The organism is Pandoraea oxalativorans (assembly GCF_000972785.3).
Lineage (GTDB): Bacteria > Pseudomonadota > Gammaproteobacteria > Burkholderiales > Burkholderiaceae > Pandoraea > Pandoraea oxalativorans.
This window is the reverse complement of the sequence record NZ_CP011253.3, coordinates 1-230686: the sequence shown is the minus strand read 5'-3', so window position 1 is coordinate 230686 and position 230686 is coordinate 1. Positions and strand designations below refer to the sequence as shown.

The 230686-nt window shown below is 63.7% G+C and carries 192 protein-coding genes, 2 tRNA genes and 6 pseudogenes (1 of these 200 cut by a window edge); 72 read left to right on the top strand and 128 right to left on the bottom strand.

The window, feature by feature from the left end; genetic code table 11:
* From MB84_RS00990 to MB84_RS00970, 5 genes are all read right to left on the bottom strand, one after another.
* Positions 1–1170 carry the 5' portion of a TonB-dependent receptor gene (locus MB84_RS00990; protein WP_084009979.1) on the bottom strand. Its footprint begins 1011 nt before the window's first position, so only the first 1170 of its 2181 coding nucleotides appear in the window; it begins with the start codon at positions 1168–1170; its stop codon lies beyond the left edge, outside the window.
* Between the two features lie 241 nt (positions 1171–1411).
* Entirely contained in the window at positions 1412–1924 is a 513-nt protein-coding gene (locus MB84_RS00985) for a hypothetical protein (RefSeq protein WP_157122606.1), read from the bottom strand.
* Positions 1925–2105: 181 nt separating this feature from the next.
* Positions 2106–2525 (bottom strand): RNA polymerase-binding protein DksA, encoded by a 420-nt coding sequence (gene dksA / locus MB84_RS00980; RefSeq protein WP_039401961.1) that lies wholly within the window; start codon positions 2523–2525, stop codon positions 2106–2108.
* 393 nt (positions 2526–2918) lie between these two features.
* Complete coding sequence (locus MB84_RS00975; RefSeq protein ID WP_046290400.1) at positions 2919–3998, bottom strand: CobW family GTP-binding protein; 1080 nt, start codon at positions 3996–3998, stop codon at positions 2919–2921.
* A 61-nt stretch (positions 3999–4059) separates the two neighbouring features.
* Entirely contained in the window at positions 4060–4554 is a 495-nt protein-coding gene (locus MB84_RS00970; protein ID WP_046290399.1) for a Fur family transcriptional regulator, read from the bottom strand.
* A gap of 164 nt (positions 4555–4718) precedes the next feature.
* Here MB84_RS00970 and MB84_RS00965 point away from each other — a divergent pair, with 164 nt between their 5' ends.
* Entirely contained in the window at positions 4719–5627 is a 909-nt protein-coding gene (locus MB84_RS00965; RefSeq protein ID WP_245725457.1) for a DMT family transporter, read from the top strand.
* Between the two features lie 36 nt (positions 5628–5663).
* On the opposite strand, the gene MB84_RS00960 is transcribed toward MB84_RS00965, so the two are convergent.
* The 5 genes from MB84_RS00960 to MB84_RS00940 all read right to left on the bottom strand — a co-directional run bounded on the left by MB84_RS00960 (position 5664) and on the right by MB84_RS00940 (position 10750).
* The gene (locus tag MB84_RS00960) at positions 5664–6878 is read right to left on the bottom strand and encodes a class I SAM-dependent rRNA methyltransferase (RefSeq protein ID WP_046290397.1); all 1215 of its coding nucleotides are present in this window, start codon (positions 6876–6878) and stop codon (positions 5664–5666) included.
* 222 nt (positions 6879–7100) lie between these two features.
* Positions 7101–8081, bottom strand: a complete 981-nt coding sequence (xerC, locus tag MB84_RS00955; RefSeq protein WP_425415924.1) for a tyrosine recombinase XerC — start codon at positions 8079–8081, stop codon at positions 7101–7103.
* Positions 8082–8142: 61 nt separating this feature from the next.
* On the bottom strand, positions 8143–8811 hold the full coding sequence (locus MB84_RS00950; protein WP_039394754.1) for a DUF484 family protein: 669 nt from the start codon (positions 8809–8811) through the stop codon (positions 8143–8145).
* Positions 8812–8958: 147 nt separating this feature from the next.
* On the bottom strand, positions 8959–9810 hold the full coding sequence (gene dapF / locus MB84_RS00945) for a diaminopimelate epimerase (RefSeq protein WP_046293275.1): 852 nt from the start codon (positions 9808–9810) through the stop codon (positions 8959–8961).
* 43 nt (positions 9811–9853) lie between these two features.
* Positions 9854–10750, bottom strand: coding sequence for a lipid A biosynthesis lauroyl acyltransferase (locus tag MB84_RS00940; protein ID WP_046290396.1), 897 nt, complete (start codon positions 10748–10750; stop codon positions 9854–9856).
* A 187-nt stretch (positions 10751–10937) separates the two neighbouring features.
* Between MB84_RS00940 and metK the strand changes: the two genes are divergently transcribed.
* Positions 10938–12116: a methionine adenosyltransferase gene (gene metK, locus MB84_RS00935; RefSeq protein ID WP_039394745.1), complete on the top strand. Its 1179-nt coding sequence runs from the start codon at positions 10938–10940 to the stop codon at positions 12114–12116.
* Positions 12117–12259: 143 nt separating this feature from the next.
* Here metK and MB84_RS00930 read toward each other — a convergent pair whose 3' ends face one another.
* Together MB84_RS00930 and MB84_RS00925 are read right to left on the bottom strand one after the other, a co-directional pair.
* Complete coding sequence (locus tag MB84_RS00930) at positions 12260–13624, bottom strand: coniferyl aldehyde dehydrogenase (RefSeq protein ID WP_046293274.1); 1365 nt, start codon at positions 13622–13624, stop codon at positions 12260–12262.
* 247 nt (positions 13625–13871) lie between these two features.
* Entirely contained in the window at positions 13872–15536 is a 1665-nt protein-coding gene (locus MB84_RS00925; RefSeq protein WP_046290395.1) for an isovaleryl-CoA dehydrogenase, read from the bottom strand.
* A 322-nt stretch (positions 15537–15858) separates the two neighbouring features.
* On the opposite strand from MB84_RS00925, the gene MB84_RS00920 reads away from it, so the two are divergent.
* A complete protein-coding gene (locus MB84_RS00920; RefSeq protein ID WP_046290394.1) occupies positions 15859–17592 on the top strand; it encodes a GMC family oxidoreductase in 1734 nt (577 codons plus the stop codon).
* Here MB84_RS00920 and MB84_RS00915 read toward each other — a convergent pair.
* The 12 genes from MB84_RS00915 to gatB form a co-directional block, all read right to left on the bottom strand.
* Complete coding sequence (locus MB84_RS00915; RefSeq protein ID WP_052652835.1) at positions 17563–18453, bottom strand: prepilin peptidase; 891 nt, start codon at positions 18451–18453, stop codon at positions 17563–17565. The genes MB84_RS00920 and MB84_RS00915 overlap by 30 nt on opposite strands.
* A 2-nt stretch (positions 18454–18455) precedes the next feature.
* On the bottom strand, positions 18456–19547 hold the full coding sequence (locus MB84_RS00910; RefSeq protein ID WP_046290393.1) for a type II secretion system F family protein: 1092 nt from the start codon (positions 19545–19547) through the stop codon (positions 18456–18458).
* Between the two features lie 61 nt (positions 19548–19608).
* Positions 19609–21342 carry a GspE/PulE family protein gene (locus MB84_RS00905; RefSeq protein WP_046290392.1) on the bottom strand — a complete coding sequence of 578 codons (1734 nt, stop codon included), beginning with the start codon at positions 21340–21342 and terminating at the stop codon, positions 19609–19611.
* Positions 21326–21799 carry a hypothetical protein gene (locus tag MB84_RS00900; RefSeq protein WP_046290391.1) on the bottom strand — a complete coding sequence of 158 codons (474 nt, stop codon included), beginning with the start codon at positions 21797–21799 and terminating at the stop codon, positions 21326–21328. The genes MB84_RS00905 and MB84_RS00900 overlap by 17 nt, the downstream gene beginning before the upstream one ends.
* Positions 21789–23159, bottom strand: coding sequence for a type IV pilus inner membrane component PilO (locus MB84_RS00895; RefSeq protein WP_046290390.1), 1371 nt, complete (start codon positions 23157–23159; stop codon positions 21789–21791). Before MB84_RS00895 ends, MB84_RS00900 begins: the two co-directional genes overlap by 11 nt.
* A gap of 1 nt (position 23160) precedes the next feature.
* The gene (locus MB84_RS00890) at positions 23161–24819 is read right to left on the bottom strand and encodes a secretin N-terminal domain-containing protein (RefSeq protein WP_046290389.1); all 1659 of its coding nucleotides are present in this window, start codon (positions 24817–24819) and stop codon (positions 23161–23163) included.
* A gap of 156 nt (positions 24820–24975) precedes the next feature.
* Positions 24976–25521 (bottom strand): toxin co-regulated pilus biosynthesis Q family protein, encoded by a 546-nt coding sequence (locus tag MB84_RS00885; RefSeq protein WP_084009545.1) that lies wholly within the window; start codon positions 25519–25521, stop codon positions 24976–24978.
* A 45-nt stretch (positions 25522–25566) separates the two neighbouring features.
* Positions 25567–26178, bottom strand: coding sequence for a pilus assembly FimT family protein (locus MB84_RS00880; protein ID WP_046290388.1), 612 nt, complete (start codon positions 26176–26178; stop codon positions 25567–25569).
* A gap of 489 nt (positions 26179–26667) precedes the next feature.
* A complete protein-coding gene (locus tag MB84_RS00875; protein WP_084009544.1) occupies positions 26668–29817 on the bottom strand; it encodes an efflux RND transporter permease subunit in 3150 nt (1049 codons plus the stop codon).
* Complete coding sequence (locus MB84_RS00870) at positions 29814–31070, bottom strand: efflux RND transporter periplasmic adaptor subunit (protein WP_084009543.1); 1257 nt, start codon at positions 31068–31070, stop codon at positions 29814–29816. Before MB84_RS00870 ends, MB84_RS00875 begins: the two co-directional genes overlap by 4 nt.
* A gap of 158 nt (positions 31071–31228) precedes the next feature.
* Positions 31229–32035: a polyphosphate kinase 2 family protein gene (locus MB84_RS00865; RefSeq protein WP_046290387.1), complete on the bottom strand. Its 807-nt coding sequence runs from the start codon at positions 32033–32035 to the stop codon at positions 31229–31231.
* Positions 32036–32223: 188 nt separating this feature from the next.
* Entirely contained in the window at positions 32224–33696 is a 1473-nt protein-coding gene (gatB, locus tag MB84_RS00860; RefSeq protein WP_046290386.1) for an Asp-tRNA(Asn)/Glu-tRNA(Gln) amidotransferase subunit GatB, read from the bottom strand.
* 11 nt (positions 33697–33707) lie between these two features.
* Here gatB and MB84_RS29730 point away from each other — a divergent pair, with 11 nt between their 5' ends.
* Positions 33708–33851, top strand: coding sequence for a hypothetical protein (locus tag MB84_RS29730; protein WP_157122605.1), 144 nt, complete (start codon positions 33708–33710; stop codon positions 33849–33851).
* A gap of 7 nt (positions 33852–33858) precedes the next feature.
* Here MB84_RS29730 and MB84_RS00855 read toward each other — a convergent pair whose 3' ends face one another.
* The 3 genes from MB84_RS00855 to gatC all read right to left on the bottom strand — a co-directional run bounded on the left by MB84_RS00855 (position 33859) and on the right by gatC (position 36267).
* Positions 33859–34287, bottom strand: coding sequence for a hypothetical protein (locus MB84_RS00855; RefSeq protein ID WP_046293269.1), 429 nt, complete (start codon positions 34285–34287; stop codon positions 33859–33861).
* Between the two features lie 86 nt (positions 34288–34373).
* Entirely contained in the window at positions 34374–35864 is a 1491-nt protein-coding gene (gene gatA / locus MB84_RS00850) for an Asp-tRNA(Asn)/Glu-tRNA(Gln) amidotransferase subunit GatA (RefSeq protein ID WP_157122604.1), read from the bottom strand.
* Between the two features lie 103 nt (positions 35865–35967).
* Entirely contained in the window at positions 35968–36267 is a 300-nt protein-coding gene (gene gatC / locus MB84_RS00845) for an Asp-tRNA(Asn)/Glu-tRNA(Gln) amidotransferase subunit GatC (protein WP_039394713.1), read from the bottom strand.
* Positions 36268–36816: 549 nt separating this feature from the next.
* Here gatC and MB84_RS00840 point away from each other — a divergent pair.
* From MB84_RS00840 to MB84_RS29725, 11 genes are all read left to right on the top strand, one after another.
* Positions 36817–37860 carry a rod shape-determining protein gene (locus MB84_RS00840; RefSeq protein WP_010805637.1) on the top strand — a complete coding sequence of 348 codons (1044 nt, stop codon included), beginning with the start codon at positions 36817–36819 and terminating at the stop codon, positions 37858–37860.
* Positions 37861–38056: 196 nt separating this feature from the next.
* Positions 38057–39025: a rod shape-determining protein MreC gene (mreC, locus tag MB84_RS00835; RefSeq protein WP_046290385.1), complete on the top strand. Its 969-nt coding sequence runs from the start codon at positions 38057–38059 to the stop codon at positions 39023–39025.
* Positions 39026–39034: 9 nt separating this feature from the next.
* Positions 39035–39547 (top strand): rod shape-determining protein MreD, encoded by a 513-nt coding sequence (gene mreD, locus MB84_RS00830; protein ID WP_046290384.1) that lies wholly within the window; start codon positions 39035–39037, stop codon positions 39545–39547.
* Positions 39548–39595: 48 nt separating this feature from the next.
* A complete protein-coding gene (mrdA, locus tag MB84_RS00825) occupies positions 39596–41848 on the top strand; it encodes a penicillin-binding protein 2 (protein ID WP_157122603.1) in 2253 nt (750 codons plus the stop codon).
* Complete coding sequence (gene rodA, locus MB84_RS00820; RefSeq protein WP_046293266.1) at positions 41848–42996, top strand: rod shape-determining protein RodA; 1149 nt, start codon at positions 41848–41850, stop codon at positions 42994–42996. The genes mrdA and rodA overlap by 1 nt, the downstream gene beginning before the upstream one ends.
* 247 nt (positions 42997–43243) lie before the next feature.
* Positions 43244–43984 carry a hypothetical protein gene (locus tag MB84_RS00815; RefSeq protein ID WP_046290383.1) on the top strand — a complete coding sequence of 247 codons (741 nt, stop codon included), beginning with the start codon at positions 43244–43246 and terminating at the stop codon, positions 43982–43984.
* Between the two features lie 27 nt (positions 43985–44011).
* A complete protein-coding gene (locus tag MB84_RS00810; RefSeq protein WP_046290382.1) occupies positions 44012–44878 on the top strand; it encodes a hypothetical protein in 867 nt (288 codons plus the stop codon).
* Between the two features lie 116 nt (positions 44879–44994).
* Positions 44995–46377: a protein-tyrosine phosphatase family protein gene (locus tag MB84_RS00805; RefSeq protein WP_157122602.1), complete on the top strand. Its 1383-nt coding sequence runs from the start codon at positions 44995–44997 to the stop codon at positions 46375–46377.
* 289 nt (positions 46378–46666) lie between these two features.
* Positions 46667–47473, top strand: coding sequence for a hypothetical protein (locus MB84_RS00800; protein ID WP_169834972.1), 807 nt, complete (start codon positions 46667–46669; stop codon positions 47471–47473).
* Complete coding sequence (locus MB84_RS00795) at positions 47436–47819, top strand: CesT family type III secretion system chaperone (protein WP_169834971.1); 384 nt, start codon at positions 47436–47438, stop codon at positions 47817–47819. Before MB84_RS00800 ends, MB84_RS00795 begins: the two co-directional genes overlap by 38 nt.
* Positions 47820–47843: 24 nt before the next feature.
* On the top strand, positions 47844–48488 hold the full coding sequence (locus MB84_RS29725; RefSeq protein ID WP_157122600.1) for a hypothetical protein: 645 nt from the start codon (positions 47844–47846) through the stop codon (positions 48486–48488).
* Between the two features lie 81 nt (positions 48489–48569).
* Here MB84_RS29725 and MB84_RS00790 read toward each other — a convergent pair whose 3' ends face one another.
* From MB84_RS00790 to MB84_RS00780, 3 genes are all read right to left on the bottom strand, one after another.
* Positions 48570–50960, bottom strand: coding sequence for a hypothetical protein (locus MB84_RS00790; protein ID WP_046290378.1), 2391 nt, complete (start codon positions 50958–50960; stop codon positions 48570–48572).
* 67 nt (positions 50961–51027) lie between these two features.
* On the bottom strand, positions 51028–51357 hold the full coding sequence (locus MB84_RS00785; RefSeq protein WP_046290377.1) for a hypothetical protein: 330 nt from the start codon (positions 51355–51357) through the stop codon (positions 51028–51030).
* Positions 51354–51812 carry a hypothetical protein gene (locus MB84_RS00780; RefSeq protein WP_052652829.1) on the bottom strand — a complete coding sequence of 153 codons (459 nt, stop codon included), beginning with the start codon at positions 51810–51812 and terminating at the stop codon, positions 51354–51356. The genes MB84_RS00785 and MB84_RS00780 overlap by 4 nt, the downstream gene beginning before the upstream one ends.
* 342 nt (positions 51813–52154) lie before the next feature.
* Here MB84_RS00780 and MB84_RS00775 point away from each other — a divergent pair, with 342 nt between their 5' ends.
* A complete protein-coding gene (locus MB84_RS00775) occupies positions 52155–53813 on the top strand; it encodes a winged helix-turn-helix domain-containing protein (protein WP_052652826.1) in 1659 nt (552 codons plus the stop codon).
* A 116-nt stretch (positions 53814–53929) separates the two neighbouring features.
* Here the strand turns inward: MB84_RS00775 and MB84_RS30460 are convergent, their stop codons facing one another.
* The 38 genes and pseudogenes from MB84_RS30460 to def all read right to left on the bottom strand — a co-directional run bounded on the left by MB84_RS30460 (position 53930) and on the right by def (position 90763).
* Positions 53930–54994 (bottom strand): IpaD/SipD/SspD family type III secretion system needle tip protein, encoded by a 1065-nt coding sequence (locus MB84_RS30460; protein WP_084009541.1) that lies wholly within the window; start codon positions 54992–54994, stop codon positions 53930–53932.
* A 25-nt stretch (positions 54995–55019) separates the two neighbouring features.
* On the bottom strand, positions 55020–56114 hold the full coding sequence (locus MB84_RS00765; RefSeq protein ID WP_046290375.1) for an IpaC/SipC family type III secretion system effector: 1095 nt from the start codon (positions 56112–56114) through the stop codon (positions 55020–55022).
* Between the two features lie 16 nt (positions 56115–56130).
* Positions 56131–57882: a type III secretion system translocon subunit SseC family protein gene (gene sctE, locus MB84_RS00760; RefSeq protein WP_046290374.1), complete on the bottom strand. Its 1752-nt coding sequence runs from the start codon at positions 57880–57882 to the stop codon at positions 56131–56133.
* Positions 57879–59144: a type III secretion system translocator chaperone SicA gene (sicA, locus tag MB84_RS31410; RefSeq protein ID WP_281192314.1), complete on the bottom strand. Its 1266-nt coding sequence runs from the start codon at positions 59142–59144 to the stop codon at positions 57879–57881. The genes sctE and sicA overlap by 4 nt, the downstream gene beginning before the upstream one ends.
* A gap of 119 nt (positions 59145–59263) precedes the next feature.
* Entirely contained in the window at positions 59264–60412 is a 1149-nt protein-coding gene (locus tag MB84_RS00750) for an EscU/YscU/HrcU family type III secretion system export apparatus switch protein (RefSeq protein ID WP_065225737.1), read from the bottom strand.
* A gap of 13 nt (positions 60413–60425) precedes the next feature.
* Entirely contained in the window at positions 60426–61202 is a 777-nt protein-coding gene (sctT, locus tag MB84_RS00745; protein WP_046290373.1) for a type III secretion system export apparatus subunit SctT, read from the bottom strand.
* Position 61203: 1 nt separating this feature from the next.
* Positions 61204–61467 (bottom strand): EscS/YscS/HrcS family type III secretion system export apparatus protein, encoded by a 264-nt coding sequence (locus tag MB84_RS00740; RefSeq protein WP_046290372.1) that lies wholly within the window; start codon positions 61465–61467, stop codon positions 61204–61206.
* A gap of 10 nt (positions 61468–61477) precedes the next feature.
* Positions 61478–62122: an EscR/YscR/HrcR family type III secretion system export apparatus protein gene (locus tag MB84_RS00735; RefSeq protein WP_046290371.1), complete on the bottom strand. Its 645-nt coding sequence runs from the start codon at positions 62120–62122 to the stop codon at positions 61478–61480.
* Positions 62112–63083 carry a YscQ/HrcQ family type III secretion apparatus protein gene (locus MB84_RS00730; protein WP_046290370.1) on the bottom strand — a complete coding sequence of 324 codons (972 nt, stop codon included), beginning with the start codon at positions 63081–63083 and terminating at the stop codon, positions 62112–62114. The genes MB84_RS00735 and MB84_RS00730 overlap by 11 nt, the downstream gene beginning before the upstream one ends.
* Positions 63077–64141, bottom strand: coding sequence for a SpaN/EivJ family type III secretion system needle length determinant (locus tag MB84_RS00725; RefSeq protein ID WP_046290369.1), 1065 nt, complete (start codon positions 64139–64141; stop codon positions 63077–63079). The genes MB84_RS00730 and MB84_RS00725 overlap by 7 nt, the downstream gene beginning before the upstream one ends.
* Entirely contained in the window at positions 64129–64584 is a 456-nt protein-coding gene (locus MB84_RS00720) for a hypothetical protein (RefSeq protein ID WP_046290368.1), read from the bottom strand. Before MB84_RS00720 ends, MB84_RS00725 begins: the two co-directional genes overlap by 13 nt.
* On the bottom strand, positions 64568–65890 hold the full coding sequence (locus MB84_RS00715; RefSeq protein ID WP_046293262.1) for a FliI/YscN family ATPase: 1323 nt from the start codon (positions 65888–65890) through the stop codon (positions 64568–64570). Before MB84_RS00715 ends, MB84_RS00720 begins: the two co-directional genes overlap by 17 nt.
* A gap of 50 nt (positions 65891–65940) precedes the next feature.
* A complete protein-coding gene (locus MB84_RS00710; RefSeq protein WP_046290367.1) occupies positions 65941–68046 on the bottom strand; it encodes an EscV/YscV/HrcV family type III secretion system export apparatus protein in 2106 nt (701 codons plus the stop codon).
* The gene (locus MB84_RS00705) at positions 68046–69191 is read right to left on the bottom strand and encodes an HrpJ domain-containing protein (protein WP_046290366.1); all 1146 of its coding nucleotides are present in this window, start codon (positions 69189–69191) and stop codon (positions 68046–68048) included. Before MB84_RS00705 ends, MB84_RS00710 begins: the two co-directional genes overlap by 1 nt.
* Positions 69178–71250, bottom strand: coding sequence for a type III secretion system outer membrane ring subunit SctC (gene sctC / locus MB84_RS00700; RefSeq protein ID WP_052652822.1), 2073 nt, complete (start codon positions 71248–71250; stop codon positions 69178–69180). The genes MB84_RS00705 and sctC overlap by 14 nt, the downstream gene beginning before the upstream one ends.
* Positions 71247–72038 (bottom strand): helix-turn-helix domain-containing protein, encoded by a 792-nt coding sequence (locus tag MB84_RS30680; RefSeq protein ID WP_211279330.1) that lies wholly within the window; start codon positions 72036–72038, stop codon positions 71247–71249. The genes sctC and MB84_RS30680 overlap by 4 nt, the downstream gene beginning before the upstream one ends.
* 73 nt (positions 72039–72111) lie before the next feature.
* Positions 72112–72396: a hypothetical protein gene (locus MB84_RS00690; protein ID WP_046290365.1), complete on the bottom strand. Its 285-nt coding sequence runs from the start codon at positions 72394–72396 to the stop codon at positions 72112–72114.
* Positions 72383–73123: a hypothetical protein gene (locus MB84_RS00685; RefSeq protein ID WP_046290364.1), complete on the bottom strand. Its 741-nt coding sequence runs from the start codon at positions 73121–73123 to the stop codon at positions 72383–72385. Before MB84_RS00685 ends, MB84_RS00690 begins: the two co-directional genes overlap by 14 nt.
* A 10-nt stretch (positions 73124–73133) precedes the next feature.
* The gene (locus MB84_RS00680; protein ID WP_065225736.1) at positions 73134–73748 is read right to left on the bottom strand and encodes a type III secretion apparatus protein OrgA/MxiK; all 615 of its coding nucleotides are present in this window, start codon (positions 73746–73748) and stop codon (positions 73134–73136) included.
* Positions 73745–74497 carry an EscJ/YscJ/HrcJ family type III secretion inner membrane ring protein gene (locus MB84_RS00675; protein WP_046290362.1) on the bottom strand — a complete coding sequence of 251 codons (753 nt, stop codon included), beginning with the start codon at positions 74495–74497 and terminating at the stop codon, positions 73745–73747. Before MB84_RS00675 ends, MB84_RS00680 begins: the two co-directional genes overlap by 4 nt.
* Positions 74497–74799, bottom strand: a complete 303-nt coding sequence (sctI, locus tag MB84_RS00670) for a type III secretion system inner rod subunit SctI (RefSeq protein ID WP_046290361.1) — start codon at positions 74797–74799, stop codon at positions 74497–74499. Before sctI ends, MB84_RS00675 begins: the two co-directional genes overlap by 1 nt.
* A 53-nt stretch (positions 74800–74852) precedes the next feature.
* Complete coding sequence (gene sctF / locus MB84_RS00665; protein WP_046290360.1) at positions 74853–75107, bottom strand: type III secretion system needle filament subunit SctF; 255 nt, start codon at positions 75105–75107, stop codon at positions 74853–74855.
* Between the two features lie 30 nt (positions 75108–75137).
* Complete coding sequence (locus MB84_RS00660) at positions 75138–76349, bottom strand: PrgH/EprH family type III secretion apparatus protein (protein WP_046290359.1); 1212 nt, start codon at positions 76347–76349, stop codon at positions 75138–75140.
* Positions 76350–76522: 173 nt separating this feature from the next.
* A complete protein-coding gene (locus tag MB84_RS00655; RefSeq protein ID WP_046290358.1) occupies positions 76523–77260 on the bottom strand; it encodes a tetratricopeptide repeat protein in 738 nt (245 codons plus the stop codon).
* Between the two features lie 116 nt (positions 77261–77376).
* Positions 77377–77799 (bottom strand): DsrE family protein, encoded by a 423-nt coding sequence (locus MB84_RS00650; protein WP_084009977.1) that lies wholly within the window; start codon positions 77797–77799, stop codon positions 77377–77379.
* An 89-nt stretch (positions 77800–77888) separates the two neighbouring features.
* Positions 77889–78299: a hypothetical protein gene (locus tag MB84_RS00645; protein WP_157122598.1), complete on the bottom strand. Its 411-nt coding sequence runs from the start codon at positions 78297–78299 to the stop codon at positions 77889–77891.
* A gap of 164 nt (positions 78300–78463) precedes the next feature.
* The gene (queD, locus tag MB84_RS00640; protein ID WP_411829204.1) at positions 78464–78904 is read right to left on the bottom strand and encodes a 6-carboxytetrahydropterin synthase QueD; all 441 of its coding nucleotides are present in this window, start codon (positions 78902–78904) and stop codon (positions 78464–78466) included.
* 12 nt (positions 78905–78916) lie between these two features.
* Positions 78917–79552, bottom strand: a complete 636-nt coding sequence (gene queE, locus MB84_RS00635; RefSeq protein WP_046290355.1) for a 7-carboxy-7-deazaguanine synthase — start codon at positions 79550–79552, stop codon at positions 78917–78919.
* 26 nt (positions 79553–79578) lie between these two features.
* A complete protein-coding gene (gene queC / locus MB84_RS00630; RefSeq protein WP_046290354.1) occupies positions 79579–80319 on the bottom strand; it encodes a 7-cyano-7-deazaguanine synthase QueC in 741 nt (246 codons plus the stop codon).
* Positions 80320–80611: 292 nt separating this feature from the next.
* A tRNA-Phe gene (locus MB84_RS00625) sits at positions 80612–80687 on the bottom strand.
* A 112-nt stretch (positions 80688–80799) separates the two neighbouring features.
* Positions 80800–81540 (bottom strand): response regulator, encoded by a 741-nt coding sequence (locus MB84_RS00620; protein WP_046290353.1) that lies wholly within the window; start codon positions 81538–81540, stop codon positions 80800–80802.
* Positions 81541–83832, bottom strand: coding sequence for a sensor histidine kinase (locus MB84_RS00615; protein WP_281192322.1), 2292 nt, complete (start codon positions 83830–83832; stop codon positions 81541–81543).
* Positions 83833–84151: 319 nt separating this feature from the next.
* Positions 84152–84748, bottom strand: a pseudogene (locus tag MB84_RS00610) (DUF4390 domain-containing protein); the annotation flags it as partial.
* On the bottom strand, positions 84745–86079 hold the full coding sequence (rsmB, locus tag MB84_RS00605; protein ID WP_046290351.1) for a 16S rRNA (cytosine(967)-C(5))-methyltransferase RsmB: 1335 nt from the start codon (positions 86077–86079) through the stop codon (positions 84745–84747). The gene rsmB and the pseudogene MB84_RS00610, both read right to left, overlap by 4 nt.
* A gap of 56 nt (positions 86080–86135) precedes the next feature.
* Positions 86136–86996, bottom strand: a complete 861-nt coding sequence (htpX, locus tag MB84_RS00600) for a zinc metalloprotease HtpX (protein WP_046290350.1) — start codon at positions 86994–86996, stop codon at positions 86136–86138.
* Between the two features lie 236 nt (positions 86997–87232).
* Positions 87233–88210 (bottom strand): methionyl-tRNA formyltransferase, encoded by a 978-nt coding sequence (gene fmt / locus MB84_RS00595; RefSeq protein ID WP_046290349.1) that lies wholly within the window; start codon positions 88208–88210, stop codon positions 87233–87235.
* A gap of 95 nt (positions 88211–88305) precedes the next feature.
* Complete coding sequence (locus MB84_RS00590; protein ID WP_052652816.1) at positions 88306–90096, bottom strand: ArnT family glycosyltransferase; 1791 nt, start codon at positions 90094–90096, stop codon at positions 88306–88308.
* 163 nt (positions 90097–90259) lie between these two features.
* Entirely contained in the window at positions 90260–90763 is a 504-nt protein-coding gene (def, locus tag MB84_RS00585) for a peptide deformylase (protein ID WP_046290348.1), read from the bottom strand.
* 129 nt (positions 90764–90892) lie between these two features.
* Here def and dprA point away from each other — a divergent pair, with 129 nt between their 5' ends.
* The 3 genes from dprA (at position 90893) to MB84_RS00570 (ending at position 95723) form a co-directional block, all read left to right on the top strand.
* On the top strand, positions 90893–92347 hold the full coding sequence (dprA, locus tag MB84_RS00580; protein ID WP_211279329.1) for a DNA-processing protein DprA: 1455 nt from the start codon (positions 90893–90895) through the stop codon (positions 92345–92347).
* A 116-nt stretch (positions 92348–92463) separates the two neighbouring features.
* Positions 92464–92853: a thioredoxin family protein gene (locus MB84_RS00575; protein WP_046290346.1), complete on the top strand. Its 390-nt coding sequence runs from the start codon at positions 92464–92466 to the stop codon at positions 92851–92853.
* Between the two features lie 161 nt (positions 92854–93014).
* Positions 93015–95723 carry a DNA topoisomerase III gene (locus MB84_RS00570; protein WP_046290345.1) on the top strand — a complete coding sequence of 903 codons (2709 nt, stop codon included), beginning with the start codon at positions 93015–93017 and terminating at the stop codon, positions 95721–95723.
* 125 nt (positions 95724–95848) lie between these two features.
* On the opposite strand, the gene MB84_RS00565 is transcribed toward MB84_RS00570, so the two are convergent.
* Complete coding sequence (locus MB84_RS00565; RefSeq protein WP_046290344.1) at positions 95849–96811, bottom strand: LysR family transcriptional regulator; 963 nt, start codon at positions 96809–96811, stop codon at positions 95849–95851.
* 582 nt (positions 96812–97393) lie between these two features.
* Here MB84_RS00565 and hemN point away from each other — a divergent pair.
* A complete protein-coding gene (gene hemN / locus MB84_RS00560; protein ID WP_084009539.1) occupies positions 97394–98803 on the top strand; it encodes an oxygen-independent coproporphyrinogen III oxidase in 1410 nt (469 codons plus the stop codon).
* Between the two features lie 137 nt (positions 98804–98940).
* On the opposite strand, the gene MB84_RS00555 is transcribed toward hemN, so the two are convergent.
* Positions 98941–99138 carry a YbdD/YjiX family protein gene (locus tag MB84_RS00555; RefSeq protein WP_039394580.1) on the bottom strand — a complete coding sequence of 66 codons (198 nt, stop codon included), beginning with the start codon at positions 99136–99138 and terminating at the stop codon, positions 98941–98943.
* Between the two features lie 38 nt (positions 99139–99176).
* A complete protein-coding gene (locus MB84_RS00550; protein ID WP_046290343.1) occupies positions 99177–101243 on the bottom strand; it encodes a carbon starvation CstA family protein in 2067 nt (688 codons plus the stop codon).
* A gap of 410 nt (positions 101244–101653) precedes the next feature.
* Here MB84_RS00550 and MB84_RS00545 point away from each other — a divergent pair, with 410 nt between their 5' ends.
* Entirely contained in the window at positions 101654–103042 is a 1389-nt protein-coding gene (locus tag MB84_RS00545; protein WP_046290342.1) for a cache domain-containing protein, read from the top strand.
* Entirely contained in the window at positions 103039–103671 is a 633-nt protein-coding gene (locus tag MB84_RS00540; RefSeq protein ID WP_039394571.1) for a response regulator, read from the top strand. The genes MB84_RS00545 and MB84_RS00540 overlap by 4 nt, the downstream gene beginning before the upstream one ends.
* Positions 103672–103703: 32 nt before the next feature.
* Here MB84_RS00540 and MB84_RS00535 read toward each other — a convergent pair whose 3' ends face one another.
* The 3 genes from MB84_RS00535 to MB84_RS00525 all read right to left on the bottom strand — a co-directional run bounded on the left by MB84_RS00535 (position 103704) and on the right by MB84_RS00525 (position 106495).
* Positions 103704–104123: a type II toxin-antitoxin system VapC family toxin gene (locus MB84_RS00535; RefSeq protein ID WP_046293255.1), complete on the bottom strand. Its 420-nt coding sequence runs from the start codon at positions 104121–104123 to the stop codon at positions 103704–103706.
* A gap of 28 nt (positions 104124–104151) precedes the next feature.
* On the bottom strand, positions 104152–104352 hold the full coding sequence (locus MB84_RS00530) for a hypothetical protein (protein WP_157122597.1): 201 nt from the start codon (positions 104350–104352) through the stop codon (positions 104152–104154).
* Positions 104353–104608: 256 nt separating this feature from the next.
* The gene (locus MB84_RS00525) at positions 104609–106495 is read right to left on the bottom strand and encodes a phosphoenolpyruvate carboxykinase (GTP) (protein ID WP_046290340.1); all 1887 of its coding nucleotides are present in this window, start codon (positions 106493–106495) and stop codon (positions 104609–104611) included.
* A gap of 453 nt (positions 106496–106948) precedes the next feature.
* On the opposite strand from MB84_RS00525, the gene MB84_RS00520 reads away from it, so the two are divergent.
* On the top strand, positions 106949–107959 hold the full coding sequence (locus tag MB84_RS00520) for a D-2-hydroxyacid dehydrogenase family protein (protein WP_046290339.1): 1011 nt from the start codon (positions 106949–106951) through the stop codon (positions 107957–107959).
* Between the two features lie 66 nt (positions 107960–108025).
* Here the strand turns inward: MB84_RS00520 and MB84_RS00515 are convergent, their stop codons facing one another.
* The 3 genes from MB84_RS00515 to MB84_RS00505 all read right to left on the bottom strand — a co-directional run bounded on the left by MB84_RS00515 (position 108026) and on the right by MB84_RS00505 (position 110075).
* Entirely contained in the window at positions 108026–108877 is an 852-nt protein-coding gene (locus MB84_RS00515; RefSeq protein WP_046290338.1) for a patatin-like phospholipase family protein, read from the bottom strand.
* 56 nt (positions 108878–108933) lie between these two features.
* Positions 108934–109335, bottom strand: a complete 402-nt coding sequence (locus MB84_RS00510; protein ID WP_046290337.1) for a PaaI family thioesterase — start codon at positions 109333–109335, stop codon at positions 108934–108936.
* Between the two features lie 152 nt (positions 109336–109487).
* A complete protein-coding gene (locus tag MB84_RS00505) occupies positions 109488–110075 on the bottom strand; it encodes a hypothetical protein (RefSeq protein WP_046290336.1) in 588 nt (195 codons plus the stop codon).
* Positions 110076–110454: 379 nt separating this feature from the next.
* On the opposite strand from MB84_RS00505, the gene MB84_RS00500 reads away from it, so the two are divergent.
* On the top strand, positions 110455–110862 hold the full coding sequence (locus MB84_RS00500; RefSeq protein WP_046290335.1) for a DoxX family protein: 408 nt from the start codon (positions 110455–110457) through the stop codon (positions 110860–110862).
* Positions 110863–111133: 271 nt separating this feature from the next.
* Positions 111134–111703, top strand: coding sequence for a Spy/CpxP family protein refolding chaperone (locus MB84_RS00495; protein WP_046290334.1), 570 nt, complete (start codon positions 111134–111136; stop codon positions 111701–111703).
* Between the two features lie 96 nt (positions 111704–111799).
* Here MB84_RS00495 and MB84_RS00490 read toward each other — a convergent pair whose 3' ends face one another.
* Positions 111800–112486: a Fe2+-dependent dioxygenase gene (locus MB84_RS00490; protein ID WP_046290333.1), complete on the bottom strand. Its 687-nt coding sequence runs from the start codon at positions 112484–112486 to the stop codon at positions 111800–111802.
* 160 nt (positions 112487–112646) lie between these two features.
* Positions 112647–114901: pseudogene (locus MB84_RS00485) on the bottom strand (TonB-dependent receptor).
* 734 nt (positions 114902–115635) lie between these two features.
* Between MB84_RS00485 and MB84_RS00480 the strand changes: the two are divergent.
* The 4 genes from MB84_RS00480 (at position 115636) to MB84_RS00465 (ending at position 122577) form a co-directional block, all read left to right on the top strand.
* On the top strand, positions 115636–116601 hold the full coding sequence (locus tag MB84_RS00480) for an aliphatic sulfonate ABC transporter substrate-binding protein (RefSeq protein WP_052652814.1): 966 nt from the start codon (positions 115636–115638) through the stop codon (positions 116599–116601).
* Between the two features lie 259 nt (positions 116602–116860).
* On the top strand, positions 116861–120631 hold the full coding sequence (locus tag MB84_RS00475) for an AfsR/SARP family transcriptional regulator (protein ID WP_046290332.1): 3771 nt from the start codon (positions 116861–116863) through the stop codon (positions 120629–120631).
* A 199-nt stretch (positions 120632–120830) separates the two neighbouring features.
* Positions 120831–121430, top strand: coding sequence for a molybdopterin-dependent oxidoreductase (locus MB84_RS00470; protein WP_052652812.1), 600 nt, complete (start codon positions 120831–120833; stop codon positions 121428–121430).
* Between the two features lie 64 nt (positions 121431–121494).
* The gene (locus tag MB84_RS00465; RefSeq protein ID WP_052652810.1) at positions 121495–122577 is read left to right on the top strand and encodes an agmatine deiminase family protein; all 1083 of its coding nucleotides are present in this window, start codon (positions 121495–121497) and stop codon (positions 122575–122577) included.
* Positions 122578–122831: 254 nt separating this feature from the next.
* Here the strand turns inward: MB84_RS00465 and MB84_RS00460 are convergent.
* Positions 122832–123668 (bottom strand): annotated as a pseudogene (locus MB84_RS00460) (FadR/GntR family transcriptional regulator); the annotation flags it as partial.
* A 224-nt stretch (positions 123669–123892) separates the two neighbouring features.
* Between MB84_RS00460 and MB84_RS00455 the strand changes: the two are divergent.
* The 7 genes from MB84_RS00455 (at position 123893) to MB84_RS00425 (ending at position 131396) form a co-directional block, all read left to right on the top strand.
* Positions 123893–125098 carry an ABC transporter substrate-binding protein gene (locus MB84_RS00455; RefSeq protein WP_046293250.1) on the top strand — a complete coding sequence of 402 codons (1206 nt, stop codon included), beginning with the start codon at positions 123893–123895 and terminating at the stop codon, positions 125096–125098.
* A gap of 164 nt (positions 125099–125262) precedes the next feature.
* Entirely contained in the window at positions 125263–126120 is an 858-nt protein-coding gene (locus MB84_RS00450) for a branched-chain amino acid ABC transporter permease (RefSeq protein ID WP_046290331.1), read from the top strand.
* Entirely contained in the window at positions 126120–127118 is a 999-nt protein-coding gene (locus MB84_RS00445) for a branched-chain amino acid ABC transporter permease (protein WP_084009976.1), read from the top strand. The genes MB84_RS00450 and MB84_RS00445 overlap by 1 nt, the downstream gene beginning before the upstream one ends.
* Positions 127115–127882, top strand: coding sequence for an ABC transporter ATP-binding protein (locus MB84_RS00440; protein WP_046290329.1), 768 nt, complete (start codon positions 127115–127117; stop codon positions 127880–127882). The genes MB84_RS00445 and MB84_RS00440 overlap by 4 nt, the downstream gene beginning before the upstream one ends.
* Positions 127879–128580: an ABC transporter ATP-binding protein gene (locus MB84_RS00435; protein ID WP_046290328.1), complete on the top strand. Its 702-nt coding sequence runs from the start codon at positions 127879–127881 to the stop codon at positions 128578–128580. Before MB84_RS00440 ends, MB84_RS00435 begins: the two co-directional genes overlap by 4 nt.
* A 57-nt stretch (positions 128581–128637) precedes the next feature.
* Positions 128638–129900, top strand: a complete 1263-nt coding sequence (locus MB84_RS00430; RefSeq protein ID WP_046290327.1) for a Zn-dependent hydrolase — start codon at positions 128638–128640, stop codon at positions 129898–129900.
* Positions 129897–131396 carry a M81 family metallopeptidase gene (locus tag MB84_RS00425; RefSeq protein ID WP_046290326.1) on the top strand — a complete coding sequence of 500 codons (1500 nt, stop codon included), beginning with the start codon at positions 129897–129899 and terminating at the stop codon, positions 131394–131396. The genes MB84_RS00430 and MB84_RS00425 overlap by 4 nt, the downstream gene beginning before the upstream one ends.
* Before the next feature lie 107 nt (positions 131397–131503).
* Here MB84_RS00425 and MB84_RS00420 read toward each other — a convergent pair whose 3' ends face one another.
* Together MB84_RS00420 and MB84_RS00415 are read right to left on the bottom strand one after the other, a co-directional pair.
* Positions 131504–132829, bottom strand: a complete 1326-nt coding sequence (locus tag MB84_RS00420; protein ID WP_046290325.1) for an MFS transporter — start codon at positions 132827–132829, stop codon at positions 131504–131506.
* The gene (locus tag MB84_RS00415) at positions 132826–134016 is read right to left on the bottom strand and encodes a M20 aminoacylase family protein (RefSeq protein ID WP_046290324.1); all 1191 of its coding nucleotides are present in this window, start codon (positions 134014–134016) and stop codon (positions 132826–132828) included. The genes MB84_RS00420 and MB84_RS00415 overlap by 4 nt, the downstream gene beginning before the upstream one ends.
* A 267-nt stretch (positions 134017–134283) precedes the next feature.
* On the opposite strand from MB84_RS00415, the gene MB84_RS00410 reads away from it, so the two are divergent.
* From MB84_RS00410 to MB84_RS00395, 3 genes are all read left to right on the top strand, one after another.
* Entirely contained in the window at positions 134284–135204 is a 921-nt protein-coding gene (locus MB84_RS00410) for a LysR family transcriptional regulator (protein ID WP_046290323.1), read from the top strand.
* 108 nt (positions 135205–135312) lie between these two features.
* A complete protein-coding gene (locus MB84_RS00405) occupies positions 135313–136782 on the top strand; it encodes a TAXI family TRAP transporter solute-binding subunit (RefSeq protein WP_046290322.1) in 1470 nt (489 codons plus the stop codon).
* Positions 136783–137030: 248 nt separating this feature from the next.
* Positions 137031–137576, top strand: a complete 546-nt coding sequence (locus MB84_RS00395; RefSeq protein ID WP_046290320.1) for a GNAT family N-acetyltransferase — start codon at positions 137031–137033, stop codon at positions 137574–137576.
* 31 nt (positions 137577–137607) lie between these two features.
* On the opposite strand, the gene MB84_RS00390 is transcribed toward MB84_RS00395, so the two are convergent.
* The 10 genes from MB84_RS00390 to MB84_RS00345 form a co-directional block, all read right to left on the bottom strand.
* A complete protein-coding gene (locus tag MB84_RS00390) occupies positions 137608–138357 on the bottom strand; it encodes a glutathione S-transferase (RefSeq protein WP_046290319.1) in 750 nt (249 codons plus the stop codon).
* Between the two features lie 15 nt (positions 138358–138372).
* Positions 138373–139416 (bottom strand): diguanylate cyclase, encoded by a 1044-nt coding sequence (locus MB84_RS00385; protein WP_084009536.1) that lies wholly within the window; start codon positions 139414–139416, stop codon positions 138373–138375.
* Positions 139417–139447: 31 nt separating this feature from the next.
* Positions 139448–140455: a chemotaxis response regulator protein-glutamate methylesterase gene (cheB, locus tag MB84_RS00380; RefSeq protein ID WP_046290318.1), complete on the bottom strand. Its 1008-nt coding sequence runs from the start codon at positions 140453–140455 to the stop codon at positions 139448–139450.
* Positions 140452–142938 carry a hybrid sensor histidine kinase/response regulator gene (locus MB84_RS00375; protein ID WP_046290317.1) on the bottom strand — a complete coding sequence of 829 codons (2487 nt, stop codon included), beginning with the start codon at positions 142936–142938 and terminating at the stop codon, positions 140452–140454. Before MB84_RS00375 ends, cheB begins: the two co-directional genes overlap by 4 nt.
* Complete coding sequence (locus MB84_RS00370) at positions 142935–143612, bottom strand: chemotaxis protein CheW (protein WP_052652809.1); 678 nt, start codon at positions 143610–143612, stop codon at positions 142935–142937. The genes MB84_RS00375 and MB84_RS00370 overlap by 4 nt, the downstream gene beginning before the upstream one ends.
* Entirely contained in the window at positions 143609–145108 is a 1500-nt protein-coding gene (locus MB84_RS00365) for a CheR family methyltransferase (RefSeq protein ID WP_046290316.1), read from the bottom strand. The genes MB84_RS00370 and MB84_RS00365 overlap by 4 nt, the downstream gene beginning before the upstream one ends.
* The gene (locus MB84_RS00360; protein ID WP_046290315.1) at positions 145105–145629 is read right to left on the bottom strand and encodes a chemotaxis protein CheW; all 525 of its coding nucleotides are present in this window, start codon (positions 145627–145629) and stop codon (positions 145105–145107) included. Before MB84_RS00360 ends, MB84_RS00365 begins: the two co-directional genes overlap by 4 nt.
* Before the next feature lie 25 nt (positions 145630–145654).
* Positions 145655–147304: a methyl-accepting chemotaxis protein gene (locus MB84_RS00355; RefSeq protein WP_046290314.1), complete on the bottom strand. Its 1650-nt coding sequence runs from the start codon at positions 147302–147304 to the stop codon at positions 145655–145657.
* A gap of 225 nt (positions 147305–147529) precedes the next feature.
* Positions 147530–148372, bottom strand: coding sequence for a beta-keto acid cleavage family enzyme (locus tag MB84_RS00350; RefSeq protein ID WP_046290313.1), 843 nt, complete (start codon positions 148370–148372; stop codon positions 147530–147532).
* Entirely contained in the window at positions 148369–149712 is a 1344-nt protein-coding gene (locus MB84_RS00345; protein ID WP_046290312.1) for an aspartate aminotransferase family protein, read from the bottom strand. The genes MB84_RS00350 and MB84_RS00345 overlap by 4 nt, the downstream gene beginning before the upstream one ends.
* Before the next feature lie 277 nt (positions 149713–149989).
* Between MB84_RS00345 and MB84_RS00340 the strand changes: the two genes are divergently transcribed.
* On the top strand, positions 149990–150928 hold the full coding sequence (locus MB84_RS00340) for a MurR/RpiR family transcriptional regulator (RefSeq protein WP_046290311.1): 939 nt from the start codon (positions 149990–149992) through the stop codon (positions 150926–150928).
* Here the strand turns inward: MB84_RS00340 and MB84_RS00335 are convergent.
* Positions 150912–152099 (bottom strand): MFS transporter, encoded by a 1188-nt coding sequence (locus tag MB84_RS00335; protein WP_046290310.1) that lies wholly within the window; start codon positions 152097–152099, stop codon positions 150912–150914. The two genes, MB84_RS00340 and MB84_RS00335, sit on opposite strands and share 17 nt — an antisense overlap.
* Positions 152100–152211: 112 nt before the next feature.
* On the opposite strand from MB84_RS00335, the gene MB84_RS00330 reads away from it, so the two are divergent.
* Together MB84_RS00330 and MB84_RS00325 are read left to right on the top strand one after the other, a co-directional pair.
* Complete coding sequence (locus MB84_RS00330) at positions 152212–153585, top strand: aminotransferase-like domain-containing protein (RefSeq protein ID WP_046290309.1); 1374 nt, start codon at positions 152212–152214, stop codon at positions 153583–153585.
* 161 nt (positions 153586–153746) lie between these two features.
* The gene (locus MB84_RS00325; RefSeq protein ID WP_046290308.1) at positions 153747–154160 is read left to right on the top strand and encodes a hypothetical protein; all 414 of its coding nucleotides are present in this window, start codon (positions 153747–153749) and stop codon (positions 154158–154160) included.
* Between the two features lie 139 nt (positions 154161–154299).
* Here the strand turns inward: MB84_RS00325 and MB84_RS00320 are convergent, their stop codons facing one another.
* Positions 154300–155535 carry an MFS transporter gene (locus MB84_RS00320; protein WP_046290307.1) on the bottom strand — a complete coding sequence of 412 codons (1236 nt, stop codon included), beginning with the start codon at positions 155533–155535 and terminating at the stop codon, positions 154300–154302.
* Positions 155536–155978: 443 nt separating this feature from the next.
* Here MB84_RS00320 and MB84_RS00315 point away from each other — a divergent pair, with 443 nt between their 5' ends.
* Positions 155979–157592, top strand: coding sequence for an EAL domain-containing protein (locus MB84_RS00315; protein ID WP_052652808.1), 1614 nt, complete (start codon positions 155979–155981; stop codon positions 157590–157592).
* A 97-nt stretch (positions 157593–157689) separates the two neighbouring features.
* Here the strand turns inward: MB84_RS00315 and MB84_RS00310 are convergent, their stop codons facing one another.
* A complete protein-coding gene (locus MB84_RS00310; protein WP_157122595.1) occupies positions 157690–157962 on the bottom strand; it encodes a hypothetical protein in 273 nt (90 codons plus the stop codon).
* Positions 157963–158234: 272 nt separating this feature from the next.
* Here MB84_RS00310 and MB84_RS00305 point away from each other — a divergent pair, with 272 nt between their 5' ends.
* Complete coding sequence (locus MB84_RS00305; protein ID WP_046290305.1) at positions 158235–159086, top strand: TOBE domain-containing protein; 852 nt, start codon at positions 158235–158237, stop codon at positions 159084–159086.
* Positions 159087–159138: 52 nt separating this feature from the next.
* On the opposite strand, the gene MB84_RS00300 is transcribed toward MB84_RS00305, so the two are convergent.
* Positions 159139–160332: an MFS transporter gene (locus tag MB84_RS00300; RefSeq protein ID WP_046290304.1), complete on the bottom strand. Its 1194-nt coding sequence runs from the start codon at positions 160330–160332 to the stop codon at positions 159139–159141.
* A gap of 213 nt (positions 160333–160545) precedes the next feature.
* On the opposite strand from MB84_RS00300, the gene MB84_RS00295 reads away from it, so the two are divergent.
* Entirely contained in the window at positions 160546–161457 is a 912-nt protein-coding gene (locus tag MB84_RS00295) for a LysR family transcriptional regulator (protein WP_046290303.1), read from the top strand.
* Between the two features lie 21 nt (positions 161458–161478).
* On the opposite strand, the pseudogene MB84_RS00290 reads toward MB84_RS00295, so the two are convergent.
* Positions 161479–162825: pseudogene (locus MB84_RS00290) on the bottom strand (MFS transporter).
* Between the two features lie 267 nt (positions 162826–163092).
* Here MB84_RS00290 and MB84_RS00285 point away from each other — a divergent pair.
* A pseudogene (locus MB84_RS00285) lies at positions 163093–163992 on the top strand (LysR family transcriptional regulator).
* Positions 163993–164040: 48 nt separating this feature from the next.
* A complete protein-coding gene (locus MB84_RS00280; protein ID WP_039394469.1) occupies positions 164041–164424 on the top strand; it encodes a hypothetical protein in 384 nt (127 codons plus the stop codon).
* Between the two features lie 58 nt (positions 164425–164482).
* Here MB84_RS00280 and MB84_RS00275 read toward each other — a convergent pair whose 3' ends face one another.
* Positions 164483–164848: a DUF2288 domain-containing protein gene (locus MB84_RS00275; RefSeq protein WP_046290302.1), complete on the bottom strand. Its 366-nt coding sequence runs from the start codon at positions 164846–164848 to the stop codon at positions 164483–164485.
* Between the two features lie 145 nt (positions 164849–164993).
* On the opposite strand from MB84_RS00275, the gene MB84_RS00270 reads away from it, so the two are divergent.
* Positions 164994–165416, top strand: a complete 423-nt coding sequence (locus MB84_RS00270) for a hypothetical protein (protein WP_039394462.1) — start codon at positions 164994–164996, stop codon at positions 165414–165416.
* A 107-nt stretch (positions 165417–165523) separates the two neighbouring features.
* Here the strand turns inward: MB84_RS00270 and MB84_RS00265 are convergent, their stop codons facing one another.
* Positions 165524–166468: a DMT family transporter gene (locus tag MB84_RS00265; RefSeq protein ID WP_245725454.1), complete on the bottom strand. Its 945-nt coding sequence runs from the start codon at positions 166466–166468 to the stop codon at positions 165524–165526.
* 197 nt (positions 166469–166665) lie between these two features.
* On the bottom strand, positions 166666–167379 hold the full coding sequence (pepE, locus tag MB84_RS00260) for a dipeptidase PepE (protein WP_046290300.1): 714 nt from the start codon (positions 167377–167379) through the stop codon (positions 166666–166668).
* Between the two features lie 439 nt (positions 167380–167818).
* Between pepE and MB84_RS00255 the strand changes: the two genes are divergently transcribed.
* Entirely contained in the window at positions 167819–169999 is a 2181-nt protein-coding gene (locus MB84_RS00255) for a malate synthase G (RefSeq protein WP_046290299.1), read from the top strand.
* A gap of 98 nt (positions 170000–170097) precedes the next feature.
* Here MB84_RS00255 and MB84_RS00250 read toward each other — a convergent pair whose 3' ends face one another.
* A complete protein-coding gene (locus tag MB84_RS00250) occupies positions 170098–170739 on the bottom strand; it encodes a hypothetical protein (protein WP_157122594.1) in 642 nt (213 codons plus the stop codon).
* Between the two features lie 207 nt (positions 170740–170946).
* On the opposite strand from MB84_RS00250, the gene MB84_RS00245 reads away from it, so the two are divergent.
* Positions 170947–172218, top strand: a complete 1272-nt coding sequence (locus tag MB84_RS00245; protein WP_046290297.1) for a DUF445 domain-containing protein — start codon at positions 170947–170949, stop codon at positions 172216–172218.
* 8 nt (positions 172219–172226) lie between these two features.
* Here the strand turns inward: MB84_RS00245 and MB84_RS00240 are convergent, their stop codons facing one another.
* On the bottom strand, positions 172227–172967 hold the full coding sequence (locus MB84_RS00240; RefSeq protein ID WP_157122593.1) for a hypothetical protein: 741 nt from the start codon (positions 172965–172967) through the stop codon (positions 172227–172229).
* A gap of 110 nt (positions 172968–173077) precedes the next feature.
* Here MB84_RS00240 and MB84_RS00235 point away from each other — a divergent pair, with 110 nt between their 5' ends.
* Positions 173078–173404 (top strand): hypothetical protein, encoded by a 327-nt coding sequence (locus tag MB84_RS00235; protein WP_157122592.1) that lies wholly within the window; start codon positions 173078–173080, stop codon positions 173402–173404.
* Here MB84_RS00235 and MB84_RS00230 read toward each other — a convergent pair.
* From MB84_RS00230 to MB84_RS00220, 3 genes are read right to left on the bottom strand one after another with little or no spacing between them, the layout of a single operon-like run.
* Complete coding sequence (locus MB84_RS00230; RefSeq protein ID WP_046290295.1) at positions 173394–173978, bottom strand: hypothetical protein; 585 nt, start codon at positions 173976–173978, stop codon at positions 173394–173396. The two genes, MB84_RS00235 and MB84_RS00230, sit on opposite strands and share 11 nt — an antisense overlap.
* The gene (locus MB84_RS00225; RefSeq protein ID WP_046289972.1) at positions 173975–175195 is read right to left on the bottom strand and encodes an ISL3 family transposase; all 1221 of its coding nucleotides are present in this window, start codon (positions 175193–175195) and stop codon (positions 173975–173977) included. The genes MB84_RS00230 and MB84_RS00225 overlap by 4 nt, the downstream gene beginning before the upstream one ends.
* Positions 175196–175227: 32 nt before the next feature.
* Positions 175228–175578: a hypothetical protein gene (locus MB84_RS00220; protein ID WP_052652804.1), complete on the bottom strand. Its 351-nt coding sequence runs from the start codon at positions 175576–175578 to the stop codon at positions 175228–175230.
* A 417-nt stretch (positions 175579–175995) separates the two neighbouring features.
* Here MB84_RS00220 and MB84_RS00215 point away from each other — a divergent pair, with 417 nt between their 5' ends.
* Together MB84_RS00215 and MB84_RS00210 are read left to right on the top strand one after the other, a co-directional pair.
* A complete protein-coding gene (locus MB84_RS00215; RefSeq protein ID WP_046290293.1) occupies positions 175996–177117 on the top strand; it encodes a porin in 1122 nt (373 codons plus the stop codon).
* 19 nt (positions 177118–177136) lie between these two features.
* Entirely contained in the window at positions 177137–178261 is a 1125-nt protein-coding gene (locus MB84_RS00210; RefSeq protein ID WP_046290292.1) for a nucleoside hydrolase, read from the top strand.
* Between the two features lie 118 nt (positions 178262–178379).
* On the opposite strand, the gene MB84_RS00205 is transcribed toward MB84_RS00210, so the two are convergent.
* Positions 178380–179414 (bottom strand): LysR family transcriptional regulator, encoded by a 1035-nt coding sequence (locus MB84_RS00205; protein WP_245725453.1) that lies wholly within the window; start codon positions 179412–179414, stop codon positions 178380–178382.
* Between the two features lie 201 nt (positions 179415–179615).
* Between MB84_RS00205 and MB84_RS00200 the strand changes: the two genes are divergently transcribed.
* From MB84_RS00200 to MB84_RS00180, 5 genes are all read left to right on the top strand, one after another.
* On the top strand, positions 179616–181007 hold the full coding sequence (locus MB84_RS00200; RefSeq protein WP_046290291.1) for an NCS2 family permease: 1392 nt from the start codon (positions 179616–179618) through the stop codon (positions 181005–181007).
* Between the two features lie 70 nt (positions 181008–181077).
* Positions 181078–182187: an adenosine deaminase family protein gene (locus MB84_RS00195; RefSeq protein WP_046290290.1), complete on the top strand. Its 1110-nt coding sequence runs from the start codon at positions 181078–181080 to the stop codon at positions 182185–182187.
* Between the two features lie 149 nt (positions 182188–182336).
* The gene (locus tag MB84_RS00190; protein ID WP_046289972.1) at positions 182337–183557 is read left to right on the top strand and encodes an ISL3 family transposase; all 1221 of its coding nucleotides are present in this window, start codon (positions 182337–182339) and stop codon (positions 183555–183557) included.
* Positions 183558–183756: 199 nt separating this feature from the next.
* The gene (locus MB84_RS00185) at positions 183757–184242 is read left to right on the top strand and encodes a hypothetical protein (RefSeq protein ID WP_046290289.1); all 486 of its coding nucleotides are present in this window, start codon (positions 183757–183759) and stop codon (positions 184240–184242) included.
* A 6-nt stretch (positions 184243–184248) separates the two neighbouring features.
* A complete protein-coding gene (locus MB84_RS00180; protein WP_052652802.1) occupies positions 184249–185673 on the top strand; it encodes a hypothetical protein in 1425 nt (474 codons plus the stop codon).
* Between the two features lie 46 nt (positions 185674–185719).
* Here the strand turns inward: MB84_RS00180 and MB84_RS28680 are convergent, their stop codons facing one another.
* Positions 185720–186868: a hypothetical protein gene (locus MB84_RS28680; RefSeq protein WP_157122591.1), complete on the bottom strand. Its 1149-nt coding sequence runs from the start codon at positions 186866–186868 to the stop codon at positions 185720–185722.
* A gap of 490 nt (positions 186869–187358) precedes the next feature.
* Entirely contained in the window at positions 187359–187685 is a 327-nt protein-coding gene (locus tag MB84_RS00170; RefSeq protein ID WP_046290288.1) for a DUF4148 domain-containing protein, read from the bottom strand.
* 433 nt (positions 187686–188118) lie between these two features.
* Between MB84_RS00170 and MB84_RS31405 the strand changes: the two genes are divergently transcribed.
* Positions 188119–188244 carry a hypothetical protein gene (locus MB84_RS31405; protein WP_281192313.1) on the top strand — a complete coding sequence of 42 codons (126 nt, stop codon included), beginning with the start codon at positions 188119–188121 and terminating at the stop codon, positions 188242–188244.
* 191 nt (positions 188245–188435) lie between these two features.
* Positions 188436–188681 (top strand): hypothetical protein, encoded by a 246-nt coding sequence (locus tag MB84_RS00160; RefSeq protein ID WP_046290286.1) that lies wholly within the window; start codon positions 188436–188438, stop codon positions 188679–188681.
* A 127-nt stretch (positions 188682–188808) separates the two neighbouring features.
* Here MB84_RS00160 and MB84_RS00155 read toward each other — a convergent pair whose 3' ends face one another.
* The 4 genes and pseudogenes from MB84_RS00155 to psrA all read right to left on the bottom strand — a co-directional run bounded on the left by MB84_RS00155 (position 188809) and on the right by psrA (position 192910).
* Positions 188809–189087, bottom strand: a complete 279-nt coding sequence (locus MB84_RS00155; RefSeq protein ID WP_046290285.1) for an MFS transporter — start codon at positions 189085–189087, stop codon at positions 188809–188811.
* A 54-nt stretch (positions 189088–189141) separates the two neighbouring features.
* Positions 189142–190407, bottom strand: coding sequence for an IS256 family transposase (locus MB84_RS00150; protein WP_046290284.1), 1266 nt, complete (start codon positions 190405–190407; stop codon positions 189142–189144).
* A 114-nt stretch (positions 190408–190521) separates the two neighbouring features.
* A pseudogene (locus MB84_RS00145) lies at positions 190522–191556 on the bottom strand (MFS transporter); the annotation flags it as partial.
* A 256-nt stretch (positions 191557–191812) separates the two neighbouring features.
* On the bottom strand, positions 191813–192910 hold the full coding sequence (gene psrA / locus MB84_RS00140; protein WP_046290283.1) for an iron-containing alcohol dehydrogenase PsrA: 1098 nt from the start codon (positions 192908–192910) through the stop codon (positions 191813–191815).
* Between the two features lie 149 nt (positions 192911–193059).
* Between psrA and MB84_RS00135 the strand changes: the two genes are divergently transcribed.
* On the top strand, positions 193060–193923 hold the full coding sequence (locus MB84_RS00135) for a LysR substrate-binding domain-containing protein (protein WP_046290282.1): 864 nt from the start codon (positions 193060–193062) through the stop codon (positions 193921–193923).
* Here MB84_RS00135 and MB84_RS00130 read toward each other — a convergent pair whose 3' ends face one another.
* From MB84_RS00130 to uvrA, 4 genes are all read right to left on the bottom strand, one after another.
* The gene (locus MB84_RS00130; protein ID WP_046290281.1) at positions 193924–194775 is read right to left on the bottom strand and encodes an undecaprenyl-diphosphate phosphatase; all 852 of its coding nucleotides are present in this window, start codon (positions 194773–194775) and stop codon (positions 193924–193926) included.
* 254 nt (positions 194776–195029) lie between these two features.
* Positions 195030–196343 carry an O-acetylhomoserine aminocarboxypropyltransferase/cysteine synthase family protein gene (locus tag MB84_RS00125; protein ID WP_046290280.1) on the bottom strand — a complete coding sequence of 438 codons (1314 nt, stop codon included), beginning with the start codon at positions 196341–196343 and terminating at the stop codon, positions 195030–195032.
* Positions 196344–196948: 605 nt separating this feature from the next.
* Entirely contained in the window at positions 196949–197152 is a 204-nt protein-coding gene (locus MB84_RS00120) for a DUF4148 domain-containing protein (RefSeq protein WP_046290279.1), read from the bottom strand.
* Between the two features lie 359 nt (positions 197153–197511).
* Entirely contained in the window at positions 197512–203457 is a 5946-nt protein-coding gene (gene uvrA, locus MB84_RS00115; protein WP_046290278.1) for an excinuclease ABC subunit UvrA, read from the bottom strand.
* A 300-nt stretch (positions 203458–203757) separates the two neighbouring features.
* On the opposite strand from uvrA, the gene MB84_RS00110 reads away from it, so the two are divergent.
* Both MB84_RS00110 and MB84_RS00105 read left to right on the top strand, forming a co-directional pair.
* Positions 203758–204291 (top strand): sigma-70 family RNA polymerase sigma factor, encoded by a 534-nt coding sequence (locus MB84_RS00110; RefSeq protein WP_245725452.1) that lies wholly within the window; start codon positions 203758–203760, stop codon positions 204289–204291.
* Entirely contained in the window at positions 204288–205355 is a 1068-nt protein-coding gene (locus MB84_RS00105) for a FecR domain-containing protein (RefSeq protein ID WP_052652792.1), read from the top strand. Before MB84_RS00110 ends, MB84_RS00105 begins: the two co-directional genes overlap by 4 nt.
* A gap of 34 nt (positions 205356–205389) precedes the next feature.
* Here MB84_RS00105 and MB84_RS00100 read toward each other — a convergent pair whose 3' ends face one another.
* From MB84_RS00100 to MB84_RS00090, 3 genes are all read right to left on the bottom strand, one after another.
* Entirely contained in the window at positions 205390–206550 is a 1161-nt protein-coding gene (locus MB84_RS00100; protein WP_052653238.1) for an ISL3 family transposase, read from the bottom strand.
* A complete protein-coding gene (locus MB84_RS30835; protein WP_245725451.1) occupies positions 206444–207793 on the bottom strand; it encodes a hypothetical protein in 1350 nt (449 codons plus the stop codon). The genes MB84_RS00100 and MB84_RS30835 overlap by 107 nt, the downstream gene beginning before the upstream one ends.
* Positions 207794–208031: 238 nt before the next feature.
* Complete coding sequence (locus tag MB84_RS00090; protein WP_046290276.1) at positions 208032–208904, bottom strand: nickel/cobalt efflux protein RcnA; 873 nt, start codon at positions 208902–208904, stop codon at positions 208032–208034.
* 109 nt (positions 208905–209013) lie between these two features.
* On the opposite strand from MB84_RS00090, the gene MB84_RS00085 reads away from it, so the two are divergent.
* The 5 genes from MB84_RS00085 (at position 209014) to MB84_RS00065 (ending at position 213376) form a co-directional block, all read left to right on the top strand.
* Positions 209014–209283, top strand: coding sequence for a metal/formaldehyde-sensitive transcriptional repressor (locus MB84_RS00085; RefSeq protein ID WP_046290275.1), 270 nt, complete (start codon positions 209014–209016; stop codon positions 209281–209283).
* Positions 209280–209927, top strand: a complete 648-nt coding sequence (locus MB84_RS00080; protein WP_245725450.1) for an ABC transporter ATP-binding protein — start codon at positions 209280–209282, stop codon at positions 209925–209927. The genes MB84_RS00085 and MB84_RS00080 overlap by 4 nt, the downstream gene beginning before the upstream one ends.
* 642 nt (positions 209928–210569) lie before the next feature.
* Positions 210570–211040 (top strand): low affinity iron permease family protein, encoded by a 471-nt coding sequence (locus MB84_RS00075; RefSeq protein ID WP_046290274.1) that lies wholly within the window; start codon positions 210570–210572, stop codon positions 211038–211040.
* Between the two features lie 229 nt (positions 211041–211269).
* Positions 211270–213156 (top strand): methyl-accepting chemotaxis protein, encoded by a 1887-nt coding sequence (locus MB84_RS00070; RefSeq protein WP_046290273.1) that lies wholly within the window; start codon positions 211270–211272, stop codon positions 213154–213156.
* A gap of 135 nt (positions 213157–213291) precedes the next feature.
* Positions 213292–213376 (top strand) — tRNA-Leu (locus MB84_RS00065).
* 103 nt (positions 213377–213479) lie between these two features.
* On the opposite strand, the gene MB84_RS00060 is transcribed toward MB84_RS00065, so the two are convergent.
* The 3 genes from MB84_RS00060 to MB84_RS00050 all read right to left on the bottom strand — a co-directional run bounded on the left by MB84_RS00060 (position 213480) and on the right by MB84_RS00050 (position 216497).
* Complete coding sequence (locus tag MB84_RS00060) at positions 213480–214016, bottom strand: hypothetical protein (protein WP_046290272.1); 537 nt, start codon at positions 214014–214016, stop codon at positions 213480–213482.
* 131 nt (positions 214017–214147) lie between these two features.
* A complete protein-coding gene (locus MB84_RS00055) occupies positions 214148–215476 on the bottom strand; it encodes an MFS transporter (RefSeq protein ID WP_084009975.1) in 1329 nt (442 codons plus the stop codon).
* 139 nt (positions 215477–215615) lie between these two features.
* Entirely contained in the window at positions 215616–216497 is an 882-nt protein-coding gene (locus tag MB84_RS00050) for an isocitrate lyase/PEP mutase family protein (protein WP_046293239.1), read from the bottom strand.
* A 319-nt stretch (positions 216498–216816) separates the two neighbouring features.
* On the opposite strand from MB84_RS00050, the gene prpR reads away from it, so the two are divergent.
* Together prpR and MB84_RS00040 are read left to right on the top strand one after the other, a co-directional pair.
* A complete protein-coding gene (gene prpR, locus MB84_RS00045; RefSeq protein ID WP_084009974.1) occupies positions 216817–218823 on the top strand; it encodes a propionate catabolism operon regulatory protein PrpR in 2007 nt (668 codons plus the stop codon).
* Between the two features lie 76 nt (positions 218824–218899).
* A complete protein-coding gene (locus MB84_RS00040; RefSeq protein ID WP_046290271.1) occupies positions 218900–219115 on the top strand; it encodes a GyrI-like domain-containing protein in 216 nt (71 codons plus the stop codon).
* A 17-nt stretch (positions 219116–219132) separates the two neighbouring features.
* Here the strand turns inward: MB84_RS00040 and MB84_RS00035 are convergent, their stop codons facing one another.
* Both MB84_RS00035 and gdhA read right to left on the bottom strand, forming a co-directional pair.
* A complete protein-coding gene (locus tag MB84_RS00035) occupies positions 219133–219936 on the bottom strand; it encodes a class I SAM-dependent methyltransferase (RefSeq protein WP_046290270.1) in 804 nt (267 codons plus the stop codon).
* A 76-nt stretch (positions 219937–220012) separates the two neighbouring features.
* Positions 220013–221356, bottom strand: coding sequence for an NADP-specific glutamate dehydrogenase (gdhA, locus tag MB84_RS00030; RefSeq protein WP_046290269.1), 1344 nt, complete (start codon positions 221354–221356; stop codon positions 220013–220015).
* Positions 221357–221686: 330 nt separating this feature from the next.
* Between gdhA and fmdA the strand changes: the two genes are divergently transcribed.
* Both fmdA and MB84_RS28675 read left to right on the top strand, forming a co-directional pair.
* Entirely contained in the window at positions 221687–222925 is a 1239-nt protein-coding gene (fmdA, locus tag MB84_RS00025) for a formamidase (protein ID WP_046290268.1), read from the top strand.
* A 25-nt stretch (positions 222926–222950) separates the two neighbouring features.
* On the top strand, positions 222951–223289 hold the full coding sequence (locus MB84_RS28675; RefSeq protein ID WP_046290267.1) for an FmdB family zinc ribbon protein: 339 nt from the start codon (positions 222951–222953) through the stop codon (positions 223287–223289).
* A 507-nt stretch (positions 223290–223796) separates the two neighbouring features.
* Here the strand turns inward: MB84_RS28675 and MB84_RS00020 are convergent.
* The 4 genes from MB84_RS00020 to dnaA form a co-directional block, all read right to left on the bottom strand.
* Positions 223797–225017 (bottom strand): ISL3 family transposase, encoded by a 1221-nt coding sequence (locus MB84_RS00020; protein ID WP_046289972.1) that lies wholly within the window; start codon positions 225015–225017, stop codon positions 223797–223799.
* A gap of 119 nt (positions 225018–225136) precedes the next feature.
* Positions 225137–227614 (bottom strand): DNA topoisomerase (ATP-hydrolyzing) subunit B, encoded by a 2478-nt coding sequence (gene gyrB / locus MB84_RS00015; protein WP_046290266.1) that lies wholly within the window; start codon positions 227612–227614, stop codon positions 225137–225139.
* A gap of 180 nt (positions 227615–227794) precedes the next feature.
* Positions 227795–228901 (bottom strand): DNA polymerase III subunit beta, encoded by a 1107-nt coding sequence (gene dnaN / locus MB84_RS00010; RefSeq protein ID WP_046290265.1) that lies wholly within the window; start codon positions 228899–228901, stop codon positions 227795–227797.
* A gap of 240 nt (positions 228902–229141) precedes the next feature.
* On the bottom strand, positions 229142–230686 hold the full coding sequence (dnaA, locus tag MB84_RS00005; RefSeq protein WP_046290264.1) for a chromosomal replication initiator protein DnaA: 1545 nt from the start codon (positions 230684–230686) through the stop codon (positions 229142–229144).

Genomic DNA, 230686 nt, shown 5'->3' with positions numbered 1-230686 from the left:
TGCGTGGCGCGCTTCGATGCGTCCCTCGTAGCCGTGGTTCTTGAACGTCGTACCCGTCACGCCGCTCTCGATTTCCTTGTGTTCGTAGTCGGTGTAGCCGAAGTCGAACTTGAACGCCGTGAACGGGCCGCTCAGGTTGCGCACTTCGCTCGCCAGCGCGAGTCGTTGCTGACGCAGACGAATGCGCGTGTTTTCCTCGGCGACCGTCCCGTAATCGGAGTCGTAACCGGAGTACGACAGTCCGGCGTAGCCGTCGGCCCACGTCCACGATGCGCCCGCGGCCGCGCCGCTGGTCTGCCCGTCGCTATTGGGCAGGGTGCCCGACGGTTGCTTCGTATCTTCGTCGTCGCGTGCGCGTTGCTGCGCCGAACGGGCGAACCCGGGAATGCGCAGGTCGGCGCTCTTGCGCGCAAAGCCGTCGACGTGGAACGCGAACTGGCCGTTGCCGAATTCGAGCTGCGCTGCGCCTGCGCGCTCGCGGTTCGCACCGCCGTAGTTGACGTCCGTCGCGCCGGAAATACCGTTGAGCGCTTCGCGGGGGATGCGGTTGTCGATGGTGTTGACCACGCCACCGACGGCGTTACCGCCATAGAGCAACGCCGCCGGCCCGCGCACGATTTCCACGCGCTCGATGGAGAGCGGGTCCTGCGCCACGGCGTGGTCGTAGGAGAGCGACGAGGCGTCGAGCGAGGCCGTGCCGTTTTGCAACACGCGAATGCGGTCGCCGTCGAGTCCGCGAATGATCGGGCGGCTGACGTTCGGACCATACGACGTGGCCGACACGCCGGGCAGGCCGTCCAGCGTCTCGCCCAGTGTGGCGGCGCGGCGCAGCGCCAGCGCGCGGCCGTCGAGTTCCGTGAGCGGGGCGGCGAGATCGGCGGCGGCGCGGCCAAGCGGATTGCCCGTGACGAACGTGACGGGCAGCGCAGCTTCCGGCGCGCCCGAGGGCGTAACCGGTGCTGCGGCGACGGGCGGGGTTTGCGTCGACACTTCCGCTGCCTGAGCGGACAGGCTGGTGATGGCGAACGCGCTGAAGGTGAGCGCCGCCGCCAGCGGTAGCGGTGCGAGGCGGGGCGACGTGCGGCGGTGTGCTGCGCACGCAACGTCTGAAGTCAGGGCGAGCGAGGTCGTCGCGCGTTGACGCGCGACGCGAAGGGTAGAGATGGCCATATCGGTCTTGTGCTTGTATTCGGTCTGATGGGGCCGGAGCCCCGTGTATCGGCGCAGCATCGGGACGAATGCACGCGAGGCCACCGACAGGCGGCGCGTCGCAAGCAGCGGCGCACGTCGGCGTGACGGTGTGCGTACCGATGGAAATTCGTCGGATGCGCGCGAGGCCGATGCGAACGCGTCGATCCCCCACGGGTGAAGGGAAGACAGACGAGCGATTCACAAGGCTATGCGCGGGGATTCAGACCGTGACCGGCGGGGCGCGGGAGTCGAACGGCAGGACGACGGCGCTCGCATGGCTTCGCCCGTTGACCTGCAACGGGGCGTGCGTCGCGCTGGCGTCGCCTGCCCACTGGAGGACCGCCACGGCCATCGCAGCCGCGAGCGTCGCCCCTTCGAAGAGATGGCAATGATGGTGGTGGGTGCCGAAACCGGCGTGCGTCGTGCGCGACGATTGCGCGGACCAGTCGGCCGCGATGGCGTCGTCGTCGGTGTCGCCATCGTCCGCGCTATTCGCAACGTCCGCCTGGCCGACGTTCGTTGCTGCTGGCGCGCCGCTGCGCCCCAACGTGGGTTGCCCGACGCCGGACAACTCGCGTGCGTGCGCAATCTCATGTTGCAGGCCCCACATCTGCACGCAGAGCAGTGTGGTGATGAGCCAGACGATCCATCCGCTGCGGCCACGACCCACGCGCATGCGCTTTCGCGCACGCCACGGGCGAGAGTCGGAGTCGATGGAAGGCATGAGTGACATGAATTGCAGCTGAGTTGCAATTCTGCCATAAAGTGACGTCACCCGCGAGCGATATGCGGGATAACGGCGCAGCGTTGACGGCCGCGCAAGAAAAAAGGCATGTCGCGAAGACATGCCTTTGATCGACTGAGGCCACCGGGCACCGCCACCGCGCGGTTGCCGGGGGCCGGCTGGCCGACGATCAGTCGCCGAACAGCTTCTGACGCAGTTCGCGACGCTCTTGCGCTTCGAGCGACAACGTGGCCGTCGGTCGGGCGAGCAGACGCGGCACGCCGATCGGCTCACCGGTTTCTTCGCACCAGCCATAATCGCCCGAGTCGATGCGGGCGAGCGACTGCTGGACCTTCTTCAGCAGCTTGCGTTCGCGATCGCGCGTACGCAGCTCGAGCGCATGTTCCTCTTCGATGGTCGCGCGGTCGGCCGGATCCGGAACCACCACGGTTTCCCGCAGGTTTTCGGTCGTCTGACCGGCGTTACGCAGAATTTCGGCTTGCAGCTCTTCCAGACGATTCTTGAAGAATTCGAGTTGAGCCGCATTCATGTAGTCCTTGTCGGACATCTTCAGAATTTCGGCCTCGGTCAAAAGTCGTTGCTTGCTCATGGGTTTCTGTGGCGTCTCTTTCGGATGATCCGGCGATGCCCCTGTAGCGGGTGGCACGTCTTGCTTACCGGCAATGCCGCGGGCGGCTTCTTGGGTTACTTTCCTGCCGGGCGATTTGGGCGGCGCCTTCTTCTTGGCGGCGGCCTCGTCGCCCGTCTTCGATTTGCCTGCTGGAGCACGCTTGGCGCCCGCGTCCAGTGCCGGTTCTGACCGGCGCGTGGGGCGTGCGGTGGCAGTCTTGCGAGAGGCGGTGGCCATGACGGTGCTCCCCTGCCTACCCCCCGGAATGCCGCGACGATTCGCTGGCGGCGGTCCCAGTGGGCAGGTATTGTAACCGAATCGTTCGACAGTCCCGATTAAGGGCTTTCCCGTCACCGGATTCGGCGATTCCGCTCAGACCAGACAGCGTTCCAGCCCTTGCAGGATGATGTCTTTCGGCAGTTCCGCGCCAATGAACACCATCTTGGTGTTCGGCGTCTCGCCGGGTTGCCACTTCGTGCCCACGTCGCTACCCATCATCTGGTGAACGCCCTGGAACACGACCCGACGGTCGATACCGCGCATGTTTAATACGCCTTTATAACGCAATAAGCGTTCGCCGTACACCTGTAGGATGCTCCCGAGGAAATCCTCCAGCTTGGCCGGATCGAATTGTTTTTCGCTGCGGAAGACGAACGACTTGATAGCATCGTCGTGATGCGCGTGATGGTGGTGGTGAGCGTGCCCGTGGTCGTGACCTTCGTGGTCGCACTTCCCGTGGTCGTGGTCGCAGTGCGAATGATCGTGGTCATGGCCGTGGTCGTGATCGTGTGCATGCTCGTCGGCGGCCAGGAAGTCCGGATCGATGTCGAGCTTGTCGTTCAGGTTGAAACCGTGGATGTCGAAGATCTGCTCCAGATCGGCCTGACCGAAGTCCACCACCTGCTGCGGCGCACGCGGGTTCATGTGTGCGAGACGGTGCTTGAGATCGTCGAGGGCGTCCGGCGTCACCAGATCGGCCTTGGTGATGAACAGACGATCGGCGAAGCCCACCTGCCGCTGCACCACTTCGTGCTGATCGAGCTGCTGCTGGCCGTGTTTGGCGTCGACCAGCGTGATGATGGCGTCCAGACGGTAGGTGTCGGCCACTTCGTCGTCGATGAAGAAGGTCTGCGCCACCGGGCCGGGGTTCGCCAGGCCGGTCGTCTCGATGACGACGCGATCGAACTGGATCGAACCGGCGTCGCGCTGGCTGTTCAGATCGGACAGCGCCTGCACCAGATCGCCACGGATCGTGCAGCAGATGCAGCCGTTGCTCATCTGCACGATCTGCTCGGCGTTGTCTTGCACGAGGATGTCGTTGTCGATGTTCTCTTCACCGAATTCGTTTTCGATGACGGCGATCTTCATGCCGTGCGCCTCGGTCAGGATGCGCTTGAGCAGCGTGGTTTTACCGCTGCCGAGAAAGCCGGTCAGGATGGTGACGGGAGTCATGAATGCAATGTCCTGTGATGATGCGGCGCATCGGGATGCACCGGCGGCGGCGTGTGCCGCGTCAGTTGGTGGCGCCCGCGCATTGGGCGCAGGTGCCATGAATCAGCAGCTCGACCTGTTCGCCCACGAAGCCCTTGGGCAAGCGCTTGAGTTCGCGCTCACTCAATTGGGGATGCTGAGGCCAATCGTCAAGGCAAAACGTTCGGTGGCAGCGTACGCAGCGGAAATGTCCGTGCTGCGTATGCGGACGCGGCGCGCTCGCACGCTCGGGATCGACGTGCTCGGCCATGACGAAGCGGAAGATGCGGTCGTCGCCCGCCTGCTTGATCGCCCAGCCCTGCGCGACCAGCCAGTCGAGCACACGGTAGGCCGTCACGCGGTCGAGCGGATCGGCGTCGGTGGCCAGATCGGCCAGCACTTCCTGATGCGTAAGCGGGCGGCCTGCCTTGAGCAGCAAGGCCAGCACACGAACACGCCCCGAAGTCACGCGGCCCGATTGCTCCTGCAAGCTCGCACGGGCCGCTTCCAGATACGGTTGTAATTGAGTAAGGCTCATGAATCGATTTAAGCACAGCGCCGTCAGCGCTGCAACCGAGTTGCAAATTGGTTCGAATAGCCCCGCTGTTGCCGCTGCGGTTGTCTCATTTGGGCCAGGAAAGGCGGGATATTAGCCGAGGAACAGGGTGAGATTGGGGCGAAGTGACGGGAAGTGAACGGGCAATGCGTCATACAATTGACACAAAAACCCCCTTCGTCATGTCGCTCACCGCCCTCGCCCTCGTCGTCACCGCCGCATTTCTGCATGCCACCTGGAATTTCGTCGCCAAGCGCATCGATACGCGCGAAGGCGGTGGCCCGCAACTGGTCTTCCTCTACGCCTTGCTGACCGTGGTGATCTACACGCCGCTGGCGCTGTATTTCCTTGCAGGACAAGCCAGTTGGCCGTCAGCGCTCGGCTGGGGTGTCATCGCCGTCAGCGCCCTGTTGCATTTCGGGTACACGCTTGTCTTGCAGCGCGGCTACCGTGTGGGCGATCTCTCGGTCGTCTACCCGCTCGCACGCGGCACCGGTCCGTTACTGTCGTCCCTCGGCGCCATCGTGCTGCTCGGCGAACGCCCGGGCTGGCTCGCGCTCGTGGGCATTGCGCTGGTCGTGTGCGGCGTGCTCGTGATTGCCGGTGGCGAACGCCTGTTCCGGCGCGGCAGCATGCACGCGGGCGCGGGCTGGGGGGTGCTCACGGGCGGATTCATTGCGGCGTATACGCTGGCGGATGCCTACGCCATCCGCACCCTGATGCTCGCGCCGCTCGTCTATTACTACCTGGAAAACGTGCTGCGGGTCGTGTTGTCCGCGCCCACGGCATTCTCGCGTCCGGCCCGCATCGCCGTGCTGTGGCAGGCCAACTGGCGCAAGATCCTGATCATTTCAACGATTTCGCCGATCTCCTACTTCCTGATCCTGACCGCGCTCAAATACGCGCCCGTCTCGCACGTCGCCCCGGCACGGGAGATGTCGATGATGGTCGCTGCGCTGCTCGGCGTGCGGGTGCTGGGAGAGGGAGAGATGCACCGCCGCGTGGGCGGTGCCGTACTGATCGCCCTGGGTGTGGTCGGTCTGACGCTGGGCTGATGCCCTGTGAGCGGCCCACACCAAGAAAGCAAACACTTACATACGCTGCAACCAAAGTCCCTTGAGGTATTCGCCTTCGGGGAATTGCGTGAGCATCGGGTGATCCATGCCCGCCGACAGGCGGCGCAGGATACGTGCGTCGACACCGGCATCGACGGCCGCACCGGCCACGATCTTCTGGAACAGATCGGCATCGATGGCGCCTGAGCACGAGTAGGTGAGCAACTGGCCGCCCGGACGCAGCAGCCGGAAGCCCGCCATGTTGATGTCCTTGTACGCCCGCGCAGCGCGGTCCACGTGATGGGCCGACGGCGCGAACTTCGGCGGGTCGAGCACGATCATGTCGAACGTACGGCCTTCCTCGCGCAGGGCGCGCAACGTCTTGAAGACGTCCGCATCGCGCCACTCGGCACGGGCGGCGTCGAAACCGTTCAGTTCGACGTTGCGCGCGCCGATCGCCAGCGCCTCGCCTGACGAATCGATCGACAGCACGCTCTGCGCCCCCCCTGCCAGCGCCGCCAGCGAGAAGCCGCCGGTGTAGCAGAAGCAGTTCAGCACGTCGCGGCCCCGGGCCTGTTGCTGAACGAGCCGACGGTTGTCGCGCTGGTCGACGTAGAAGCCGGTCTTGTGTCCGTTGCGCACGTCGACGTAATACTTCACGCCGTTTTCATGCGTCGTCAGCAACGCCGGCGCTTCGGGCGGCTCGGCCCCGGCCAGCACGCCGGTGATGCTCGGCAGCCCTTCACGCTCGCGTACCGCCGCATCGGAACGCTCATAGACGTTCGGGCAGCCGGTCGCCCCTACGAGCGCCTTGGTAATGGCGTCCTTCCAGGCTTCGACACCCGCCGCCATGAACTGGCAGACGAGCTGATCGGTCTCCGGCTGACCCGGCGCGGACCGATAACGGTCGACGATCAGCCCCGGCAGGCCGTCGGCCTCACCGAAGAGCAGACGCGTCGCGCCCGTGTCGTGCACCATCTCTTCGCGGTACGCCAGCGCCGCCGAGACGCGACGCTTGAAGAACGCGTGATCGACCGGCTCGTTTTCGTTGAACGTCCACACGCGGGCGCGGATGGCCGACACCGGGCTGAACGCGGCGCGCGCGAGGAAACGGCCATCGGCGGCCCGCACCACAACCGTGGCACCGGAGGCCGGGTTGCCGTCCACGCGCGCCACGGCGGTGGCGTAAATCCAGGGATGACGGCGCAGCAAGGACTTCTCTTTGCCGGGCTTGAGGGTCAAGGTATTCATGCGGAACGGACTAACGGTTGCATTCGGGGTGACGGGCAAGTCTCGCGGCACGGCGGGCGGGCCGGATCCGGATCGGGCTCGGTCGCACGCGCGAGGCATCCGGCTGGCGGACGGCACAACGCACACTGTGCGGGACTTGCTGAGGAAGGACGCGATTCTACACCGACTCGGCGCGCACGCCGTAAAGCGCCTCGTCAGCCCGGCGCGACATCGGGGCCAGCCTCAGGGCTTCTTGCGTGAGCGCGGATGCGCCTGGTCGTACACCTTGGCAAGATGTTGGAAGTCGAGCTTCGTGTAGATCTGCGTCGTCGAAATATTGCTATGGCCGAGCATTTCCTGCACGGCCCGAAGATCGCCGGACGATTGCAGCACATGCGTTGCGAACGAGTGACGCAGCATGTGCGGATGCACATGCGTGGGCAGTCCGGCCGCCAGCGCGTGACGCTCCAGCCCCTGCTGCACCGCGCGCGCACCGATACGCTTGCCGCGCGCCGACAGAAACAGGGCGTGCGGCTCGGCCGTCGCCAGCGGCGCGCGCATCTCCAGCCATTGCGCCAACGCCTGCGCCGCCTTCTCGCCCACCGGCACGCGACGCCGCTTGTTGCCCTTGCCCGTCACGACGACCTCGCACTCGGCCAGATCCAGCCAGCTCGCCGAGCGGTAGCCGTCGGCCTCGACGTAACGATGGTCAAGCCCCGTCAGTTCCGACAGACGCAGGCCCGACGAGTAAAGCAGTTCGAACATCGCGCGGTTGCGCACGGCCTCGGCGGACGTGCCGGTCGCGAATTCGACGAGCGCCGACGCCTGATCGGGCGACAGCGCCTTGGGCAACGGTTTGGGTTGTTTGGGTGCGCGCACGCCTTCGACGGGATTCGCGGCGAGCGCGGTACGCTGAGCAAGCCACGCGAAGTAGCCGCGCCAGGCGGAGAGCTTGCGGGCAATCGAGCGGCCGACCAGCCCCTCGCTATGCAGCTTCATCACGAAGCGGCGGATGTCGCCGTGTTGCAGCGATTCGAGCGCACGGCCGCTCGCGAGACGCTGCAACTGACGCAGGTCGCGCGTGTAGTTTTCCAGCGTGAGCGCCGCGAGCTTGCGCTCGCTGGCCAACGATGTCAGATAGGTGCGGATGCCTGGCTCAAGTGGCGGCTCAAGCGGCGGCTCAGGGGGCGACTCGGACGATGCATCGGTCGACGACAGAGGCAGCGTGTCGTGCGTCCCCCCGCTCGCCCCCTTCCCCTTGCCAGCCGGAGATCCGGAGCGCATCTCAGTCGTCGGCGCGCAGCTTGCCGAGGGCAGCCCCGGCCAGTTCGCCGATCTGCGTGAGGAAATCCGTCGCCATGCCTTCATGGAAGCGGCGCGCGTCTTCCGAGCCCATGACGAGCAGGCCGAAGACCGGGCCGTCGGTCACTTGCGGGTCGCGCAGCGCGAGCAGGGCGACCGAGGCGGGATCGCTCGGCGCGCCCAGCCATGTCACCGCTTCGAAGCCGGTGTTCGCGCCGCAGTATGGCGTAACCAGGCTCGTCGCGAAGATCTTCACTTCCTCGCTGACGCTGCGGGCGAACTCGGCCGGTTGATACGGCGCGGCCACGTTCCACAGACGCACGGCCGCGAACGGCACATTGAAGACGTCGCGCAAACCACGGGCAATCGCCTCGGGCAGCGCATGCGGGTCACGCTCGCCCAGCAGACCGAGGGTCCAGCGGTGCAGCTTGCCCGAGATATCGTCGTTTTCGTGGCCGTAGCGCATCAGTTCGGCGAGGCGTCGCTCGATCTGCTTGGTCTTCTCGCGCTGCATCTCGATCTGACGCTCCTGCAACGACACCGCCCGCTGGCCGTGCGGGCTGGTGAGCCGCACGCCGGCCAGCAATTCGGCATGGCGCTCGAAGAAGTCGGGATGCGCAATCAGGTATTCCGCAATATCTCGGTCGTTCATGAATGTCCGTCTGCTGTTCGTCAACTGCCGCGCGCCGCGCCTCATATTCGTTATGCCGAACACAAGGGCGACGTGCAGCCGCCTGGGTCGCTAAATCAGAATCCGTCTGAAACCAATGCCGTGCTGCCTGTCCTGACGCCGAAGCCGTCAGACTTCGATCGTACCTTCGAAGACCGTGGCAGCCGGTCCCGTCATGATGACCGGACCGCTTGCGCCGTCCCAGTCGATGGTGAGCGTGCCGCCGTGCGTCTCGATGGCCACAGGTGCCTTGAGCAGACCGCGACGGATGCCCGCCACCGCCGCCGCGCACGCGCCCGTGCCGCAGGCGAGCGTTTCACCTGCGCCGCGCTCGTACACGCGCAGCCGCGCTTCGTGCTGACTCACCACTTGCAGGAACCCGGCGTTCACCCGGCGCGGGAAGCGGCGGTGACGCTCGACCAGCGGGCCGTCCGTCTCGACCGGCGCGGTGTCGACGTTATCGACCACCTGCACGGCGTGCGGATTGCCCATCGAGACCACGGAAATCCAGGTCGTCTTGCCTGCGACGTCGAGCGGCCAGAGCGTGTCGTCGCCCTCGCGGCGACCTTCCAGACCGGCGGCATCGAACGGCACGTCGGACGGCGTGAGAATCGGTGCGCCCATATCCACGCTGACCTGACCGTCTTCGCGCATCGTGAGCGTAATCACACCCTGCTGCACCTCGACGCGCACCGTGTGCTTGTCGGTCAAGCCGGTGTCGCGCACGAACTTGACGAAGCAGCGCGCGCCATTGCCGCAATGCTCGACCTCACCGCCGTCGGCGTTGAAGATGCGATAGCGGAAGTCCACGCCCGGCATGGCGGAGCGTTCGACGAGCAGCAACTGGTCCGCGCCGACGCCAAAGTGGCGGTCGGCGAGCGCACGCCATTGTTCGGGCGTGAAATCGATGGTCTGCGAGATGCCGTCGATCACGACGAAGTCGTTCCCGGCACCTTGCATCTTGGTGAATTTGAGCTTCATGCCGCTATTGTAGTGGAGAAGGTCGACGCGCATCCGGTGCCGGTCAGTAGACGCCCGGCTGCCCCTCGGGGCGCGTCTTGAAACGCTTGTGGACCCAGTAATACTGTTCCGGCATCTTGAGAATCTGCTCTTCGAGGAAGGCGTTCATGCGGCGCGCGTCGGCGTCCGGGTCGCCGCTGGGGTAGTTTTCCCAGATCGGGAACACTTTCAGGCGGTAGCCCTTGAAGTTAGGCAGCACTTCGCCGATGAACGGCAGAATCTGCGCCCGGCCGACTTCCGCCAGTCGCGACACCGACGTCAGAGTGCAAGTCTCGACCCCGAAAAAGGGCACGAACGTGGAGTTTCGCGCGCCGTAGTCCATATCCGCCGCCAGCATGACCGGCTTCTTCTTGCGGAACATGCGCAGCACGTCGCGTGCGCTGTCGCCGCGCGGGATCATCTCGGCGTCGAAACGGCCGCGCTGCTCGCGAGCCATGGCGTCGAACGCCGGGTTCGACATCGGCGTGTAGAGCGAGGCGCAGGGCCGGTGCAGCGAGTAGTTGATGAATACGGACGCCGCCTCGATGCCCACGAAGTGGAAGCCGAGCAGGATCGTGGGGGGCATGTCCGGAGCGCGCAGGTCGACGGCCGAATCGAGTTCGATGAGGCGTTCGAGCTTCTTGCCGCTACCGAACCACTGGACGCTGCGCTCCGCGTAGCTGCGGATCGCGTGGACAAACGACGCCTTGGCCACGCGCTCGCGGGTGGCGTCGTCCCAGTGCGGGAAACACAGGCGCAAATTGGTGTGTACCACCCGCTTCCGGGAGCTGGGAATCAGGTACAGCACATGCCCGATGCCCGCGCCGAAACGCGCGACCCAGCTATAGGGCAGCAGGTTGAGTCCGCGCAGCAGACCCACGCTGAGGTAGTACCCGAGGGATTTCTTGGGAGTGGTAGCCATGTCGCAAGCAGGATTTCTTCAGGGGCGTATAATAAGCGACATCGCCGAGTTAACTGACAACTTGCGGGGCGATTCGAATGAGCCACCATACATAGGCAGCCCATTCGACCAACTTTCCGCTAAAGCGTCGCCGCTTCTCCTCCGATGACGGCAACGTGAGTCGCCAAATACGTTAGAGGAGCCATAAGTGGCGAACGACTATCTCTTTACCTCCGAATCCGTCTCCGAAGGTCACCCGGACAAGGTCGCCGACCAGATCTCGGATGCCGTTCTCGATGCCATCCTGACGCAAGACAAGTACGCGCGCGTTGCTGCGGAAACGCTTTGCAACACGGGTCTCGTCGTGCTCGCCGGTGAAATCACCACGACCGCTACGGTCGACTATCAGCAAGTCGCACGCGAAACGATCCGTCGCATCGGTTACGACAACACCGACTACGGCATCGACTACAAGGGCTGCGCCGTGCTGGTCGCCTACGACCGCCAGTCGCCGGACATCGCGCAGGGCGTGGACCGCGCACACGACGACAACCTCGATCAGGGTGCGGGCGACCAGGGCCTGATGTTCGGCTACGCCTGCGACGAAACGCCGGAACTCATGCCGCTGCCGATCTACCTGTCGCACCGTCTGGTCGAGCGCCAGTCGCAAGTGCGCCGTGACGGTCGTCTGCCCTGGCTGCGTCCGGACGCCAAGTCCCAGGTCACCATCAAGTACGAAAACGGCCGTCCGCACAGCATCGACACCGTGGTGCTCTCGACGCAGCACGCGCCGGACATCGCGCTGGACGCGCTGCGCGAAGCCGTCATCGAAGAAGTCATCAAGCCGGTGCTGCCGGCCGACCTGATCAAGGGCGACATCAAGTTCCTGGTGAACCCGACCGGCCGTTTCGTGATCGGTGGCCCGCAAGGCGACGCCGGCCTCACGGGCCGCAAGATCATCGTCGACACGTACGGCGGTGCTGCACCGCACGGCGGCGGCGCGTTCTCGGGCAAGGATCCGTCGAAGGTCGACCGTTCGGCAGCCTACGCTGGCCGTTACGTCGCGAAGAACATCGTGGCCGCCGGTCTGGCGTCGAAGTGCGTGATTCAGGTCTCGTACGCCATCGGTGTGGCGCGTCCGACGTCGGTCATGGTCAACACCTTCGGCACGGGCAAGATCAGCGATCAGCGCATCGCCGAGCTGGTCGAGAAGCACTTCGACCTGCGCCCGAAGGGCATCATCCAGATGCTCGACCTGCTGCGTCCGATCTACGAGAAGACCGCCGCTTACGGCCACTTCGGCCGTGAAGAACCGGAATTCTCGTGGGAAGCCACGGATCGCGCCGACGCCCTGCTTGCCGACGCCGGTCTGCGCGCTGTCGCCTGATTCGGCGCAATCGCTGCACGGCAGGCGCCGGTGTCGACCGGCGTCAGTCAGACAAAACCCCCGCCCGGGTCAAACCGGTGGGGGTTTTGTTTTGGGTGGTTCGATCGTACTGCGGCGCTGGACTGTGACGAAGTCCCCGTCCCTCAGCGCAGCAGCAGCTTCATCATCGCAGCGAACCGCTTGCCGTACGGGGGATTGAGCAGACCGCCGCCATTCCAGCGTGCCTGACGAAAGATCGGCTTCTCCTTCGAGAAAGTGCGGAAGCCCGCCTCGCCGTGATAGCCGCCCATACCGGACGGCCCTACGCCGGCGAACGGCAACGAATGCTCTGCCACGTGCAGCAGCGTGTCGTTGATCGTCACACCGCCGGAGATGGTGCCATCCACCACCTGATCGATGCGCGCATGGTCGGTGTCGAACATGTACAGCGCGAGCGGACGCGCACGCGCGTTCACGTACGCAATCGCGGCGTCCAGATCGTCGTAGGGCACCACCGGCAGCAGCGGCCCGAAGATCTCCTCACGCATCACGCGCATGCCGTCGTGTACGCCCGTCAGCACGACGGGTGGCAGGCGTCTGCGCGCCGCCTGCGCCGGTGCGTCGAACAAGGCGTGGGACGTAGCGCCCTGCGCGGCCGCCCCGCTTGCAAGACCGGACAACCGCTCGAAGTGACGCGCCGACACGATGCTCGTGTATTGCGGATTGTTCACGGCATCCGGGTAAAGTCGCGACGCCACCTGACGCGCCGTCGCCACGAACGTATCGAGCTTTTCGCGCGGCACCAGCACATAGTCGGGGGCAACGCACGTCTGCCCCGCGTTGAGCAGCTTGCCGAGCATGATGCGCTCCACCGCGTGCTCCCAACGTGCGCCCGGCCCGATGATTGCGGGCGACTTGCCGCCGAGTTCCAGCGTCACCGGCGTGAGATGCTCGCTTGCCGCGCGCATCACATGGTGGCCAATCGACGTCGCCCCGGTGAACAGCAGATGGTCGAACGGCAGCGACGAGAACGCGCGTGCGACCTGCGCGTCGCCGGTCACGACCGTCACCCATTCCGGCGGGAATGTCTCGGCAATGGCCGACGCGAACACTTCCGCAAAACGCGGCGTGACTTCCGAGACCTTGATCATCACGCGGTTGCCTGCGGCCAGTGCGTCTGTAAGCGGACCGATGGCGAGAAACAGCGGGTAGTTCCACGGCACGATGACACCCACGACACCCAGCGGCTGGGGGACGATGGCGCGTCGCGCAGGCAGGAGCCAGAGGTTTGCCCAACCCGACGAGCCACGCATCCAGCGACGCGTGTGCGACAGCGCATGCTTCAGGTTGCCCAGCGAGGGAAACAATTCGAGCATGTCGGTCTCTTCTTTCGACCGCCAGCCAAAGTCTTCGTCGATGGCCGTAGCGAAGGGCTCGCGATATTTGTGCAACATGCCGAGCAACGCCGTCAGATGACGTTTGCGGGTCGACCATTCGACGTGCGGGGAGGCATCGTGCGCGTGACGCATCGCGTCAAAGCGTGGCAACAGCAACGCGCGCGTCAGATCGTCGTCTTGCGACACCTGCAACGTCGCAGCGTCGTGAAGCCCGTCCCCGCCTGCGCCCATCTCATCTTTGTGTCCCATGCCGTTCCTCCCTGCGACCGCCGGTGCGTGAGCGCTCCGACCACTGTCGTGTCGATATGTTGTCGTTATATGAAGTCGATGCTTCGATGCGTGACGCTTTCGCGCGACGCCTCATGTCTGACTTCGCGCCTCACGCAAGAAACGCTCTGTCGAGCCAGGCGCGTTGCACACCGACAGGCACCGTGTCCGGCATCACGCCATAGACACGTCCGCCAGTGTTCGCGAACCGGCTCTCGACGAACCCGTGCGCCAGCTCGGACGGCGCATGCTCCAGCAGCAACGCGGCCTGCGACAGCAACACGATCTGTTGCGCGATGGCGCGCGCGCGCACTGCGTGCGACGCAGGATCGGCGGCGAGCCAGCCGTGCAACTGCGCAAGCGCGGCACGCAGCGTCGTGTGCGATCCGACACGTTCGCCGAGCCACTGAAACCAGCTTTGCGCGACGTCCGGTTCGCGGCTCATGGCGCGCAGCGCGTCCAGACACATCACGTTGCCCGAGCCTTCCCAGATCGAATTGACGGGCGCTTCGCGATACAGACGCGCCAGCGGCCCCGTCTCGACATACCCGTTACCGCCCCACACTTCCATGCATTCGCCCGCGAGTTCGAGCGCGCGCTTGCACACCCAGAACTTCGCGGCAGGCAGCACGATGCGTCGCCATGCGCGCTCGACGGGCGAGTCGTCGTCCGACAGACTCGCGTCGAACGCACGCGCGAGCCGCATCGCCAGCCACGTCGCCGCTTCCGACTCCAGCGCGAGATCGGCAAGCACCACCGTCATCAGATCCTGATCGACGAGTTTCGCGCCGAACGCCGTGCGGTGCCGTGCATGATGAATCGCCTGCACGACGCCGGTGCGCATCATCGCCGCGCTGCCGATCACACAGTCCAGTCGCGTGTAGGTCGCCATCTCGATAATCGTGGGCACACCGCGCCCCGGCGCACCGACACGCGTGCCGTACGCGCCCCGAAATTCCACTTCGCTGCTCGCGTTCGAGCGGTTGCCGAGCTTGTCCTTGAGCTGCTGAATCTGCACCGCATTCTTGTGGCCGTCCGGCCGGTAGCGCGGCACAAAGAAGCACGACAACGCGTCGCTATCGCTATCGCGCGCGAGGACCAGATGCGCGTCGCACTGCGGTGCGGAGAAGAACCACTTGTGACCGACGAGCGAGAACTCGCCCTTGCCCACTTCAGTCGCGACGGTGGTGTTCGTGCGCACGTCGGAGCCGCCCTGTTTCTCCGTCATTCCCATGCCGATGAGCAGGGTGTGCTTCTGCGCGAGCGGCACGTCGCGCGGATCGTGCTGGGGCGCGAGCAGCTTGTCCTTGATCGTGGCGAAGAGCGCCGGTTCTTTCGCCAGCACCGGGATGCTCGCGAACGTCATCGTCGTGGGACACAGCGAACCGGCTTCGTTCTGCGCGTGCAGAAAGTACGACGCCGTGCGCGCCGCCATCACCCCGCCGCGCGGATGCGCCCACGGCAACGATTGCAGTTGTGCACCGCGCAAAAGCCCCATGAGCGAATGCCACGCGGGATGAAACGCGACACGGTCGATACGATTGCCTTGCGAATCGAAGGATTGCAGTTCCGGCGCGTGACGATTGGCGTCCTGCGCCCATTGCTGCACTTCCGCCTCGCCCACCCGTGCGCCCTGGCGATGCAATTCCTTCGCGTGCCAGTGCGCGTCGAACGCCGCCACCGCGGCTTGCAGCGCGGCATCGGTCGCGTAGAGGTTGTAGTCCGTGAGCGGCGGCACCTGATTGGTGACGTCGTGCGTCTGCCAGGCTTCAGTCATCCGTGTCTCCCTTGCGCATCATCCCGAATGCCCTGCATGGGACGGTCACTTCAAGTCGATCATTTCATCATAGCGGTTAAGCCCTCGTGCTCGCGCAAATTAGAGGAATGCTTCACTTCCCCCCCCGGGCACACGCATTGTCTGCCTACAATGAGTGCCGCTGTAAGGTGACGTCGACGAGACGCCTCAGAGATCGGCGCAAGCAGCGAACCACACATGCGACACAGGCATCGCAAAGCATCATAAGAACGAGCAGCACAAGCAGCAGCGAACGCATTCAACGACAAAGTTGAAGCAGTGCCATCCAAGGGAGGATGACAGCATGGACTATGACTACGTCATTGTCGGCGGCGGGTCGGCCGGTTGCGCACTCGCGGCGCGTCTGGCGGACGGCTTGCCGGACCGCACCATCGCACTCGTCGAAGCCGGGCCGCCGGATAACAGCTTTCTCGTGCGTCTGCCGCTCGGCCTGGCAGCACTCGTGCCGTTCGCGTCGCGCCGCAACTACGGCTATCGCACCACACCGCAGGCGGGACTGGCGGGACGTCAGGGTTATCAGCCACGCGGGCGCGGTCTCGGCGGCTCCAGCTCGATCAACGCAATGATCTACACGCGCGGGCATCCGGACGATTACAACGACTGGGCGCAAGCGGGCTGCACCGGCTGGGCGTGGGACGACGTGCTGCCCTACTTCCGTCGCAGCGAGAACAACGAGCGTGGCGCGAACGCATGGCATGGTGCAGGCGGCCCTCTCAACGTCGCCGATCTGCGCACCGTCAATCCGTTCTCGCAACACTATGTCGACGCCGCGCGCGAAGCCGGATTCCCCGTCAGCGACGACTTCAATGGCGAGCATTACGAAGGCGCGGGCATCTATCAGGTCACGCAGAAGGACGGTGAGCGATGGAACGCCGCGCGCGCTTATTTGCACGGCAAGACGCGTAACAACCTGCATGTGATCACCGACGCGCTGGTGCAGCGCATCGTGTTCGACGGCAAGCGCGCGACGGGCATCAAGCTGCAACGGCAAGGCACCGTGCAAACGATTCATGCGCGCGCCGAAGTCGTGCTGAGCGCAGGCGCGTTCAACTCCCCCCAGTTGCTGATGTGCTCGGGTATCGGTCCGGCCGATCAGCTTCGCGCGCATGGCCTGGACGTGCGGGTGGAGGCACCCGGTGTGGGCGAAAACTTGCAGGATCACATCGACTTCATCGTCAACAAGTACATCGCGCATCGCGATCTCGTCGGCTACACACCCGCAGGGCTTTGGCATCTGCTCACGCAAGGGATGGAATACCTGCGCGACCGGCGCGGGCTGTTCGCGAGCAACGTGGCGGAAGCCGGTGGCTTTCTGAAAAGCGACCCGTCGCTGGCGCGGCCCGACTTGCAGATGCACTTTCTCGTGGGGATTTGCGACAACCACAACCGGCGTCTGCATCTGCGGCGCGGTCTGTCGTTGCATGCGTGCGTGCTTCGGCCGAAGAGCCGCGGACGCGTCACGCTGGCGTCTGCCGATATGCGCGACGCGCCGCACATCGACCCGGCGTTTCTGACGGCGCAGGAAGATGTCGACACGCTGCTGCGCGGGGCGCGTGTGATTCGGCGCATTCTCGCGGCACCGTCGCTCGCGAAGTTCGGCGGCGAGGAATTGCACAGCCGGGGCGTGGTGTCGGACGAAGCGCTGACGGCGTTGATCCGTGCGCGTGCCGACACCATCTATCACCCCGTCGGCACTTGCCGGATGGGCGGCGACGCGGCGTCGGTCGTCGACACGGAACTGAAGGTGCGTGGCGTAGAAGGCTTGCGTGTGGTCGACGCGTCGATCATGCCGACGCTCATCGGTGGCAACACCAACGCCCCGTCGATGATGATCGGGGAGAAGGCCGCGGACATGATGTTAGTGAGTGCACGGGCGTGGCATCAGGGTGCAGGGGAGACCGTCAACGCGCGTGGCGATGCCCGTGCCGTTGCCGATGTCTCGCTCGACGGCGCATCCGACGTCGAAACGATGAGCGCTTCCACCCCATTAGCCGCTCGTGCGCAGCCACAGGTCTAGGAACGGCTCGCCCCACAGCGCGCTTGCCAACGCGCCGAGCACGAGCCAGGGGCCGAACGGCATCGGCTCGCGCAGCACGCGCCCGCGCACCAGCCCATAGGCGGCGAACGCCAGCGTCGCAGCCATCGCGCCGAAGGCGAGCGTCAGCGGCACGCCGATCCATCCGAGCCACGCACCACAGGCGGCGACGAGCTTGGCGTCGCCGCCGCCGAGGCCCTCGTGGTGCGTCAGCGCGCGGTACACCGATCCGATGGTCCACATCACGACGTACCCGAGCGTGGCCCCCAACACCGCTTCGTCGACGGGCACCGTCACGCCCATCACGCTGCACAACAGCCCCGCCCATAACAACGGCAACGTGAGCAAGTCCGGCAGCAATCGCGTCTCGATGTCGATGAGGGCGAGCGCCAGCGACGTCGCACCGAAACCGCTCCACACGAGCATCGCAGCGTATTGCTTCGACGGCACGAACGTCCACGCCATCGCGGCGAACAGCACGCCGACAGCGATTTCGACGAGGGGATAGCGCAGCGCAATCCGTGTACCGCAATCGGCGCATCGCCCGCGCAGCCACAGGTAGCTTACGACCGGGAAGTTGTGACGTGCCGCAATGCGCGACTCGCAATGCGGGCAGCGCGACGGCGGCCATGCGAGATTGAAGACCGGCGTCACCGGCGGAATCTGTCCGGACCACGCCGCGACTTCGCCCGCCCACTGCGTCTCCAGCATGCGCGGCAGCCGGTAGACGACAACGTTCAGAAAGCTGCCCGCAAACAGCCCGAGTACGGCCATCGCCGCAGCGACCGCTTCACGCGGCAGCGCCTGAAATTCGCGCCACAGAAATTCGAAAAGAGTGACCATCGTCAGAACATCGATTTGGCGTACTCGCCTGCCGCATGGCCGATCTGCAACATGCCGCCCACGGTGAAGATGATCGTCAGGCCGACGAGTGCGAGAAGCACGGAGCGTAACGTGGCCGAGCGGACCTTGATGCGTTCCGCGACCTCTTCGATGGTCATCAACCCGATTTTGCGAATACCTGCGTCGAAGTTGGTCCGCCCCGAGTACTCGACAAGCCGATCGAACACCTCCTCGTTGAAAATGCCCGTATCCATCGCCTTGATCATGCTGCGCTCGCTCTTGAGCGAGGCCCGCATGCGCAGCAGATGCCACCGCAGCCAGGGCGACGCCCGCGTCAGCAGCAGCGAAACGGCGTCGAACACGGACGTCTTCGCACCGGTGAGCGCGGCGAGCGCCACGAGAAACTCACCTGCGCGCACGTCGCGATACACGGCGTAGGGGCCGAAGTTATCGAAGCGACGACGCAGCGGTCCCGTCCATCGGCTGAACGAGAACGACATCAGCATGACGAGCGCGAACGGCAGGCCATAGAGGAGGGGCCACCAGTTCGCGACAAAGCTGGACATCGCATAGAGGCCCGCGCCGACCAGCGGGAATTTCTCCGGCGGCATGATCTCCGTCATGATCGGCATCATGCCGTAGGCCACGCCCCACTGAATCGCCGCGAGCAGTACCGACATGAAGATCGGCAACGCCACCGCGCCCGCGATGGCCGCGCGCGTTTGCTGCTGGAGCGTGACGACGCGCGCGAGAAAGCGCAGCGTGCCCGGCAGATCGCCCTTCTCGCCTGCCGCGATCACGACGAGGTCTTCCTCGGGAATCGTGCCCGCCCACGACTTTTGCAGGTTCTGCGAGCTGGCCCGGTCGCGCCACACGGCGTACAACGGCGCCATCGGATTGCGACGCTCCTTCGCCCGCGCGTAGCGGCGCGAGAACAGTTCGAACGGGTTCGCGCCGTCTTCGATGGCGTCGGCAAAGTCGCTGTAGAACTTGGCGCGGGACTTGCGGAACTGGCGCTTGGCCTTCGTCAGGCCGGGATAGGGGTCGCGCGCGGGCGAGAGCTTGGCGAGCAGACGGTTAGCGGCTTCGATCATGGCATTCGGTGCTGAATATCCGTGGGGGAATTACGCCGACATCGACGCATGCAGCGCGTCGTCACACACTGGCGAGACGCCGTGTCGAAGCGGCGCTCAACGACGTCGACTGACGGAAATGGAATTTCTTGAGTTTGCAGAACGCGGCTTCGATATCGTGCGGGTCGACCAGTCCCTGCGACATCTTGTAGATGGCATGTTCCATCGCGGACTTGCCGGTCATGTGCGGACTGGTCAGGTCGCCATCGTGGCGCGCACGCCAGTGACGCTCGGCGTCCCAGTAATGCCCCTCGCGCAGCAGGTCCAGCAACTCGTCGGTCAGCTCGCACACTTCGGCCACGACGGTCTGCCCGCTCGTGCCGCGACCGGAACATCGCTCGCAACCCGGCCCTTCGACGCAAACCTTCGACGCGTCGATGCCGAGCGCGCCGATCACCGACAACGTGGCCGCGTCGATGACGTCCGGCGCGTCCGGCGCGGCACGCTTGCAGTGCGCACACAGGACCGGGATGAGCTTCTGATAGACGATGGCCGTGAGGAAATTGGGCGAGGCGACGGCCGAGAGCGGCATGCCGATTTCGTCGCTGACCAACCGGGACACGATGCCGAACGCGCTCGACGCGTGCACCGTCGACAACACCTGGTGGCCCGTCTCCGTCATCGACTTGGCGAACGAGCCGGTCTCCGCATCACGGATCTCGCCCGGCATCAGTTTGTCGGGGTCGCCGCGCAGCAAGACCTTGGCTGCCGCGCCGAAGGGCGATTCTCCCGGGCCGTCTTCCGCGCGTCGCTGAATCGGGATCTGCGTCATATGCGGCTGGATGTACTCGACGGGATCTTCGATGGAGAAGAATTTCTTGCCCGAATCGCGCTCGTAGGTCATCAGCGTGCGCAGCGTCGTGGATTTGCCGGAGCCGGTTTCGCCCGCGATGATCGTAAGACCCGGGCTGCGGTGCACGGCGTCTTCCAGAATCTCGATCTGATCGTCGGCATAGCCGAGCTGGGTGAGCGTGAGGACATCGCCGTCCGTCGCTTCGTTGATCAGCAGACGCAACACCACGTCCACCCCGCGATTCTCCTTCACACTCTGGAAACGCAACTGGTATTTGCGCTGACGGATCGTCAACGGAATCGAGCAGCTTTGGTGTTGTGCGTCGTCGAAGTGATTATGGCTGCGGCTGCTCGGATCGGCGCGCGAGTTATACGCGGCCGAGACGGCATCGAGCATGGCGTGATAGTCGCGGGCGAGACGATCGCTCTCCGCCGACATGCGCAGCTTGCCGTGAATGCGCATGCGCACCTGAACGTGACGTCCCTCACGAAACTCGAAATGGATATCCGACGCCCCGGCTTCCACCGCACGCTCGATGATCAGATCGAAATTACGATACGCACCGGTCCGCTGCTCCCCCATCTGGCTACCGTCGTCTCCTTGCTGCTGAAGGCGCGACTGCATCAGCAGGATTTCTTCTGTCGTGCCGACGTAGATGCCTTCGAGATCCAGCCGGTGCTTGGCGCGCACGGCACGGTCGAAGCGTTCGAGCAAATCGGAGCCCTGCATGCGCACGAACGTGTTGTTCTCCAGCAGTACGAGGTACAGGCGGGGTTTCATCGCAACGAGCACCAGCGCGCCGTGTTCGGCGCCCGCGAGCGTGATGCCGAGGTCCTGTCGCCAGCCGAACGCCTGAATGTCGGACTCGCGCAGATCGGCGATAGGGCGGACGACGGCGCGCGTGTGCCCGCGTCGTCCGAGGTGCGCCAGCGTGGCGCGCAGCCGTTCAGTAATCGTCGCCATGCGCTTGCCCCGGGACGCGCTGACTCGCTTGCGCGGAAGACGACGGCACGGCGCCAAAGGTGTTGGGTAGGAGCAGCCGTTGTTGCCGTGCGCCGCGTCGAATGTCGACGAAATCGTCACCGATCTGCACGACCTGCCAGTGCCCGACCTTGTCGCCTTTCGTCACGTTGCGTCCGAACTTGCCCTCCACACGCAGATACGCGACGGAGGCGTTCTCCACACCGTAGATAAACAGCAGTTCGGGCGGCGCATCGGTCAGCGCGGGTTTGGCGGACGCTGGCGTCTGCCCGTCCCCCGCCGCCTGTGCTTTGGCTTGCGCCTGTTTGGCGTCCTGCGCCTGTTGCGATGCCTTCAGATGCGCCCGCGCGAAGGCGTCGATCGTCTCTTCGGCATGGACACTCGCCGACAGCAGCGTCGCCGTCGCCCACACGGCGCCACGGAGCAACTTAGTGAACATAGTAGGTTCCTTGTGCGGAGAAGACGGGCTTGCCGTCGTCGATCACAATCTTCAGTTCGCCGAGGGACATGTTGCCCGCGCGCATCATCAGGCCCGCGACGGAGTCGAAGAACGCCAGATGGCCCGCCATCTTCCATTCGCCTTTCGAGATAGGCGGCGGTATGTCGTTGCGCGAGGCTACGCCCGGTGGCACCGGCACAAGCGGCTCTGGCATCGTCAGCGCGATATCCATGCCGTAGTCGCCAAGCGCCTGCAGCCGCGCCCCTGCCGTGCGAAGAAACTGATTGCGCGGGATGGGGGCGACGCGGGCATCGCCATCGTCTTCGAGCGCTTCGACGGCGGGTGTGCCTGCCGGTGTGCGCGCTTCGCTTTTGGCCGCACCGAGCGATGCGGCGACCGTGCTCGCCGAGGTCGCATCGTCCTCAGGCAGCACGAAGCGCTCCTTCGCATGGTCGAGATCGACGATCTGCGCCTGTGGACGTTGTGACAGCAACAGGTCGAAGGTGCCGCCTTCGAGACGCCGCCACGCGATCTCGCAAGTCCTTGCCTTGCAGTCGATGGATGCCGGTCGCCATCCACCGGCATTCGCGGGCAGTTGCTGTACCGCGCGCTGCAAATGCCTTGCATAGGATGCGCCGGTCGAGAACGACTCGTTGGCGAGTGCCCGCGTCAGCGCCCGCTTGTAAGCCTCGACAGGATCGACGCGGTTGGCCGCGGCGAGCTTTTCGCGCTGGATGCTCTCGTACCATTGCCACCCGCCGTACGCTGCGCCAGCGATGACCGCGAGCAGCGTCACCACCGCAGCAGCGATTTTCAATTGTCGAGCCGGGAGCGCCTGACGCACCGGTTTGATGCGCGTCTCCGGCGTTGCCTCGCGAACGGCAGCGGCGGCGATGTCGTCGAGCGTGAGGATGACGTCGGCGTGCGGCAGATCGGTGCGCATCACCCCGGCGACTTTCACCGGACCTTCGACCTCGGCCGTCCACTGATCGAGACGATGCTTCAACTGCGCCGCCGGGACCTCCAGATCCAGTTCGGGACGATGGTCGCGCAACGTCACGAACATCGCGTTGGCGGGGTCGTCGGGGTCCGGGTGCATGAACGCGACGTTCGGTCCGTCGACCAGCGTGCGCAGCACCGCCGCGAGCGCGTACCGGGGCGTCGCGGCACCCGTATCCGTCGCGTCGGGCAGCGAGACCAGCCCGACGGTGCGCGTGCCTGCCCCGTCATCGGTGACGGTAAAGTGCGAGGCGTCGCGGCTGCGCGCGAGACTGCGGATCTCGGCCATCTCCTTTTCGAGACCGATCAGCGTCTCCCATTGCGCGCCGATCACGAGGTGGTTGGACAGTGCGCGTCCCATCTCACACGCCCTCGGTCAGTTCCGGCGAGATCATAATGACGACCTCGTTCACGTGTTGGTTCGCTTCCTTCGTGCCCCCTTCGTAGTTGAAGATGCCGTCGCGCTCGGTGTTGTCGTCCTTGCGACGGAAACCACTGAGCACCAGCGTATCGCCCGACTTGAGCGACGCGCGCTGCATGGTCTGCACGGACGCCGTGATCGGCAGTTGCATGAACGTGCCCGCGCCGAGGCCGTCGTCGTCACGGCGACGGTCGTCATCCTTGCCGCCGATATCGATACTCGCCCCTTTGCCATCGATGCCCGCACGCACGCCCGGGCCTTTGCCGCTACCGGATGCTCCCGCATCGCTGCCGCTCGGCGCTTCCTTCCCCGTGCGCAGATTGATCTTGTCGAGCTTCTTCAGGTCCGACATATCGATCTGCACCTGGAGCATCACGCTCCGGTTATCCATCAACGTCGGCAACAGGTTCATGACGAAGCCTGTGGTAAGGACCGATTGCTCGGCCGTCACGACGGCCTGTCCGCCGTAATTGCCCGGCGTCATCTTCGTCTGCGCGACGAACCCCCGGTTCTGAGTGACGGCCACCGGCGCTGGCTGGTTGTTCAGCGTGACGACCGTCGTGTCGATCACCGTACTCACGCGGCCCTGCTTGCTCAGCGCCTTGATGAACGCGCTGGACCCGGCCAGACGACCGTTCGGAATCGTGCGAATGCCCAGCCCGCCCTTGCGCGTCATAAGCGCCCCGCCAAGCGCCGGGCCGCTCAGACCCGCCACGAAGCCGCTGGCAGATCGATAGACGAGATCCCAGTCGATGCCCGCCGCCGAGTTTTCGTCGAGCGTGACGGAATAGACCTGCACGCGCAGCTTCACCTGGCGGCCAAGCACCGCATTCTCCGATTCGACGTATCGCGCCACGCGCTCGACGATATCGGCCGTATCCGTGACGACGAGCGAACTCGTGACGACCGACGGCGTGACGCGTCCGCTCGGCGAGAGCATGTCGGTGACGGTTTTGACGAGATCCGTCCAGTAATCCAGTTCCGATTCGACCGTGACGTTCGCGTCGGCATTGAAACTCAGATCGACACCGCCCGCCGACGTCCCGCCACCGCCGCCGGACGCGCCGCGATCCGCCTTCATCTTGGACGCCTTGCCGACCGACGCCGTGTACGTTGAGCTGCCTGGCATCATCTTGATCTGGAAGGTCCGTGTTACGTAGCGCGCGAATTGCACGACGCCATCGCGATAAGACCAGTGTGTGCCGGATCGATGCGCGATGGTGTCGAGCAGCCCGGACAGCGAGCCGTGGTATTGCAGCGGCACCGCAGGCTCACCACTCTCGGTACAGTTGATCCGAAAGCGCTGCGTCGCGCCTGCGGCCCCGCCGCGACCGCCCGGCCCAGCGCCGACCGACGCACCGCCATCGCAGGCGACATCGGACGCCATGCGAATCGTCAGACCATGACCGCGCGCCACTTGCGCGAGCAGCACCGACATGGGCAGGGGCGCGCCGGTAGCGAAGCGCACCTGACGCGTGAAGAATTCGGGGAGTGCGATCGTCGCGTTGACCGCGACTGATTTTCTTGACAGCCAGGCGCCATCGACATGTTCGATGGCGCCTATGGCCGTTGCTGCATGTGTGTCGTTGGCGGTGCGCATCGTCTCGCGTACCTATGTAACGTTCTCGTCGGTTTTCGACAGCAGGCCCGGCGTGCCGCACGCTGTCAGTAACGTGATGGCGCACAACACGCCGAGATGCTTTCTCATGGATGACCGCTTCCGATGTGGTTCGCCGTGCATGGGACACGGCGGAAGTTATTGTGTGGCGTGCACGACGCGCAACACGCGGTTGGCCTCGTAAACCTTGACGCGTATCGGCGCATCGGTGTTCTGCAACGAGCGCACGATCTGCTCGACGATGCCGAGGAAATCCCCGCGAAACGTGGCGGGATACTCGATGGGGAAATCCCGCTCGATCTCCCACGCGAGTTGCCAGCCGTTGCGCTCGGCATACCGTCGGACGGCCTGAGAGACACGGCCGTCCGACGGTTGCAGGGCAAGCTCCATCGCAACCGGAGCGGGTGGCGAAATCGCCACCGGATCGGCAACGCCCACCGTCTGCACGTCGCGCCGCGAGTCGTCGATGGCGTGGATACCTTCTTGCGCGGGCTGCTGCGCACCGGTGGACTCGGGCACGGGCATCGCATCGGCGCCGCCACCAAGCGATTGCATCAGCGGCTTGTGACTAGCGAACGTCCACGTCACGTCCGTGTCTGGCACCGCTTCGGCCGCCAGAGCCGATGGCGCCGCGCCCCCCAGCATGGAAGCAAGCACCGCAACACGCATTCCTGGAAGAGTCATGTTCTGTCCGCCTTTGGTCGTTGGTCAGATTCCCGAAAAGACTTCTCAGCCGGCGATGGTGAATTCGAGATCGGCTTGCGTCATCGTTGCGCTGTTGTTGTCCTGCGTGCACGACTTGCTGATCTGATCGATCTTGTTTTCGGTCTTGGATTTGATGACGTTGCCGTTGATGCTCAGCGTGGCGAACAGGCCGTTCATTTTCGCCGCGAAGTCTTCGCACTGGGAGCTGGGATACCCGACCGATTTCACCGTCACACCGCTTGACGGATAGCCATCGGGCTGGACCGCGTCGATCGTGATTTCGCCGCCGAAACGATTCAGGATCGTGGTGGTGCCGGCTGGCCGGTTGAACGGCTCGGCAATCGCCGTCGGACGAATATCGGCTTGCTTGGTCTGCCCGGCAATCAGCATCCCGGAGGACACCGCGTTCTGCACCGCGAGGACCGACATCTGCCAGTCCTTCATCTCCTGCGACAGCTTCACACTGTTCATCAGGCGTGGCACACCGACCATCGCGCCGGCCATGATCAGGCCCATCACGGCGACGGCCACCGAGAGTTCCACCAGCGTGACCCCGCGCTGAGCGCGCTTGTTCAGGCGCGTGGCCAGCTTGTGTTTGATTTGCGCGATGACGTTCGCGTCTGTGAATACGTTCATTTTTCGAGTCCGAGAGTTGAGGGATGGAGGAGATTTAAGGAAACGACGTCACGATCCGAGAGACTCGCTCGCAACGACTGGGGCGATTTATGCCCGAATGTGCGTCGTCGCGTTGTCGCGTGCGTCGCTCGGCTTTCGCAAATTGACATTCGTCGCAAGCATGAAATCGCCTATTCGTGCGCCATTTCCGATACCTCCGGACGCGCCTCGACAGTCGCGAAAATCATCGCGAAATCGGCGTGGAAACAAGGCAGGCTGTGGATACCGGACAGCAGGACGCCGTCGGCTACGTCAAATGAAAAATAGGAATGTGACTAAACGCAAACCAAGGGCCTACAAAAGTGTGCGCAAACGTCAGAAATCAGCGGATTCACAAGCCAATTTGCATGGCTTGCGTGGCAAACGGGAGGGCGCTTGGCGCCGTAAGGGAGGGTCGATGGCGCGCAGCAGACAGGAAATGCCGCTGCGCGCCGTCGGTTTCGTCAACGCTTAGTGGGCGCGACTGGTCTTCTGCACATTGACGTCAGCGGCGGCGTCGCTGCCGCCGTGCTTACCGCTGCCGTCGTTCGCCGCCTTGTCGCCGGGCAGCACGAGCGGCCCGTTACCGGCGAAGCGGTCGAGATACAGATAGATGACCGGCGTGATGTAGAGCGTGATGACCTGCGAGAACAGCAACCCGCCGACGACGGCCAGACCGAGCGGCTGGCGCAGCTCCGCCCCTGCCCCCAGCCCCAGCGCAATCGGCAATGCGCCCATGAGCGCCGCCAGCGTCGTCATCATGATCGGACGGAAACGCAGCGCGCAGGCCTGACGAATCGCCTCGAGCGGCGTCATACCGCCATTGCGCTGCGCGTCCAGCGCGAAGTCGATCATCATGATCGCGTTCTTCTTCACGATACCGATCAGCATCAGAATGCCGATCACCGCGATGAGCGACAGATCCATGCCGAACAGACGCAGCGTGATCAGTGCGCCAACCGCCGCCGACGGCAGACCGGCCAGAATCGTGATCGGATGGATGTAGCTCTCGTAGAGCACGCCAAGCAGCACGTAGATCACCAGCAACGCGCCGACCAGCAACACCACCTGACTCGACTGCGACTTCTGGAACGCAGCCGCATCGCCGCCCCAGCTGGTGATGATGCTCGGCGGGAAGCCCAACTGCTGCTGGAAGCCCACGATTTTCTTCGACGCATCGCCCAGCGCCGCGCCCGGCGCAAGGTTGAACGACAGCGTGACGGCCTGCAACTGGCCCTGATGGTTGACCGATACCGGCCCCATCTTGCGCTCGACCGTCGCCACGGCCGAGAGGGGCACCAGCGCCCCGCCCTTGCCGCGCACGTAGATCTTGTCGAACGCGCCTTCGTCGCGGCGGTCGTTGTCGTCCGCTTGCAGAATCACCTGATAGCTGTCGCTCGGCGTGTAGATCGTCGACACCTGACGCTCGCCGAACGCGCTGTAAAGCGCGCTACGGATATCGCCGATGGCGACACCGAGCGTGTTCGCCTTGTCGCGGTCGATGGTGAGTCGCGCCTGCAAGCCTTTCATCTGCGCGTCCGTCGTCACGTCGCGGAAGATTGCATCGGCCCGCATGAGGTTCATCAGCCGGTCGGACCACAACTGCATCTCGCCCGGCTTCACGCTCTGCATCACATACTGATAGCGGCTCTTGCTCTGCTTGCCACCCAGTTGCAGGTTCTGCACCGGATTGAAGTAGACGTTCAGCCCCGGCACCTGTTTGACGTCGCGCCGCAACGCTTCGAGCACTTCGCTCATGTGCGCTCGCTCGCCATGCGGCTTCAGGTTGATGAACATGCGGCCCTGATTGCTGTCGTTGGCCGACACGATCACGGTCTCCACCGCCGGATTCGCACGGATGATGTCACCCGCCTGACGCAGCAACGCCGACATCGCCGTGAACGAAATGTCCTGCGCGCCTTCGGCCGTCACCTGCACCTGCCCGATGTCTTCGCTCGGGAAGAAGCCCTTCGGGATTGTGGCGAACAACACGCCCGTCGCAATGAACGTGGCCCCCGCGGCACCGATCACCCACTTGCGGTGCGCAAGGCACCAATCGACGCTGCGCACGTAGGCATCCTGCACCCACACGAAGCCGTCCTCGAACCACTGCGTGGCGCGCAGGCCGACGCCTTCGTCCTGCTCGTGCTTGAGATAGCGGCTGCACAGCATCGGAATCAGCGTGAGCGACACCGCCGCCGACACCAGAATCGCCAGCGACACCACCACCGCGAACTCATGGAACATCAGCCCGATCACGCCCGGCATGAAGAAGATGGGGATGAACACCGCCACCAGCGAAATCGAGATCGAAAGAATCGTGAAGCCCATCTCGCGCGAGCCGACCAGCGCGGCGCGCAACGGCGGCACGCCGTTCTCGATGTGACGCACGATGTTCTCCAGCATCACGATGGCGTCGTCGACCACCAGCCCTACAGCGAGCGTAATGCCCAGCAGCGAGATGTTGTCGATCGAGTAGCCCATGCCCTTCATGAGCGCAACGGTACCGATCAGCGACACCGGCAGCGACATCACCGGAATGAGCGTGGCGGCCAGACGGCGCAGGAACAGGAAGATCACCAGCGTCACGAGAATCACCGTGAGCGCGAGCGTGAACTGCACGTCGTCGATGGACTCGCGAATCGACACCGAACGGTCGTTGAGCAGCTTGACCTGAATCGACTGCGGCATCTGCTCCGCGAGTCGCGGCAGCGCCGCTTTCACCTGATCGACCGTCGCGACCGTGTTCGCATTGGGCTGACGCAGCACCGCAAGCACGATGGAACGCTCGCCGTTGACCCAGCTTCCGGTCTTCACCGACTCGACGCTATCCTGCACGTCCGCCACGTCGCGCAGATACACGGGACTGCCGTTGACACTGGCGATGATGAGGCTCGCGAACTGGTCGGCCTTCGTCATCTGACGGTTGGCCTCGATGGTCAGCGTCTGACGGCTGCCGTCGAGCGTGCCCACGGGGCTATTCGCGTTGGCCGAGGCCAGTGCGCGCGCCACATCGTCGAGCGTGAGCTTGCGTGCGGCGAGCGCGTCGGGACGGGCCTTCACGCGCACGGCGAAACGCTTCTGGCCGAAGATCAGCACCTGCGCCACGCCGGGCAGCGTGGAGAGCGTGGGGGAGACGAGGTTTTCCGCGTAGTCGTCCAGTTCGGCAAGCGACATCGACGGCGAGTTCATCGCGAGGAACAGAATCGGCGCGTCGGCCGGATTGACCTTGCGATACGACGGCGGCGTCGTCATCTCCACCGGCAGCTTGCGCTGCGCACGGAACAGCGCCGCCTGCACGTCGACGGCCGCCGCGTCGATATCGCGGTCGCTGTCGAATTCGATGATGATCGACGTGGTGCCCTGTGTATTGGTCGAACTGATGACCGCCACACCGGCAATCGTCGAGAACTGCTTTTCCATCGGCGCGGCGACCGACGCGGCCATCGTCTCCGGACTCGCACCCGGCAGCGTGGCCGTGACCTGAATCACCGGCGAGTTGTAGCTGGGCAGGGCGGAAATCGGAATCTGTCCGTACGCGATCAGACCCGCGACGACCGCCGCCACGCACAGCAGGATCGTCATGACCGGCCGGCGGATACAGAGTTCTGAGAGGTTCATGGCGCTTTCCCTGAGCCACCACCCGCACCGACACCGCCTTCGCGCGACGCCACGACCGTCACCTTATTCCCCGGACGCAGGTTTTCCGCGCCCTCCTGCACAACCTTCGCCCCGGCGGGCACGCCATCGACGACCGCGAGCTTCGCTTCCACGTAGCCGACCTTGACCGGCTTGGCGCTGACCTTGCCGTCGCCGTCGATCACGTAGACGAACTTGCCGTCCGGCCCGGTCTGCACCGCTTGCGGCGGCACGACGCTTGCCTGCTTGAGCACGCGGCCAATGACGGCGACGTTCAGATACATGCCAGGCCACAGCTTCGCGTCACGGTTGTCGTAGGCGGCCTTCAGGCGAATCGTGCCCGTCTGCGAATCCACCGCGTTGTCGATGAAACTGAGCTGACCGGTGACGGTCACGCCCGTGGTCCCGAGCGTGGCCGTCACGGCGACCGGGCCACCCGCACGCGCCGCCTGCAATTCGGCCAGCGCCCCTTCGGGCAGCGTAAAGCTGATGTCGATCGGATCGAGCTGGGTGATGCTCACGAGCGCTGCGCCCCCCGGCGTCACCAGACTGCCGGGATGCACGTTGATCGCGCCGGTGCGGCCATCGATGCCCGCACGGATCTGGTTGTAGTCGACCGCCACCTGACTCGCGGCAATCGCTGCACGGTCGGCGGCCACCTGCGCGGTGAGGCTGTCCACGCCACTTTGCGCCGTGTCGAGCGCGCTTTGCGAGACGAAGTGCTCGGCGATCAGTTGTTTGGTGCGCGCGAGCGTGCGTCGTGCGTTGGCGAGATCGGCTTCGTCCTTCGCCAGTTGCGCCTGCACCTTCTTGAGGTTCGCTTCGTCCATGCGGGCGTCGAGCGAGAACAGCAACTGCCCGGCTTTGACGAAGTCGCCTTCCTTGATGTGCACCTGACGGATGGTGCTGGAGATTTGCGGGCGAACGTCGATGGTCTGTCGCGCCGTGACCGTGCCGTTGGCGATGAGCCGGACGGGGACGTCACGCGTTTCGACGCTCGCGGCTGTGACGGACGGTGCAGCCGCCGCGCGCACGGTCTTCTCGGCACCACGCGAGCGCAGCCACGTGGCCCCGCCAGCGATGACCGCCAATGCGACCAGACCTACGGTCCAGCGGCTCGAACCCTTTGTTCCCTTCGGTCGCTTCGGTCCCTGCGCGCCGCTCCCCGGCTGGCCGCCATGCCCGTGGGCGGCCGCGTCCCCCGGCAACGGCCGGCGGGCGTTCTCGTCACTCATCTTCTTCCCCGTTTCCCCATGCGACGCCAACACCGGTCGGGCCCCCGCCCTCCCGGTCGCGTCTGTTTCTACTGATAAAACAGCCGTGGCTTGCCGCGGCCGTTCACTGCTTGCCCGTCGTTATGTTCGCTGCGGTGCTGCACTGCCGCATTTCCTCACTACTCCACCTGCATGCCCGTCAACTCGGGTCTGGCAGGCGGATACGTCAGCTTCAGCTCGCTCAGCGCGTGCACCAGCAACTCTGCCACCATCAGATTACGGTGACGTTTTGAGTCGGAAGGGACGATATACCACGGTGCGTGTTCCGTCGAGGTCGCCGATAAAGCCGCCTCGTAGGCCTTTGTGTATTGCGGCCAGAAGGCGCGTTCCTTGAGGTCGCCCAACTCGAATTTCCAGTGCTTGTTCGGATCGTCGATGCGCTCCTGAAGCCGCTTGCGCTGCTCCTCCGACGAGATATGCAGGAAGCACTTGACGATGTGGGTGTCGTTGTCGACGAGCAGTTGCTCGAAGTTGTTGATGTGCGTGTAGCGGCGCTTGCATTCGTCCGCATCGATCCAGTCGTGCACGCGCGTGATGAGCACGTCTTCGTAATGACTGCGATTGAAGATCGCCAGCTCGCCTGCCGCCGGTACCACCATGTGCACGCGCCAGAGGAAGTCGCGCGCCAGTTCGATGGGTGTGGGCGATTTGAAGTTGGCCACGCGGATACCTAATGGGTCGACGTTCTGGAACACGGCGCGAATGGTGCCGTCCTTGCCGCTGGTGTCCATGCCCTGAAGCACCAGCAGGACACGATGTTTGCTGTTGGCGTGCAGGATCGTCTGCAATTCGTCGAGCTTGAGCGCCAGTTCGGCCAGACGCGTCTTGTCGTCGTCCTTGTTGTCGCCGGAGAACGGCTTGTCGGCAGGGTCGAAGCTTGAGAGGTCCAGCTTCTTGCCGAACGGTACGCGGTATTTCTCGAACATCGCCCACTCCTGCGTGAAAAGTTAGTGGGCAGTATGGCGCAAATTGCGGGGGGCGCAAAAAAAGGCGCGGTGCCGATCCGGCTACCGCGCCCTCCCTTGCGTACCGTGTCGGGCCTTGCCACTGGCGGCGTAGGCTACCGGCAAAGCCTCATCGGTTCGTCGACGTGCTTTCCTGCTGAGCCGACGACTTAAGCGCCGAGCTTCTTCTTGAGCAGCTCGTTGACCTGCGCCGGGTTCGCCTTGCCCTTGGTGGCCTTCATCGCCTGACCGACCAGCGCGTTGAACGCCTTCTCCTTGCCCGCGCGGAATTCCTCGACGGACTTGGCATTGGCCGCCAGCACTTCGTCGATGATCTTCTCGATCGCGCCCGTGTCGGTGATCTGCTTGAGGCCCTTCGCTTCGATGATGCGCTCGGCGGCCCCTTCGTCGGTCGCGCGCTCTTGCCACATCAGTTGGAAGACTTCCTTGGCGATCTTGTTGGAGATCGTGTTGTCGGCGATACGGGCGAGCAAACCGGCGAGTTGTGCGCTGGACACCGGGCTGGCGTCGATACCGATGTCTTCGCGGTTCAGCAGCGACGACAGTTCGCCCATGATCCAGTTGGCGGCAGGCTTGGCGCTCGCCTTGCCCGCCTTGGCGACCACCGCTTCGAAGTACGCGGCCTGCGCCTTCGATTGCGTGAGCACAGCAGCGTCGTAGTCCGACAGACCGTACGCCTGGACGAAGCGCGCCTGCATTCCGGCGGGCAGTTCCGGCAACGAAGCACGCACACGTTCGACCCATTCGCTGTCGATCACGAGCGGCATCAGGTCCGGGTCGGGGAAGTAGCGGTAATCGTGCGCGTCTTCCTTGCTGCGCATCGAACGCGTTTCCTTCTTGTCCGGATCGTACAGACGCGTTTCCTGCACCACCGTGCCGCCGTCTTCGATCAGTTCGATCTGACGACGCACTTCGTACTGAATCGCCTCTTCGAGGAAGCGGAACGAGTTCAGGTTCTTGATTTCGGCGCGCGTGCCGAATTCTTTCTGACCGACCGGGCGCACGGACACGTTGGCGTCGCAACGGAACGAACCTTCCTGCATGTTGCCGTCGCAGATGCCGAGCCACACCACCAGACCGTGCAGCGCCTTGGCGTACGCCACGGCTTCGGCCGCGCTGCGCATTTCCGGCTCCGTCACGATTTCGAGCAGCGGCGTGCCTGCACGATTCAGGTCGATACCGGTCATGCCTGCGAAGTCTTCGTGCAGCGACTTGCCCGCGTCTTCCTCAAGGTGAGCGCGTGTGAGCGTGACGACCTTCTCATACGCTTCGCGGCCGGTGCGCGGGTCGGCTTCGACCTGAATCTTCATCGATCCGCCCTGCACCACCGGGATTTCGTACTGGCTGATCTGATAGCCCTTGGGCAGATCGGGGTAGAAGTAATTCTTGCGCGCGAAGATGCTGCGCGGCGCAATCGTCGCCCCGATGGCCAGACCGAACTCGATCGCACGCTCGACCGCGCCGCGATTGAGCACCGGCAGCACGCCCGGCAGCGCCAGATCCACAGGGCATGCCTGCGTATTAGGGGCCGCGCCGAACTGCGTCGATGCGCCCGAGAAAATCTTGGAAGCGGTGGAGAGCTGCGTGTGCGTCTCCAGACCAATAACGACTTCCCATTGCATAAGGTTCACCCTTGTCTCAACTTGTCGGCACGGCGCATGTCGCCCTGCCTTTGCTGCCGCCCGTCTCTCAGATCTCGCTGAGGGGACGGAGCGGCCTGTTCCTGTTCGTCGATATCGCCGACGTCGCCCGCGTCGCCGATTCCTGCCAGCGCTGACCCGAACTTATCTGCGCGTGTCGCGTGCGCACATGCCCGACTGCGGATCGAAGCTCACCGGCCATGCGTTGTCGTAGACATCGCCCGTGCAATACGCCTCGCAGTTCGCGTGACCGATCGTCACGTTGCCCGGATCCTGCCAGATGAGCAGCTTGCAACTGCCGCTGTTCGCGCGCAGCTCGATGCTCGGTTTCCACCGCGTCTGGTGAAAGTTCGCCAGATCGAAGTGACAACTGCCACGGCTACCCACCCACAGACGCCAGTCCAGCGCCTGCACCGCGTTGCCCTGCACCTTGAGCGTCGCCTGTTCGCGAAACCCGTCTTCGTCGGTCTGCGAGCAGTAACCCGAAAGGTTGACTTCGCGATAGGCGATGGGCGTCGGGCGCGAGAACGGCAGTGAGCACGACGCGAGCGTGAGCACCATACCGGCGAGCATCACGGCCCGGCAGAGCAGCGACGCCGTGCGTGCGCTGGCCGACGCGGGAACCGTCATGTCGCGTTGCATGCACTGGCGGCTCATGATCAGACGCCCGCCGGTGCGCGCTTGTGCCAGTCGGTCGCACGCTGGAACGCGTCGGCCACTTGCAGCAGGCGGGCCTCGTCGAAGTAGTTGCCGATCATTTGCAGACCGACCGGGCGCGCGTTGCGTCCCGGGCCGACCGGCAGGCTCATGCCCGGCAGACCGGCCAGACTCACCGACAGCGTGTAGATGTCGGCCAGATACATCTGCACCGGGTCGGCGCTCTTCTCACCGAGGTTCCACGCCACGGACGGCGCGACCGGGCCCATGATCACGTCGCACTGCGCGAACGCGTTCTGGAAGTCCTGCGCGATCAGACGGCGGATCTTCTGCGCTTGCAGATAGTAGGCGTCGTAGTAGCCGTGCGAGAGGACGTACGTGCCCACCAGAATACGGCGCTTGACCTCGGTGCCGAAGCCTTCGGCACGCGACTTCTTGTACATGTCGAGCAGATCGCGGTACTCGGCCGCGCGGTGGCCGAAGCGCACGCCGTCGAAACGCGACAGGTTCGACGACGCTTCTGCCGGGGCAAGCACGTAGTACACGGGGATCGAGAGTTCCGTTTTCGGCAGCGACACCGGCACGCGCACGGCGCCCAGCTTTTCGAACTCGGCGAGCGCATTGTCAATGGACTCGCGCACGTCGGCATCCAGACCGTCACCGAAGTACTCGGCAGGCAGACCGATGCGCAGGCCAGCCAGTGGCTTGTCCGCCGTTGCGCCGTCCAGCGGCTTGCCCAGACCGCGCGCGAAGTCTTCGTCTGCACGTTCGAGACTGGTCGAATCGCGGGCGTCGAAGCCCGCCATGCCGTTGAGTAGCCACGCGCAATCCGCCGCGCTGTGACCGAACGGGCCGCCCTGATCGAGCGACGAAGCGAACGCGATCATGCCGTAGCGCGACACGCGGCCGTACGTCGGCTTGATGCCGGTCACGCCGCAGAACGCGGCCGGCTGACGAATCGAGCCACCGGTGTCGGTGCCGGTGGCGGCCGGTGCGAGGCGCGCAGCGACCGCCGCTGCCGAGCCACCCGACGAACCGCCCGGCACGGCGAGCTTGTCCCACGGGTTCTTGACCGGACCGTAGTAGGAGTTTTCGTTCGACGAGCCCATGGCGAACTCGTCCATATTGGTCTTGCCGAGCGTGACCATGCCTGCGCTCGAGAGGCGCTCGACGACGGCCGCGTCGTACGGGCTGTCGTAGCCCTTGAGCATGCGCGAACCGGCGGTGCTGTGCCAGCCGCGCGTGACGAACACGTCCTTGTGCGCGACGGGAATGCCCAGCAGCGGCTGATTCGCGCCGTCACCGGCCGCGATGCGGGCATCGGCCGCGCGTGCCTGCGTGAGGCTGGCTTCGGCGTTCACGTGTACGAAGGCGTTCAGATCGGCGGCACCGGCGATGCGGTCCAGATAGTGCTGCGTCAGCTCGACGCTCGAGACGCGCTTGGCGTCGAGCGCGGCGCGCAAATCCTGCAAATGAATCAGATCTTGTTCCATGATGGCGGCTTGACTGGGTAGCGCATGAAGGCGGAAGGCATGAGGCCCCTGGTGTATGAGACGCGTATGTCTTATCGGACACCGTTCGCGTCTCGCGCAGGACTCACTCGATGACCTTCGGCACCAGATAGAGGCCGTCCTGCACAGCAGGGGCCGGACGCTGATTCGCCTCACGATCGACCAGCTCCGTCACCGCATCGGTGCGCAGACGCTGAGCGACTTCCTGAATTTGTTCGATGGGATGCGCGAGCGGTGCGACGCCCGTCGTATCGACCGACTGCATCTGTTCGACGAGCGCGAAGAAGCCGTTGAGCTCCTTTTCCATGTGAGCCGCCTCGTCATCGGCCAGCTCGAGACGCGCGAGATGAGCGATGCGTTTGACGTCTGAGAGATTCAAAGCCATGAAGAAATCCCAAAAAAATGCGCATTGGAGAGCAGCCGAATGCACGCCTGCCGCCAAAATTAGGGACAGAATGCGAAGAATCTGCGGACGAGGTCGCGCCCGTCTGCCGTTTTACTCCGTGCACTGCACTGCGCAGGACGTCGGACACGCCGCGCCGCGAGGCTCCCGGCGAGTTTGCTCCGGGGGTCGAATGTGGCGTCAACGTGCTCGTTTTTCCTGCAAAACCTGCGAAATTATAAGGTATCATTGCGCATTAAATTTGCGTCGGAGCGTGTTTTTGCACCCTCCGCCGCTGTCGCGCAGGTGGGCCACGGCCAGTCCGGGGGGCGCGACAGACGATCGCGCAGTCCAGTGGAAGACCCTGACGCGACGGATTTTTTAACGGCAGCCCCGCCTCCTGCCCGGTACCGCATTCCTCGGTTTGTCCGCACGTTTCGCGAGCCGCCGCGTGGCGCCTGGCGATTTTTTTGCGAACAGGCCGGAACCCAGACGACAGGCAGCCGTCCCAGTCAACGCATTGGGCGGCCTCACGCAAACACAGGATTTTGCATGTTCGGTTTTCTTCGCAGCTATTTCTCCAACGACCTGGCCATTGACCTGGGCACGGCCAATACCCTGATCTATATGCGCGGCAAGGGCGTCGTTCTCGACGAACCTTCGGTGGTCGCCATTCGTCAGGAAGGCGGCCCGAGCGGCAAGAAGACGATTCAGGCCGTCGGTAAAGAAGCCAAACAGATGCTCGGCAAGGTGCCGGGCAACATCGAGGCGATCCGCCCGATGAAGGACGGCGTGATCGCCGACTTCACCGTGACCGAGCAGATGATCAAGCAGTTCATCAAGATGGCTCACGAGTCGCGTCTGTTCTCGCCGTCGCCGCGCATCATCATCTGCGTGCCGTGCGGTTCGACCCAGGTCGAGCGCCGCGCCATCAAGGAAGCCGCGCACGGCGCCGGCGCCTCGCAGGTGTACCTGATCGAAGAGCCGATGGCCGCTGCCATCGGCGCCGGCCTGCCGGTCTCGGAAGCCACGGGCTCGATGGTTGTCGACATCGGCGGCGGCACGACCGAAGTGGGCGTGATCTCGCTGGGCGGTATCGTCTATAAGGGCTCGGTGCGCGTCGGTGGCGACAAGTTCGACGAAGCCATCGTCAACTACATCCGCCGCAACTACGGCATGCTGATCGGCGAACAGACCGCCGAAGCGATCAAGAAGGAAATCGGCTCGGCCTTCCCGGGTTCGGAAGTCAAGGAAATGGAAGTCAAGGGCCGCAACCTCTCGGAAGGGATTCCGCGCGCCTTCACCATCTCCAGCAACGAAATCCTCGAAGCCCTGACCGACCCGCTCAACCAGATCGTGTCGTCGGTGAAGATCGCACTGGAACAGACGCCGCCGGAACTGGGCGCCGACATCGCCGAGCGCGGCATGATGCTCACGGGCGGCGGCGCACTGCTGCGCGATCTGGACCGCCTGCTCGCCGAAGAAACCGGCCTGCCCGTGCTCGTCGCCGAAGACCCGCTCACCTGCGTGGTGCGTGGCTCGGGCATGGCGCTTGAGCGCATGGACAAGCTCGGCAGCATCTTCTCCTACGAGTAAGCCAACGTGCGTGGTTCGTCGTCCGGCGCGGTGGGGCATTGCCTTGCACACCTCGCCCGGCACGACAGACCGCGCAGCAAGATCTCGCGCACGGAGTCAGGCGTCACGCCGCTTGTCACGCCACTTCGTCGCGCCCGACTGACACCACTCGCGCACCGCAGCGTCTCGCTGCGCGTGCTTCCCTGAAGGGCCCACCATGCAGTACAGTCCGCCGCCACTGTTCAAACAGGGACCGTCGGCGTTGGCCCGGCTGATCTGTTTCGTCGCGCTCGCCATCGGCCTGCTCGTGGTCGACTCGCACTACAACACGCTGGAGCGGGTGCGAAGCGTCGTCGGCACCGCCCTCTACCCTGTGCAACGCGTGATGCTGTTGCCGCGCGACGCCATTCTCGGCATAGCGGGTTTCTTCTCGACCGAATCGCAGCTCACCACCGAAAACGGCACGCTGCGCGCGCGCAATCTCGAACTCTCCGTGCAGGCCCAGCGCAATAACCAGCTGGTGGCCGAGAACGAACATCTGCGTCAGATGCTGGCCCTGCGCGAGCGTCTGCCCGTGCCGAGCATTCCGGCAGAAATCGAATACGACACGCGCGATCCGTTCACGCAACGCGTGGTCATCGATCGCGGCACGAAGCACGGCGTCAAGCTGGGCGCGCCGGTCGTCACCGAGCAAGGCCTGCTCGGTCAGGTCTCGCGCGTGTTTCTGATGCAGAGCGAAGTGACGCTGCTCACCGACAAGGAACAGGCCGTGCCGGTGCAGGTCACGCGCAGCGGTGTGCACAGTGTGATTTACGGCGGCCTGCGCGGCGACGTGCTCGATCTGCGCTTCATTCCGCTGTCGGCCGACGTGAAGGTCGGCGACGAAATCGCCACCAGCGGCCTGGACGGCGTGTACCCCGCCGGTCTGCCGGTCGCACGCATCACGAAGGTCGACCGGGTCTCCGACACGGCGTTCGCGCGCATTCTGTGTCAGCCCGTGGCCAATCTGCGCAGCCAGCGTCAGGTGCTGGTCCTGCAATACACCACGCCGCTGGCGCTGCATCCGGACGCCGCGGCCGATCTCGCACGCGCCTCCGATCCGTCGGCCAGTGGCGCGAAACCCGCGCCGAAGGGCGGCACGCGCGCCGATCCGAAGCTCGCGCCGGGCGCCCGCAAGGGTCATTGAGGAATTCACATGCCACGACCGCAATACATCCTGCTGCCGGTCAATCCGTACTTCATCACGCTCAGTCTCGTGGTGGCGTTTCTGGTCAACCTGATGCCGTGGGGGCACGCCCCCGCCATGCCCGACTTCGTCGCGCTGGTGCTGATGTTCTGGAACATCCACCAGCCGCGCAAAGTCGGCATGGGCGTGGCGTTTCTCGTCGGGTTGCTCATGGACGTGCACAACGCCGGGCTGCTGGGTGAGCATGCGCTCGCCTACACGCTGCTGTCGTACGGTGCGATCATGATTCACCGCCGCGTTCTGTTCTTCACGCTGCTCGGTCAGGCGCTCACGGTGCTGCCGTTGCTGCTGCTCGCGCACGTGGTGCCGTTCATCATCCGTCTGGCGACCGGCGCAGCATTTCCGGGCTGGTGGCCGCTCGCGGCCAGCTTCGTGGAAGCTGTGCTCTGGCCGGTGATCAGTATCTTGCTGCTCGCGCCGCAGAAACGCGCCGTCGACCGCGACGATACGCGTCCGATCTGACGGGCCTCGCCGCCCTCAGATCGCACCTACGAGCCCCGCCCAGCCAGCATGACCGAGTTCAAGAATCCCCAGCAACAACTGCAGACGTTTCACCTGCGGGTAACGGCGGCCGCGTTTTTCGTGCTGATCTGCTTCAGCCTGCTCGCGGTGCGTTTCGTCTATCTGCAAGTTTTCCGTCACAACCAGTACGCCCTGCAAGCCGACGAAAACCGCGTCTCGCTCGCGCCCATCGTGCCCAACCGTGGCGTGATCATGGATCGCAATGGCGTGGTTCTGGCGCGCAACTACTCTGCCTACACGCTGGAAATCACGCCGTCGAAGATCGGCCGTCCGCTCGAAGACCTCGTTACCGACCTGTCGGACGTGATCGAGATTACGCCGCGTGACCGCGCTCGCTTCAAGAAGCTGATGGACGACAGCAAGAGCTTCGAGAGTCTGCCGATTCGCACGCGGCTGACCGACGAGGAAGTCGCCCGCTTCACCGCCCAGCGTTTCCGCTTTCCCGGCGTGGACGTGCACGCGCGTCTGTTCCGTCAATACCCGCTCGGCGAGACGGCGGCGCACGTGATCGGCTACATCGGCCGGATTTCGCAGCGCGACCGTCAGCGTATCGACGCGATGAGCGAAGAGAACGACAGCGATAGCGCCAAGTACGACATCCGCCGCGACGTCAACAACTACAAGGGCACCGACTACATCGGCAAGATCGGCGTCGAGCAAAGCTACGAGACGCAGCTCCACGGCATCACCGGTTTCGAGGAAATCGAAGTGACCGCCGGGGGCCGTCCGGTGCGCACGATCTCGCGCACCCCGGCCACGCCAGGCGACAACCTCGTGCTGTCCATCGACATCAAGCTTCAGCAGGTCGCCGAACAGGCCTTCGCCGGACGTCGCGGCGCGGTGGTCGCCATCGAACCGCAGACCGGCGACGTGCTCGCGTTCGTGTCCGCGCCGAGCTTCGACCCGAATCTGTTCGTCGAAGGCATCGATCAGCAGAACTGGGACGCCCTGAACACCTCGGCCGACCGGCCGCTGCTCAACCGGCCGTTGCGCGGCACCTATCCGATCGGCTCGACGTACAAGCCGTTCATGGCGCTCGCTGCGCTCGAACTGGGCAAGCGCACAACGAACTGGGGGTTCCAGGACACTGGCTCGTTCACGCTGGGCAACCACACGTTCCGCAACGACGTGCGCAACGGTCAGGGCTGGATCGACATGTACCGATCGATCGTGGTCTCGAACGACACGTATTACTACATGCTCGCGCACGATCTGGGCGTGAACGCCATTCACGACTTCATGGCGCCGCTCGGCTTCGGCCAATTGACGGGCATCGACATCGAAGGCGAAGCGCGCGGCATCCTGCCGTCGACCGAATGGAAGCGCAAGGCATACAAGAAACCGGCGCAGCAGAAGTGGTACGACGGTGAGACGATCAGTCTGGGCATCGGACAGGGCTACAACTCGTTCACGATCCTGCAACTCGCGCACGCCACGGCCACGCTGGCGAACAACGGCGTGGTGATGAAGCCTCACCTCGTGAAGGCCGTCGAAGATCCGGTCTCGCATGCGCGCCAGCTGACCGTGCCGCATGAAAGCGCACGTCTGCCGTACAAGCAGGCGGACGTCGACTTCGTCAAACGGGCGATGGTCGGCGTGATCAAGGAAGGCACGGGACGTCAGGCGTTCGCCGGTGCACCGTACGATGCGGGCGGCAAGACGGGCACGGCGCAGGTGTACTCGCTCGGCAAGAACGAGAAGTACAACCACAACGCGATCCCCGAGTTCAAGCGCGACCACGCGCTGTTCATCGCCTTCGCCCCGGCAGAAGATCCGAAGATCGCCATTGCGCTGATCGTCGAGAACGCCGGTTGGGGTGGCGCGCAGGCCGGTCCGGTGGCACGACGCCTGCTCGACTACTACCTCATCGACGAACCGAAGGAGCGCGCAGCCGAAGCCGCTGCGCTGCAAGCCGCCGCGTCCGGCGCGGGTGCCGTGTCGGCGGTCTCCGCCACGCCGGATGCACCGCCGGCCAGCGCCGCCGAGCTCGACCGCGCGGGCGCCGCCACGACGACCGTGTCGCGTGTTGCGCCGGGCGCTTCGGGTGCCGCCGCCGCCAACGCCGCCAACGTCCTCTCGCGCGCCGCAGGCGGCAAGGCGTCGGCCCCGGCAGCAGCACCTGCGACACCTCAGACGCCGCCCCCCCCTCAGCAAAAGCCCGCCGTAAGCCCGACCGTCGCCGACGAAGCGCGCCACCGCGCCGCGATCCGCGCACAGCGTGGGCAAGGAGGAACGCCATGATGGCGCTCGACAAACATACGTGGAAAGAACAGGTCAAGCGCCTGTTCGCCGCCTTCGACAAGCCGCTTGCGCTGATCGTCTTCCTGCTGCTCTGCGTCGGACTGGTCACGCTCTACAGCGCCAGCATCGACGTACCCGGCCGCGTCGAAGACCAGATCCGCAACATCGTGCTGACCTTCATCCTGATGTGGGTGCTGGCAATGCTCCCCACCCAGACCCTCATGAAGTTCGCCGTGCCGCTCTACACCGCAGGGGTGGCGCTGCTCATTGCGGTGGCGATGTTCGGTCTGACGAAGAAGGGCGCGAAGCGCTGGCTGAACGTCGGCATGGTGATTCAGCCGTCCGAAATCATGAAGATCGCCATGCCGCTCATGCTGGCCTGGTACTTCCAGAAGCGCGAAGGCAATATCCGCTGGTTCGACTATCTGGCAGCTATCGCACTGCTTGGCGTGCCTGTCGGGTTGATCGCGAAGCAGCCCGACCTCGGCACGGGGCTGCTCGTGGCGGCGGCGGGTCTGTACGTCATCTATCTGGCGGGATTGTCGTGGAAGCTGATTCTGCCGGTGCTCATTGCCGGTGTCGTCGGCATCGGCACGATCCTCGCGCTGGAAGACAAAATCTGTCAGCCGGATGTCGAATGGCACATCCTCCATGATTACCAGAAGCACCGCGTGTGCACGCTGCTGGACCCGACGTCCGACCCGCTCGGCAAGGGCTTCCATACGATTCAGTCGGTCATCGCCATCGGCTCCGGCGGCACGACCGGCAAGGGCTGGCTCAAGGGCACGCAGGCGCACCTCGAATTCATTCCCGAGAAGCACACCGACTTCATCTTCGCGGTGTTCGCGGAAGAATTCGGCCTGATCGGCGAGGGTGTGCTGATCGTGCTGTATCTGCTGCTGGTCGCGCGCGGCCTGATGATCGCGGCGAGCGGCGCGACGCTGTTCGGACGATTGCTCGCCGGTGCGGTCACGATGATCTTTTTTACCTATGCCTTCGTGAATATGGGCATGGTGAGCGGCATTCTGCCGGTGGTCGGGGTGCCATTGCCGTTCATGAGCTACGGGGGCACGGCGCTGGTGACGCTTGGCCTCGGGGTCGGCATTCTGATGAGCGTGGCGCGCGAGAAGCGGCTCATGCAGAGCTAGCGCCCTCGCACCTCCCTCGACGCATCGATGCGTCACCCGCACAACGGCAGAGCCTACGCTCTGCCGTTTTTGTTTCCAGCCGAAGCTTTCGTCGATTTCAGTGAGCGAAACGTGGGATTCGTCTTAGTCCAAATCCGATACAAACGAGGCTTAAACGAAACACACGTGCATTCGCCGAGTTCGCGGTCTTCATTGAGATGACGTCGGCCGACAGGCGTCATGCACACAACCGAAGGAGCACTTCGCGATGAGCATGAACCTCTCGCTACAAACCGTTGCACAAAATTCGCGCGCCACACTCGACATGCTGAACGCTCAGGCAAGCGAAGGGGTTGCGAAAGGACGAATCGGCATTCGCAAGGACGGCCAGATCACTGTCTTCAAAGGCATGGAGTTTGTCCTGCATCTCAGGCAATGTCACCGCGCCAAAGCGCTTCTGAAAGCGCACGAACTGATCGCCGAAAGAAAGTCGTCCGTCGCTTCGCTGGTGTCCTCGCTCAAGCTCAACAGCGTCCGACTGGATAAACGGCCGGTGAGCGAACTGATCTTCAGGCTGAACCGGTCGAATGAAACGGACCGCAATATCGGAGCCAAAGCTGCGATGCCGGTCTTGCTGACGACACGTGCGGAATCGGTTTCATCGATTGCGCCCGCGACATGGACTGGCCCGGCTAAGCACGGCGAGTTTTATCTCACCATCATGGCGGAGGCAATGAAGATCTGGGATAAGTACCGCGAATCTGCGGGCAACGACACCCCCACCGTCGCGGTCGGTTCGCTGAGCGACGCCCTCCCGGAGGCGCCGACCGAATGCGAGGCAAAGCCAACAATCCCGCCCAAGTGCAGCCAGTCGGTGCTGCAAAGGAACATCAGTTGTGCACGGATGGTCTACGGCGACCCGACCCCCGTCTACACCGCTAACGACCTGAAAGCCGAGCGCCCGATGTCGCCAGCGCGGGTCGAGTCGATGCAGCGCTACCCCGGCTAAAACCCCATCGAGAGGAAAAATCAGGCTATGACGAGTATCTCGCTGCAATCGGTCGCGCACCATTCGCGCCCCACGCTCGACAGGTTGGGGGAGCCGGGCAACGGCGCGACCATCGAGAATGGGCGCATCGGCATCAACGACAAAGGCCAGCTCGTTGTCTTCAAGGGCAAGGCATTCCTGCTGCACCTCCAGCAATGTTACCGGGCGGAGAAGCTCATCAAGGCGAACGACTTGTCGACGCACACAAGCACGTCGTTGCGGGCTGCGCTCAGGTTCAAAGACCTCCGACTGGGCACGCAGTCTACCGATACGCTGATCAGGCGGATGAACCTGGCCAATGCGCTGCGAAAGATCGTCGGCGCGTCCGAGAAGACCGTCCGCTTCGAATCTTTACTCGCAGGCATGCCCGGCAAAATCCTGTCGAGAGGCGGTCCCCGTTCGCCGCACTCGCAGGCGAACGTGCGGATCACAACGCAGCCGCCGATGGCGTTGCAGGAATTGAAAGGGTTGGCATCGACTGCGGATAACGGCGACGCGATCCCGGCGGCCACGGAGCATCGGGCCGAACCTGAGCAGCCAACGGAAGCGACGCTCAACCGCATCCCCGTTCCGAAGCCTCGCCCTACTGTGCCCGTGAACGCACCGACGCGGCCACCGCGCAAGATCGACTCGCCCTTTATGCATCATCCGCTGCCGTCCAGCCCCTCACCGTCGACGGCGTCGTCGCACTCGTTCGAGTTCTTGCCCGGCACGCCACCGCAAGCGGCGTCCGACAACGCGCCAACAAGCGCCCGCAGCATCGACACCTCCCCGGCCTTCCTCGACGCGTTGCATCAGGCAGGCGTAGCCAAGGATGCATTGATCCGAACGATGCTCGTGAACAGCGGTTCGTAGTCTTCGCGGCCCCTCCGCACGCGCCCGAGCCTCTCGATGCACACGCCGTTGCCGACCCCGCCCTCAGCCGCCATACCCCGGCGTATACGGCATATGCGGCGTATGCGGCGTATACGATGAGCCAAACCTGCAAGCGGCTTAGCGCTGCGGGCACGACCATTGTCTTTCGAACGCTCTGGAATCGGGAGGCATTTCAACGCATGGCATCGATCCATACCCAGATCAACGCCGCCACCATGACCAGTGACGAAGCCGAGCAGCTTCATCGTCTGATCTGTCGAAACGCTGTCGATCCTGCCCGTACGACCGTCGGTGTGAATCGCGACGGTCATCTGGTTCTGCTCGTGGGATGGAGCGCTTACCGACATCCGCATCTGTGGCGTCGCGCGCGCGACATGGCGCTTGCCGCGCTGGCCGATGCCGAGGCGTGCGCCCAGTGGCGCACGCATGCGTCATCGGTCGCACGCACCGGCGGGCCGGACACCGTGCGTCCCGGCGTGCGCGCCATGCGACTCGATCAGCCGTTCGTCATCGTCTGGCTCCTGCGCAACGCCACAGCCGCCGTGAGGACCCGTCTGCTGCAAGGCATCAAACGGCAGCTCGACTGGCGCGGCAATCCGGATACCTGTGCCGTCGATCTGCTCGGGAACGACCGTCCGCAGGACGCGCTGTCCGAGCTCAAACACCGCATGGGATCGGCCCAGCATGTCGTGGGCCACTACAAGCTCGTCACGCAGAGTAACGCGTCCTATCGCGATCACTATCACCGCGAGGTGTCGACCCGTCACCACCGCACGCTTTGGGTTGCGCGTCACACGGCGTTGAGGAGTTTCGACGGTGCGTTGCTGCCGGCCAATGTCATTCGCGTGAATCATCAGCCCCTAGCGGTCGTCTGCCAGACGCCGCAGCCGGGTGCGCTCGAAGCCTTCTTGTGGCTGCTAATGAAGCTGCGTCCGTCGGTCGTCGTACACGTCACCCCGCAGTGCGAGCCGCACGGGGCCGAGCGTCACGAGGGCGCCATTCGCGTGAGCCGACGCCACATCACCACCAGCACGGCCGCGACCTTCGTCACCGACTTCAGCGTGTACGCCACGACGCTTCGCACCAGCGCGAGCGAGGTCACGTTCTCGGTACTTCACGCGCCCTACCGACATGCAACGGATGTGTCGTCCGACCGGCTGTACGTGACGCAAACGTTGCAGTTCGTCGAAAACGCCATGCGACATGCGTCGCCGCCGGACGACACGAGCGGCACGTCCACGGGCAGCATCCCCACCGGATACCCCGTGATCGTTTTCGACGAGCCCGAGGGCATCGCCGGGGGTCTGGTTGCGGCGCTCGCCATGCCGCGCGACGTTCACGAGCCTCTCAGCGTGGAGGAAATCGTCACCGACATCCGGCTCACGACGTCCCCACACCTGATCGGCACCGACCATCAGCTCGACGTCGTCGGCGCATTTGCCGATGACCTCCGAAGACCGTTGCTCAAACATCGCTGAATTGTCGATTCGTTGATTCGTCGATCCATCGATCCGCTACGTCGGCGTCGTCAAATCGCGCAACGCCTTCGCAACCCCTGATGAACGGTACGAAGCGCCGTTCCTTCCTGCCCCCTTCACGCGACGCGATCGCAACAGGAGACCCGCCATGTCGCCCCAGGCCCCCGTGCCCCCCTCCCCCGGAAGCAGCGCGACCGTGGCATCCCGGCGTTCGGTTCCCGTGCCGCCGACGCAGGCGCTAACGCTCACGCGCCAGCCGACGGCCGAGAAATCGCCCCGCGATTCGCAGATGCTTACACACGCAAAGCGCGCGCTGGCCGTACGTCGCGAGCCGCCTCATGCGCCCGACATCGAGCGCTATCTGCGGCGCTGGTTGACCGCGCCGCCCGCCCTGCTGATCACGCTCGCCTCAGACGACGAACTGCTCGCCCGCAACGCCGCCTATCCACTGCTCGCGCCAACGAGCCGTCGTTTCGGCGACATCGGCTACAGCAGTTATCTGTTGACGCAAAGCGACTGCGGGCAGCGGGGCACACATTTGCGCACGTGCGTCGTCTCTATCACGCACGGGTGCGACGTTGTCACGTTTCCCGCGCTGCAGGCGTGGAGCGACGACGGCGACGCCATCGTTCGCGCCGAAGCCCTGTCCCATCTGTATCAGGCCGCCGAACGGCTCAAAGCGACGACACCCGCACAACACTTGCGACGTCAGGATTTTTATCGGACGCAGACGCGTATCGCGCCGACAAATCTGCCCATCGTGCAATCGACGCACCGCACGGCGCGTCTGGGCATGTGGCTCGCCGCGAGCGTGCTGCTGGACCCGGGCAATCCCACGCTGGACACCGTGTTGCGCGACATCCGCATCGGGTCGACGAAGTTCGATCCGACGTTCCGCCAGCATCAGGAGCTGACCCGCCTCGCGCGTACTCGCCATCGGCGCGGCACGACGAGACCTGCACACGACACGTCGGCACCCGATCCCAGCGATGTCGGCGACGCCAACCCAGCGCCCGACAGCGATTCCCTTTCATCCCCTCTCTCAAGGACGGTCCCCGATGCAAGACCTGCATTCCTTTCACAACGTTGTCGGTGAGTTGCTGCAACACATCGGCTTTTTCGCCTTCGAACCGGCCCCCGATCAGGAAGTCGTGAGTCTCGATGTCGAAGACCGCATGTCGCTGCACTTCGGCGCAATCGATCAGGTGTCCTGGTTCATGCTTGCCGAAATCAACGAAACGCCGACGACCGACGCCCTGGCAGCCGCCCTGCAGGCCAATCATCTGCGCGCGGACTTCCGCCAGCCGGTGTTTTCGCTCAATGACAACGGCACGCTCAATTGCTGGATGAAGATGCCGCTCGACGGGCAGGACCGTGCCACGCTGGCCGACGCATTCGGCGAACTGCTGGATGTCGCCCAAGCGCTGCCTGCGGCCCACTGACCCCATCATTCACAGGAGCTAATCATGCCCGTTCTACTGTCGAGAGACACCGACGATTTACGCGTGCAACTAAGCTCCATGCCATCGGATACGAAGATCGGCATAAACAAGTGCGGCGTTGTCGTTCAATACGGCGGGTTCGACTATCACCTTCATCCGCAGCAAAGCGTGCGGGCGTGCAATTTCATTCTGAATCGGGAGATCTCACCCAAACGCATGCCGTCGGCATGGACTCGGTTCGCCGCGCAGATACGCGCTGTCTTCTCGGGCGTGAAAGCGTCCCGGCTGCTCAGGGTCCTGAACAGCCGGGCGGTGCAGTCTGTCGGGCGTCTTTCCGTTCGAAGCGGTGTTGGTGGATCTACGCAGAGAACACCGAATTCGTCACTTCCCATTCACCCCTTCAAGGTCGAAGGCCCGGCGAACGATGACCGCCTGATCAATGACGCACAAACCAAACTTGCTGCGTTTCGCGCGCGGAATGCACTGAAACACCCCGCTGTGACGAACGCGGATACGCTTGCCATGGGTTCCGTGGGACGCAACACGCACGACGCAGCGACGGCATCGTCGCTTTCGCAACGACTGCCAGCACAGCCGTCCATCGGCGTTCCCCCCCCCAATCTGGTACCGCCCAAACCACCGGCCCCCGGGGCCTGTAGTGGCGCATAACACGAACCGTTGACGTCGCTACAGGGCGTGACGCGAGCCACGCCCTGTAGCCTCCTTCCTGGCTCGCTTCACCTATCGCTTCTACGCAGCGAGCACCGAAGTGCCGCTATTGCTGCCATTGCTTCCAGTGCCACGATTGCCGCTCATAGCCCTGTTGGCCTCGCCTTCGAGGTCCGGCAACCGCTTGCCGTCCACCGAAAGGTGCCACTTGCGCGATACATTCTGGCCGTAGCCGCCTTCCACGTAAGCGAGCATGAACGCGGCCATCGCGGCATTCGTTTTTTCCCGGTGGTTCGGGGTCGGCGCCTGCGCGAGATCTGCGGCGGCCTCGCGCAGTGCGTCCAGCAAGTGTTGTGTGGCGGGCACCTCCTGCACGATGCGCTGAAGATCGGCTTCTAACGTCGTTCCCCGCACGGGCGTCGCCATCTGGAAATACATCTCGTCTAGCTCGTCCTTGTGACGCGTCGAGAAGTCCTGCCACCACGCGCCGCCGCCATCCGACGCATTCGTCAGACGCTGACGCATCATCGGCGCAAGCATGTCGAGACAATGGCTGCCGATGGTCAGCACGTCCGCCGAGTGGTCGGCCCACGACACGCCCGCCGTCACGGACACCGGTGTCGGTGTCTTCCCGCCTGCGCCACACGTCGATCTGACGCCGCGAATGGAATACATCAGCGCGACGCCGTCTTCCTTGAGCTTGAAACGCATCGTCGTCGTCACGCCCGCGTCCGCATCGATGCCCACGTTGCTCAATGCGTTGCGGATTTCGCCCACGCCCCATACGCTGCCCGCGCGTACGCCTACCGCGTCGAGCGCCTGCGCAACGGAATTAGCGACGTCGACAGTACCAGCGAGATCGATCATGAGAAAGCTGCCGCAGTAATAGGGGTCTTCGTCCTCCGTCACTTTCTCGTACGTGACGTTTCCATGAACGCCGTCCGGCAGTAGCGTGCCCAGCCCGACGCCCGCATTCAGCTCGGCTTGCCACTTGCTTTGACGACTGCTCAGTTCGTAGACGGCCAGCGAGTGAGGACGCAAGATGCGCTCGCGCTCCTTGAACAGCTCCATAAAGATAGCTTCGACCTCGGGATCCAGTTCGCCGCTGAGTTTGAGTAACGCGAACTGTTCGAGCAGATATTGCGCGCGTGCCTTCATGTCCTCGATGCCGCGCCCTTGCCGCCCCGTCATGAGCTCCGACGTGATCTCGCGGCTGGACTGTTTCAGGTGTCCTCTCATCACCTCCAGCAACTTCTCTGGCGTGCAAACAAGGGGCGATCCGGACAACAGGCGGCGCGCTACCTCCGGCTTCGAGTCGGCCAGCGAGAGGATGTCCTGGCGTGCCTGCTTGATCGTCACGAACTTCCGACCGGCCACCGAGAGATTCGCCGAGACACCGATGTTGGCAGACACACCGGCGTGCACCTCGCCCATGTACGTATCCTGACGCTCGACGGGCTGCGTGGTGAGACCGTACCGCGCAATGTCGAGGCTTTTGCCGCACAGGGCGATCAGATCGTCTTCCAGACAATCGCTACTGAAATCCGCGCGTGCGCGGTCGTGCTCGTAGGACGAAGAGATCGTAAACAGGTCACGAATCTTGGCGATCAGCGCGATTGGGCTGTGCTTGATCCACGTCGTGAATTTGTGGCTCGCGTTTGTGACGTAGTCGACCAGCGATCCGTAAATTTCCGAGCGCGACGCCGCGACCGACAGTCCCAGCTCCGCTTCGACAAACGACAGTACGTCGGCGTCGGCCGAGAGCGTGACCCTGTCCGTGCGTGAATCGACCACCCACTCTGTAGGCGTGACGGACAAGGTCGAATCGCTTGCGTACGTGATGCCTGCGCCCACGCCGGGCACCACGTTGGCACCGACGCCACCGCGCATCCGGAAAGACTGCGACGCGCCCGGCTTCATCGTACCCAGCCGTTCTTTCAGCCCGTCATCCAAACGCCGTTTGACGCACTCATGGACGCTGACTTCGAAATGCCATTTCAGGGAACGGCTGGCGCGCAACGCTGCGGGAACAAGCTTCTGCCCCCAGGTCTTCTTGTTGATGTGGCGCTCCAGGGCGCTTTGCATCGACCGAAAGAGTTCGGAGCACGTCTGCATTTCCTGCGCCGACATCTGCGCGCCCGACGATCCGCGCAAGAAGTCCCGCACCTGTCCCTTGAGCCTGTCGTGGCCGCGCCCCTTGTCGGGCAGACCCAGCGTGGTGCGGCAATTCTGATAGACGCTCCAGAGCGCAGAGATCGCCACGCGAGTGTCGGCGCGCGATAACGGCGGTGTCCCGGCATCGCGGTGCAGCCGCGTGGCAGGCACGTCGTCGCTATCGTTGCTCGCCTGGAAGAGGCGATCGTCGTTCTCGATACAAGTGTCGAATTCGTTTTGCGAAATGTCGACCTGATCCGACGCTGGCGTTGCGACCGAAACGTGTACGTCCGGCGTCGACTGAACTATATATGCCATAGAATTTTGCCCCCTCTCAAATACCGGCGCCTTCCGGCGCTGCTGCAAGCAGGCGCTTGCGCCGGCATCACCGCATAACCACCTCTGACAAGATCATGTCGATGCAAGCCACGATATCTGCACGGGTGCCGCGCACTGCGCTGCCATACATCAGCAGCATGCGACGCGACTCGAACAGCGAAGGGCCATACAGCCAGGATTCGCACTGCGCCGTACGGCCGCCGAATCGCACTTCCGGGAACCCCCTTCCTGCGAACGACACCATGAACGTCAGGTGACCATGCGCATATTCGAGCAGCCAGAGCGGATCGACATCCGCCGCCGAGCGCGCGTGCAGGAACGTGCCGAACGTCTGCGGCAACGCGCTGAGCAGCCGCATGGAAATGGCATGTTTCATGACGGCATCACCACGCGCTTGACGCGGTCCGAGACGTACAGAAAATCGTGGATCGCGTCCATGCACGTCTCGAAGGTCTCCCACGGCGCGACATACCGATGCAGCACCAGCAGCGGTCCACGCGTGCCAAAGAGGAAGCCTCGTCGGCAAAGCATGAGATTCATCGTCAAAGCGCGGACTGCGCCGTCGTCGTCGACGGCGCGCATACATCGCTCGATGAGCGTGCCGCCCGGCTGACGAATCGAACACGTGTCCAGATCGCGTGCCTCGAAAAAGATCGTTTCGTGGCGCATCGTCGCATCGACCTGCCAACGCTCGTGCATCGCGGCGCAGATTCGTGCTAAGGCCACTTCGCCGTGCACCACGGGCAGCGACCGGTCCGCCTGACGGGTGACCGCCAACTGGCGCAGCGCTGATGCCGAAATCGACGTGCCGGACTCACGGTCTGCTTCCATGAATTCTTGTAGGTTGGGGACGTTCGGGAACATGTCTTGCTTCTGGGCATGATCCCGGTCTTCTCCCGGGAGTGCATTTCATCTTTCGCCCATGCCGACGAGATCAGAAAACGCCTTCGACCCAAATTCGTCGGGAATTGGCCCAAATTGCTGCGCCGAGCCCCCCAGAATCGAGAGTTCTTCGCATAGTCTCCACGCTTTGAGGAACATGATTTCGCCGGTGCCCCCCCGCGGCGATGATTCTGAGCGCAGAGGTCTCGCACACTTCCGGTTTGCGGCCGATCGGACCCGTAGTCGTCTTCGCTTGCGTCCAGTGGGGCTCGCCGGCAGGAGAATCGGCACGTGAACCAGATCAGTCCGCCGCAGAATGGAAAAGTCTATTTGTTCGGTGATTTCACGTTGGACGCGAATGGCGTGCTCAGGCAAGGGGACCGCCAAATCGGCCTGCCTCCCAAGGAGGTAGCGGTACTGCGCACATTGCTCGACGCCGCCGGCGAAAACGTCAGCAAGGACCGGCTGCTATCGCTGGTCTGGCCGCATCAGGACGTGAGCGAAGAATCGCTCACGCGCTGCATCTACGCCATTCGACGCGTGCTTCGCGAAAAGAAGTCCGATCGCATCGTGGAGACGGTGTACGGCACCGGGTACCGTATTCGCCGTTCTGTGGCCATTGTGTCGGCTGCCACACGCGCGGCCGCGTTATGCACGCTCGCGATCATGCCGTTCCGTCTCCCGAATGCGGCGCAGACGCTGATGCTGCACGATCGGCTCGTTACGCGCTTCTTTGAGTTCACGGCCTACGGTCTGAGTGTCCTGCCCGCCTCCATTACGCGCTCAGTACTCGAATGCCATGACATTGCGCGCTTCGTCGAGCGCTTCTCGCCCGATTACTACGTTATCGGGCACGCTATCGAAAGCGACAGGCTGCGTATTGAGCTGGTGAGCTCCGAAGGTCATCAATTGCTGTGCAGCGAAGACTTCGAACTAACCGATACGGACAACACGCTGCCCCTCGAGACCCGCATCACCGATATCGTGACAAAGCACGTCCCGGGGCTTTGCGCGTCGCGCCATCTCTCGCAATCGTTCGATTCGCTCGACTGCGCCACGACGTTCCTGCACGCGCGCTTCCATCTTCAACGACATACACCTTCGAGCCTGCGGCAGTCGTTGCAGCTGTTTCATCAGTGCGTGGGCGAAGGTGCGTCGCGAACGGCGCCGTACTGTGGGCAGGCCGAGTGCTACCTCGCGCTCGCCCATCTCGGGCTGTTCGATCAGAAAGCGGCGATGCACGGCGCACGCGCGGCCGTCGAGGCCGCCCTCGCGCTCGCGCCTCGCGATCCGCACGCCGTCAGTCTGCTGGCGATGTTGCACAGCATGAAGTTCGAATCGAGCGTGGCGGACATTCTTTTCGACCGGGCCCTGTGGTCTGCGCCATCGAACCCATACGTGCGCTATCACCACGCGTGGCATTGCATCCTGAAAGGAGAAGCGAAGGCCGCAGAGATGGCGCTCGATATCGCACTGGAGCAGGACCCGAGCATGCTCGCCGCGGCGATTCTCAAGATCTGGTCGATGTTCTTCGACCGCCGCACGGACGAGGCCATCGTCGTGGCCCGCGACAGTCTGCAGCGCCTTGGCCAGCATCATCCGGTGCTCACCAGCGCCATGGCCATCATGCTCTGTCACCAATCCCGCCACGCCGAGGCCGAAGCGCTGGTGCGGTCCGTGCGCGAGACCGGTGACGACGCGGGCCTGTTGCGCGTGAACCGTCATTACGTGGAACTCGCACGCGGCGGGGAATCGGCGAAGCGGGCCGCCCGCCAATTGCTCTCGGAAATCGATCCACGCCAGGTTCGCGCGGGACTGCTGCCGTTGATCCTTCACACGGAGGGCATCGGCGCCGCGCGCGAGGCCTGGCGACGCATGCGCACCGATTGGTATCCATGGCAACGCCTGTATCGTCACGACCCACGTCTGGAGACGTTGTTCTCCCTCTGACGGCAGCCGTTGCAGGCGTCCACAAAAAACCCCGCCGGGATGGGCGGGGTTGGAGGTGAAACGGTGACGCTGGTGACGTCGGCGACGCGGGCGACGACGTCTACCCGCCGTCGTCATTACCGGTAGAAGCCTTTCGCCGATTCGCTCATGGAGGCAATCGCGCCGCTCAGAACCTTCACCAGATTCTCGTTATTCGCGTTCGCCGTGGTGTAGCGCTGCGACAACGATTGCAACGTCGTCTTCACCTGATTCTCCTGCCCGGTAAAACCGTTGCGCCAGATTTCCAGTTGCTGCGTGGTCATCGTCGCGTGGCCGTTGTCGTCTGCCTTGGGCAGGGTATCGATCATCGTCTGAATCGGACCGGTATCGATCACCACCACGTACTTGCCGCTGCCCGGTGGCTGCTCGACCACACTGCTGTCCGGCAGGCCGAGATCCTTCGCCCACTTCGCGGCATCCTCCTTAGTGCCGCCTTCGATCTCGCCATGCTTGCCGTCGGCGTCATTTTTCCGAGGTGGCCACAGCACCGCATTCTTGCTCGGCAATTTGAATTTCTCGAGAAGCTTGTCGAGCGCCTCTTTCAGTTGCCCGACGTCGAGCTCCACCTCCTTGCCATCGTTCCTGGTCGTGATCCACGACGACAATTTGGACACAATGTCGGTCAGTGCCTGGCTGAAGTCGAGATACTGCTTCGCGGCTCCCTGGAAGGTATCGAGGAAGCCGTGCTTCAACTCGCCGATCAACTTCGAAATCGCATCCCAGAACTCGGCGTCGCTCCATTTCGCCGGATCGTCGTCGTTGCCCACGCCGATGTCGTTGTCCCCCAACGAATTCGCCGAGGGAGGCGGTGCGTTCCCGCGAAGCCGGTCGCGCAGGTCTTGCGGCATGGATACATCGCTGTGCGCCAGGCCCTGTGCCCGTGCGACAAGATCGTGTCCTGCCATGCGAGCGTCGTCCCAGGCGTCGTCGCCCATGTCTTGCCCTGCGATCCGGAATGCGTTCCAGAAGCGGTCGGCGCCTGTGACCACGCCGTCGATCAACACGTGGTCGGGCGACGGTGCATCCAACGACATTGGGCCGGGAACGCCGCCCGATGGGTTCTCCGGCTTTCCCGGTGGCACGAAGTCCTTCGGTCGTAGCGGCGCGGCAAACGGAAAGCGATCGGTGACGATACTGGTCATTCGTTCGTCCTTTGACGAGTGAGCGTTATGCGCGCAGGTTGTTGGCAATGGTCGAAACCGCACCGATGGACGCCTGTGAAACGCTGTCGAATGCGCGGAGCATTTCCGTCAGCGTCGAGTTGTCGCGGTTCGATTGCTCTTGCATGGTGTTCACACCGTCTTTGGACAGTTGCGCGCCACTGTCATTGACCTTCTGATCCTGCGCGGCAATCAATTCGCTGTAGCGGCTGGCGCCGTTCGTCACGCCCGCAAGCGGGCTTCCCAACATCATCAGCGCCTGCCCTGAGGTCTGCGCCCGCCGCCCGTCGCCGGTCATCGTTTCCTGATCGAGCGGATTGGGTCCGGACGCAGCGTCGGTGTCGGGGTTCGTCGCGGGCGGCGCGACATCCGGGGCATCACCCCGATCCACGGCATCCGGGCGCGGGGGCGCAGGGGCATCGTCCAACACGCTGGCGTCCATGCTGTTACGACGACTGACCGGAGACTGCCCCGCAGCGGCCGTTGACGCATTCGGGCCGGGCGGCACGTCGGGCGAGGTCGAGGGCGGCGGGGGCGGCGGAGTCACATCCTGGGTCGACGGCGGTGTCTTCAGCGCCGTGCGCCCTTCGGAGAGACCTTTCAGGCTCAGGAACGCGCCCATGGCGGTGAACGCCAGTTGCACAGCGCCGGACGAAATACCGCCCCACAACGCTGCATCGCCCTGACGCCGGGTAGCGTCGGACGCAGCCATCACCGAGTCGACATTCACCTCCGCCATCCTGTTGCGCAGCTTGACCGAGTTTTCATAAGCGCGCACGTAGAACGCATAGACGAGCGACAAAATCAGTGCAGCGCCGGAGACAAGCCCATTGCTGCCGATGTCCTTGTCGCCGTCGTTCCTCATGGGGTCGACACCGATACGCTTTTTGTCGTCCTGCTGACGCAACCAGTCGATGGCGTCGAGACGATTGGCATGCGGTGGCGGACTCGCGAGCGATGGCCGCTGCGCGTCATCGTCATCCAGATGCGGTGCGAACAAGAGCGAAGGGCTCAACACCGACGACGGCGACCGAGGCTTGTCCAGTGCGTCCAGCATCGGCACAAGCGGATGATACGTTACATCCTGAATAGGGAGGCTCATGAACTTCTCCTTTCACTCAAGCACGCACGTTGTTGAGCACAAACTTTCGTGCTTCCTGTTGGGCTTTGGCCGCGTCGGACATCTGGGAGACGATCGCGGACACCACATTCTGGGCGGCGCCGAAGCGGTCCGCCGACTGCTTCACCGAGTCGGTAATCTTGTCCAGCGAGTCCTGTGCGATCATCATGTCGGCCATGACGTTGGTGGCTTGCTGCTGGTACGTTCCGGTGGCCGCGTTGCCAGCGGCTTGCGTGCTGCCCAGGGCAAGTTCTCCGAACGTCACCACGCCCCTGAGTGTGTTGGCGAACATTTGCTCGTTGCCTTCCTTGACACCCAGTCGCGACGCCGCCGAAGACATGCCCTGAGCGACCATCTTTGCCCCGGCCTTGCTTGCCTGGCGAAGCATGTCGGGCACGAGCTTCTTCACCAGGTCGCTCACGAGGCCACCGAGCATCTTGCCGAAATTGGTCGCCGCTGCCGCACCGCCCACCACGACCGAGACGGCGATGAATGCGATCGCGACCGCCGCGGCGGCCACCACCCCGACGACGTTGCCGATCATTTCGGCGGTGTCCTTGCCCACGCCCAGTTCCTGGAGCATCGATCCGACGAACTTGCCGATCTCCGAGGCCAGCGGCTGAATGACGTGGCTCATCAACGGTTTGATTGCCTCACCGACAAGCGAGAAGCCAGTCGCCGCGCCCATGACCGAATCGGCCAGCAACGCGACGCCGACCACCGTCATCGTGGTGCTCAGGCCGCCGGTGAATACCGCACCGACAACGCCGACGACCGCCAGCACGGCCCCCAGAATCTTGCCGAAAATGCCGAATATGTTGCTCAGCTTCTGCGCCTGCTTGACTTTGGCTTCGTACGCTTCGTTTTGTTTGACGAGATCGGCCTGTCGCGCCTTGCGAATTGCCTCGAAGAACTTCATGTCCTCCTGAATGGCTTCGTTCGCGCTGTCGCCGAGCAACTTCGCGAGTTTTGCCATCAGAAAGATCAGCGCGTCCATGTTCTCGCCGTTTTTTTCGGTGGACGCCTTGTCGAGCATCCCCGGCCACTGATTGCCGAGGAACTTCCCGAGAATGTCGTCCGCCTTCTTCGTCGCCTCCTTCGCGACGTCGAACGCTTGCGTTACTTCGCGCTTCGCTTCGTCGTACTTGCCTTTCGCAGCGTCGTAGCCCGACTTCGCCGCCTCGTACGCCTGCGTGGCCGCGTCGTACTCGGGCGTACCCGGCGATGCGCCGTCGAGCGCGGCCTTGGCGCTGGCGAGCGTGTCCTGCGCATTTGCCAGCGCCTGCTCGGCATCGGTGAGCTGCTGGGTGGCCTGGTTGAGCGCGTCCAGCGCGTGCGTCGCAGCGGCGACCGCCTGATCGAACTCGACCTGACTCTGCTCGGCCATTGCCCGACGCGACGCCGCTTCCAGCTGCGACTGCTTGAGGCGATTCTGAAGATCCGACAGTGACGAATCGCTGAACAACTCGGTCAGGCGCCCCAAAAGATACGTCAGACTCGTGCGTGCATCGCCCGACGGCGGCTTGAGCGCGGGAGCATCGGCTTGCGTTTTCGGCATCTCGCCCGTCGACGTCGGCGTCGATGTCATGGTCTCGATGATCTGCCGGATGACGGTTTGCATGCCGGCCCGGATGTCCGGCACCGGGGTTCCCGCACCGTCGACGCCTTGACCTCCAGCGGGTCCGTCGACATCGCTCGAACCGTCCGCAGGCGGCGCGAATCCGGGCGCAGCGGCGGCGATCGTGCTCATGCCGCCTCCTTGGCGCCGGGCGCCTTGTCTTTAATGTCTTCGGCGCCGATAGCGTCGAGATAGGCTTTGGCCTTCGTGCGCAGATCGGCGTCGCTGCTGCTCTCGCACACCAGACCGAAACATTCGCGTGCAAGCGGCATATTCCGCATCATCATCTGACACTGGCCTGCGTAAAACACCGGACGGTAATCGTTCTTGCCGACGGCGAACGCCATCGCGTACAGATCGACCGCCTTCTGGTATTCCTCCTTGAGCTGACACACTGCCGCCAGTCCGACGATGTACTCGGGGTTGTAGAAGTCGTAGATGCAGAGGAAGCGGAAGAAGGCTTCGGCCTGCGCCAACTGCCCATTGCTGTAAAAATCGTAGGCGTGCGCGTACAGGCCGTCCATCGTCTCGCTTGGAATGCCGTGGATGTCCTTGAGGCTTGCGCCGGCGACGACAGCATCCCAGATCGCGCTCGTGACGCGCCCTTCGTCCATCTCTGCTTGCATTGCCGCTTGTGTCATCGAATTACCTCCTTCCGATTCCCGAAAACGGGCCGGTCTTCTGTCTGCCAGCCGGGCGGCTGGAATAAATGCGAGTCGGGGACCGGCAGTGCGCCGACCTCCCGACGCGGCGCGTGCCTGAAGCGAGCGGAAATCGCTGCGGCTGCGCTTCGCAACAGGTTCGCTGTCCTGCCGCATCTCGCTCATCTGCGAAAAATCCGGCAATCGCGCGAGGTACCTGACCCACGATTCGATACCGCTCTCGCGCACCCATCGATAACATCGGTCCGCCTGTGCCGCCGCTGCCCTTGCCTGCGCAAGCGCGGTCTGACGCTTGTGGCTCGCACGGGCGTACTGCGGATCGTGCGGCGACAGAACATCGAGCACGACCTGGGCTTCGGCCACCGCCACATCTGCGCTCATCGCCTGCGCCTGACTTCGCTCGAAGGCCGTCTGAGCGCGGCCGTATGCGGCAACGATGCGGCGAGCTGCGTCGCTCAGTCTCACGCGAGCCAGCCGGTGGCTCACGTCCGCTTTCGCTCGGCCGGGCAACACGCCGGGCAACAGCACGTGTTCGGACGGAAGGTCGATCGTCGGTGTACAAAGCGCTTCACGCACGCCGGTGCACAAGGACTGTCGCAATCCGGCGAGCGCATCGCACGCCAGTGCGCGCAGGCACTCCCGGTTCGGCGATGTCCCCTCCGGTTCGGCAAAACTCGCAAACGTGCCCGCGTTGCGCAGCATCGAGAGATGACACATGTCCTCGCGTACCATCCTTCCTCCCGGGGTCTCAAATATTCGGGGGCCGCAATGTGTCGCTCGTCGTCTCATAACTGCATCCCGATAGCTACCATTTAAGCAACGCGTGCCTTGGGAGACTTCCAAAAAGCGTTCTATTGCATAGGGGGACTGGCGTTTGGTTTTTCGACGGTCCCCTGCAAGCCCCGCTGAGTTGACCCGCTGTCATCGCTTTCGCCGAGGTTGTCGCTCTCTTCTCCGACGTCTTCGTCCTGGGTACCTGCGCGCTCGACGTCCTCCAGCCAGATAAGCAGCCGCATGATCGCGTCGAGATCTTCGAGCGCCACGAACGTATGACGACGGTGCGTCCGATACAGACGCCGTGCGAGCGCGATATCGCCGATCACGGGAATGCCCTGCGACTCGGCGTATTTGCGCACCGCGAGCGCACGTGCATTCGTCTCCATGACGGAAATGAACGGCAGTGCGATGACATCGGGACGGAAGTAGATGCCCACGGCGATGTGTGTGGGATTCGCAATGATCAGACGCGAGTCGCGCACGTCGGACTTCACGGCCTCGGACAGCAACTCGCTGTGCAGTGTGCGGCGCCGTCGCTTGATTTCGGGATTGCCGTCGGTATCCTTTTGCTCGCGCTTGACTTCATGGCGTTCCATGCGCTGCTCGCGCATGAACAACCAGAACTCGACCATCGCGTCGAGCACGGCAATGGGCACGACACACGCGAGCGAGATCCAGATCAGCTTGCGCATCAGTTCGGCCCACGCCGCGCCCACCCCCGCCGGGCTCATGTAAATCTGCGCGAACAGCAACCCCTTGGCGCTAGACCACAGCACCACGACGATGGCGCCGAAGCTCAGCAAATAGAGCACCGACTTGAGCGAATCCTTGAGCGTGCGCAAGCTGAAGATCCGCTTCGTGCCCGCCATCGGATTGAGTGCACCGAGATTGAGCTTGAGGGCTTCGCTCGCCCACGCGAAGCCGGTCTGGAGCAAGGCCGGCAACACCGCTGCCACAATGCACACAAGCAGCACCGGCATGAACATCTGCAAACCATGCTTGAACAGTCTGATGGCGAAGGCCTGTGGATCGGCGAATTCGCCATTTGCCAGCACCTGCCGGTATTCCTGCATCAACCACACCAGCGGATCGCTCGAGAGCACGAAGATCAGGCCGACGAACACCAGCGTGACCATCGTCAGTTCTTTGCTTTTGAACGCCTGCCCCTTCTTCGCGGCGTCCTTCAGCCGCTTGGGTGTCGGCTTCTCGGTTTTCTCGCCCATACCGCGCTTACGTCTACGGCCCTGCGACCGGCGCGATCCAGCGCACAACGTCGTCGGGACGCATGAACATCGACACGAGCGCGTCCGGTAGCGTCGCGGAGAAATAGATCAGCAAGATGGAAAACGCGATGAGACTCTTGATCGTCAGCGACAGCGCAAAGGCATTGACCTGCGGTGCGAAGCGCGACAACAGCCCCAGCACCAGTTCGGACAGAAACAGGGCGGCGACCACCGGCGCCGACAGCGCAATCGCATGGCTGACAAGCACATCGAGAAATTCGTGAATGCGAGCGACCGAGATCGTGCACTGCCCGAACGGCTCGCACACGCGGTAACTGCGTGCCAGCACTTCGAGCAGTAACGTCATGCCGCCGAGTTGCAGATAGATCGCCGCCCCGAACCACTGGAAGAATCCGGCGAGTTCCGACGTATCGATGCCGTTCGCCGGATCGATCACGCTGCTGAGCGTGGCGCCGCGCTGGTTGTCGATGTACGCCCCCAGCGCGTGGAACACCCAGAACGGCAGCGCCACAGCCACCGCGATCACCAGCCCCAGCGCCGCCTCGCGCAGCAGTAGCGCCCATACGAAACCATCCAGCGGGAGAGGTGCCCCATAGGCATAAGGCCAGACGCCCACGGCCATCCACATGGAAACGGTCGTGCGCACGACGCCCGACAAGACATTCCCGTTGAGGATCGGCAGCAGGAACACCGACGGCGCGACACGCGCGTACGCCATCGCGACCGCCAGAATGCCATCGTGATGCGCGAAGACGAGCGATACATCCATGTCAGGCGTTGCCCGTCATGGCCAGTTTCAGCATGGCCGCGCCGTAGCCGACCAGCGTCTCGCCGAACCAGTCGGCGAGCAGAAACAGACTCAGCGAGACAGCGAGCAGTTTCAGGCCGAACGGCAGCGTCTGCTCCTGCACCTGTGTGACCGTCTGAAGCAAGCCGACGGTCACGCCGACGAGCGTAGCCACCGCAACAGGTCCCGCCGACAGAATGAGCACCAGGTACAGCGCGCGGTTGCCCGCATAAATCAAGTTATCCATGGCGCGCTCCCTATTGCAGATACTGGCTGACCAGACCTTGCGACAACAGTGACCATCCGTCCATCGCGACAAACAGAATGAGTTTGATCGGCACGGAGATCGTCACCGGGCTCATCATCATCATGCCCAGCGAGAGCAGCACGCTGGAGACCATCAGATCGACGACCACGAACGGCAGATACAGATAAAAACCGATCGTCAACGCGCTCTTGATTTCGGTGAGCGCATACGCCGGGAGCAGCGCGAAGATGGACGGCGCAGCGGCGTCGAGCGGGACGCCGGCGCCGTCGCGGGTCACTTCCTGATGCGCGAAGAACTGCGTCAACTGCGGGTCGGCGTACTTGAGCAGGTAATCGCGATAGGGCGAGAGGCCGTCGTCGAGAAAGCGACGCACCGAATTCGGATCGGCAAAGTTGACGGGGTTCGCCTGATATGCGTCGAGCACCGCCGTCGTCACCGGCAGCATGACGAAAACCGAGATCAGCAACGCCGCGCCGTTAAGCGTCATATTGCTCGGCACCTGTTGGAGCCCGAGCGCGTTGCGCACCATCACGAACACGATGGAAAACTTGACGAAGCAGGTACCCGACGCCACCAGAAACGGCAGCAGCGTGAAGAAACTCAGTACCGCAATCGCCGGTACATCACTCCACATGATCCGGTCCCTTAGCTTCCCGTTGCGCGTCGTCCGTCTCCATCAGCCACTCGAAGATCTCGACGCCCAGCCGTCCATCGAGTTGCACGAGTTCGCCACGCGCGAGCAACGTGCCGTTGGCGCGCACCTCGACGTGCCGCTCCGCGCCCGGTTGTAACGCAAGCAGACGCGTGCGACCGAGTTGTTCCAGTTCGGCAAGCGTCATGCGCTCGCGTTGCAGCACGAATACCAGTTCGACAGGCAGTTGGGTCAGCGACGTCGCCCTACCGGAAGTTGCTGCCATGTCGCCCAAGTCGTCGTCCTCTCGTACACGCTCGGGCATCATGTCCTCGATCTCGTCATGCAAATAGGTTTCCAGCATCGCGCTCCCCTCCTCCTGTTGATAACCGCCGATCACACGTCCCGCACAACTCAGCCGACGCGTCACGTCGCGAACGATCAGGACATCGCCGCGACGAATGCTGCGCAGCGTCGCCAGCCGGGCCGTGCTGCGTCCAATCTCCACGTCGAGCGAGAAGCGCACGCCGCGCACATCGAGCGGCATCGTGCCGCGTACGTCGGGCACCCGCGCGAGCCATACGGGGCACTCCGCCGCCCGCACCTTGAGCAACATCGCTTCGGGTAGCGCCGCACCGTCGATGGGTGCACCGACGTCGAGCACGTCATAACGCAACTCCGGCATCGGCAAATGCAACGGGTTCGCCGTCACCGTGAACAACCGCGCCGCCAGTTGCTCGGAATCGGCGCAGCACGCAAGCGAGGCCAACTCATGCGCGGCGCCTTCGAGCCACATGCCGGGCTCCACCCACCCTTGCCACGTATGCGCTGTGTCCTGCACGCGAATCCACGACCCCATGCGCGGCAGATATTCGAGCGATGCCGACCAGCCCCGCGCTTGCCAGGCATCGGCCGCCAGCGTGAGCCGCGACTGTCCTTCGTCGATGCGCCTCAGTTTCAGCATCCGGCGTCCTCATCGCTTGTGTTCTCCAATTTCTCGACGGCTTCGATGGCGCGCACACCGAAGCGGCGCGACGCACCCTCGTCCGACGAAGACGCCGCGCCCGGCAGTGCCGCCGTCAAGCGCCGCTGCACCACGGCGTCCGATGCGCCGAGCATGAAGCCTCGTCGTCCGTCCACTTGAATGACCCGCACATTGACGAAGTGCCCTTTGCCCCAGCTGCCGAATGCGTAGCGCATGCCGTCGCCAGCGGGGAACGGCCGGTGTGTGGCATCGCCAGGTAATGGGTGCACCGGTGCACGCGGCGCCATGGGTCGGTGCGGCATCGGCGCGGCGAATCGACGTGCACCCGGAGGTGGTGCGAACGTCTGCCCGTGCACGACTTGTGGCGTCGAAGCGCCTGGCGCGCTGGCGCCCCCCTCCCCTCGATGCGACCGCTCGCGCGAATCGTGACGTGATCCTGCTTCCGGCGTGGCCTCCAACGCTGCGCCCGCCACCGTCATGGCGCGACCGTCCACGCTCGCGGTGCTCGATTCACCGACCTCGCCGATATCGGCAACACCCCCGCTCGTCGACGTCCTTGCGTCGCGACGGTGCACCGAGGCACGGTCGGTGTCGACTTCGGGGGTACCGGCGACGAGCGACGCATCGGTGCGCTGGCCGGTGACGGATCGCGTCGGTCCGTCCAAGAGTCGGCTCGCCCTGAGCAACTCGACAAGCGCCTTACGCGCGTCGCCGTGACGTGTCGACGGGTCGGTCGCCTCCTTGCCGTCGACAGACGTTGCGTGCGCTCGCCGAACAGACGACGCGCCGTCGCCCGGTGACGCCGAGCCTGCGGACACGTCATGGAGCCGTAGCGGCGGCGAGCGATCCATCGGCATCGGTAAGCACCAAAGCGGCGCGGCGCTCGGCATGTCGTCCGCATTTCGATGCTCGGACGCGCGCCTGCGCAGCGCTTCGTCCACACGCTGCGCCATCGTTTTGTCGCTCGCCTGCTGTCGCCCGGTCTCGTCCGGACTTGCCGATACCTCGGCCGTTCCTGCCACGCTCACCTGCGCCATGACTGATGTTCCTCAAGTTCGCTATATTCCACATGCGCCTGACGTTTGCGAGCGTCGTCACGCAAGGTCTTCGCCAGACGTGTGTACTTCGTCTCCTTGCGCCGCCATCGCCGCCGCTCGTTCTCGGTCAGTTCGCGGTCGGTCTCCAACTGCTCGCGCGATTCGGCCAGCGTCGCGAGCTTCACATCGAGATCGCGCACCTGCTGACGCAATAGCCCCGTCACACGCATGCCGCCGCGCAGTCCATTGATATCCGATTCCAGTTGCGACGGCTTCGACGAAGCGATCAACGCGAGAATCGCGTCGCGCTGTGCCTCGATCTCGTCGAACTGTCTGACGAGATCTGCGTCCCTGAACGAGATGTGGCGCAACTCGCGCTCCTGAATCTCCTTGATCTGCAACGCAGCACGACAGAGTCGTCGTGCGTCACCCCACGATTTCATGCAACCTCCTCAGCGTCTCGTCGGCGGACGACCATTCGTGCGCCCCTTGCTTCAGGAAGGCTTCGATGTACGGCTTCGCTTCCATCGCACGGTCGTCCTGAGCATTCACGCCGGGCCGGTATTCGCCGAGGTCCACCAACGTCTGCAACGATTCGAGGCGTGCCAGCCATGCCCGCAGCTCGCCCGCCACGCGCATCTGGCCGGGCGGCGCAACGCGCGTGGCGACACGACTCACGCTGCGTAGCACGTCGATGGCCGGATAGTGGTTCCGATGCGCCAGTTGGGCGCTCAGATGGATATGTCCGTCGAGGATCGAGCGAATCTCTTCGGCCATGGGGTCCGGCATCTCGTCGTCTTCCAGCAACACGGTGTAGAAGGCGCTGATGCTGCCGCGTGTGGATGCCCCGGCGCGCTCCAGCAGTTGCGGCAGGCTCGTGTAGACCGATGCCGGTACGCCTGCGCGCATGGGCAGCTCGCCAGTCGCGAGCGCCAGGTCGCGGCACGCGCGCACGTAGCGGGTCAGCGAGTCGACGAACAGCGCCACCCGCTGCCCCTGATCGCGGAAGTGCTCGGCGGCCGTGGTCGCCAGCAGGGCAGCATTGCGGCGCGTAACGGCAGGCGCATCCGAGGTCGCGAAGATCACGACGCAGCGCTGCGCGCCCGGCGACGCTCTCAGCGCTTCGACGATCTCCACCACCTCGCGCCCCCGCTCGCCGATCAGCGCGATCACCGTCGTGTCGACCTCGACACCGGCCAGCAGCGCGTTCATGAACGACGTCTTGCCGCATCCCGCAGGCGCGAAGATACCGACACGTTGCCCTACGCCACAGGGCATCAACGCGTCGATGGCGCGCAGCCCCGTATGCAGGGCGCTATCGACGCCCACGCGTTCGGGATAAGGCAACGCCGGGGCCAGCAGCGCACGCTCCGTCGCGCCCGCGCGCACCGGCGCCAACGGCTGCCCGTCGATGCGATCCACGATACCGCCGCCAGCGTCGAGCACGGCCCCGCGCCATGTCTCGTGCGGGCTGCACGACGCCTGACGCCCCGTGGGCAGCAACGCCGAATCGCAGGACAACCCTTGTGTGGCGGCGAACAGGCTGAGAATGGCGCGTTCGTCGTGCACCGCGATCACCTGCGCTTGCCCCACGACGTGCGCATCCCGCCACGTGCGGCGGATATCGCAAATCTCACCGATGGTCACCCCCGGGATGTGCGCCTCGGCCGTGTGTCCGGCGATGCGCGAAATCAGCGAGAGATGCCGCACGAACGACGGGCTGGCCCCGGTCGGCGTTTGGGTAGGCATTTGGGACGGCCCGTGGATCGGTGTTTGCGTCATGGGGGTCATCGGCATGCTCAGATCGTGCTGATGACGTTGACGGACACGCCGTCGACCAGCTCGCCGAACGACAACACTTCCAGATCGCGAAAGCGCGTTTCCGCCAGCTTCTTCACAAAGCGCCGCACGTCGACCGACGCGAGCAGCACCAGGTCTTTGTGGGGCCGCCCGGACGCGTCGAGCGCGAGTGCGACACGGTCGAGCAGCGCCTCGGCGTCCTTCGGGTCCATATTGACGAACGCGCCACCGGCCGTCTGCCGGATCGAGCGGCGCACACTCTCCTCGATCTCGGCGGAGAGCATGACGACGCGCAGCTCACCGCTGCGCAGGAACTTGTTGCAGATATAGCGGCCCAGCGCGCCGCGCACGTGCTCGACGAGATTCAGCACATCCTTCTCACGCGGAGCCCACATGGCAAGCACTTCCATCACGAGCTTCATGTTGCGCACGGAGATCCGCTCCATGACCAGACGTTGCAGAATCTCCGAGACACGCTGCAATGCCACGTGCCGCAGTACTTCCTTGACCAGATCCGGGTAATGCTGCTCGACCAGATCGAGCATCTTCTTCGTCTCCTGAATGCCGAAGAATTCGTTCACGTGTCGCGTGAGCAGGACGGCCATGCCCTGATACAGTTCATCGGCGGGCGGGTGCGTGAGATGTCGCATGGCGGCGAGCGCCTCGCCCTGCGCAGGCGTCACCCACGCGCAGCGGCCGCGCTCGGGACCGGAGAACACCGGTTCGTATTGCAGCGCCGCGATTTCGCCGGTATAGGCGTCCACGCGCACGCGGTCGTAGAAGATGACGAACTCGTCGGCGCGCACTTCGTTGATGTAGACAGCGGCGCGCGATTCGCCGAGCGACGACGAGCCCTGCAAGAGGATCTCCGGCAGATGCACGCCGAAGTCGGTGAAGAACTGGCTGCGGACCCGCTCCGTAAAACCCGCCGCTTCGAACGACGGCAGTACCGCCGACGGAATCACGATGGCCAGCGGCGCCGTCGACGGCGCGACACTGTCGAGGTTGTCGATCGACATGAGCGAGCTATCCGCTTTCGCATTGGCACGCGCCTTGCCGGGCTTGCCCGCTTTGCCTGCGGGGCCATCGCCCGGCTTGCCGCTCTTGCCGGCCTTTGCCGCGTCGCCCGAATGCACGGCCGCAACGGCGTCCGGCTTTGCGAAGTAACAGGCCAGCGCCAGCAGACAAGCCAGCAGGGAAAATGTCGGAAACGGAAAGCCCGGCAGCGTGCCGATGATCAGCGTGAGGAGCGCCGTCGCACCGAGCACGAAGCGGTTGCCCATCAACTGGCTGACGATGGTGCGTCCCATGTTGTCGGCTTCGCCGTTCACACGCGTCACGACGAAACCCGCCGACACCGAGATGAGCAGCGCCGGAATCTGCGCGACGAGACCGTCGCCGATGGTCAGCGTGGTGTAGGTCTCCAGTGCGCCACCCAACTCCATGCCGCGCTGCGTCATGCCCACGATAATGCCGCCGATCAGATTGACGAAGATGATGACGATGCCGGCGATCGCGTCGCCCTTGACGAACTTCATCGCCCCGTCGAACGATCCGTACAACTGACTCTCGCGCTCCAGCACACTGCGACGCTCGCGGGCACCGTCGTTATCGAGGGTGCCCGCCTTCACGTCGGCGTTGATACTCATCTGCTTTCCCGGCATGCCGTCGAGCGAAAAACGTGCGGCGACTTCGGCCACGCGCTCGGAGCCCTTCGCGATCACGATGAACTGCACGATAGTCACGATGGCAAACACCACGAACCCCACCGCCAGACTGTCGCCGATAACGAACTGCCCGAATGAATCGATGATTTTTCCCGCGTCGGCATCGATGAGAATCAAACGCGTGGTGCTGATCGACAACGCTAGCCGAAACAACGTCGTGATGAGCAGCATCGAAGGGAACGACGAGAAGTTCAGAATCCGCTCGATGTGAAACGCGCCGAGGAAAAGCAACACGGAAATCGCGATGTTCACGCCGATGAGAAAGTCGACAAGATAGGTCGGCAATGGAATCACCAGCATGGCGATCACGCACGACATCAGAATCAGAATGACGACCTCGGGACGACCCCGCAGTTCGCTCAGCAACGCTGCGGGCATTACGCGCTCCGGCGATGTCGCGACACAGGGTCGAACGCGCGGTCGCTGCGCTCGCGGCGGTAAGCCGCATCGGCGAGTTCGCGCAGTCCGTCGAGCAGCACGTCGCGCGCTTGCTGGGTCTGTAACGGTTCGCCTGGCAAGTCGCAGCAAGCCCGGTACAGCAGTCCGATCAGTCGGCCATGCGCGCCGTTGTCCTGCAACAATGCGGCGGGGCCCGCGACGGCGCTCATGCATTCGTCGAGCGCACGAGGGTCGGTCAGGATCGCGAGCACGAAATGCAGCCAGTCTTCTTCGTTGGCGTTGAAGGGTTGGGCAAACGGACTGGTGCTGACCCGTTGCACGAACGTGCGCTCGCACGAACGCAGGCGCTTCAGGACGTTAAGGCGCTGCGTCGGTGCAAGGGCTTCCGCTTCCGTGCTGCTCGGGTCGAGCGAGCGCATGTCGTCGACAAATGTCTCTTCGATGAAATTGAGCACCTGCTCGCGTCGCGTATAGCCGAATCGGGAAATCCACGACTGGTAGATATCGATGTCGGGCGTCTCGGCGTCGTTGATCAGAAACTCACGATAGGCCGCGCGCAACATACGCGGCCCGAACTCGAGCGGCATCTGTTTTGCACTCAGGCGTGCCTTGATCGCGCAATGAATGCCCGCCTTTCGCTCGCGGACTTCCTTGCGAGGCGCATCCTGCGCAAGCTGAATCGCTTCGGTCAGTGCCTGCTGTTGTGCGCTGCCGAGCGATTCGCGCTGCGTGTCGAGCGCCTGAAGCGCAAGCCATCGGTCGGTGACGTCGTCGAAAGCGTCCTTCAGCAGTCGGTTCAACCCTTCGGCCGAGACCCACGACGCACCGAGAATCGCCAGGATCTTGTTCGGCGCGTCCTCTTCGAGGATGTAGTCGTAGCTCTGCGCCATGCCGCGATTCTCTTCCTTGCGCATCGTGCGCAGGCGGAACTGCGCCATGACGGACGACATCTCGTCTGCCGACTCCACTGTCTTTCGGATATCGGCGACCGGGCCGCCTGAGAGAATCCGCGGAGGGCCGTCGTCATCGTCGTGCGAGCGCGCCGCCCGTTGCCGCCCCTGCGACGTGGCGGAGGTCTGCGAGATTGACGACGACAACGGTCGAATGGCATCAAGACTGGCCACGGTCGGCTCCCATGTCAAGGATGACGGACTCGTCGCGCATGTGCTGCTCGGCGCTTGCATCCGTCGGGGGTTGGGAAGGAGATGCGCCCGACGCTTCGCGTCCTTCGTCGGCTTGGGCTGCCCGGGCCGGATCGAGCCCGGTCGTTGCGCGAACGTCCTTCGACACCCCGTCGACGGGATAAGGCAACGTCACCACGGTGTCGCCCGCGATATCGCTGGCGTCGCGCTGGAGCGGACCGTCGATCTCGCGCGGTTGAATCAGGAAAACGCGCACGTCGTTGTTCTGTGCGGTACTCGTATAGCGAAAAGCGCGGCCGATCCACGGAATGTCGCCGAGCAGCGGAATCTTCCGCTCGACGGTGTCTCCGCTGTCCCGCGTATAGCCGCCGATGAGCAGGCTTTTACCCTGTGGCACACGCGCAATGGTGCTGATGCGCGTGCGCGATACCGTCGGCAGCACGGTGTACTTGCTCTCGGCATCGCCCTGCTTGCTGGGCGCACTCGTGCCGTCTTCGATGTTGAGCGTCATTTCGATTTCGTCGCCCCCGGCAAAGCGCGGCCAGACGCTGATCATCGTCCCGTAGGTCACGCTGCGAAGGTCCGTGGTGCGCTCCCCTTCGAGCGGCACGTAGAACGTCTGGCTACCGTCGAACATCGCGGGGATGTTTTCCTGCGTCAGGATCACGGGACGCGACACCACGCTCGCCAGTCCACGCGAGGCAATCGCCTGAATCTTCGCCAGAAAGCGCACGCCGTCGAGCGTACTGACCGGTGCCGTCGCGTTGAGCAGCAAGCCCACACGAGACCCGATGGAGACCCCGCCCGACCAGTCCACACCCAGCGAATCGAGCGCCTCCTTGCGCACATCGATGATCCAGAGCGACAACTCGATATGGCGACGCGGCGCGTCGAGGCGCGAGACAAGTCGCTCGATGCGCTCGACCTGTTCGGCCGTGCCGCGCACCAGCAGGCCGTTACCCGCCGGATACGCCTGCACGATGAGCTGGCCGCGCCCGCCCTCGCCAATGCTGCCGGGGCGCGTCGGCGGCAGGAGCGGCGGCGCGACGTTGAGCGTTGCGGGCGGGGAAGGGGTGTCGGCTTTGGGCCCCGGCGGCAATAGCGGTGCGGGAACGCCCCGTGTGTCCTGCGGCGAGAGGGGTAGCTGCGTCGACGGTCGTTGCAGGCTGCCCAGACCACCCGCGCCGCCCCGAGCGGTCTCCACCAGTTCCTTGATTACGGACTCCATCCCGGGGATCACGATCTTCTCGTCGCGCATCTGATAGGTGCGATCGGACACGAAGCCGTTTTCCATGCGCACCACGCCGATCCGGTCGGGTCCGGCCGCCGGGATGTCGTTGACCGTCGTGCGATCGATCGAGCGCGATGCTGCGAGCACGAGATCGACGAAGACCGGTGGGCCGGAAACGTAGAACACCTTGCGACTCGCCTCGCCGCGTACCGGATAGCGTCGGTCGTAAAGCCCGGCACTGCGCAGATACGACACGAGATCGGAAAGATTCGTGTGCGTCATAGAGACGGTTGCATTGCGGATCTCGGACGCGTCGTAGATGAAGATCGACTGCCCGTCGTGATACCAGATAAGACCCAGTCGGTTTGCCATCGATTCCAGCAGCACACGGGCGTTGTTCATGTCGAAGTCGCCGGAAATCTGCTTCTTCGCCGCCAGATTGCTGACGATGACCGGACGGCCGAGATACGGCGACAGCGCGGCGAAGAACACACGCAGATTGTCGTTGCGTGCCACGTAACCACCCGATGCGCCGTCCCCCTGCCCCGCCTGCGTCGGCACGGCAGCGGCGGCTTGCACCGTCTGCATCGCATCGACCGTCTGGTCCCGCTTGGGCGCACGCTCGCGTCCGGGCTCCTGCGCCTGCGGTAGCGCCTGCGCTTGCGGCTCGATCACGGCCGAGGGCGCCGACGCCGGCGAAGCGCCATCGAGCGCGCCCGCCGAGGACAACGCCATCGCCCACGAGGCGACGGCAACGTTCGAAGCGCCTGCGGCGAGCATCGCGCAGACGACGTAGTGCATCTTCTTCATCGGGCCAACGTTCGCAACGCGCCGGCGGCACTGGTCGGCGACATCCCGATCAGTTCCTTGATCTCCGTGGAGAAATGCGACGACGACGCATACCCGTTGCGCAGCGCGATTTCCGTGAAGCTGTCGTTCCCCTGCGCGACTTCAAGCATCGAGCGCGCCATGCGCCAGTCGCGCAACGCGATCTTGGCGGATTCCCCCAACGCGCCCCGGCACAGTCGCCGGAAGTGCGAGTACGACACGCCGTATTTCGTGCACATGTGACGCAACGTGCCACCGGCGGGTGCGCGCGTCAGCAAAAAGCGGATCAGGTCGTACGATTCGCAACGGCGCAGCACGTCGAGCATCGTGCGAAAACCCTCGCCCGGTGCAGCCATCTGACCCAGGAACCACAGCTCGCACTGCCGACGGTCGGCCCACGGCGCTTCGACCGGCACCCGATGTAGCGCGGGCACGGCGCAGCGACGGTAGTGGTCGTCCGAGTCGTTGCCCATCGCGTGCGCTTCGTCCATGAACGCCAGCAGCTTGACCAGCACGTTGCAGTGCAACCTCTGGTAGTGCAGCGGGCCGCCTCTGACCAGCAGCGTGCCTTTGCCGTGCATCAGCAAGCCGCAATACCCGGGACTCAGCTCCAGTCGCGTCGGCCCCACGTTGCCGCTCGGCTGCAGCTCCAGCAGCAGGCTTCGGGTGGACGGCGGCGAACACACGAACCACACGCCCCCGCATGCCAGCGCGTGCGATTGGTTTTCGCACAGCGCCTGCGCTTCTTCCATGATCTTCATGTTTCTCATCGACCACCTCGCTTCCCGTCGAAGCCCGACGGTTCTTCCGTTTCACTATTGCGTGGCAAGCGCCGCCGGCGCATCACACGTCGCCAATTTCCTCGGCCTGCTCCTGACTTGCGTCGAACGACGCCAGCCATAGCTGACGCACGAACAACTTCCGCCAGCTGTTGGGCAAGCCTTTATCCTTGTTGTCCTCATGCGTGCCGACATCGGGCGACGGCGCATCGATGTCCGACACAAGCGGCTGCCCCGGCGACGCCCCTCGCATGCCGCGTATGCGCTCAGCAAGCGACATCGGTATCGGCTCGTTGCCGACGTCTGCGGACATCGGTGAGATCGTCGAGACGCCTTCAACGGTGTTCATCGTCGTCTCCTGTCGCATCGAAGCGCCCTGTAGCCGGGGCGATTGCGGGGCGCTGGACCGCATCGAAGTCGAGGCCCGTGTTCACTGTCCGCTCCGTCTGAGCCAGGTCCGTCGACAGCGCTGCGACGCGCTCACCGAGCGACCTGAGCGCGGGCGCCAGCATCGCGTGCAGGTCCGCCGTCGATGCGTTCGGGTCGATGTCCAGCGCCGCCTCAGCCCGCGCGACGTAGTCATGCGGGTCGTACTCGATCACGGTGCTTCCCCGGTGCACGCAGATGCGCTCGTCGGTCGCCCTGAATTCGAGCTTGACCGGTGCATGGCACGCCGCTTCCATCCGCGTGCGAATGTCGTCGCGACGCGGCTTGAGAAGCACGGGCAACACAATCGTCACGGGTACGTCGGACGGCACGCCTGCGAAGGCGCGCAGCGCGTCGTCGAGCGCGGCAAGCAGTGCTTCGGGATGGCGCGACGCGCACGCCAGCAAGCCGCGCACCTGTTCGATCATTTCGCCGCGCCAGCGCAGGCACATCTGCTCGGTGCGCATGAGATGCGCCACCACGTCTTCGAGCGCCATGGCCATGCCGTCGCGATACCCGGCGTGCATCGCACGCGAGCGTTGCACCTCCGTCGTGCGTTGCGTCTGGGCGACACGCCGCTTCGCCCAACGACGAATGTCGTCGTCGACGCGCTCGGTCCGGATTCCGCGCGCCAACTCGTCGCGGCTCACGACGACACCGTCAATGACGCGTGTCCGGGGGGGAATGGGGATGCTTCTTGGCATATTGCAGAGCCGTCACGAAAAGTCGCACGTCGCGCGCGTCGGGCATGTCGGCGGCGCAAGAATCGAGGGGGGGAAACAGCAATGGCAAACGCTGACGAAGCGGTTCGCGAAGCGATGCGCTCAACGCCATGAGCCGCACAAAGCCTTCGCCCAGCAATTCGCTGTGCGACGGCGGTGCCGCCACGGCGGACGGCACCGCATCGAGCACCGGCAACCGGGCGTACGCATAGGCCCATCGGGGTAATCCGAGCAGCGCAGCACGACGACACAGACTCGCCTTGTGCACCTGACATCCCATCAGATAGGCCACTTGCGGCAACAATCGCCAGTTGAGTACCCAGGGTCGCTCGACGATGCCGATCTGATCGAACGGCCAGTGCCTGTCGAGACGAAATCCGGCGATGAGCATTTCGTTGATTACGGCCCGCTGACGCGGCGACGCGAACCGCACCGGATAGCTAAAGCGCACCGGATGGACGTACGACACCGGGTCGAACATCATCGTCCTCCAGCTCACGGCAATCGGCCTCGTCGACTCGTGCAGGTCGGGTGTCGGGTACAAGGCCATCATCGGCCCTCCGACACTTGCAGCGTGACGTCACTGCGTCCCGGCCACCTTACGCGCGCCTTCAGCGCCGCAGCGAGCACCGCGCAAGCCAGCATGCCGACCACCAGAAGCGGCCAGAGCGGGCGGCCTTCGTTCGTTCGCTTCTCGACGGGCAACGACGGACCCGCACTGAGCGAGACCGGCTGCCGCGAGAGCACGACGGAGATGTTCTCGTAGCGCACATCGTCGAAACTGTTCTTGAGAAATCGTCGGATATCGTTGATCAGCGCCGTCGCATCGACCTCGTTCCGATACACGACGACAGCAGAGATATGTGGACTGGACACCGGTGTATTGCCTGCCTGCGCATCGACGTCATAACTCACATGTACGCGTGCCGCGAGCACGCCGCTCATCAGTCGGACGGACTGCTCCAGCCGCTGCTCGATCGCGGAGTACAGACGCGCCCGCTCGGCGCGCGGCGACGCCACGAGCGAATCGGGCGGGAACATCTGTGCGATTTCCATACGGGGACGCGACGGCAAGTCGTACGTCTTGAGCCAGTCCACCGCTTGCGGAAAATCGGCGGCGTCGACCGAAATCGAATAGCCCGCCTTTCCCGCGTCGGTCTTCTGCGTCGCGATGTCGTGACGCAGCAGCACGGCGGCCACTTCATTGGCCTGCTGCTGGTCGAGCGCGCTAAGCAGCGTCTCGGCTTTACGGCATCCCGTGAGCGCCAGCACAGCGACGAGGAGAAAGACGTAGCGCCGCATTACCGAAGCAATGCCTCGACGGCTGCGACCGATTTGCGCGCGAGCGAACTCGCCATGCCGACATCGATGCCGTACACGGCCAGCCGATTCTGCAAGTCCATCGCGCTCTCCGGTTTACTCGGGTCGAAACGCGACGCCGCCGCCGCGATGCCTGCACGGTCTGCTTCGAAATCGGCAGACAGATTGGCCACCGCGTTCATGAAACGCGACTCCAGTGTCTGGCCTGCGGCGGGATCGGTCGCGGACACCGAGACGTCGGGGTCCGACGACCGGACCGATAACAGCGAAGGATCGAATAGCATGACAACCTCGTTCGATATGTCGGTGAACGCACGCGCGTTCGATGGCGCGTGCCTCAGTACTTGGAGATGATCCCTTGCGTCGTGTCCTTCAGTGTCTTGACGGTACCGGACTGCGCTGCACGCATCGTCGTGTAGGCGGCCATGGCCGCCTGGAATTTGGCCATACCCTCCGATTCGGTCGGCTCGTTTTTGATCAGCGCGATCGCCTCGTCCATGCGCTTCTTCAATTCCGATGTCGATCCGTTGAATTCCTTCGACAACTGCTCGAGGTAAGTCAGCTCCTCGCCGTTCACTTCCGGAGTGCTCATAATCACGGTTTTCAAAGCTCCTGTGCGGCATCACTGCCGGTTGATAAATCGCCACTGATGCGGCCCGTCTTTCACATAAGCGGCCGGACCGTACGCGTACGATTGCTTTGCCGTCCAGTCGTCGCGCAAATCGACGTTGAAGTGCACCAGACGCTTGCCCCACCGCTTCTCGAAGGTCTGCATGAAGCCATAAAGACGGCGCAGCTGGACATCGTCGAGTTCCGTGCTGATGTGGAACGTCACGCCTTCCGGGGTATCGGTGCGCAGGAACGGGACCATCTGACGCTTGAGCGCGTCCTCGGCCTCGCCGTTTGCTTCGGTTTCGTCATGCAGCGTGACGTTCACGCGATGGGCATAGGGAATGCGCTCCAGCAGCGCCTGGCGGAACTGCGCCATCTCGACGTCGGACAGCCCCTTCTGCTTGCGATTGATCCATAGCTCCGGCACGGCCGGGTCATCGAGCGAGAGCTTGAAATACAGCACCTCGGTGCGCGATGTATCGATCCACTGCGTGATGCGCGCGTTCTCTTCGTCGAGTGCGACGAGCAGCAGCTTTTCCCGCTTCATGACCTCTGCGCCGAGCGCGCGCGCCAATGCGTTCCGCGCATCGCCGTCTTCCGTAAGCACGTAGAGATGACCGTCGTTGCCGGGCAGCACGGTGGCGCGACCGCCGAGCGATTCGAGATATTCCGACACGCTCTGCGCCTGACGTTGCGGCTCCGAGCGCCAGTAGAAGAACGCGCTTGCGACGAGCAGCACGACGACAGCGCATGACCAGAACGCCTGCTGCCAGCGGCGGCGCACGCGCGCCGGGCTCACCTCGTCGTCGGGCCGCGCCTGAGCGCACAAGCTGCGCTGTACCTCGTCGGACCACGCTGCGTCGACACGCTTCACACCCACGCGAACATCGCCGATGCGGGCGATCTGCGAGGCGTCGATGGCGACTTCCGCACCGGCACCTTCGTTGAGCACGCGCACGAACAGTCCCTCGCGTCCGGCGTCGTCGACCAGCACTTCGAAGTTGTCGCCGCCTTCGCCGTCCATCGGCACATAGATGGCGTTGGGCGGCATTTCCGTCTGCCAGCCGCGATCGAAAGCGGGATCGCTGGGGCCAATGACGAAGAGCGTCACCCCGGGCGGCAGCGCGAACTCGCAGCCGCGCATCGGGCCAGTCAGCAGACGTAGCACCGCCCCGTGGGGGATGTCGTCGATCTCGTCGGGTCGGAGGTCTGATTCCATCATCTCTTAGCGAGCGGGCGATACCGGACCGTCAGTCGACGTCGGCGGTGTTCGTCGTTCGCGCTCCTCAACAATGAATTCGTTGAGGCTGAGAATACCGATCCGGCATCAGCGATTCATGATGGGATTCTTCGCATCCGGGAGATGCGTGATCAGAACTTCGGAAATCCGCTGCGTTATCGCGCGGCTGGCGAGGGCTGAGCGCCCGATGGGCGTTGCGCGCGTTCGCGATTCATGGCGTCGAGCTTGCCTTGTGCGGCGACGTCGCCCTGTGCAGCGGCCTTCTCGTACCAAAGGCGTGCGCGCTCCGGATCGGGCGTCACGACGCCGTAGCCGCGCTCGTAATAGCTCGCCACGATGTACTGCGACGGCAGGTCGCCGCCGCGCGCGGCTTTTTCGTACCAGGTAAAGGCGGTCTTGTAGTCTTTGGGCACGCCCCGCCCGATGAAGTACTCGTTGGCAATAGCCGCCTGCGCCTGCACATGGCCCTGCTTCGCGGCTTTCTCGTACCAGAGGTTGGCTTGAGGAATCGATTTGTTCACGACGTAGCCGTCGTCGAACATCTTGCCGTAGACGTATTGCGCCTGCGTCATGCCCGCGTTGGCCGCCCGTTCCAGCCATTGCACAGCCCCATTGGGATCGGCCGTCACCCCCTCGCCGTTGAGCAGCATCATCGCGTAATCGAACTGCGCAAGGCGGTTGCCCTGTTCGGCGGCGCGACGAAATGCGTCGAGCGCTTGCGTCTGCTGGCCCGCTTCGTACTGATGCACGGCCTGATCGGTGAGGGCTTGCGCAGGCGCCTGTGCGGCAGCGACCGCGTAGGGGACCGGGGCGCACGCAACGCCTGCAAGCACGACGACAGCACCGGTAAACACGCGGCGCAGGGCGAACGACGTCGGGACGGCACGGGTCATGGCACACCTCCGGGAACGGACGTACGCCTATTGTGCGCCAAACAAAAAGCCCCGGCTCGAACCGGGGCTTCGGGGTGAGATCGCGCTCGCGCTATCGCACTCAGGCGCTCAGGCACTTACGGCTTGATGTAGGCATATCCCTTTTGCTGCAAGCGCGTCAGTTCGACCACGCCGGACGGCGTGAAATCTGCATCCAGCACGAACTGGTCCTTCTTCAGATTGCGCTGCTTGAGCGTGATTTCGCACACCTCGAACTTGACGCCGCGCGCGTGCAGCGCCGAGATCAGCGGCCCGACGGTCGCCGCGTCCTTGTAACTCTCCATCAGGAAATCGACGCCCTGCGAATGCGCGACGACCACGATCTTGCTGTCCGGCACCGTGTCCAGCTGGTTGCGAATGTTGCGCAAGCCCGCGAGTGCCTGATGCTCGGCGTCGTTGATGTGATACACGACCTTGTCTTCCGCAATTGCCGACGTGGCGGACACAGCAAAAACAGTGAACAGGAATGCGGTCAGCAGGCCGCGCAGCAGTGTCTTGATCATGAGAGTCCCCCCTTCGCGATATCGGGTGTTGGCGATTGCCGTTATAGAGGCGAGTTACGTGTAACCAGCCGCATCATAGCGCGATGTCACACGTCGGAGCGCGGATGACCTGCGTCGAGATAGCGGGCGATGGTGGCCCGCTCGTCGTCCAGCGGCGGCGCAGACGGTCTGACACAGTGGCTTCGCCAGGCATCCTCTGCCGAATATGCAGGCGGCGGGCCGGGCGGCAACACCTCGGGCCGTTGGCCGGGCAGCGCATACGGTGGCGGCGGATCGCCGTACGGACGCACGCCGGTGACGTCAGTGCGAAACGCGTCATGTCCGGGGCGAGTCGCATTCGATGTCGACGCAAACGTTGTCGTCACCCTCGACCGGTTCGCCGCCCGATTGAGCGACCCGATGCCGACGTCCGAATTGAGGCGGCGAACCGAATAGAGCTGCACGCCCGTTTCCGGCTCCCGTGCGACGGAATTTGCAGCCGCTGGAATTCTTGCCATAACTCCTCCGAAAAATAAAAAACCCGCCAGACGTTTGATCTGGCGGGTTTCCACTTTCGGTCATGCCTTCACCGACAGCCGTCGCGATTGCGGGTGAAGTATCGGTTCTGTGACATCTCGGGCGTCATCCCAGAGGATCACGGTCGATTCGCGCAAGCCGTGGCTCAGGCGGTCACTTCCGACCAGCAGTTCGGCGTTTCGTACAGACGCAGGCGCACCAGACGCAGGTCGCGACCGTAATGCGCATCGAACACGTGGCTCAGCTTGTCGAACGCGGCTGCGGCAAGGTTCTCGACGGTCGGCACGCGGTCGAACACCACGGTCTTGTGGTCGGGCATCGTCTCGAGGAACGTGCGCACGGCCGTGTCGCCCTCATAGACGAGAAACGCGTGGTCCCAGACAGACACCAGATGCTCGTTGGCGAGCGCCTTCACGTCGGCAAAGTCCATCACCATGCCGTTGTCGGACGCACCGCTCTCGCGGCTCACTTCGCCCGCGAGCGTGATTTCGAGCACGTAGCGATGCCCGTGCAGGTTGCGGCACTGGCTTCGGTGATCGGGAATGCGGTGGCCCGCATCGAATTCGAGTTTCCGGGTAATCGTAATCACAGCAACGGCTCAGGGAATATTCAGGTATTTGTGCGTCTGCATCGACAACGACCAGCGCGGGTGCGACTTGCAATAGTCGATCGCCAGCTTGGTATTCGTGTCCCGCAACGGGCCATCCATCGGTTGCAGATAGAAGTGCGTGAAGTCGAGAGCTTCGTAATCGGCCAGACGCTGACGATCCTGCGGCACCACAACCTTCAGCTCGTCGCCACGCGTGACGATCAGTTCGGCATCGGCCTTCGGGCTCACGCACACCCAGTCGATGCCTTCGGGAATGGCTTGCGTGCCATTGGTTTCCACGGCAATGCGAAAACCCTCGGCATGCAGCGCAGCGATCAGCGGGGCATCGAGCTGAAGCAGTGGCTCGCCGCCGGTGCACACGATGAAGCGGTGCGCGCGATCGTCCTGCGGCCACAGAGCGACGACCTGTGCGACGAGGTCGGCCGGCGTGCGGTACTTGCCACCGTTTTCGCCATCGGTGCCGACGAAGTCCGTATCGCAGAACTGGCAGACGGCGTCGGCACGGTCCTCTTCGCGCCCGGTCCAGAGGTTGCAGCCTGCAAACCGGCAGAACACGGCCGGGCGTCCGGCGTTCGCGCCCTCGCCCTGCAATGTGTAGAAGATTTCCTTTACCGCGTACGTCATGATGCTCTCGATTCGACTATGAAGAATCAGACCGCCTGGCGACCCTGATTCGGGTTATCGCGTGCCCGCCACTGCTCGTAGCCGCGCTGACGCAACTGACACGCCGGGCATTCGCCACATCCGTAGCCCCAGGGGTGCAGCACGCTGCGCTCGCCCAGATAGCACGTGTGTGTGTCTTCGCGCACGGTCTCGACGAGCACGTCGCCGCCCAGATCCTGCGCCATCTGCCATGTGTCGGCCTTATCGATCCACATCAACGGTGTCTCGACGATGAAGCGCTGGTCCATGCCCAGATTGAGCGCGACCTGAAGCGCCTTCATGGTGTCGTCGCGGCAATCCGGGTAGCCCGAGAAATCCGTCTCGCACATACCGCCGACGAGCACGCGCAAACCGCGGCGATACGCAATGGTCGCACCAATCGTCAGAAACAGCAGATTTCGTCCCGGCACGAAGGTGTTCGGCAGATTGTTCGCCGCCATCGCAATCGTGGTTTCGCGCGTAAGCGAGGTCTCGCTGATCTGACCGAGAATCGACAGGTCGATCATGTGATCGTCGCCCAGTCGCGGCGCCCACTGCGGAAAACGTTCGCGGAGCTTGGCCAGTACGTCGGTGCGGCATTCCAGCTCGACGCTATGGCGCTGGCCGTAATCGAAACCCAGCGTCTCGACGCGCGCGTAGCGCGAGAGCGCCCACGCGAGGCAGGTGGTCGAATCCTGTCCACCGGAGAACAGAACCAGAGCGGAATCGGTGCTTGTCGTCATGATCATGCGCTAGCAGTATCGCCCTTGCCGTCGGAGCATCGAGGCATCGCGACAGCGGGGGCCGGGGCACGCGCTTGCGGCTACCATCGAAGATCGGACCTTTCGGACAGTCGGGACGTACGGACATCGTAGTCTCGAACGTCCCCGGATCTTCCGGGCAACCCGCGTGCGGGAGTTGTCACGCGATTTTGAACCGCGTTGCCCCGCGCAGCTATCGCCGGGCCGTTATACCCATCATCGGGCAGCGTTTTCGGTCAAACGCAAAAAGGGCTTGCGATATGCGCAAGCCCTTCGAATTTGGTGGCCTGGGTCGGAATCGAACCAACGACACGCGGATTTTCAATCCGCTGCTCTACCAACTGAGCTACCGGGCCAAGAGAAAAGCGATTATAGAGAACGAATACGCTTTGTGCAAGCCCTTCCTCTAAAAAAATCTGCAGCGAAGCGGCATGACGGCACCTTTGCACGCGCCACACCGCCGTTCCGTCAGGTCTTGCTCTTGGAAAGTTCGACGCCCAATTGCTTGAGCTTGCGATACAGGTGCGTGCGTTCCAGCCCGGTCTTCTCGGCCACGCGCGTCATGCTGCCGTGTTCCTTGGCCAGATGATAAGCAAAGTAAGCGCGCTCGAAGGCGTCGCGGGCCTCGCGCAGCGGAACGTCGAAAGAGATCTCCGCCGACGTACCTGCACCGGGCACGCCGCTCACGCCGTCGGCATCGCTCACGCCGAGCGGCACGTGATGCGACGCCGTGCCGTTCAGGCCCGTGCCGGCGTGACGCGGCTCGCTCTCGCCGAAGACGCCGGCTTCGAGTGCGTCGTCGTCGCCTTCGAAGGCGCTTGCCGCCCCACCGGACGCTTCGCGCTTGCCACGCGCCAGTCCCTGCTCCACCGCCTGCAACAACTTTTGCAGGGCGATGGGCTTCTCGAGGAAGTTCAGCGCGCCGATCTTCGTCGCCTCGACGGCGGTGTCGATCGTGGCATGTCCGGACATCATGATCACGGGCATGGTCAGCAACTGCTGTGCCGCCCATTCCTTGAGCAAGGTCACGCCGTCGGTATCGGGCATCCAGATATCGAGCAGCACGAGATCGGGCGTGTGTGCGGCACGGAAAGCGCGCGCTTCCTGCGCGTTCTCCGCCACCTCCACGACATGCCCCTCGTCGCTCAGAATCTCCGAGAGCAGCTCCCGGATCCCCATTTCGTCATCCACCACCAAAATGGTTGCCATTTACGCTACCTTCGTGTGTTCTGCCGGCTTGCTGCGCGGCAGTTCCTGGTCGTCAGCCAATTGAGTAAACAAGATCGAAATCTGTGCACCTGCACTGCCTTCGCCCTCGGGTAAAGACCGGTTACGGATGTCGATGCGCGCCTGATGCTCGTCGACGATCTTCTTGACCATCGCCAACCCGAGCCCGGTGCCCTTCGACTTGGTCGTCACGTAGGGTTCGAATGCACGGGTCAGAATGCGCGCCGGGAAGCCCGGTCCATTGTCCGTGATCGTCAGACGCACTGCTGTGCGCTTCGGTTCGCCGGGATGCACATCCGTTCCTGCGTATTCTACTGTCTTCGTTTCCACCGTGATAAGAGGGTTTTCGGTTCCGCCGACCGCATCTTGAGCATTCTGCAGCAGATTATGGATAACCTGCCGCAATTGCGTCGAGTCTCCGCGAATTTCCGGCAGCTCGGCATCGAGGTACGGACGGATCGTGCCGCGCCCTTCATCCACACCGTACAACGTCAGGACCTCGCCAATCAGCTCGTTGAGTTGCAACGGATGCATGATCGCGGGCGGCAGTCGCGCATAGTCGCGGAAATCGTCCACCATGCGCTTCATGGCCGCTACCTGATTGACGATGGTCGTCGCGCCCTTACGCAACACTTCGGCGTCGGCCGGCGGCAGCTTGTCGGACAGCTTCATCTGCAAGCGCTCCGCCGAGAGTTGAATCGGCGTGAGCGGATTCTTGATCTCGTGCGCCAGACGCCGCGCCACTTCGGCCCATGCCACCGAGCGCTGCGCGGAGATCACGTCGCTGATGTCGTCGAACACCACCACGTAGCCGCCGCCTGCGCTGGTCGGCACCCCGGCCACCGCCACCATCGGCTCCGGCAAATGCGAGCCGCGCACCAGCAGCGTCACGCCGTCGGTTTCCCCTGGCAGCGTCAGACCGATCTGCTGCTGCCAGTGCCCGCCCGGACCGAGGTCGGCATTGGCGTCGCGATCCGCGAACGCACGACGCAGCGTTTCACCGAACTCTACCAGCGCCGGAATATGCGCGGGCGAGCGATTCAATTCACCCTGAAAACTCTGCTTGAAGATGCGCTCGGCACCCGCGTTGGCCGTCGTCAGTCGGAAATCCCGATCGAAGACGAACACACCGGCCGTCAGGCTCGACAGAATGGACTCCAGGTGTGCTTTCGAACTTTCCAGCGCGAGCCGGTTGCGCTCCACGGTGGCGCGCGCGTCGGACAACTGACGCGTCATCGCATTGAAGGCCTGCGTGAGGAAACCCAGTTCGTCATTGGTGCGCATTTCCCCCTTGGGCGACAAATCGCCCGCTGCGACTTCCTGCGTGCCGCGTGCGAGCAGGAACAGCGGACGCGCCAGCTGGCTGCCGAGCGCCAGCGCGAGCATCATCGCCACGAACGTCGCGAGGAACAGCGATAGCGTCAGCGTACCGATGTACATCTTGCGAAGGCCCGTGCGTCCCAGCGCCTTCTCCTGATATTCGCGATAAGCGTTCTGCACGGCCTCGGCGCTCTTGGCCAGATTGGCCGGGACCAGTTGGGTGACCTGCAGAAACCGTTCGTCGTCCTGCAGCGCCGACGTGTAACTCGACGGAATGCGGGTCACGACCCGCCAGCGCAACTGATCGTGTCCTTCGTGCCGATCGTAGCCTTCGCTGCCGCCTTCGATAGCTGTGTAGCCACGCGGCTGCGTGCGCGCCTGTCGCAACATCAGCGCCGTGGGCAGATCGGGCACCAGCGCGTTGAAGTTGCCTGAGGCCGAGGCCAGCACGCGACCGTTGCCGTCGACGATGGTCGCGTCCTGCAAGCCGAACTGATCTCGCATGCGCAGCAGCGTGAGCGTGCCGCCCTTCTCGCCGCTCGACGCCAGATTGTCGGCCACCAGTTGTGCCTTCGCACTCAGATCGGACAACCCGTTGTTGAGAATCGCGCGCCCGAGTTCGAGACCGGAATCGAGCGCCGTTTCGACCCGCACGTCGAACCACGATTCGATGCTGCGCGAGACGAATTGCAGCGACACGAGATAGATGATGCCGCCCGGCAGCACGCCCACCAGCGCGAAGAAGATCGCGAGCTTGGCGAGCAGTCGCGTGCCGAAACGTCGCTGACGCAGCCGCACGAGAATGATCCAGACGAGCGCGCCGACGATGAAGACGAAGATGAACGCGACCGCGATATTCGCGGTGTAGAGCAGCGAATAGTAGCGATCGAAGAATTCGGTATTGGCCGACGCGAGCGCAAGCAGGCCGAACAGACCGATGGCGACCAGCGCCATCGTGACGATCAGCGTGCGAATGACGATGTGCTTGAGCAGGCCGCCGCCGTTATTTGACACGGGCAGCTCCGGGCGGGAGGGCCGCGTTGAAGGCCAGTGGCAATTTGCCCGTCGAACGCGAGGCGGCATTCGCGGCGTTCGCAGGACTCGTCGCGTCGGGCGATGCCGTCATCCCCGTCAGGCCGAAGCTCGCAGGCGCAGCGGACGGTACCAGCGTGATCGGCGCCGCTGCGGCGGACGCCGATGTCGACGCGGAAACCGATGCCGCCACGGGCAGCGCCGCCGTGGCCGGTGCGGACAAGCTTGCCGAGGTCGACGGTTGCGCGGGTGTGAACAAGAAGCGCGTCCAGTCCGAACTGAGGTTCCAGTCGCGATTGTTCACCGCATCGATCTGGAACGGCTTGGGCATGAGCGCGTTGTCGAGCCGCATGCGCACCGACACCTGATACTGCGTGCCCGGCTTGGCCACGCCCTTCTCGATCACGCGCCAGCCGCTGACATTGCGTACGAGTGCGAGCGCTTCGCGCAGCGAACCGAAGCCGAGTTGCAGGCCGCCGCTGTTGCTGTTGCCGTTATTGCTGGAGACACGGTACTGACGCGTGAGCGGCTGGAACCACAACCGCACGCTCTGAGACGTGTTCACGACCTTTTCGTCGAACCAGTACCAGCGCGAGCGGGTCAGCTCGAAGTCCGTCGTGAAATAGAGGGAGATGCCGCGATTGACGGCATCTTCGAGACTGCTATTGAGTTCGAAGGCGAAGCGTGCGTCGAGCGACCAGCCGCCGTCCGACGGTTCGAGCCGGGCCTCGCGCACCTGGATTTCGTTTTCGGCGCGCGCGGGTGCCGCGTAGCCGAGCGCAAAAACGCACAGCAGCAGTGGCAGCAGGCAGGCCAGTAGCCGTTGGTAGAAAGTCACCGTTTCTGGAAGCGAGCGTAGTAGAAGCCATCGTGGGCGCCGCCAGGGGTCATCAGCAATTGCCCGGGAGCGTCCAATCGTACCGCATCTGTGCAAACACGTTCAAACCATTGCGCTTGCTGCTCGTTTTCCGCCGGGAAGACGGAGCACGTCGCATAGATCAGTTCGCCGCCCACGGCCAGCGTCTCCCACAGCGCAAGCAGGATCCGGCGCTGCTCTTCGACCAGCGCGGCAATGTCGGCCTCGCGACGCAACCAGCGAATGTCCGGATGGCGGCGCACGATGCCCGCCGCCGAGCACGGCACGTCGGCCAGAATACGGTCGAACGGCACGCCGTCCCATCCCCCGCCGGACCATTTCGACGGATTGCCCGCATCGCCGATGCGCACATCCGCCTCCAGCCCAAGACGTTCGAGGTTCTCGTAGATGCGCGGCACGCGCGTGCGGTCCGATTCGAGCGCCGTGACCTGCACGTCCGCCATTTCCAGGAGGTGGCCGGTCTTGCCGCCAGGGGCTGCGCAGGCGTCCAGCACACGCATGCCCGGCGTCGGATGCTCGCCGAGTACCAGCGGTGCGGCCAGTTGCGCACCGGCATCCTGCACCGAGACCCATCCGTCGGCGAAACCGGGCAGACGATCCACCGGCACCGCCTGCGCCAGACGCAGCGCCCCCGGGCCAATGACTTCGGCCTCCATGCCAGCCTGCGTCAGCGCCTCTTGCATGGCGTCCACGCCGATACGACGCGTGTTCACGCGCAGCGTCATCGGCCCCCGGCCATTGCCAGCGGCCAGCAGCGTCTCCCATTGGTCGGGATAGGCACGACGCACGGTGTCGATCCACCACGCCGGGTAATTCCAGCGCGCTTCGGGTTGCGTCTCGATCTGCGCCATCAACGCAGCGCGCTCACGCAAGAAACGTCGCAGCACTGCGTTGGCCAGCCCCTTCGCCGCCGCCGTACGACGCTGCGCCGCAATGGCTTCGACCGCCTGGTCGACGACCGTGAATTCGGTGTACGCAGCGCCTTCGGCATCGTCTTGCAGCAACGCGAGGGCACACAGCAGGATGTCGCGCACGCGTGCCTGCAAGGCCGGCTTGACGAGCACGGCGAGCAGCGCGCGGCTGCTGCCCAGACGTCGCACGGCACGGTAGGCGAGATCCTGCGTGGCGGCACGCACGGTCGGTGCGCACTGGGCGGTGGCTTGCGTCAGCGCCTGCGGCAATGCGGTCCCCTTCTGGACGGATTCGACGACCTGTGCGGCGCGTTGCAGCACATAGGCCAGGGATTCGGTGGGCAGACTCGGTTGCGGCATGGGCGTTCTACAAACAAACATGCCCGCACGACGGCGGGCATGGGAGGGTAACTGGACGGCTGTCGGCCGACAGGATATCAGACGGGGTATTGGCCGGTGCGGGCCATCTCCATCAGACGCGCCACGCGCTCTTCGGTCGCCGGGTGGGTCGAGAACAGGTTCGCGAGCCGCCCGCCGGAGAGCGGGTTCATGATCATCATCTGCGCCGTGGCCGGGTGCTGCTCGGCCGTATCGAACGGAATCCCCTGCGCGTAACGATGAATCTTGTCGAGCGCCATCGCGAGCGACTGCGGGTCGCCCGAGATCTCGGCGCCGCCACGGTCGGCTTCGAATTCACGCGCGCGCGAGATTGCCATCTGGATCAGCGAGGCGGCCAGCGGCGCGAGAATCGCCACGGCAATGCTGGCGATCGGATTGGCCGGACGGCCGTTTTCGTCGCGTCCGCCGAAGAACATGGCGAAGTTGGCGAGCGCGGAAATCGCACCGGCCATCGTGGCGGAAATCGTCGAGATGAGAATGTCGCGATGCTTCACGTGGGCCAGCTCGTGCGCCATCACGCCACGCAGCTCACGCTCGGAGAGCACGCGCAGAATACCGGTGGTCGCGGCCACCGCAGCGTTCTCCGGATTGCGGCCGGTCGCGAACGCATTCGGGGCGTCCTCGTTGATCAGATAGACCTTCGGCATCGGCAGGCCCGCACGCTGCGACAACTCCCGCACCATGTTGTAAAACTGCGGCGCGCTGGTCTCGTCGACTTGCTGCGCGTTGTACATGCGCAGCACCATCTTGTCCGAGAACCAGTACGAGAAGAAATTCATTGCGAGCGCAAACGCCAGCGCGAGCATCATGCCCTGCTTGCCGCCGATCATGCCGCCCACCACCATGAACAACGCGGTGATGGCCGCCATCAGCAGGGTGGTCTTCATCCAATTGAACATAGTGTTCTCCTCTGCAAATCCTTGATGACCTCATGGATCACGCACTTTGCGTGTCCTCGGGCGTTAGATGGCGTCGGTGACCGAAAATTCAACGTCCCTGGCGGCGGTGTCGTCTAATTTTAAGACGTTCACCGGGTTTGCACGCGACTTCGAAGACGTTTTACGTCATTTTCGCGCTGTTTTGATGTCCGGAACGTCGCAGCCCAAAATCCGTCGGAAGGCTCGGGACGCGCAGCTCAGTTCGCCGCGCCAGCCGCAAAGACGTCGCCCGTCGCCAGCGCAAAGCCCGCCAGGAACTCCCGCACCGGCAGGCGCTTGCCGCCCGGCTTCTGGCACTCGGTCACGCGCAGCGCGCCTTCGCCGCAGGCGATGACGATGGCGTCAGCGCTCACTTCGAGCACCGTGCCGGGGGCATTGCCCGGCTTGCCCGCCACGGCGCTCGCGCGCCAGAGCTTAACGGGCGTGTCGTGCAGGGTGCCCAGCGCACCGGGGAATGGGTCGAACGCCCGTACCTGCCGTGCCAGCGTCTCGGCCGACTTGTGCCAGTCGAGCACCGCTTCCTGCTTGGCGATCTTTTCGGCATACGTGACGCCCGCCTCGGGCTGCGCTTCGGACGGCAGATGGCCGTCTCGCGCGAGCCGCTGCAACGCCTCGACGATCATCTTCCCCCCCAGCGCCGCCATACGGTCGTGAAGCGTCGCCGTCGTATCTTCGGGATCGATGGGTTCGGCTTGGCGCGAAATCATCGCGCCGGTGTCGAGTCCGGCGTCCATCTGCATGATGGTGATGCCGGTCTCGGCGTCGCCCGACTCGATGGCACGGTGAATCGGCGCAGCGCCGCGCCAGCGAGGCAGCAGCGAGCCGTGGATGTTCAGACAGCCGTAGCGCGGCAGATCGAGCACTTCCTGCGGCAGGATCAGGCCGTAGGCCGCCACCACCATGACGTCGGGCGCGAGTCCACGCAATTGCTCAATGGCCGCTGCGGCTTCTTCCGGATACTTGCCGTGACGGCGCAACGACGGCGGCTGCGCCACCGGCATGCCGTGTTCCTGCGCGTAGCGTTTGACGGGGCTCGCCTGCAGCTTCATACCGCGTCCAGCGGGACGGTCAGGTTGAGTGAGCACCAACTCCACAGGGAAGCCAGCAGCATCGATGGCGGCGAGCGCGGTTTGTGCGAATTCCGGTGTACCGGCGAAAACGATGCGAAGCGTCATGATGGACTTCCTCCTGCGGGGTGCTGACGGGGTGCTGGCGTAATGCCTCGGTGATGCTGATGCAATGCCGGAGGGTGTCCGGCGGATGCGACGACTTACTGAACGGTGACGGGCGCCGCCGAAGCGGCGGAAGCCGTGGCGGGTGCGGCCGGCACGAATGCCCGGAAACGCTCGTTCGTGTCGCCTGCGCGGCCACCCTGCCAGATCTCGCGCCATGCTTCCGGCACGGCGATGCGGGACGCCGCCTTGTCGAGCACCAGCAGCGTGTCGCAGCGTGAAGCGTCATCGAGACTGGGGAGCTGCACCGAACGCACGTCGATGAAGTAGTCGAGCATGGCCCGCTCCGATTCGCCCACGTTGAACGATCCGATGCAAGCGCTCGCTCCGGATGTGCCGACCTGCGTCGAATTCGTTGCCTTCATGGCTTTCGTTGCCCGCGGCACTTGCGACAGCGCCTCGTCCAATGCGGCGAACGGCGTGCGATAGCTGCGCGCTTCGTTGACCCACGGCAGCAGCAGCGTCGAGAGCGTTCCCCAGACGAACATCAGCCCCGCGAAACCGAATACGAGTGCGCCCAGCGCACGGCGATGCACGATGGCCGTCACCCACAATGCCGCGATCACGAGGCCTGCGAGGAACAAGCCCGGCGAGAACGGCAACACGTAATCGAGCGGCAACCATTTGCCGATCGGCCCCGCAGCGACGTGTCCGTTCCCGGTCAATTGCAGCCCCCAGCGCACCCAGAGGAACACGCCGAGCACGCTCATGAGCACCAGCGCCACACCCGACCACGTCTTCTCCAGCCACGTCGGCAGACGCACGCCTGCGCCCAGCACGGCGATGGCCGGGAAGAGCGACAACATATAGATATCGCGGATGGCCGACGACACCACCAGCGTCAACACAAACAGCACGGCGTAGAGCCACAGCATGGCGAGTTCCGGGCGTTCGCCGACAAAGCGTCGCAGACGTCCGCGCGCGCCTTGGCGCAACTGCGAAATCAACGCCCCTACGGCGAGCCAGCCCGCCGGAAAGGTCAACCCAAGCAGGCTGGTCACGTCGTTCCAGTACGACTTGCGTTCGCCCCCGAGATGCACAAAGCCGAAGAACCGGCCGAAGTTGTTATCCCAGAACCACTCGATGAATAGCGGCTCGGACGCGTGCCAGAACAGCACCGGCCAGACAATCAGCCACGGCAGCGATGCGAGCAACGCCCAGCCGAGTGCCGCCGCGTAACGACGCGTGCGATACGCGGGCAGCAGGAAGGCGGCCAGCGCGGTGAGGCCCAGCACACCGGGCACGAGCAAGCCTTTGCTGAGGAACGCAATGCCAGCGCCCGTACCGAAGAGCAGCCCCCACAAACGCGCGGCATTCTCCACCCGGGCCAGACGTGCGAGCGCCGCCAGCGCAAGTGCGGCACCGGCCAGTTGTGGCACGTCAGCCGTGAGTTTGTGAATGTTTTCGATGGCCCCGAAGCTGCCGAGCATGAGCATCGGCGCGAGCCAGTTGAAGGTGTCGGTGCCGTAAAGGCGCTGCGCCAGACGTCCTACGCAGATCACGGCAATGACGAGCCACGCGAGCACCGCGAACTGCGCACCCTGAAACACCGGCAGCACAGTGGAAGTCGCACGCGCGAACAAGGCCCCCGTCCAGTACATGACGGGCGGCTTCTCGACGAACGGATCGGCTGCCACGCGCGGCACGATCAGATCGTGCCCCCGGAAGAAGTTGAGCACCATACCGACCGAATACGGTTCGTCGGCTTTCCAGGGGTCGCGGTCGAACAGGCCCGCGAGCAGGAACGCGAACAGCAGTGCGGCGCTCAGCCAGAAAACAAAACGGGTACGGGAAGACGGCGTAGGCGGCGTAGGCGTGGCGATGGACATCTCGTCAGACAGTCGGGGTGATTGGCCCGACGGCAGACGTTCGAGACGCCCCGTCGCAGCAGCACAAGGCGGGCGCATGGCCCGCGAGCGCTGCAAGTATAGAGGACTTTACCGGGCGCGCCCAAACCTGATGGCACGCGGCCGATGAGGTGCGCCGCGGCGATCAGGCGCGTTCGGCCTGTTTCTTCATCTTCGCCTTGATACGGTTGCGCTTGAGCGGCGAAAGGTACTCGACGAACACGCGTCCCTTGAGGTGATCCATCTCGTGCTGAATGCACACGGCGAGCAGATCGTCTGCGTCGATGACGAACTTCTCGCCCTTCTCGTTAAGCGCTTCGACGCGCACACGATCCGCGCGCTCGACTTCGTCGTAAATGCCCGGCACGGAGAGGCAACCCTCTTCGTAGACCTTTTGCTCGTCGCTACGCCACACGATCTTCGGATTGATGAACACGCGCAGTTCGTCGCGCGTTTCCGAGAGGTCCATCACGATAACTTGCTCGTGGACGTCGACCTGCGTGGCCGCGAGGCCGATGCCGGGGGCGTCGTACATGGTCTCGGCCATGTCCTTGACGAGTTGACGAATCCGGTCGTCCACCTCGATGACCGGCTTGGCCACCTTGTGCAGACGCGGATCGGGATATTGAAGAATTGTCAGTAATGCCATGATGAAAACGGGAATTCGCCGCATTGCCCTGCAGACCGGCGCACACGCAAAATCGTGTGATCACGCAGGCGTACGGCGATGTCTGTCGCGCGCCCCGTTTGCTCTGGCCCCCCGGTCAATGCTTACCGGATGATGAAAAATTTTAGCATAGCGCTATCTTCGACGCTGGCGGCCGACGCGCCCCCTGCCACCCGTGACGCCCGTCCCGCCTGCCTCACGAGCCATTCCCGTACGTCGGAGAACGAGCATTGCGCTCACTTCGGGGTGACGCGCCCCGTTGAACGGATCGGTGCGGACCGGGAGGAAATCAACGACTGGTTGCGCCTGTGCCACACACCGGGCGTGCCGCCAGCGGCCGTCCGACGTCTGCTGGCCGCCTTCGGTCCGCCCAGCGCGATCTTCACAGCCTCGCGCGGTGCGTTGTCCGACGTGGTGCCGGTCGATGTCGTCGGACGGTTGCTGGCGCGCACGTCTGCCGAATTGTCGACGCAAATCGCCACTACGCTCGAATGGGCGGGTCGACCGGGATGCGCCGTCGTCACTTTGTCCGAAACCGCCTATCCGCGCGCGTTGCTCACGCTCGGAGATCCACCACCGATCCTGTACTGCCGGGGAGACGCGACACTGGCCAACCGGTCGGGGGACGGCGGCGAGCGGGCCGTGGCCATTGTCGGCAGCCGTCGCGCCTCGGCACAGGGACGCGACGACGCAAGGCGCTTCGCCCGGGTGCTGGGGGACGCCGGCGTCGCCATCGTGTCGGGGCTTGCCGCCGGGATCGACGCGGCCGCCCATGAAGGCGCACTGAAGACGTGCGGGGGCACGTGGGCGATCGTCGGCACCGGCGCGGACATCGTCTACCCAACGCACCATCGCGCACTGGCCGAACAGATCGCCGAACGGGGCCTGATGCTGTCCGCGTTTCCGATCGGCACACCGCCCCGGCCCGAGCATTTCCCCCGCCGTAACCGGCTGATCGCGGCACTCGCCCGGTGTACGGTCGTTGTCGAAGCGACCACGCACTCCGGCTCCCTCATCACAGCGCGCCTTGCCGGTGAACTGGGACGTGACGTCCTCGCCGTCCCCGGATCGATCCACTCGCCGCACAGTCAGGGCTGCCACGTACTCATACGGGACGGGGCCACCCTCGTCGCTTCGCCGGACGATGTGCTGGAAGCCCTCGGCATGACGCCGTCCGCCCCGGCACACCCCGTGCGTGGCGAGCGCAAGCGTCGGCCCCGCCCCTCACCCGCCCGGGCGGGTAGCGAAACGCCGGATCACGGCAAACGGAGCGCTCAAGGCGGCAATGACGCGGCGCCCCCGCTGCCGGGTGCCCACGTTAGCCGGAAGCCGCCCGAGGTAAAGGTAGAGGCGGACGTGAGCACAGTCGGACCGACAAACGGCCCGGGGGGCACGGCAGCGGTTCTCGATGCGCTGGGGTATGATCCCGTCAACGCGGACACCCTCTGCGAGCGCACCGGCCTTGCGATTGCCGACGTGCTGGCGCAACTGGGCGCACTGGAACTCGGCGGCCATGTCGCCCGTCTGCCGGGCGGCCGGTTCGGTCGACTGACTTTGGCTGACTGACTCTGGCTGACTGACTCTGGCTGACCGATTCCGGCCCACCGAAGTCCAGCCACGAGGGTCGAACATCGCGCATCCGTCCGTCCCCCCCAAACACAGCAACCGATATCACCGACACCATGCCCGTTTTCGATCCCGTCGCCGACCGTACTGCACTGGCTGCCGCGCTGGCCGGGGGCAACACGCGTCTCGTGGCCTGTCTGTGCGCGGCGTGGTGCGGCACCTGCCGCGAATACGCGCAAACCTTCGAGCAACTGGCCGCGAAGCACCCGGAGCTATGTTTCGTCTGGGTGGATATCGAAACGCACGCCGACTGGCTCGACGACCACGACATCGAGAATTTCCCGACGTTGCTGGTTCAGGACGCACCGCAATCGCCCGGTCAGGCCCGCTTCTTCGGCCCGGTGCTGCCGGCCATCGGGATTCTCGAGCGCATGCTCGACGCCGACGTACTGGGCAACGCCACGGTCGCGGCCCCCGCGCTGCGCGAGCATCTGCGGGCCGCGTGAGCCCGCGTCGGGCCCACCCTTGCCGACGGCTTGCGACGCGCTTATGATGTGCCGCTTTCAGGCACGCCTTGTGCCCGATCCGACGGCAACGCCGGATTGGCTATATGTTATAAAGCCAACGAATGTCGCTTGGCGACACCCCCTCAACATTACCTAACGTCATGTCAAAAGCTCTGATCATTGCCGAGAAACCGTCCGTCGCGAATGACATCGCGCGGGCGCTGGGCGGCTTTACCAAGCATGACGAGTACTTCGAGAGCGACGATTACGTCGTCTCGTCGGCGGTTGGCCACCTCGTCGAAATCGGCGCGCCGGAAGACTATGAAGTCAAACGCGGCAAGTGGAGCTTCGCCAACCTTCCCGTGATTCCCCCGCACTTCGACCTCAAGCCGATCGCCAAGAGCGAGTCGCGTCTGAAGGTGCTCACCCGTCTCATCAAGCGCAAGGACATCGATGTCCTGATCAACGCCTGTGACGCGGGACGTGAAGGGGAACTGATTTTCCGTCTGATCGCGCAGCACGCGAAGGCCAAGCAACCGGTCCAGCGCCTGTGGCTTCAGTCGATGACGCCACAATCGATTCGCGACGGCTTCAAGCGTCTGCGCACCGACGAAGACATGCTCCCGCTGGCCGACGCTGCGCGCAGCCGTGCCGAAGCCGACTGGTTGGTCGGCATCAATGGCACGCGCGCCATGACGGCGTTCAACAGCAAGGGCGGCGGCTTCTTCCTGACGACGGTCGGTCGCGTGCAGACGCCGACGCTGTCGATCGTGGTCGAGCGCGAAGAGAAGATTCGCAAGTTCGTGTCGCGCGACTATTGGGAAGTCAAAGCCGAGTTCGTCGCTGCAGCGGGCTTCTACGAAGGCCGCTGGTTCGACCCGAATTTCAAGCGCAACGAATTCGATCCCGAGCAGCGCGATTCGCGTCTGTGGAGCGTAGCGGCCGCCGAGTCGGTCGTCGCCGCAGTGCGCGGCAAGCACGGCACCGTTACGGAAGAATCGAAGCCGTCGAGCCAGCTCTCGCCGCTGCTGTTCGATCTGACCAGCTTGCAGCGCGAAGCGAACAGCCGCTTCGGTTTCTCCGCAAAGAACACGCTCGGTCTGGCGCAGGCGCTGTACGAAAAGCACAAGGTGCTGACGTACCCGCGTACCGACGCCCGTGCGCTGCCGGAAGACTACCTGGAGACCGTCAAGGAAACGATGACGGTGCTCAAGGAGAGCAACAACTATCATCAGTTCGCCAATCAGGTCCTGAACAAGGGCTGGGTCAAGCCGAACAAGCGGATCTTCGACAACAGCAAGATCAGCGATCACTTCGCCATCATCCCGACGCTGCAGGCGCCGAAGAACCTCTCCGAGCCGGAGCAAAAGCTGTACGACCTCGTGGTCAAGCGCTTCCTGGCGGTGTTCTTCCCGGCCGCCGAGTATCAGGTGACGACCCGCATCACGGAAGTGGTCGGTCATCACTTCAAGACTGAGGGCAAGGTGCTTGTGCAGGCCGGTTGGCTTGCGATCTACGGCAAGGAAGGCGCCGACGACGGCAAGGACGCGAAGGACACCAAGGAAGACCAGCCGAATCTCGTGCCGGTCGCCAAGGACGAAAAGGTCGGCGTCGACAAGGTCGCGGCCGTCGGTCTGCAGACCAAGCCGCCCGCACGCTACAGCGAAGCGACGCTGCTTTCCGCCATGGAAGGCGCGGGCAAGCTCGTGGAAGACGGCGAGTTGCGCGAAGCGATGGCGGGTAAGGGTCTGGGCACACCCGCCACGCGGGCAGCCATCATCGAAGGCTTGCTGACGGAAAAGTACCTCGTGCGCGAAGGCCGCGAGCTGCATCCGACGGCCAAGGCGTTCCAGTTGATGACGCTCCTGCGCGGCCTGGGCGTGGACGAACTCACGCTGCCGGAACTCACGGGCGAATGGGAAGCCAAGCTCTCGCAGATCGAGCGCGGCGGCCTCAAGCGTGACGAGTTCATGCACGAAATCGCGCAAATGACGCAGACCATCGTCAAGCGCGCGAAGGAATACGACTCCGACACCATCCCCGGCGATTACGCGACGCTCACGACGCCGTGTCCGCACTGCGGCGGTGTGGTCAAGGAAAACTACCGCCGTTTCGCCTGCACAAACTGCAACTTCTCGATCTCGAAGATCCCGGGCGGACGTCAGTTCGAAATCCCGGAAGTCGAAGAGCTGCTGCAGAACAAGACGATCGGTCCGCTGTCGGGCTTCCGCAGCAAGATGGGACGTCCGTTCTCGGCCATCATCAAGCTCTCCCCGGATGACGAAATGGGCTATAAGCTCGAATTCGACTTCGGCCAGGACAACGGCGACGAAGATGGCGAAGCCCCGGACTTCACGGGTCAGGAACCGGTCGGCCATTGTCCGAAGTGCAACGCTCGCGTGTTCGAGCACGGTATGCGTTATGTGTGCGAAAACGCCGTAGCGAATCCGAAGACTTGCGACTTCACGTCGGGCAAGGTGATTCTCCAGCAGGAAATCACGCGCGAGCAGATCCACAAGCTGCTCACCGAGGGCAAGACGGACTTGCTGACGAACTTCAAGTCGTCGCGCACCGGTCGCACGTTCAAGGCGTATCTGGCCAAACAGAAGGACGGCAAGATCGGCTTCGAGTTCGAGGCGAAAGCCCCGAAGAAGACCGCGGCGAAGACCGGCGACGGCGACGCGAAGGGTGACGAAGGCGACGAGAAGGCCACGCCGGCACGCAAGACGGCGTCGAAGACCGCAGCGTCCAGGGCACCGGCCAAGAAGGCGGCCGCCAAGAAGACGACGGCCAAGGCCAAACCGGCGACCAAGAAGGCAGCGTCGAAGTCCGACGATGCCGCCTTCGACGAAGACGACGCACCGTTCTAAGTGCGTCACGCCTGCGATGAAGCCCGACGGCTTCATCGGACCGAGGCAAAGAAAAACGGCCACCTCCTCGCGGAAGTGGCCGTTTTGCCATCTGACGCCAGCGGCTGACGTCGCGTCAGGCTGCGTTACGTCTGAATTTCGGTGGCAGCGTTCGTCGACATCTTCGGCGGCACCCAGCGCTCGGCGGCCGAAATACCTTCGTTCTGGCGGAAGTACTCGACCGTCAGATCGATGAAGCCACGCGTTTTTGCCGACAGATACTTGCGGCTCGGATAGACGAGCGAGACGTCGATGGGTGTCTGCGAATAGTTGCGCATCAGCGCCACGAGATCGCCGTCGCGCACGTCGTTCCCCACGAGGTACGACGGCAGGAACGCGATACCATGCCCGAGCAACACCGACTGACGCAGCAGCGCCGTGTTGTTGCAGATGAGCTTGTTCTGCACACGCACGCGCACTTCACCGTCCGGGCCGGCAAACACGCGGTCGTCGCTCCAGAACTCGCTGGGCAGGCCCAGCACACCGTGCTCGCCCAGTTCTTGCGGCGTGACCGGCTCACCGTGTTCGGCGATGTACGCGGGCGAGGCGCATAGCATGACACGCGTCTCCGCGAGCACACGCGAAATCAGGCTTTCGCTGTTGATCATGCGCGTGAGCAGAATGCCGCAGTCGTAACCCTCTTCGACCAGATCGACGGCCCTGTCGGTTAGCGTGAGATCGACCACGACCTTCGGGTGCAGTTCCTGATACTTCTTGACCAGCGGCGCGAGATTGCGCAGCCCGAACGACACGGGCGCGACGACCTTCAAGGTGCCTTTGGGGTCACGTGACGCACTGGAGATGAGGGCATCGGCCTCGTCGACTTCGTCGATGATCTGCCGGCAGCGCTCGAGATACACCTGACCGGCGCCGGTCAGCGACAGGCTGCGTGTGGTGCGGTTGAGCAAGCGAACGCCGAGATGCGATTCGAGTTCTGCGACGTGCCGCGTGACCACAGCGGCGGACAAATCCATCTGGGCGGCCGTACGGGCGAAACTCCCGTTATCGGCCACTTTGACGAAAACGCGCATCGATTGCAGACGGTCCATGTTGTTTCCAATCGTGATGTGCCGCGTCGTTCCGGCAGAAGCGCATATTGGCGTATGCGCGTATGGGCAGACCGGCAAGCTGCCAGCACTGCGGATACCTGGGGAAACTCGCTAAAACCCGCGGGCACCGGTCGGACCGCCGCCCCGGCGGTTCCGGAGCGAGCCTCGCGCGTGCCGCCAGGGCTGTCGACACGGCGGGGACTTCAATAAGGCGCTAGCTTACCGTAGACGACAAAAAATTGCCTGCCGCGGCAATGATTTCGGTGCACGTCAGGCGTGCCGCGCGCGCACCGCGACGCAAGAATCCACTTCCAATACGGCCATTTGCGCAACGACGTCCCACATTGCAGGCGTCTCACGCAGCTTGCATGCCGCCGACACAGCTATTTGACGCAGGTCACGGCGCGGCGCGCGCCGCAGGACTAGAGTCGAATGTCTCCTATTGTTTCGGGCCTCGTCATGAACCCCCTTCCCATTTTGTCGACGCCTTGCGCCAGTTCCCCTGACCATCCGCATGCCAGCAAACCGTGCCCGGGCTGCACGTCCCGCAGTTTGGGAGAGGACCCCGGGCATTCGCGCTGCATGTCCCGCACAGCGCTGCCGTTGCACGCATCGGCCAGTCCTGTTCAGTTCGACGCGCGTCTGTTCGGTCGTTACGACGTGAACGGACCGCGTTACACCTCGTACCCGAGCGCGCTGCAATTCCATGACGATTTCGGTGTGGGCGACTACGCCCGCGCCGCCGCGCAATCCAAGCGCACCGGCAAACCGGTGTCCCTATACCTGCACGTGCCGTTTTGCGACACGGTGTGCTTCTACTGTGCGTGCACCAAGATCGTCACGAACAACCGCGCGCATGCCGACGCCTACGTGACGCGCCTTCACGCGGAAATCGCGCGTCAGGCGTCGCTGCTCGGCGCGGGCCGCACGCTCGCGCAGATGCACTGGGGCGGCGGTACCCCGACGTTTCTCTCGCTGGAACAGATTGCCTCGCTCGTCGACGCCATCAGCCGTCACTTCGTGATGACGCCCGACGACAGCGCCGAATACGCCATCGAGATCGATCCGCGCAGCGCGGGACCGGCGTCCATTCGCGCGCTGCGTGCCCTCGGCTTCAACCGGCTCTCCATCGGCGTGCAGGACTTCGATCCACGCGTGCAGGAAGCGATTCACCGCGTACAGCCTCGCGCCCTCGTCGAAGCGACGCTGGACGCTGCGCGCAGCTGTGGCTTCAAGTCGGTCAATTTCGATCTGATCTACGGTCTGCCGCATCAGACGATCGCCTCCTTCTCGAACACGCTCGACGCCGTCATCGAGATGGCCCCGGAGCGTTTGTCGGTCTTCAGCTACGCGCATCTGCCCGAGCAGTTCAAGATGCAGCGCTGTTTGCCCGACACGCTGCCGGACGGTCCCGAAAAACTCGCGCTCTTGCAAACGATCATCGCGCGGCTGACGGCGGCCGGTTACGTCTACATCGGCATGGATCACTTCGCACGCCCCGACGACGAACTCGCCCTCGCGCAAGCGGCTGGCACGTTGCATCGCAACTTCCAGGGTTACAGCACGCGCGCCGATTGCGATCTCATCGGAGTGGGCATGTCGGCCATCGGCCGTGTGGGCGACAGCTATGCGCAGAACGCCAAGACGCTCAAAGCGTACTACGACGCCATCGACGCGGGCGGTCTTGCGATTGCGCGTGGCGTGCAACTTGATCGGGACGACCATATCCGGCGCGATATCATCTCGCGACTCATGTGTCACATGAGGCTGGACTTCAGCACAATCGAAGATGTCCACGACATCGACTTCGTCGCTTACTTCGCGACCGAACTCGGCGAGCTGGCCGATCTCGCAGCAGACGGGCTCGTGGCCATCGATGCGCACGGATTGCGCGTGCTGCCTGCCGGACGCCTGCTCGTGCGTGTGGTGGCGCAAGTTTTCGACGGCTACCGCCGTAGTGCCGCCAACGCGCGATGCGCCAAGATCATGTGACGGCGACATAACGCAGGCGCCGCATCACGCAAGCCGTCGCATCAACGCACAACGCCCGGTGGGATCTCCACCGGGCGTTTTTCACTCTGGACGGCATCGAGGGGCGATCGATGTCGCGCTCCAATGCGCTGCCGCGTTCAGCAGCAGCGGCCACCGCTCTTGCCGCCGTAGCGCGCTTCCTGTCGCTCGCGGAAGAACGCCTCGTAGCTCATGACCGGCCGATCCGGATGCGTGGCCTGCATGTGCGCCACATACGTGTCGTAATCGGGCAGGCCGACCATCAATCGCATGGCCTGTCCCAGATATCGTCCGACCTTGCCGACTTCATCGAGCATGGGGCGTCCTCCGCTGTGCGTCCGTGTACCTGCCGTTCTCAGACCCGCTGCCCGGCGGGCATCGGCTCGAACGGCGTTTCCTTGGCCGTCGGCTTGTTTTCCCGACGGGCGACGAGGATGGTGCGCACACCGAAAGCCGCGACGGCGACCACGACGAACATGAACACACCGGCAAGCGTCGCGTCGACATAGTCGTTGAACACGATCTGCTGCATCTGTGCGACCGACTTGGCCGGGGCGAGCAGCTTGCCCTCGGCAAGTGCTGCCTGGTACTTCGCAGCGTGGGCGAGGAAGCCGACCTTCGGGTCCGCATCGAACATCTTCTGCCATCCGGCGGTGAGCGTGCAGGCGAGCAGCCACAGCGTGGGCAGCACCGTCACCCAGGCGAAGCGCTCGCGCTTGAGCTTGAACAGCACGCAGGTCGCGAGGATCAGCGCGATGGCGGCGAGCATCTGGTTGGAGATGCCGAACAGCGGCCACAATGTGTTGATGCCGCCCAGCGGATCGACCACGCCCTGATACAGGAAGTAGCCCCATGCGGCCACGCACAAGCCCGTGGCGATCAGGTTCGCGGGCAACGATTCCGTGCGCTTGAGCGACGGCACGAAGGTGCCGAGCAGGTCTTGCAGCATGAAGCGTCCGGCGCGCGTACCTGCGTCGACAGCCGTCAGAATGAACAGCGCTTCGAACAGAATCGCGAAGTGGTACCAGAACGCCATCATCGCTTCGCCCCCCACCACCTGATGCAGGATGTGGGCCATGCCGACGGCGAGCGTCGGTGCGCCACCGGCGCGCGAGATGATGGTGTTCTCGCCCACCGCTTTCGCGGTCGAGGTCAGCACCTCCGGCGTGATCGTGAAGCCCCAACCCGAGACGACTTGCGCCACGGCTTCCGGTGTCGTACCGATCACCGCGGCCGGGCTGTTCATCGCGAAGTACACGCCCGGGTCGATCACCGACGCGGCCACCAGCGCCATGATGGCCACGAACGACTCCATCAGCATGCCGCCGTAACCGATGAAGCGCGCGTTGACTTCGTTATCGAGCAGCTTGGGCGTGGTACCCGACGAGATCAGCGCATGGAAGCCGGACACGGCGCCGCACGCGATCGTGATGAAGAGGAACGGAAACAGCTTGCCTGACCAGACCGGACCGCTGCCGTCGACGAACTGCGTGAGCGCAGGCATCTTCAGCTCGGGGGCGACGACCAGAATACCGATGGCGAGTGCCAGAATCGTACCGATCTTGAGGAAAGTCGACAGATAGTCGCGCGGTGCGAGCAGCAGCCACACCGGCAACACCGATGCCACGAAGCCGTAGCCGATCAGCATCCACGTCAGTTGCTTGCCGTCGAACGTGAACAGCGGCGCCAGCGTGGCGCTGTCGTGCACGCTCTGGCCAAAATAGATCGCGGCCATGAGCATCACGAAGCCGATGATCGAGACTTCGCCGATGCGGCCCGGGCGAATGAAGCGCGTATAGACGCCCATGAACAGCGCAATCGGAATCGTCAGACCGACCGTGAAGGTGCCCCACGGCGAGCCGGTGAGCGCCTTGACGACGATCAGCGCGAGCACGGCCAGAATGATGATCATGATGAGGAACGCGCCGAACAGTGCGATCACACCGGGAATCATGCCGAGTTCGGACTTTACGAGATCGCCCAGCGAGCGGCCGTCGCGACGCGTCGAGATGAACAGCACCATGAAGTCCTGCACCGCGCCAGCGAACACCACGCCCGCGAGAATCCAAAGCATGCCGGGCAGATAGCCCATCTGCGCGGCGAGCACGGGCCCGACGAGCGGACCGGCGCCGGCGATGGCGGCGAAGTGATGGCCGAACAGCACGTAGCGATTGGTCGGCACGTAGTCGAGGCCGTCGTTGTGACGCCATGCCGGCGTCATGCGTGTGCCGTCGAGTTGCGCCACCCGCGTGGCGATGAACTTGCTGTAGAAACGGTAAGCGATCAGATAAACGCAGATGGCTGCGATCACGATCCAGAGTGCGCTGACGGTTTCGCCGCGCGATAGCGCCACCGTGCCGAGCGCGCACGCGCCGACGACGGCCACCGCTGCCCAGGGCAGTTGTTGCCAGATACGATTCATTGTCTCTCCTCGGAACTGCCTGCTTAAGGCAGCAACCCGGGACGGTGCCGTTGCGACACTGTCCCGCCTCTTGGTGTGACACCGTGTCGGTGTCCCGAATCGCAGCGCGGAGCGCTTTCGCTTGCGGATCGCTGACGCGCCCCTCTGTGGGGGTGGCGACAGCGAAGAGATGGCGAAGCGTTTGCCCCTCCCGGTCCGGGCATGCACGCGTGCGGGCGTGCCGGACAACTTGCCAACACCGGGAACAGACTTGCGAGTTACACTCGGCAGCCCCGGCCACGATTCGGCGTGTAGTATTGGCATTTGCCCGACGCGCCACAAGCGCGGAACTACGCAGGTTCGCTACGTGCTAGTACGTAGCGCACACCTTTCAAACCAGCGGTCGCGGCATTGCAGGCTTATCGAATGCCATGAATCTCCGACAGAAATTTTTCGTCCTGTCGCTGCTGCCGGTTGCGTTGGCGATGGTCGCCATCGCGCTTGCCGTGCGACACCAGGGTATTGAGCTATCGCGCGCACAGCACGAGGCCGTACAAACCACATCGCTGGCCAACAAGCGGGCCGAGCTGCTGCATTACGTGGGCCTTGCGCGCAACGCTATCGAGCCGCTTTACGACGGCCCGGATACGCCCGCGGCGCGTGAAGCCGCCCTGGCGACGCTCGCCCGAATGGAGTTCGGCCAGGACGGCTACTTCTTCGTCTACGACCTCCAGGGCCGCAGCCTGATGCACCCGCGGCAGCCGGAACTCGTCGGCCACAATCTCTGGTCGCTCAAGGACGAATCCGGTGCCCCCACGATCCAGCGTCTCATCGCGGCCGCGCGCGCCGGCGGCGGTTACGTTCAATACGCGTGGGAGAAGCCATCGCGCCAGCAACAGATGACACCGAAGCTCGGTTACGTCATCGCCCTGCCGCGCTGGAACTGGATGATCGGCACGGGTATTTACCTCGACGATGTCGAAGCCACCTTGCGCGAATCCGACGATCGCGCACAGGCGAACATCGACCGCACGCTGATCTGGATCACGCTGATCGCATCGTCGTGTCTTGCCATCGTTGGTCTGTGCGGCCTGGTGGTGAACATCACCGAACTCAAGACCGCCGACGCCAAGCTGCGGCAACTCGCGCGTCAGGTCGTAGAGTCGCAGGAGCTGGAGCGTTCGCGCATTTCGCGCGAGTTGCACGACGGCATCAGCCAGTTGCTCGTCTCGGTCAAGCTACTGCTCGAATCGGCGTCGATGCGTCTGCCGGGATCGCCTGCGGCCGCCAGCGCCACACTCGGCGTGGCCATCGACCGGCTGAACGGCACGCTTGGCGAAGTTCGGCGCATTTCGCAAGCGTTGCGTCCCGCAATGCTCGACGATCTGGGACTCGCAGCCGCGATCGAGCAACTCGCCCGGGAGTTCGGCTCACACGCGGGGCTTCCCGTGGAGATGGACGTCGAGGGTGACGCGCCGACGCTCGACGACAACATCAAGACGATGCTCTACCGAATCGCGCAGGAAGCGCTGACGAACATCGAGCGTCACGCGAATGCGTCGCGCGTGTCGATTTTGCTCATTTTCAAATCCGACGGCATTCACCTGTCGATTGCCGACGATGGGCGCGGTTTCGACGTCACCGACGTGCATCACGACCCTCGCCACGGCATCGGCCTGCGCAATATGCGCGAACGGCTCGACGCCGTGGGCGGTGCCCTTGGCATTCAATCCTGGCCCGGCCTCACGACCATCAGCGCGTGGGTCCCGCTCACGCCGGCCGCCGTGAAAGCGACACTTCGCGCAACCACTCGTAAATGATGCAAGCTCACCCCATCCGACTCCTGTTGATCGACGACCACCCGCTGGTGCGCGACGGCCTGCGCGCACGATTCGATGCGGCACCCAACTTGCAGGTCGTTGGCGAAGCGGGCAACGCGCAGGAAGCCCTGACCCGCGCGAAGACGGCATCGCCCGATCTCGCCCTGATGGACATCAGCATGCGTGGCACGAACGGCATCGAGCTGACGGCACAGTTTCGTGAGCAGTTTCCGCATATCGCCGTACTGATTCTCTCGATGCACGACAACGCGGAGTATGTGCGTCAGGCGGTACGTGCCGGTGCGCGCGGCTACGTGCTCAAGGATGCGCCCGCACACGAGATCGTGACGGCCATCGAACGTGTGGCACGCGGCGACGCTTACTACAGCGCCGCGATTGCGGCGCGTGTCGTGCAGGCCTCCACATCGCACGCCCCCATCGATTCGCTCACGCCTCGTGAACGCGAAATACTCACGCGCATTGCGCATGGCCTCGCGAACAAGCAGATCGCAACGGAAATGGACCTTTCCGTGCGCACCGTGGAAACCCATCGCCTCAACATCAAACGCAAACTCGGCATCGAAGGGCAAGCGGAGTTGATCAAGTTTGCGGTGGAGAATCGGTTGTAATATCGTTCGGAAAGCGCCCCCACTTCGCTCGTCTATTGCATAAACGGGTTATATACCTCAACGCCTGTTTTTGAAAAATCCTTGACGTTGCGCGTAACGACGACAAGTCTGTGGACCAGCGCAGTCGCTGCGATGAGCTTATCGATCGGATCTTGTTGATGCGGCACGCGCATGCGCGCCCACGCGTTACTGATCTTCACGTCAACCGGCAGAATGTGGCCGACGAAGTCGTCGTGCATGCCCCCAATCCAGTTTTCGATCAACGCCGCCTGACGAAGATCGTTGCGATGGCGGAGCAGCAAGGCACCGCGACGCAATTCCCCCAAGGTGATAACGGAGAGGTAGGGGCGCCTGGATGCGCTTCTGGTGTGACGATAAAACTGTCGGACGCCAGAATCACCGCCACCACCCTTCCTTAGTTCACTAACTACGTTGGTATCGAGCAAGAACATTGGATTCTCCTGACGCCCCATTGGCGATTCAGTTGATTCGCTCGAAGTCGCTGTCGAGCCCCACGTTAGGGAAACGCGTTAGGGCATCGTAAAAATCGACGAACTCCGGCTCTCGCGCGAAGTAGTTCAACACGCGCAGCACCTCCTGCTCCGGCGTTATGTTCGCCTGCGTCGCGCGCAGTTGAAGCGACCTCATCAGTTGCTCATCAATTCCCTCTATCAACATCATGTGCATAAGTCTCTCCTTCAGTACATAACCCAAAACCGCCACCCAATTCAAACATTCGGATGACGAGATAAATGCTAGCACCGGAGGACTTTCGAAAACCGGCCAGTGCATTGACTGGCGCACCTTTCGGAAGGATCACAAGGCAATGAAAAATCCCGCCGAAGTTTCCCTCGGCGGGATCATGCTGCGGACTCGGGATTACGGCGTCGCTATCGTAGCGCTGACCACATTCGCGATGTAACCATCATCGTCAACGTCACGACTTCAGACGACGCTCGATGTCGGCCTTCGTATCGAGCAGCGCCTGCGGCAGATGATGCTTGAGCGTGTCGAACAGTTCGGCGTGAAGCTTGAGTTCTTCATGCCACGCGGCAGGGTCCATCGAAGTGACGTCGTCGAACTGCGAAGGCGTGAACGACAGACCGTCCCAGTTCAGATCTTCATAGCGCGGCGTAATGCCGAAGGCGTTCTCCGTGCCCTGCGCAGTGCCGTCGATACGACCGAGCATCCATGCCAGCACACGCATGTTCTCGCCGAACCCCGGCCACACGAACTTGCCGTCCGCCCCCTTGCGGAACCAGTTCACGCAGTAGATCTTCGGCAGCGTGGCACCCGTCTTTTCGAGATGCGCGCCCGTGTCGAGCCAATGCTGGAAGTAGTCAGCCATGTTGTAGCCGCAGAACGGCAGCATCGCGAACGGATCGCGACGCACCACGCCTTGCTGACCGGCGGCGGCTGCGGTCGTCTCCGAGCCCATCGTCGCGGCCATGTACACGCCCTCGGTCCAGTCGCGCGCTTCCGTGACCAGCGGCACGGTCGTCGAGCGACGACCGCCGAAGATGAACGCGTCGATCGCCACGCCGGCCGGGTTCTCCCAGTCGGCATCGATCGACGGGCACTGCGACGCCGGCGCCGTGAAGCGGGAGTTCGGATGCGCCGCCTTGCGGCCGGTTTCCTTCGCAATCTCTGGCGTCCAGTCCTTGCCCTGCCAGTCGATCAGGTGCGCGGGCGGCGTGTCGGTCAGACCTTCCCACCACACGTCGCCGTCGTCGGTGAGCGCGACGTTGGTGAAGATCACGTTCTCGCCCAGCGTCGCCAGCGCGTTCGGGTTCGTCTTCTGGCTCGTGCCCGGCGCTACGCCGAAGAAGCCCGCTTCCGGGTTGATGGCGTACAGACGGCCGTCCTTACCCGGTTTGATCCAGGCGATGTCGTCACCGATGGTCTCGACCTTCCAGCCATCGAAGCCCTTCGGCGGAATCAGCATGGCGAAGTTGGTCTTGCCGCAAGCCGATGGGAACGCCGCCGCGACGTGGTACTTCTTGCCCTGCGGCGACGTCACGCCCAGGATCAGCATGTGTTCGGCCAGCCAGCCCTCGTCGCGGCCCATCGTCGAAGCAATGCGCAGCGCGAAGCACTTCTTGCCCAGCAGCGCATTGCCGCCGTAGCCCGAACCGTAGCTCCAGATCTCGCGCGTTTCCGGGAAGTGGACGATGTACTTCGTGCTGTTGCACGGCCACGCCACGTCTTTCGCGCCAGCGGCAAGCGGTGCGCCCACGGTATGCACGCAGGGTACGAACTCGCCGTCGTCGCCGAGCACGTCGTACACGGCACGTCCCATGCGCGTCATGATGCGCATGTTCACGGCGACGTACGGCGTGTCGGACAACTCCACGCCGATGTGCGCGATCGGCGAGCCGAGCGGGCCCATCGAGAACGGCACGACGTACATCGTGCGGCCTTGCATGCAGCCCTGAAACAGCCCGTCGAGCGTCGTGCGCATTTCGGCCGGATCGATCCAGTGATTGGTCGGGCCAGCATCTTCGCGTTTCTCGCTACAGATGAACGTGCGACCTTCCACGCGCGCGACGTCCGACGGATCGGACAACGCGAGGAACGAATTGGGGCGCTTGGCGGGATTGAGCCGCTGCATTTTCCCGGCGGCGACCATCTGTTCGCACAAACGGTCGTACTCCTCTTGCGAGCCGTCGCACCAGACGACACGCTCGGGTTGCGTGATCGCCGCGATATGCGAGACCCAGTCGATCAGTTTGCGGTGACGCACCCAGCCGGGCAGATCACGCGTGGCAACATTGGACGAGGAAGAGGCGTTGAGCGCATTAGCGCTCACACTGGCTTGCGTCATGGGGGTTGTCTCCATGCAGAGTCGGGGAAATCGAAGCAGACGTTGAAGTACCGGCGGGTGCGAGCACCGGTCGTCCTTATATAAGAGCACCATGCAGGCGCCCTGCGTGACCGGGCGGTCCATCCGGTTGGGGATACCGGAAGGACGTCACAGTTGGCGTCTCACTCACCCGTTCCGACTCGCGTTTGCGGTGTGGGTTCGAATTTTTGCCATCGTGTTTAGGCGGTTTCGCCATGGTTGCCAGGACACCTGCCATACTATGCAAAACGAGGCGTCAGCATACCACCGCAAAAATTGCGTCGGTGCTGCGTCGCAACAAGGTAGCGGGAGGGTTGCCCCGTCTCGCGCCAACCACGTCAAGAACAAGTATGCCTGCCCGTGTGGGCGGGCTCCGACAATTGTTCCGTCTGCGCAGAACGTCATCGTTCTGCGTCGATTCGATTACGCTTTGCCATGAAAATTGCCATTCTCGACGACTACCAGGACGCCGTCCGCAAGCTCGATTCCTTCTCCCTTCTGGCCGGCCATGACGTCAAGGTCTTCAACAACACGGTAAAAGGCGTCGGGCAGCTTGCGGCCCGGGTCGGAGAAGCCGAGGTGCTCGTTCTGATTCGCGAGCGTACCGCCATCACGGCGCAACTCATCGACAAGCTGCCTCGCCTGCGTGTCATCAGTCAGACCGGTCGCGCCGGCAATCACATCGACGTCGACGCCTGCACCGCACGCGGCGTGGCCGTGCTCGAGGGCGTCGGTTCCCCTATCGCACCCGCCGAACTCACCTGGGCGCTGATCATGGCTGCCCAACGCCGCATTCCCCAGTACGTGTCCAGCCTCAAGCATGGCGCTTGGCAGCAGTCGGGCCTGAAGTCCTCGAGCATGCCGCCGAATTTCGGAATGGGTCAGGTGCTGCGCGGCCAGACGCTCGGCCTGTGGGGCTACGGCAAGATCGGTCGCCTCGTCGCCGGTTACGGCAAGGCGTTCGGGATGGAAGTGATGGTGTGGGGACGCGAAGGGTCGCGTGAAGCGGCGGCCGCCGACGGTCTGCGTGTGGCGAACAGCAAGGAAGAGCTCTTCACGCAAAGCGATGTGCTCTCGCTTCACCTGCGTCTGAACGACGAGACGCGTCATGTCGTGAAACTGGAAGACCTCTTGCAGATGAAGCCGACGGCGTTGTTCGTGAACACGAGCCGCGCCGAACTGGTGGAAGAGAACGCCCTCATCACCGCGCTGAACCGCGCACGCCCCGGCATGGCCGCCATCGACGTCTTCGAGAGCGAGCCAATTCTGCAAGGCAATCCGCTGCTGCGTCTGGAGAACTGCGTGTGCACGCCGCACATCGGCTACGTCGAGCGCGAGAGCTACGAGTTGTACTTCCGCGTCGCGTTCGAGAATATCGTCAACTTCCTGAACGGCGATCGTTCGCACGTCGCGAATCCGGCAGCTCTGCTCGGCTTCGGACGTTAACCCGCTGCGCCCCGCGACATCGTTGCAGCGCCGACGCAACATCGGCGCGCCACCCGGCTGACCGGCTCACCGTTGCATCGACGCGAGATGCCGCAGGAAGGTCTCACCGTCCTTGCGGCCGAGCGCGAATGCCGGCGCCATGTTCTCGGGGCGCGTGTAATCCCAGCTTGAAATCGGCACCGGCTCGGACGGCTGCACGTACAGCCGGTCCTGCCCGCCGTGATGCTGCGTAAAGATTTGCGGACGCGGATAGCGCCGCGTCACCATCACCAGCACTTGCCCGGGCGTGACATCGAGTGCATCGACGGGGACGTTATCGACCATGCCCCCATCGAGTACCGCCCGCCCGCCACGTCGCAGAATCGGCGTAAACGGCGGCGTGCACGACGATTGCAGCATCAGATCCGCCAGTTCCTCCGTGGTGCGGCAGTCCTGCGCCCGCACGAATTCCGGACGGAAACCGAGGCTGCGGGCGAGCGTCGGATGCAGCGTGCGCCGCCAGTGCTTGTCGATGTTGTACGCCACGAGTCCGGCTGCCGTCGCACTGCGCGGTCCCAGCCAGCGAGGGATGTGCGACACGCCCACGCGAATCTCCGGTCCGGCGGCAAGCTTGTCGAGTTGACCGTCGTAAATGTCGAGCAATGCCTGACGATAGATGCGGTAATGCGGGAACACCCGCTCGCGTCGCAGCAGGTTGCCCCAATAGGCGTTCTTGCGATTGCCCGCGAGCGCCTGCCGGTAGTAATCCATCACCCAGTCCGACGCTCGCATATGCAGCATGCACGCCGTGGCCGCACCGGCCGAAATGCCGGTGATGACACGCGGGCGCAGCGGCACGTCGCGCGAGACGCGCTCCCAGAATCCGGCCTGCCACCAGCAGCGGTTGCCGCCACCGGCAAAGACGATCTGATCGAACATCGGGGTCTCCTCTGAGGCAGCCTCACAACGTCATTGCCGATGCCGCCGTCAATGCGTCACAGCATCGCGTAGGTCGTCGTTGCGTGCACGGCCATCTTGCCGGACGCGTCGAAAATCTCGATCTCGCCGAACACCAGATTCTTGCCACGACGCAGAATCCGCGCGATCACACGCAGATCGCCGTCCGTGACGGGGCGCATGAACTGCGTGTTGAGCGTCACCGTCGTCATCGGCTGGAAGCCACCGAGCGCGGCGGACAACGCCACGACCATCGCGGTATCGGCCACCGCCATGAACACCTGTCCGCAGATCACGCCGCCACCGTGCTTGAACGCGGCATCGAACGGCAACCGTAGCTCGCTTTCGTCGGGGCCGACGGCTTCGATTTGCAGATTCAGTTGCCGCACCCACGGCGAGACGAGTTCTTCGAGCATCTTTTGCGCTTGCACCAGCTCCATCCTGTCCATCCTCCATCGTCATGCTTGTTTTCGTGACGCCGATGATAGCCCCAAAACAAACGCGCCACCCGGTAAGGGGTGGCGCGTAGAGCAGACACTCGGGATCGCTCGGAAGCCTTCGGGACGACTGAGCGACGTCCGATGCAAAGCGCTTAGCCGTTCGTCTTGTCCTGATGAATACGCTGGCTCTGATGGTTCTCGCGGCGTTGAACGCCGGACTGCTCACCCGCGCTTACGTGACCGTTCCCGGCCACGTGCGCCTCGGCGGCATCGACATGCGCCTGGCCCTTCTCGAGGCTGCCGACCTGCTTGTTATTCAACGTCCCGGCCGCTTGTCCCTGGGCGATGCGCTTCTCCTGATTGACGTTACGCTGCACGTCCGACTGCAAGCGCTCGGACGACTTCGACGTCGGATTCGCCACCCGGTCGTTGTGCTTGAGCTGATCGATCTTCGCGCTTTCCTTGTTCTGCGCGCTGGCGATGCGTGCCTTCTGCGCGGCAGTGTCGCCCGTGCGATCGGAATGCGCCTGCATCTTGTCGATCTTCGCTTCGCCCTTCTCCAGACCCGACGCTTCCCTGGTCGTCAACTGACCGCTCTTCAGGCCGTTCTCGATGCGTTGCTGCTGATTGATGTCGCGCGCCGTTTCGGTCGCGGTGCCCTGGGCGAACGCCTGTGAGGCGAACAAGCCACCGAAAGCCACGGTCACAGCGCTCAGAATCAGAGTTTTACGGACGTTCATGATGGAATCCTTATGCCTTGAGGCGTTTTGCTTCGTCGCAGACTCGACGGGGGGAGCGCGCCTGCCGGCGGAATTGCCGGCGATTTGCTGCGTCCTTGACCGTAATAACGAAGCGCGAAGGCCACCCGCCGACAGCCGTCGTGTAACGCGGCAGACCGAAAAGTAACGGCGTGTAATCGCGCTGACGGGGCCGTCTTTCACTATGTCCATGAAATCGTTGGGACACCCGCAGACAGCGCCGTAACGTTTTGATACAGTGGTGCCCATTTGGTCGGCACGCCCTACCTGTCCCGACGTTGCAGACATCGAAGGGGGCGTGCCACTCCGTTGTCTGTCAGCCCCCTTACGCGAACAAGCGAGTCAAGAAGGAGCCTTCACCATGCAGAGCACCAGAGACGATCTCGGCAAACTGATCTTGCGCCTCACCCTCGGCATCCTGCTGCTGTTTCACGGCGTCAGCAAAGTCATCAACGGCGTCGGTTTTATCGAGGGCATGATCACATCGCACGGTCTGCCAGCGTTTCTCGCCTATGGCGCATATCTGGGTGAAGTCCTTGCCCCGGTCCTGCTGATTCTCGGCGTGCTCACCCGCCTGGGCGGTCTGCTCGTGGTGGGCAACATGCTCGTCGCCTTCTCGCTGGTGCATCTGAGCCAACTGGGCGATCTGGCGAAGACTGGCGGCTGGGCGCTGGAATTGCAGGGCTTCTATCTGTTCACGGGCCTGTGCGTGATCCTCTTCGGCGCTGGCCGTTACAGCGTGTCGGGCGGTCGCGGCGCCTGGGACTGATTGCGCAAGGCGCTCAACGGCGCCAAACGGAACGAAAGGTACGAAAGCTCGCCCAACGGGGAAGCGGACGACGCGCGACAGGTCACGCATTTCGTCAGCACGGCCCGCCCTTGCCCACCCGGCAACGGCGGGCCGAGTCGTTTCGGAATGTTGCAAACGCGGGCGCTGGTAACGCTGAGTAATACAGCGGTTGCACTTTGCAACTTGTTAGGTTCACTGATGACTTACTCTGAAGCTGCCAATTCCGGCAGTATCAAAAGGAGTCAACACCATGCGCAAACTGAAGATCGCCGCCGCGTCGGCCATCGTTGCCGCCACCGCGATGTTCGGCCTCGCCCATGCCGCGGACACCCCTGCGCCGGCCACCGGACCGCACGCCGCCATGCATCACATGCGCGGCGACCACGGCCCCTGGGGGCTGGGTAACATCGGCAAGCTGCACGACCAACTGAAGCTCAACGCGCAACAGGAACAGGCCTGGCAGCAAGCGGTGGCCACGTCGAAGCAGAATCGCGACGCCATGCGTAAGAACGGCGAGCAATTCCGTCAGATGATCGGTCAGGCGAAGGACCAGCAGGTGCTCGATCTGGCCGGCATGCGTGCCGCCCGCGAAAAGGTGTTCGATCAGAACCGCCAGCTTCGCAGCCAGACCGAAGATGCGTGGCTTAACGTGTACAACGGCTTGAACAACGACCAGAAGGTGCTTGTAAGCAATGCCGTCAAGGCACGCTGGGCGAAGATGAAGGCCTGGCATGACAAGGCGAGGGAGCATCGAGGCCAGCAGCACAAGGGAGCCCCGGCTCCGGCGCCGACCCCGGCGCCTGCCGGTCAGGCACAATAAGCGCGAGGCCAGCGCCGCCGGGCGCGAACGCCCGGCATGTTGTGAAGCGCCCGATCCCGCAAGAAGGGATCGGGCGTTTTTTATGTCGGTTTGCGCTCAGGCCTCGCTCCAGATCCGCAGCAGGTTGTGATAACAGCCCACGAGCGTACGACGCGCCGTCTCGTCCGCATCCGTCGTGTTCAGACGCTGAATGGCGTTATCCATGTCGAAGAGCAGCGTGCGCTGCGTGTCGTCGCGCACGAGACTCTGCACCCAGAAGAAGCACCCCACGCGCACACCGCGCGTAATCGGATTGACCCGGTGCAGGCTGGTCGCCGGATACAGCACCAGGTCCCCCGCAGCGAGCTTCACCTGATGCGTGCCGTACTGATCTTCGATGACGAGTTCGCCGCCGTCGTATTCGTCCGGCGACGCGAGAAACAGCGTCGCGGAGATGTCGGTCCGGATACGCATGCCGCTGCCCGGTTGCAGACGGATCGCGCCGTCCACGTGGTTGCCGAAGTGCATGCCTTCGCCGTAGCGGTTGAACATCGGCGCGTAGACCTTGTTCGGCAGCGCGGCGCTGATGAACAGAGGGTTGCGCTCCAGCGCCGCCAGGATCATGTCGCCGAGTTCGTGCGCGATGGGCGAGCGCTCGTCGATCTGCTGGTTCTGTTTGACGGGTGCGCCCTGATAACCGGCCGTGGCGAGACCATCGACCCAGGCGTCGCCTGCGTTGTCGAGCCGGGTACGAACCCAACGCACCTGATCGTCGGAGAGGACATTCGGTATTCGGAGCTGCATGGGCGGCGTCCTTCGAAGAAAGCACAAGGCGCGAAACCGGCCAGTGATGCCGGTTCGCGCCTTGTATTGTGCGTCATTTTGTGGGGCGCAGGACGACGTGAGAACGGGGTGAGAACGGCGCTCAAGCCCCCTCAGCCCTCCCAGGCAACGAGCGGAAGCCTTAGAAGCGGTAGGTCCCGGTGAGCAGCACCGTGCGTCCGATCCCCGGCGTCGCGCGTCCACCGTCCGACTGAATCAACCCGTCCCAATACGTCTTGTTGAACACGTTGAGCAGGTTGAAGCGAATGTCGTACTTCGGCTGATGGTAAGCCACGGTGGCGTCCCAACGCGTGTAGCCGCCCACCCGAATCAGGTTGGTGTTCGCCGCGTAGCGCATCGACATGTAGTTCATGCCGCCGCCCACCTCCCAGTGACCGAGCGTGTACGTCGACCACAGCGTGAGCGAATGACGCGGCGTATTCGCCAGCACGTTGCCTTGCGTGCCGTCGTTGGCCTGCACGACCTGCGAGTTCAGGAACATATAGCCGCCCATCACTTGCCAGTTCGACGTGATGTGGCCCGTCGCGCTCACTTCCGCGCCGCGAATGCGCACCTTGCCTGCGTTGCTGTATTCGCCGGTCGTGCCGGTTTGCGTGCGTGCGTTGTTCTTCGTGACCTGGAACAGCGCCGTGTTAATCGCGAGGTTGTCGTCGAACAGATTCCACTTGCTGCCGACTTCGAACGACTCGTTCGTCTCCGGCTGTAATGCCTGCGTGTTGTTGGTGACCGTCAGGGTCTCAAGCGACGGATTGAACGACGTGCCGTACGAGAAGTAATACGACTGCGCTTCGCTCGGCTGGTAAATCACCCCCGTGCGCACGCTCGTGTAATTGACCGTCTGCGTCGCATAACCCGGTGCGCTGACCGTGTTCGAGAGCTGCGCCTTGTAGCGATCCCAGCGAAGACCGCCGATGATCTTCCACTGCTTGTTCAGTTCGATGGTGTCGTTCGCGTAGAACGCCACCGTCTCCGCCGAGCCTTGCGCGAGATTGCCGGTCGACGTCGTGACGTTCGGCAGGCTGGCGAGGTACGCCGTGCTGCTGGCCGGAATCCACCCCAGGAAGCCCGACGACTGCCCCGCCCCCGTGCGCAGATACGTCTGATTCTCGTACGTGTCACGGCCCAGTTCCGCACCGGCGATCAGCGTGTGTTTGATCGGTCCCGTGTCGAACTTCTTCACTACGTCGGTCTGGTTGAACAGCGCCGTGTCCGTGATCTGACGGTCGTGGCTTTGCAGCTGGACGGAGAGCTGATCGAGCGAGTACGACGGCAGCCCCGGCGTCGGTCCGGTCGGCAGCGCGGTACCCCCCCCCCCTTGCCGTTGGGGATGCCCACCGCGTGTGCCGATGTCTCGATCGCATCGATCGAATAGCGGCTGTAGTTTGTCTGGTTCGTGATCTTCAGGCTGTCGTCGACCTTGTGCTCGACCTTGGCCGTGACACTCACCACGTCCTGCACCGTGCGGTCGGTGGTCAGCCCGTAGAACTGGTTCTTCGAGATCGGCAGCGGATTGCCGTTAAAGCCGACGGTGCCGTAATCCGCCATGTCGCGGTTGTGCTGGACCAGCGCGGAAAGTGTGATTTCCGTGGGCGTGCCGATACCGAGCTTGAGCGTCGGCGCGACGCCCCAGTCCTGGTTGTACAGCACGTCGCGCGTGGTATGGATGTCCTGACCGAAGCCGTTGATACGGAAGGCGGCTGTGTCCGAGAGCGGATGATTGAAGTCGAACGAGCCGCGATACCGGTCGTTCGTCCCGATCGTGCCCGACACTTCGTTCAACGGCTTGAGGTCCGCCTGCTTGCTCACCTGATTGATGACGCCCCCGGTCGATCCGCGTCCGAAGAGCATCGACGACGGGCCTTCGAGCACTTCGATGGCGTCCAGATCGAACGTGTCGCGATAGTACTGACCCCGGTCGCGGAAGCCGTCGAGGTAGATGTCCGTACGCGCGTTGAAGCCGCGCAGATTGATGTTGTTGCCGATCTGACCGCCCTCCGCGCCGCCCAGCGTGATCGCAGGGGAGTTGCGCAACGCGTCGGCGAACGACGTCGCGCCCTGCGCCTGCATGACCGCCTTGTCGATGACCGTGACCGTTTGCGGAATATCGCGGATCGCCGTCGGCACCTTGCCACCGACCGTCGACATGTCGCGCATGTACTCGTCGCGAATCGAGGTGCCGGAGACCTCTGTGCGCGGCAGTGCCGCCGCGGGTGCGGAGGCAGCAGGTGCAGCGAGTGTGGCCGCCGGGGGGACAGTATGGGTGACAGGTGCGTCCGGTGCGGTGCTTTGCGCCATCGCATTCGGGGCGTAGGTGACGGCGAGCGGCGTGGCGAAGATCGCCATCATCGCCAGCGCCAGCGGCTTGCGTTGCATCATGGTGATTGGAAGTACGACGGAACGAGTGAGTACGAATGCGTACAAATGCGTGCTTGACGGCACGACGTCACAGGAGTGATCTGGGGCGCGAATATAAATAAGAATGATTTTCATTACAAGACGCACCCACAGCGGCAACTCACTGAAATCACGCGTTTTTCCGTAATAATTCGTAATATTTGCGCACTAGTTCGGTGCGAGCATCCGGTAAGGCGATGAAAGCATTCGGATTGCTTCGTCGACCTGCAATCGCTTTTGTCCACTTCGAACGTACGGAACACAGAGTTTTCACTAAGGGCGAAGACGCAACGCATGCGAGGCTTCCACGCAATTCGCGGGCGTGGCGGGCATCGGGGCAGTTTCACCTGACGATCTCGTCGCGTTCAGGGCTGATCTGATGGGGGGTTTTCGTGCGACGTCCGGCGGGAAACGCGCGGCCTATATGGATATGACGGCGGCCACGCTAAGCAAAGCCGAATCGCTTGTTGGCGTACGCGCGATGCGTCGCGATACAAGTGAGGACGGCGCAGCGCGCCGCATCTTGCGCTATCGCCCTGCCCGTCGTTCATGTTCACGTTCACGGCGCTCCCGCTCACCGCCCTCACCTTGCACCGCTCATGACTCGCCAGCCTGACTCCGCTCACCTTGCCGCCGCCATCGACAACACCGACACCGTCCCTGTCTCCTCGCGCCCTCCCGCGCGTCGACGATTCCTTCAGCGCGCGGGCACCGCGATGCTCGCGGGCGGTGCGCTCAACGCGCTCGGCATTGCGGGGGCGGCCGGGGTGCTGACGCGCAGCGGCGAGGCGCGCGCGGCCAACGCTCCGCTTGCCCTGCGCATCGGTTATCAGAAATCGTCGACGCTCATCGTGCTCGCCAAGGCGCGCGGCACGCTGGCGCAAGCGCTGGCCCCGCACAATGTCACGCTGACGTGGCACGAATTCACGAGCGGATTGCCACTGCTCGAAGCGCTCAACGTGGGCAGCATCGACTTCTCGGCAGACGTCGCGGACACGGTGCCGGTGTTTGCCCAGGCGGCCGGCGCGCGCATTGCCTATGTCGCGCGCGAGACCCCGTCGCCGGACGCCGAGGCGATTCTCGTCGCCCAGAACTCACCCATCAAAACGCTCTCGGATCTGAAGGGAAAGCGCATCGCCGTGACGAAGGGCGCGGGCGTGCACTATCTGCTCATCGCCGCATTGCAAAGCGTTGGTCTGCGAATCAACGACGTGCAGCCCGCCTACCTCACCCCGGCGGATGGCCGTGCGGCGTTCGCCAGCGGCAATGTCGACGCCTGGGTGACGTGGGATCCGTTCCTCGCGAGCGTCGAGCGTCAGGACAAGGTGCGCACCCTGACCACGGCACGCGGACTGGCGGGCTATCAGCGCTACTACCTCGCCACGCCCGCCTTCGCGCGCGATCACGACGCCGTGCTGCGCGACGTCTATCGCACGTTGCGCGAGACCGGTCAGTGGGTACGCACCAACCCGCGCGAGGCGGCGGCCCAGTTGTCCCCTGTGTGGGGGCTCGACGTCGCCACCGTGGAGGCCGCCAACAAGCGCCGCAGCTACGACGTGCAGCCGGTCGTGCGCGAGGCAGTCGCCGAGCAGCAGCGCATTGCCGACGTCTTCACGCAGGCAGGGCTGCTGCCCAAGCGCATCGACGCCGCCGACGCAACCATCTGGCAAGCCCCCGCTTGAAGGTTGCGGCCACTGGCACATCCTCATGGCGCGCGCATGACACTGCGGGGATTCATGAGCGATTCTTTAAGGTATTTCCGACGGATTTAAGACACCTGTTTATACTTCGGTATGTAATACCTAAAGCATTCGGCCGGAGCCCCCCCGGAACGGCCTTGGCATCTCGTTGGCATGCCGACGGGATGACATCATGAAATTCGCAATACCGGCGCATGCCCTCGCGGCCCCGCCGGTTTTGCTTATTTGCCGTCCAAGGACAATGCAAGCCAACAGATCGCTCTACCTGCTCGGACCGATGCGGGTCGAACAAGGCAAACAGGCCTGCGCCGTGAAGTACACGAAAGCGCGCGGCCTGCTCGCCTATCTCGCCCTGCAACCGGGCTATCACACCCGCGGCGCGCTGGCCGATCGGCCGGACGAAGACGGCCAGGGCGGACGCGACAAGCTCAAGCGCATGCTGTTCCATCTGCGCGACACCCTCGGCGACGAACTCTTCGAATCCGATCGTCAGGTCGTGCGTCTGCGTCCGGAAACCGGGCTGTGGATCGACGCGCATGTCTTCGCGAGCATGATCGAGCAGGCGAACCGCACGCTCGACACCGTCACCGGGCTCGATCTTGCGGCGCACCTTCAGCATCTGGCGGACGCCGTCGCGCTCTATCAGGGGCCGTTCCTTCACGGCCTCTCGGTGCGCGACACGCCCGATCTCGAACAGTGGATCGAACTGCAACGCGACGAATATCAGCGTCGCCGTGTTTTCGGCGAACGTCTGCTTGCGGACGGTTACGCCCGTCTGGGCGATCTCGATCAGGCGCTGGCACACGCGCGTCAGCTCGTGGCGCTGGCCCCCTTCGACGAAACCGGCTGGCATTGTCGGATCGCGCTGCTGCTGCGCGCCGGCCGTCGCGACGAAGCCGAGACGGAATACCGCCGTCTGTGCGACATCCTCCACGAAGAACTCGGCGAGTTGCCCGGCGACGCGCTGACGCAACTGCTCGAGACGCCGCCCGCCCGCATGGAGCAGCGCGCGACTGGCCCCGAGCGTCGTCAGATCACCGTCGTCGCGATCGAACTCGCGCCCAACGGCGTGGACGATCCCGACCAGCTCGTCGCGATGATGCGCCCGCCCCTCGTGCAGTGCGAAACGATCCTGCGCCAGTCGTGGGGCTACACGTTGCGCACCCCGACCGGCGGCCTGCTCGGCTACTTCGGTTATCCCACGGCACTGGAAGGTGCGGGACGTCATGCCGTCGAAGCCGCCATGCGCTGCGTGCAGGCGAGCACCGTACGCGTGGGCATCGGCGCGGGCGTTCATACCGGTCTCGTGATCAGTTCGGCGGCCGACGACAGCCCCGACACGGGCGGTCGCGTGTCGCGCTCGGCCACGCAACTCGCCGACATGGCGCTGCCCGGCGAAGTCGTGATCTGCGACGCCACGCAGCGTCTCATCGGCGTCGCCATCGCCACGACGGAGCACGGCAGCGTGCGCGAGCGTCACGGCAATCGCGAGATCCCGGTCTTTCGCGTCAACCCGGACCCCACGCCCGAGCGTCGTTCGCGCCGCCGCGCTGCCACGCTTTTCGGGCGCGACGCCGCACTGGCCGAGCTCGCCGCCGCTCACGCGGCCATGCGCGACGCCAGCACCGGCCACGGCGTGCTGGCGCTGGTCATCGGCGAAGCGGGCATCGGCAAGACGGCACTCGTGCGTCACTTCGTCGAGACGGGCGGTCTGCGCTCGATCGATCTCGCCTGCGCGCAGGACGGCGCAGGCACACCGTTCCATCCGATCGCGCGCTGGCTGCGCGCCCAGTCGACGATCGAGGCCTCGCAGTTGCCGCAACCCGCACTGCTCGCCCTGAGGCGCCTGCGCGCGCTGTTCGACATGCATGCCGACGGCAACGTACCGCATGCGTGGAAGCAGGCCGTGCTCAACGAAGCGCCCACGCTGCTCGCCGCGCTGTTGCCGGACGGCGGCGTGATCACGCTCGACGACGCACACTGGGCCGACCCGCCGACGCAGGAGTTGCTCGCCGTGATGGCGGAGAATGCGCCGGGCGGACGTTTGCTGATCGTTGGTGCGCGCCCCGAGTTCGAGTTGCCCTGGCGGCATACCGTCGGACTTCGCCGCATCGATCTCGCCCCGCTCGACGCCGGGGCCGCGGCTTCCATCGTGCGGGCCGCCACGCCGCGCGTCGCCCTACCTGCCGCGATGCGCGAGCGCATCGTGCACCTGGCCGAAGGCGTGCCGCTGTTCCTTCAGGAACTGGCACGCGCGACGGCCGCACAGCAAGGCGGACGCAACGCGGCGAACGCCATGCCGATGCCCGCGAGCCTTCAGGAACTGATGATGGCGCGCATCGACGCGGCGGGCAGCGCCAAGCCCGTGGCGCACTTCGCGTCGTGCCTCGGACATGAGTTCCACGCGGAATTGCTGGCCGCCGCGAGCGGCCGTTCGATGGCGCTCGTCGAGCGCGCGCTGGACACGCTCGTCGCCTGCGCGCTCGTGCAGCGACAGGATCTCGGACGCTACGTTTTCCGTCACGCACTGCTGCATAAAGCCGCGTACGACGCACAGCCGCAAGAGCGCCGACAAGACCCGCACCGCCGCATTGCGCTGGCGATGCGCGATCACGCTGCCGTTCAAACCGAGCCCGAAGTGCTGGCGTGGCACTTCCGTCAGGCCGACGAACCCGACGCCGCCATAGAGCACTACCGCCTCGCCGGCGAGTACGCGACCGGCCGTCAGGCATTTCGTGAGGCGTGCGCCCACTATCAGAGCGCGCTCGACGTACTGCGTCAGACCGGCACCAGCGCACAGACCGCGCCGCGTGAACTGCAACTGCGCATGGCGATGGGCGTGCCGCTCGTCTCTCTGCACGGTTACGGCTCCGAGCCTGCGCGTCACAACTTCGAGACGGCACTGGCGCTGGCACAGCCAATGGGCGACGACATCGCCCTCTTCCCCGTGTACTGGGGACTGTGGCTCGGCTCCAGCTCGTGGAGCGACTTCGAGCGCAGCACCGACCTGGCGCGCAAGCTCATCCTGATTGCCGAGCAAGCCGGTGCCTCACCGCTGCTCGCGCACGCGTACTACGCGCTGGGCAACAGCCTGTGCTGCCAGGGCGACTTCGGCGGCGCCATCACGGCGCTGGAAACAGGCCTGGCGCACTACCGTCCCGAACAGGCCGACACCGGCCTCGGAGAAGACGCGCGCATCACGGGCCTCTCGTTCCTCTCCTGGGCTTACTGGTTCATGGGGCGTCACGACGCTTCGCTCGCCGCGAGCGAGGAAGCGCTGGCGATGGGACGTCAGCAGGGCCGCCGTTACTCGTTCGCCTTTGCGCTGGTGTTCGCGGCGATGCTGCGCCGCCTGCGCCGCGAAGTCGCGCCCGCCGAGGCACTGGCGAGCGAGGCGACCGAAGTGGCGTCCGAGACCGGCGTAGCCCTCTGGGCACTCGCCGGGCAGACGATTCGCGGCTGGGCGCTTGCCTCGCGCGGCGATGTGAATGGGCTGGAGCGCATTACCGACAGCGTCGGCCGACTCAGCGAGATCATGGGCGGCGTCGAAGGGATGTTCTTCGGTCTGCTCGTCGAAGCCTGCGCGGGCACCGGCGATATCGCACTCGGTTTGCATGCGGCGGAGCGCGGTGCACGCTTGTCGGCGCGTCGCAGCGACGGGCACTGGCAAGCGGAGTTCCTGCGTCAGAAGGGGGACTTCCTGCGTGCGGGACATCACGCCGACGACGCGATCCGTCCGTGGCTCGAACACGCGTTGCAAATCGCGCGGGCACAAGCATCGCCCATGCTGACCCTGCGCGCCGCACATAGTCTGTTGCGTCTGGGCGGCGGCAACGCACCGGACACGCTGAGCGACGCGGAATGCATGGCCGTGCTGCGCGACGCGCTCGATGCCCTGCAAGGCGGCGAGACGCTGGCGGACGTACAGGAAGCGCGCGCCACGCTGGCGGAGGTCGCCGCACGTCATACCGGCAAAACCGGAACGGCGAGTCCTGCCCGCTACGGCAGTTGATGCGGGCGGGCGTCGCCGTGTGTGACGTCCATCGGCAGCAGTGAGCACATACGGGGCCTGCTCGGCCCCGCCTTTCTTCGCGCTTTCTTCATGCTCGTGCGCCGCGAATAGCCGCTATCAGCGACTTCGTATGTCTGCGCCGGGGTCGGCCGCTATATTGAGGCGACCGGCTCCCCCAGGCCGACACACCGAATCCAACATGTCCATCGACCCCTTGCGCGCGAACGTAGGCGCTGCGCCGGACGCACACCTCGCCAGTACCGGCGCACCGCTCACGCGCGTCGGTCCTGCACCGACCAGCCTCTCCCCGATCTCTGCATCACCGCCCGCGACGGCATTGCACACGTCGCGCGAAGTCGTCGTCTCGGGCAGCGTCAAACGCCGTCACTCCTTCGATCTATGCGCGCTCATGCGTCTGCCCACGCAGTTGACCGGGCCGCTCGACGTCGTCTGTCTGTCCGGTCGCAAGGTGCGCAGCGCGAGCGAGTACAAGGGCGTGCGGCTCACGGCGCTGCTGGACGTCGCGCAGTGGCATTTGCCACAGGCGCGCGACTTTACCCGGGCCTATGTCCTCGCACAGGGCGCGGACGGCTACACCGTCATGTTCTCGTGGCATGAGCTGTACAACACGTCGATCGGTGTCGGCGCGCTGGTCGTCTACGAGCGCGACGGTCGCTCGCTCGGCGACGACGAGGGAGGCATCGGCCTAATTTCGACCGGCGATCTGCGTGTCGCACTGCGCCGGGTGCGTGCACTCAAGCGCCTCACCGTCCATCTGGCAGAACCTTCGGCCCTCTGAGGGCAATCGCAGCGCGCGTGCGCCGCCTACACTGGCGGCACTTCTCCTCACGGCGACGCGAATCATGACGGCATCTTTCGGAAAGCCTCTCGCAGCAAGCACGAACGCCATCGGCCACTGGCGCATGCCGCCGGAATGGCATCCGCACGCCGCTTGCTGGATGGCGTGGCCGGGTAGCTCGGTCGTCGCAACTACGCAGCGCCAGCCGCTCCTGAACGAACTGTCCCGCATCGCCCACGCTATCGCCCTGTTCGAGCCGCTACGTGTCGCCGTCGATCCGGCGCATCTGGACGAAGCGCGCCGCGCCCTGCCCGATAACGTCACGCTTTACCCCATCCCGGTCGACGATCACTGGATGCGCGACACCGGCCCCACCTTCCTGCTCGACGATGCCCTCACCCCGCACGCGCTGTGCTGGAACTTCAACGGCTGGGGGAAGCCGTGGATGCAATGCATCGAGGCCGACGCGAAGGTCGCGCAGCGTGTGGCGCATGCGCTTGCCGAGAGAACATCGATGACCCCATCGCTCGCGCCCATCGTGGCCGAAGGCGGATCGCTGCTGGTCGACGGTGACGGTACGCTGATCGTGACGGAGACGTCGATCCTCAACGAGAACCGCAACCCGGGTCTGACGCGCGGCGAAGCCGACGCGGTGTTTCGTCATTGGCTCGGGGTGACGAAAGTCGTCTGGCTGCCGGGTTCGGCGCTCGATACGATCACCGATGGGCATGTCGACGGTATCGCGAGCTTCGTGCGTCCCGGCGTGCTGCTGGCGACGGGTGCCGAGGGCAGCGACGAATGGGCGCGGGAAATGCGTGAAAATCTGAAAGCACTGCTGCTCGCGCGCGACGCACGAGGCAGACACTTCGATATCGGCCTGCTGCGCGCGCCGGACTTCGATGCGCTGCCCGTCGATCTCGCCACCGATGCCGACTTCGCGCCGGAGTATGTGAATTTTTACCTGCCGAACGGCGGTGTGGCGATGGCGTCCTTCGGCGACGCGAAGGCCGATGCGCATGCCCGCGATATCGTGCAGCAAGCATTTCCCGAGCGACGCGTCGTGCAGTTGCCGTTACGCGCGGTCGCACGGCGTGGCGGCGGCATTCATTGCTGCACGCAGCAACAACCGGCGGCGGTGCTGACGTGAGTCTTCGCGCCGCGCCGCCGACCGTTTCAGTTTGACGAGGTGCGTCGCGCAGTGCGCGCTTTAGGCGACGTCGCAGCCTTCGCGGCGGATTTCGCCGTTACCTTCTTCGTCACCGCTGGCCTTGCCACTACCTTCTTCGCCGCCACCTTCTGCGCCTCACCCACGCCTGTCGCCTTGCGCGTCGCGCGCTTCGGTGACGGTGCGGCGTCCGTCGCGGCGATCTTCCCCGTCTTCGCCGCGGGCTTGCGGCGCGACACTGGCGCCGCATTCGCACCAAGTTGCGAACGCACCCGCTGCTGCATGTCCGCGATATCCGAATCGAGAATCAGACGGCCGCGCAGCTTCCCGTTCATCCGCTTGATATACGTGCGCGCCTCCTGCATGTGGAAGTGCATCAGTTCACGTACACGCTCGACGTCGCCAGCGCGCGCCGCGTCCGTGATCTCGCGATGGATGTTGACGTTGGCGGTGCCGAACTTCTCGTGTTCGCGACGCGGCGTTTCGTTGCCGAATACGATCAGCTGCCGAATCATCTCGTTGACGAGTTCGCACGTAAAGCGCAGAAAACTATTGGGATTGGCGGCCGCGAGAATGTCGTGAAAATCGACATCGGCCTGACGCTGACGCAGCAACTCGTGACGGTCGTGCGACGCCGGACTGCAACACGACATGTTGTTCTCGAGCGCCGCGAAATCGGCTTCCGTCAGATGCGGTACCGCACCGGCGGCGAGTTCGGGTTCGAGCAACTGACGCACCGTGTAGATGTCGTCAATGCTCACTTCCTTAAAGAAGAGATAGTTCTGCATGAGCTGGAAGGTGCGCTCCAGCGGCACTTCCACGACCATGCCACCGCCCGACGGCCCGGTGCTCACTTTGATGAGCCCCTGCACTTCGAGCGACTTGAGGGCTTCGCGAATCGTGCTCTTCGACACGCCGAACATTTGCTGCAATTCGACTTCGCGCGGCAGACGATCGCCGGGCAACAGATTGCCTTCCGTGATCAGACGCTTGATGGCTTCGGCGACCAGATCGCCCCGCTTTTGCTGTTTGATTTCCAACGGCTCTCGCACCGTTTGTGCATCCAATGCCATGCAGCGCCTCAGGAGTCTGTTCGCACTCGAAACATGCGTCGCCGCAGCGGTGAGCGCATGTCGTGTCTTGCTTTCCGGGTTGACCCGCATCGGAATTTTTTCCGATTGACACGGAAAATCATTATACCTACGATCAAATCCATCCTATTTATCATAATAAATATGACGGATAGGGAAAAAGGCGTTTGACCCCATGAACGATTGCTCCCCGAATGGAGACCCAATTGAATCGTCGTGAACTGTTGAAGCTCGCCGCCGCGGCGTCTCTGCCCGGCTCTCTATTCACCGCTCGCGACGTGTTCGCGCAAAGCACCGGGGCCATTCAGCTGGCCTGTCCGGTGCCCATGTCGGGGCCGTTCGCTGCCAACGGCAAGTTCGCCGATCTGGGCATGAAACTCATCGTCGAGCAGTACGGCAAAGTGCTCGGCCGTCCGCTCGCTTACACCACGCTCGATACCGAAGGTAAACCCGCAACGGCGATTCGCCGCGTGCAGGAAATCGCGCAGCAGAAGGGCGCCCGCTTCTTCGCGGGCGGTATTCTCTCTTCGGAAGCCCTCGCCATGGGCAAGGAAGCCGAGAAGGCCGGTGGCATCTTCATCACCACGGCCGGGGCCGACGAAATCACCGGCAAGGACTGCAACAACGCCACGTTCCGCTGGTCCGTGCCGACCTTCGGCGCGATTGAGCAGACGGTGCGTCCGCTCATCGAATCGATGCCGAAGGCCAAGCGCTGGTACACGATCACGCCGCAGTACGTGTTCGGCGAAGGCTTGCTCACCGCCGCGAAGAACATCTTCAAGGAGAAGGGCATCGAGCACGTGGGCAACAGCTATCACTCGCTCACCGAAAAGGAATTTTCGGGCTATCTGACGAACGCGGCTGCCGCGAAGCCCGACGTGCTGCTGATCCTGAACTTCGGTTCGCAGTCGTCCGACACGCTGCGTCAGGCCGTGAGTTTCGGCATGAAGAAGAACTGCACGATCCTGATGGCGTGGGCCTCGGGGCTGGAGCAGTTCGAGACGCTCGGCGCGGATCTGTGCGACGGTGTGTACTTCGGCGCGCAGTACTGGCACGCCGTGGCCTCGCCGCTGAACCTCGATCTGGTCAAGCGCACGCAGGACCGCTTCAAGCAGAACCCGAACTACAGCCTTGCGGGCTCGTACATCTGCACCAAGCTCATGCTCGACGGCATGGTCAAGGCGGGGAGCGCCGATCCGAAGGCGGTCATCGCGGCGATGGAAGGTCTGAAGTACGACGGCCTCACCGGACCGGAAGAGATTCGCAAGGGCGACCATCAGGTGCTCAAGAACTACTACCTGCTCAAGGGCAAGGCGAAGGCGAAGATGAAAAACGCCGACGACTACGCCGACATCGTGAGTGCAGGGAAGTCGTTCCTGCCGCTCGACAAGACCGAGTGCAAGATGGCCTGACGCCGTCGCACGTTTGCCGCACGCTGTCTGAAGTCTGTCGCTCGCGGGGACGCATGTCGTCCCCGCATGTGTCGTCTGTGGTGCACTCGCTCGAAAATCGACTTAAATGAGCGGTTGTATGCACAAGGTGTTCCACGTCTGCTCCAAAGCTCTTCGGGACGCGCATGAACGTCTACTTGCTCCAAGTCATCAACGGCGTCGGGATCGGGATGTTGTACTTCCTGCTCGCCGTCGGCCTATCGATCATCTTCGGCCTGCTGCGCTTCGTGAACTTTGCGCACGGTGCCTTTTATCTCCTCGGCGCGTACTTCTGCTATCAGGCATTGCAATGGGGCATGTCGTTCTGGCTCGCTCTCATCGTATGTCCCATCGTCGTAGGGGCGCTTGCGTGGATTGCCGAGAAGGTGCTGCTCTCGCATATCTACGAGAAAGCGCACGAATTCCACATCCTCGTGACGGTCGGCCTCGCGCTCGTCGTGCAGGAAGCCGTCATCATCGTTTGGGGGCCGCTGGGCGACAACGTCGCCGTGCCCGAAGTGCTCGACGGCGTGGTGATGTGGGGCAGCTTCATCTATCCGAAGTACCGCCTCTTTCTCATCGGCTTCACCGCCGTGTTCGCCGCCGTACTCTGGTGGCTGCTCGAAGGCACGCGCCTGGGCAGCGCAGTGCGCGCGGGCAGCGAGTCGTCGGAGATGGTGTCGTTGCTCGGCATCAATGTGTTCCGGGTGTTCAGCCTGGCCTTTGCCCTCGGCGCAGGCACAGCGGCGCTCGCGGGTGTGCTGGCTGCACCGGTGCGTGGCGTGGAGCCGTTCATGGGCATCGAAGCGCTGGGCATTGCGTTCGTGGTGGTCGTCATCGGCGGTATGGGCAGCTTCGCCGGGGCGCTGGTGGGCGGTCTCGTGATCGGCATTGTGCAGAGTCTGATGAGCACGATCTGGCCGGAAGGCGCGCGTCTCATGATCTACGTGGCGATGGCAGCGGTGCTGCTCATGCGCCCGCACGGCCTGCTCGGGAGGGGATGATGCTCGTACGTTACCGTTTTTGGTGGCTCGCCGCCGCCGTCACGCTGATCCTGCCGGTCGCGCTCTCGTCGGGCACCCTGGCCACCGAAGTGCTGATCTACGCGCTCGCGGTCCTCGGCTGCAACCTGCTGCTGGGCTACACCGGACTGCTGTCCTTCGGTCAGGGCATCTTCTTCGGGCTCGGCAGCTACACGCTGGGCATCATGCTCACGCGCTGGTCGTTGCCGATGCCGGTGGCCATCGTCGCCGCCATCGTGCTGGGTGCGGCGATCGCGGCGCTCGTCGGCAGCTTCGCCATCCGGCAGAAGGGCACCTACTTCGTGATGCTCACGCTTGCGTGCGCGCAGATGTTCTACTTCTTCGCCTATACCGCCACGGACTGGACGGGCGGCGACAACGGGCTGCTCGACATTCCGCGCAAGTCGCTCGCCCTCGGCGGCAAGACGCTGATTCCGCTGGAGACGCCGTGGCAGTACTACACCTTCGTCGCGGTCATCTTCCTGATTGTCTTCGCCTGGTTGCTGCGCGTGGCGGACTCGGTGTTCGGCCGAACGTTGCTGGCCATTCGCGATAACGAAACGCGCGCAGCGGCCATCGGGTACCACGTGAAGACGTTCAAGCTCGTGGCGTTCGCCATCTCCGGGGCCGTCACGGCGCTGGCCGGTGCGCTGCACGCGCTGATGACCGGCATCGCGCCGCTGTCCAACATCGAATACCACACGAGCGAGATGATTCTCGTGATGACGGTGATCGGCGGCACGGGCAATCTGTTCGCCTCGGTGCTGGGTGCGGCGTTCTACGTGCTGGCCGCCGACTGGTTGTCGACGCTCTGGCCGCGCTGGCTGCTGCTGCTCGGCCTGCTGCTCATCGCCGTGAGTCTGTTCATGCATCGCGGCCTGTGGGGCGTGGGCGAATCGCTGTGGTACCGCGTCACCGGCCGCCGGAATACGACGAACGGCAAACTGGATACACAAAGCACGCAGGGAGACCCGACATGAGCGACGCTCTCATCGAAGCCTCGGGCATCGTCAAACGTTACGGCAAGTTCACCGCGTTGCACGGCGTCGATCTGCGCGTCGCACCGCGCACGGTGCACTCCGTGATCGGTCCGAACGGCGCAGGCAAGACTACGCTGTTCCACATGCTCACGGGCACCGTGCCGGTCTCGGGCGGGCGAATCATGTTCGACGGTCACGACGTCACGACCGAAGCCGATTACCGTCGTGTGCAACGCGGTATCGCCCGCTCGTTTCAGGTGACGGCGCTGTTCCAGAACCTGTCGGTGCGCGAGAACCTGCGTCTGGCCGCACTGGGCGTGACGCCGCGTCAGGCGCTGTCGTCCTGGCGCAAGGCGGACGGGGCGCGCGCCTGCGCGGGCGTCGTGGACGACGTGCTCACGCGACTCGCGCTCACACGTCACGCCGACACCGCAGCGGGACTGCTCTCGCACGGGCAGCAACGACGCCTCGAAGTCGGTATGGCGCTCGCCGCGCGGCCCAAGGCCATCTTTCTGGACGAGCCGACATCCGGCATGGGCATCGACGACCTCGACGACATGAAGCAGCTCATTCGCGGTTTGCGCGACGACCATACCGTCGTACTCATCGAGCACAACATGAACATCGTGATGGATATCTCCGACACGATCACCGTCATGCAGCAAGGGCGCGTGCTCGTCGAAGGCAAGCCGGATGCGATTCGTGCCGACGACCGCGTGCGCGCCGCCTATCTCGGCAACATGATCACGGGAGGCCGCGCATGATTCTCGACGTCGCTGGCGTTCACAGCTATTACGGCAAAAGCCACATCCTGCAAGGCGTGTCGTTCCAGATCGGCGACGGGGAACTCGTCACGCTGCTGGGTCGTAACGGCGCAGGCAAGTCGACGACGCTCAAGACCGTCTCCGGTGTGGTCACGCCCAAGGCGGGCAGCATCACCTTCATGGGCAAGCCGGTCGCCGGGCAGCCCGCGCATCGCATCGCCGCGCGTGGCGTGTGCTTCGTGCCGGAGCATCGCGGCATCTTCAAGCTGCTCACCGTCGAAGAGAATCTGAAGCTTGGCGCGCGACGCGATTCGCCGTGGCAACTCGCCGACATCTACCGCATCTTTCCGCGCTTGCAGGAGCGTCGCAAGAATGGCGGCGCGCAACTCTCGGGCGGCGAACAGCAGATGCTCGCCATCGGGCGCGCACTGATGAATCACCCGCGTCTGCTCATGCTCGACGAACCCGTCGAAGGACTGGCGCCGGTGATCGTCGAAGAAATCGTGGCGCAGTTGAAGCTCATCAAGCAGGCGGGCGTGGCCATCCTGCTCGTCGAACAGAATCTGGAAGTTTGCACGCAGCTCGCCGACCGGCATTACATCGTCGAGCAGGGCGTGATCGTGTACGGCGCGGACAACGCGGCGTTTCTCGCCGACGAAGTCGTCAAAGACCGCTATCTCGGCGTCGGCGTGGCGTAGCCCGCCCGACGGGCGCCCTCGCTGGCGTCGATAGGCAACTCTCAAGGACAGAAAGACATGGAACGTCTCGATCAACCGGCTGCCGCAGTGCGCATTGACGGTGCGCGTCTGTGGGACAGTCTCATGAAACTCGCGCAGATCGGCGCGACAGTGAAGGGCGGCGTCTGTCGTCTGGCGCTCACGGACCTCGACCGTCAGGGTCGCGATCTGTTCGTAGCGTGGGCGAAGGAGATCGGCTGCACGGTGCGCATCGACGCCATCGGCAACATCTTCGCGCGCCGCGCCGGACGCAACGAAGCCTTGCCGCCCGTCATGACCGGTAGCCATATCGACACGCAGCCGACCGGCGGCAAGTTCGACGGCAATTACGGTGTGCTGGCCGGTCTCGAAGTGCTGCGCACGCTCAACGACAACCAGATCGTGACGCAAGCGCCGCTCGAAGTCGCCGTCTGGACGAATGAGGAAGGTTCCCGCTTCGTCCCGGTGATGATGGGATCGGGGGTCTATGCGGGGGCGTTCACGCTCGAACACGCGCTGACGCAAAAGGATCGCGACGGTGTGAGTGTCGCCGAGGCGCTCGGCAGCATCGGATATGCGGGCAAGGCGTCCGCCGTCGGGAAGACGGGCGACGTCGGCGCGTATTTCGAAGCTCACATCGAACAGGGCCCGGTCCTCGAAGCGCACGCGAAGACCATCGGCGTGGTGCAGGGCGCGCTTGGCCAGCGCTGGTACGACGTCACCCTCACAGGCATGGAAGCCCACGCGGGCCCGACGCCGATGGAACTGCGCCGCGACGCGCTGCTGGCTGCGGCACAGTTGATTCAGGCGGTGAACCGCATTGCCTGCGAACACGCACCACACGCGCGCGGCACCGTGGGTTGGGTCGACAACTATCCGAACTCGCGCAACGTCATTCCGGGTCGCGTGAAGCTCTCCGTGGACCTGCGTGCGGCGGACGACGCCACGCTCGACGCACTCGACGCGAAGCTGCGCGCCGAGTGTACGGCGCTGAGTACGAAGGGCATCGACGTCGCCATCGAGCAGGTAGTGTACTTCCCGCCGCAGCCGTTCGCACCGGAACTGGTCGACGCCATTCGCACCGGCGCGCAGACGCTCGGCTATTCGTCGATGGACGCCATCAGCGGCGCAGGGCACGACGCGGTGTATCTGGCCCGCATCGCCCCCACGGCGATGATCTTCGTGCCGTGCAAGGACGGCATCAGCCACAACGAGATCGAAGACGCCGATCCGGCCCACCTCGAAGCCGGTTGCAACGTGCTGCTGCAAGCGATGCTGCAACGCGCCGGAGGTGCAGCATGAAAGTCATGATCGCGCGGATGAATCACGAAACGAACACGTTCTCGCCGGTGCCGACGCCGCTCGAAGCCTTCGGTAATGCAGGGCCGACGTTCGATGCCGACGCTTATCGCGACAACAAGGGCATGCGCACCGCGATGTCTGCGTTCATCGATCTGGCAGAAGCAGCGGGCGCGCAGATGGTGACGCCCGTCTCCGCGAGTGCGAATCCCAGCGGTCCGGTGGCGGCGAGCGCGTATGACGAACTGTGCCGACGCATCGTAGCGGCGGCCACCGGCGTCGACGCGATTCTGCTCGATCTGCACGGCGCGATGGTCGCGGAAAACAGCGACGATGGCGAAGGCGATCTGCTCGCGCGCGTGCGCGCCGCCGCGCCCGACACACCGATTGCCGTGGCGCTCGATCTGCACGCGAACGTCACGCCGAAGATCGTGGCGAACGCCGACATCGTCGTCGGCTTCAAGACGTACCCGCACGTCGATATGTACGAGACGGGCGAGCACGCCGGGCGACTGCTGTTCGAGATGCTCGCAGGCAAGCGTCGCCCGAAGGTGGTGTGGCAACAGCCGCCGCTGATGGTGCACTCGCTGCGCAGCACGAGTCATGGCGGCGCGATGAAGCGCGCGTTGGACGCTGCACGCCGCGCCGAAGCCGAAGAGGGTATCCCGGCGGTGTCGGTGTTTTCGGGCTTTTCGCTCGCTGACATTCCGGCGCCGTGCATCAGCGTGGTCGTGACGGCCGACGATGACGAGGGCGGCGTCGCGCGTGCGCAAGCCGTCGCCAATCGCATCGCGGCACAAGCGTGGGATGAGCGCGACGGCTTCGTCTATCGCAGCGCACCGCTTGAAGCATCTATTGCCGAGGCGAAGCAGTTGGCCCAAGGCGCAGACAAGCCCGTCTTGCTGCTCGATCACAGCGACAACTGCATGTCCGGCGGCACGTGCGACACGATGGATGTGCTCGAAGCCGCACTGGCTGGCGGACTGACGGGCATCGGCGTCGGCCCGCTGTGCGACCCCGAAGCAGTGGCGACGCTGATCGACGCAGGCGAGGGCGCGCAGGTCACGCTGGCCCTGGGCAACAAGCGCGCGCTGACGCAATTAGGCATCACCAAGACGCCGCCGGTACTCACTGGCATCGTGCGCAAGATCAGCGACGGCGAGTATGTCGTGACGGGGCCGACGTACACGGGCCAGCGTTGCTACATGGGGCGCACGGTGCTGTTCGACATCGGTGCGGCCCGCATCGTGGTGACGGAGCGCACGCATGAATCGTGGGATCACGGGGTATTCACGTGCGTGGGGCTCGATCCGCGCAGCGAACGCTTCCTGTTGCTGAAGTCGCGCATGTATTGCCGTCCGGTCTTCGTGCCCATCTCGGCCGGTCTGGTCGAGTGCGACAGCAACGGCGTGACGAGCTCGAACTACGACCTGTTCCCGTTCTCGCGTGTGAACCGTCCGGTGTATCCGCTGGACCGGGAAGTGAAGTTCGAGATGTGAGCGATGGACGGCGTCAACAACGAAAAACGCCACGCATTCATGCGTGGCGTTCCTTGTATCCCTCATCGAAAAGCGAGGAATAGCGCAACGGCTTGCATCCCGGACGCTTACTCGTCGAGCACCTTATTCCCGGTCTCTTCGAACATCGACACCGCGATGAGCGACACGATCACACAAACGATCATGTACCACGCCGGGGCCATCTTGTTACCCGTCACCCGAATCAGCCAGCCCGCGACGAGCTGTGCCGTGCCGCCGAACACCGACACCGAAATCGCATACGCACTCGACATGTAGCCCGCACGCAGATGCTTCGGGAAGTTCTCCGGCATCAGCGCATACGCCGGGGCCGACCCCATCGTGTAGCACAGCATCAGCACGATCAGCGCGGCCAGCACCACCGGCAGCGACGGGTAATTGATCATCACCCAGAACGCCGGGTACAGCAGCACGATCAGCGCCACGCGACCGAACATCGTCAGCGGCTTGCGCTTGCCCATCTTGTCCGACCACGCGCCATAGATCGGGCACATCACCAGCGAGATCGTGCTGGCGGCAACGCCCGCGAGCATCGACATCTTCGGCGGCAGACCCAGGTACTGAATGCAGTACGTCGGCATGTAGTACATCATCACGTACGTCGACACGGACATGCCCGCAATCGAGAAGATCGTGAGGAACCAGTTACGCACATACAGGCCACGCTTGGGATCGTCGCGACCGGCGACGGCCTTCGCCTTCGGCGGCTCTTCCTGAATGTGACGACGCAGGTAGATACCGACCGGTGCGATCAGCGTGCCGAGCAGGAACGGAATGCGCCAGCCCCAGCTATGCATGGTGTCGTCCGAGAGCAGGAAGCCGAGGCTCGCCGCCAGACCCGAGCCGAGCAGGGCGGCTGCGCCCTGACTCGCCAACTGCCAGCTCGCACGGAAACCACGGCTCTTCGCGCCGCCCACTTCCAGCAGCGTGGCCGTCGCCGCACCGAACTCGCCGCCCTGCGCGAAGCCTTGCAGCAAACGCGCGCTCACGATCAGCAACGGCGCCGCGAGGCCGATCTGCGCATACGTCGGCGCAAGACCGATGGCCGCCGAACCGAGCGCCATCAGCAGGATGGTCAGCGTGAGCGCGGGCTTGCGGCCTGCGCGGTCGGCATAGCGACCCAGCACGATGCCACCCAGCGGGCGCATCACGAAACCCACCGCGAACACGGCAAACGCGAGCAGCGACGACGTAATGGGGTCGTCTGCCGGAAAGAACTGCTTGCCGATCGTCAGCGCAAAGTAGCTGTAGACCGTGAAGTCGAAGAACTCGAGCAGATTGCCGATGACGGCGGCAAAAACGATCTTGCGTTGCTGTGCGGGCGACATCTGCACTGCCGACGACGACGCTGCGCCGTCACCCTGAAACGATTGCGATTGCGTGGCGATGCTCATGCGCGGTCCTTGGCAAGAAAGCGTTCGACCAGACGCGTCCAGAAGGCGGCACCGATGGTCAGATTGTCGTCGTTGAAGTCGTACTTGGCGTTGTGCAGCATCGGTTTGCCTTCACCGTTACCCAGGCGAATGAAGCAACCCGGCACCTTTTGCAGGTAGTAAGCAAAGTCCTCGCTGCCAGCAATCGGCGGGAACGGCGAAATGATGTGCTCCGCGCCGACCAGCTCTTCGGCCACGCTGCGGGCAAATTCCGTTTCCGCTTCGCTGTTCACCAGGACCGGATAGCCACGGATGTATTCGATGTCGGCGCTCGCACCGAACCCTTCGGTATGCGACTTCACCAGCGCGCAGATGCGCTCTTCGAGCGTCGCGCGCACCTTTGCCGAGAACGAGCGCACGCTCAGTTCCATCGTGGCGTCTTCCGGAATGACGTTCGGCGCGAAACCGGCATGAAACGTGCCCACGGTCACGACGGCAGCTTCGGTCGGGTCGATGCTGCGCGCCACCACGGTTTGCAGCGCCATCACGAGAGCGCTGCCGATCACCACAGGGTCGATGGCCAGATGCGGGCGCGCCGCATGACCGCCACGGCCATGAATACGGATCTTGACGGTATCGCACGCAGCCATCAGCGGACCGGCGCGAAAACCGAACGTGCCCGTGGCCACGCCCGGGTGGTTATGCAGACCGAAGATCGCTTCGCACGGGAAGCGCTCGAACAGGCCGTCGGCAATCATCTGCTCGGCACCGCTGTTCGAACCGGCTTCTTCCGCCGGTTGGAAAATCAGATGGACGGTGCCGTCGAAGTTGCGCGTCTTCGCGAGATGCTGTGCTGCGCCGAGCAACACGGTCGTGTGACCGTCGTGGCCGCAGGCGTGCATCTTGCCGTCGTGCACGCTGGCGTACGCGAGACCCGTTTGCTCGTGAATCGGCAGTGCATCCATGTCGGCGCGCACACCGACCGTGCGACCGCTCGTGCCCACGGTGAGCGAGGCCACCACGCCATGACCGCCGACGTTACGCGTGACCGCGTAACCCCAGCTTTCCAGCTTCTCAGCGACGTAACGCGACGTGTCGACTTCCTCGAAGGACAACTCGGGATGTTGGTGGATGTGGTGACGAATGTCGGCCAACTGCTCGCGCGCGTCGGCCAGATCGCTCACCTCGCAATAGCGAATCTCGCTCATCGGGGGCCCCTCTCTAGTTTTTGATTAACGCGGAGTATTGCACCGACGAAATTTCCCACCGATGACCCTTGGCAAGTCAAAATGTTGCTTTCAAGGCAACAATGCCTGAAGCGGCAAGGTAGGCCGGATGTCGGCATCGGCAAGCAAAACCATTGTGAATTCAGAAGGTTGCCGTTGATGCCGGAAGGCATGTGCGCACCTTGGCGATCATTGCCCGCGCCCCTGCCCGGACCTGTGCATGCGGGCGAACGCAACAGTGAAACAAACATGAACAACGAATCGTGGATGGACGACATTGGCGAGCGTCCGCTCAAATATCTCGCCGAGATCGCCTCGACCGGGGGCGTCCGCATGGCCGCCGAGTCGCTCGGCGTGAACCCGTCCGTCGTCAGCCGACAGATTGCGGCGCTGGAGCGTCGGTTGCGCTTTCCGCTCATCGAGCGGCGCGGACGCAACGTGATCGTCACCGAAATCGGTCAGGTGCTCATCGACTATTACCGCGACGGCCAGCGGCGTCAGCGTGACCTGTCGGCGCGATTGGAGGAGTACCGGCATCTCAAGCGCGGCCGTGTCGCCATCGGCGTGGGCGAAGGGTTTATCGGACGCCTGATCGCGCAGGCGTTGCAGCGCTTCTCGATGAGCTATCCGGACATCCTTGTCGAAATCCGCTCCGGCCCCACACCGGCGGTGCTCTCGCTGGTGCGCGACGACGTGGTCGACATCGGCCTGTGCGCCCGTTCGGACGACGACCCGGCCATGCGCATCCATCCGTTTGCCGCCAAGGCCTTGTGCGCTGTGGTCGCGCCCACGCATCGCTTCGCGAAAATGGAGCGCGTGCCGCCCTCGGAACTGGTGCACGAGCGGCTCATTTTCATGACCGAAGCCCATGGCGTGCAGCACTTCGTGCACTCGGTGCTCGACACGGCGCGCCTGAACGTGACGCCTGCGTATCGCGTCGATCTGTTCAATACGGCGCAGACGCTTGCCGCTGCCGGTCTGGGTGTCGCCTTCATGTCGGCCATTACCGCGCGGCGCGGCATCGAACTCGGCGAACTGGTCGCGGTGCCCATCGATCACCCGATTGCCGCCGGTTTCTCCAGCCAGATGATGACCCGCGTGGGACGCCGCCTCTCACCCGCAGCCGACCATCTGTGGAAACAACTCGCGCAGAGTCTGGCGAATCGATGAATTGAGGATGCGGACGGACGGCTTGGGTCCGGCATCGGGAACGACACCGTAGATGGCGTATGATCGGCCGAATGTTGGACCCGTTGGCTAAGCCCGCCCGATCAATTCATGACGACTGACTCTAACCAACCTGCCCACCGGCGACTCCGTGCGCGCTTTGTCGCGATTTCCTGGCGAGATCTCGCCGTCTCCTTCGGCCCCGTGGTGCTCATCGCGATTGCGGCCATCTGGCTCGCCGTCTGGCTCGTGCAACCGGCCCCGCCACGCACCGTCACGCTGAGCGCCGGACCGGAAGGCAGTTCGTTCTGGAGCGCCGCGCAACGTTACAAAACCATCCTCGCGCGCGATGGCATCACGCTCAACGTGCTGACCTCGGAAGGCTCTCGTCAGAACGTCGAGCGCCTGGCCGACGACAAGCAGAATGTCGACCTCGGCCTCGTGCAGGGCGGCGTGTCGCAGGGGCTCGATACCGAGGGACTGGTCTCGCTCGGCAGCATGTTCTACGCGCCGATTTCCGTCTTCTATCGCGGCGATCGCGTAACGAAGCTCTCCGACTTCGCGGGTAAGCGCATCGCCATTGGCCGTGAAGGCAGCGGGGCGCGCGCGTTGTCGCTCACCCTGCTCAAGGCGAACGGCATCGAGCCAGGCGGCCCGACCAAACTCACCGCTTACGACGGGCAAGAAGCTGCGCAAGCGCTGATCGACGGACGTGTCGATGCCGCGATGCTCACCGGCGACACCGCCACCGGCCCGACGATGGGCAAGCTGATTCGCACGCCCGGCGTGCGGCTGATGGACTTTGCGCAAGCCGACGCCTACACGCGCCGCTTCACCTATCTGAATCAGTTGACGCTGCCGCGCGGGGTCTTCGATCTCGGCCGCAATCTACCCGCGCAGCCGGTGCACGTCATCAGCCCGACGGTCGAACTCGTCGCACGTGAAAGTCTGCATCCGGCGCTCTCCGATCTGCTTATCGAGGCGGCGCGCGAGGTCCACGGCAAAGCCAACCTGTTGCAGCGCGCAGGCGAATTTCCGTCCGCACAGGTGCACGAGTTCCCGATTTCCGACGACGCCGCGCGTTACTACAAGTCGGGCAAGGGATTCCTGTACCGGCACCTGCCTTTCTGGATTGCGAGCCTCGCGGACCGGATCGTCGTGCTGCTCGTGCCGATCATCGTGGTGCTGATTCCGGCGTTCCGGCTGGTGCCGTCGCTGTATAGCTGGCGTGTGAAGTCGCGGCTGTATCGCTGGTACGGTGCGCTCATCGCGCTGGAGCGCGAGGCGCTGGCCGACGACGCTCACACGGAATACCAGCAACTGCGGCACCGGCTCGACGCCGTCGAGGCCGCCGTCAACCGGCTGAAAATTCCGCTCGCTTATGCCGATCAGTTTTACGTACTTCGCGAACACATCGGCTTCGTGCGTGCCCGGCTCGACGCGATGAATGCCGAACCGGGCGCATCGGATGGGGCAGGCGCTGCGGGCGGCGACGCCGTCCAGCGGGCCGGTGGCGTGCCGCCGCAAGCGGATGATCCGCCAGGTGACCCAGCGAGCGAGAAGACGTCGAAAGCGACATGAGCCACATCTCAAAGCATGACTTATGCAACGCATAATCTGCACAAGCTTTTCTTATAGAACGTCGCGGCGCACACTGCCAACAGTCGCGAACCGGAAGACCGGCTCGTCCTGAATTCCCACGCTACTGGTTCTTTGGTATGTCGTCCCGTCCCGCTCACTCCTGCCGCCCGCCGTCGTCATGCTCGTCGTCGACGGATCCCGTCTCGACCGTATCGTCCGCATCGACCGCATCGACCGCATCCCGATGCGTGGGCACCGAACTCGCGCGCTGCGCTTGCAACGTGCGTCCGGTGCGAGACGGCGATCTGCCCGCCATCACGGCCATCTATGCCCATCACGTGATGACCGGCTCGGCGTCGTTCGAAGAAGTGCCGCCCGACGAGGCGGAGATGCGTGCGCGCTGCGCGAAGGTTCTCGACGCAGGTCTGCCGTATCTCGTGGCGGAACATGAGGGCAAGGTGCTCGGCTATGCGTACGCCACGCATTACCGTCCCCGTTCGGCCTATCGCTTCACGCTGGAAGACTCGGTGTACATCGCCGCCGACGCCATCGGACAAGGGGTCGGACGTACGCTGCTGCTCACGCTCATCGCGCGGTGCGAGGGCGGCCCGTGGCGGCAACTGATTGCGAACGTCGGCGACAGCGGCAATCGGGCGTCGCTCGGACTGCACGCCGCTTGCGGTTTCGAGCACGCGGGCACGCTCAAGTCCGTCGGCTTCAAATTCGGCCGTTGGGTCGACACCGTACTGATGCAGCGCCCGCTCAACGCCGGGGATACCTCGCTGCCGGAGTAAGCATGGCGTCATGCAGGCGGCAAAAAGGGCATCAGAAGGGTGAATTGCGATCCAGTTCCTTGTAGTGCCGGAAGATGCCCGTGGTGTTGAACGCGATGCGTCGCGACGACTTCAGATAGGCGGCAACCAGCGGCTCGCGAGCAACGGCGTCGCGCACCGACTGACAGCGCGGGAACGCCCTCGCAAATCCCGACATCGCGCGGGGAAACGCGTAATACAAGCCCTCGATCACCTGAAACAGCGACAGGTCGGCGTACGACATCGCGGCTTCGCTGAGCCATCCCCCTGCGTTCGGATTGTTCGCCAGCACGCGTTCGAAATACCCGAAGAATTTGGGCAGACGGTACTCGATCAGGTCCGCAGTCCGCTTACGCGCCTCCGTCTTCTGATTGCTGTAATAGAGACGACTGGCAATGGGATGATGACCGTCGTGTACCTCCGCGACGAGGTCGGCCAGCGTCAGTTGCAACTGATTGACCCAGCGGCGCGCCCGGGGCGACTCGCCCACGAGACCCAGCAACGGTCCGAGATACGCGAGGATGTTCGCCGTCTGTCCTATCAGTTCGTCGCCGGACGGGTGTCGGATGCGCAGGAAAGGCGGCGCGAAGGGCGGATCCATGCAGGCCGGATCGTCCATCGTGTGCAGCAGACCGTCCATGCCCTGACCCGGGCCGTCCTCCTGAACGATCTCGACATACGGCGTACCGCTGGCCTCGAAGGCGAGGCGGACAAACTCGCCGCGCCCTTGCAGGCCCGGCCAATAGAACAGCTCGAAGGTCATGCACCCTCCTCAGGCTCAGGAAGCGCCCGGCTGCATCTCCACGCGATTCTTGCCCTGTTGTTTGGCGCGATAGAGCGCCAGATCCGCCGACTCGATCAACGAGGTCGACGCCATGTGCGTGCGCGGCACCAGCGCCGCGCCGCCGAGACTGATCGTCACGTGTCGGCCGTTGGCCGACCCCACGTGCGGAATTGCCATCGCTTCGATCTGCGCGCGCACCTTCTCGGCAATTGCCGCCGCGCCGGTGGCCGACGTATTCGGCAGCACCATCACGAACTCCTCGCCGCCGAAACGCGCCGCAAGATCGGCCGGACGTGCCGCCGCTTCCGCCATGGTGCGTGCCACGCGGCGCAACACGTCGTCGCCCGCAATGTGGCCGTAGGTATCGTTGTAGATCTTGAAGTTGTCGACGTCGATCATCAGCAACGCCATCTCGCGTTGCTCGCGCAAGGCACGACGCCATTCCGCACCGAAGTACTCGTCGAAGTAACGACGGTTTGCCAGCCCGGTGAGGCCGTCGGAATGCGTCAGCCGCTGCAACTCCAGATTCGTCTCCAGCAGTTGTTGCTGGCTCTCGCGCAGCGCCCGGTACGCTTCGTCGCGCTGAAGCAGGTTCATGTACGAACGCGAATGGTAGCGAATGCGGGCGACCAGCTCGATGGTGTCGGGCAGCTTGACCAGATAGTCGTTCGCCCCCGCCGCGAACGCCTCGCGCTTGATCGTCGGCTCTTCCTTGGTCGAGAGTACGATGATCGGGATGTCGCGCGTGAGCGGACTTGCGCGGTACTGACGCACCAGCGACAACCCGTCGGTGCCCGGCATCACGAGATCCTGGAGGATCACGGTCGGGCGCGTCTGTTCGGCAACACGCAGCGCATCGTCCGGATTCGCGCAATAGTGAAAATCGATGTTCGCTTCGCCGGTCAGCGCGCGGCGAATCGCTTCGCCTACCATCGCCTGATCGTCGACGAGCAACACCATCGCCGACGATTCGCTCAGACTGCTCGCGGTGCCGATGGGCGGCGTGGCCGGTTTGGGTTGGCGCGGGGTTGTCGTCATCGTTATTCGTCCCTCTGTTTTTGTCCCACAGTCATACGGTGCCGAACAGCGTCACCAATTGTGGCGCGATGATGTTCAGCGGCAGGATTTGCGACGCGGCACCGGCTTCGGCTGCCGCCTTCGGCATGCCGTACACCGCGCTCGTCGCGCGATCCTGCGCAATGGTCGTGAAGCCCTGCGTGCGCATGGCACCCAGCCCTGCGGCGCCGTCGCGGCCCATGCCCGTCAGAAGCACGCCAACCGCACGCGAGCGCCAGTTCTCGGCGACGCTGCGCAGGAAGACGTCGATAGACGGACGATACACCGCATCCCTGGGCTCGTCGGTAAACACGCAGCGACCACCGGCGTCCACTCGCAGGTGACGGTTTCCCCCCGCGAGCAGGACCGCGCCCGCCGCTGGACGCTCGCCCGCCTCCACCAGCCGCACGCAAAGCGGCGTCTGCTGGTCGAGCCACGCCGCCATCCCGGGTGCGAAGGCGTCGTCCACATGCTGTACGACGATCACACCCGCCGCGAAGTTCTCAGGCAGGCGTCCGAGCAAGGTCGCCAGTGCGGCCGGACCGCCTGCCGACGCACCGATGGCCACCAACGCGTCCGTCTCGGGTACGACGCGCGGCGTCACAACCGTCTGCGGTATGCGGGCGTCGGCCTGCTGCGCCGCCACAGCCTCGATCTTCGCGAGCAACGACGAGGCCGGACGCGCCAGTTCCGCCGCCCCCAACACGGGCGTATCGACGGCATCGACCGCACCGGCCCCCATCGCGTCGAACACGAGGCTCGCGTGATGGCCGACATCCGACGTCACGATCAGAATCGGGCATGGTGTGCGACGCATGATTTCGCGCGTCGCCGCCACGCCGTCCATGACCGGCATGACGAGATCCATCAGCACGAGGTCGGGGGGCACAGGCGCGCACATCCGCACCGCCTGTGCGCCGTCGTGCGCGACCCACGCCACTTCCAGGCCCGGACGCTGCGCAAGTGTGCGGCGCAACGCCTCCACCGCGATGACCGAATCGTTCACGATGCCGATTTTCATGACCCCGACTCCCCGATGAGATCCACGACGGCGCGCAGCAGCGCGTCGTCATGGAAGCTGCCTTTCGCGAGGTAATAATCGGCACCCGCATCGAGTCCGCGCTGCCGGTCTTCCTCGCGATCCTTGTATGAAACGATCATGACGGGCAATTCCGCCGTGCGCGGGTCGCGTTTGATCAGGGTCACCAGCTCGATGCCGTCCATGCGCGGCATGTCGACGTCGGTGATCACCATGTCGAACGTTTCGCTGCGCACTGCGTTCCAGCCGTCCATGCCGTCGACGGCGACACTCACGTCGTAGCCGCGCGCGGCGAGCAGCTTGCGCTCAAGCTCGCGCACGGTGAGCGAGTCGTCCACCACCAGCAACCGTTTGCGACCGCGTCCGCCGGTCTGGGCGGCACGCATCGGCAAACGCTCCAGCGACCCCATTTCCACGGCCTTCGCGATCGAGCGCACCAGATCGGCCGTATCGATGATGAGCAGCGGCGAGCCGTCCTCCGTCAGCGCCCCGGCGGCGATGTTGGGCAACTTGCCGAGCCGCGCATCGAGCGGTTGCACGACGAGCATACGCTCGCCGAGGAGTTTGTCGACCGCCAGCCCGTAGCGTGCCTCGCCGTCGCCGAACACCACGACCGGCTGATCGCCGGAGGTACCGGCCGGTTCGGTGCCGCACAACACCTGCTGCGCACTCACGAGTCCGATCTGTTTGCCGTCCAGCGTGAAATGCGGACGCCCTTCGAGCATGTCGATGTCTTCCTGCGGCAGCGCGAGCGTGCGCGACAGGCTGGCGAGCGGCAACGCGTACGGCTCGCCCGCGATCTCGACGAGCAGACTGCGCACCACCGACAGCGTGAGCGGCAGTTGCAGGATGAACTTCGTGCCGCGCCCGGGCGCGTGTTCGATGCGTATGGTGCCCCGCACCATCGCGACCATTGCGCGTACCGCGTCGAGGCCGACGCCGCGCCCGGAAACGTCCGTGACCGTGTCGCGCAACGTGAAGCCAGGCAACATCAGGAATTCCAGCAGCTCGTTGTCGTCGAGATGGCGCGCGGTATCCAACGCGACGAGCCCGCGCCTGACCACCGCCTCGCGCACGCGCTCGATGTCGATGCCTGCGCCGTCGTCGGACACGCTCACGAGCAGCAAGCCTGCGCTATGGCGAGCGCTGAGCGTAATGACGCCTTCGGCAGGTTTGCCCGCCGCCGCACGCACTTCCGCAGGCTCCAGCCCGTGGTCGACGGCATTGCGCAGCAAATGCCCCAGCGGCGCTTCGAGCTGATCGAGAATGTCGCGGTCGACCTGCGTATCCGCGCCACGAATCTCCAGCCTCGCCGGTTTGCCGAGCGAGCGGCCCAGATCGCGCACCATGCGGGCGAATCCACCCAGGCGGTCGTCGATGGGTCGCATGCGGCACGCCAGCGCCTCGTCGTACAGGCGTTGCGACAGTTGCGTCGAGCGCCGGTCGAAGTCGTCCAGTTCGTGAATCTGTTCGGCCAGCAACTGACCGCCGACGCCGAGCGCGCGCCGCAGGTCTGCGAGTGCCGAGAGCAACAACTGACGGTCTTCGTCGGAACGGTCCGCCACCTGGGCGAGCGCCGAACTCACGCGATCGAGCGCGTCGCCCGCATCGTGCTGATGCCGTTTCAGGCGTTGCAACGACTGCGCGAACGGTTGCGACCAGCGCGATGCCACCAGCGCCTCGCTGGACAGCCGCAGCAGGCGGTCGAGGTTGTCGGCGGAAACGCGCAAGCTACGCGAAGCGCCATCGCCGATGTCAGCGTGTACGCCCGGCTCGGTGGTAGGGGTGTCGTTCTCGCGCGTGTCACGTGTGTCGGGAGGCGTCGTCGGCCCCACGTGCCCCACGACGCGCGGCAGTGCGGGACTGTTCCGCACGAGACCGTCGTCGGACGCAGGCATTTGTTGCGAGATGTGCGAGATAGGCGAGATAGATGCTTCGGCGTTCGCAGCGTCGCTCCCCGTCGTCTCCATGCCGTAGCTGGCGTAATCGAATACCGTGAGTTCCCCGGACGCCCCCGGCGCACCCGGCGCATCCGGCGCATCCGATGCGTCGCCCGTCAACGCCGAAAGCTCGCTGGCGAACGATGAGACGAACCCGTCGATCTCGGCCTTGCCTGCGCCTTGCGCCCAGTTCGGGTCGCGCCCGGGTGGGTTTGCGAGACGCATGAGCAGATCGACACCCTGCAACAGACGATCGATGATCGATACGTTGAGTACGAGCGCACCGTGCTGAGCCGCCACGAATGCGTCCTCAAGCACATGCGCGAGCGAGACACCCGCCTCGACGCCAACGATGCGCGCAGCCCCCTTGAGCGAATGCGCGGCGCGCATGCACGCTTCGAGTCGCGCCGCGTCGGTAGGCGCACGTTCGAGCGCCAGCAAGCCGTCGCCGAGAACCTGCGCCTGCGTCTCCGTCTCCATGCGGAACAGATCGAGCAGCGTGGCGTTCTGCAGATCGTCGCTCATGCGAGGCTCCGGTCGAACGCCGCGCCAACGCGCAGCGGGTCCAGCACACCGACGATGTGGTCGCGCCACGGCAGCACAGCGACGGCAAAGCCGTCCGACGCACCGAGCGCCGTCGCAGGCACGGCGCCCATGGAGGCGCGTGCGGGGGTCACCGTGCCGTGCACTTCCGTCACCGGAAACGCGCTCAGATGATGCCCATGACGCAACGCCAGCAGTCGCGCCGTGCTTGCGCGCAGACTGTTCGTCGGCGGCGTCTGTGTTTGCGGGACAGGCTGCACGCCGAGCAGTTCGCCGAGCGACAGACACGGCACGAGCGCACCGCGCAGGTTGACGAGCCCCAGCAACGCCCGTTGCCGATGGCCCGGCACGGAATGCCAGCCGCGCATGGGGGCGACTTCTTCGATGGTGGAGGCGGGCAGGGCGAGCCATTCGTCCGCCAGCCGGAAAAGCAACAGCGACGCACCGCGCTCGCTCTCCTGTTCGCCGGGGATGGCGCGCCACGGTGCCGGATCGACCGGCACCACGGGCAGACGGTCGAGCAATTCCGCCGCTTGCCGATGCAGCGTGTTGCCGTTCGCTTGCGAGGGCTGCGTGCCGTTCGCAGCCGCTGGCGAAGAAGGTTTGCGCTCGCCGGACACGGGACCGGTCTCAGGCGCGGATTCGCGGTAGGTCATCGATGTCGGTTCCCGTGGCGATGCGTCTGATCATGCGATTCGGTGGTCGTGCGCGAAGCCGTGTCCGCACGTTCGGTGCGCTCGGCGCGCTCCAGCAAACGTCGTGCGCCAACAGCATCACCGCGCGCGTCGAGCAGCGCAGCGCAATGCACCAGCGCTTCGTAATGTCCCGGCTCCAGATAGAGCGCGCGGCGGTAATGGACGAGTGCGCCCTGTGCGTCGCCCTGCGCATCTTCGACCAGCCCCAGCAGATACTCGGCTTGCGCACTGGCCCGGTCGACAGCCAGCACCGCACGGCACAACGCCACGGCGCCCGCGAAATCGCCGGCGTCGGCGGCAGTTTGCGCCTGCGTCAGTTGCACAGCAATGGCCGTTCTGGCGGTGGCATCGACTTGCTGAAAAACATCGGCGCGCGCGGAATCGGGCGGCGGCTTGAGCGGTGTCACCGGCGCAAATGTGCGCGATGGCCCGCCCACCGTCAAAGGCGCCAGGGGGGTCTGCGCTTGCGCAGACGAGGGCGAAATGTGCGACACGTGTGGCAACGCAACGCGATGCTGCGCCACGGCATCGAGGGCACTGGCTGGCGGTGCGGGACGGAAGGCGTCGAGCGTGCCCGTCGGACGCGACGGACCTGCCGACGTCTTCACATCGCGCACCGGCCCCGCCACGCGGAACGAAAACGCCTGCATGTGCCCCGTCGGTGCCAGCCCGTTGCTGGTCAGTGTTCCCCCCTCTGCCGGCCCGGCGAAGAGCGTCGCGCCCATGCGCATGAGTTGTTCGAGCGCGACGATGGCACGACGCTGCCCGTCGCGGTCGAAGTAGATCAGCACGTTACGGAAGAACACGTAATCGAATGTGCCCAGCCGGTCGACGAGCGACGGATCGAACAGATTGCCCGCGTGCCAGCGCACCTGCGTACGCAGCGCACCGATCACACGATAGTTCTCGCCCTCAGGCGAGAAGTAGCGATCCCGGAACAGCATCGTGCCCGGCGGGCCGCGAAACGAATTGCGTCCGTAGAGTCCCTCTCGGGCAACGGCAAGCGCGCGTTCGCTGATGTCTAGCGCGTCGATGGTGAAGTCGTTCGGACCGAGGCCCGCGTCGAACATCGTCATCGCCATCGAATACGGTTCCTCGCCGGTGGAACACGGCAAGCTCAGCAGTCGCAGCGCCTGTCCTTCGCGCGCGGTGCCCCGACGAGATTCGCGCGCCTCCTGGACCATCTGCGCCAGCGCGGTGAAGGCATCGCGATGCCGGAAGAACCATGTCTCGGGCACCACCACCGCCTCGATCAGCGCCTGCAATTCCTGCGGCGATTGCTGCAAGCGCTGCCAGTAACGCGAGTACGGCGGCGCGTCCTGCATGTCGGGCGACGCGGTGGAAAGGGCGGCGAGACGCACGCGTATCGCACGTTCGATGGCGTTCGCGCCGAGCGTCTCGGCGTCCAGCCCCATCGTGTCGTACAGCAAGCGTTCGATGTCTCGCACGTGGCTCATGACGCCGCCTCCGTGGCGTTTGGCGCGCCTGTATCACTTGCGCCGTCTGCCTCGTCGGCCAGTGCATCCTTTGCGGCGTCGAACAGCATGGCGCGCGCTTCGGGCGTGAGCAACTGATCGACGCGCACCCACTGCACGAGTCCGTCGTCGGTATCGAGTACCGGGCCGAGATAGCGGCCTTCGGGCAGGTCGACACCGCTCGTCTGAAACGCCGCCGGATCGGCACGCAACGTATCCGTCGCGCGCTCGACGAGCACCCCCAGACGCCGGGCGTTCGGGCCGGGCGCGGGATAGTGCACGAGCACCAGCCGCGTGGAGCGGCGCGCGGGTGCATCACGTCCCGTCGCGAGCCGCGTCAGATCGATCACCGGCACCGACTCGCCACGATAGCTGAACGCGCCCGCCACCCATGCCGGTGCGGCGGGCAAACGCTTGAGCGCCAGCCACGGCAGCACCTCGGCGACGTGGCCCGCTTCGATGACGTAGTAATCGGTCGCGATGGCGAAACGCAGGAACAACATGGCAGTGTCCGCGAAATAAACGACGTCAGACGAGTCCCGTGGGCGGCAACGCCTGCACCTTGAAGCGCGACACCCCGCTCTTGAGACCGTTGGCAACGTGATTGAGCTCTTCGATGGCCTGGCTCGACTGCTGCAACGATTCGGCCGTCTGCTGCGCCGCCTCGGAGAGCTGCACCAGCGCCTGATTGATCTGCTCCGCGCCCGTGGCCTGCGCCTGCATGCCCTCGTTGACGACCTGGAAGCGCGGCGGCAGCGTCTGCACCTGCGCGATGATCTGCGCGAGCTGATCGCCGACCTGACGCATCTCGTCCATGCCGCGACGCACTTCCTCGGCGAACTTGTCCATCCCCATCACCCCGGCCGACACCGCCGACTGGATCTCCTTGATCATCTGCTCGATGTCGTAGGTCGCCACGGCCGTCTGATCGGCCAGACGCCGGATCTCGGTCGCCACCACCGCAAAGCCGCGACCGTACTCGCCCGCCTTCTCGGCTTCGATGGCCGCGTTCAGCGAAAGCAGGTTGGTCTGATCCGCGACCTTCGTGATCGTCGTCACCACCTGATTGATATTGCCCGCTTTCTCGTTGAGGATGCCGAGCTTGCCATTGACCGAGCCCGCCGCGTCCATGACATGACGCATGGCGTCTTCCATGCGCGTAAGGCCAACGTGTCCCGTCCCTGCGAGCGACGCCGCATGATCGGCCACGCCCGCCACTTCGGTCATGGTGCGCGCCAGATCGCGCGACGTGGCGAAGATCTCGCGCGAGGTCGCACCGATCTCGGTTGTCGTCGCCGCCGTCTCCGACGCAGTGGCCTGTTGCTGACGCGACGTCGCGGCAATCTCGGTCACCGAGGTCGTCACCTGCAACGCCGACTTCTGCGCCTGCCCGACCAGGCCCGTCAGTTCGTCCGTCATTCGGTTGAAACCCGACTCCAGCGCACCGAATTCATCGCGACGCGCCAGATCGAGGCGCTTGGTCAGATCGCCCGCGCGCATGACTTCCAGGATATGCATCACGCTCGCGAGCGGCACGCTGATCGCGCGGAACAGCATCCAGCCAGCCAGGATAGCCGCCGCGAGCGCCACGCCCAGCGTGATGAGCAACGTGGCCTTGGCGGCCGTCACGGCTTCGTTGATGTTATGCGTCGACTCGTCGGCAAACGTCTTGTTCGTGTCGACCAGACGTTGGATCGCGGAGCGCCCCCGGCCCCATTCGGGATACAGCTGGTCGGTCAGCATGGCGCGGGCGGCGGGCAACTGACCGTCGGCCACGAGCTTGAGCACCTGCGTGCTGATGCGCGCGTACTGCGTGCGCACGCCGCGCACCTCGTCGTATTGCATCCGGTCGACGGTACGATTGACGGTCGTGCCGTAATCCTTGATCCAGCCGTCGATGCGGGCATCCGCCGAGCGCAACGTGTCGAGGTCGATCGCACGGGTCTTGTCGTTGTCGTCGATGGCGACGACCTGCTGGAGCAACTGATAGCTCTCGAACCACGCGCCGCGCAGCATCGTGCTGTAGTAGAGGCCCGGCGTGGAGTCGTGTTCAACACTGTGCGCCTCCACTTCGATGGCGGACAGTCGCGTGTAAGCGATGCCGGCCATCAGGGCCATCAGGGCAAGGATCAGGCCAAAACTGGCCAGAATGCGATGTCGGATCGACCAGTGTTTCACGCCGCGCTCCCGTTCGTGTTCACGCCCGGTGCCGGGGAGGGCGACGCGGGCCTTTTTGAGGTTACGCCGATTCTATTACAGCGGCCCGGCCGGGCAACGCCGGTCAGGCCGTGTATTTGGGTTTATTTCTGATTTGTCGCGCACGCCCGGACACGGCTTGTGCCCGGGTGGACCGCTGTCCGAACGCCTCCGGAGGCCATCGAAGGCCACCGGATGTCCCGGTGGTCAGCGGGTCAGTTCGCGCAGCGCGTCCGCCGTCATGGGCGCGAGGGCCAGCGGGGTGGCGGCGGCTGTCAGCGCAGCAAGCGATGCGGCATTGCCCGGGGAAACGCTGCCGTCCGGCAGGTAGAGGTTGTTCTCGAAGCCGATCCGGGCGTGGCCGCCCTGCAACACTGCGGCCAGCGCGCACTCGGCCTCGCGCGGCCCGAAGGCGCACATCGCCCACGGGGTCGCGTCGGCGGCTTGCCCAAGCCCGTCCGCCCCAGCTTGCCAGGCGGCGAGAAACGGCAGCAAGTCCGACGGCGACGACAACTGCCCTTTACTGTAGCGGCCCAGCACGAACAGTACCCAATGGCGGCCCGGACGAATCGCGCCGCTCGCGCGCAAGCGCCAGTAATGCGCCACGTCCTCGGTGTCGTACAGGATGTACTGCGTCGTGATCTGCTCGCGCCACAGCCAGTCGAAGAACGCCTCGGCAGCGCTCGCGTGCGCCGCGTCGGGCAGCACTTCGCGCAACGCGACCGAAATCGCTTCGGGATGCAGCGCGTGCACCGTCGCAATCTGCTGCTCGGGCGTGTAGATGCCGACCGCCTCGGTCGTCACCTGCAACACCAGCGCGTCGCCCACCGCGCGACGCACGGCCGCAATGCCCGCCGCATAGTCCGCCACTTCCAGGCTGTGCGTGCCGTCTGCCTTGCGTACATGCAGATGGATCATGGCCGCGCCCGCGTCGAGACACGCCTTGGCACATTCACCGAGTTCCGTCGGCGTCATCGGCAACGCCGGATGGTCGGCGTGCGTGCGGCGCGCGCCGTTCGGTGCGACCGCCAGCGCGTAGCGTCGTATCATGCCGCGCCTCCGGCCTTCACGCCTGTGACGTCCGCCACGGCGAGCGCCAGTCGCTCGACGATGCGGTCGATGTCGCCCGGCTGGCAGATGAACGGCGGCGCGATCAGCGCGTGGTCGCCGTGAACGCCGTCGACCGTGCCACCCATCGGGTAGATCAGCAGGCCGCGCGCCTTGGCAGCCGCCTTCAAACGCGCGTGTGTCTTGTCGGCCGTCGGCAGTGTTTGCTTCGTCGCGCGGTCGGCGACGAATTCGACGCCGACGAATAGCCCGCGTCCGCGCACGTCACCCACGTTCGGGTGTTCGGCGAACACTTCACGCAGACAGGCACGCAATTGCTCGCCGCGCGCCTTCACGTTCTCCAGCAGGTTCTCGTCGGCAATCGTGCGCTGCACGGCGAGCGCCGCCGCACACGCCATCGCGTGTCCGAGGTACGTATGACCGTGCTGGAAGAAGCCCGAGCCGCCGACGACGGCGTCGAAAATCTTGTCCGAGCACAGCATGGCGCCGATCGGCTGATAGCCTGCGCCGAGACCCTTGGCGATGACGAGGATGTCCGGTGTGACACCGTCCTCTTCGCAGGCGAACAGGTAACCGGTGCGGCCCATGCCGGACATCACTTCGTCGAGCAGCAACAGCACGCCGTACTTGTCGCACACGGCGCGCATGCGCTTGAGGTAGTCGCCCACCGGCGGCACCGCGCCAGCCGTCGCGCCGACCACCGTTTCCGCAACGAACGCGATCACCGTGTCGCCGCCGAGTTCGAGAATCTTCGCTTCGAGTTCGTCCGCCAGACGCTGCACGTACGCGGCATCGCTTTCGCCGTCGAGACGCTCGCGATAAGCAAAGCACGGCGAGACGTGATGCGCCGGCACGAGCAACGGCAGGAACGGCTCGCGTCGCCAGGCATTGCCGCCGATAGCGAGCGCGCTGAGCGTGTTGCCGTGATAGCTCTGACGGCGCGCAATGAAGAACTGACGCTGCGGCTGGCCGATCTCGACGAAGTACTGACGCGCGAGTTTGAGCGCTGCCTCCACGCCTTCGGAACCGCCGCTGACGAAGTACACGTGGTTCAGATCGCCGGGCGCGCTCGCGGCGAGCGTGTCGGCCAGTTGCTCGGCCACTTCGGTCGTGAAGAACGACGTGTGGGCATACGCCAGCTGCGCCGCCTGTTGCTGCATCGCCTCGATCACGCGGGGATGTCCGTGACCGAGGCACGAGACCGCCGCGCCACCGCAGGCGTCGAGATAGTGCTTGCCGTTGCTGTCGATCAACTCGATTCCCTGACCGCCGACCGCGACGGGCAACGTCTGGCGCGGATTGCGATGAAACACGTGAGTCATGCCTGAACCCCTGACGGAAAGATGGTGCAAAACGAGACTGACCGGCGGGTGGCCGCCCGACCATCGGTCTCGCGAACGATGCCGCTCAGTGTAGGCGCATCGCCCGTCGTTTGCAACATATGTTTCACTCGTTTTGTGAGCGCAACACCTCGCTCAAGACCATTACCACACTTGGTGTTCCACCGCAGGCCACAGGCCCAAAGGAAAGGGCGTGCGCGCTTGCGGCATTTCATGCAACAATCGTTACATTCTTTCGCCGCCGTGTTGCCATCCCCCAATGACACAAGCCACAGCGTTGCCGCAGACGCTCGACCAGCTCAACGCGCTGCTGCGTGAGCGCTACGCCCAACTGAGCCCGCAATTTCAGGCGGGCGCACGCTTTCTTCTCGACCATCCGCAACGGGTGCCGATCAGTTCGATGCGCGCGATTGCCGCCGAGGCGGGCGTGCAACCGGCCACCTTCGTGCGGCTCGCGCAGCATCTCGGCTTCGAAGGATGGCATGGCCTTCGCGAGTTGTTCCTCGAATCGATTCGTCTCGGACCGCAGCCCTATGCGAGTCGCGCACGACAGGTGATCCGCGAGGGCGACGCCGCGCGCATGGTGCCCGAAATGTTCCGCGTGCAGCACAACAACCTCGATCTGACGGAAGCCGGCGCGAACGACTCGCTGAGCGCGGCCGTCGATCTGCTCGCGAATGCGGGAACGGTGCACGTGGCAGGCTTTCGCGCGTGCTTTCCCATCGCGTTCACGTTCCAGTACATCTACCGGCTGTTCCGGCCGACGGTGCACCTCATCCGTGGCGAAGCGGGCACGTTGGAAATGGAATTGCGAGCGCTCTCGGCGCGCGACGTGGTGGTGGTGATCAGCTTCGCGCCTTATTCGAACGAAGCGCTGATCGTGACGCGCGCGGCACGCGCCGCCGGTGCCCGTGTGCTCGCGCTCACGGACTCGACGGTCTCGCCGCTCGCGCTCGATGCGGACGTAACAGTACTGTTCTCGCACGAAAGCCCGTCGTTCTTCCCATCGATCACGGCGGGGATTGCCGTGGTGGAGACACTCGTCGAAATGCTGCTCGCCCGCAAGGGACGCGGTGCCGTGCGGGCGCTGGAACTGGCCGAAGATCAGTTGCACGGCACCGGGGCCTACGTCAGCCCGTCGGGGAGCGGCTCGAACAACCCGGGCCAACCCGGCCCCCGCGTCAAACCGGACGCGTAAGCGCTGCGCGCTCGCGACGCAGCACCACCGCGAGCGCTGCACTGCCCACGATCAACGCGGCAGTGAACAAGGCGAGGGCGACGGGCATGCCGAAGCGATCGGCAAGCCAGCCGCTGGTGACGACCGGCACCGAAAAGCCGAAGTACGCGAACAGGAAGTACCCGGCGGCGGCGCGCGCGCGCAATGCTGGCGCGACCGCCGAATTGACGGCGGCCAGTCCGCCAAGATAAGTGAAGCCGTAGCACGCCGAACTGGCGACGGCGGCGCCCGCGAGAATCGCGGGCAGGCTGACGTACACCACCCCCAACGCGAGCACGCAGAAGCCCAGCGGCACCAACGCCAACCCGACCCGAACGGCGCGCACCGGGGCCATGCGGCGAGCCGCGGGCTGGAACAGCAGACCGGTCGAGACGACGAAGAACGTCGCGAATCCCGCCCATGCGGCATGTCCGTGCGCGGCCAGCGCCGACGGCACCACACCGATCACAACGCCCACCGCTGCCCACGCGAGCAGAATGGCCATGCCCAGCGGCACCGTCCCGGGCGCAAGCACCGGCCAGCGCAACCACGGCACGTTCGGATGACGTGCCGGTGCAGGCAACGCGGCGACGGCGAGCGCCGCAGCCAGCGCCAGCGGCAAATACGTCCACAAGCTCAACGGCGGCAACATCGATGGCGCGACGATCAGGCACAGCCCCGTGACGAGCGCGCCGGTGCCGAAGCCGAGCGACGTCGCCGCCGCGACCAGCGCTGCGCCGCGTGTCGCTGCGTCGTCACGATCTCCGTACAACTCCGTCATGTAAGCCGTGCCGCTGCCCGCGACGAGCCCGGTCGCCAGTCCGTAGCAAGCGCGCGCGCCACCGAGCGCGACCAGCGTCGGCCAGCGCAGCGTCAGCCACGTGCCCACGAGGCCCAGCAGGAGTGCGACGACGAGCGGCAAGCGACGACCCACGCGATCGGACAACCCCGCGAGCAACAATAACGCCGGGACCAGCGCGCCGACGTAACACGCAAACGCCAGCGCCTGCGCCCCCGTGCCGTAGCTGCTCGCCGCCGCGTAATGCGGCACCAGCGGCGCTTGCAGATTGACGCAGAACGTCACGAGGAAGAGTTGTACGGCAAGGAGCGGGATCGCCCAACGGGACGGCGGAGAAGTCGTGGGGAGCATCATCGGAAAGAGAACATCGTGGGGACACTGCGCAGGGCTCAGCGCAGTGTCCAGTATTGCCAGCGCCTCAATGCAGTGCAATTATTGAATTGTCCTGAGATCAATTTTCACCTCCATGTCAGCCCCCGCGCGCTATCTCGAACACGTCGAACGGCTTGCCGACGCCATCGCGTCCGGCGAACTCGCTTCGGGCACGCGCCTGCCGCCACAACGTGATTACGCCGACGCACACGGGCTCGCCACGTCCACCGTCACACGCATCTATGCCGAACTCGCACGACGCGGCCTGGCCGTGGGCGAGATCGGACGCGGCACCTTCGTGCGCTCGCCCGCCGTGGGCGCGGCCGCTGCCTTTGCGCAGTGGGCACCTGCACCGGGCGCGCTGGGCGGCGTCGATCTGGCGTTCAACTACCCGGTGCTGCCGCAGCAAACCGAGGCGTTGCGTCAGGCGCTGCGTGAGATGGCGTCCGGTGGGGACTTGAGCGCCTTGCTCGCTCATTCGCCCCACGACGGACCACCGGCCGACAGGCGAGCGGCGGCGCAATGGCTTTCGCGCCGCGACGACGTCGTGGTATCGCCCGATTCGCTGGTCGTCTGCGCGGGCGGGCAGCATGCGCTGGATGTGCTGCAACTGGCGTTGTGCCGGGCGGGTGAGCCGGTTGCCGTCGAGGCGCTCACCTACCCCGGCTGGAAGGCGCTCGCGGCCATGCGCGACGTGCCGCTCGCCGCCGTCTCGATGACAGCCGATGGGCTCGATCCCGCTGCGCTGGACAGGCTCTGCCGCCACTCTGCGGGACGACTGCGCGTGGTCTATACGATGCCGACGCTGCACAACCCGCTCGGGAGCGTGATGCCGCTCGCCCAACGCCTGGCACTCGTGGAAGTCGCGCGACGTCACGACTTGCTGATCGTCGAAGACAGTGCCTACGGATTTCTGGTCGCGCACGCCCCGCCGCCGCTTCGTCTGCTCGCACCGGAACGCACGTTCGAAGTGTGCAGCCTGTCCAAGCCCGGCGCACCGGGGTTGCGCATCGCCTATCTCATCGCCCCGCCCCCCCTCCTGCCGCGCGTGCACGCGGCGATGCGAGCCAGTGTGTGGAGTGCCGCCCCGTTGATGGCGCAACTGGCTTCCCGCTGGCTCTCGGACGGCACGATGGACCGCTGGATCGCCCGCAAACGCGCGCTGGCCACCCAGCGGCAGGCGATGGCCGTGCAATGCCTGTCCGGGCTGGATTCGACCGGGTATCCCGGCGCATTCCACCGGCTGGTGCCCATCCCTACGTCGATGCCCGCCCTGCGCTGCGACGACATCGTGGCCGCGCTGCAAGCGCGTGGCATCGCGGTGACGCCTGTCGACGCGTTCGCCGCGCCGGGGCAGACCGCACCGTCGGCCATCCGCGTCGCTCTCGGCTCACCGGCCAGCGACGACACGCTGCGCGCTGCACTCATGCAGGTGGCCGACATCGTCAGGGCAGCCAGCCGTCAGTGAAGTGACTGACGTCACACGGCGACGCGCCGAGATGACGCCGCTGCCGGTTTCTTTTATGATCGACGTGCTTCCTGCGGCCGCACGCCCGGCGCAACATCCGGTGCGCCATCGCCAGGCGTCGCGCAGGCTTCGTCCCCTGTCGACAATACCAAGGACTCCGAATGTCGCTCATCCACTTCTCCCGCGCCCGTTCGCTCGCGCTTGGCACGGCGCTCGTCGTGGGCGCCGCCCTGGCCGCCCCCGCGTTCGCTGCGTCGAACCTCTCCTTCATGGGCAACTCGCCGCTGGCCTACTGGAAGCAACGCGACACCGCGTCGTTCGCCAAGGCCGCGCGTACTGTGCTCGTGGAAAAGCAGGACAACGAGACCACCGACTGGACCAACGCTGGCACTGGCAACACGGTGGCCATCGCTGCGCAGATCACACCGACGAACACGCATAAGGACGGCGAGCGCACCTGCCGCGATCTGGTCGTGCTGCTCACGGCCAAGGGTCAGGAAGTCACGCTCAAACTCCCGGCCTGCAAGGCGAGCGACAAGGCCGAATGGAAGCTGCAAAAGCGCGGCACGCCCTGATCGGTCCCGATCTGTCGCCTGCGACAGACGCGGCTGGATAAAAAAATCGCCGGTTCCGAGATGTCGGACCGGCGATTTTTTCAAGGTTGGACGATGCTGGCCGACGGCGTCTTGCCACACCGTCAGCCAGCCAGCGGCGTCACGCAGCCGCCGTCTTCTTGTGCCCTTCGACGTCCGGCAACAGGATCGTCACGATGCCGAGCAGCGGCAGATAGGCGCATACGTGATAGACGAAGTCGATGCTCGTCGTGTCGGCCAACTGGCCCAGCACCGCGGCGCCCACACCGCCCATCCCGAACGCGAAGCCGAAGAACAGCCCCGACACTGTGCCGACCTTGCCGGGCATCAGTTCCTGCGCATAGACCAGGATGGCCGAGAACGCCGACGCCAGAATCAGGCCGATCAGCACCGTCAGAATGCCGGTCCAGAACAGGTCGGCATACGGCAGCATCAGCGTGAAAGGCGCAGCGCCGAGGATCGAGCCCCAGATTACATACTTGCGGCCGATCTTGTCGCCCAGCGGACCGCCGATCATCGTGCCCGCCGCCACAGCGAACAGGAAGACGAACAGATGCACCTGTGCGCTTTGCACCGACACGTGGAATTTGCTGATCAGATAGAACGTGAAGTAGCTGCTGATGCTCGCAAGATAGAAGTACTTCGAGAAGATCAGCACCAGCAGAATGCCGATGGCGAACAGCACCTTGCCCCGCGACAGCTGCACGGTGCCGCCCCGTCGCGCGGCCTTCTTGCCTTGATTCGCGGCACGCTGCACGGCGTACCAGCGGCTCACGTGATACAGCACGAAGATCGCGACGAGCGCCGCCACCGAGAACCACGCCACGCTGCCCCGACCGTTGGGCACGATGATCAGCGCCGCCAGTAACGGCCCGAGCGACGAGCCGACATTACCGCCGACCTGGAAGAACGATTGCGCCATGCCGTGGCGTCCGCCCGAGGCCATGCGCGCCACGCGCGAGGACTCCGGATGGAACACCGACGAGCCCATGCCCACGAGCGCCGCCGCGACCAGCAGCATGCCGAAGTTCGGGGCGACCGCCAGCAGCAGCAGACCCACTAGCGTGAAGCCCATGCCGACCGGCAGCGAATACGGCTTCGGATGCTTGTCGGTGTACAGGCCCACGACCGGTTGCAGCAGCGATGCAGTGATCTGGTACGTCAGCGTGATCAGGCCGACCTGTCCGAAGCTCAGGTTGAAGCCGGACTTGAGCAGCGGGTAGATCGCGAGAATCAACGACTGGATCATGTCGTTGAGCAGGTGGGAGAAGCTGATCGCAGACAGCACGCGGAACGCTGTGCCCTGCGCCGCCGGTGTATGGGTACCGGGAAGGGACGTTGCAGGTTGACTCGACATGGGTTGAATTGACGTCTAAGGCTTGAGAAAACGGGTGCTGAGCGTCGGTATTCGGGCAAATTGATGCGAATTGACCGACCTATGCAGGGAAGTTGGGATTAATCCCAATTTCCGCCAGAAATTTAATGAGTGAAGTGTAGAGCATGCGTAAATCGTCGTTGCGCCAACTTTTGTCGCGATTACGCCATCCCAGTGTCACGCAAATTGCGGTAAGAACGCTCGCCGACGACGCTTCACAAGTCCGCGGGAAGCAGGCCGCGCGCCGGATCGGCAAGCGCCCTTCACGCCCATCTGCCGGGCGTTGTGCGGGTTTATCGGGGGTCGGACACCGTCGGGGATTCGTGTAGAGTCAATTGACGAGTTGTGCCGTGCAGCACGCGTGCACCGAAAAAATGCACCACAGCACACGTACGGCCCCACTCTTTCCTTGGTTGGCAGCGAACATGATTCAACACTCCAGAGTCGTGCAGTGGCTGGTGACCGGACTTGTCGTGGCGGTCACGCTTGCCGTCGTCCTTTTCCTGGGCTGGCTGCGCATTTATCACATGTCGCAGTCGGTGCTTCAGGAAGAAGCGGCCCGTCAGCGCGACGCGATCGAACGCATCGTCGCGCAGGCGGAACGTACGCTGCGTGGCGCTACCCCGTGGGTCGGCCGCTCGTGCAGCGAAGTCAGCACTTCGCTTCAGGCCACCGGCACCCTCAGTCCCTACTTCCGTTCTATCTGGCTCGTCTCACGTGGCCAGCTCTATTGCTCGTCGGTCGTTCGTTCGAGTGCGGCGCTCAACATGCCCCTCCCGGCGGACCTCGTGCCGATGTTGACGGGGACACGCACGTTGCTCGTGAGCGGCACCCCTTATGTACGTGAGACCCCCGCACTGGCGCTTTACGTGCCGACTTCGGCCACGGACGGCGTGCTCGGGTTCGTCGACGGCATTTACCTCACCGAGACGCTGCACAGCGTCAAGAGCAGCGATCTGGCGTGGACGGCCATGACGGTGGGCAACGTCGCGCTGACCTCGGAAGGTCCGCGGTTGGAATCGGCCGGTGTTGCGACGCGCGGGGCGCAGATTTCGCTCACGTCGGAACACTTCACGACGTCGCTGGCGGGCAGCCCGTCGCTGATGCGCTCGCTCGCCGCCAGCCAGGCACCGATCTTCCTGTCGTTTGGCGGCATCGTGGCGTTTTTGCTCGGTGTCCTGACCTTCCGTCATTTCGGGCCGGCGCAATTCATGAAGCGCCAGATCGCGCACGGCATCAGGCGCAACGAATTCAAGGTCTACTACCAGCCGGTCATGGAACTGGCCACTGGCCGTTGCGCGGGGGCCGAAGCGCTGATGCGCTGGCACCATCCCGTGGCCGGACTGGTGCGCCCGGACGCCTTCATCCCCATTGCCGAAGACAACGGACTGATCATCGAGCTGACGCGTTCGCTATTGCGCCAGATTCGCAACGACGTCGCCAGGGGCGCGCTGCCGCAGGGCTTTCACATCGGCATCAACCTCGCGGAACGGCATCTGCGCGACACCACGATCATTCACGACATCGAACGGTATTACGGCACGCTGAACAACACGTATCCGATGGTGGCCGAGATCACCGAGCGCTACGTGATTCGCGACACGGCCGCTGCGCGCAACGTGATGGCCGAGTTGCAGCGGCGCGGGATCGAAACGGCGCTTGACGACTTCGGGGCCGAAAACAACTCCATCGGGTATCTGAAGCGCTACGACTTCAACTATCTGAAGATCGACAAGGAATTCCTGCCCGTCACCGAAGACGACGTAGTCACGCGCAACATTTGCGACTCCATCATTCATCTGGCCGAGCGGCTGGATATGACGATCGTGGCGGAAGGGGTGGAGAACGAGATGCAGGCGAATTACCTGCGCGGGCACAACGTCACTTATGCGCAGGGCTATTTGTTCGCGCGGCCGATTGCGTTCGATGAGCTGGTGCAATACGCGATTGCGCACGCGGGCACGGGACTGACAGCCGTGAAGACCAGCGCTCCGACACGCGCGCCCATGGCGTCGCTAACGCCCCGCAAGGCAGGCTGAGCAAGCCACCCAGTACAAAAACGCCGGCCCCGTGACGATGACGGCTGACGCCGGTCGTCACCGGTCCGGCGTTTCTGCCAGACGGCACCGCAACCGGTCAGAAGACCAACTGCGGCATATTGCTGCGTGGCGCAGGTGCGGCCGCCGCGCGTGTGCTGTCCCGCATTTCGGCGCGCAACAACCACAATCGCTGCGCGACGAAACGTCTGAAGCGCATTTCACCCGCGGAGAAAGAGATTTGCATCTGATGTCGCTTGCCATTGGGCAGCGTGCGAACCAGACGATAGTATCGAGCCCCGTCAACCGTTTCCTTGATATTCCTGACGCGCATTATTTCACCCCGTTTCTGTTGTGTCAGGTGAGTAGGCACTTCACTTCGGTAAACGTCGCATTCCCGGTCATCCCGCTTGAGACTTGATGAAGACTTGAGTATTTCAGGTCTGAAGCATTACGAACCGGCTTGGGGGGGCATGCGGCAAAAATCAATGTAGAGGAGAAACGTCCCCCATTCGTCCCCCAAATGGACGTCTGAAGCGAGCTTCGTTGGTGCGCCGCAACAGTTCCCCGTCCAGCGGTCGTTCCCGCTGGTTCGCCCACCCTCTACAATGCGGCCACCCGCTGTGTTTGATCGAATAAATCATTATGGTTGCCGAACCTTCTTCAACGCCGGATAACGTTTTACGCAACGGAACAGGCGATGCCCTCCAGGTGAGCGGCTCGCTGTGGCTGCATCGCGGTAATTCGTCGCTGGGTGGCCAGGCGCGCATTGCGCTACTCGAACACATTGCGTCGCAAGGCTCGATCACGTCGGCCGCCAAGGCGGCGGGCATGAGCTACAAGGCGGCGTGGGACGCCGTCGATGCCATGAACCAGCTCGCCGGCGAACCGCTCGTCGAGCGCAGCACCGGCGGACGCGGCGGTGGCGGCACGCGACTCACCCCCCGCGGCGCGAAGCTGGTCGCGGCATTTCGCGCGGTGGAAGCGGCGCAGCAGCAGTTTCTGGCGCGCGTCGCGAACGATCTCGAACACTTCGACGAGCAATGGCCGGTCATCGCGCGGCTCGGCCTTCAGACCAGTGCGCGCAATCAGTTGCACGGAACGATCACGGCCATTCGGCGCTGCGGCGTGAACGACGAAGTAACGCTGACGTTGCCCGGTGGCGAAGCGATCACCGCGTCGCTCACCCATCACAGCACTCAAACGCTCGGGCTGGCGGTCGGCGCACAAGCGTTCGCGCTGATCAAAGCGCCGTGGATCGAGATTGCACGCGGCGCGGATCTCGCGGGGTTGCCCACGGCGAACCGGTTATCCGGCACTGTGGACACCGTCACCGACGACGCGGGTCAGGCGGAAGTGATTCTGGCGCTGCCCGGTGGCAGCCGTCTTGCTGCCGTCATGCCGCACGAAACGCTCAGCGCGCGCGGCCTCACGGCAGGCATCGGTGCCACGGCCGCATTCGCCGCCGCCAGTGTGATCATCGGCGTGATGGCGTGACGCCCATGGCAAAGGCCCGGCATGCCGGGCCTGCTTTCATGGCGCGTCGCCCTTACATCGCAGGGGTTTCGCAAACGGGTGCCGCCTGACGACCCGCGTCACGGCGATCCAGACGCAAGCTCAGCAGCGCGACGCCCACGCCCACCAGCGGCACCAACGCGGCCACCCAAGGCACGGCCGTCAATCCGGGGCCATGCTCGATGACGAAGCCGCCGAGCCACGCACCGATGGCGTTGCCGAGATTGAACGCGGCAATGTTGAAGCTCGACGCGAGACTCTCGCCAGCCCCCGACGCCTTTTCCATCACCCACAGTTGCAGCGGCGCGACCGTTGCGAACGCCGTCGCACCGAGCAGGGCCACGAACACGATGGCAAGCCAGTGCGAGTGCAGCGCGAACGTCATCAGTCCGAGCACGACCGAGAGCGACAGCAGGCTGCCCAGCACCGTGCGCACCACATGACGATCCGCGAGCTTGCCGCCCAGCAGATTGCCGACGACCAGACCACCGCCGAAGATCAGCAGAATCGGCGAGACCGCGCCTTCGGAGAAGCCCGTCACCGTCGTGAGCAACGGCGCGATGTACGTGAACACACCGAACACGCCCACCCATCCCAGCACGGTCGTCAGCAGCCCGAGCAGCACCGGGCGACGCGCCAGTGCACGCAAGTCCGCACGCCAGTCGCCAGCGTCTGCCAGGGCCGCGATCTTCGGCACGAACCGGGCGATCACGAGGAACGCGAGGGCGCCGATGACCGTCACGGCCCAGAAGCTGGCGCGCCAGCCGAAGTGCTGACCGAGCCACGTGCCGAACGGCACGCCGAGAATGTTGGCGACGGTCAGGCCCATGAACATCACCGCAATCGCCGACGCACGGCGTTCGCGCGGCACGAGGCCCGTCGCGACGACCGAGCCGACGCCGAAGAACGTGCCGTGTGCAAACGACGTCAGCACACGCGCCGCCATCAGCGCGCCATAGCTCGGCGCGAGTGCACAGGCGGCGTTGCCAATGGTGAAGATGGCCATGAGCACCAGCAGCACGGTCTTGCGCGGCCAGCGAGCGGTGGCGGTCGTCATGATGGGGGCGCCAACGACGACACCCAGCGCATAGCCGGAAATCAAGAGGCCGGCGGCCGCAATCGACACGCCGAAATCGGCGCCGACGTTGAGCAGCAGGCCCATGATCACGAATTCCGTCACGCCGATGCCAAAGGCACCGGCGGTCAGGGCATAAAGGGCGATAGGCACGGAAAACTCCTGTCTGAAAGACTGAATATCGGGGCGGGGCTCCGCCGTCGGATCGATGGACCGAATGCCTGGCTATCCGACGCGCGTGAACCGATGTGCGGAATATAGACGTCCCTTTATTGATGAAATAGACTGCGCAAAGGAAAATCATTTGTGACTTCAAGTCACAAGATCGCGCGAACACCGCCACCTCAAGAATCGAAGACACCTCCGATGGGCCGACAGGACGTCAACCGCTCAGGCGATATGGAAGTTTTTGCGCGGGTGGTGGAGTTGGGCGGCTTCTCGGCTGCGGCGCGTGCGTTGCACATGACACCGTCGGCCGTGAGCAAACTCGTCGCTCGGCTCGAAGGGCGGCTGGGCGCGCGACTCTTCAACCGCTCCACGCGTCGCTTGCAACTCACCCCGGAAGGCACCGCATTTCACGAGCGCGCATTGCGCGTGCTGGCCGACATCGACGCTGCCGAGCGCGAAGCGGCGGCGGGCGCAGTGCCGCGCGGTTTGCTGCGGGTGAATTCGAGTGTGCCTATCGGCACGCTGTATCTGCTGCCGGTCATTCCGGCATTTCTCGCGAAGTATCCCGAGATCCGGCTCGACCTGACGCTCACCGACACGGTCGTCGACCTGCTGTCGCAACGCGCCGATGTGGCCGTGCGTGCTGGCCCGTTGCGGGACTCACGGCTGGTGGCGCGTAAGCTCGGCGAGAGTCGCGTGCATGTGGTGGCGTCGCCCGACTACCTGGCGCGCAACGCGGCGCTGAAGACGCCGGCCGACCTGATCCGTCACAACGTCATGGCGTTCAATTTCGAGCGTCAGATTCAAGGATTGCCGTTCCTCGACGGCGCGGGCGGCGTCACGCTGTATCCGCCTGCTGGCAACGTGCTGGTCAGCGACGGTGAGACCATGCGCAAACTCGCACTCGAAGGGCTGGGACTCGCGCGTCACTCGCGATATCACGTCGACGCCGATCTGCGCGACGGCCGTCTCGTGACCGTGCTCGAAGACTACAACCCCGGCGATCTGGAACCGGTGCACGCCGTTTATGTGGGACAGGGCGGCCACTTGCCCGCCCGCGTCCGCGCGTTTCTCGACTTCCTTGTGGAACACGTGCACCTGCCTTGCTGACGTTTGCGTGCTGACGTGCGCTTACGTCGTCTTCACTTCGCGATGCGACCAGACGAACATCGGCCACGCGAGTGCTGCACAGACCACGCCCCCTGCCCAGACCAGTCCCCATCCACCCAGCGCGAGCAGCAGCGGAATCGCCAGCGGCGTGAGGAACATTGTCAGGAAGACGCCGGTGTTGCCGATGCCCAGCGCCGTGCCCGCGCGGGACGCCCCGGCAAGCGTGGCGAGTTCCGTGAAGGCCACGCCATGCCATGCCGACGCAACCACGCCACCGGCGATCAACAGCGCGATCATCACCGGCGTGCCGTGCGCGAGCCACTCGGGACGCATCGAAAGCAATCCCACCAGCGCCCCCAGCATCGCGAACACCACGCCGACCACCAGCGTGCAAGCGCGCAAGTAGGCGGGGCGGTTGCGACGCTTGTCGGTAAAACGTCCGCTCCACACACGAGTAATCGCGGCCCCCGTCTGCACGGCGCCCAGCGTGAGCGAAATTGTCAGCACGCTCGCATGGGCGAAATCATGCAGGAAGACCGTGCCGAAGGTGAGCACCGCAACTTGCGGCATGACGAGCACGGCCATGCCGAGCGCGGTGCTTAGCAGACGAGCGTCGCGCAATGGCGAGTATGTCGCGGCCGGGCGGCCGTTGGCGGTGGTCGCTGCGGGGCGCACCGCTTCGTGCGGCTCATCCGGCGGTTCGAGCAACCACAGCCATGCCATGACGGCCGCCGCCACGCACGCCACGGCCAACCCGATGAACACGGCGCTGAACCCGAAGTGGACCGCCGTTCCCGGCAATAGCAGCGCACCGATTCCGCCGCCCATCGGCACTGCGCATTGCCGCACGCTCATCGCCAGACCACGCTCGCTGTCGTGAAATCATCGCATCACGGCGCGCCCGCTCGAACCGTTCACGCTGCCGCCCAGCACGCCGATGGCCAGCATCCCGGCCGCGAGTATCGGCATCGACGGGACGAAGTGCGTCGTCGGCACCACCCACAGGCCGAGGCCGAGCAGCGCCGCCGCCGTCACCAGCAGTCCGACAAGCAATACCCGCCGGTCGCCCCATCGATCCGTGAGCATGCCCCACGGCAATTCCGAAACGGCAATGCCCAGACCGATCATGCCGAGCACGAGGCCGAGGTCGCCGTTGCCCAGTGCATAAGCGCTGCGCATCTGCACGGCCGTGGCGGGAATACCGCCCATCGCCGCCGCGAAACTGGCATTGGCCGCCACGCCAACGCCCAGCACCTTCCAGCGATGATTGCGATTGAGTTGTGGGGCGGCGGCCTCCGGGGCACGCGGCACAGCGGTGGCCGCAAGACGATTCGCCGCAGCAGGGGCAGAGCAAAGACGTTCGTTCATGAGTGACATGGTGCGCGGGGGGTGAACACGCGGCGCTGAAAAGGGAAAAGGGGGAAAGAGGGCGTCCGGGGGCGCGCACGCGTGGAAATCCGGACTTCATGCTCCGCATCCTACGGAGGTACAATCCATCGGAAAAGCGGGAAAACTCGATGACATATATCGTGTTTTCCGAATTAACTCCCGTAGCCCCCAAGTTTGACCCGCCTGGGGGGTACCGTGCACGCCCCGTGTTCGTCTCACGAATTGCCGTTCTACCGAGTTGCCGCCATGAATGCCCGCGCCTTCGATCTGACCCAGCTACGTACGTTTATCGCCATTCACGACGCCGGTAGCATTTCAGCCGCCGCCGAGCAGATCTTCCTGTCGCAATCGACCGTCAGCGAGCAACTCAAGAAGCTCGAAGAGCGGGCCGGACAGTCGCTGCTGGTCCGCTCGCGAAAGGGCATGCACGCCACGCCAGCGGGCACGCGCTTGCTCGCCTACGCCCGTCAGATCGCGGCGTTATCGGAAGCCGCGTTCGAAGACCTTCAGGGGGTGTTGCTCGACGGCGAGTTGCGCATCGCGATTACGGACTATTACCGTCCGCACGACGTCGCCCGCGTCCTCAAGCGATTCACGAGCCTCTATCCGCGTCTGCGCTTGCATGTGAGCGCCATGCAGAGTTCGCAGATCGAGCGCTCAGCCTTGACGGGCGAACATTTCGACGTGGGACTGGCGTTGCGGCTGATGTACGAGGACATCGACACCGGCGCGGCCGCCAATGACGCCCTCGGCAGCGCTTCGGCCACGCTGGTGCGTCGCGAGCGCCTGGTGTGGGCAATGGCGGCGACGTAGACCGCCCCCGTCGAGATGCCGCTGCCGCTCGTGACGCTCCCTCGCACGTGCGCATTGCAAACGCTCGTCGCGAGCGTGCTGGAACGGCATAGGGTGACGTACCGGGTATCGCATTCGGCAGCGGGGGTCGCAGGCATGCAGTTGGCGCTGGCTGCAGGGCTGGGGGTGTCCTGTTTGAATGAGTCGGCGCTCACGCCCGACCTGATCGTCTGCCCGCCGTCGCTGGGTCTGCCGCCGCTACCGCGCGCCGAATTCCACTTGCTGCCGGGACGCGCCGACGAAACCGACCTGATCCGGCATGCGCGCAATGCGCTGCTGCGACTGTTCGCGTGATACCTTTGCCGCTGATCTCGTTCTTGTCCGCTACTTGCGGTTGCCGTCATGCCGGAAGCCACACCCAATCAACCGATTCGTCTGAATTTCAACACCCGTCGCGCATTGCTGTTCGCGCTGACGGCAGAGCGTCTGTCGGCGTTTTACGAGCATGGGCAGTGGATGACGGACAAGCAGGGCGCGACGCTCGCGCAGATGTGGCTCTCGCGTTCCAAGTTGCAGTTGCCGCTGGACGAGCGCCGTTTGTTGTCGTCGTTGAGCGACGATTTCGCCCGCGAGCTTGCGGGTACGCTCTCACGCGAAGCCGGACTGTACACGGCGCATGAAATGACGGAATCGCTCGACGCAGACTATGCGTACGCGTCGGTGGTGGCGCAGGATCTGCTGGAAGACTGCACGCGGCGCCTCGTTGAAGCGGGCATCACGGAATAAGGCCGATCGCCCGCGAAAGTGCCGCTATTTGCGCGCAGAATGCTGCCTGACACGTTTGTCAGGTCTTGATGCCACGCTCTTGCACGAGCACCCACGGCGCGACGACGACGGCCCACAGTTCGGGCGCACGTGCGGCAAAATCGGCGGCCGTGTCGGCCTGCATGCGTTGCACCATGCCGGAGGTCAGCCATTGCGTGACGGTGGGTTTGTCGTCGTTGGCGACGGCTTCGGCGACCGAGACGAGGTCGACGCCGGGCGTGACGAACAGCAGAACGCCGCGCGCGAAGAACGACTCCAGATCCTTCCAGTCGATCTTGGCGGTTTCGCCGAGCAGGCGCAGATAGACGTCGCTGGGCTGCGTGGACGCATCGGAGGACGTGGCGGGGTTTGCGTCGGCGGAATCGGTGGGCTTGGCGGGGTTCATTACAGCGGCCAGTGAAGAAAACCCGCATTGTAATGCGCCCCGGCGAGCGCGACGGTGGTAGCATCGGAACCCCGCGCGCGGGCCGGTGTCGCAGTCACATGGCACGGCTGCCGCGAGGTGGCTAACGTTTTACCGAGGACCCCGCATGCCCAAACAAAAAACCGACCCCAAGCTCGAACAGGCCCTCACGCGCGGCGACCTCGCCATGCGCCAGATCAACTCCGCCCGTGCAACCGCGCTGCTGCGCTCGCTTGGCGAGATGATCGTGGCGGCGTCGGCGACGATCGGCGTCGAGGCAACGGTAGATGTGCCCAACGGCGACAAGGTCTACGATCCGGAAGACGGCGTCTGGCCGCAGGCACTCGTGGTGTCGTTCGACGGCCCCATCGAAGAGATGGACGAAGAAGAACTGCGTACGGTGCAGTTGATCGCCGACAAGCATCCCGAGACGTTCGTGGCGGTGTGGCACCGTGCGGACGGCAAGATCGGCCGTCAGGAAGCGCGTCCGCTCGCGATGGTCGCATTCCTGACCGACGTCGAAGTGCCCTGGCTCGACGACGACGCTTAAACGCTGCATCGAAGCCAACGAGGGATGGCGTCACGGCCATCGCTCACGATGCGCGCATCTGAAACCGCCGCCCTGGCTCACGCCGGGGCGGCGGTTTTGTTTGGGCGCTACCGACTCTTTGCGGCGTCCCGCGCCCCCGGGCGTGGGCATCGTTGCCAGACCGCAATCACGAGTCCTGTCGCGATCGCACTGGCACCGAGCAAACCGGTCTGGCTGAGCGCATCTCCGAAGACGAGGAAGCCGAACGTCGTGGCGAACAAAGGATCGCTCGTCTCGATGATCTGCACCTTGCTCGCCTGTCCGCGTGCCACGGCACGCGTCGTGAAATAAAAGCCGCCAATCGTCGGCAGCAGAATCAGCGCGCCCAGCGTCAACCACTGCCAGCCAACGGGCAGCGCGAATCCCTCCTGCATCAGCGGTATCGACAGAAATGCGCTTCCGAACCCGAACAGCCAGACTAGTTGCGGCAGTCCGGCACCGACGCGCAACGCCTTCGAGAAGAAGATGAAGAGGGCGTAGCCGCATCCACCGAGCAATGCCAGGACGATACCGTCCAAGGTCCCCGTCACACCGCCCTCGGCGAAACACATCACACCGACGCCCGCGACGATAGCCAGGAATGCCGCCCATTTCTGGCGAGTGATGCGCTCCCCGAGGCAGAGTCCGGAAAGGACGATGGTGGCCCCGCCAGCGGCGTAGGTCAGAAAGGAGACGAGCGGAATCGACGCCTGCGCGAACGCCTTCGTCTCGAAGAAATAAAGACAGAAGATGCCGAGAAACGATAGACAGGCAAAGCGCGGCCATCGGGAAGCAAGCGCCGCCGCCTGCTTGCGCAGCGCATGCGTACGGCCGCACAGGGCGAGCACGAGCACGAACGCGCCGAAGCACTTCCAGAACGCCATCGACGCCGACGTCGCCCCTTGCTCGAACCCGATGCGCGTCAACACCCCGATCGTCCCATTCAGACCGGCCGCCGCCAGCGCGCAGGCCTCGGAGCCCAATCGAGCTTCGGGCGCTTCGGTAGATTCGACACTGATATCTCTGTGCTCCACGATCCCCTCGATAAGCTGTGCGCTTCGGGGGGAAAGCGTCGCTAAGAAATTCGAGTCGGGATTGTGCCAGCGAATGCCCATCGGCTGACGCGACTTCAGCGCCGAACAAGCGATTTCGGAATTTACGGATGACGCTGCGCGCGGTACGTCATCCGTCGACGAAGGCGACGCAACGTCGACAACGCCGCCCTAAAAACTCAAATCGACGTCAGCGCAAACGTGCTGCCCGTGGCGATCTTGTCGACGGCGCCGCCCTGACGGAAATGCAGCGCGTCGAATTCGCCGAGCACCGTCGCATGGTCGCCGTGCACATGCAACGCTACGCCTTCCGGAATCGCAACGACGCTCTCGTCCGGATTGATCGCCAGATACTCCGCCAGACGTTCTTCACGCGACTCGCCGTTGTGTCCCGACGGCTTGCCACTGATGAAGTGCGGGTTCACCTGAAACGGCACCACGCCCAGCGCCTTGAGCGTCGGCGGTTCCACAATCGGCATGTCGTTCGTCGTGCGGATGGTCGGGCACACCACGTTCGCCCCCGCGCTCCATCCCACATACGGCATGCCCGCATTCAGCCGCTCACGCAGCAACCCCACGATGCCCGCGTTGTACATCCGGTCGAGCAACACGAACGTATTGCCGCCGCCGACCACCACCGCTTCCGCCTGCTCCACCGCCGCCCGCGCATCCTTGTGGTGATGGATCGACGTCAGTTCGTAACCGAATCGCTCGAACGACGGCTTCACGCGCGATTCGTACTCGTCGAAACTGAACGTGATGCCACCCGCGTACGGCACGAACAACACCCGCTTCGCGCGACCCTTGAGCACCGCATGCACCTGATCTTCCGCATGTTCCAGATAGCCCGACACGCCCTTGCGCGAACTGCTCATCATCAAGATCTGTTTCACGACTTCATGCCTCCCGGGCAAATGGTCTTTTGGGGGAAAGATCGAGTGTACCCGCCGCACGAACGATCAGATTCATATCGAAAGGAAACGCCGCACGGCATTCTCGACGTCACCCCTTCGTTTCTCATAAAGTGAAACGTCATACCGAATGCTGCAACTGCACACGGAAAATTGAGCATCGGCGGCAAAGCCTTATGGCGTCGATGTCATACGCAAACCCTTATCCCACCTATAAGCCGGGCGGGTGCGAGGACGCGAAATACCGGGTTTCCGAGTGACCTGAGAAGGATTACACTCAGACTCTTATATAAGACTGACCCCGATTGCCCCATAACGTCCGTTCTCCTGACGATGTGACCGTCGCAAAAAAGCATCGGCGCACCGGCAAGCGGTCGGACGGAGTCGCGTCAACCTGGTTTTCAAACTCGAGTACAGCATCATGACTTCCACTTCCAAGCGTGGCGGCCTGACGGTCGCAGACAATCTGATCGCGTTCATCGAAAAGGAAGTCCTGCCGGGCACCGGTGTCGATGTGGACGCGTTCTGGAAAGGCTTCGACGCCATCGTCCATGACCTCGCCCCGAAGAACCGCGCACTGCTCGCCGAGCGCGACCGCCTGCAAGGCGAACTCGACGGTTGGCACCGCGCCAATCCGGGCCCGATTGCCGACGCTGCCGCCTACCGCGCCTTCCTCGAAAAGATCGGCTACCTGCTGCCTGCCCCGGCAAGCGTGAAGGCCACGACGGCCGAAGTCGACTACGAAATCGCCGAACAGGCCGGCCCGCAGCTCGTGGTGCCGCTGTCCAACGCCCGTTACGCCCTGAATGCCGCCAACGCGCGTTGGGGCAGCCTGTACGACGCGCTGTACGGCACCGACGCCATCCCCGAGACCGGCGGCGCCGAGAAGGGCACCGGCTACAACCCGAAGCGCGGCGAACTCGTGATCGCCTTCGCGCGCGGGTTCCTCGATCAGGCCGCACCGCTGGCCGAAGGCTCGCATAAGGACGCCACCGGCTACGCTGTCGAGAACGGCAAGCTCGTCGTGACGACCAGGAGCGGCAAGACGGCACTCGCCACCCCGGCCCTGTTTGCGGGTCATCAGGGCGACGCTGCGAAGCCGACCGCCGTGCTGATCAAGCACAACGGCCTGCACTTCGAAATCCAGTTCGACGCGAATCACCCGATCGGCAAGACCGATGCCGCCCATATCAAGGACGTGCTGGTCGAAGCCGCCGTGACCACCATCATCGACTGCGAAGACTCGGTGGCCGCCGTGGACGCCGACGACAAGGTCGACCTCTATCGCAACTGGCTCGGCCTGATGCAAGGCACGCTGACGGAAGAAGTCGCCAAGGGCGGCAAGACCTTCACGCGCCGTCTGAACGCCGACCGCGAGTACACCGGCGCCGACGGCAAGCCGCTCAAGCTGCATGGCCGCTCGCTGCTGTTCATCCGCAACGTTGGCCACCTGATGACGAATCCCGCCATCACCGACCGCGAAGGCCACGAGATTCCGGAAGGCATTCTCGACGGCGTGGTGACCGTGCTCGCCTCGCTGCACGACCGCAAGCATCGTCTGAACTCGCGCACCGGTTCGATCTACATCGTCAAGCCGAAGATGCACGGCCCGGCCGAAGTCGCGTTCGCCGACGAACTGTTCGGTCGCGTCGAAGACCTGTACAGCCTGCCGCGCAACACGCTCAAGATGGGCATCATGGACGAAGAGCGCCGCACCAGCGCGAACCTCTCGGCCTGTATCGCAGCGGCGGCCGCACGCGTGGCGTTCATCAACACGGGCTTCCTCGATCGCACGGGCGACGAAATGCACACCGCGATGGAAGCCGGTCCGATGATGCGCAAGGGCGACATGAAGTCGTCGGCATGGATCACCGCGTACGAGAAGAGCAACGTGCTGGTCGGTCTGGCTGCCGGACTGCGTGGTCGCGCACAGATCGGCAAGGGCATGTGGGCCATGCCGGACCTGATGCACGCCATGCTCGAACAAAAGATCGCGCATCCGAAGGCCGGGGCGAACACTGCCTGGGTGCCGTCGCCCACCGCCGCGACGTTGCACGCGCTGCACTACCACGTGGTCGACGTGCAGGCCGTTCAGCAAGAACTCGAAAAGATCGATTACGCGAAGGAGCGCGACGCGCTGCTCGCCGGTCTGCTGACGGTGCCGGTCGTGGCCAAGGCGGAGTGGAGCGCCGAGGAAATTCGCAAGGAGATCGAGAACAACGCGCAGGGCATTCTCGGTTACGTCGTTCGCTGGATCGATCAGGGCGTGGGCTGCTCGAAGGTGCCGGACATCAACGACATCGGCCTGATGGAAGACCGCGCAACGCTACGTATTTCCAGCCAGCATCTGGCGAACTGGATGCGTCACGGCGTGATCACGCGCGAACAGGTCGAAGAGACCATGAAGCGCATGGCGGCCGTCGTCGACAAACAGAATGCCGGTGACAAGGCTTATGTGCCGATGGCGGGCAACTTCGACAACTCGCTCGCCTTCAAGGCCGCAAGCGCACTGGTGTTCGAAGGTCTGACGCAATCGAACGGCTACACCGAGCCGCTGCTGCACAAGTACCGTCTGGAACTGAAGGCGAAGCAACGCGGATAAGCAGGTAGCGCGACCTAGTCGCGCGAACAGGTGTCACCCCGTAGGGCGATACCCGGCAAAACGGCACATGACGAATGTGCCGTTTTGCGTTTACATCGTCATGTGCGCGTTTCATCGACGAGCGCCTGGATCGATGCGACAACGCGGTCCTGCAGCGGAAAACTCGTGGGTATTGCGTCGAGCATGGCGGCCATGCCGTGCGCCCCGGCGTAGGAGAGGACTTCAGCACCCTTTCCCGCTTTGCCAGCGATGCCGAGCGCCACACGAAGAAACGTCCAAGGCTTGTGCGGCACCTTGCCGAAGGTCGCAATGACTTCATCATCGCGATACAAGGTCACGTGACGCTCCGTCGGCACCATAGCAACGACGGGGAACGCTTCATTGATTGCCCCCCGGATCGACGTACACATCTCGACATCGCCATACAGAAGCACGACGGCGCTCTCCAACCGGGTTGGGTCTTCCGCACAGGCGCAGAGGATTGCCTCGCCCAAATCGCTGCACACGTGTTCCCGAACGTCCGGCGGCAAGACACCTCGCTCGCTCTCGCAATCGATCAACACGGTGTATTTGTCCGCGAATACGTCATGTAGCGCCTGCTCGACCGACGCGTGGATATCGTCCGAGGGCAACGTCTGGTGCAAGGCGACAGACATTCCGGCAGTGAGGGGCGAGGCAGAAGGACAGAACATAAGGAGTCGTCTTTTTGAAGGGGAATGACGGCAGAATTGCCGGTTCACTTATGGCAGCGAGAAGTCGGCGGGTCGCCCGAGGCGAACCGATTGGGTGCGCAACGTCCGGTGGACCGATATCGCACCGCAGTCATCGTGCGCGCAGTGTCCGGGCACAGACTTCCACTTTTCGCCCCGTATCGAAGTCGAGCGCAGAATGAGGTAGTCTTTCCAGGTGTTTGTCAGACTCCCCGTCCACTCGAAAGCTCGCTACGCATGGACCCCGCCATCGCCCTGCAACGCGCCGAACGGCGTGCGCTGTCATTCCTTCTCGTCGCACTGGCGATTTTCATCGCCACGCTTTTCATGCCGGTGCATTTCCTCACAGGCTGGATTCGCGCGGCGGCCGAAGCCGCGATGGTCGGCGGACTCGCGGACTGGTTCGCGGTCGAAGCGCTGTTCCGTCGCATTCCGATTCCGGGACTCGCACGGCATACGAACATCCTGATCCGCAAAAAGGACGCCCTCGGCGATGGCCTCGCCCGCTTCGTGCGCGAGAAGTTTCTCGACACGCCGTCCGTCGTGCGTCTCATCGAACAGCAGAATCCGGCCGATGCACTCACCCGCTGGCTCGGCTCGTACGAGAACACGCGTCAGTTGAGCGCCGTGCTGGTGAAGGTGACGGGCGGTGTGCTGGATGTGATGGATGAGCGCAACGTGCAGGCCTTCATCCGCCGCGCGCTGGATACGATGATCGATCGTCTCGATCTCTCGCAATCGGCCGCAGCGATTCTCGACACGCTCACCCGCGACGGACGCCATCAGGCGCTGCTCGACGAAACGCTCGACTATCTCGTCGAATTGCTCAACGAGCCGCAAACACGCGAATTCATTTCAGCGCGCATCGTCGACTGGCTCAAGGCCGATCACCCGAAGAAGGAGAAGGTGCTGCCGTCGGAATGGATCGGCAACAAAGGCTCGGACATGATCTCGGCGGCCGTCACACGTCTGCTTGCACAGATGGAAGCGGACGAGTCGCATCAGTTGCGTCAGGCGTTCGACCGCGCCGTGGCGGGATTGATCGAGCGTCTGAAACACGACGCCGAATTTCAGGCGAAGCTCGACGGCTTCAAGTCGCAACTGAAGGGCGACACCGCGCTGAACGCTTATGTGGGTAGTTTGTGGAACGAATGGCGCAGTTGGGTGAAGCAGGATCTTGCGAAAGAAGACTCGGTGATCGGTGCGAAGATCACCGGTGCAGCGGCATGGATCGGGCAGGAACTCGCGCGCAGCGAGTCGTTGCGAAAGGCGCTCGACGCGCAACTCAGAGATGCGGCCGAGCGCATGGCCCCGGGCTTTGCCGACTTCGTGACGGATCATATCCGCGCGACGGTGCATGGCTGGAATGCGGAGCATTTGTCGCAGCAGATCCGTCTCAGTGTGGGGCAAGACCTGCAATACATCCGCATCAACGGCACGCTCGTCGGCGGGTTGATCGGCGCGGTGCTTTATCTGGTGGCGCAGGCGCCGGTGCTGATGGGGCGGTAAGGGGCAATTCAGGAGCTCATGTCCATCCAGCCCCACTTGTCTTGAATTAGCGCACGCTCCTGCCCTTCCACGTTGCTGTGATCGAGGGTCGCGTACATGCCGTGGAATTTGTTGCCTGAGTCTGGCACGCCGGGATATGCCTTTTGCCATTCTTCGACCGCGATCTTCAGCGCCTCAACCACGAGCGGTTCCTTTGACTCCGGCAAGCACGCCGGCTCACCGGCTGCGGGGGCATGCGCGACCTCGATGAAATAAGTGCAGGGCAGATCGCGCACTCGCTGCGGATCGCCGGGAAGCACGACACCGATGGATTCGATGGGCTTGCCAGGCTGATTCGCGAGGTCGTTGGCGATGCGGATGAACTCACTTACCCGGTTGCTATTGCCGTACGTCAGCAACACAAGCTGGTCGCTTGGATACGGACGCTTTCCATCTGTCGCTCGTCCACCTTCCGACTCGTGAAAGCGCGTCTTCAATAGCGTTAGCATCCGGGTGAAAGTTTCCAGTTGGCGATTCAGCTTCGCCTCATCGGAACCTGTTCCGTAATCGCCAAGCACCATGAGGTATTTCGATCCGATGGCCTGCGCTAATGCGCCGCGATAGGCGTTATCGGTAGCGACAGGTGCGTTCGTATGAGAAACGGCGCTGACATTCGGTGGCAGAGCCGCCCCGGTATTTGTCACTGAAAACATGGCAATTCTCCTTTCAAGCGTTTGTGAAAAATTCACTTCGCCGTGACTGGTCGCCATGCGTTCGTATCGCTCTCTTATCGTTCGTGTCGGCGGCAATCACGTCGTGCGAGCGCTTCGTCGTTGCATCGGGTTAGAGGCACGCGCACGCTGGCATCGTGGACATACGCTTGCAGGAAAGCTTGCAGTTACTGCTCATCACATCTCGTGTGCGTCGGACACAAGTATCTGTCGCGCGCGGCGAACCGTTGCGAAAAGCGCTCGACGTACAACTCAGAGTTGCGGCCGAGCGCGTGACCCCGGGCTTTGCCGACTTCGTGACGGAACACATTGGCATCAAAGGCACGTTCGTCGGCGGGGTAATCGATACCGTGCTGTATCTGGTGGCACAGACGCTGGTGCTGAGTGGGCGATGCCCCCGTTTTCCTCCGCTGCCATACGAAGAAGCTCGTCGACCACTACCAGTCGACGCTATCGCCCAAGGTATTAGCAATTAAGCAAGCTCCTCTTTCCAGCGCTCCATCGATTTTCGTCCATCCCCAAAAATTCGCTTAACTTGACAAACCAGTGCCGCTCATCCGGTCGAAAGTGTTCATGTTCACGACGGTTATTTTTATCAAAAAACCAGGGCTCATCCATTTCCCCGTTGCCTAACTCGTATCCATTCCTGTGCGCGAACGCCATTCTTCTGATGTACGTATTTTTAAGAAACTCTTCCTTCAAGTTGTTCGCTTCACTTTGGTCCATGAACTTGTCTTCAAAAAATACGGGGCGATAGTCACTCCACGCCTCGGCCATTGACCTCAAACCTCCGCCATAGGCGAGCAATACCGATTGATGGCCGCAAATTTGCGACATGTTTCCAAAAATGTCTTTGTGACATTCCGGCATGAGCGTGATGTCGCTGTCATTACCCGGCACGACAATCTTATGATCCCATTGCCCCTCCGCCGCAGCCGCATCATTCACGAATGCAAGTGTTTTGATTCCGAGGTCCGCCGCCACCCGAAGCGCCGCAGCACCTAAGCTATGTGCCCGAGGACTCGCGGCGACCGTAAATGAAAGGTTCATTGAGCATTACCGGGGAAGGCGGCGCGGATTTTGAGGAAGAAGTATTCCTGGTCTCGGTAGCCGTAGGCGCGCCGCTTAATGACCTTGATAGTGTTGTTAATGCCCTCAACGATGCTGGTGTTTAGACGATGTCGGCATCTGGCCAGGATGCCATGCAGATAGCCTTTCAGACGCTGAGCGAAGGTGTTCAAGGGGGCTATTCCGCTTTGCTCGGCCTGCTCGCACCAGTGGTGCCAGGCTTGTTTTGCCCAGGCAGGTCTTCGGTAGAACCAGAGCCGCTTGAGTTCGTCCCTCAGGACATAGACCGTCAGCAGCGGCTGGTTGGCTTGCAGCAATTCGTCGAGCCGGACGGCCTGCTGCCGGTCTAGCTTGTCGCGGTTGCGCAATAACAGCCAGCGGCTCGATTTGATGACCCGGCGCGCGGGACGGTCCTGGCGCAGTTGGTTGGCCTGATCCACGCGCACCCGATCAATGACCTCTCGTCCGTACTTGGCCACGACATGGAACAAGTCATAGACGATCTCCGCCCGTGGGCAGTGGGCCTGGATTTCTAACTCGTAGGCCGTAGTCATGTCGATGGCTACGGCCTTGATGCGTTGGGCGACCCCACGCGGCAATTGCTCGAAGAACGCCCGAGCCGTCTCGCGTGAGCGTCCTGGGCCGATCCACAGCACCTGCCTGCTGATCGGATCGACGACTACCGTCGCGTACCGATGCCCTTTATGCAGGGCGAACTCGTCCATCGCTAAATACTCGATCCTGGACCAATCCGGTTCGCGCACTGACGCTCGGAGCCGGGCCTTGTCCAGCGTCTTGACGGTATGCCAACCCAGCTCGAAGAACCTCGCCACCGCCTGCACGTTGCTCGATTGCAGCAATTGGCTGCAGGCCGCCGCAAGCCGATCCGTCACCCGCTGGTAGCGACCCAGCCAAGTAAGCCGCTCCAGGCGCGGGCCACCGCATTGCTCACACAACAAGCGCCGGCGTGGAACATGAAGAACAACCCGGTACTCAAATAACGGCAGATCTCGCACCCGGCGCACCGTGGTCTCATGGACCTGGCGACATCGTGCGCCGCACTGCTCGCACAGCATCACCTTGGCGGTTGGCTTCAAATAGATCGACAGCGTGCGCCCTGTGCCCTCGGGCCACTCCACGCGTTCGACGGCATAGCCCTGCCAGCCTCCCAGCGACTCCAGCAGCTTGCGATCCAGCATCTCCACGCACTCCTGATGGCAAATTCCTGCCATCAAGAGTACGAAAACTTGTCAAATCCCTCCACGCTATTGCGCGATGAACCAAATGAAAACCCATCACCCCTGCCCTGGTCGCACATCCTGGAAAGCGTCTCGCGAATGTCATCGAGGAGTTCTTGCCTTCTACAATCGTCTGCCGGCCACTCCCCCCCGACAGACACGACATTTCCGTAACCTACTACGGCCCGTACCTCTTTTTCTATCACCTGGTCGTCGTACAGATAGTACGAATCCCGGCACTCGCGCACTGCATTCAATTCGTCTCTAATTTCCTCGTCCGTAGGCGATTCATCTCTAATTCCCTGATCCGTAGGTGTCCACACTGCACCAAGATTGACGTTCATAGATCTCTCCGTATAGGTAACTACGTAGAAGGGGCATTGCTGTCAGTGGGCATTCCGATCGAAATCGGAGGCGACGGTGCTGTGCATGCCATCGCTACGCCTGAGACCACTCCAACATAGAACCTGCAACCCGACGCTATTTACAGAATTCGCTCGGAGACTGATGCGCTACGCCCCCAACCGCGCCCGTCAATCGGCGCAAGTGTCTGCCGCACGCAACGCCTGGCGCACGGCCCCGTTTTGGGGCATCCTCCCGGCCCGGCAAGCCCTGACGCGGCCGTCGCGGCAATATCGATTCAATTTATCGATATATAAAAAATCAAAATTATATTTATACAAGGCCCTTCCCTATAGTTCGGTCCGAATCGCGCCAACTCTCGCAAGCGCGCGGACTTAGACCTTAGAGAAGCACACCTCATGAAGACCACGATTCTGGCCCGCCTGGGCTTTGCCGCCGCCCTTGGCGTCGCCGCCACCGCCGCACACGCTCAAAGCAACGTCACGATTTACGGCCTGATCTCGGGCGGCGTGGGGTATGTGAGCAATCAGGGCGGCAGCAAGAATTGGCAGGCGCTCTCGGGCACCAACCAGAATCCGCGCTGGGGCTTCCGTGGCTCGGAAGACCTCGGTAACGGCACGAAGGCCATCTTCACGCTCGAAGCTGGCTTCAGCATCGTGAACGGCACCGGCGCACAGAACGGCCGTGCGTTCGGTCGCCAATCGTTCGTCGGCCTCTCGGACAAGACCTGGGGCACGTTCACGCTGGGTCGCCAGTACGACACCCTTCACGACTACGTCGGCCCGATCATCATTTCGAGCAACGGCGTGAACATCGGCGATAACGACAACGGCTACAACGACCTGCGCATGCAGAACTCGGTGAAATGGGTCAGCCCGACGGTCGGTGGCTTCCACGGCACGGCACAATACGGCTTCTCGAACTCGGCCACGGGCTTCCGCAACAACAACGCCTACAGCTTCGGCCTCGGCTACAAGTACGGCGACTTCGACTGGAACGCCGCTTACGCCCAGTACAACCATCCGTACAGCGGCACCAACAACGACGGCGCCATCGCCAACGACTACGCCAGCCCGCTGCTGATCTTCTCGAAGAGCGCCACGCCTGCGAACGTCTACGCGAGCCAGCAACGCATCTTCGCCACTGGCGGCTTCTACCGCTGGGGCCCGGCGCTCATCGGCGCCATGTTCTCGGACGTGAACTACACGTACCTCGACAACTCGCACCTGCATCTCCAGAACTACAATCTGACGCTGAACTACAACATCACCCCAGCGCTGGTGCTGGGCGCGGCGTACGGGTTCACGTCCGGCAAGTACGATGTGATCAATACGCGTCCGCAATGGCATCAGGTCAACCTGCAAGCCGACTACTGGCTGTCCAAGCGCACGGACGTGGCACTCACGCTCAACGCACAGCAAGCCGCTGGCGATGCCAAATACGCGCAGCTCTTCGGCTACGCCGCATCGAGCACCAAGCGTCAGATGGCCGTGACGCTGGGCATGCGTCACACGTTCTAATTCAAGCGAGTTCGACACCATGACGACAACGACCGAACTGACCGATACGACTACCGACGACCGCCGGCACAGCCGCCGCAGCTTCCTGCGCACGTCGCTGGCCGCGTCGATGGCCACCGTGGGCGCATCAATGGCCGGTAGCGCCTTCGCGCAAATGACGAAGACCGAAGGCGCGTCGCCGCTCACGGCCGAAGGCGCGCCGCGTCGCACAGTCATCATCGACTGCGATCCGGGTCAGGACGATGCCGTCGCGATCCTGATGGCGTTGGGCGCGAGCGACCAGATCGACCTCAAGGCGCTGACCGTCGTCGGCGGCAACGTGCCTTTGAACCTGACCGAGCGCAACGCCCGCATCGTGCGCGACTGGGCGGACAAGACCAAAACGCTGCCGGTGTACGCCGGTTGCCCGAAGCCGCTCATGCGCGAACTGGTGACGGTGGCGAACGTGATGGGCCGCTCGGGTCTCGAAGGCGCGCCGTTGCACGATCCGCGTGCGCCGCTGGCGCCGCAGCATGCCGTCACGTATCTGATCGACACGCTGCGTGCAGCGGCACCGGGCAGCATCACGCTCGTCGCCATCGGCCCGCTCACCAACATCGCCACGGCGCTGACGGCCGCGCCCGAAGGCGCAAAGGCCATCCGTGAAATCGTGTTGATGGGCGGTGCGTGGTTCGAGCGCGGCAACTACACCCCGGCCGCCGAGTTCAACATCTTCGTCGACCCGGAGGCCGCGAGCATCGTGCTCGGCGCAGGCGTGCCCGTGACTATCGTGCCGCGCGACGTCAGCCTGAAGACGCTGATCACGCCGGCACGCGTTGCCCCGTTCCATGCGCTGAAAAATCGCTGCGGTCCGATCGTCGGCGACATCTTCAATGCTGCGCTGGCGTATCAGAAGCGCCGCCGTGGCGTGGACGAAGCCCCGATGTACGACCCGTGCACCATCGGCTATCTGATCGACCCGACGATGTATGGCGGCCGTCGCGTGAATGTGGCCGTGGAGACGACGGGACAGCTCACGCTGGGTGAGACGGTGGTGGACTGGAACGGTCGCACGAAGCGTCCGGTAAACGCGCTGTGGCTCACCGATATCGACGCCGACCGCTTCTACGCCACGCTGCTCGAGCGCATTTCGCGTCTGCCGTAATCGCGCGGCAGCGACACGTAGAAGACGGAAGCAAGCGAACACGGCGGCCCATCGAAAAGATCGGCCGCCGTGTTTGTCCGTATGGACCGACGACGGACGTGCGCGAAGCGCATTCGATTCACGTCGCCAGATGTTGCGCGATCCAGTCGCGGCAAGCACTCACCTGCGGGCCGCGCTCCTTGCCGACGAGCGACATCAGCGCGACGGTGCGCGTCACACGCGGGGCGATGACGTCGAGCGCCACGAGCGCCGGGTCGTGCAGGTGCAGGGTGTAGAGCTTGGGCAGTATCGCCAGCGCAAGACCGCTTCGCACGAGTGCGTAAAGCGGCTCGGTGTACTCCATGCGGTACTTCGGTTCGAGCCGCAGGTTCTGCGACCCGCCCGTGCGTTGCAGGGAATCGCTGACGTTGCCGCGCACGAACACGGCCAGATCGCGCTCGGTGAGTTGCGACCAGCTGACGGACTCGGCAGACGCGAGCGCGTCGTCGCGACGGGCGACGAGCACGATCTCGTCGTCGAACAGATCGTCGCAGCGAAAGCCCTCGGTGTTCGCCGCATGACCGGCCTCGTCGGCCTGGTCGCGAATGCCGACACCGAGGTCGATCTCGCCGCGTGCGAGCGCCGCGACCAGTTCGCTGTTGGGCAGATCGGACAGGGCGAAGCGCACGTTCGGATGAGCATCCCGCAAGCTGCCGAGCACCGGCAACAGGCGGGCGGCAACCGACGGAATGAACCCGATGCGCACCGTCTGCGCCTGCAACGCGAAGGTGCTCGTCATGTCGTCGAACGTACCGCGCGCGGCGTTGAGCAGACGCTCCGCCAGCGGCAGGATGGTGGTGCCCGCCTCGGTCAGCGTCAGACGATGAGCCGAGCGCTCGAAGAGACGTCCGCCGAGCAGGAACTCGATCTGGCGGATGGCGGCCGTGAGCGCCGGTTGCGTGACGGAGAGCGCTTGCGCCGCCTGCGTGAAGCTGCGCGAGTGGGCGAGGGCGACGAAGTACTGCACCTGTCGCAGCGTCAGCGCAGGCAGCGGCGGCACCTGCGGGGTCGCGGTGACGGCAATGGCAGCAGTGGAGGCGACCGGCGCTTTGGACGTGAGCATTTCGCCCGCGCGGCTTGCAGTGTTTTCGTTACGACGGGGCGAAGTCGCCATGGCGCGCTCCAAAGGGGCCAGCAGTGTGTCGGACACAACAGTTTTGCGACGCCAGCCAGCCGCAGAGAGCCCCGGGCAAGCCCCGGAATCCGTCAGCGTCGCGAAGAATAGATTCGAATTATCGAATCATAAGTAATTTCATTTTTTATTTATAGTCGCATGCACGTAAAGTGCCACGCAAAGACCTTCTATTCTTGGCTTATGCAGACCTCTTCTCCTGAGCACAACGAGCGCGTAGCGCCAGCCGGGCACGGCCAATCCCCTGCGGTCACCGCCCCCGGCGGATGGCTGGAGCGACGTTTCGCCATCGGCAAACGCGGCTCCAGCGTGCGCACCGAAGTGCTCGCCGGTATCACGACATTTTTGGCGGCGGCCTATCTGCTCGTCGTCATTCCGTCGCTGCTCGCCACGGGTGGCATGGATCGCGGCGCGGCCACCACGTCGGTCATGCTGGTGTTCGTGCTGTTCTCGTTGCTGATGGGCTTCTACGCGAACCTGCCGTTCGTCGTCGGCCCCGGTATCGGCGGCTCGGTCATCGTGGGCGTCACGCTCGCAGCCACCGAACACGTCGCCTGGCAGACAGGCATCGCCATCGCGTTCCTCTCCGGCCTGCTGTTCCTGCTGCTGACGGTGATCGGTGCACGCAGTGTCGTGGCGCGTCTGATTCCGACGGCCATCAAGCTGGGCCTCGGCGCGTCCATCGGGTTGTTCATTGCTGTGCTGGGCGTGCGCAACGCGGGCATGGCCATCGCCAACGCCAAGACGAATGCGTTCGCGCTGGGCGACTTCAGCAAGCCGGGCACCCTCGTTGCGCTGATCGGTCTGGGCGTCGCCGTGCTGCTGCAGGGCCGCAAGGTGCCGGGCGCGATCCTCTGGTCGATTCTGATCGCCGCGCTTGCCGGTGTACCGCTCGGCGTGACCAAAGTGCCCGAGTCGTTCGTTTCACTGCCGCACAGCATTGCGCCGGTGGCGTTCCAACTCGATTTGAAGAGTGCGCTGACGATCTCCGCGCTGCCGTATCTGTTCGCCTTCTTCGCGGCGGAATTCTTCTCGACGCTGGGCACCACGCTCGCCGTCGGCGGTAAGGCCGGTTTGCTCGACGAGCACGGCAACATGGAGAACATCAACCGGCCGTTCCTCGTCGATTCGATTGCCGCGACGGGCGGTGCGCTGCTGGGCATTCCCGCACTGACGGCACTGGTCGAGTCGGCCGCCGGTGTGGAGGCGGGCGGGCGCACGGGTCTCACGTCGATTGCGGCTGCCGTGATGTTCGCGCTGGTGTGCTTCTTCGTGCCGGTGGCGCTGGCCATTCCGAAGGAAGCGACGGCCCCCGCACTGATCCTGATCGGCCTGTCGATGTTCAGCACGGTCCGTCATGTGCCGTTCGACGACTTCAGCGACGCGTTCCCCGTGCTCGCCATGGTGCTGCTCACACTGCTCTCGAACAGCTTCGGTACCGGTATCGCCGGTGGCTTGCTGTGCTACGTGCTGGTCAAGGCGCTGATGGGCCGCTTCAAGGAATTGCCGTGGGGCCTCTATGTGCTGGCGCTGCCGCTGGCGTATTACTTCTGGACGGTCGTGGGGCGTCACTGATCGACCTGGCGGCGAACGACATGCGTCGCGCCGCTCCCCCATGCCGATGATTTCACCAAGACAAGACGTTATGACAGAGACACCGGGCCACGTGCCCGCCGCACGCACCGGCGTGCAGATTCAGCAAGCGCATCGCACGTTCTTCCACGCGATGCCGAAAGTGGAATTGCATTGCCATCTGCTCGGCGCAGTGCGCCACGACACATTCGTGGCGCTCGCCGAAAAGTCGAACGCGCCGCTCGATCGCGCGGAGATCGACGGCTTCTACACGCGCGGTGAAAAGCCCGTGGGCGTGCTGCGTGTGCTGCGCGCACTCGACGAGCATCTGCTGAGCTCGCCGGACGATCTGCACCGCATCGCTTACGAATATCTGGCGGACGCCGCCGCGTACAACGTGCGCTACAGCGAGTTCTTCTGGAACCCGACCGGCACCGTGCGCACATCCGGCATTCCCTACGCGAAAGCGCAGGACGCCATCGTCGCCGCCATTCGTGACGCCGCGCGCGATCACGGCATCGTCGGTCGTCTCGTACCGAGCATCGACCGCGAGGCCGATCCGCGCGAAGCGGTCGAGATGGTCGAGTGGATGCGCAGACATCGTGCCGACGAAGTCATCGGCATCGGCATCGACTATCGCGAAAACGACCGTCCGCCCGAACTGTTCTGGAAGGCGTATCGCAACGCGCGTCTCGCGGGCTTCAAGACGACGGCGCACGCGGGCGAATTCGGCATGCCGTGGACGAACGTCGAGACCGCCGTCGAGCTGCTCAAGTGCGACCGCATCGATCACGGCTACACCGTCGTCGACGCGCCGGACTTCGCACGCGAATGCGCCGAGCGCGGCATCGTCTTCACGGTCGTGCCGACGAATTCGTACTACCTGCGCACGCTCACGCCGGAGCGCTGGGCGAAGGATCACCCGATTCGTCGCATGCCTGGCCTCGGCCTGAAGATTCATCCGAATACGGACGATCCCACCCTGCACAAGGTCAACCCCGCGCAAGCGTGGGAGCTGATGTTCAGCCACTTCGGTTTCTCGCTCGGCGACCTGCGCGAGTTCATGCACAACGGTCTGGACGGCGCGTGGATCGACGACAGCACGCGACGCGAGTGGCACCGCAGCTTTGCCGCGGATTTCGATATCGCGCGTAATGCACTGACTCGGTCGTTGGCGGGCTGACACCGCCGCGACCACGCTTTTCCTTGGTCTCACCCGACCTTCAGCCGCCTTCGGGCGGCTTTTTTTGGTTCATCGCGCAATAGCGTGGAGGGATTTGACAAGTTTTCGTACTCTTGATGGCAGGAATTTGCCATCAGGAGTGCGTGGAGATGCTGGATCGCAAGCTGCTGGAGTCGCTGGGAGGCTGGCAGGGCTATGCCGTCGAACGCGTGGAGTGGCCCGAGGGCACAGGGCGCACGCTGTCGATCTATTTGAAGCCAACCGCCAAGGTGATGCTGTGCGAGCAGTGCGGCGCACGATGTCGCCAGGTCCATGAGACCACGGTGCGCCGGGTGCGAGATCTGCCGTTATTTGAGTACCGGGTTGTTCTTCATGTTCCACGCCGGCGCTTGTTGTGTGAGCAATGCGGTGGCCCGCGCCTGGAGCGGCTTACTTGGCTGGGTCGCTACCAGCGGGTGACGGATCGGCTTGCGGCGGCCTGCAGCCAATTGCTGCAATCGAGCAACGTGCAGGCGGTGGCGAGGTTCTTCGAGCTGGGTTGGCATACCGTCAAGACGCTGGACAAGGCCCGGCTCCGAGCGTCAGTGCGCGAACCGGATTGGTCCAGGATCGAGTATTTAGCGATGGACGAGTTCGCCCTGCATAAAGGGCATCGGTACGCGACGGTAGTCGTCGATCCGATCAGCAGGCAGGTGCTGTGGATCGGCCCAGGACGCTCACGCGAGACGGCTCGGGCGTTCTTCGAGCAATTGCCGCGTGGGGTCGCCCAACGCATCAAGGCCGTAGCCATCGACATGACTACGGCCTACGAGTTAGAAATCCAGGCCCACTGCCCACGGGCGGAGATCGTCTATGACTTGTTCCATGTCGTGGCCAAGTACGGACGAGAGGTCATTGATCGGGTGCGCGTGGATCAGGCCAACCAACTGCGCCAGGACCGTCCCGCGCGCCGGGTCATCAAATCGAGCCGCTGGCTGTTATTGCGCAACCGCGACAAGCTAGACCGGCAGCAGGCCGTCCGGCTCGACGAATTGCTGCAAGCCAACCAGCCGCTGCTGACGGTCTATGTCCTGAGGGACGAACTCAAGCGGCTCTGGTTCTACCGAAGACCTGCCTGGGCAAAACAAGCCTGGCACCACTGGTGCGAGCAGGCCGAGCAAAGCGGAATAGCCCCCTTGAACACCTTCGCTCAGCGTCTGAAAGGCTATCTGCATGGCATCCTGGCCAGATGCCGACATCGTCTAAACACCAGCATCGTTGAGGGCATTAACAACACTATCAAGGTCATTAAGCGGCGCGCCTACGGCTACCGAGACCAGGAATACTTCTTCCTCAAAATCCGCGCCGCCTTCCCCGGTAATGCTCAATGAACCTTTTTTTTGCCCGACGATTTGCCCGGCGACCGGTCGTACGCGAAAAAATTTCAAATCGGATTACGTAAATCCGTCAGTCGGGAAATATCAGAATCATTTCTCATGATTCACCCCAAATCCGCGCACTTGTCTATTCGACGTGACAGCAAATCTTTAACATGCGCCCCGGTTACGACATTTACTGGACATCTGCATCATGCAACACACATTGCGCGCGCTGCCACACGGCACGCAACGCACTGACGGCTCGCCGCTGCATTCACCCCTGCCGGGCATGCCGCAACGTCGGCTGAACGAATTACTCGACGTCATTTCCCGGCGCTTCGGCCTGCACGGGCTTCAGGCGCAAGCGTTTCCGGGGGCGGGCATCACGCTCGAGAACGGCGACGCCCTCTATTTTCGCGCCAACGAATCGGTCGAAACGTTCGACGTTTATTTCCGTGTCGACATACCCCCCGCGATGCTGGGTCAGCCTCATCCAATTCAACTGATATCGGAAAACTGTTTTTCTGATATCACCCGCCCACCGATGATTTCCATTGAAGCGACGGAGGGCATTTTATTGCTCGGGTTCTCGGGCATCGACTATGAAGATATTCATAAGGATGCTGAAGGAACGATCGACAGTCTTTTCTCCGAGTACCGAAAGCTGGTTCAATTTCTAAGAAACGAGGTTTATTAGGCCATCATGTTGAAAGTTCAGTCCAACATTGCGCGCGTACAGTCCACCGGCAACCTTCTGGAGATGGCGCTGGGTGCGCAGTTTCTGCGCCGCGCGCGCGTCGCCGGTGAATTCGACAATCGCGCGCTGGAGCGGCACATCCAAATGGCGCCGGAACAGCCCATGCCCGCCCTGAAGATGAGCTTCGGTCTGCACACACGCACCGACTCGACGGATTCTGTGGATTCGCTGCCCGACAGCAAAGCGTTCGACGATTTTCGACGCCGCGACGCGGGGCGCAATATCTTCGATTGCGCGCCTTACTACACGAAAGCCTCTGCACGCGTCGAATTCGAGCGCAAGCTGGGGCAGACGCTGTGCGACGCCCCGGAGATTCGCGACATCGCACGTCGCATCCGTGAGCTGACCGGTGCACCGATGCGGTTCGAGGACTTCGACGCGAAGGCGCAGGCCAAGATCATCGACGAGCAGGTCGGGATCGGCGGCGCAGACGAATGTCTGAACTCGCGCGACACGCTCGACGCCCACGTGCTCGCCACGCTGATCAAGGCCGAAGCCTCGCATTACGACGATCCCCACGCACCGGACAAACACCGTCGACGCAACATGTTCAACGCCGCACCGCATCCCGAGAATCCCATGCATCCGTGGAATCTTCGGGAGTTCGACGTGCCCATCGCGCAGATCAAGTCGCCGGTGCAGTTGCCCGACCGTATCCGAGACGTCATGCAATCCCGCTGGGAGACGTTACGACACAACCCGGCCGGTGAGGACGCGTTCCTCAAGGTTCTCGCGCATGCGGGCGCGGACCGTGTGATGCGCGAAGACGGCTTCACAGCATGTCGGGACGTCGTCGACTACATGTTTCGATGCGACTTGGACGAGCGTCGCAAGCTGCTGCACGATGTACTGGACATCACGTGGAGCACGGCGGAATACACCGACGACGAGGACAACGGCCGATGGCTGAATCCGATTGGCTCGCATGTGCGGCAACATCGCACGGGCGACCGCTCGAACATGGTCAGGACGTCGGACCGCAACGATCCGGCCATCGGCACCTGGGCGTTCGGGGCCATCCTGCACGACAAGCCGGTCATCTCGGGACCGAGCGGACATACGCTGCGCTACCTGAACCACTACGCACAGTGCCGTGAGATAGCGGCATATTCGGGCGACGTTTCGGATTGGCCCTCGCTCGCCGAAGCGCGCATGGTGATGATGGCGAACCTGATGCCGCCGAAGAACCACCACTCGTATCACGAGATCATGTCGGCATCGATCGGCGTCTCGGACGGCACGGAGATGCTTCACTATCGCGACCGCGCCACCTACGCGGATCTGAACGATACGGCGCTCGGTGCCAAATTGCTGGGGAAATTGAAGGACGAAGCGCGTCAGATGCCTGCCGACGCGCAGGTGAAGGAATAGCCCGGCGTTGCGCAGCAGTGATCGGCGAGCGTGACGTCAGTCAGCATCACGACTCGTCGCCCGAGCTCTCGCTTTCCGTATCGAGCGAGTAATCGGGCACCACCGGTTGACCATAGGCGCGCAGCGATTGTGGCGCGTCGACGAAACGCTCGGCAATGACCTGTGCACGACGTGCAGCCAGTTCCGGCGTCGACGCCAACGTCGACTGCGCGATGTGCTGCACTTCGTTCGCAAACGCCATGCCGATGCGCTGGCTACTGCGATGCAGCACGAACTTGCCGTTCGCCGGATCGAACAGACCGCCCTGCGTGCGACTCTGCGCTTCGACTTCGGCGCACGCAGCACATGGCACGAAGCGCCCGGCCATCGGCACGACGATCAGCGCGTCGGCGGGCAAGTCCAACCGGGCGACGGCCTCGCAGTGCCAGGGGGCGGCGTGTTGTGCGATGGCCGACTCGATGCACTGCTCGGCGTGCATGGTTTGCGTAACACCGTCGGGCAGTAAGGGCAGCTTCGGCGTGCCGTCCTGCATCGGCGTGTGTACGACCAGATCGTCAAACGTCGACGCAGCGCGCGCGGCGTCTTGCAGCACACGGCTCAGCGTGTCGAAAGCATCGTCGAGCTGACGCAATGTGCTGTCCACCGGCAATGCCCCCTCCGAGGGGCGTCCAATGCCCGCCGTCACTTCGGCACGCGCCGCTGCGCGCATACCCGCCAGCCCGCGTCCGTCGACATAGTGGTGTCGCAACTTGGCGATATCGCGCACGCGGCGGGACATGACCATGGCGTCCCAGTTGCGTATGTCCTCACGCGCGGGACGCCGGGGCGCCCCCGACATCAGGGCGTCGTCCGTCAGCGCGAGATGCAGCGCTTCGCGGATGCGTCCAGCGTGAAAATTCGACGCGATGTGCAGCCGTCCGCCAAACACGCTCGCCTGCACTTCCAACGGATCGATATCGAAGCGCGCGCGCATCGTCATGTTCACGGCGATCGCGATATGCCGCAGCGACTGCGTGATGCGGTCGAAGCCGAGATAGCGCTTGGGTGCGGGCGGGTCGATGGGACGGCGTGCGATGCGCGACACCTCGGACGCATTGAGGAAGTAGTAGCGGGCCGGGTACATCTGCGGCGTGTGACGGGCGGCAACCCGACGCGCGATGACCGCGTCGAGCGCCGAGGCTTCGTATTCGGGCATCGCATGCGCGTTGCGAAGCGAGCGGACGAGGGCTTGAGCCGCAGCAGTTGTCCTCGTCGCGTCGTTGATCGGTTCGGGACGACAGACGGCGTCCTGCGAGGTTCGCAAGGGATTGGCGATGGGCATGGTTCGGGGAAATCCGGGAAGGGGTTGTGTCGGACGCCAGCGACAACAGTCGGATAGCGGTGCGTGGCGCGCTTCTACTGCGTGCGTTTTCGATGTTCTCGTGCCACGCGCCGGAAGCAGTGACGCGGATTCTACGGACGCCCATTGGCGCGGCTTCTGTATTTGAGACCGAAGTTGTCGCGGGACGTCCGCAACCAGCGGGCGCTCGATGCGCTCGATGCGCCCCATGCCCCTTGCGTCCTTTCCCCAATGCCATAAAAAAACCGCCGACCGGATTCCGGTCGGCGGCTTCGCGTCGCTTGGGGTCGATGCGTGGGTGCTGCTGTACTACAGGGACGTGGACGAACGTGGAGGAACGGTCCGATTACGAGCGGCTGTCCTGTGCGAACACGTTGCGATCGCTCAGTTGTGCGCGGACGTCGGCGCGGGTCAGCGCTGCGGCGGCCGGAGCGGTCGTGGCAACGTTTTGCGTCTGAGCAGCGGCCACGAGCGGCGCGCCGGTTTCGCTTTGCAGCAGTTGGCCGTTTGCGGCAGCCTGGGCCAGTTCGGCGCGAACTTCCGCGCGGCTGACCTGGCTTTGCGTTGCAGCGGCGACATCAGGCGTGTTGTCGTTGTAACGAGCGTCTGCGAAAGCCGAGGCGGAAACGAACGAAGCGGCGGCAACAACGGCAGCAAGGATACGGGTGTTCATGGTGAGACTCCTGTCAATTTGGTTGAATACTTCGGGTTCAGCTAGCGTTCGGGGCATCATCAGCGTCGAGGCCGGGGGGCACTTCGTTTTGCTGCGTTGCGGTGTCCGTCGCGTTGGCATGAGTGAATCTTAGGGAAAACCCGTGGTTTTTTCGCAACTGAGCGTCTACGAAATGCAACCGATCGTCCGATTCGAAAAAACTATTGAAAATCAACCGCTTAATGCCGTTGAACAGGATATGCGCGGTGATTTCGGCGCATTTTCGAGCGGTTTTCGACCAGCATGCCGCTGTGCGCAACAGGGTCTTTAGTGCGATGGGGTTTATCGCGAAGTGCGTCAGCAGTAGAGTGACAACATGATGAAGTCAGCCGACATCGTGGCTCGCAGGGTGCGCCGCACCGCGGACGATGCCGGTCAGTACAGGAGCATTACCATGGCTGCCCTCGGTTCTTTCCTTTTACTGGCGAGCGCTTCGTTGCTCACCGCGTCGTATCTTCGCAGCCGTGCCGCCCGTTCGCGCCGTCAGCAGGAAGCTCGCGTACGCGTGACGCGTCGCTGACTGGCCATTGACCGGTCCGTCGCGCGCATTGCGTGGCGGCCTGAGCAAGTTGGTCTTGCTGAGCACTGATTATTTCATTTTCAGCAATGCGTCCTTATCCAGGACCGCGTTTTTCTCCTTGTGCCGCGAGCGTAGATTGGCGGCAATGACGGCGCCCATGGTGGACGTCTCGCCAGACAGGAGAAATGAAAATGAAACACGCTCTGTTCGCATCGACTGTTGCCGCCGCCCTGCTGAGCGCAGGCGTCATGACCAGCGCGAGCGCTGCCGAGAACACGCAGCCGCCCGCCCAGCCGCAACAAGTTCAACAGCAAGCTCAGACGCAGGTGCAGGCACAACCGGGCGCAGTCGCTGCGCAAGCCGGTTCGGTGGTTTCGCCGGCGTATGAAGTGCCGGGTCGCGTGAACCGCGCCGGGTCGATTTACTTCGGTCAGTAATCCGCGCGGCATAAAAAAACGGCAAGCCGGGGAGCCATCCACCGGCCTGCCGTGTTCCCGCACTGCGGGACCTTCCTCCCCGAGCCTGATCCGCTCCCCACAGTAAGACCGTTTCAGCAAGCCCGCGTCAATAAGTCCGCTTCATCGCCTTCGCACACGCGGCAGACAGGCATCCCACCCCCAGCACGTACACCGCAATCCACCACGGCTTGTGGCCACCGTATTCCAGCAGCGTCGCGGCAATCAACGGCGTGATCGAACTCGAAACGATACCCGAGACCTGATAGACGACGGAGATGCCGGTGTAGCGCACGCGCGTGTCGAACAGTTCGCAGAACAGCGACGCCTCCGGGCCGTACACGAACGCGTACACCACGCCCAGCGGCACGATCACGGCAAGCGACACCCACCAGACGTTCGAGAGTTAAAGTCAAATCTGGTGTACGGGGCGTGAGCAAGATTAGGCGGCCAGGGGCTGCTGAGCCGGTGTGCTGTCGGTCACCGGCTCTCCATCCTTGAACGTCATCCCGTCAAGCATCGTCGCGATCTTTTCGGGGGCGCGGATGCGCCGCCCCGAGTCTTCGGCCGACTCGATCAGCTTGAATGCCAGGCCGAGGAACGTCGCGCGCGAGACGCAGTTGCGCGTGCGCTTGGTGCGGTGACGCACCGTCGCGAAGGTCGATTCAATCGGATTCGTCGTGCGCAGATGCTGCCAGTGTTCGGCCGGGAAATCGTAAAATGCCAGCAGCTCGTCGCGATCTTGCGTCAGCTTTTCGACCACCTTCGGATACTTTGCCGAGTGGGTATCAACGAAGTGATTGAAGGCAACCAGCGCTTCGGCACGCGTGGCGGCCATCCAAATGTCCTGCATCGCCTTTTTGGCGCGGGCCTGCTGCGATTTCGGCAGCGCGTTGAGCACGTTGCCCATCTTGTGGAACCAGCAGCGCTGATGCTTGGTCTGCGGGAACACTTCTTCCATCGCTGCCCAGAATCCCATCGCACCATCTCCGCAAGCCAGCAGCGGCCCTGACTGCAGACCGCGCTTTTTCAGATCGAGCAGCAGTTCGGCCCACGACGCCTTCGATTCCCGATACCCGTCACTGATCGCCACACGCTCTTTCGTTCCGTCCGGTTTGACACCAATGATCACCAACAGGCACTGGCCGTCGGAATCGTCGCTGCGCACGCCGGTGTGAATGCCGTCAGCCCACCAGTACACCCAGCGCGCCAACGACAACTCACGCTGATTCCACTGAGCATGCTCATCGGCCCATTGCGCCTTCAGACGACTCACCACATTTGGCGACAGGCCGCTGACCTGGCCGCCCAGCATGATGCCCATGGCTTCGCTCATGTCGCCCGTCGAGATGCCTCGCAGGTACAGCCACGGTAGTGCGGCCGACACGCGTGCGGATTTGCGAACGTACGGCGGCACGACCGCCGAATTGAAGCGGATGCCCGAACCCGAGCGATCACGCACCTTCGGTACCCGAACCGGCACCGGACCGATGGCCGTGACGACTTCGCGCTCTGGTAGGTAGCCGTTGCGCACCACGGCACGCCGACCGTCGATCGACCTCACGTTGCTGTACTGTTCAAGCATGCTCGCCAGTTCCGCTTCGACTGCCTGCTCGATGATCTGCCGCGCGCCTTGCTGGATCAGTTCATCGAGCGCGCTCTTCGTTTGTGCTTTTCTGCCGTTCGTTTCTTTCATAATCTTCTTCATGGTGGTCGGGGCCGGCTCGCGCCGGCTTTGCTCGGTGTGCCTTCGACAAGCAACATTCTCAGCTAAACCGCCACCGCCTTCTCATATTTCCCAAAGCACTCCGTACACCAGATTCGACAATAGCTCGACGTTCGACGAGAAGTGCATCACCGCGAGCGCGGGAATCGACGACACGCCACACGCCAGCGCCCCCCATGCGAACACACGACGTCGCCCGACGCGATCCGATAGCTTCGACGCGTAGGGAATCGTCACGACCAGCACCAGCGCGGCGAGGGTGACGGCCAGCAGAATCGGTGTCTTGGGAAAATGCAGTGTGCCGACAAGGTACGAAATCGCGAACACGGCGTAGACGTTGAACACCACGCCGTCGATATACCGCGCGCCCCAGCCGAGCAGCACATTGCGACGATAGTCGCGCACGATCTCGGAGAGCGGCACGTGCGCCACGTGCTGACTGTCCTTGATGCGGGCGAATTCGGGCGTCTCCAGCACGCGCAACCGGATAAACATGCCCACGGCCACCAGCACCAGACTCAGCATGAATGCGAGACGCCATCCCCACGACATGAACTGCGCATCGGTCAGCGTCGAGGAGAGCAGGGCGACGACACCCATCGACAGACAGAGCCCCACCGCCAACCCGATCTGCGGATACGCCGCGAACTGGCCGCGTTTGTCGCGCGGCGCGTATTCGAACGCCATGAGCACCGCGCCGCCCCATTCGCCGCCGAGGCCGATGCCTTGCAGCAACCGCAGAAACAGCAGGATCAGTGGCGCGGCAATGCCGATGCTGTCGTAGGTCGGCACGAGGCCGATCAGAAACGTCGACACGCCCATGATGGTGAGGGTGACGATCAGCAGCGGTTTGCGTCCGAGCCGATCCCCGAAGTGCCCGAACAGAATGCCGCCGAGCGGTCGCGTCGCGAATCCCACCGCGTACACGGTGTAGGCGAGCGCCGTGGCGACGAAGGCGTCGCCGCTGGGAAAGAAAAGTTTGTTGAACACGAGACCGGTAATGGTCCCGTAGAGAAAGAAGTCATACCACTCGACGGTCGTGCCGATCAGACTGGCCAGCGCGACCGTGCGCACCGCTTTTTCGTCGTTGACGGCATCCCGCGCGCCCACGCCGGTGAGAACCTGTTCCATTGCGCCTCCTGTTGATGCGCCGCGCCCCTGCGGCGCGCAGCGACGCACCGGTCTGCGCCGGGCGTCTGTCTCCTGAATGTCTCGGTGCCGCACATGCCGGTGACCGGTGAGCGGCTATCGTTTTGATGATGAATGTTGCGGGGACTGCGGGTAAGACGCGAAAACACCCATACGGGATTACAAGGACAACCACAACGACAACGACAACGTCGACAACATCGGGCGACGAACGCGACGTCGCCCGTTCGAATCAGGTTCAGGCCGCAGCGCCAATGAAGTTGCGCCCACGCGGACCGTCGAGGGCGGCCGCAATCATTGCCGTCGATTCCGGCTCGCTCACGCCGTACGCGGAGAATTCCGTCGCCACGCCCAGCCCGTTGAGGAAGGCCGTCAACCGCTCGGGTGCGCTGGCGATATCGCCGTCGAACACTTGCGCCAGCACCGCGTCGCGATCGGCGCGGCGGCCGATGGCCAGACGCATCACCGTCGGCAACGTGAACGAGCACGCGATGCCATGTGGCAAGCCGTGACGAATCGTCATGTCGTACGAGATCGAATGCGCCAGCGCCGTCTTCGTATTGGAGAACGCCATACCCGCCTGAAGCGCAGCGAGTGCCGCCTGCGAGCGCAGCGTCATGTCGTCGAGCGCCGTCATGAGACTCGGCAGCACACGCATCATCTCGCGCGCGGCGGTCACGGCGAAGGTGTCGGAGACCGGGTTGGCGTTCACGTTCCAGATCGCTTCGAGCGCGTGGGATAGCGCGTCGAGACCGCTTTGCAGCGTGACGCTGCGTGGCAGGGAACGCGTGAGCACCGGGTCGACGATGGCGGCTTCGGGCCAGGTCTCGGGCAGGTGCAGCGAGTACTTCTTGCGCTTCACATGGCGGTCCCACAGCGTGGCCCACGGCGTGACTTCGCTGCCGGTGCCCGCCGTCGTGGGAATGGTGATGAGCCGTTTTGTGCGCGTAGGGCGGAAGGTGCCACCGGCATCGAGCGCATCCACCAGTGTGGCGAAACGGTCGTCGTCGCCCGCGACCATCAGCAGCTTGGCCGTGTCGAGCGCACTGCCGCCGCCCAGCGCCACGATGACTTCGCATGGGCCGTGACGTCGCCAGAAGTCGCCGTACATCGGCGCGAGTTCGCGCACATCCGGGTTCGGGCTGACTTGATCGATCACCCCGGCGAGTCGCTGACCCAGTAGCGCTTCGATGCGTCCGGACATGCCGAGCGCGCGCGCCTCGGGCATGGTGACGAGCACCGCGCGACGATTTCCCACGAGTTCGGGCAGAGCATCCAGCGAGCCCGGACCGAAGTGGACGTCGACCGGATTATGGAAACGCGAACGTGCAGTCATGATGGTGTCTGGGCCGCCGCGCCGGATGACGTTGCGATCGATTGGCGAAGATTGAGCTGGATTATGGTGAGCGCCGTCCTATACTTCCAATTCACATTTTTTCGTCAATCTATTGATAAAACCTATACCTCGTCACGGGAGCGACATCGATGCGAATTACCCAGTTGCGTTCGTTTCACGCGGTGGCGCACCACGGCAGCGTCACGCGTGCCGCGCAAGCGTTGCACGTCAGTCAGCCGACGATGACGACGCAGATCCGGGCGCTGGAGGAAACGTATGGGGTTGAGCTGTTTTATCGCCACGGTCGCGGGCTGACGCTGACGCCGACCGGCCGCGCGCTTTACTCGGTGAGCCTGCGCATCTTCTCGGACGAAGCGGAAGCGCTCAGCCTGCTCAAGGAGCATGGTGGGCTGCGTACTGGGGAGTTGCGGCTGGGCGCGGTAGGGCCACATCATGCGATGGAGATCGTCGCGGCGTTTCAGCCGCGCTTTCCCGGGATTCGCATCTCTGTGCGACCGGGCAACTCCGAGGAGATGATCGAGAGCTTGCTGGCGTATCGCACCGACGTCGCCGTGCTGGCGCGTTATCACGACGACGCGCGTCTGCACGCCGTGCCGTATCGCACGCATCCGGTCGTGCTGCTGGTGCCGCGTACGCATCGCTTCGCGCGACGCCGCAGTGTCAAACTGGCCGATCTGGCGGACGAACCGATGTTGATGCGAGAACCGGGGTCGACGACGCGTCACGCGCTCGAAGCGGCCATGCAGGCAGCGGGCGTGGCGCCGAGTATGGCGATGGAGATCGGTAGCCGCGAGGCGATCCGCGAAGCGGTGATCCTCGGGCTGGGGATCGCGGCGGTGTCCGCACGCGAACACACGCCCGACGCGCGGCTGGCGACGGTGGCCATCGGCGACGCACGCGTCGAGACGACGACCGTCATCGTCTGTCTGGCCGAGCGGCGCGCATCGCGCGCCATCGCGGCCTTTCTGGACGTTGTAGCGGGGCTGGTGTGATTACAGGTACTGACTGGCGGCCAGCACGACCGCCGACGCCACGAGGCAGTAAATGCCGAACAGATACCAGCGACCGTGTTCGAGCCAGCGCGACAGCCAGCGCAACGCAATCAGCCCCGCGAGGAAGCTGAACACCATGCCGACGAGACTTGGCGTGAGCACCGACATGAAGTGACCGGAGAGCGTCTGAGCGCCGCCCGACTTGTACAGACGGTAAGCTTCCTTGACGATGACCGGCGGCGTGAGGACCACGGCCAGTGCGAAGCTGAATTCCTCCACGCGCACCTTGTCGAGACCGCGCAGCATGCCCGTCGAAATGGTCGACCCCGAGCGCGAGAAGCCACGGAATGGCAGGCACACACCCTGCACCGCGCCAATCCACGCGGAGTCACTGCCGCGCATCGGACGGTCGCCCATCGGCGGACGCTTGCGGCCCGAGATCAGAATCAGAATGCCCGCCATCGCGAGACCGGCGGAGATGATGTACAGATTGCCGAACAGGTGCTCGATTTCGGCATGCTCGGAGCCGCGCATCAGCACCTTCTCGATGAAGAACATCAGCGCCAGACCGATCACACCGGTGAAGGCCGTCGCGATAATGACCTGCTTCGCGTTGTGAATGAAATCGTGCTTCGACGAGAAGTAGCGTTCACGCCACGACTTCCAGAAATAGACGATGACGGCGAGCATGGTGCCGGTGTGCAGCATCACAAGCAGCAGCGTCATGGCGGGCGTCGACGGATCGAGCCCCATCAGCTTCTCGGCCATGATGACGTGTGCCGAACTCGACACCGGGAGCAATTCCGCCACACCCTGCACGATGGCGAGCACCAGCACTTGCAAATAGTCCATGCGCAATCCTTGAGAAATGGGCAAGGACAGTACGCCGAGGAAATGACGCTTTCGTGACGGTCATATGACGGCGGCGCCGGTCACCTGCCCCCAACCGGCTGCCGCGCATCATACTCCGTCAGAATTGGCCGTAAATGAGGTCGGCGAGAGGCCGTGAATCCGGGCGGCAACGCGCGGCTTCTCGCAGCATTTCGCGATATTTCGCAGCGACAGGCGCGACGACATTCGTTACGCCTGCCGAAACGCCAGCGTGCTTACTTGCGAAGCGCCTGATCCAGATCGGCGAGCAGGTCGTCGATATGCTCGATGCCGATGGACAGACGCACCGTCTCCTCGCTCACCCCGGCCTTGCGCAGTTTGTCCGGCGACAACTGGCGGTGCGTGGTCGAGGCCGGATGCGTGGCGAGCGACTTGGCGTCGCCGATGTTGACCAGACGGGTGAAGAGTTGCAGGGCGTCCTGGAACGCAGCACCAGCAGCGTGGCCGCCTTTCACGCCGAAGGTGAGGATGCCCGGGCCGCGTCCCGACAGATACTTCTTCACCAGCCCGTGGTCCGGATGCTCCGGCAGGCCCGCATAGTTCACCCACTCCACCTTCGGATGCGTCTTCAGATACTGGGCGATCTTCTGCGCGTTGTCGGTGATGCGGTCCAGGCGCAGCGCGAGCGTCTCGATGCCCTGAAGAATCTGGAATGCGTTGAAGGGCGAGATGGCCGCCCCGGTATTGCGCAACGGCACCACACGCGCACGGCCAATGTACGCGGCCGGACCGAAGGCTTCCGTGTACACCACGCCGTGATAGCTCACGTCCGGTTCGTTGAGTCGCTTGAAGCGGGTCTTGTGTTCCGCCCACGGGAATTTGCCGGAGTCGACGATGGCCCCGCCAAGGCTCGTGCCGTGCCCGCCGAGATACTTCGTCAGCGAATGCACGACGATGTCCGCGCCATGCTCGAACGGACGCAGGAGGTAAGGCGTCGGCACCGTGTTGTCGATGATGAGCGGAATGCCGTGACGATGCGCGATCTCGGCAAGCTTCGCGATGTCGGTGATGTTGCCCAGCGGGTTGCCGACCGACTCCGCGAAGATGGCTTTCGTCTTCTCGTCGATCAGCGGCTCGAAGGATTCCGGCTCGCGGGGATCGGCAAAGCGCGTGGTGATGCCCGAGAGCGGCAGCGTGTGCGCCAGCAGATTGTAAGTGCCGCCATAGAGCGTGCTGGCTGCGACGATGTTGTCGCCCGCCTCGGCAATCGTTTGAATCGCGTAGGTGACAGCCGCCTGACCGGACGCGAGCGCCAGCGCCGCCACCCCGCCTTCGAGCGCCGCGACGCGCTGCTCCAACACGTCTTGCGTCGGGTTCATGATGCGCGTGTAGATGTTTCCCGGCACCTTGAGGTCGAACAGGTCCGCGCCGTGCTGCGTATCGTCGAAGGCGTACGCCACCGTCTGATAGATCGGGACGGCCACGGCACGCGTGGTCGGATCGGGGCGGTAGCCACCGTGCACGGCCAGCGTTTCGAGTCGCCATTGCGACGCTTGGGTGTTATCTGCGGGGTCGATCTTGTCGGTCATGTCGAATGTCTCCGGATTGGCATCACGTCGATGGCGCTCCGGTCCCGGAGCGGGTCTCAATGAATTGATTAGGTATCCGATGGCATTCTAATCGGAGAGACAGCGCGGGCTTATCTCCGATGGGCCGATGCTTAGCGACGAATTGATAGAAGCAGGCCGGGCGGGCGTTTGCAGCGGTTCCGGCGATATCTATTCACCGGCAATCCACAGCTTAATCACAGAAAAACCGTGGTTTTCCACAAGAAATCCACCGACTTATCCCAGCCAGGTCGATGACATATCCACTCGATATCCACCATATATCCAAGGGATATCCACCGGTTATCCCCATTGACCTGCATAGTTTTCCCGCCTTTTCCACTGTCTATCCACTGCCTATCCCCTGAGTTCCCACAGGGTTGCCCACAGCCACGACACAGCTTGTTCACAACGTTATCGACAGGCTTATCCACAGGCAGCGTCGATGAAATCCTCCGCGCAAAAACAAAATCGGCCGCAAACGACGCGGCCGATTGAGTATCGGAGACTGCTCTCCCCAGAGTCTCATTGCGCCGCAGGGCGCAGGCTCGCGGGGTTACGGCAAGTACGGCGATTCGCAAAAGCGATTAGTTACCGAAGTAGGTCGTACCGGCTCGTTGCAGACCGCCGACCGACCCCATCGTGACCGGGGCGCTGGCCGTTGCCGGTTGTGCGCTCGGGACTGCCTTCGGGTAGACGCTGTCGTGTTGCACCACGAGACCGGCCTTTTGCGCCTGCACCAGTTCGTCACGAACTTGTGCGCGGGTCAGCGCGCTGGTCTGCGGTCCCACGAGAATTCCGAAGGACCGTCGAAAGCGTCGCTGGCGAAAGCCGAACCGGCCGAGACAGCCAGCATTGCGGAAACGAGAGCCGAGGTAATAAGAGTGCGCTTCATGGTAGTTCTCCTGTCTATTTGAAAGAGGCGATGTTCAATTCATCGTCGACAGTTGAAGTGTATTAGTCGCATCTATCGCAATAAAGTCGATAATTGTCTATTTCTAATTTCTGTTTTTGAAATAATTAGAAACATTTCGGCGCATCGCGACGCATATTGTTTCGTATACGATTTACGCGTCGTGAGCCGAAAATAAAGACGGGACGCCTTTATCAGGCGTCCCGTCGGGCTCACTGCGAATATTCGACCAGACGATTATTTCGCGGTCGCTTCCTCAGGCGTCACGGCCGTGGCCCCCGTTCCCGCCGTCTGGGCGAGCACCGGCTTGAGTGCGACGCCGGTGTGGCTGGCCTTGACCTTCGCCAGTTCGTCGGGCGACGTCGCCGCCACCACGGTGCCGCCGTCCTTGCCGCCTTCCGGCCCCATGTCGACGATCCAGTCGGCTTCGGCAATCACATCGAGGTTGTGCTCGATGACGACGACCGTGTGTCCGCCGTTCACCAGCCGGTGCAGCACGTTGATCAGCCGTGCCACGTCCGCCATGTGCAAACCGACGGTCGGTTCGTCGAGAACGTACAGCGTGTGCGGCGACTTCTGTCCGCGACGCGTAATGTCGTCGCGCACCTTGGTCAGCTCCGTCACCAGCTTGATACGCTGCGCCTCGCCACCCGATAACGTCGGCGACGGCTGCCCCAGCGTGAGGTAGCCCAGCCCGACGTCCTTCATCAGTTGCAGCGGATGCGCAATGCTCGGCATCGACGCGAAGAACTCAACGGCTTCGTCGACTTCCATCGTCAATACGTCGCCGATGCTCTTGCCGCGCCACGTCACTGCCAATGTTTCGGCGTTGAAGCGCTGTCCGTGGCAGACGTCGCACAGCACCTTCACGTCCGCAAGGAAGCTCATGCCGATGGTCCGCACGCCTTGCCCTTCACAGGCCGGGCACCGGCCCTCGCCCGTGTTGAACGAGAAGCGCGACGCCGAGTAGCCGCGCGCGCGCGCTTCGAGCGTGTCGGCAAACAGACGTCGGATGGTGTCCCAGAAACCGATGTAGGTGGCTGGGCATGAACGCGGTGTCTTGCCGATGGGCGTCTGGTCGACTTCGAGTACGCGGTCGATCGTCTCCCAGCCCGTCACGGATTCGCATCCGTGCCACGCATGCACCACCGGACGACGCGGCTCTGCGGGCGCTTCCGACTTCGCACGCGGCTTGCCGTCCGCCTTCACGGCATGGCGCACCGTGCCCTTGCGCGCACGACGCTCCGCAGGCGACGACAACACCGAACGCCCCACGGCATCGAGCAGGTTCGTCATCAGCACATCGCGCGCGAGCGTCGACTTGCCGGAGCCGGACACGCCGGTGATGGCCGTGAGTCGCGCCAGCGGCAGCGAGGCCGTCACGTTCTTCAGGTTATGGAGCGTCGCACCGTGCACCGTCAGCCAGTTCGGCGGGACGGCTTCGGCGCCCTTTGCTTCCCTGGCGCCCTTCGCCGGTGCAACGACTTCCCGGCGCGGTTGAATCGGATGCTGCAACGGATGGGCGAGGAACTTGCCGGTGAGCGAATCGGGATGCGAAGCGAGATCCGCCACATTGCCCTGTGCGACGAGCGTGCCACCACGCTTGCCCGCCCCCGGACCGATGTCGATGATGTGATCCGCGCGACGAATCGTGTCTTCGTCGTGCTCGACCACGACGAGCGTGTTGCCCTGGTCACCAAGCTTGCGCAGCGCGCCGAGCAGAATGCCGTTGTCGCGCGGGTGCAAGCCGATGGTCGGCTCGTCCAGCACGTAGCACACGCCCTGCAAATTACTGCCGAGTTGCGCGGCGAGACGAATACGTTGCGACTCGCCCCCCGAGAGCGTCGGTGCCGCGCGATCGAGCGTGAGGTAGCCGAGGCCCACCTCTTCCAGAAACTCCAGACGCCCCTGAATCTCGCTGATGAGATCGCGTGCGATGCTCGCGTCGCGACCTTGCAGTTCGAGGCCCTGAATCCACTGACGCACGTCCGTCACGGTCCATTGCGCGACGTCGGAGATGGCGTGCTCGTCGAACGTCACCGCACGCGCCACACCGTTCAGGCGCGCGCCGTGACAATCCGGACACGGCTGATCGCCCACATCTTCCGGCTCCTGATCCTGCGACGGCAGCGAGTGCTCGCGGCCGCGATTGTCCTGATTGAGTACGGTGTCGTCGAACGCTTCGCGCTGTTCGCGCGTCAGTGCGAGCCCCGTACCGACGCACGTCGTACACCAGCCGTGCTTGCTGTTGAACGAGAACATGCGCGGATCGAGATCCGGGTAGCTCGTACCGCAAACCGGGCACGCGCGCTTGACCGAAAACACCTCGATCTCGCCCACGCCTTCGCCCGGTTGCTCGTCGGTCATCGTGTCGCCCAGACCGTCGAGCGGCGCGAGCAGATGCATCACGCCCTTGCCCAGCTCCAGCGCCGCTGCCAGCAATGTACGCAACAAGCCTTCGTTCTCGGGCGTGACCACGACATCGCCCACCGGCAACTCGATGGTGTGTTCGCGAAAGCGATCGAGCTTCGGCCACGGATCGACCGGCAGGAAAACGCCGTCGACACGCAGATGCGAATGCCCGCGTGCTTTAGCCCATTTCGCGAGATCGGTGTAAATCCCCTTGCGTCCCACGACGAGCGGTGCGAGCAACCCGACGTGCTGGCCGCGACGGTCGCGCAGGAGTTGCGCGACGATGGAGTCGGGGCTTTGCGCCGTCACCGGGGCGCCGTCGTGGATGCAATGCTGAATGCCGAGCTTCACGTACAGCAGACGCAGGAAGTGCCAGACTTCCGTGGTCGTCGCAACGGTACTCTTGCGTCCGCCACGCGACAGACGTTGCTCGATGGCGACCGTCGGCGGAATGCCGTACACGGCATCGACTTCCGGACGCCCCGCCGGCTGCACGATGGACCGCGCATACGCGTTGAGCGATTCGAGGTAACGGCGCTGTCCTTCGTTGAACAGAATGTCGAACGCGAGCGTCGATTTGCCCGAGCCCGACACCCCCGTAATGACGCTGAACTTGCCGCGCGGAATCGCGACGTCGAGCGACTTCAGGTTGTGCTCGCGCGCATTGACGATGCGAATGGCGTCGCCTCCCGCAGGCTTGCGATGTGCGCGGGCGGCACGCAATGCCGTTTGCAGCGGCATCCCGGCATCGCTCGACGCGTTGCCCAATGCCACCGCCTGTGCGGGCGCCACCACCGTACGTTCGTACTCGGCCAGCGCACGCCCGGTGTGCGACCCTTCGCACGCCACGACGTGCGCGAGCGTCCCGGCACACAACACTTCACCACCGCCTTCGCCGCCTTCCGGCCCGAGGTCGATGATCCAGTCGGCCGCGCGCACCACATCCAGATTGTGTTCGATGACGAGCAGCGAATTGCCACCGTCGAGCAGCTTGCCGAACGCGCGCATGAGTTTCGCGATGTCGTCGAAGTGCAGCCCGGTCGTCGGTTCGTCGAAGATGAAGAGACGGCCGCGATGCGCAACCTTTTGCCCGCTCGCTGTCTTCTTCTGTGCCGCTTCCGCAAGGAAACCGGCGAGCTTCAGACGTTGCGCTTCGCCACCGGAGAGCGTCGGCACCGGCTGGCCGAGCTTCACGTATTCGAGACCGACGTCCACGATCGGCTGCAACACACGCAGCACGTCGCGATCCGACGAGAATAGCTTCACTGCCTCGTTGACGGTCAGTTCCAGCACGTCCGACACGCTCAGTTCGCGCATCGCTTCGCCGGGAATGGCGCGCTGGATCTTCACGTCCAGCACTTCGGCGCGGTAGCGCTTGCCGTCGCAGTCCGGGCAACGCAGATACACGTCGCTCAGGAACTGCATTTCCACGTGTTCGAAACCTGAGCCGCCGCACGTCGGACAACGGCCATTGCCGGAGTTGAAGCTGAACGTGCTGGCGTTGTAGCCGCGTTGGAGCGCGACCGGCTCGGCAGCGAACAACTTGCGGATTTCGTCGAATGCGCCAACGTAACTTGCCGGATTCGAGCGCGCCGTCTTACCGATAGGCGACTGGTCGACGAACACGACGCCCGACAGTTGCTCGGCGCCGATCAGTTCGTCGTGCGCCCCCGGGGCTTCGGTCGGGTCACCGAAGTGACGCGCCAGCGCCGGACTGAGGATGTCCTGCACCAGTGTCGACTTACCGGAGCCGGAGACGCCGGTCACGCACACGAGGCGGCCCAGCGGAATGTCGACGTCGACGTGCTTGAGGTTGTGCTCGCGGGCACCGGTCAGTGTCAGACGCGGCGTTGCCTCGTCCACCGGACGCGCGCGCCAGTTCGATGCGTTCGCCACATGCTTGCGCCCGCCAAGGTAGCTACCGGTGAGCGTGTCGGCCTGGCGCACTTCTTCCGGCGTGCCGTCGAACACGATCTGCCCGCCGCGCTCGCCCGGCCCCGGCCCCATGTCGATGACGCGGTCGGCGGCGAGCATCACGGCCGGATCGTGTTCCACGACGACCAGCGTGTTACCCGCGTCGCGCAACCGATGCATCGCGGCGACGATGCGGTCCATGTCGCGCGGATGCAAACCGATGCTCGGCTCGTCGAGCACGAACAGCGTGTTGACGAGCGACGTTCCGAGCGCCGTCGTCAGGTTGATACGTTGCACTTCGCCGCCCGAGAGCGTGCGGCTCTGGCGGTCGAGCGTGAGGTAGCCGATGCCGACGTCGCACAGATACTTCAGACGCGTGCCGACTTCCTCTTGGAGCAACTTCAGCGCGTCATCGAGCAGGCTCGACGGCAACGTCAGCGAATCGAAGAACTGACGCACGCGCGTGATCGGCATGAGCATCAGATCGTGCATCGTCAGACCGGGCAGCGCTTCGAGTTGTTCGCGCGACCACGCCACACCACGCGGCTTGAAACGCTGGGCGGGCGGCAGCACGGCGTCGGCATTCTCTTTCGAGCCGAGCCGCCACAGCAGGCCCTCGGTCTTCAGGCGTGCACCGCCACACGTGTCGCACGTGGTGTAGCTGCGGTACTTCGAGAGCAGCACGCGGATGTGCATCTTGTACGCCTTCGACTCCAGATAGCCGAAGAAGCGGCGAATGCCGTACCACTGCTTGTTCCACTCGCCTTGCCAGTCGGGGTCGCCTTCGATGACCCATTCGCGATGTTCGGGCGAGAGCTTCGACCACGGCGTATCGCGCGGGATGCCTGCCTTACCGGCGTACTCCAGCAGGTCTTCCTGAATCTCTTTCCACGCGGGCGTCTGAATGGTCTTGACGGCACCGCCGCGCAACGTTTTGCGTTCGTCGGGAATGACCAGACCGAGGTCGACGCCGATCACGCGACCGAAACCGCGACACGCTTCGCACGCGCCGTACGCGGAGTTGAACGAGAAGAGCGCGGGTTGCGGATCGGCGTAATGCAGATCGCTGTCCGGGCAATGCAGGTCTTGCGAATAGCGCCAGATGTCCGGCTCGCCTTCTTCGGCCAGCACATAGACGTTCACCCGGGCGCGGCCGCGCTTGAGCGACGACTCGATGGCTTCCATCGCGCGCGCCTTCTCGGTGTTCTGAAGGCGGAAGCGGTCGGCGACGACGTCGAGCACCTTGCGCGTGCCCTCGGTGGTCGTGATTTCGCGCTCGGCCTGCACGCGCGTGTACCCGGACGCCGAGAGCCACTGCGCCACTTCGTCGGGCGTCACGCTGCCGGGCAATTCGACCGGGAAGGTGACGACCAGACGTTGATCGCTCTGTGCGGTGCGCGCCATGAGGTCGGCGTAGATCGTCTCGGGCGTGTCGTGACGCACCGGCTGGGCGGTCTCGCGATCGAACAGCGCCGCCGCCCGGGCGAAGAGGAGCTTGAGGTGATCGTTGAGTTCGGTCATCGTGCCGACCGTCGAGCGCGAGCTGCGCACGGGGTTGGTCTGATCGATGGCGATGGCGGGCGGCACGCCTTCCACATGGTCGACCTGCGGACGATCCATGCGGTCGAGGAACTGCCGGGCGTAAGCGCTGAACGTCTCGACATAGCGGCGCTGGCCTTCGGCAAACAGCGTGTCGAAGACCAGACTGGACTTGCCGGAACCGGACGGACCGGTCACGACGGTCATCTCACCGGTCTGGAGATCGACGTCGAGATTCTTGAGGTTGTGCTGGCGGGCGCCACGAATACGAATGGCGTGGCTGGCCGACGGGTCGGGTTTCGAGGAGGACTTGTCCACTGGGTATCAGAGCCGTATCAGTGCGAAAACGACAAAACGACAGAGCGCATACGCGCCTCGGGGGAACTACTGTATCAGGCCGATACGACAGCCGCTGGCAGCATCCAGACGTCGCCGGCCCGCTGCGATTGTACTGTATATTTGTACAGCATCGCTCCAGTCCCCCATTCTCGGTGGTCTTAATCCTCCCCTCCATCCGTCACCGCACGATAGGTCATGATATGATGCGAATGATTATCATTAACCTCAAAAGCTGCTAGATCAGCGACGGTTGCCGGTTCGGGCGACCAAGCCAACATCATGATGCGTGACGACAACGGGGGACGCAAAGATCACGTACGCGCGGACGCGTCCGCCGTGGCCGCGCTCTATCACGATCATCATGGCTGGCTGCGCAACTGGCTGCATCGCAAACTCGGCAATCACGGCGACGCCGCCGACCTCGCGCACGACACCTTCGTGCGTCTGCTCAGCAAGGACACCCCCGTCTGCCCGCGCGAGCCCCGCGCCTTTCTCACCGTCGTTGCGCAAGGGCTGGTCGCCAATCTGCATCGCCATCGCAAGATCGAAGCCGCTTATCTCGACACGCTCGCCGCGCAGCCCGAGGCCGTCGCGCCCGACCCCGAGACCCGCGCGATCCTGCTCCAGACACTCATCGACATCGATCGTCGCCTCGACGGCCTGCCGCCTGTCGTGCGCCGCGTCTTCCTCATGTCGCAACTCGACGGCCTCGCGCAGCGCGACATCGCCGAGACCGTCGGTATCTCCATCGCCACCGTGCAACGCCATATCGTTAAAGCCCTGCACGCCTGCTGCTTCGGAGACGCCGCATGAGCCGCCCGATGCCCTCCGACCGGAGCGCCGCCACGCCGCTGCCGGAAGCCATCACGCTTGCGGCCACCGAATGGTTCGTCCGCCTGCAAGCGGTCGGAACCCATGACAATGCGGACACCGACACGCACACCGCCTGGCAACGCTGGTACGAAGCCGACGCGCGACACGCGCTCGCGTGGCAGCGTCTGGTGGACTTCGGCGCGCATCTTCGGACAATCCCTCCGCTCGTTGCACACAACACGCTGGTGTGCGCCAATGCCAATCAGGGCCGACGCCGCATGCTCGGCCTCATCGCTGTCGCGGGTGTGACGGGCGCGCTCTGGTCGGCCAGCGACTCGAACACCCTGCGCGTCTGGCGTGCCGACCTGAGTACCGGGGTCGGCGAGCGCCGCACCGTGCAGCTTGCCGATGGCACCGTCCTCGCGCTCAACACCGATTCCGCCGTCGACATGCATTTCTCGCAGGACGTGCGTCGTCTGCGGCTCGTGCGCGGGGAAATCGCCATCACTACCGGTGCTGACGCCGATCACGGGCATCGCCCGTTCTTCGTCGACACCGCGCAAGGCAGTCTTCAGGCGCTCGGCACGCGTTTCGCGGTCCGTCAGCACGACGAGAGCGCCGCCGTGGCCGTCATGGAAGGCGCGGTGCGCGTGGTCGCGGCCAACGCGGCCGACGCCGCCATCGTGCTGACAGCCGGGCAAGGGGCCACCTTCGACGACACGGCCCTGCGCTCGCGCTTCGACGATGTCGGCGTCGCGAACGCCGCCGCCGCGTGGACGCAAGGGATGCTCGTTGTGCATGCCATGCCGCTCGGCGCGTTCCTCGCCGAACTGGGTCGTTATCGACGCGGGCATCTCGGCTGCGCGCCGGAGATCGCCCGCTTGCCGGTATCGGGCATCTATCCGGTCGACGACACCGATCGCGTGCTCGACATGCTCTCGCGCGCCTTGCCCGTCGACGTGCAGCGCTACACGCGCTGGTTCGTTCGCGTTCAACCGGGCGCCCGGTCACCCACCGAAGTGCTTCCGCGCCGCGCCATCGGCGTCGACCGCACGCACACCTGAAACGGCCGTCGCCAACGCGCCGAAAATTTTTGGTTCATTGAGCATTACCGGGGAAGGCGGCGCGGATTTTGAGGAAGAAGTATTCCTGGTCTCGGTAGCCGTAGGCGCGCCGCTTAATGACCTTGATAGTGTTGTTAATGCCCTCAACGATGCTGGTGTTTAGACGATGTCGGCATCTGGCCAGGATGCCATGCAGATAGCCTTTCAGACGCTGAGCGAAGGTGTTCAAGGGGGCTATTCCGCTTTGCTCGGCCTGCTCGCACCAGTGGTGCCAGGCTTGTTTTGCCCAGGCAGGTCTTCGGTAGAACCAGAGCCGCTTGAGTTCGTCCCTCAGGACATAGACCGTCAGCAGCGGCTGGTTGGCTTGCAGCAATTCGTCGAGCCGGACGGCCTGCTGCCGGTCTAGCTTGTCGCGGTTGCGCAATAACAGCCAGCGGCTCGATTTGATGACCCGGCGCGCGGGACGGTCCTGGCGCAGTTGGTTGGCCTGATCCACGCGCACCCGATCAATGACCTCTCGTCCGTACTTGGCCACGACATGGAACAAGTCATAGACGATCTCCGCCCGTGGGCAGTGGGCCTGGATTTCTAACTCGTAGGCCGTAGTCATGTCGATGGCTACGGCCTTGATGCGTTGGGCGACCCCACGCGGCAATTGCTCGAAGAACGCCCGAGCCGTCTCGCGTGAGCGTCCTGGGCCGATCCACAGCACCTGCCTGCTGATCGGATCGACGACTACCGTCGCGTACCGATGCCCTTTATGCAGGGCGAACTCGTCCATCGCTAAATACTCGATCCTGGACCAATCCGGTTCGCGCACTGACGCTCGGAGCCGGGCCTTGTCCAGCGTCTTGACGGTATGCCAACCCAGCTCGAAGAACCTCGCCACCGCCTGCACGTTGCTCGATTGCAGCAATTGGCTGCAGGCCGCCGCAAGCCGATCCGTCACCCGCTGGTAGCGACCCAGCCAAGTAAGCCGCTCCAGGCGCGGGCCACCGCATTGCTCACACAACAAGCGCCGGCGTGGAACATGAAGAACAACCCGGTACTCAAATAACGGCAGATCTCGCACCCGGCGCACCGTGGTCTCATGGACCTGGCGACATCGTGCGCCGCACTGCTCGCACAGCATCACCTTGGCGGTTGGCTTCAAATAGATCGACAGCGTGCGCCCTGTGCCCTCGGGCCACTCCACGCGTTCGACGGCATAGCCCTGCCAGCCTCCCAGCGACTCCAGCAGCTTGCGATCCAGCATCTCCACGCACTCCTGATGGCAAATTCCTGCCATCAAGAGTACGAAAACTTGTCAAATCCCTCCACGCTATTGCGCGATGAACCAAATTATTACCCCCAAGTGCCGCCGCCATTCTCGACAGATCCTTCTTGAAGAACTCTCGCAACAACTTGGCACCGGCCGCCTGGGTATCTTCGTCGAGGCGGCCCAACCTCAGGACGACCTCCCGCATGACAAAATTCGCATCCCTGCCGTCATCGACGATCTTGTCGATCTTTTGCCTCAGTTGATTCGCGAAATCTGTGCGCTTTTTCTGATCGCCCGGCACATCCGGCCGCAGACTCGCGACTTCCTTCCAGTCCGCAAAAATCCCCTGCGGCAGGAAGACGTGGCCGGTCGTTACTCCGAGACACTTGAGTGCACCAGAAGTGTCTGCATCGTTGAGCGCGAGAATCGCTGGTAACTCCTGAAGTTCCGACTGAGGAATCTGCTTGATTCTCTCCGGAATGATTTCGCAGTATTTTCTCAACGCATTCAGACGATGTTTCTCGTCTACATCACGGATATCACCCAGCAGATCCAACACAAATTGCCGTGATGAGTCACTGTCGATCTTTCCCACGTGCTCGAGGCACTGACTCAGCGAATGCTTCAGATCACTCGCTGGCACTGCCCTTGTGTTGCGTTCGTCTTGAGCGCCAAGGGCGGACACTAAAATTCTGCCGATCACCCGACGCATCTCCGACTTTGAATCGGATCCGGTGATCCCGGAAAACGCCATCAATCCATTGATCTCATCCTTTTCGCCGTCGGGACAGTGGCAAGTGAACAGTTCGAGGTACTCGTTCGCCGGGAAACCCCGAAACTGTTGTGGACAACTACGTAGCAAAGACTCCAGTCCGTCGCGAGCGTTCGCAGAATTATCGATGTCCAACCGCACCTTTACGGCCTCCCGAAAATCGGCCTTGAAGCGCGCGTACTCAGGGCTTCCTTTTGCGTACAGCCAATAGCGGGCGACCAATTCCGGCAGACGCCCTCGCCCTTTCCACCCGGTTTCGCCTTCCCACACGACCTCCAACGAGGCGGGTGCCGCGAACCGCAGATCCGAGGGTATCGTCGGCGCCGTATCTAACCGAGCATCGGGAGGTATTTCGGCAGGCGATAGCGGCTTATTGACGACCGGACTATTTGAAATCGATTCCATGATCCATCTCCTTCGGTGAATGGAGATTTCATAGTGGCTCCGATCTGTAGACGCCCTTTGGGTTACTGCCGTGGACCTTTTGGATTCATCTTGCAGCGGATCCACGTTGGGGTCTTCGCCTTGATAACTGCCGATATTTCGCCCAATCCCGATGTGACGTCGCAAAACGTTCGCCCACCTGTCGTTTCGTTCTACGGTAGACGATCATGACGTCCACGCGTGTGAGGACCGATACGATTTAGACGTTGAGAAGCATGTGCGACGCGCCCTGATAGATGACGTACACACCGACCAGCACGATCACCGCACCCGAGAGATACGGTGCTTTGCGTGCGAATTCGCCGAACCCGCTCCACCGCTTCGACACATGGCGCACACTGAGTGCCGCCACCGTGCCGGAGGCGACCATCGTCAGCGCGAGCCCGATGCTAAAGCACAGCACCAATCCGGCACCCAGCGCGAAGCGTTTGAGTTGCAGGCACAGCAGCAGCACCGTGATGGACGCGGGGCAGGGCACCAGCCCGCCCGTGAGACCGAACATGACGATCTGGCCTGTGGTCACCTCGCGTCCGGCAAAGCGCTTTTCGATGTCGCGCGCATGTGCGCGTTCGTGGGCGTCCTGATACTCGCTCGATCCGACGGACACCACCGGACTCCCGCGCGTTAGCGCCTTCGCCGGACGATCGTGACGATGGCCATGATCGTGACCGTGGTCGTGGTCGTGATGGTCGTCGTGCACGTCGTGGCCATGCGAATGCGCTTTCGCTTCGCGGTTATCGCGCCACGTGCGCCACAGCATCCATCCCGCCACGATGAGGATCAACACTCCCGAAGCCACCTGAAAGTACGACTCGGTCGCGTCGGCGTTCCAGTTGCGTCCGAAGTACAGCCCCGCCATCGCTACAAGCCACACCACAGCCGTATGCGAGACCGTCGCCGACAACCCGAGCAGCACCGCCTGCCCGATCGTGCCGCGAATCGCCACGATGAACGCTGCCATCATGGTCTTCGAATGCCCCGGTTCAAGGCCGTGCAGCGCGCCGAGCAGGATGGCGCTCGGAATGAAAAGCCAGGCATTGCCTTGCTGGAGAAGGGTCGAGAATTCGGTCATGTCACATGGCTCGATAGAAAGACGTCACGAGCGCAATATACCCCCGCCCAGTATATTTGTGTTAGCATTTTTTCCATCTAATTCGTGACAGACAGGAGCGCGGCAGACCGTGCACACGATCCGGGACAAGAACAAGTTGTTAGCGCGCGTGCGCCGCATTCAGGGGCAGACGCAGGCATTGGAGCGTCAGTTGACGCAGGAGGACGACTGCGTCGAGATCCTCCAGCAGATCGCTGCCATTCGCGGCGCGATCAACGGACTGATGGGCGCGGTGATCGAGGGTCATTTCGTCGATCACGTCATTAACGAACCCGATCAGGCGCAGCGGGAAGCCGAACTGGCGCCCTTGCTTCACGTCATCAAGGCCTACCTGAAATGAGCGACGCCATCTCTCAGGAACCGCTGCTGCGCTTCGAAGGGCTTACCCGACGTTTCGACGATTTCACCCTTTTCGAGCATCTGCGTTTCAGCGCCGGTCCCGGCTGCTTCGCATTGCGCGACGAAGGCGGGGGTGGCAAGACCACGCTGCTCGGCATGCTCGCAGGCACGGTGGATGCAGGGAATGGAAAGGTATGGATCGACGGACGTTCGATGCAGAGCGATCCCGACGCCGCAAAGGCCGCGTTGGCCGTCGTGCCGTTCGATTGCATGACGGCACCCATGCAAACGGGCCGAGGCTTTCTTGAGCAACGGGCGGCACAGCGCCGGGTGAGCGTGAGCGCAGACGTCCTCGATCTCGCTGAGCGCTTCAGCCTGACGCCGCACATGGAAAAGCGCTTCGAGCAGATGTCGACGGGTACACGTCGCAAGTTCTATCTGACGGCGATATTGTTCGGCGCACCGCGTGTCATCTTGGCAGACGAACCCACCGGGGGCCTCGACGGTCCTTCACGCGCCGTGCTCATCGATTTGTTCACAGCACTCGGCAAAGATCGCTGCATCCTCTTCCCGACGCATGACGATGAGTTCGCCGACGGCTGCCATGCCACCGCACTGAACTTCCCCGACTCTCTCATGCGATAAATCGCGCTGGTTGACAATGGCATCGAAAACGCGCCGCTTTCCATCATCGCTCAAGCCCCGGACCGAATCAGGGTTCGTCCTGGTGTCCTGTCCGTAATAGTGCTCTCGAATCGCACTCTTCACGTCCGCTTAACGGGATCGGATCGACATCACGTTCAGGACTCTGCACGCCGGATACCCCGCATAGCGCGTGGCCGAATTCGATGTATGAGAAGGTTCGCCGACGTAACCGCGTGGCGGACCCGAAATAGGCCCGAAGTTATTTAATTCGCATACCGAACGTATAGATCACGGCTTTCACCAATTGGTTTTCGTCTTGTGGACTGGCGTCCGACTTGACGGGCTGGGACGACATTGGCGTCGCATAAGCTGCCGCATTCGTATTCGCGCTTTCGACCCTAGGCATGGCGCAACTCCTTAAACAGATGGGCGTTTCAGATTGGCACCGATAGCACGGCACACTTGCGCTTTCTGCCCTGGGACTTTGGCAATGTGAAGCCGTCGGGAGTCCCTTGTGACATTGGCGCGTCACCCGTCTGGGGAAACCCTTGGATATCGCGAACGCGCTCAAGCATTCCGAATTCGACGCGCGGCCCACCTATGCCATCATCCGTCTATCGTTTCAATCCACGGGAGACGGTCATGAACGGCAAATGGTTTTCGAAGTTTTCGAGCTACCTTTCAACGCTGACCGGGCGGCCGCCCACCTTTGTGCTGGCAGTCGCGCTGGTACTGCTCTGGGCGGTCACCGGCCCGCTGTTCGATTACAGCGACACCTGGCAACTGGTCATTAACACGTCGACCACCATCGTCACCTTCCTGATGGTCTTCCTCATACAGAACACGCAAAACCGCGACACAGCGGCCATGCACATCAAGCTCGATGAGCTGATTCGCGCGATGGAGGGCGCACACAACGCCTTGCTCGATCTCGAAGAACTCGACGAAAAGGAACTGACTCGTTTCCGCAGCCGCTATGAAGCGCTCGCGAACGAGGCCCGCCTCGCGTTGCGGCAGGGAAATCCCGATACCGATTCGCCGTTCATCGACGAAAGGACGCACGACGACGATGACCCGGACGCAAAGTCGTCGACGTTTCAACAACCGAAATGAGAAACAGAAAACCACCGGTCGAAGGCACCGTTGAAGGGCATCGGGCCTGCCGTTGAAGCGCAGCACACGGGCGTTGATTCCTGCTCACTAAAGTTATTGCGCCGCCCAGCCGTAAGCGCAGAGAGCAAGGACGTAATGGAATCACTGTTTCGCTGCTCGGATGCCCCCAATCCGCCCGAGCGGTCGCCCCCAATCAACGGCTCGCACGCGGGCCTACCGATGAAAGCCCATGAAAGTCACTTCGTTGCGAACCCGGATTCTGCTCATCACCTGTCTGACGGTCGTGGGCGCACTGATCCTCTCAGGCGTTACGACCTACGTGATCGTGCGCGACAGCATGATGTCCAGTATCGAGCACACGCTCTCGGCCGTGGCCAACGGCAACGCAGGCACCGTCGAGCGCTGGGCGGCCGACAAGGCGCAGGCGGTCGTCGCCACGTCGCAAGTGGTGGAAAAGGGTGACCCCACCGGTCTCGTGAAGCTCATGGGCAAGACCAACGACTTCCCGATCACCAGCATCGGCTGGTCGGACAAGACGTTCTTCTCCACCGCGCCCACCCCGGCGGACTACGATCCGACGGCTCGCCCCTGGTACAAGAGCGCGGTCGCGGCCGGTAAGCTGACCGTCACCAAGCCATACGGCGATTCGTCGACGGGCATTCCTTATGTGGCCTTCACCGCGCCGCTCGTGCGCGACGGCCAGACGACCGGTGCGATCAGCGGCGCTGTGGCGCTCACCGGCGTGCAGGACATCATCAAGGCCGTGCACCCCACACCGTCGAGCCTCGCGCTGGTCGTCGCCAGCGACGGTCAGGTGATCGCTCACCCGGACAGCAAGTACTCGCTCAAACCGTCCACCGACGTCAGCGCCGCGCTGACCGCCGACTCGCTGCCGGGCATGGCTGCCGACGGCGCGGCACCGGTCTCGATGGAACTGTCCGGCGCGGTCAAGCTGCTCAAGGCCAGGCGCATTCCCGGCACGGACTGGTATCTGGTGGTCGCGCTCGACCGCGCGGAAGCCACGTCGGGTCTCACGCACGTGCTCACGGCCACCATCGTCACGCTGGTGGTGCTCACGCTCGTCGCGCTGCTGATTGCCTCGATCTTCACCTCGCGCGCCTTCAAGCGCCTGTCGATCGTGCGCGATGCAATGGACACCATCGGCTCGGGCGACGGCGACATGACCCAGCGTCTGGACGTCACCGGTCATGACGAAGTCGCGCAGATCTCGAAGTCGTTCAACGCCTTCGTCGACAAGATTAGCTCGGTCATGCTCGACGTGCGCACCGGCGTGTCGTCGATGACGTCGGCCACGAGCGAGATCGAAATGGGCAACCGCGATCTGTCGCAGCGGACCGAGGCATCGGCCGGGTCGTTGCAGGAGACGTCGTCCGCGCTCACGGAACTGACGTCGAGCGTCAAGCAGACGGCCGACACCGCCGAGCATGCAACGCGGCTGGCCAACGACGCGAGCGCCGCCGCCGCACGCGGGGGCCAGGTCGTGACCGACGCCGTGGGCACGATGGCCGCCATCACGCAGTCGTCGGAACGCATTACGGAAATCATCAGCGTGATCGACGGCATCGCCTTCCAGACGAACATCTTGGCACTCAACGCCGCCGTGGAAGCGGCGCGGGCGGGCGAGCAGGGCCGTGGCTTTGCCGTGGTCGCCGGCGAAGTGCGTACGCTGGCACAACGCAGCGCAGCCGCCGCACAGGAAATCAAGGGCCTGATCGAGACGTCCGTGCAGAACGTGAAGAGCGGCACGGAACGCGTGCAGGCGGCCGGCACGACGATGCATGAGATCGTCGACGGCATCACTCGGGTCCAGCGTCTGGTGAGCGAGATTCACGGCGCGATGACCGAGCAAAGCGCGGGCATCAGCCAGATCGACCGGTCGGTGTCGGAGATGGATCAGGCGACGCAACAAAACGCCGCGCTGGTGGAAGAGTCCGCAGCCGCGTCGGCCATGCTCAGCGAACAGGCGCGCATGCTCGCGGAGACGGTGGCCCGCTTCCGTCTGCGCGACGGACACGGCATGGATTCGCACGGCTTTGGCGGTGCGCACGCGCCAGCGCTGACGGTGGTCGGCGCCTCGCAACGGCTGGCGGCGTGAGATATACCGCACGTATATCTCTCTCGTGGAGGTGTCCGTGATGAGCGCGTCGCGCGCGCAAGACGGTTGCGCGGCGCGCGAAGCATTCACAAAAACCCATTTTCCCGTTACAATCGCGCTCCCTTGCGGGACAAAGCCGACGTGGTGAAATTGGTAGACACGCTATCTTGAGGGGGTAGTGGCGAAAGCTGTGCGAGTTCGAGTCTCGCCGTCGGCACCAAGGTTTCAGAAGGCAGAAGATCGAAAGGTCGTCTGCCTTTTTCGTTTCCTGCGTCGCTTTTCTTCAGCGCCTTCGTCACCTTCCTCACCTTCTTCGCCGACAGTCACCGCAGCATGCCCGCCCGACGCAGCAGCCGTTGCACCCATGGCCAATGCTCGCGCGAGAACATCCCCAGCCCCACCCGATGCCAGTGACGCTGCACCGCCGCGCGTCCGTCGGGGCCGTCCGTCAGGAAGCATTCGAGCGCGGCCGGACGAAGGCGCATGTCGATCCTGCCGAACTTTTGCATCAGAAACCCGAACAGCGTGTAGCGGCCATGCCCGCCCGGAATCCGCATTTGCCATCGGGCGACGAACGCGCGCCAGGCGAGCGTACCGCTCCCGTGCTGCACGGCGCAGATCCATTGCGTGACGATGTCGTTGTACGCGTCGTCGCCCAGTCCCAGAAAATCGGACTGGAAACGAAACGCCGTGTCGGTGTCAGGCGGCACGATCGGAAACGGCAGTGCCCACGACGGTCCGGGAACGTTGAACGCGCCTTCGAGATCGCACGCGACGTCAGGCGTCGCGCTCGTGCGGCACCATTCCTCCGCGTCGGACGGCGGGACAAGACTGAGGTCGAGGATCGGCGACAGCATCATGGACGGAACTCCGCAGCGGTAGTCGGCCCACGATGCCACGCCTGGGCTAACGCACCTTGCGGATCCGTCACCGGATTTCGCGAATCCGGCGGAAGCCGGGAATCTGCCCGTCAACACGCACGGGAAAGCGCTCAGTCGAACTTGCGCCCGCGCGTCTCCGGCATCTTGAGATAGACGACGAGCGAAATCGCCGCGCAGATCGTCACGTACCAGTAGAAATACGACTCGTGACCGCTCGCCTTGAAGCGCAGCGCCACGAACTCCGTCGTGCCGCCGAGAATCGCCGTTGTCAGCGCATACGGGAAGCCCACGGCGAGCGCGCGAATACGCGGTGGGAACAGCTCCGTTTTCGCCAGCATGTGCACCGACGTAAAGCCCGAGAGCATCACGAGACCGGCGAACGACAGTGCAAACGCCACCAGCGGGTCTTTCGTGTGGCTAAGCGCCGTGAAAAGCGGCACGGAGAAGAGCGTGGTGCTCACGCCGAAGATCATCAGCACCTTGCGACGGCCGATCACGTCCGACAGCAGCCCGAACAGCGGTTGCAGCGGCATGTAAAGCAGCAGGGCGAGCGTGGAGACGAACGTCGACGTCTCTTTCGTGAGGCCGACCGAGTTCACCAGAAACTTCTGCATGTAGACGGTGAACGTGTAGAACGCGACCGTGCCACCGATCGTGATGCCGATGGCGAGCAGAATCTGACGCCAGTGCGCGAACACCTCGCGTGCAATCGACGTCTCGCGCTTCTTCGCGCTGTCGACGAACGCCTCGCTCTCCGTCACGTTGCGACGCATGTACAACGCGAACAGCGCCAGCACGCCGCCCAGCACGAACGGAATACGCCATCCCCAGTGTTCGATCTGCTCAGCCGTCAGCAACCAGCGCTGCATCACCAGCATGAGCCCCAGTGCAACGAGTTGTCCCGCCACCACGCTCACTTGCAGGAAGCCGAGGAAGAAGCCTTTGCGGTTCTCCGGTGCCACTTCGCTCAGATACGTCGCGCTGGTGCCGTACTCGCCCCCCATCGACAGACCTTGCAGCAAGCGTGCCGCGATCAGCACGATAGGCGCGAAGATGCCGATGGTCGCGTAGCCGGGCGTGAGCGCGATCATCATGGAGCCGACGCTCATCGCCAGCACCGAGCCCGTGAGGGCCGCCTTACGGCCGCGACGGTCGGCGTACAGGCCGATGAGCCAACTGCCCAACGGACGCGCCACATAACCGACCGCCGCAATGGCTGCCGTGTTCATCAGCTGGACGGTCGGGTTGTCGCCGGGGAAAAAGGCCTTCGCGAAATAGATCGAGAAGATGCTGTAAGCGAGAAAGTCGTACCACTCGATCAGGTTGCCCGCGAGGCCACCGACGATGGAGCCGATCTTGACGGGCGCGCGCGCGGTCGTGGCGGTAGCGTTGCGCGAATGGGGTTGACGTGCGGCGAGGGAATCCGAGGGGGGCGTCACAATCTGTCTCCGATGCTTTTTGTTTGATGCCGTGATGCAGTGATGCTCAATTGCGGCAATGCGGTGCGGCTTGGGATAGAACGGGCGACGCACCTGATTCGATGCGTCACCGACTTGCGAAGGTCGAGCGCGGCGCCGGTCAGTCGGCGGCGTACTTTTTGTCGAGGGCGTCGTAGAACGGCTTGTTCACCAGACGCTGGCGCTCTGCGAACGGCACCACCAGCGACGGGTCTTCGTCCAGACGCCCGCTGTCGCGCAGCGTGCCGAGCGCTTTTTGCATACCAAGTACGGCGCTTTGCAGCGCGGCGTTCGCGTACAACACGATGCCGTAGCCCAGTTCGGCCAGACGCGGCTGCGATTGCGTCGGCGTCTTTCCGCCGATGACGATGTTGATCAGTTGCGGACGATCGAACAGTGCGGGCAGACGTTCGATGTCGGCCAGCGTCTCCGTCGCTTCGATGAAGAGGATGTCGGCACCGGCTTCGATGAAACGGCGGCCGCGCTCGATAGCCGCTTCGATCCCTTCGACGGCAGCCGCGTCGGTGCGGGCGATGATTTGCAGGTTGCCGTCTTCGCGGGCATCGACGGCGGCGCGAAGCTTGCCCACCATCTCGTCGGCGGAGATCACGGCCTTGCCGTTGAAATGGCCGCACTTCTTGGGCAGCACCTGATCTTCGAACTGGATGGCGTCCGCGCCGCTGCGCTCCAGCACGCGCACCGTGTGACGCACGTTCAGTGCGTTGCCGAACCCGGTGTCGGCGTCGACGATGATCGGCAGCGACACGGCGTCGCGCACACGCGCCGTGTGTTCGGCCATCTCGGCCAGTCCGACGAACGCCAGATCGGGCAGACCGAGCGACATGTTGGTGACGCCCGCGCCGGTCAGATAAATCGCCTCGAAACCAGCGTCTTCGATGACGCGTGCCGAGAGGGCGTTGAAAGCGCCGGGCACGAGCAGCCCCTGGCGGGCCTCGACCTTTCGGCGGAATTCGGCGCGGCGTTGTGCAGTCGCGGTGGTCATGATGACGGTCTCCGTGTGAGTTATCGGGTACATGGAAAGACCGTTCGCAAGCGGCATGCCAGACGCGACGTCACTTGAGAATGCCGAAAATTCCACCATCGAATCAGCGACTTGCGCTGGGCAGTCCGTTTCTTGCGGATGTGGCAAAATCGGCGAACAGAATTTGGAACGTTTCATGAAACGCTCGCGAAACGCTTATGGAACGCTCGCTGAACGCCGATTCGGAACGTCGATAGCGCGAATCGGAGCGGGTCCTTGCGGTGTCGCACACGCGATGAAACGTTTCATCACGCCGTCAGCGCAGTCCGGAGTCAACGTCATGCCCCCCAGCCATTCCGACGCGGTGCCGCCGCGCCACGTCACGCCCGCGCCGCTCGATCCTCGTGCTCGTCGCCCGGGCATCGCCCTCGTGAGCATCAGCCGTTTGCAAACCCTTTGCGAGACGGTCGCGCCGCGTTACACCGACCGCGCGCGCTTCTACTCCGTACGCGAAGGCTACGGTGCGGCGGTCACGGCGTTGCAGTCGTATGTGGAGTCGGGCGCGGTCGACGTCGTACTCGCCGCCGGGTCGAACGGCGCGTATCTGCGCGAGAACCTCTCGGTGCCAGTCGTGACGGTGAAGGTCAACGGCTTCGACGTGCTCAGCGCCATCACACGTGCGACGACGACATGGCCCGACCAGCCGCTCGGTCTCGTGCTGCACGAAACCGTCTCGCGCGAGCTGGACGACCTCGGGCAATTGCTCAAGATCCAGATTCGTCAGCGCGCGTATCGCTCCGTCGACGAGGTACAGGACGCCGTCGACACGCTGGCCGCGCAAGGCTGCAAGGTCATCATCGGCCCCGGCATGGCGTGCGACTTCGCGCAGGAGGCGGGGCTGGAGCACGTCTTCCTCTATTCGCTCGGCGCGGTGGAAGAAGCCTTCGAGCGGTCGGTGGAACTCGCACGCGTGAGCCGCGAGAAAGAGTCGAAACGCATGCGTCTGAACACCATCGTGGCGCACATGCGCGACGGCGTCGCGGCGTTCGACGACAACGGTCAGCTCGAAGCGGTGAATCCGGCGATGTTCACGCTGTTGGGTGTCGACGCCGAGCGGGTCGCCACGCACGGCGCGCGCCAGTTCGAACTCACACGCAAGCTCGGGCCGCTGCTTCGTGAGTTGTCGGACGATGGCGTTGCCGTCGAGGAGCGGCTCGCGCATATCGACGGCCGTGCGTTCATCACGAGTTGCGTGCCGATCTACGAACACGGCATGCGCTCGGGGGCGGTGGTCACCGTGCAGGACGCCCAGATGGCGCAGCGCATCGACCGGTCGCTTCGCACGACGCAGCGCCCGAAGCATCTCGTAGCGAAGCATGAGCTTGCCGAACTGGTCGGCGACTCGCCGCAGATCGAGAAGGTGCGCCGTCTCGCCCGCGCGGGGGCCGCGCACGACGCGACGGTGCTGCTCACGGGCGAGAGCGGCACCGGGAAGGAACTGGTGGCGCAGGGGATTCACAACGCCAGCGCGCGACGCGGCAATCCGTTCGTCGCCTTCAACTGTGCGGCGTTACCGGAGGGATTGATCGAGAGCGAGTTGTTCGGGCACGACGAGGGGGCTTTCACGGGCGCGCGTCGCGGCGGCAAGGCCGGGTTGTTCGAGATCGCGCACACGGGGACCATCTTTCTCGACGAGATTGGCGAGATGCCAGCGGCGATGCAAAGCCGTTTGCTGCGTGTGTTGCAGGAGCGCGAGGTGATGCGGCTGGGGTCGGGGCGGCCGGTACCGGTGGACGTGCGTGTGATCGCCGCCACGCATCGCGATCTCAACGCGCTGGTCGCCGAGGGACGCTTCCGTGCCGATCTCTACTTCCGTCTGAATCTTCTGCAAGTGACGCTGCCTGCGCTGCGCGAGCGGCGCGACGACATTCGTCTGCTCGCGCAGACATTGCTCGCGCGAAACGCTGCGCATTACGGGTTGGACGCGCGGGCGTCGAAGCCCATTCTCGACGTGCTCACACCGCTGTTCGATCGCTACGACTGGCCGGGGAACGTGCGCGAACTGGAGAATCTGTTGGCCCGTGCGGCCATCTATCTCGATACCGATGTCGCGCGTCACGCACAGACGCTTCACGAAGTGTTTCCCGAGTTGGCGCGATTGGGCACGCAAAAGCGCGGGGGCGATGGTCCGTCGCCGACATCGCCGGACGCCGCCGCACGTGAAGCCGTCACGCGCGACGCCGCCCTTGCCGCCTTGCAAGCCGCCGCCGGCAACCGCGCCGCCGCCGCCCGCGCGCTGGGCATCGGTCGCACGACGTTCTGGCGATTGATGAAAGCAGGCGGCTGAACGTTGCACGCAAGAACGATCAAATGGCCTTCGCAGCACTGCCCTATAGTCACGCCGACGCGTTCTCGGAAATGCCATGCATCCGGTTGCCAAAGCGCTCTGGTTTATCGAAGTCGAACACAAGGCCCACATCTCCACGATTCACAAGACCGTCCACACGATCTGGCATCAATGGCTGCCACAGTCGGGACTGCAAGCCGCCGACGCACCCGACTTCGAGCGCTACAGCGCCGATTTCGACCCTGTCACCGGCGCGGGGACGCTGGAGATCTGGATACCGGTGCAGGGGTGATCTGAGGCAATTTGACGTCAGCGCTTCACGGCGTAGGTCGCGATGAATGTCGGCATGAATCGGTCGATGACAAAGCGCGGATTCGGCTGCTCGTCTTCCAGAAAGCCTTTCAACATGAACCCCGCTTCGAGTTGTCCGGCGATCTGCTCACTGAGACTGTGTCCGAAGACGAGCGCGTCGCCAGCGGATTGCTTTGCAGCAAGTTCGTCTGGCGTCAGATCGCGGACATCCGAATAGGGCACTTTGAAACGCGGGCGAATAATGCCTTGTTTCGCGTCCTCGGGATTGCGGTCGGCGACGAACACCGCCGGATTGAAGAAGCTGCTGAGCAGTCGTCCGCCCGGGCGAAGCACACGAGAGCATTCACGCCAGACGGGGCGAATATCCGGCACGTATTGATTCGATATCGGATGAAAGATGACGTCGAACGAGGCGTCTTCAAACATCGAAAGATCGCGCATGTCGCCTTGCAGCGTCGTGAGCGTGAGGCCGTCGCGTTGCGCGACCATGTCGTCCTGGGCGAGCTGTGCAGAGGAAACGTCCAGCACGGTGACGTCTGCGCCCGCGGCGCTAAGCACCGGTGCTTGCTGACCGCCGCCGGACGCGAGACACAGCACGCGAAGACCGCGAACGTCATCCGGCAACCAACCGGCAGGCAGTGGCGACGGCGTGAGGTGCACACGCCAGACGCCCTTGCGCGCTGCGGCGATAACGTCGGCCCCCACGGGACGCGACCATTCGCATTGTTTCGCCGACTGACGATCCCAGGCGGCGCGGTTGTGTTCTACGACATCGGGGATGTGGGGGGTTGATTCGGGCATAGTGTCGTCTTCCGCGAATGAAAAAGCGCTGCCTTTTACGACAGCGCTTTTTTGTGATGCGATCAGAGCATCCCGATCAGATCACGCCTTGCGCCAGCATAGCGTCGGCGACCTTGACGAAGCCCGCGACGTTGGCACCGTTGACGTAGCTCACCGAGCCATCCGCACGACGGCCGTGATGCAGGCAGACCTCGTGAATGCTTCGCATGATGTCGTGCAGACGCGCATCGACTTCCTCGCGCGGCCAGGAGATGCGCATGGCGTTCTGGCTCATCTCAAGCCCTGACGTCGCAACGCCACCGGCATTGCTGGCCTTGCCCGGCGCGTACAGAATCCCCTTGCTCTCGAAGCGCTTCGCCGCTTCGTTCGTCGACGGCATGTTGGCGCCTTCCGCGACGCAGATCACGCCGTTTTTGATGAGCGTTTCGGCGTCGTCGGCATTGAGTTCGTTTTGCGTGGCGCAGGGCAACGCGACGTCGACCGGGATATGCCACGGGCGCTCGCCCGCGAGGAACTTGCTGCCGGTACGTTTGGCGTAGTCGCTCACACGTCCGTAGTGATGGTTCTTCACGTCCATCAGTTCAGCGAGTTTTTCGCTGGTGAAACCGTCTTCGTCCACGACGGTGCCACTCGAATCCGACACGGTGACGACCTTCGCACCTAGCGCCATCGCCTTTTCCACAGCGTACTGTGCGACGTTGCCCGAGCCGGAGACGCTGACGCGCAAGCCTTCGAAGCTGCGCCCGGTCTGCTTGAGCATTTCTTCTGCGAAGTACACGGTGCCGTAGCCGGTGGCCTCGGGCCGGATCAGCGATCCGCCGAAGGACAAGCCCTTGCCGGTGAAGACGCAATCGGCGCGGTTGGAGAGTTTCTTCATCATCCCGGCCATGAAGCCGACTTCGCGACCGCCGACGCCGATGTCGCCCGCAGGCACATCGGTATCGCTGCCGACATGACGGAAGAGTTCGGTGACGAATGCCTGACAGAAGCGCATGACTTCACCGGGGCTCTTGCCCTTGGGATCGAAGTCGGAGCCACCTTTACCGCCGCCCATCGGCAGGGTCGTGAGGGCGTTCTTGAAGGTCTGCTCGAAGGCGAGAAACTTCAGGATCGAGAGATTGACGGACGGATGGAACCGCAGGCCGCCCTTGTACGGACCGATGGCGGAGCTGTGCTGAATGCGATAGCCGCGATTGACCTGCACGTCGCCGTGATCGTCGACCCACGAGACGCGGAACATGACGGTGCGCTCCGGCTCGACCAGGCGGTCCAGCAGACCGTGCTCGGCGTATTTGGGATGTTGCGATATGAACGGCCAAAGGCTTTCCATCACCTCCGTGACAGCTTGCAGGAATTCCGGTTGGCCGGGGTTGCGCTCGGCGGCGGCGCGCAGAAAATCGTCAAGTGATTGATATTTCATCTCGGATGCCCATCGATGGTGCTTATTCTTTTGAAGAGAAAGTATTTTGCACCAATTAGGATCGCGATATGATCGAAAAACAAAAATATCAGGGCAAATACGGTGGTTTGTGCCGTGATTAGACGTAGTGCAAAGTGATTGTGCTGCCTGACGGCCCTTTACCTATTTGTCTCCATACATCGATTCTCCACGTCCCTTCTTCGCATCAGTGCTTTGACTGTGTCGTTGATGTCCGCAGTTCTCGAATACCTCTGTGTGTGAATCCGACGCCATCAGGCGTCTGTTTGGTCGCTGGTGTCCCCCACTGGCCCATTACCAGGAGCGAGCGCAATGGCAGAAACTCTCATCAAGGTCGACCTGAACCAATCCGCCTACGAAAACGAACAAGTCCACAATCGTTGGCATCCGGACATTCCAATGGCCTGCTGGGTCAAGCCCGGCGACGACTTCATTCTCGAAACCTACGACTGGACCGGCGGCTTCATCAAGAACAACGACAGCGCGGACGACGTTCGCGACATCGATCTTTCTATCGTCCATTTCTTGTCAGGGCCTGTCGGTGTGAAGGGCGCTGCGCCGGGCGACCTGCTTGTGGTGGATCTGTTGGACATCGGTGCGAAATCGGATAGTCAGTGGGGATTCAACGGCTTCTTCTCGAAGACGAACGGTGGCGGATTTTTGACGGATCACTATCCGCACGCACAGAAATCGATCTGGGACTTTCACGGGCTGTACACGAGTTCGCGCCATATTCCGGGCGTGAATTTCGCGGGGCTGATTCACCCGGGATTGATCGGTTGTTTGCCGGATCCGAAGTTGCTTGAGACCTGGAATGCGCGTGAGACCGGTTTGATCGCGAAGGAACCGCAACGGGTGCCGCCGCTCGCGAATCCGCCGTTTGCGGCGACCGCGCATATGGGGAAATTATCGGGTGCGGCGAAAGAGAAAGCGGCGGCATCCGGTGCGCGCACAGTGCCGCCTCGCGAGCATGGCGGCAACTGCGACATCAAGGATTTGTCACGTGGCTCGAAGATCTTCTTCCCGGTATATGTGGATGGGGCTGGGCTGTCCGTTGGCGATCTTCACTTCAGTCAGGGCGATGGAGAGATCACGTTCTGCGGCGCGATTGAAATGGCTGGCTGGGTACATATGCGCGTGAACGTGATTAAGGGCGGCATGGAGAAATACGGCGTCCGCAATCCGGTGTTCCAGCCGAGTCCGATCACGCCGACGTACAACGACTATCTGGTCTTTGAAGGTATCTCTGTCGACGAACACGGTGGACAGCACTATCTGGATGTGACGGCTGCGTATCGCCAGGCGTGTCTGAACGCCATCGAGTATCTGAAGAAGTTCGGCTACTCGGGTGCGCAGGCGTATTCGATTCTGGGATGCGCGCCGGTGCAAGGGCATATCAGTGGTGTCGTCGATATTCCGAATGCTTGCGCAACGCTCTGGCTGCCCACGCAGATCTTCGACTTCGATATTCGCCCGAATGCCGATGGTCCGGTGAAGCATGTGAAGGGTGGGGTCGATATGCCGTGTTCGCCAGATGTGGCGAAGTCCTGATGCGTCGAACGCAACGGAGATAGCCATGCCGATATACGACTTCGAATGTGCGGACTGTGGAACGTTCGCGGTGATGCGCCGGATTGCCGATCGCGATGACCCGTGTCATTGCCCTGAGTGTGGAGGGGAAGCCTCGAGAGTGATTACGGCACCGGCGTTGGCGTTAATGGGAAATGCAAGCCGTACCGCGCATGCAACGAACGAGCGAGCTGCGAATGCGCCGCGTCAGTCTGGGGATGCGTCGACGCTAAGGCATCGGGCGGGGTGTAGCTGCTGCTCGGGAGGGAAGGTGGCTCTCGCAGGGACAGCGACGTCAGACGGGCTGAAACGTCCCGCGGGCAGGCCGTGGATGATCAGTCATTAGCGATTCTCGTTTGGTGCTGGTTTGGCCGGTGATAGCCCCTCGGGTCGCAAGATCCGAGGGGCTTTTGGTTGAATCACAATCCACGGTGTCTCACGCGTCACGATCCGATGCAAGAGCGACTCACGTCCTGACGCCGCGCCACATCCACACCGTTCATAACAGGAGACAGATTTGCTTACAGCAGTCGGTGTCGCAATCATCGTTGTCGTCGTTGGGTTGTTGCTCACACGCAGAAGTAATCCCAGCCATTGATTTGAACTGGCCCCCAAGCGTTGGACATGAATTCGACCTTGGGGGGCAGTTCACTTCCCGGACCGTTTTCGGTTTGATGTTTGCATCCACACAGTCGGTGCCAAAGCGCGCTCGACGCGTGCATGAGTTTGCGTAGGGTGTGCCCAATTTCTTGCTGGAAGATGCGTTTGTTGACGGTTGATTGGTCCGCGTCTGACTAACGTCTGCAATAAAAAATGCCCCATAAGTTTTTGGCTTATGGGGCATTTTTTTGGTTCATTGAGCATTACCGGGGAAGGCGGCGCGGATTTTGAGGAAGAAGTATTCCTGGTCTCGGTAGCCGTAGGCGCGCCGCTTAATGACCTTGATAGTGTTGTTAATGCCCTCAACGATGCTGGTGTTTAGACGATGTCGGCATCTGGCCAGGATGCCATGCAGATAGCCTTTCAGACGCTGAGCGAAGGTGTTCAAGGGGGCTATTCCGCTTTGCTCGGCCTGCTCGCACCAGTGGTGCCAGGCTTGTTTTGCCCAGGCAGGTCTTCGGTAGAACCAGAGCCGCTTGAGTTCGTCCCTCAGGACATAGACCGTCAGCAGCGGCTGGTTGGCTTGCAGCAATTCGTCGAGCCGGACGGCCTGCTGCCGGTCTAGCTTGTCGCGGTTGCGCAATAACAGCCAGCGGCTCGATTTGATGACCCGGCGCGCGGGACGGTCCTGGCGCAGTTGGTTGGCCTGATCCACGCGCACCCGATCAATGACCTCTCGTCCGTACTTGGCCACGACATGGAACAAGTCATAGACGATCTCCGCCCGTGGGCAGTGGGCCTGGATTTCTAACTCGTAGGCCGTAGTCATGTCGATGGCTACGGCCTTGATGCGTTGGGCGACCCCACGCGGCAATTGCTCGAAGAACGCCCGAGCCGTCTCGCGTGAGCGTCCTGGGCCGATCCACAGCACCTGCCTGCTGATCGGATCGACGACTACCGTCGCGTACCGATGCCCTTTATGCAGGGCGAACTCGTCCATCGCTAAATACTCGATCCTGGACCAATCCGGTTCGCGCACTGACGCTCGGAGCCGGGCCTTGTCCAGCGTCTTGACGGTATGCCAACCCAGCTCGAAGAACCTCGCCACCGCCTGCACGTTGCTCGATTGCAGCAATTGGCTGCAGGCCGCCGCAAGCCGATCCGTCACCCGCTGGTAGCGACCCAGCCAAGTAAGCCGCTCCAGGCGCGGGCCACCGCATTGCTCACACAACAAGCGCCGGCGTGGAACATGAAGAACAACCCGGTACTCAAATAACGGCAGATCTCGCACCCGGCGCACCGTGGTCTCATGGACCTGGCGACATCGTGCGCCGCACTGCTCGCACAGCATCACCTTGGCGGTTGGCTTCAAATAGATCGACAGCGTGCGCCCTGTGCCCTCGGGCCACTCCACGCGTTCGACGGCATAGCCCTGCCAGCCTCCCAGCGACTCCAGCAGCTTGCGATCCAGCATCTCCACGCACTCCTGATGGCAAATTCCTGCCATCAAGAGTACGAAAACTTGTCAAATCCCTCCACGCTATTGCGCGATGAACCATTTTTTTGGGTGCTGCTTTTATCGACGTGACACCATCAAACGTCAATATTCCCAGCCCGCAGCGCATTGCTCTCAATAAACGCACGACGCGGCTCGACATCGTCACCCATCAGCGTGGTGAAGATGCCATCCGCTGCAATCGCGTCTTCGATCTGCACGCGCAGCAGGCGGCGCACCGACGGGTCCATCGTGGTTTCCCACAGCTGTTCCGCGTTCATCTCGCCCAGGCCCTTATAACGTTGCTTGGAGAGCTTGCTCTCGGCGTCCGCCATCAGCCACTTCATGGCCGACTTGAAGTTCGTCACCGGCTGCGAGCGTTCGCCGCGCTTGATCGTTGCACCTTCGCCGATCAAACCCTTGAACGTTTCCGCCGTCTTTTGCAGTTGCGCGTAATCCGCCGTCTGCAGGAAGTCCGGATCGATCACGGTGACCTTCACGTTGCCATGATGACGACGGTCCACGCGCAGCGAGACCACCGGGTCGGCGTTCTCGACTTCTTCCGTCACTGCCGTGATGGTGATCTCCGGGGCCAGCGGGTCATTGCTAAGCGCAGCTTCCAACGCCTTCGCCGACTTCGCTGCCGCTTCCTCAGTGTCCAGATTGATCTCGACGCCCTCGGTCACGGCCGTCAGCACCGACGGCTCGTACAGGCGGCTCAGACGCTCGATCACGCCATCCGACAACTGATAGCTGCGCGTCAGTTCGCCCAGCGCATCGCCCGAAATCGGGGCGGCGCCCGTCGACGGCGTCAGCTCGGCATTGTTCAGCGCCAGCTTCAGCATGTACTGCGCCAGCTCGCTTTCGTCCTTGATGTAACGCTCGTCCTTGTTGTGCTTGACCTTGTACAGCGGCGGTTGCGCGATATACACGTAACCACGCTCGATCAGCTCCGGCACCTGACGGTACAGGAACGTCAGCAACAACGTGCGGATGTGCGCGCCGTCCACGTCAGCATCGGTCATGATGATGATGCGGTGGTAACGCAACTTGTCGATGTTGTAATCGTCCTTGCCGATGCCACAGCCCAGTGCCGTGATCAGCGTCACGATCTGCTCGCTCGAAATCAGCTTGTCGAAGCGCGCCTTCTCAACATTGAGCACCTTGCCGCGCAGCGGCAAAATCGCCTGGAACTTACGGTCGCGACCCTGCTTGGCCGAACCGCCTGCCGAGTCGCCCTCGACCACGTAGATTTCGCACAGCGCCGGATCCTTCTCCTGGCAGTCCGCCAGCTTGCCCGGCAGACCCACGCCGTCGAGCACGCCCTTACGACGCGTCATTTCACGCGCCTTGCGCGCCGCGTCGCGCGCACGCGCCGCTTCCACGATCTTCGTGCAGATGATCTTCGCGTCGTTCGGCGTCTCTTGCAGGAAGTCCTCAAGCGCCTTCGCCACATACTCTTCCACCGGCGCACGCACTTCCGACGACACCAGCTTGTCCTTCGTCTGCGACGAGAACTTCGGCTCAGGCACCTTCACCGACAACACGCAGGTCAGACCCTCGCGCATGTCGTCGCCCGTCGTCTCGACCTTCGCCTTCTTGGCAATCTCGCTCTCGGCAATGTACTTGTTGATCACGCGCGTCATCGCCGCACGCAGACCCGTCAAGTGCGAGCCGCCGTCACGCTGCGGAATGTTGTTCGTGAAGCACAGCACCGTTTCGTTGTAGCTGTCGTTCCACTGCATGGCGACTTCCACGCCGATGCCGTCGCGCTCGCCCATCACGTGGAACACGGTCGGGTGCAGCACCGTCTTCGACTTGTTGATGTACTCGACGAAACCCTTCACGCCGCCGCCAAAGGCGAAATCGTCTTCCTTGCCCGTGCGCTGATCCGTCAGACGAATACGAACGCCGTTGTTCAGGAAGGACAGCTCGCGCATGCGCTTGGCGAGAATGTCGTAGTGGTATTCGACCTTGCCGAAGATCGTTTCGTCGGCCAGGAAGTGCACCTCGGTGCCACGCTTGTCGGTGTCGCCCAGCAGCTTGAGCGGCGACGTCTCGACACCGTCGACCATCTCGAGCTCGCGGTTCTGCGGCACGCCCTGGTGGAACTCCATGAAGTGCTTCTTGCCGTCGCGACGCACGGTGAGCTTCAGATAGGTCGACAGTGCGTTCACGCACGACACACCCACGCCGTGCAGACCGCCCGACACCTTGTAGCTGTTCTGGTCGAACTTGCCGCCCGCGTGCAGTTCCGTCATCACGATTTCCGCCGCGCTACGCTTCGGCTCGTGCTTGTCGTCGAACTTGATGCCCGTGGGAATGCCGCGACCGTTGTCCGTCACGGAAATGGAGTTGTCGGCGTGAATGACGACGTGAATGTCGTCGCAGTAACCCGCCAATGCCTCGTCGATCGAGTTGTCCAATACCTCGAAAACCAGGTGATGCAGGCCCGTGCCGTCCGACGTGTCGCCAATGTACATGCCGGGACGCTTGCGTACAGCCTCCAGACCTTCGAGGATCTGGATGGAGGCTGCGCCGTAGCCGTTTTCGGCCTGCTTTTGCTGTTCGCTCATGACAATCTTCCGGTTACTGCGTCATTGCTGACGAATTACTGCTTCATGACCTGCCGCCCCCCGCACGCTTTTGGCGCTCCGAAGGCCGCTTATCCCGCAAAAGGATAATTCTCTAGAAACGCCAAAGGGGCGCTCGGCCCCTTCGCGCATATGTGACGGCGCGTATGGCGGAATATCCGCTCAAATGCGCATCGGCATGACGACGTATTTGAATTCGTCGTTGTCCGGCAGGGTGATCAGTGCGCTCGAATTGGCATCGCCAAGGCTCACCTTCACTTGCTCGACCTTCAGGTTCGACAGCACGTCGAGCAGATACGTCACGTTAAAGCCGATGTCCACCGACTCGCCCGTGTAATCGATCTCGATTTCTTCCTGCGCTTCTTCGTTTTCGGTGTTGTTCGCGCTGATCTTCAACTGGTTTTCGCTCACCAGGAAACGCACACCCTTGAACTTGTCCGACGTAACGATCGCCGCACGTTGCAGCGATCGATGCAGCTCTTCGCGGCTGATCACGAAGCTCTTGTTGTAACCCTTCGGGATCACGCGGTTGAAGTCGGGGAACTTGCCCTCGACCAGCTTCGACACCAGTTCGACGTTCGCGAAGCGGAACTTGACCTGGCTCGGCGCCACGTCGATCTGCACAGGATCGTCGATGTCTTCGAGCAGACGCTGCAACTCGAGAATCGTCTTGCGCGGAATGATCACTTCCTGACGCGCGAACTTCTCACCGGCAATCGTCGTATTGCAGTACGCCAGACGGTGACCGTCCGTCGCGACCGCTTCGATCTTCTCGCCCTCGACCACCAGCAGCATGCCGTTCAGGTAGTAACGGATGTCCTGCTGCGCCATCGCGAAGTGCACCATGCCCAACAGTTGGCGGAACGCACGCTGCGGAAGCGCGAAGCTCGCAGCGTAGTCGTTGGCCTCGGCCACCGTCGGGAAATCCTCAGCCGCCAGCGTCTGCAACTGGAAACGGCTCTTGCCCGCCTGTACCGTCAGACGTTTGTCCGACAGCGAAAGCGCCACTTCGGCGTCCGGCATGTTACGCAGGATGTCGAGCAGCTTGCGCGCCGCCACGGTCGTCGCCACATCGTCGGCGCCCGCACCGCAGTCGGCGGTCGTGGTGATTTGCAACTCAAGGTCGGTCGACAGGAAGGAAATGTCCTGTCCGTGCTTGCGAATCAGCAAATTGGCCAGAATCGGCAACGTGTGGCGACGCTCGACGATGCCACTCACAATTTGCAGCGGCCGCAGCAGATTGTCTCGTTGAGTTTTGACCAATTGCATATTTATCCTTCGTAGTAACTGTTAACGGGTGCCAGTTTCTGCTGAAAACCCGAAGATTCCCTTATCAATCAATCGCTTGCAGATGGGATAACAGGGCGGAAAACGCTGTGGACGAGCCGGGGACGCATTGTGCGCCGATCCGCTATTGTGCCCGAAAACGCCTCTTTCCCCCAAACCGCACCCAGCTTATCCACAGGGATGCAGGCAACCCCGCCCATCCCCCTGCGCCGTCGCTGGCCGTTACCCCTTGAGCGTCTGCTCCAGCACGTGCAACTCGTGATTGAGCTGCGCATCCTTGCCTCGCTCTTCCGCAATCTTGCGTACCGCGTGCAGCACCGTCGTATGGTCGCGGCCACCGAACAGTTCGCCGATTTCCGGCAAGCTCTTCTGCGTCAGTTCCTTCGCCAGATACATCGCAATCTGCCGCGGCCGTGCAATATTGGCAGGACGCTTTTTCGAATACATGTCGGCGACCTTGATATTGTAAAAATCGGCGACCGTCTTCTGAATGTTCTCGACGGAAATCTGACGATTCTGAACCGTCAACAGATCCTTCAGCGCTTCCTTCGTCAGCTCGATCGTGATCTCGCGGCCGTGGAACTTCGAGTAAGCCAGAATCTTGCGCAGCGCACCCTCCAGTTCGCGAACGTTCGAGCGCAGGTGCTTACCGACGAAGAACGCCACGTCCTCCGATAATCCCACGCCTTCGGCCTGCGCCTTCTTGATCAGGATCGCCACGCGCATTTCGAGTTCGGGCGGCTCGATGGCCACCGTCAACCCCGAATCGAAACGCGAAATCAGCCGGTCGTCGATTCCGGTGATTTCCTTCGGATACGTGTCGCTCGTGATGATCACCTGCGCACGGTTCGCGATCAGCGCCTCGAACGCATAGAAGAATTCTTCCTGCGTACGGCTCTTGCCCGAGAAGAACTGAATATCGTCGATCAGCAGCAGATCGAGCGAATGGTAATAGCGCTTGAATTCGTCAAATGCCTTGCGCTGATACGCCTTCACCACGTCGGATACGTACTGCTCGGCGTGGATGTAACGAATGCGCGGGTTCTGCTTCTCGGCCAGCAACTGGTTGCCGATGGCATGGATCAAGTGGGTCTTACCGAGACCGACGCCGCCGTACAGGAACAACGGGTTATACGAAGTCCCCGGGTTGTTCGCCACCTGAATCGCGGCGGCACGGGCGAGTTGGTTCGACTTACCCGTCACGAAGTTGTCGAACGTCAGTACCGGATTGAGCTTCGAGCGCTCGTAGATCGACTCGACTTCAGCGACTTGCGCCGGCTCCTGCGGCGTGACACGCCAATTGCGACGCACGGCTTCGGCTTCGCTCGCTTCCAGATCGGGACGTTCACCATCGAGCGCTGCGGCATCTGCCGCGTGATTGCCATTCGCGCCAGCCACGGCCGCGTGGGCGGCAGCCGCAGTCGGATTGGCGCGCGCGACGGTCGTCGGCACGGGAGCGGGCGCGGCACTCGGTGCCGACGGCGGGGTCACCGTTGTGGAAGAGGGCATCCGCAAACCGGCCTTCGGATCAAGGACGAACGTCACTTCGATCGGGGCATTCCAATAGTCCGACGCCATGCTCTGGATGCGCCCGGAGAATTGGCTCTTCACCCAATCCAGCTTGAAGCGGTTGGGTGCGCCAATCTTGAGCGTGCGCGCCTGTTCGTCGAAATCGAGCGGCGCCAGCGGTTTGATCCAGGTACGGAACTGCTGAGGCGTGAGCTCTTGTTCGAGACGGGTCGCGCAGTGTTGCCAGAAGTCGTTCAT

What these genes read in the sequence shown, in the direction of transcription:
- MB84_RS00985 (WP_157122606.1), bottom strand. Translation starts at nt 1,924, where the DNA reads ATGTCACTCATGCCTTCCATCGACTCCGACTCTCGCCCGTGGCGTGCG.
- dksA (WP_039401961.1), bottom strand. Translation starts at nt 2,525, where the DNA reads ATGAGCAAGCAACGACTTTTGACCGAGGCCGAAATTCTGAAGATGTCC.
- MB84_RS00975 (WP_046290400.1), bottom strand. Translation starts at nt 3,998, where the DNA reads ATGACTCCCGTCACCATCCTGACCGGCTTTCTCGGCAGCGGTAAAACC.
- MB84_RS00970 (WP_046290399.1), bottom strand. Translation starts at nt 4,554, where the DNA reads ATGAGCCTTACTCAATTACAACCGTATCTGGAAGCGGCCCGTGCGAGC.
- MB84_RS00965 (WP_245725457.1), top strand. Translation starts at nt 4,719, where the DNA reads ATGCGTCATACAATTGACACAAAAACCCCCTTCGTCATGTCGCTCACC.
- MB84_RS00960 (WP_046290397.1), bottom strand. Translation starts at nt 6,878, where the DNA reads ATGAATACCTTGACCCTCAAGCCCGGCAAAGAGAAGTCCTTGCTGCGC.
- MB84_RS00950 (WP_039394754.1), bottom strand. Translation starts at nt 8,811, where the DNA reads ATGAACGACCGAGATATTGCGGAATACCTGATTGCGCATCCCGACTTC.
- dapF (WP_046293275.1), bottom strand. Translation starts at nt 9,810, where the DNA reads ATGAAGCTCAAATTCACCAAGATGCAAGGTGCCGGGAACGACTTCGTC.
- MB84_RS00940 (WP_046290396.1), bottom strand. Translation starts at nt 10,750, where the DNA reads ATGGCTACCACTCCCAAGAAATCCCTCGGGTACTACCTCAGCGTGGGT.
- MB84_RS00930 (WP_046293274.1), bottom strand. Translation starts at nt 13,624, where the DNA reads ATGCGTCACGCGCACGATGCCTCCCCGCACGTCGAATGGTCGACCCGC.
- MB84_RS00925 (WP_046290395.1), bottom strand. Translation starts at nt 15,536, where the DNA reads ATGACTGAAGCCTGGCAGACGCACGACGTCACCAATCAGGTGCCGCCG.
- MB84_RS00920 (WP_046290394.1), top strand. Translation starts at nt 15,859, where the DNA reads ATGGACTATGACTACGTCATTGTCGGCGGCGGGTCGGCCGGTTGCGCA.
- MB84_RS00915 (WP_052652835.1), bottom strand. Translation starts at nt 18,453, where the DNA reads ATGGTCACTCTTTTCGAATTTCTGTGGCGCGAATTTCAGGCGCTGCCG.
- MB84_RS00910 (WP_046290393.1), bottom strand. Translation starts at nt 19,547, where the DNA reads ATGATCGAAGCCGCTAACCGTCTGCTCGCCAAGCTCTCGCCCGCGCGC.
- MB84_RS00905 (WP_046290392.1), bottom strand. Translation starts at nt 21,342, where the DNA reads ATGGCGACGATTACTGAACGGCTGCGCGCCACGCTGGCGCACCTCGGA.
- MB84_RS00900 (WP_046290391.1), bottom strand. Translation starts at nt 21,799, where the DNA reads ATGTTCACTAAGTTGCTCCGTGGCGCCGTGTGGGCGACGGCGACGCTG.
- MB84_RS00895 (WP_046290390.1), bottom strand. Translation starts at nt 23,159, where the DNA reads ATGGGACGCGCACTGTCCAACCACCTCGTGATCGGCGCGCAATGGGAG.
- MB84_RS00890 (WP_046290389.1), bottom strand. Translation starts at nt 24,819, where the DNA reads ATGCGCACCGCCAACGACACACATGCAGCAACGGCCATAGGCGCCATC.
- MB84_RS00885 (WP_084009545.1), bottom strand. Translation starts at nt 25,521, where the DNA reads ATGACTCTTCCAGGAATGCGTGTTGCGGTGCTTGCTTCCATGCTGGGG.
- MB84_RS00880 (WP_046290388.1), bottom strand. Translation starts at nt 26,178, where the DNA reads ATGAACGTATTCACAGACGCGAACGTCATCGCGCAAATCAAACACAAG.
- MB84_RS00875 (WP_084009544.1), bottom strand. Translation starts at nt 29,817, where the DNA reads ATGAACCTCTCAGAACTCTGTATCCGCCGGCCGGTCATGACGATCCTG.
- MB84_RS00870 (WP_084009543.1), bottom strand. Translation starts at nt 31,070, where the DNA reads ATGAGTGACGAGAACGCCCGCCGGCCGTTGCCGGGGGACGCGGCCGCC.
- MB84_RS00865 (WP_046290387.1), bottom strand. Translation starts at nt 32,035, where the DNA reads ATGTTCGAGAAATACCGCGTACCGTTCGGCAAGAAGCTGGACCTCTCA.
- gatB (WP_046290386.1), bottom strand. Translation starts at nt 33,696, where the DNA reads ATGCAATGGGAAGTCGTTATTGGTCTGGAGACGCACACGCAGCTCTCC.
- MB84_RS00855 (WP_046293269.1), bottom strand. Translation starts at nt 34,287, where the DNA reads ATGCTCGCCGGTATGGTGCTCACGCTCGCGTCGTGCTCACTGCCGTTC.
- gatA (WP_157122604.1), bottom strand. Translation starts at nt 35,864, where the DNA reads ATGGAACAAGATCTGATTCATTTGCAGGATTTGCGCGCCGCGCTCGAC.
- gatC (WP_039394713.1), bottom strand. Translation starts at nt 36,267, where the DNA reads ATGGCTTTGAATCTCTCAGACGTCAAACGCATCGCTCATCTCGCGCGT.
- MB84_RS00840 (WP_010805637.1), top strand. Translation starts at nt 36,817, where the DNA reads ATGTTCGGTTTTCTTCGCAGCTATTTCTCCAACGACCTGGCCATTGAC.
- mreC (WP_046290385.1), top strand. Translation starts at nt 38,057, where the DNA reads ATGCAGTACAGTCCGCCGCCACTGTTCAAACAGGGACCGTCGGCGTTG.
- mreD (WP_046290384.1), top strand. Translation starts at nt 39,035, where the DNA reads ATGCCACGACCGCAATACATCCTGCTGCCGGTCAATCCGTACTTCATC.
- mrdA (WP_157122603.1), top strand. Translation starts at nt 39,596, where the DNA reads ATGACCGAGTTCAAGAATCCCCAGCAACAACTGCAGACGTTTCACCTG.
- rodA (WP_046293266.1), top strand. Translation starts at nt 41,848, where the DNA reads ATGGCGCTCGACAAACATACGTGGAAAGAACAGGTCAAGCGCCTGTTC.
- MB84_RS00815 (WP_046290383.1), top strand. Translation starts at nt 43,244, where the DNA reads ATGAGCATGAACCTCTCGCTACAAACCGTTGCACAAAATTCGCGCGCC.
- MB84_RS00810 (WP_046290382.1), top strand. Translation starts at nt 44,012, where the DNA reads ATGACGAGTATCTCGCTGCAATCGGTCGCGCACCATTCGCGCCCCACG.
- MB84_RS00805 (WP_157122602.1), top strand. Translation starts at nt 44,995, where the DNA reads ATGAGCCAAACCTGCAAGCGGCTTAGCGCTGCGGGCACGACCATTGTC.
- MB84_RS00800 (WP_169834972.1), top strand. Translation starts at nt 46,667, where the DNA reads ATGCTTACACACGCAAAGCGCGCGCTGGCCGTACGTCGCGAGCCGCCT.
- MB84_RS00795 (WP_169834971.1), top strand. Translation starts at nt 47,436, where the DNA reads ATGCAAGACCTGCATTCCTTTCACAACGTTGTCGGTGAGTTGCTGCAA.
- MB84_RS29725 (WP_157122600.1), top strand. Translation starts at nt 47,844, where the DNA reads ATGCCCGTTCTACTGTCGAGAGACACCGACGATTTACGCGTGCAACTA.
- MB84_RS00790 (WP_046290378.1), bottom strand. Translation starts at nt 50,960, where the DNA reads ATGGCATATATAGTTCAGTCGACGCCGGACGTACACGTTTCGGTCGCA.
- MB84_RS00785 (WP_046290377.1), bottom strand. Translation starts at nt 51,357, where the DNA reads ATGAAACATGCCATTTCCATGCGGCTGCTCAGCGCGTTGCCGCAGACG.
- MB84_RS00780 (WP_052652829.1), bottom strand. Translation starts at nt 51,812, where the DNA reads ATGGAAGCAGACCGTGAGTCCGGCACGTCGATTTCGGCATCAGCGCTG.
- MB84_RS30460 (WP_084009541.1), bottom strand. Translation starts at nt 54,994, where the DNA reads ATGACCAGTATCGTCACCGATCGCTTTCCGTTTGCCGCGCCGCTACGA.
- MB84_RS00765 (WP_046290375.1), bottom strand. Translation starts at nt 56,114, where the DNA reads ATGAGCCTCCCTATTCAGGATGTAACGTATCATCCGCTTGTGCCGATG.
- sctE (WP_046290374.1), bottom strand. Translation starts at nt 57,882, where the DNA reads ATGAGCACGATCGCCGCCGCTGCGCCCGGATTCGCGCCGCCTGCGGAC.
- sicA (WP_281192314.1), bottom strand. Translation starts at nt 59,144, where the DNA reads ATGGTACGCGAGGACATGTGTCATCTCTCGATGCTGCGCAACGCGGGC.
- MB84_RS00750 (WP_065225737.1), bottom strand. Translation starts at nt 60,412, where the DNA reads ATGGGCGAGAAAACCGAGAAGCCGACACCCAAGCGGCTGAAGGACGCC.
- sctT (WP_046290373.1), bottom strand. Translation starts at nt 61,202, where the DNA reads ATGGATGTATCGCTCGTCTTCGCGCATCACGATGGCATTCTGGCGGTC.
- MB84_RS00740 (WP_046290372.1), bottom strand. Translation starts at nt 61,467, where the DNA reads ATGGATAACTTGATTTATGCGGGCAACCGCGCGCTGTACCTGGTGCTC.
- MB84_RS00735 (WP_046290371.1), bottom strand. Translation starts at nt 62,122, where the DNA reads ATGTGGAGTGATGTACCGGCGATTGCGGTACTGAGTTTCTTCACGCTG.
- MB84_RS00730 (WP_046290370.1), bottom strand. Translation starts at nt 63,083, where the DNA reads ATGCTGAAACTGAGGCGCATCGACGAAGGACAGTCGCGGCTCACGCTG.
- MB84_RS00725 (WP_046290369.1), bottom strand. Translation starts at nt 64,141, where the DNA reads ATGGCGCAGGTGAGCGTGGCAGGAACGGCCGAGGTATCGGCAAGTCCG.
- MB84_RS00720 (WP_046290368.1), bottom strand. Translation starts at nt 64,584, where the DNA reads ATGAAATCGTGGGGTGACGCACGACGACTCTGTCGTGCTGCGTTGCAG.
- MB84_RS00715 (WP_046293262.1), bottom strand. Translation starts at nt 65,890, where the DNA reads ATGCCTACCCAAACGCCGACCGGGGCCAGCCCGTCGTTCGTGCGGCAT.
- MB84_RS00710 (WP_046290367.1), bottom strand. Translation starts at nt 68,046, where the DNA reads ATGCCCGCAGCGTTGCTGAGCGAACTGCGGGGTCGTCCCGAGGTCGTC.
- sctC (WP_052652822.1), bottom strand. Translation starts at nt 71,250, where the DNA reads ATGAAGAAGATGCACTACGTCGTCTGCGCGATGCTCGCCGCAGGCGCT.
- MB84_RS30680 (WP_211279330.1), bottom strand. Translation starts at nt 72,038, where the DNA reads ATGAGAAACATGAAGATCATGGAAGAAGCGCAGGCGCTGTGCGAAAAC.
- MB84_RS00690 (WP_046290365.1), bottom strand. Translation starts at nt 72,396, where the DNA reads ATGAACACCGTTGAAGGCGTCTCGACGATCTCACCGATGTCCGCAGAC.
- MB84_RS00680 (WP_065225736.1), bottom strand. Translation starts at nt 73,748, where the DNA reads ATGATGGCCTTGTACCCGACACCCGACCTGCACGAGTCGACGAGGCCG.
- MB84_RS00675 (WP_046290362.1), bottom strand. Translation starts at nt 74,497, where the DNA reads ATGCGGCGCTACGTCTTTCTCCTCGTCGCTGTGCTGGCGCTCACGGGA.
- sctI (WP_046290361.1), bottom strand. Translation starts at nt 74,799, where the DNA reads ATGCTATTCGATCCTTCGCTGTTATCGGTCCGGTCGTCGGACCCCGAC.
- sctF (WP_046290360.1), bottom strand. Translation starts at nt 75,107, where the DNA reads ATGAGCACTCCGGAAGTGAACGGCGAGGAGCTGACTTACCTCGAGCAG.
- MB84_RS00660 (WP_046290359.1), bottom strand. Translation starts at nt 76,349, where the DNA reads ATGATGGAATCAGACCTCCGACCCGACGAGATCGACGACATCCCCCAC.
- MB84_RS00655 (WP_046290358.1), bottom strand. Translation starts at nt 77,260, where the DNA reads ATGACCCGTGCCGTCCCGACGTCGTTCGCCCTGCGCCGCGTGTTTACC.
- MB84_RS00645 (WP_157122598.1), bottom strand. Translation starts at nt 78,299, where the DNA reads ATGGCAAGAATTCCAGCGGCTGCAAATTCCGTCGCACGGGAGCCGGAA.
- queE (WP_046290355.1), bottom strand. Translation starts at nt 79,552, where the DNA reads ATGACGTACGCGGTAAAGGAAATCTTCTACACATTGCAGGGCGAGGGC.
- queC (WP_046290354.1), bottom strand. Translation starts at nt 80,319, where the DNA reads ATGATCATGACGACAAGCACCGATTCCGCTCTGGTTCTGTTCTCCGGT.
- MB84_RS00620 (WP_046290353.1), bottom strand. Translation starts at nt 81,540, where the DNA reads ATGGCAACCATTTTGGTGGTGGATGACGAAATGGGGATCCGGGAGCTG.
- MB84_RS00615 (WP_281192322.1), bottom strand. Translation starts at nt 83,832, where the DNA reads ATGGCGCTGGTCGCCATCGGTCTGTTCGGCCTGCTTGCGCTCGCGTCG.
- rsmB (WP_046290351.1), bottom strand. Translation starts at nt 86,079, where the DNA reads ATGTTTGTTTGTAGAACGCCCATGCCGCAACCGAGTCTGCCCACCGAA.
- htpX (WP_046290350.1), bottom strand. Translation starts at nt 86,996, where the DNA reads ATGTTCAATTGGATGAAGACCACCCTGCTGATGGCGGCCATCACCGCG.
- fmt (WP_046290349.1), bottom strand. Translation starts at nt 88,210, where the DNA reads ATGACGCTTCGCATCGTTTTCGCCGGTACACCGGAATTCGCACAAACC.
- MB84_RS00590 (WP_052652816.1), bottom strand. Translation starts at nt 90,096, where the DNA reads ATGTCCATCGCCACGCCTACGCCGCCTACGCCGTCTTCCCGTACCCGT.
- def (WP_046290348.1), bottom strand. Translation starts at nt 90,763, where the DNA reads ATGGCATTACTGACAATTCTTCAATATCCCGATCCGCGTCTGCACAAG.
- dprA (WP_211279329.1), top strand. Translation starts at nt 90,893, where the DNA reads ATGATGAAAAATTTTAGCATAGCGCTATCTTCGACGCTGGCGGCCGAC.
- MB84_RS00575 (WP_046290346.1), top strand. Translation starts at nt 92,464, where the DNA reads ATGCCCGTTTTCGATCCCGTCGCCGACCGTACTGCACTGGCTGCCGCG.
- MB84_RS00570 (WP_046290345.1), top strand. Translation starts at nt 93,015, where the DNA reads ATGTCAAAAGCTCTGATCATTGCCGAGAAACCGTCCGTCGCGAATGAC.
- MB84_RS00565 (WP_046290344.1), bottom strand. Translation starts at nt 96,811, where the DNA reads ATGGACCGTCTGCAATCGATGCGCGTTTTCGTCAAAGTGGCCGATAAC.
- hemN (WP_084009539.1), top strand. Translation starts at nt 97,394, where the DNA reads ATGTCCCGCACAGCGCTGCCGTTGCACGCATCGGCCAGTCCTGTTCAG.
- MB84_RS00555 (WP_039394580.1), bottom strand. Translation starts at nt 99,138, where the DNA reads ATGCTCGATGAAGTCGGCAAGGTCGGACGATATCTGGGACAGGCCATG.
- MB84_RS00550 (WP_046290343.1), bottom strand. Translation starts at nt 101,243, where the DNA reads ATGAATCGTATCTGGCAACAACTGCCCTGGGCAGCGGTGGCCGTCGTC.
- MB84_RS00545 (WP_046290342.1), top strand. Translation starts at nt 101,654, where the DNA reads ATGAATCTCCGACAGAAATTTTTCGTCCTGTCGCTGCTGCCGGTTGCG.
- MB84_RS00540 (WP_039394571.1), top strand. Translation starts at nt 103,039, where the DNA reads ATGATGCAAGCTCACCCCATCCGACTCCTGTTGATCGACGACCACCCG.
- MB84_RS00535 (WP_046293255.1), bottom strand. Translation starts at nt 104,123, where the DNA reads ATGTTCTTGCTCGATACCAACGTAGTTAGTGAACTAAGGAAGGGTGGT.
- MB84_RS00530 (WP_157122597.1), bottom strand. Translation starts at nt 104,352, where the DNA reads ATGATGTTGATAGAGGGAATTGATGAGCAACTGATGAGGTCGCTTCAA.
- MB84_RS00525 (WP_046290340.1), bottom strand. Translation starts at nt 106,495, where the DNA reads ATGACGCAAGCCAGTGTGAGCGCTAATGCGCTCAACGCCTCTTCCTCG.
- MB84_RS00520 (WP_046290339.1), top strand. Translation starts at nt 106,949, where the DNA reads ATGAAAATTGCCATTCTCGACGACTACCAGGACGCCGTCCGCAAGCTC.
- MB84_RS00515 (WP_046290338.1), bottom strand. Translation starts at nt 108,877, where the DNA reads ATGTTCGATCAGATCGTCTTTGCCGGTGGCGGCAACCGCTGCTGGTGG.
- MB84_RS00510 (WP_046290337.1), bottom strand. Translation starts at nt 109,335, where the DNA reads ATGGAGCTGGTGCAAGCGCAAAAGATGCTCGAAGAACTCGTCTCGCCG.
- MB84_RS00505 (WP_046290336.1), bottom strand. Translation starts at nt 110,075, where the DNA reads ATGAACGTCCGTAAAACTCTGATTCTGAGCGCTGTGACCGTGGCTTTC.
- MB84_RS00500 (WP_046290335.1), top strand. Translation starts at nt 110,455, where the DNA reads ATGCAGAGCACCAGAGACGATCTCGGCAAACTGATCTTGCGCCTCACC.
- MB84_RS00495 (WP_046290334.1), top strand. Translation starts at nt 111,134, where the DNA reads ATGCGCAAACTGAAGATCGCCGCCGCGTCGGCCATCGTTGCCGCCACC.
- MB84_RS00490 (WP_046290333.1), bottom strand. Translation starts at nt 112,486, where the DNA reads ATGCAGCTCCGAATACCGAATGTCCTCTCCGACGATCAGGTGCGTTGG.
- MB84_RS00480 (WP_052652814.1), top strand. Translation starts at nt 115,636, where the DNA reads ATGCTCGCGGGCGGTGCGCTCAACGCGCTCGGCATTGCGGGGGCGGCC.
- MB84_RS00475 (WP_046290332.1), top strand. Translation starts at nt 116,861, where the DNA reads ATGCAAGCCAACAGATCGCTCTACCTGCTCGGACCGATGCGGGTCGAA.
- MB84_RS00470 (WP_052652812.1), top strand. Translation starts at nt 120,831, where the DNA reads ATGTCCATCGACCCCTTGCGCGCGAACGTAGGCGCTGCGCCGGACGCA.
- MB84_RS00465 (WP_052652810.1), top strand. Translation starts at nt 121,495, where the DNA reads ATGACGGCATCTTTCGGAAAGCCTCTCGCAGCAAGCACGAACGCCATC.
- MB84_RS00450 (WP_046290331.1), top strand. Translation starts at nt 125,263, where the DNA reads ATGAACGTCTACTTGCTCCAAGTCATCAACGGCGTCGGGATCGGGATG.
- MB84_RS00445 (WP_084009976.1), top strand. Translation starts at nt 126,120, where the DNA reads ATGCTCGTACGTTACCGTTTTTGGTGGCTCGCCGCCGCCGTCACGCTG.
- MB84_RS00440 (WP_046290329.1), top strand. Translation starts at nt 127,115, where the DNA reads ATGAGCGACGCTCTCATCGAAGCCTCGGGCATCGTCAAACGTTACGGC.
- MB84_RS00435 (WP_046290328.1), top strand. Translation starts at nt 127,879, where the DNA reads ATGATTCTCGACGTCGCTGGCGTTCACAGCTATTACGGCAAAAGCCAC.
- MB84_RS00430 (WP_046290327.1), top strand. Translation starts at nt 128,638, where the DNA reads ATGGAACGTCTCGATCAACCGGCTGCCGCAGTGCGCATTGACGGTGCG.
- MB84_RS00425 (WP_046290326.1), top strand. Translation starts at nt 129,897, where the DNA reads ATGAAAGTCATGATCGCGCGGATGAATCACGAAACGAACACGTTCTCG.
- MB84_RS00420 (WP_046290325.1), bottom strand. Translation starts at nt 132,829, where the DNA reads ATGAGCATCGCCACGCAATCGCAATCGTTTCAGGGTGACGGCGCAGCG.
- MB84_RS00415 (WP_046290324.1), bottom strand. Translation starts at nt 134,016, where the DNA reads ATGAGCGAGATTCGCTATTGCGAGGTGAGCGATCTGGCCGACGCGCGC.
- MB84_RS00410 (WP_046290323.1), top strand. Translation starts at nt 134,284, where the DNA reads ATGAACAACGAATCGTGGATGGACGACATTGGCGAGCGTCCGCTCAAA.
- MB84_RS00405 (WP_046290322.1), top strand. Translation starts at nt 135,313, where the DNA reads ATGACGACTGACTCTAACCAACCTGCCCACCGGCGACTCCGTGCGCGC.
- MB84_RS00390 (WP_046290319.1), bottom strand. Translation starts at nt 138,357, where the DNA reads ATGACCTTCGAGCTGTTCTATTGGCCGGGCCTGCAAGGGCGCGGCGAG.
- MB84_RS00385 (WP_084009536.1), bottom strand. Translation starts at nt 139,416, where the DNA reads ATGACGACAACCCCGCGCCAACCCAAACCGGCCACGCCGCCCATCGGC.
- cheB (WP_046290318.1), bottom strand. Translation starts at nt 140,455, where the DNA reads ATGAAAATCGGCATCGTGAACGATTCGGTCATCGCGGTGGAGGCGTTG.
- MB84_RS00375 (WP_046290317.1), bottom strand. Translation starts at nt 142,938, where the DNA reads ATGAGCGACGATCTGCAGAACGCCACGCTGCTCGATCTGTTCCGCATG.
- MB84_RS00370 (WP_052652809.1), bottom strand. Translation starts at nt 143,612, where the DNA reads ATGACCTACCGCGAATCCGCGCCTGAGACCGGTCCCGTGTCCGGCGAG.
- MB84_RS00365 (WP_046290316.1), bottom strand. Translation starts at nt 145,108, where the DNA reads ATGAGCCACGTGCGAGACATCGAACGCTTGCTGTACGACACGATGGGG.
- MB84_RS00360 (WP_046290315.1), bottom strand. Translation starts at nt 145,629, where the DNA reads ATGTTGTTCCTGCGTTTCGCCATCGCGACCGATTACTACGTCATCGAA.
- MB84_RS00350 (WP_046290313.1), bottom strand. Translation starts at nt 148,372, where the DNA reads ATGATACGACGCTACGCGCTGGCGGTCGCACCGAACGGCGCGCGCCGC.
- MB84_RS00345 (WP_046290312.1), bottom strand. Translation starts at nt 149,712, where the DNA reads ATGACTCACGTGTTTCATCGCAATCCGCGCCAGACGTTGCCCGTCGCG.
- MB84_RS00340 (WP_046290311.1), top strand. Translation starts at nt 149,990, where the DNA reads ATGACACAAGCCACAGCGTTGCCGCAGACGCTCGACCAGCTCAACGCG.
- MB84_RS00335 (WP_046290310.1), bottom strand. Translation starts at nt 152,099, where the DNA reads ATGATGCTCCCCACGACTTCTCCGCCGTCCCGTTGGGCGATCCCGCTC.
- MB84_RS00330 (WP_046290309.1), top strand. Translation starts at nt 152,212, where the DNA reads ATGTCAGCCCCCGCGCGCTATCTCGAACACGTCGAACGGCTTGCCGAC.
- MB84_RS00325 (WP_046290308.1), top strand. Translation starts at nt 153,747, where the DNA reads ATGTCGCTCATCCACTTCTCCCGCGCCCGTTCGCTCGCGCTTGGCACG.
- MB84_RS00320 (WP_046290307.1), bottom strand. Translation starts at nt 155,535, where the DNA reads ATGTCGAGTCAACCTGCAACGTCCCTTCCCGGTACCCATACACCGGCG.
- MB84_RS00315 (WP_052652808.1), top strand. Translation starts at nt 155,979, where the DNA reads ATGATTCAACACTCCAGAGTCGTGCAGTGGCTGGTGACCGGACTTGTC.
- MB84_RS00305 (WP_046290305.1), top strand. Translation starts at nt 158,235, where the DNA reads ATGGTTGCCGAACCTTCTTCAACGCCGGATAACGTTTTACGCAACGGA.
- MB84_RS00295 (WP_046290303.1), top strand. Translation starts at nt 160,546, where the DNA reads ATGGGCCGACAGGACGTCAACCGCTCAGGCGATATGGAAGTTTTTGCG.
- MB84_RS00280 (WP_039394469.1), top strand. Translation starts at nt 164,041, where the DNA reads ATGCCGGAAGCCACACCCAATCAACCGATTCGTCTGAATTTCAACACC.
- MB84_RS00275 (WP_046290302.1), bottom strand. Translation starts at nt 164,848, where the DNA reads ATGAACCCCGCCAAGCCCACCGATTCCGCCGACGCAAACCCCGCCACG.
- MB84_RS00270 (WP_039394462.1), top strand. Translation starts at nt 164,994, where the DNA reads ATGCCCAAACAAAAAACCGACCCCAAGCTCGAACAGGCCCTCACGCGC.
- MB84_RS00255 (WP_046290299.1), top strand. Translation starts at nt 167,819, where the DNA reads ATGACTTCCACTTCCAAGCGTGGCGGCCTGACGGTCGCAGACAATCTG.
- MB84_RS00245 (WP_046290297.1), top strand. Translation starts at nt 170,947, where the DNA reads ATGGACCCCGCCATCGCCCTGCAACGCGCCGAACGGCGTGCGCTGTCA.
- MB84_RS00240 (WP_157122593.1), bottom strand. Translation starts at nt 172,967, where the DNA reads ATGGCGACCAGTCACGGCGAAGTGAATTTTTCACAAACGCTTGAAAGG.
- MB84_RS00230 (WP_046290295.1), bottom strand. Translation starts at nt 173,978, where the DNA reads ATGAACCTTTCATTTACGGTCGCCGCGAGTCCTCGGGCACATAGCTTA.
- MB84_RS00225 (WP_046289972.1), bottom strand. Translation starts at nt 175,195, where the DNA reads ATGCTGGATCGCAAGCTGCTGGAGTCGCTGGGAGGCTGGCAGGGCTAT.
- MB84_RS00220 (WP_052652804.1), bottom strand. Translation starts at nt 175,578, where the DNA reads ATGAACGTCAATCTTGGTGCAGTGTGGACACCTACGGATCAGGGAATT.
- MB84_RS00215 (WP_046290293.1), top strand. Translation starts at nt 175,996, where the DNA reads ATGAAGACCACGATTCTGGCCCGCCTGGGCTTTGCCGCCGCCCTTGGC.
- MB84_RS00210 (WP_046290292.1), top strand. Translation starts at nt 177,137, where the DNA reads ATGACGACAACGACCGAACTGACCGATACGACTACCGACGACCGCCGG.
- MB84_RS00205 (WP_245725453.1), bottom strand. Translation starts at nt 179,414, where the DNA reads ATGGCGACTTCGCCCCGTCGTAACGAAAACACTGCAAGCCGCGCGGGC.
- MB84_RS00200 (WP_046290291.1), top strand. Translation starts at nt 179,616, where the DNA reads ATGCAGACCTCTTCTCCTGAGCACAACGAGCGCGTAGCGCCAGCCGGG.
- MB84_RS00195 (WP_046290290.1), top strand. Translation starts at nt 181,078, where the DNA reads ATGACAGAGACACCGGGCCACGTGCCCGCCGCACGCACCGGCGTGCAG.
- MB84_RS00190 (WP_046289972.1), top strand. Translation starts at nt 182,337, where the DNA reads ATGCTGGATCGCAAGCTGCTGGAGTCGCTGGGAGGCTGGCAGGGCTAT.
- MB84_RS00185 (WP_046290289.1), top strand. Translation starts at nt 183,757, where the DNA reads ATGCAACACACATTGCGCGCGCTGCCACACGGCACGCAACGCACTGAC.
- MB84_RS00180 (WP_052652802.1), top strand. Translation starts at nt 184,249, where the DNA reads ATGTTGAAAGTTCAGTCCAACATTGCGCGCGTACAGTCCACCGGCAAC.
- MB84_RS28680 (WP_157122591.1), bottom strand. Translation starts at nt 186,868, where the DNA reads ATGCCCGAATACGAAGCCTCGGCGCTCGACGCGGTCATCGCGCGTCGG.
- MB84_RS00170 (WP_046290288.1), bottom strand. Translation starts at nt 187,685, where the DNA reads ATGAACACCCGTATCCTTGCTGCCGTTGTTGCCGCCGCTTCGTTCGTT.
- MB84_RS31405 (WP_281192313.1), top strand. Translation starts at nt 188,119, where the DNA reads ATGGCTGCCCTCGGTTCTTTCCTTTTACTGGCGAGCGCTTCGTTGCTC.
- MB84_RS00160 (WP_046290286.1), top strand. Translation starts at nt 188,436, where the DNA reads ATGAAACACGCTCTGTTCGCATCGACTGTTGCCGCCGCCCTGCTGAGC.
- MB84_RS00150 (WP_046290284.1), bottom strand. Translation starts at nt 190,407, where the DNA reads ATGAAGAAGATTATGAAAGAAACGAACGGCAGAAAAGCACAAACGAAG.
- psrA (WP_046290283.1), bottom strand. Translation starts at nt 192,910, where the DNA reads ATGACTGCACGTTCGCGTTTCCATAATCCGGTCGACGTCCACTTCGGT.
- MB84_RS00135 (WP_046290282.1), top strand. Translation starts at nt 193,060, where the DNA reads ATGCGAATTACCCAGTTGCGTTCGTTTCACGCGGTGGCGCACCACGGC.
- MB84_RS00130 (WP_046290281.1), bottom strand. Translation starts at nt 194,775, where the DNA reads ATGGACTATTTGCAAGTGCTGGTGCTCGCCATCGTGCAGGGTGTGGCG.
- MB84_RS00125 (WP_046290280.1), bottom strand. Translation starts at nt 196,343, where the DNA reads ATGACCGACAAGATCGACCCCGCAGATAACACCCAAGCGTCGCAATGG.
- MB84_RS00110 (WP_245725452.1), top strand. Translation starts at nt 203,758, where the DNA reads ATGATGCGTGACGACAACGGGGGACGCAAAGATCACGTACGCGCGGAC.
- MB84_RS00105 (WP_052652792.1), top strand. Translation starts at nt 204,288, where the DNA reads ATGAGCCGCCCGATGCCCTCCGACCGGAGCGCCGCCACGCCGCTGCCG.
- MB84_RS30835 (WP_245725451.1), bottom strand. Translation starts at nt 207,793, where the DNA reads ATGGAATCGATTTCAAATAGTCCGGTCGTCAATAAGCCGCTATCGCCT.
- MB84_RS00090 (WP_046290276.1), bottom strand. Translation starts at nt 208,904, where the DNA reads ATGACCGAATTCTCGACCCTTCTCCAGCAAGGCAATGCCTGGCTTTTC.
- MB84_RS00080 (WP_245725450.1), top strand. Translation starts at nt 209,280, where the DNA reads ATGAGCGACGCCATCTCTCAGGAACCGCTGCTGCGCTTCGAAGGGCTT.
- MB84_RS00075 (WP_046290274.1), top strand. Translation starts at nt 210,570, where the DNA reads ATGAACGGCAAATGGTTTTCGAAGTTTTCGAGCTACCTTTCAACGCTG.
- MB84_RS00070 (WP_046290273.1), top strand. Translation starts at nt 211,270, where the DNA reads ATGAAAGTCACTTCGTTGCGAACCCGGATTCTGCTCATCACCTGTCTG.
- MB84_RS00060 (WP_046290272.1), bottom strand. Translation starts at nt 214,016, where the DNA reads ATGATGCTGTCGCCGATCCTCGACCTCAGTCTTGTCCCGCCGTCCGAC.
- MB84_RS00050 (WP_046293239.1), bottom strand. Translation starts at nt 216,497, where the DNA reads ATGACCACCGCGACTGCACAACGCCGCGCCGAATTCCGCCGAAAGGTC.
- prpR (WP_084009974.1), top strand. Translation starts at nt 216,817, where the DNA reads ATGCCCCCCAGCCATTCCGACGCGGTGCCGCCGCGCCACGTCACGCCC.
- MB84_RS00040 (WP_046290271.1), top strand. Translation starts at nt 218,900, where the DNA reads ATGCATCCGGTTGCCAAAGCGCTCTGGTTTATCGAAGTCGAACACAAG.
- MB84_RS00035 (WP_046290270.1), bottom strand. Translation starts at nt 219,936, where the DNA reads ATGCCCGAATCAACCCCCCACATCCCCGATGTCGTAGAACACAACCGC.
- gdhA (WP_046290269.1), bottom strand. Translation starts at nt 221,356, where the DNA reads ATGAAATATCAATCACTTGACGATTTTCTGCGCGCCGCCGCCGAGCGC.
- fmdA (WP_046290268.1), top strand. Translation starts at nt 221,687, where the DNA reads ATGGCAGAAACTCTCATCAAGGTCGACCTGAACCAATCCGCCTACGAA.
- MB84_RS28675 (WP_046290267.1), top strand. Translation starts at nt 222,951, where the DNA reads ATGCCGATATACGACTTCGAATGTGCGGACTGTGGAACGTTCGCGGTG.
- MB84_RS00020 (WP_046289972.1), bottom strand. Translation starts at nt 225,017, where the DNA reads ATGCTGGATCGCAAGCTGCTGGAGTCGCTGGGAGGCTGGCAGGGCTAT.
- gyrB (WP_046290266.1), bottom strand. Translation starts at nt 227,614, where the DNA reads ATGAGCGAACAGCAAAAGCAGGCCGAAAACGGCTACGGCGCAGCCTCC.
- dnaN (WP_046290265.1), bottom strand. Translation starts at nt 228,901, where the DNA reads ATGCAATTGGTCAAAACTCAACGAGACAATCTGCTGCGGCCGCTGCAA.
- dnaA (WP_046290264.1), bottom strand. Translation starts at nt 230,686, where the DNA reads ATGAACGACTTCTGGCAACACTGCGCGACCCGTCTCGAACAAGAGCTC.